Origin of the sequence: Nitrospirillum pindoramense (genome assembly GCF_007827955.1) — a bacterium.
In the GTDB taxonomy this organism is placed as follows: Bacteria; Pseudomonadota; Alphaproteobacteria; order Azospirillales; family Azospirillaceae; genus Nitrospirillum; species Nitrospirillum amazonense_B.
Window position 1 is genome coordinate 1 of the sequence record NZ_VITR01000003.1, and the last position, 228,460, is coordinate 228,460.

Annotated in this window: 204 protein-coding genes and 1 tRNA gene; 120 read left to right on the forward strand and 85 right to left on the reverse strand. The window is 67.2% G+C overall.

The window, feature by feature from the left end; genetic code table 11:
- The 31 genes from FBZ90_RS05010 to FBZ90_RS05160 form a co-directional block, all read left to right on the forward strand.
- The coding region (locus FBZ90_RS05010; RefSeq protein ID WP_000507943.1) for an EF-Tu C-terminal domain-related protein at positions 1–97 on the forward strand (97 nt) is incomplete at its 5' end.
- Between the two features lie 76 nt (positions 98–173).
- Complete coding sequence (gene rpsJ, locus FBZ90_RS05015) at positions 174–482, forward strand: 30S ribosomal protein S10 (RefSeq protein WP_040848411.1); 309 nt, start codon at positions 174–176, stop codon at positions 480–482.
- Positions 483–541: 59 nt separating this feature from the next.
- Positions 542–1,249 (forward strand): 50S ribosomal protein L3, encoded by a 708-nt coding sequence (gene rplC / locus FBZ90_RS05020; protein WP_145729958.1) that lies wholly within the window; start codon positions 542–544, stop codon positions 1,247–1,249.
- Positions 1,250–1,254: 5 nt separating this feature from the next.
- Positions 1,255–1,875 carry a 50S ribosomal protein L4 gene (gene rplD, locus FBZ90_RS05025; protein WP_145609111.1) on the forward strand — a complete coding sequence of 207 codons (621 nt, stop codon included), beginning with the start codon at positions 1,255–1,257 and terminating at the stop codon, positions 1,873–1,875.
- The gene (locus tag FBZ90_RS05030; RefSeq protein ID WP_044564206.1) at positions 1,872–2,189 is read left to right on the forward strand and encodes a 50S ribosomal protein L23; all 318 of its coding nucleotides are present in this window, start codon (positions 1,872–1,874) and stop codon (positions 2,187–2,189) included. Before rplD ends, FBZ90_RS05030 begins: the two co-directional genes overlap by 4 nt.
- Before the next feature lie 11 nt (positions 2,190–2,200).
- Positions 2,201–3,028, forward strand: a complete 828-nt coding sequence (rplB, locus tag FBZ90_RS05035) for a 50S ribosomal protein L2 (RefSeq protein ID WP_145729959.1) — start codon at positions 2,201–2,203, stop codon at positions 3,026–3,028.
- Between the two features lie 11 nt (positions 3,029–3,039).
- Positions 3,040–3,318, forward strand: a complete 279-nt coding sequence (gene rpsS / locus FBZ90_RS05040; protein ID WP_004273665.1) for a 30S ribosomal protein S19 — start codon at positions 3,040–3,042, stop codon at positions 3,316–3,318.
- 1 nt (position 3,319) lies between these two features.
- Complete coding sequence (rplV, locus tag FBZ90_RS05045) at positions 3,320–3,715, forward strand: 50S ribosomal protein L22 (RefSeq protein WP_004273664.1); 396 nt, start codon at positions 3,320–3,322, stop codon at positions 3,713–3,715.
- Between the two features lies 1 nt (position 3,716).
- Entirely contained in the window at positions 3,717–4,397 is a 681-nt protein-coding gene (gene rpsC, locus FBZ90_RS05050) for a 30S ribosomal protein S3 (protein ID WP_040848406.1), read from the forward strand.
- A gap of 29 nt (positions 4,398–4,426) precedes the next feature.
- Positions 4,427–4,852 (forward strand): 50S ribosomal protein L16, encoded by a 426-nt coding sequence (gene rplP / locus FBZ90_RS05055; protein ID WP_044564203.1) that lies wholly within the window; start codon positions 4,427–4,429, stop codon positions 4,850–4,852.
- Positions 4,849–5,055 carry a 50S ribosomal protein L29 gene (gene rpmC / locus FBZ90_RS05060; protein WP_145729960.1) on the forward strand — a complete coding sequence of 69 codons (207 nt, stop codon included), beginning with the start codon at positions 4,849–4,851 and terminating at the stop codon, positions 5,053–5,055. The genes rplP and rpmC overlap by 4 nt, the downstream gene beginning before the upstream one ends.
- A 14-nt stretch (positions 5,056–5,069) precedes the next feature.
- Positions 5,070–5,339, forward strand: a complete 270-nt coding sequence (rpsQ, locus tag FBZ90_RS05065) for a 30S ribosomal protein S17 (RefSeq protein ID WP_145729961.1) — start codon at positions 5,070–5,072, stop codon at positions 5,337–5,339.
- Between the two features lie 25 nt (positions 5,340–5,364).
- Entirely contained in the window at positions 5,365–5,733 is a 369-nt protein-coding gene (gene rplN, locus FBZ90_RS05070) for a 50S ribosomal protein L14 (protein WP_004273662.1), read from the forward strand.
- The gene (rplX, locus tag FBZ90_RS05075) at positions 5,734–6,048 is read left to right on the forward strand and encodes a 50S ribosomal protein L24 (RefSeq protein WP_145729962.1); all 315 of its coding nucleotides are present in this window, start codon (positions 5,734–5,736) and stop codon (positions 6,046–6,048) included. It begins immediately after the preceding gene.
- Positions 6,049–6,056: 8 nt separating this feature from the next.
- A complete protein-coding gene (gene rplE / locus FBZ90_RS05080; RefSeq protein WP_040848402.1) occupies positions 6,057–6,599 on the forward strand; it encodes a 50S ribosomal protein L5 in 543 nt (180 codons plus the stop codon).
- Positions 6,600–6,615: 16 nt separating this feature from the next.
- Positions 6,616–6,921, forward strand: a complete 306-nt coding sequence (gene rpsN / locus FBZ90_RS05085; RefSeq protein WP_004273661.1) for a 30S ribosomal protein S14 — start codon at positions 6,616–6,618, stop codon at positions 6,919–6,921.
- Positions 6,922–6,936: 15 nt separating this feature from the next.
- Positions 6,937–7,335 carry a 30S ribosomal protein S8 gene (rpsH, locus tag FBZ90_RS05090; RefSeq protein ID WP_004273660.1) on the forward strand — a complete coding sequence of 133 codons (399 nt, stop codon included), beginning with the start codon at positions 6,937–6,939 and terminating at the stop codon, positions 7,333–7,335.
- A 12-nt stretch (positions 7,336–7,347) separates the two neighbouring features.
- Positions 7,348–7,881, forward strand: coding sequence for a 50S ribosomal protein L6 (gene rplF, locus FBZ90_RS05095; RefSeq protein ID WP_004273659.1), 534 nt, complete (start codon positions 7,348–7,350; stop codon positions 7,879–7,881).
- Positions 7,882–7,892: 11 nt separating this feature from the next.
- Complete coding sequence (rplR, locus tag FBZ90_RS05100; protein ID WP_145729963.1) at positions 7,893–8,255, forward strand: 50S ribosomal protein L18; 363 nt, start codon at positions 7,893–7,895, stop codon at positions 8,253–8,255.
- Between the two features lie 12 nt (positions 8,256–8,267).
- Entirely contained in the window at positions 8,268–8,870 is a 603-nt protein-coding gene (gene rpsE, locus FBZ90_RS05105) for a 30S ribosomal protein S5 (protein WP_145729964.1), read from the forward strand.
- Positions 8,870–9,061, forward strand: a complete 192-nt coding sequence (gene rpmD, locus FBZ90_RS05110; RefSeq protein ID WP_040848399.1) for a 50S ribosomal protein L30 — start codon at positions 8,870–8,872, stop codon at positions 9,059–9,061. Before rpsE ends, rpmD begins: the two co-directional genes overlap by 1 nt.
- Positions 9,062–9,094: 33 nt before the next feature.
- Entirely contained in the window at positions 9,095–9,568 is a 474-nt protein-coding gene (gene rplO, locus FBZ90_RS05115; protein WP_145729965.1) for a 50S ribosomal protein L15, read from the forward strand.
- A 180-nt stretch (positions 9,569–9,748) separates the two neighbouring features.
- A complete protein-coding gene (gene secY, locus FBZ90_RS05120) occupies positions 9,749–11,083 on the forward strand; it encodes a preprotein translocase subunit SecY (RefSeq protein ID WP_145729966.1) in 1,335 nt (444 codons plus the stop codon).
- On the forward strand, positions 11,080–11,727 hold the full coding sequence (locus FBZ90_RS05125; protein WP_145729967.1) for an adenylate kinase: 648 nt from the start codon (positions 11,080–11,082) through the stop codon (positions 11,725–11,727). The genes secY and FBZ90_RS05125 overlap by 4 nt, the downstream gene beginning before the upstream one ends.
- A 413-nt stretch (positions 11,728–12,140) precedes the next feature.
- Positions 12,141–12,509: a 30S ribosomal protein S13 gene (gene rpsM, locus FBZ90_RS05130; RefSeq protein WP_004273657.1), complete on the forward strand. Its 369-nt coding sequence runs from the start codon at positions 12,141–12,143 to the stop codon at positions 12,507–12,509.
- 19 nt (positions 12,510–12,528) lie between these two features.
- On the forward strand, positions 12,529–12,927 hold the full coding sequence (gene rpsK, locus FBZ90_RS05135) for a 30S ribosomal protein S11 (RefSeq protein WP_004273656.1): 399 nt from the start codon (positions 12,529–12,531) through the stop codon (positions 12,925–12,927).
- A 231-nt stretch (positions 12,928–13,158) separates the two neighbouring features.
- A complete protein-coding gene (locus FBZ90_RS05140; protein WP_040848396.1) occupies positions 13,159–14,175 on the forward strand; it encodes a DNA-directed RNA polymerase subunit alpha in 1,017 nt (338 codons plus the stop codon).
- Between the two features lie 179 nt (positions 14,176–14,354).
- A complete protein-coding gene (rplQ, locus tag FBZ90_RS05145) occupies positions 14,355–14,777 on the forward strand; it encodes a 50S ribosomal protein L17 (RefSeq protein ID WP_040848395.1) in 423 nt (140 codons plus the stop codon).
- 153 nt (positions 14,778–14,930) lie between these two features.
- Positions 14,931–16,526 carry a hypothetical protein gene (locus FBZ90_RS05150; RefSeq protein ID WP_145729968.1) on the forward strand — a complete coding sequence of 532 codons (1,596 nt, stop codon included), beginning with the start codon at positions 14,931–14,933 and terminating at the stop codon, positions 16,524–16,526.
- A 136-nt stretch (positions 16,527–16,662) separates the two neighbouring features.
- The gene (locus FBZ90_RS05155) at positions 16,663–16,929 is read left to right on the forward strand and encodes a hypothetical protein (RefSeq protein WP_145729969.1); all 267 of its coding nucleotides are present in this window, start codon (positions 16,663–16,665) and stop codon (positions 16,927–16,929) included.
- Between the two features lie 55 nt (positions 16,930–16,984).
- Positions 16,985–18,424, forward strand: coding sequence for a DegQ family serine endoprotease (locus FBZ90_RS05160; protein WP_246130168.1), 1,440 nt, complete (start codon positions 16,985–16,987; stop codon positions 18,422–18,424).
- 33 nt (positions 18,425–18,457) lie between these two features.
- Here the strand turns inward: FBZ90_RS05160 and FBZ90_RS05165 are convergent, their stop codons facing one another.
- A complete protein-coding gene (locus FBZ90_RS05165) occupies positions 18,458–19,114 on the reverse strand; it encodes a TlpA family protein disulfide reductase (protein WP_145729970.1) in 657 nt (218 codons plus the stop codon).
- Positions 19,115–19,308: 194 nt separating this feature from the next.
- Between FBZ90_RS05165 and FBZ90_RS05170 the strand changes: the two genes are divergently transcribed.
- Both FBZ90_RS05170 and FBZ90_RS05175 read left to right on the forward strand, forming a co-directional pair.
- Complete coding sequence (locus FBZ90_RS05170) at positions 19,309–20,634, forward strand: replication-associated recombination protein A (RefSeq protein WP_145729971.1); 1,326 nt, start codon at positions 19,309–19,311, stop codon at positions 20,632–20,634.
- 105 nt (positions 20,635–20,739) lie between these two features.
- Positions 20,740–21,726 (forward strand): proline iminopeptidase-family hydrolase, encoded by a 987-nt coding sequence (locus FBZ90_RS05175; RefSeq protein ID WP_145729972.1) that lies wholly within the window; start codon positions 20,740–20,742, stop codon positions 21,724–21,726.
- 44 nt (positions 21,727–21,770) lie between these two features.
- Here the strand turns inward: FBZ90_RS05175 and FBZ90_RS05180 are convergent, their stop codons facing one another.
- The 3 genes from FBZ90_RS05180 to FBZ90_RS05190 all read right to left on the reverse strand — a co-directional run bounded on the left by FBZ90_RS05180 (position 21,771) and on the right by FBZ90_RS05190 (position 26,988).
- Positions 21,771–23,888 (reverse strand): FUSC family protein, encoded by a 2,118-nt coding sequence (locus FBZ90_RS05180; protein ID WP_145729973.1) that lies wholly within the window; start codon positions 23,886–23,888, stop codon positions 21,771–21,773.
- Between the two features lie 112 nt (positions 23,889–24,000).
- Positions 24,001–25,791, reverse strand: coding sequence for a tetratricopeptide repeat protein (locus FBZ90_RS05185; RefSeq protein WP_186455617.1), 1,791 nt, complete (start codon positions 25,789–25,791; stop codon positions 24,001–24,003).
- An 87-nt stretch (positions 25,792–25,878) separates the two neighbouring features.
- Positions 25,879–26,988 carry a hypothetical protein gene (locus tag FBZ90_RS05190; RefSeq protein ID WP_145729975.1) on the reverse strand — a complete coding sequence of 370 codons (1,110 nt, stop codon included), beginning with the start codon at positions 26,986–26,988 and terminating at the stop codon, positions 25,879–25,881.
- A 521-nt stretch (positions 26,989–27,509) separates the two neighbouring features.
- Between FBZ90_RS05190 and FBZ90_RS05195 the strand changes: the two genes are divergently transcribed.
- Both FBZ90_RS05195 and FBZ90_RS05200 read left to right on the forward strand, forming a co-directional pair.
- A complete protein-coding gene (locus FBZ90_RS05195) occupies positions 27,510–28,337 on the forward strand; it encodes an OmpA family protein (protein ID WP_186455618.1) in 828 nt (275 codons plus the stop codon).
- A gap of 79 nt (positions 28,338–28,416) precedes the next feature.
- Positions 28,417–28,908 (forward strand): heme-degrading domain-containing protein, encoded by a 492-nt coding sequence (locus FBZ90_RS05200; RefSeq protein ID WP_145729977.1) that lies wholly within the window; start codon positions 28,417–28,419, stop codon positions 28,906–28,908.
- Position 28,909: 1 nt separating this feature from the next.
- Here FBZ90_RS05200 and FBZ90_RS27765 read toward each other — a convergent pair whose 3' ends face one another.
- Positions 28,910–29,371, reverse strand: coding sequence for a hypothetical protein (locus tag FBZ90_RS27765; protein ID WP_186455619.1), 462 nt, complete (start codon positions 29,369–29,371; stop codon positions 28,910–28,912).
- 243 nt (positions 29,372–29,614) lie between these two features.
- Here FBZ90_RS27765 and FBZ90_RS05210 point away from each other — a divergent pair, with 243 nt between their 5' ends.
- The 6 genes from FBZ90_RS05210 to FBZ90_RS05235 all read left to right on the forward strand — a co-directional run bounded on the left by FBZ90_RS05210 (position 29,615) and on the right by FBZ90_RS05235 (position 33,862).
- Entirely contained in the window at positions 29,615–30,625 is a 1,011-nt protein-coding gene (locus tag FBZ90_RS05210) for a hypothetical protein (RefSeq protein ID WP_145729978.1), read from the forward strand.
- A complete protein-coding gene (crcB, locus tag FBZ90_RS05215; RefSeq protein ID WP_145729979.1) occupies positions 30,622–31,002 on the forward strand; it encodes a fluoride efflux transporter CrcB in 381 nt (126 codons plus the stop codon). Before FBZ90_RS05210 ends, crcB begins: the two co-directional genes overlap by 4 nt.
- A complete protein-coding gene (locus FBZ90_RS05220) occupies positions 30,999–32,012 on the forward strand; it encodes an RluA family pseudouridine synthase (protein WP_145729980.1) in 1,014 nt (337 codons plus the stop codon). Before crcB ends, FBZ90_RS05220 begins: the two co-directional genes overlap by 4 nt.
- 15 nt (positions 32,013–32,027) lie before the next feature.
- Positions 32,028–32,705, forward strand: a complete 678-nt coding sequence (locus FBZ90_RS05225; RefSeq protein WP_145729981.1) for an HAD-IA family hydrolase — start codon at positions 32,028–32,030, stop codon at positions 32,703–32,705.
- 50 nt (positions 32,706–32,755) lie between these two features.
- Positions 32,756–33,466, forward strand: coding sequence for an ATP12 family chaperone protein (locus tag FBZ90_RS05230; RefSeq protein WP_145729982.1), 711 nt, complete (start codon positions 32,756–32,758; stop codon positions 33,464–33,466).
- Positions 33,467–33,562: 96 nt separating this feature from the next.
- Positions 33,563–33,862, forward strand: a complete 300-nt coding sequence (locus FBZ90_RS05235; protein ID WP_145729983.1) for an SCP2 sterol-binding domain-containing protein — start codon at positions 33,563–33,565, stop codon at positions 33,860–33,862.
- A 62-nt stretch (positions 33,863–33,924) separates the two neighbouring features.
- Here the strand turns inward: FBZ90_RS05235 and FBZ90_RS05240 are convergent, their stop codons facing one another.
- Both FBZ90_RS05240 and FBZ90_RS05245 read right to left on the reverse strand, forming a co-directional pair.
- Positions 33,925–35,457, reverse strand: a complete 1,533-nt coding sequence (locus tag FBZ90_RS05240; RefSeq protein ID WP_145729984.1) for an FAD-binding oxidoreductase — start codon at positions 35,455–35,457, stop codon at positions 33,925–33,927.
- A gap of 99 nt (positions 35,458–35,556) precedes the next feature.
- Positions 35,557–36,255 carry an NUDIX hydrolase gene (locus FBZ90_RS05245; RefSeq protein ID WP_145729985.1) on the reverse strand — a complete coding sequence of 233 codons (699 nt, stop codon included), beginning with the start codon at positions 36,253–36,255 and terminating at the stop codon, positions 35,557–35,559.
- A 134-nt stretch (positions 36,256–36,389) separates the two neighbouring features.
- On the opposite strand from FBZ90_RS05245, the gene FBZ90_RS05250 reads away from it, so the two are divergent.
- Together FBZ90_RS05250 and FBZ90_RS05255 are read left to right on the forward strand one after the other, a co-directional pair.
- Positions 36,390–37,409: an SPFH domain-containing protein gene (locus tag FBZ90_RS05250; RefSeq protein ID WP_145729986.1), complete on the forward strand. Its 1,020-nt coding sequence runs from the start codon at positions 36,390–36,392 to the stop codon at positions 37,407–37,409.
- Between the two features lie 3 nt (positions 37,410–37,412).
- Positions 37,413–38,366, forward strand: coding sequence for a diacylglycerol kinase catalytic domain-containing protein (locus FBZ90_RS05255; RefSeq protein ID WP_211101916.1), 954 nt, complete (start codon positions 37,413–37,415; stop codon positions 38,364–38,366).
- Between the two features lie 10 nt (positions 38,367–38,376).
- Here FBZ90_RS05255 and FBZ90_RS05260 read toward each other — a convergent pair whose 3' ends face one another.
- Complete coding sequence (locus tag FBZ90_RS05260) at positions 38,377–39,753, reverse strand: protein arginine N-methyltransferase (protein ID WP_145729987.1); 1,377 nt, start codon at positions 39,751–39,753, stop codon at positions 38,377–38,379.
- 30 nt (positions 39,754–39,783) lie between these two features.
- Positions 39,784–40,539, reverse strand: coding sequence for a signal peptidase I (lepB, locus tag FBZ90_RS05265; protein ID WP_145729988.1), 756 nt, complete (start codon positions 40,537–40,539; stop codon positions 39,784–39,786).
- A gap of 164 nt (positions 40,540–40,703) precedes the next feature.
- Between lepB and FBZ90_RS05270 the strand changes: the two genes are divergently transcribed.
- The gene (locus tag FBZ90_RS05270) at positions 40,704–41,021 is read left to right on the forward strand and encodes an acylphosphatase (RefSeq protein WP_145729989.1); all 318 of its coding nucleotides are present in this window, start codon (positions 40,704–40,706) and stop codon (positions 41,019–41,021) included.
- A 71-nt stretch (positions 41,022–41,092) separates the two neighbouring features.
- Here FBZ90_RS05270 and ctrA read toward each other — a convergent pair whose 3' ends face one another.
- A complete protein-coding gene (gene ctrA, locus FBZ90_RS05275; RefSeq protein ID WP_145729990.1) occupies positions 41,093–41,797 on the reverse strand; it encodes a response regulator transcription factor CtrA in 705 nt (234 codons plus the stop codon).
- A 211-nt stretch (positions 41,798–42,008) separates the two neighbouring features.
- Here ctrA and fliI point away from each other — a divergent pair, with 211 nt between their 5' ends.
- From fliI to FBZ90_RS05290, 3 genes are read left to right on the forward strand one after another with little or no spacing between them, the layout of a single operon-like run.
- A complete protein-coding gene (fliI, locus tag FBZ90_RS05280; RefSeq protein WP_145729991.1) occupies positions 42,009–43,349 on the forward strand; it encodes a flagellar protein export ATPase FliI in 1,341 nt (446 codons plus the stop codon).
- A gap of 16 nt (positions 43,350–43,365) precedes the next feature.
- Positions 43,366–43,803, forward strand: a complete 438-nt coding sequence (locus FBZ90_RS05285) for a flagellar FliJ family protein (RefSeq protein ID WP_145729992.1) — start codon at positions 43,366–43,368, stop codon at positions 43,801–43,803.
- 8 nt (positions 43,804–43,811) lie between these two features.
- Positions 43,812–44,195 (forward strand): hypothetical protein, encoded by a 384-nt coding sequence (locus FBZ90_RS05290; protein WP_145729993.1) that lies wholly within the window; start codon positions 43,812–43,814, stop codon positions 44,193–44,195.
- Between the two features lie 14 nt (positions 44,196–44,209).
- On the opposite strand, the gene FBZ90_RS05295 is transcribed toward FBZ90_RS05290, so the two are convergent.
- The 10 genes from FBZ90_RS05295 to fliF form a co-directional block, all read right to left on the reverse strand.
- On the reverse strand, positions 44,210–45,037 hold the full coding sequence (locus FBZ90_RS05295; protein ID WP_145729994.1) for an aldo/keto reductase: 828 nt from the start codon (positions 45,035–45,037) through the stop codon (positions 44,210–44,212).
- Between the two features lie 105 nt (positions 45,038–45,142).
- Positions 45,143–47,968, reverse strand: coding sequence for a hypothetical protein (locus FBZ90_RS05300; protein ID WP_145729995.1), 2,826 nt, complete (start codon positions 47,966–47,968; stop codon positions 45,143–45,145).
- Between the two features lie 74 nt (positions 47,969–48,042).
- A complete protein-coding gene (locus FBZ90_RS05305) occupies positions 48,043–48,858 on the reverse strand; it encodes a MinD/ParA family protein (RefSeq protein WP_145729996.1) in 816 nt (271 codons plus the stop codon).
- A complete protein-coding gene (locus FBZ90_RS05310) occupies positions 48,855–49,847 on the reverse strand; it encodes a flagellar biosynthesis protein FlhF (RefSeq protein WP_145729997.1) in 993 nt (330 codons plus the stop codon). Before FBZ90_RS05310 ends, FBZ90_RS05305 begins: the two co-directional genes overlap by 4 nt.
- Positions 49,848–50,331: 484 nt before the next feature.
- Entirely contained in the window at positions 50,332–52,488 is a 2,157-nt protein-coding gene (flhA, locus tag FBZ90_RS05315; RefSeq protein WP_145729998.1) for a flagellar biosynthesis protein FlhA, read from the reverse strand.
- A gap of 38 nt (positions 52,489–52,526) precedes the next feature.
- Positions 52,527–53,951 carry a sigma-54-dependent transcriptional regulator FlbD gene (gene flbD / locus FBZ90_RS05320; RefSeq protein WP_145729999.1) on the reverse strand — a complete coding sequence of 475 codons (1,425 nt, stop codon included), beginning with the start codon at positions 53,949–53,951 and terminating at the stop codon, positions 52,527–52,529.
- Between the two features lie 58 nt (positions 53,952–54,009).
- Complete coding sequence (locus FBZ90_RS05325; protein WP_246130169.1) at positions 54,010–54,945, reverse strand: motility protein A; 936 nt, start codon at positions 54,943–54,945, stop codon at positions 54,010–54,012.
- A gap of 29 nt (positions 54,946–54,974) precedes the next feature.
- A complete protein-coding gene (fliN, locus tag FBZ90_RS05330; RefSeq protein ID WP_004273939.1) occupies positions 54,975–55,277 on the reverse strand; it encodes a flagellar motor switch protein FliN in 303 nt (100 codons plus the stop codon).
- A gap of 118 nt (positions 55,278–55,395) precedes the next feature.
- Positions 55,396–56,106, reverse strand: coding sequence for a FliH/SctL family protein (locus FBZ90_RS05335; RefSeq protein ID WP_186455620.1), 711 nt, complete (start codon positions 56,104–56,106; stop codon positions 55,396–55,398).
- Positions 56,107–56,122: 16 nt separating this feature from the next.
- Positions 56,123–57,784: a flagellar basal-body MS-ring/collar protein FliF gene (gene fliF / locus FBZ90_RS05345; RefSeq protein ID WP_145730001.1), complete on the reverse strand. Its 1,662-nt coding sequence runs from the start codon at positions 57,782–57,784 to the stop codon at positions 56,123–56,125.
- 288 nt (positions 57,785–58,072) lie between these two features.
- On the opposite strand from fliF, the gene FBZ90_RS05350 reads away from it, so the two are divergent.
- Positions 58,073–58,381, forward strand: coding sequence for an autorepressor SdpR family transcription factor (locus FBZ90_RS05350; protein WP_145730002.1), 309 nt, complete (start codon positions 58,073–58,075; stop codon positions 58,379–58,381).
- Between the two features lie 19 nt (positions 58,382–58,400).
- A complete protein-coding gene (locus FBZ90_RS05355) occupies positions 58,401–59,063 on the forward strand; it encodes an SdpI family protein (protein WP_145730003.1) in 663 nt (220 codons plus the stop codon).
- Positions 59,064–59,066: 3 nt separating this feature from the next.
- Here the strand turns inward: FBZ90_RS05355 and FBZ90_RS05360 are convergent, their stop codons facing one another.
- Positions 59,067–59,498, reverse strand: coding sequence for an MAPEG family protein (locus FBZ90_RS05360; RefSeq protein WP_145730004.1), 432 nt, complete (start codon positions 59,496–59,498; stop codon positions 59,067–59,069).
- A gap of 300 nt (positions 59,499–59,798) precedes the next feature.
- Here FBZ90_RS05360 and FBZ90_RS28790 point away from each other — a divergent pair, with 300 nt between their 5' ends.
- Entirely contained in the window at positions 59,799–60,101 is a 303-nt protein-coding gene (locus FBZ90_RS28790) for a hypothetical protein (RefSeq protein ID WP_420872586.1), read from the forward strand.
- A gap of 54 nt (positions 60,102–60,155) precedes the next feature.
- On the opposite strand, the gene FBZ90_RS05365 is transcribed toward FBZ90_RS28790, so the two are convergent.
- Entirely contained in the window at positions 60,156–62,435 is a 2,280-nt protein-coding gene (locus FBZ90_RS05365) for a TonB-dependent receptor (protein ID WP_145730005.1), read from the reverse strand.
- Positions 62,436–62,748: 313 nt separating this feature from the next.
- Here FBZ90_RS05365 and FBZ90_RS05370 point away from each other — a divergent pair, with 313 nt between their 5' ends.
- Positions 62,749–64,062: an efflux RND transporter periplasmic adaptor subunit gene (locus FBZ90_RS05370; protein WP_145730006.1), complete on the forward strand. Its 1,314-nt coding sequence runs from the start codon at positions 62,749–62,751 to the stop codon at positions 64,060–64,062.
- Complete coding sequence (locus FBZ90_RS05375) at positions 64,059–67,202, forward strand: efflux RND transporter permease subunit (RefSeq protein WP_145730007.1); 3,144 nt, start codon at positions 64,059–64,061, stop codon at positions 67,200–67,202. Before FBZ90_RS05370 ends, FBZ90_RS05375 begins: the two co-directional genes overlap by 4 nt.
- Positions 67,203–67,233: 31 nt before the next feature.
- Here the strand turns inward: FBZ90_RS05375 and FBZ90_RS05380 are convergent, their stop codons facing one another.
- Both FBZ90_RS05380 and FBZ90_RS05385 read right to left on the reverse strand, forming a co-directional pair.
- Positions 67,234–68,916 carry a methyl-accepting chemotaxis protein gene (locus FBZ90_RS05380; RefSeq protein WP_145730008.1) on the reverse strand — a complete coding sequence of 561 codons (1,683 nt, stop codon included), beginning with the start codon at positions 68,914–68,916 and terminating at the stop codon, positions 67,234–67,236.
- 137 nt (positions 68,917–69,053) lie between these two features.
- Positions 69,054–69,392, reverse strand: coding sequence for a DUF1491 family protein (locus tag FBZ90_RS05385; RefSeq protein WP_145730009.1), 339 nt, complete (start codon positions 69,390–69,392; stop codon positions 69,054–69,056).
- 140 nt (positions 69,393–69,532) lie between these two features.
- On the opposite strand from FBZ90_RS05385, the gene surE reads away from it, so the two are divergent.
- Together surE and FBZ90_RS05395 are read left to right on the forward strand one after the other, a co-directional pair.
- Complete coding sequence (gene surE, locus FBZ90_RS05390) at positions 69,533–70,300, forward strand: 5'/3'-nucleotidase SurE (protein ID WP_145730010.1); 768 nt, start codon at positions 69,533–69,535, stop codon at positions 70,298–70,300.
- Positions 70,301–70,423: 123 nt separating this feature from the next.
- Complete coding sequence (locus tag FBZ90_RS05395; RefSeq protein WP_145730011.1) at positions 70,424–70,618, forward strand: hypothetical protein; 195 nt, start codon at positions 70,424–70,426, stop codon at positions 70,616–70,618.
- A 29-nt stretch (positions 70,619–70,647) separates the two neighbouring features.
- Here the strand turns inward: FBZ90_RS05395 and FBZ90_RS05400 are convergent, their stop codons facing one another.
- Together FBZ90_RS05400 and FBZ90_RS05405 are read right to left on the reverse strand one after the other, a co-directional pair.
- Positions 70,648–72,282, reverse strand: coding sequence for a diguanylate cyclase (locus FBZ90_RS05400; protein ID WP_145730012.1), 1,635 nt, complete (start codon positions 72,280–72,282; stop codon positions 70,648–70,650).
- Positions 72,279–72,686: a response regulator gene (locus FBZ90_RS05405; RefSeq protein WP_145730013.1), complete on the reverse strand. Its 408-nt coding sequence runs from the start codon at positions 72,684–72,686 to the stop codon at positions 72,279–72,281. Before FBZ90_RS05405 ends, FBZ90_RS05400 begins: the two co-directional genes overlap by 4 nt.
- A 382-nt stretch (positions 72,687–73,068) precedes the next feature.
- On the opposite strand from FBZ90_RS05405, the gene fusA reads away from it, so the two are divergent.
- Positions 73,069–75,210: an elongation factor G gene (fusA, locus tag FBZ90_RS05410; protein ID WP_145730014.1), complete on the forward strand. Its 2,142-nt coding sequence runs from the start codon at positions 73,069–73,071 to the stop codon at positions 75,208–75,210.
- A gap of 193 nt (positions 75,211–75,403) precedes the next feature.
- Here the strand turns inward: fusA and FBZ90_RS05415 are convergent, their stop codons facing one another.
- Complete coding sequence (locus FBZ90_RS05415; protein ID WP_145730015.1) at positions 75,404–84,382, reverse strand: hypothetical protein; 8,979 nt, start codon at positions 84,380–84,382, stop codon at positions 75,404–75,406.
- A 566-nt stretch (positions 84,383–84,948) separates the two neighbouring features.
- On the opposite strand from FBZ90_RS05415, the gene FBZ90_RS05420 reads away from it, so the two are divergent.
- From FBZ90_RS05420 to FBZ90_RS05430, 3 genes are all read left to right on the forward strand, one after another.
- On the forward strand, positions 84,949–86,613 hold the full coding sequence (locus tag FBZ90_RS05420) for a methyl-accepting chemotaxis protein (protein WP_186455621.1): 1,665 nt from the start codon (positions 84,949–84,951) through the stop codon (positions 86,611–86,613).
- A gap of 179 nt (positions 86,614–86,792) precedes the next feature.
- Entirely contained in the window at positions 86,793–87,836 is a 1,044-nt protein-coding gene (argC, locus tag FBZ90_RS05425) for an N-acetyl-gamma-glutamyl-phosphate reductase (RefSeq protein WP_145730017.1), read from the forward strand.
- Positions 87,837–87,941: 105 nt separating this feature from the next.
- The gene (locus FBZ90_RS05430; RefSeq protein WP_145730018.1) at positions 87,942–88,505 is read left to right on the forward strand and encodes a gamma carbonic anhydrase family protein; all 564 of its coding nucleotides are present in this window, start codon (positions 87,942–87,944) and stop codon (positions 88,503–88,505) included.
- Positions 88,506–88,947: 442 nt separating this feature from the next.
- Here the strand turns inward: FBZ90_RS05430 and FBZ90_RS05435 are convergent, their stop codons facing one another.
- The 4 genes from FBZ90_RS05435 to FBZ90_RS05450 all read right to left on the reverse strand — a co-directional run bounded on the left by FBZ90_RS05435 (position 88,948) and on the right by FBZ90_RS05450 (position 93,497).
- Entirely contained in the window at positions 88,948–89,718 is a 771-nt protein-coding gene (locus FBZ90_RS05435; protein ID WP_145730019.1) for an Hpt domain-containing protein, read from the reverse strand.
- 143 nt (positions 89,719–89,861) lie between these two features.
- Positions 89,862–91,079 carry a 5-aminolevulinate synthase gene (gene hemA, locus FBZ90_RS05440; protein ID WP_145730020.1) on the reverse strand — a complete coding sequence of 406 codons (1,218 nt, stop codon included), beginning with the start codon at positions 91,077–91,079 and terminating at the stop codon, positions 89,862–89,864.
- A 383-nt stretch (positions 91,080–91,462) separates the two neighbouring features.
- Positions 91,463–92,986 (reverse strand): MocR-like pyridoxine biosynthesis transcription factor PdxR, encoded by a 1,524-nt coding sequence (gene pdxR / locus FBZ90_RS05445; RefSeq protein ID WP_145730021.1) that lies wholly within the window; start codon positions 92,984–92,986, stop codon positions 91,463–91,465.
- A gap of 244 nt (positions 92,987–93,230) precedes the next feature.
- Entirely contained in the window at positions 93,231–93,497 is a 267-nt protein-coding gene (locus tag FBZ90_RS05450; RefSeq protein ID WP_145730022.1) for a hypothetical protein, read from the reverse strand.
- Between the two features lie 331 nt (positions 93,498–93,828).
- On the opposite strand from FBZ90_RS05450, the gene FBZ90_RS05455 reads away from it, so the two are divergent.
- The 4 genes from FBZ90_RS05455 (at position 93,829) to FBZ90_RS05470 (ending at position 97,815) form a co-directional block, all read left to right on the forward strand.
- Positions 93,829–94,545, forward strand: a complete 717-nt coding sequence (locus tag FBZ90_RS05455; protein WP_145730023.1) for a response regulator — start codon at positions 93,829–93,831, stop codon at positions 94,543–94,545.
- Positions 94,542–95,861 carry an ATP-binding protein gene (locus FBZ90_RS05460; RefSeq protein WP_145730024.1) on the forward strand — a complete coding sequence of 440 codons (1,320 nt, stop codon included), beginning with the start codon at positions 94,542–94,544 and terminating at the stop codon, positions 95,859–95,861. The genes FBZ90_RS05455 and FBZ90_RS05460 overlap by 4 nt, the downstream gene beginning before the upstream one ends.
- Positions 95,862–96,034: 173 nt before the next feature.
- Positions 96,035–97,213: a M20 aminoacylase family protein gene (locus tag FBZ90_RS05465; RefSeq protein ID WP_145730025.1), complete on the forward strand. Its 1,179-nt coding sequence runs from the start codon at positions 96,035–96,037 to the stop codon at positions 97,211–97,213.
- Between the two features lie 134 nt (positions 97,214–97,347).
- Positions 97,348–97,815 carry a hypothetical protein gene (locus FBZ90_RS05470; RefSeq protein ID WP_145730026.1) on the forward strand — a complete coding sequence of 156 codons (468 nt, stop codon included), beginning with the start codon at positions 97,348–97,350 and terminating at the stop codon, positions 97,813–97,815.
- A 129-nt stretch (positions 97,816–97,944) separates the two neighbouring features.
- On the opposite strand, the gene FBZ90_RS05475 is transcribed toward FBZ90_RS05470, so the two are convergent.
- The gene (locus tag FBZ90_RS05475; protein WP_246130170.1) at positions 97,945–99,711 is read right to left on the reverse strand and encodes a polysaccharide biosynthesis protein; all 1,767 of its coding nucleotides are present in this window, start codon (positions 99,709–99,711) and stop codon (positions 97,945–97,947) included.
- Positions 99,712–100,297: 586 nt separating this feature from the next.
- The gene (locus FBZ90_RS05480) at positions 100,298–100,633 is read right to left on the reverse strand and encodes a hypothetical protein (RefSeq protein ID WP_145730028.1); all 336 of its coding nucleotides are present in this window, start codon (positions 100,631–100,633) and stop codon (positions 100,298–100,300) included.
- 345 nt (positions 100,634–100,978) lie between these two features.
- On the opposite strand from FBZ90_RS05480, the gene FBZ90_RS05485 reads away from it, so the two are divergent.
- Positions 100,979–101,782 carry a BglII/BstYI family type II restriction endonuclease gene (locus tag FBZ90_RS05485; protein ID WP_145730029.1) on the forward strand — a complete coding sequence of 268 codons (804 nt, stop codon included), beginning with the start codon at positions 100,979–100,981 and terminating at the stop codon, positions 101,780–101,782.
- A 40-nt stretch (positions 101,783–101,822) separates the two neighbouring features.
- Here FBZ90_RS05485 and FBZ90_RS05490 read toward each other — a convergent pair whose 3' ends face one another.
- On the reverse strand, positions 101,823–103,109 hold the full coding sequence (locus FBZ90_RS05490; protein WP_145730030.1) for an NAD(P)/FAD-dependent oxidoreductase: 1,287 nt from the start codon (positions 103,107–103,109) through the stop codon (positions 101,823–101,825).
- 1 nt (position 103,110) lies between these two features.
- On the reverse strand, positions 103,111–103,854 hold the full coding sequence (locus tag FBZ90_RS05495; protein WP_145730031.1) for a phosphatase PAP2 family protein: 744 nt from the start codon (positions 103,852–103,854) through the stop codon (positions 103,111–103,113).
- A gap of 240 nt (positions 103,855–104,094) precedes the next feature.
- Between FBZ90_RS05495 and FBZ90_RS05500 the strand changes: the two genes are divergently transcribed.
- Complete coding sequence (locus FBZ90_RS05500) at positions 104,095–105,435, forward strand: glutamine synthetase family protein (protein WP_145730424.1); 1,341 nt, start codon at positions 104,095–104,097, stop codon at positions 105,433–105,435.
- A gap of 175 nt (positions 105,436–105,610) precedes the next feature.
- Here the strand turns inward: FBZ90_RS05500 and FBZ90_RS05505 are convergent, their stop codons facing one another.
- Both FBZ90_RS05505 and FBZ90_RS27770 read right to left on the reverse strand, forming a co-directional pair.
- Positions 105,611–107,296 (reverse strand): methyl-accepting chemotaxis protein, encoded by a 1,686-nt coding sequence (locus tag FBZ90_RS05505; protein ID WP_145730032.1) that lies wholly within the window; start codon positions 107,294–107,296, stop codon positions 105,611–105,613.
- Between the two features lie 131 nt (positions 107,297–107,427).
- Complete coding sequence (locus FBZ90_RS27770) at positions 107,428–107,913, reverse strand: GNAT family N-acetyltransferase (RefSeq protein ID WP_186455622.1); 486 nt, start codon at positions 107,911–107,913, stop codon at positions 107,428–107,430.
- A gap of 298 nt (positions 107,914–108,211) precedes the next feature.
- Between FBZ90_RS27770 and FBZ90_RS05515 the strand changes: the two genes are divergently transcribed.
- The 8 genes from FBZ90_RS05515 to FBZ90_RS05550 all read left to right on the forward strand — a co-directional run bounded on the left by FBZ90_RS05515 (position 108,212) and on the right by FBZ90_RS05550 (position 117,431).
- Positions 108,212–108,499 carry a hypothetical protein gene (locus tag FBZ90_RS05515; RefSeq protein WP_145730034.1) on the forward strand — a complete coding sequence of 96 codons (288 nt, stop codon included), beginning with the start codon at positions 108,212–108,214 and terminating at the stop codon, positions 108,497–108,499.
- Between the two features lie 12 nt (positions 108,500–108,511).
- Positions 108,512–109,681 carry a glutathionylspermidine synthase family protein gene (locus tag FBZ90_RS05520; RefSeq protein WP_145730035.1) on the forward strand — a complete coding sequence of 390 codons (1,170 nt, stop codon included), beginning with the start codon at positions 108,512–108,514 and terminating at the stop codon, positions 109,679–109,681.
- A gap of 174 nt (positions 109,682–109,855) precedes the next feature.
- Complete coding sequence (locus tag FBZ90_RS05525; RefSeq protein WP_145730036.1) at positions 109,856–111,679, forward strand: monovalent cation:proton antiporter-2 (CPA2) family protein; 1,824 nt, start codon at positions 109,856–109,858, stop codon at positions 111,677–111,679.
- Between the two features lie 190 nt (positions 111,680–111,869).
- Positions 111,870–112,952, forward strand: coding sequence for a polyamine ABC transporter substrate-binding protein (locus tag FBZ90_RS05530; RefSeq protein ID WP_145730037.1), 1,083 nt, complete (start codon positions 111,870–111,872; stop codon positions 112,950–112,952).
- A 378-nt stretch (positions 112,953–113,330) separates the two neighbouring features.
- Positions 113,331–114,458: an ABC transporter ATP-binding protein gene (locus FBZ90_RS05535; protein WP_145730038.1), complete on the forward strand. Its 1,128-nt coding sequence runs from the start codon at positions 113,331–113,333 to the stop codon at positions 114,456–114,458.
- 82 nt (positions 114,459–114,540) lie between these two features.
- A complete protein-coding gene (locus FBZ90_RS05540; protein WP_420872587.1) occupies positions 114,541–115,476 on the forward strand; it encodes an ABC transporter permease subunit in 936 nt (311 codons plus the stop codon).
- Positions 115,476–116,306 (forward strand): ABC transporter permease subunit, encoded by an 831-nt coding sequence (locus tag FBZ90_RS05545; RefSeq protein ID WP_145730039.1) that lies wholly within the window; start codon positions 115,476–115,478, stop codon positions 116,304–116,306. The genes FBZ90_RS05540 and FBZ90_RS05545 overlap by 1 nt, the downstream gene beginning before the upstream one ends.
- Positions 116,307–116,402: 96 nt before the next feature.
- Positions 116,403–117,431 carry an agmatine deiminase family protein gene (locus FBZ90_RS05550; RefSeq protein WP_186455623.1) on the forward strand — a complete coding sequence of 343 codons (1,029 nt, stop codon included), beginning with the start codon at positions 116,403–116,405 and terminating at the stop codon, positions 117,429–117,431.
- Between the two features lie 40 nt (positions 117,432–117,471).
- Here FBZ90_RS05550 and FBZ90_RS05555 read toward each other — a convergent pair whose 3' ends face one another.
- Positions 117,472–117,804, reverse strand: coding sequence for a hypothetical protein (locus FBZ90_RS05555; protein WP_145730040.1), 333 nt, complete (start codon positions 117,802–117,804; stop codon positions 117,472–117,474).
- A 325-nt stretch (positions 117,805–118,129) separates the two neighbouring features.
- On the opposite strand from FBZ90_RS05555, the gene FBZ90_RS05560 reads away from it, so the two are divergent.
- Entirely contained in the window at positions 118,130–119,062 is a 933-nt protein-coding gene (locus FBZ90_RS05560) for a bestrophin family protein (protein WP_145730041.1), read from the forward strand.
- Positions 119,063–119,117: 55 nt separating this feature from the next.
- Here the strand turns inward: FBZ90_RS05560 and FBZ90_RS05565 are convergent, their stop codons facing one another.
- From FBZ90_RS05565 to FBZ90_RS05615, 11 genes are all read right to left on the reverse strand, one after another.
- Positions 119,118–119,477, reverse strand: a complete 360-nt coding sequence (locus FBZ90_RS05565; protein ID WP_145730042.1) for a hypothetical protein — start codon at positions 119,475–119,477, stop codon at positions 119,118–119,120.
- A 143-nt stretch (positions 119,478–119,620) separates the two neighbouring features.
- Positions 119,621–120,079, reverse strand: a complete 459-nt coding sequence (locus FBZ90_RS05570) for an SRPBCC family protein (RefSeq protein ID WP_145730043.1) — start codon at positions 120,077–120,079, stop codon at positions 119,621–119,623.
- A 72-nt stretch (positions 120,080–120,151) separates the two neighbouring features.
- Positions 120,152–120,964: an anti-sigma factor family protein gene (locus FBZ90_RS05575; RefSeq protein WP_145730044.1), complete on the reverse strand. Its 813-nt coding sequence runs from the start codon at positions 120,962–120,964 to the stop codon at positions 120,152–120,154.
- Entirely contained in the window at positions 120,961–121,533 is a 573-nt protein-coding gene (locus FBZ90_RS05580) for a sigma-70 family RNA polymerase sigma factor (RefSeq protein WP_338121705.1), read from the reverse strand. Before FBZ90_RS05580 ends, FBZ90_RS05575 begins: the two co-directional genes overlap by 4 nt.
- 24 nt (positions 121,534–121,557) lie before the next feature.
- On the reverse strand, positions 121,558–122,097 hold the full coding sequence (locus tag FBZ90_RS05585) for a cytochrome b (protein ID WP_145730045.1): 540 nt from the start codon (positions 122,095–122,097) through the stop codon (positions 121,558–121,560).
- A complete protein-coding gene (locus FBZ90_RS05590) occupies positions 122,094–123,224 on the reverse strand; it encodes a catalase family peroxidase (RefSeq protein WP_246130171.1) in 1,131 nt (376 codons plus the stop codon). Before FBZ90_RS05590 ends, FBZ90_RS05585 begins: the two co-directional genes overlap by 4 nt.
- A 120-nt stretch (positions 123,225–123,344) precedes the next feature.
- Positions 123,345–125,363: a methyl-accepting chemotaxis protein gene (locus tag FBZ90_RS05595; protein WP_186455624.1), complete on the reverse strand. Its 2,019-nt coding sequence runs from the start codon at positions 125,361–125,363 to the stop codon at positions 123,345–123,347.
- Between the two features lie 274 nt (positions 125,364–125,637).
- The gene (locus FBZ90_RS05600; protein WP_145730047.1) at positions 125,638–126,834 is read right to left on the reverse strand and encodes an MFS transporter; all 1,197 of its coding nucleotides are present in this window, start codon (positions 126,832–126,834) and stop codon (positions 125,638–125,640) included.
- Positions 126,835–127,043: 209 nt separating this feature from the next.
- On the reverse strand, positions 127,044–129,971 hold the full coding sequence (locus FBZ90_RS05605) for a TonB-dependent receptor (RefSeq protein ID WP_186455625.1): 2,928 nt from the start codon (positions 129,969–129,971) through the stop codon (positions 127,044–127,046).
- A 298-nt stretch (positions 129,972–130,269) separates the two neighbouring features.
- A complete protein-coding gene (locus tag FBZ90_RS05610; RefSeq protein WP_145730049.1) occupies positions 130,270–131,046 on the reverse strand; it encodes a hypothetical protein in 777 nt (258 codons plus the stop codon).
- A gap of 98 nt (positions 131,047–131,144) precedes the next feature.
- Positions 131,145–131,780, reverse strand: a complete 636-nt coding sequence (locus FBZ90_RS05615) for an ATP-dependent Clp protease proteolytic subunit (RefSeq protein WP_416211127.1) — start codon at positions 131,778–131,780, stop codon at positions 131,145–131,147.
- 255 nt (positions 131,781–132,035) lie between these two features.
- Between FBZ90_RS05615 and FBZ90_RS05620 the strand changes: the two genes are divergently transcribed.
- Both FBZ90_RS05620 and FBZ90_RS05625 read left to right on the forward strand, forming a co-directional pair.
- The gene (locus FBZ90_RS05620) at positions 132,036–132,842 is read left to right on the forward strand and encodes an ABC transporter ATP-binding protein (protein ID WP_145730050.1); all 807 of its coding nucleotides are present in this window, start codon (positions 132,036–132,038) and stop codon (positions 132,840–132,842) included.
- The gene (locus FBZ90_RS05625; RefSeq protein ID WP_145730051.1) at positions 132,839–133,618 is read left to right on the forward strand and encodes an ABC transporter permease; all 780 of its coding nucleotides are present in this window, start codon (positions 132,839–132,841) and stop codon (positions 133,616–133,618) included. The genes FBZ90_RS05620 and FBZ90_RS05625 overlap by 4 nt, the downstream gene beginning before the upstream one ends.
- A gap of 136 nt (positions 133,619–133,754) precedes the next feature.
- Here the strand turns inward: FBZ90_RS05625 and FBZ90_RS05630 are convergent, their stop codons facing one another.
- Positions 133,755–134,270 (reverse strand): adenine phosphoribosyltransferase, encoded by a 516-nt coding sequence (locus FBZ90_RS05630; protein ID WP_145730052.1) that lies wholly within the window; start codon positions 134,268–134,270, stop codon positions 133,755–133,757.
- A gap of 257 nt (positions 134,271–134,527) precedes the next feature.
- Between FBZ90_RS05630 and FBZ90_RS05635 the strand changes: the two genes are divergently transcribed.
- The 7 genes from FBZ90_RS05635 (at position 134,528) to bla (ending at position 141,321) form a co-directional block, all read left to right on the forward strand.
- On the forward strand, positions 134,528–135,667 hold the full coding sequence (locus FBZ90_RS05635; RefSeq protein WP_145730053.1) for an MlaE family lipid ABC transporter permease subunit: 1,140 nt from the start codon (positions 134,528–134,530) through the stop codon (positions 135,665–135,667).
- Positions 135,668–135,675: 8 nt separating this feature from the next.
- Positions 135,676–136,473, forward strand: coding sequence for an ABC transporter ATP-binding protein (locus tag FBZ90_RS05640; protein ID WP_145730054.1), 798 nt, complete (start codon positions 135,676–135,678; stop codon positions 136,471–136,473).
- Positions 136,474–136,493: 20 nt separating this feature from the next.
- Positions 136,494–137,462: an MlaD family protein gene (locus FBZ90_RS05645; RefSeq protein ID WP_145730055.1), complete on the forward strand. Its 969-nt coding sequence runs from the start codon at positions 136,494–136,496 to the stop codon at positions 137,460–137,462.
- Positions 137,463–137,503: 41 nt separating this feature from the next.
- On the forward strand, positions 137,504–138,142 hold the full coding sequence (locus FBZ90_RS05650) for an ABC-type transport auxiliary lipoprotein family protein (RefSeq protein ID WP_186455626.1): 639 nt from the start codon (positions 137,504–137,506) through the stop codon (positions 138,140–138,142).
- Positions 138,143–138,162: 20 nt separating this feature from the next.
- A complete protein-coding gene (locus FBZ90_RS05655; protein WP_145730057.1) occupies positions 138,163–138,942 on the forward strand; it encodes a DUF6969 family protein in 780 nt (259 codons plus the stop codon).
- 230 nt (positions 138,943–139,172) lie between these two features.
- Positions 139,173–140,279 (forward strand): SpbR family protein, encoded by a 1,107-nt coding sequence (gene spbR / locus FBZ90_RS05660; RefSeq protein WP_145730058.1) that lies wholly within the window; start codon positions 139,173–139,175, stop codon positions 140,277–140,279.
- Positions 140,280–140,283: 4 nt separating this feature from the next.
- Positions 140,284–141,321: a class A beta-lactamase gene (gene bla / locus FBZ90_RS05665; RefSeq protein WP_145730059.1), complete on the forward strand. Its 1,038-nt coding sequence runs from the start codon at positions 140,284–140,286 to the stop codon at positions 141,319–141,321.
- Between the two features lie 10 nt (positions 141,322–141,331).
- Here bla and FBZ90_RS05670 read toward each other — a convergent pair whose 3' ends face one another.
- Both FBZ90_RS05670 and FBZ90_RS05675 read right to left on the reverse strand, forming a co-directional pair.
- Positions 141,332–142,009 (reverse strand): response regulator transcription factor, encoded by a 678-nt coding sequence (locus tag FBZ90_RS05670; protein ID WP_145730060.1) that lies wholly within the window; start codon positions 142,007–142,009, stop codon positions 141,332–141,334.
- A complete protein-coding gene (locus FBZ90_RS05675) occupies positions 142,006–143,112 on the reverse strand; it encodes a sensor histidine kinase (protein ID WP_145730061.1) in 1,107 nt (368 codons plus the stop codon). The genes FBZ90_RS05670 and FBZ90_RS05675 overlap by 4 nt, the downstream gene beginning before the upstream one ends.
- A 517-nt stretch (positions 143,113–143,629) precedes the next feature.
- Between FBZ90_RS05675 and FBZ90_RS05680 the strand changes: the two genes are divergently transcribed.
- From FBZ90_RS05680 to FBZ90_RS05695, 4 genes are all read left to right on the forward strand, one after another.
- A complete protein-coding gene (locus FBZ90_RS05680) occupies positions 143,630–143,821 on the forward strand; it encodes a hypothetical protein (RefSeq protein ID WP_145730062.1) in 192 nt (63 codons plus the stop codon).
- Between the two features lie 229 nt (positions 143,822–144,050).
- Positions 144,051–144,449, forward strand: coding sequence for a phosphoribosyl-ATP diphosphatase (hisE, locus tag FBZ90_RS05685; protein WP_145730063.1), 399 nt, complete (start codon positions 144,051–144,053; stop codon positions 144,447–144,449).
- Between the two features lie 4 nt (positions 144,450–144,453).
- Positions 144,454–146,310, forward strand: a complete 1,857-nt coding sequence (locus FBZ90_RS05690; RefSeq protein WP_145730064.1) for an NRAMP family divalent metal transporter — start codon at positions 144,454–144,456, stop codon at positions 146,308–146,310.
- A 417-nt stretch (positions 146,311–146,727) separates the two neighbouring features.
- Entirely contained in the window at positions 146,728–149,058 is a 2,331-nt protein-coding gene (locus FBZ90_RS05695) for a TonB-dependent receptor (RefSeq protein WP_186455627.1), read from the forward strand.
- Positions 149,059–149,071: 13 nt separating this feature from the next.
- Here FBZ90_RS05695 and hrpB read toward each other — a convergent pair whose 3' ends face one another.
- Entirely contained in the window at positions 149,072–151,579 is a 2,508-nt protein-coding gene (gene hrpB, locus FBZ90_RS05700) for an ATP-dependent helicase HrpB (protein WP_145730066.1), read from the reverse strand.
- Between the two features lie 56 nt (positions 151,580–151,635).
- On the reverse strand, positions 151,636–152,058 hold the full coding sequence (locus FBZ90_RS05705) for a response regulator (protein ID WP_145730067.1): 423 nt from the start codon (positions 152,056–152,058) through the stop codon (positions 151,636–151,638).
- 333 nt (positions 152,059–152,391) lie between these two features.
- On the opposite strand from FBZ90_RS05705, the gene FBZ90_RS05710 reads away from it, so the two are divergent.
- On the forward strand, positions 152,392–153,084 hold the full coding sequence (locus tag FBZ90_RS05710) for a phosphatidylserine decarboxylase (RefSeq protein WP_145730068.1): 693 nt from the start codon (positions 152,392–152,394) through the stop codon (positions 153,082–153,084).
- Positions 153,084–153,962: a CDP-diacylglycerol--serine O-phosphatidyltransferase gene (gene pssA / locus FBZ90_RS05715; RefSeq protein ID WP_145730069.1), complete on the forward strand. Its 879-nt coding sequence runs from the start codon at positions 153,084–153,086 to the stop codon at positions 153,960–153,962. Before FBZ90_RS05710 ends, pssA begins: the two co-directional genes overlap by 1 nt.
- Here the strand turns inward: pssA and FBZ90_RS05720 are convergent, their stop codons facing one another.
- The 3 genes from FBZ90_RS05720 to FBZ90_RS05730 form a co-directional block, all read right to left on the reverse strand.
- Positions 153,963–154,697, reverse strand: a complete 735-nt coding sequence (locus tag FBZ90_RS05720; protein ID WP_145730070.1) for a class I SAM-dependent methyltransferase — start codon at positions 154,695–154,697, stop codon at positions 153,963–153,965.
- A 98-nt stretch (positions 154,698–154,795) separates the two neighbouring features.
- Entirely contained in the window at positions 154,796–155,113 is a 318-nt protein-coding gene (locus FBZ90_RS05725; protein WP_145730071.1) for a hypothetical protein, read from the reverse strand.
- 113 nt (positions 155,114–155,226) lie between these two features.
- Positions 155,227–155,565: a hypothetical protein gene (locus FBZ90_RS05730; RefSeq protein ID WP_145730072.1), complete on the reverse strand. Its 339-nt coding sequence runs from the start codon at positions 155,563–155,565 to the stop codon at positions 155,227–155,229.
- A 272-nt stretch (positions 155,566–155,837) separates the two neighbouring features.
- Between FBZ90_RS05730 and FBZ90_RS05735 the strand changes: the two genes are divergently transcribed.
- Both FBZ90_RS05735 and FBZ90_RS05740 read left to right on the forward strand, forming a co-directional pair.
- The gene (locus FBZ90_RS05735; protein ID WP_186455629.1) at positions 155,838–156,494 is read left to right on the forward strand and encodes a response regulator; all 657 of its coding nucleotides are present in this window, start codon (positions 155,838–155,840) and stop codon (positions 156,492–156,494) included.
- Between the two features lie 64 nt (positions 156,495–156,558).
- Positions 156,559–157,116, forward strand: coding sequence for a hypothetical protein (locus tag FBZ90_RS05740; RefSeq protein ID WP_145730074.1), 558 nt, complete (start codon positions 156,559–156,561; stop codon positions 157,114–157,116).
- 73 nt (positions 157,117–157,189) lie between these two features.
- Here the strand turns inward: FBZ90_RS05740 and FBZ90_RS05745 are convergent, their stop codons facing one another.
- Positions 157,190–159,637: a Tex family protein gene (locus FBZ90_RS05745; protein WP_145730075.1), complete on the reverse strand. Its 2,448-nt coding sequence runs from the start codon at positions 159,635–159,637 to the stop codon at positions 157,190–157,192.
- A gap of 532 nt (positions 159,638–160,169) precedes the next feature.
- On the opposite strand from FBZ90_RS05745, the gene FBZ90_RS05750 reads away from it, so the two are divergent.
- The 4 genes from FBZ90_RS05750 (at position 160,170) to FBZ90_RS05765 (ending at position 165,116) form a co-directional block, all read left to right on the forward strand.
- Positions 160,170–160,826, forward strand: coding sequence for a tetratricopeptide repeat protein (locus FBZ90_RS05750; protein WP_186455630.1), 657 nt, complete (start codon positions 160,170–160,172; stop codon positions 160,824–160,826).
- On the forward strand, positions 160,823–162,250 hold the full coding sequence (locus tag FBZ90_RS05755; protein WP_246130172.1) for an outer membrane protein assembly factor BamB family protein: 1,428 nt from the start codon (positions 160,823–160,825) through the stop codon (positions 162,248–162,250). The genes FBZ90_RS05750 and FBZ90_RS05755 overlap by 4 nt, the downstream gene beginning before the upstream one ends.
- Before the next feature lie 12 nt (positions 162,251–162,262).
- The gene (gene der / locus FBZ90_RS05760) at positions 162,263–163,651 is read left to right on the forward strand and encodes a ribosome biogenesis GTPase Der (protein WP_145730077.1); all 1,389 of its coding nucleotides are present in this window, start codon (positions 162,263–162,265) and stop codon (positions 163,649–163,651) included.
- Between the two features lie 256 nt (positions 163,652–163,907).
- Positions 163,908–165,116, forward strand: coding sequence for a hypothetical protein (locus FBZ90_RS05765; RefSeq protein WP_145730078.1), 1,209 nt, complete (start codon positions 163,908–163,910; stop codon positions 165,114–165,116).
- 8 nt (positions 165,117–165,124) lie between these two features.
- Here FBZ90_RS05765 and sciP read toward each other — a convergent pair whose 3' ends face one another.
- The 6 genes from sciP to FBZ90_RS05795 form a co-directional block, all read right to left on the reverse strand.
- Positions 165,125–165,463, reverse strand: a complete 339-nt coding sequence (gene sciP / locus FBZ90_RS05770) for a CtrA inhibitor SciP (RefSeq protein ID WP_145730079.1) — start codon at positions 165,461–165,463, stop codon at positions 165,125–165,127.
- A gap of 169 nt (positions 165,464–165,632) precedes the next feature.
- The gene (locus FBZ90_RS05775) at positions 165,633–166,346 is read right to left on the reverse strand and encodes a flagellar hook assembly protein FlgD (protein ID WP_145730080.1); all 714 of its coding nucleotides are present in this window, start codon (positions 166,344–166,346) and stop codon (positions 165,633–165,635) included.
- A gap of 25 nt (positions 166,347–166,371) precedes the next feature.
- A complete protein-coding gene (locus tag FBZ90_RS05780; protein WP_145730081.1) occupies positions 166,372–168,504 on the reverse strand; it encodes a flagellar hook-length control protein FliK in 2,133 nt (710 codons plus the stop codon).
- A 300-nt stretch (positions 168,505–168,804) separates the two neighbouring features.
- Positions 168,805–169,302 carry a flagellar protein FlgN gene (locus tag FBZ90_RS05785; protein ID WP_145730082.1) on the reverse strand — a complete coding sequence of 166 codons (498 nt, stop codon included), beginning with the start codon at positions 169,300–169,302 and terminating at the stop codon, positions 168,805–168,807.
- Positions 169,299–169,772, reverse strand: a complete 474-nt coding sequence (locus FBZ90_RS05790; protein WP_145730083.1) for a rod-binding protein — start codon at positions 169,770–169,772, stop codon at positions 169,299–169,301. The genes FBZ90_RS05785 and FBZ90_RS05790 overlap by 4 nt, the downstream gene beginning before the upstream one ends.
- On the reverse strand, positions 169,772–170,863 hold the full coding sequence (locus tag FBZ90_RS05795) for a flagellar basal body P-ring protein FlgI (RefSeq protein WP_145730438.1): 1,092 nt from the start codon (positions 170,861–170,863) through the stop codon (positions 169,772–169,774). The genes FBZ90_RS05790 and FBZ90_RS05795 overlap by 1 nt, the downstream gene beginning before the upstream one ends.
- A gap of 405 nt (positions 170,864–171,268) precedes the next feature.
- Here FBZ90_RS05795 and FBZ90_RS05800 point away from each other — a divergent pair, with 405 nt between their 5' ends.
- On the forward strand, positions 171,269–171,691 hold the full coding sequence (locus FBZ90_RS05800) for a flagellar assembly protein FliX (protein ID WP_145730084.1): 423 nt from the start codon (positions 171,269–171,271) through the stop codon (positions 171,689–171,691).
- A 266-nt stretch (positions 171,692–171,957) separates the two neighbouring features.
- Positions 171,958–172,377, forward strand: coding sequence for an RNA polymerase-binding protein DksA (gene dksA / locus FBZ90_RS05805; protein ID WP_145730085.1), 420 nt, complete (start codon positions 171,958–171,960; stop codon positions 172,375–172,377).
- Positions 172,378–172,414: 37 nt separating this feature from the next.
- On the opposite strand, the gene FBZ90_RS05810 is transcribed toward dksA, so the two are convergent.
- Positions 172,415–173,410: an AraC family transcriptional regulator gene (locus tag FBZ90_RS05810; RefSeq protein ID WP_145730086.1), complete on the reverse strand. Its 996-nt coding sequence runs from the start codon at positions 173,408–173,410 to the stop codon at positions 172,415–172,417.
- 415 nt (positions 173,411–173,825) lie between these two features.
- Here FBZ90_RS05810 and FBZ90_RS05815 point away from each other — a divergent pair, with 415 nt between their 5' ends.
- The gene (locus FBZ90_RS05815; protein ID WP_145730087.1) at positions 173,826–175,301 is read left to right on the forward strand and encodes a methyl-accepting chemotaxis protein; all 1,476 of its coding nucleotides are present in this window, start codon (positions 173,826–173,828) and stop codon (positions 175,299–175,301) included.
- Between the two features lie 232 nt (positions 175,302–175,533).
- On the opposite strand, the gene flgH is transcribed toward FBZ90_RS05815, so the two are convergent.
- From flgH to FBZ90_RS05840, 5 genes are all read right to left on the reverse strand, one after another.
- The gene (gene flgH / locus FBZ90_RS05820) at positions 175,534–176,289 is read right to left on the reverse strand and encodes a flagellar basal body L-ring protein FlgH (protein WP_145730088.1); all 756 of its coding nucleotides are present in this window, start codon (positions 176,287–176,289) and stop codon (positions 175,534–175,536) included.
- Positions 176,290–176,300: 11 nt separating this feature from the next.
- Positions 176,301–177,281: a flagellar basal body P-ring formation chaperone FlgA gene (gene flgA, locus FBZ90_RS05825; protein WP_145730089.1), complete on the reverse strand. Its 981-nt coding sequence runs from the start codon at positions 177,279–177,281 to the stop codon at positions 176,301–176,303.
- Between the two features lie 25 nt (positions 177,282–177,306).
- Positions 177,307–178,092, reverse strand: coding sequence for a flagellar basal-body rod protein FlgG (gene flgG / locus FBZ90_RS05830; protein WP_145730090.1), 786 nt, complete (start codon positions 178,090–178,092; stop codon positions 177,307–177,309).
- Between the two features lie 37 nt (positions 178,093–178,129).
- Positions 178,130–178,849 carry a flagellar basal-body rod protein FlgF gene (gene flgF / locus FBZ90_RS05835; protein ID WP_145730091.1) on the reverse strand — a complete coding sequence of 240 codons (720 nt, stop codon included), beginning with the start codon at positions 178,847–178,849 and terminating at the stop codon, positions 178,130–178,132.
- A gap of 297 nt (positions 178,850–179,146) precedes the next feature.
- Positions 179,147–179,623, reverse strand: a complete 477-nt coding sequence (locus FBZ90_RS05840; protein WP_145730092.1) for a peptidylprolyl isomerase — start codon at positions 179,621–179,623, stop codon at positions 179,147–179,149.
- Positions 179,624–179,978: 355 nt separating this feature from the next.
- On the opposite strand from FBZ90_RS05840, the gene FBZ90_RS05845 reads away from it, so the two are divergent.
- Positions 179,979–182,477: an intermembrane phospholipid transport protein YdbH family protein gene (locus FBZ90_RS05845; RefSeq protein WP_145730093.1), complete on the forward strand. Its 2,499-nt coding sequence runs from the start codon at positions 179,979–179,981 to the stop codon at positions 182,475–182,477.
- Between the two features lie 7 nt (positions 182,478–182,484).
- Here the strand turns inward: FBZ90_RS05845 and FBZ90_RS05850 are convergent, their stop codons facing one another.
- The 5 genes from FBZ90_RS05850 to FBZ90_RS05870 form a co-directional block, all read right to left on the reverse strand.
- On the reverse strand, positions 182,485–183,249 hold the full coding sequence (locus tag FBZ90_RS05850; protein WP_145730094.1) for a hypothetical protein: 765 nt from the start codon (positions 183,247–183,249) through the stop codon (positions 182,485–182,487).
- A gap of 140 nt (positions 183,250–183,389) precedes the next feature.
- A complete protein-coding gene (locus tag FBZ90_RS05855; RefSeq protein ID WP_145730095.1) occupies positions 183,390–184,007 on the reverse strand; it encodes a glutathione peroxidase in 618 nt (205 codons plus the stop codon).
- 94 nt (positions 184,008–184,101) lie between these two features.
- On the reverse strand, positions 184,102–186,435 hold the full coding sequence (locus FBZ90_RS05860; RefSeq protein ID WP_246130173.1) for an LPS-assembly protein LptD: 2,334 nt from the start codon (positions 186,433–186,435) through the stop codon (positions 184,102–184,104).
- Positions 186,436–186,662: 227 nt separating this feature from the next.
- The gene (locus tag FBZ90_RS05865) at positions 186,663–186,905 is read right to left on the reverse strand and encodes an Lrp/AsnC ligand binding domain-containing protein (protein ID WP_145730096.1); all 243 of its coding nucleotides are present in this window, start codon (positions 186,903–186,905) and stop codon (positions 186,663–186,665) included.
- A 32-nt stretch (positions 186,906–186,937) separates the two neighbouring features.
- A complete protein-coding gene (locus tag FBZ90_RS05870; RefSeq protein ID WP_145730097.1) occupies positions 186,938–188,524 on the reverse strand; it encodes a DEAD/DEAH box helicase in 1,587 nt (528 codons plus the stop codon).
- Between the two features lie 544 nt (positions 188,525–189,068).
- Here FBZ90_RS05870 and FBZ90_RS27775 point away from each other — a divergent pair.
- From FBZ90_RS27775 to FBZ90_RS05880, 3 genes are all read left to right on the forward strand, one after another.
- Entirely contained in the window at positions 189,069–189,218 is a 150-nt protein-coding gene (locus FBZ90_RS27775) for a hypothetical protein (RefSeq protein ID WP_186455631.1), read from the forward strand.
- Between the two features lie 470 nt (positions 189,219–189,688).
- Complete coding sequence (locus FBZ90_RS05875; RefSeq protein WP_186455632.1) at positions 189,689–189,991, forward strand: hypothetical protein; 303 nt, start codon at positions 189,689–189,691, stop codon at positions 189,989–189,991.
- Positions 189,992–190,267: 276 nt separating this feature from the next.
- Positions 190,268–193,831, forward strand: coding sequence for a beta strand repeat-containing protein (locus FBZ90_RS05880; protein ID WP_145730098.1), 3,564 nt, complete (start codon positions 190,268–190,270; stop codon positions 193,829–193,831).
- Positions 193,832–193,956: 125 nt separating this feature from the next.
- Here the strand turns inward: FBZ90_RS05880 and parE are convergent, their stop codons facing one another.
- Positions 193,957–195,945: a DNA topoisomerase IV subunit B gene (gene parE / locus FBZ90_RS05885; protein WP_145730099.1), complete on the reverse strand. Its 1,989-nt coding sequence runs from the start codon at positions 195,943–195,945 to the stop codon at positions 193,957–193,959.
- A gap of 146 nt (positions 195,946–196,091) precedes the next feature.
- Here parE and FBZ90_RS05890 point away from each other — a divergent pair, with 146 nt between their 5' ends.
- Positions 196,092–196,487 (forward strand): acyl-CoA thioesterase, encoded by a 396-nt coding sequence (locus FBZ90_RS05890; protein ID WP_145730100.1) that lies wholly within the window; start codon positions 196,092–196,094, stop codon positions 196,485–196,487.
- A gap of 327 nt (positions 196,488–196,814) precedes the next feature.
- Here FBZ90_RS05890 and FBZ90_RS05895 read toward each other — a convergent pair whose 3' ends face one another.
- From FBZ90_RS05895 to FBZ90_RS05905, 3 genes are all read right to left on the reverse strand, one after another.
- Positions 196,815–197,066 carry a hypothetical protein gene (locus FBZ90_RS05895; protein WP_145730101.1) on the reverse strand — a complete coding sequence of 84 codons (252 nt, stop codon included), beginning with the start codon at positions 197,064–197,066 and terminating at the stop codon, positions 196,815–196,817.
- 274 nt (positions 197,067–197,340) lie between these two features.
- On the reverse strand, positions 197,341–197,769 hold the full coding sequence (locus FBZ90_RS05900) for a response regulator (protein ID WP_145730102.1): 429 nt from the start codon (positions 197,767–197,769) through the stop codon (positions 197,341–197,343).
- A gap of 250 nt (positions 197,770–198,019) precedes the next feature.
- Positions 198,020–200,737 carry a M1 family metallopeptidase gene (locus tag FBZ90_RS05905; protein WP_145730103.1) on the reverse strand — a complete coding sequence of 906 codons (2,718 nt, stop codon included), beginning with the start codon at positions 200,735–200,737 and terminating at the stop codon, positions 198,020–198,022.
- A 247-nt stretch (positions 200,738–200,984) separates the two neighbouring features.
- Between FBZ90_RS05905 and FBZ90_RS05910 the strand changes: the two genes are divergently transcribed.
- The 4 genes from FBZ90_RS05910 to FBZ90_RS05925 all read left to right on the forward strand — a co-directional run bounded on the left by FBZ90_RS05910 (position 200,985) and on the right by FBZ90_RS05925 (position 205,593).
- On the forward strand, positions 200,985–202,202 hold the full coding sequence (locus FBZ90_RS05910) for a YdcF family protein (RefSeq protein WP_145730104.1): 1,218 nt from the start codon (positions 200,985–200,987) through the stop codon (positions 202,200–202,202).
- A gap of 116 nt (positions 202,203–202,318) precedes the next feature.
- Positions 202,319–202,711 (forward strand): RidA family protein, encoded by a 393-nt coding sequence (locus FBZ90_RS05915; RefSeq protein WP_145730105.1) that lies wholly within the window; start codon positions 202,319–202,321, stop codon positions 202,709–202,711.
- A 14-nt stretch (positions 202,712–202,725) separates the two neighbouring features.
- A complete protein-coding gene (locus FBZ90_RS05920; protein WP_211101917.1) occupies positions 202,726–203,259 on the forward strand; it encodes a GNAT family N-acetyltransferase in 534 nt (177 codons plus the stop codon).
- Positions 203,260–203,349: 90 nt separating this feature from the next.
- On the forward strand, positions 203,350–205,593 hold the full coding sequence (locus FBZ90_RS05925) for a molybdopterin-dependent oxidoreductase (RefSeq protein WP_211101918.1): 2,244 nt from the start codon (positions 203,350–203,352) through the stop codon (positions 205,591–205,593).
- Between the two features lie 62 nt (positions 205,594–205,655).
- Here FBZ90_RS05925 and FBZ90_RS05930 read toward each other — a convergent pair whose 3' ends face one another.
- Complete coding sequence (locus FBZ90_RS05930; protein ID WP_145730106.1) at positions 205,656–206,039, reverse strand: thiol-disulfide oxidoreductase DCC family protein; 384 nt, start codon at positions 206,037–206,039, stop codon at positions 205,656–205,658.
- Between the two features lie 132 nt (positions 206,040–206,171).
- Here FBZ90_RS05930 and FBZ90_RS05935 point away from each other — a divergent pair, with 132 nt between their 5' ends.
- From FBZ90_RS05935 to FBZ90_RS05950, 5 genes are all read left to right on the forward strand, one after another.
- Entirely contained in the window at positions 206,172–206,798 is a 627-nt protein-coding gene (locus tag FBZ90_RS05935; protein WP_145730107.1) for a LysE family translocator, read from the forward strand.
- 44 nt (positions 206,799–206,842) lie between these two features.
- Entirely contained in the window at positions 206,843–207,442 is a 600-nt protein-coding gene (locus FBZ90_RS27780; RefSeq protein WP_186455633.1) for a hypothetical protein, read from the forward strand.
- 190 nt (positions 207,443–207,632) lie between these two features.
- Entirely contained in the window at positions 207,633–209,774 is a 2,142-nt protein-coding gene (dcp, locus tag FBZ90_RS05940; RefSeq protein WP_246130174.1) for a peptidyl-dipeptidase Dcp, read from the forward strand.
- 156 nt (positions 209,775–209,930) lie between these two features.
- Entirely contained in the window at positions 209,931–210,278 is a 348-nt protein-coding gene (locus tag FBZ90_RS05945) for an ArsR/SmtB family transcription factor (protein ID WP_145730108.1), read from the forward strand.
- Positions 210,275–211,246, forward strand: a complete 972-nt coding sequence (locus tag FBZ90_RS05950) for an SRPBCC family protein (protein WP_145730109.1) — start codon at positions 210,275–210,277, stop codon at positions 211,244–211,246. Before FBZ90_RS05945 ends, FBZ90_RS05950 begins: the two co-directional genes overlap by 4 nt.
- Before the next feature lie 86 nt (positions 211,247–211,332).
- Here FBZ90_RS05950 and FBZ90_RS28615 read toward each other — a convergent pair whose 3' ends face one another.
- On the reverse strand, positions 211,333–213,063 hold the full coding sequence (locus FBZ90_RS28615; protein ID WP_145730110.1) for a J domain-containing protein: 1,731 nt from the start codon (positions 213,061–213,063) through the stop codon (positions 211,333–211,335).
- Positions 213,060–214,760: an Hsp70 family protein gene (locus FBZ90_RS05960; RefSeq protein ID WP_145730111.1), complete on the reverse strand. Its 1,701-nt coding sequence runs from the start codon at positions 214,758–214,760 to the stop codon at positions 213,060–213,062. The genes FBZ90_RS28615 and FBZ90_RS05960 overlap by 4 nt, the downstream gene beginning before the upstream one ends.
- Before the next feature lie 220 nt (positions 214,761–214,980).
- Between FBZ90_RS05960 and glsA the strand changes: the two genes are divergently transcribed.
- The 3 genes from glsA to FBZ90_RS05975 all read left to right on the forward strand — a co-directional run bounded on the left by glsA (position 214,981) and on the right by FBZ90_RS05975 (position 217,594).
- Positions 214,981–216,051: a glutaminase A gene (glsA, locus tag FBZ90_RS05965; protein WP_246130175.1), complete on the forward strand. Its 1,071-nt coding sequence runs from the start codon at positions 214,981–214,983 to the stop codon at positions 216,049–216,051.
- 113 nt (positions 216,052–216,164) lie between these two features.
- The gene (locus FBZ90_RS05970; protein WP_145730112.1) at positions 216,165–217,100 is read left to right on the forward strand and encodes a hypothetical protein; all 936 of its coding nucleotides are present in this window, start codon (positions 216,165–216,167) and stop codon (positions 217,098–217,100) included.
- The gene (locus tag FBZ90_RS05975) at positions 217,097–217,594 is read left to right on the forward strand and encodes a hypothetical protein (RefSeq protein WP_145730113.1); all 498 of its coding nucleotides are present in this window, start codon (positions 217,097–217,099) and stop codon (positions 217,592–217,594) included. The genes FBZ90_RS05970 and FBZ90_RS05975 overlap by 4 nt, the downstream gene beginning before the upstream one ends.
- Positions 217,595–217,676: 82 nt before the next feature.
- On the opposite strand, the gene FBZ90_RS05980 is transcribed toward FBZ90_RS05975, so the two are convergent.
- Complete coding sequence (locus tag FBZ90_RS05980) at positions 217,677–219,527, reverse strand: DUF885 domain-containing protein (protein WP_145730114.1); 1,851 nt, start codon at positions 219,525–219,527, stop codon at positions 217,677–217,679.
- Positions 219,528–219,823: 296 nt separating this feature from the next.
- On the opposite strand from FBZ90_RS05980, the gene FBZ90_RS05985 reads away from it, so the two are divergent.
- Positions 219,824–219,913, forward strand: a tRNA-Ser gene (locus FBZ90_RS05985).
- Positions 219,914–220,061: 148 nt separating this feature from the next.
- Entirely contained in the window at positions 220,062–221,675 is a 1,614-nt protein-coding gene (locus FBZ90_RS05990) for an ABC-F family ATP-binding cassette domain-containing protein (RefSeq protein ID WP_145730115.1), read from the forward strand.
- A 45-nt stretch (positions 221,676–221,720) separates the two neighbouring features.
- On the opposite strand, the gene FBZ90_RS05995 is transcribed toward FBZ90_RS05990, so the two are convergent.
- Positions 221,721–222,572, reverse strand: coding sequence for a helix-turn-helix transcriptional regulator (locus FBZ90_RS05995; protein WP_145730116.1), 852 nt, complete (start codon positions 222,570–222,572; stop codon positions 221,721–221,723).
- A 153-nt stretch (positions 222,573–222,725) separates the two neighbouring features.
- On the opposite strand from FBZ90_RS05995, the gene FBZ90_RS06000 reads away from it, so the two are divergent.
- Positions 222,726–223,622, forward strand: a complete 897-nt coding sequence (locus FBZ90_RS06000; protein ID WP_145730117.1) for an SDR family oxidoreductase — start codon at positions 222,726–222,728, stop codon at positions 223,620–223,622.
- A 258-nt stretch (positions 223,623–223,880) separates the two neighbouring features.
- Positions 223,881–225,191 carry a sensor histidine kinase gene (locus FBZ90_RS06005; RefSeq protein WP_186455634.1) on the forward strand — a complete coding sequence of 437 codons (1,311 nt, stop codon included), beginning with the start codon at positions 223,881–223,883 and terminating at the stop codon, positions 225,189–225,191.
- Positions 225,192–225,194: 3 nt separating this feature from the next.
- Here FBZ90_RS06005 and FBZ90_RS06010 read toward each other — a convergent pair whose 3' ends face one another.
- Entirely contained in the window at positions 225,195–225,824 is a 630-nt protein-coding gene (locus FBZ90_RS06010) for a hypothetical protein (protein WP_145730119.1), read from the reverse strand.
- 297 nt (positions 225,825–226,121) lie between these two features.
- On the opposite strand from FBZ90_RS06010, the gene rpsB reads away from it, so the two are divergent.
- Together rpsB and tsf are read left to right on the forward strand one after the other, a co-directional pair.
- Complete coding sequence (gene rpsB / locus FBZ90_RS06015) at positions 226,122–226,901, forward strand: 30S ribosomal protein S2 (protein ID WP_040843524.1); 780 nt, start codon at positions 226,122–226,124, stop codon at positions 226,899–226,901.
- 271 nt (positions 226,902–227,172) lie between these two features.
- Positions 227,173–228,090: a translation elongation factor Ts gene (gene tsf / locus FBZ90_RS06020; RefSeq protein ID WP_145730120.1), complete on the forward strand. Its 918-nt coding sequence runs from the start codon at positions 227,173–227,175 to the stop codon at positions 228,088–228,090.
- Positions 228,091–228,460 lie beyond the last annotated feature (370 nt).

Here is a 228,460-nt window from a genome sequence, read left to right on the forward strand (position 1 = left end):
GATCGCCCCGATCGCCATGGACGAAGGCCTGCGCTTCGCCATCCGTGAAGGCGGCCGCACCGTCGGCGCCGGCGTGGTCGCGAAGATCATCGCCTGATAGTACCCACTGATTTGATTGACCGGTGTGCGGTGCCGTTGCTATACGGCACCGCTTCCAACCAAGGTTTAGGACGATGGAAAGCCAGAATATCCGGATCCGCCTGAAGGCGTTCGATCATCGCGTGCTCGACCAGTCGACCAGCGAGATCGTGAATACGGCCAAGCGGACCGGTGCCCGGGTGCGCGGTCCGATCCCGCTTCCGACCCAGGTCGAGAAGTTCACGGTGAACCGCAGCCCGCACATCGACAAGAAGTCGCGTGAGCAGTTCGAGATCCGTACCCACAAGCGCCTGCTGGACATCGTCGATCCGACCCCGCAGACCGTGGACGCGCTGATGAAGCTCGACCTGGCCGCCGGCGTCGACGTCGAGATTAAGCTGTAAGTTTTGAGTGGTGGGACCTCTCCCCCTGAGGATGTCCCCTGTTAGGAGAAGAGACTAAAATGCGATCCGGTTTGATCGCGCAGAAGCTCGGCATGACCCGCATCTTCACGGATGAGGGTGAGCACGTGCCGGTGACTGTGCTGAAAGTCGACAATTGCCAGGTCGTCTCCCACAAGACCGAGGAACGGGACGGTTACACCGCCCTGGAGATCGGCGTGGGCAAGGCCAAGGTGAAGAACGTCACGAAGGCTGAGCGCGGCCACTTCGCTAAGGCGAAGGTGGAGCCGAAGAAGAAGACCGTGGAATTCCGGGTGACCCCGGATGCCCTGGTCGAGGTCGGCGCGGAGATCACCGTCGACCATTTCGTCGCTGGCCAGTTCGTGGACGTCACCGGGACGACCATCGGTAAGGGCTTCGCCGGTGGCATGAAGCGCTGGAACTTCGGCGGCCTTCGCGCCACGCACGGTGTGTCCGTGTCGCACCGTTCGCACGGTTCGACCGGTCAGCGTCAGGATCCGGGCCGCACCTTCAAGAACAAGAAGATGGCGGGTCACCTGGGCGTTGAGCAGGTCACCACCCAGAACCTGAAGGTCGTCTCGGTCGATGTCGAGCGCGGCCTGATCCTCGTCCGCGGCGCCGTCCCCGGCTCCGAAGGCGGTTACATCCTGGTCAAGGACGCCGTGAAGAAGAAGCTGCCGGAGGGTGTTCCCTTCCCGGCCGCCTTCCGTGCGCCGACGCAGGACGCTCCTGCCGCGCAGGAGGGCTGAGCATCATGAAGACGACCGTTAAGAACCTGAAGAACGAGCAAGTCGGCGAGATCGAGCTGGACGACGCCGTGTTCGGCCTGCCGGCCCGCGCCGATCTGCTGGCCCGCATGGTGAACTGGCAGCTGGCCAAGCGCCGTCAGGGCACGCACAAGACCAAGGGGATCTCCGAGATCTCCGGCACGACCAAGAAGCCGTGGAAGCAGAAGGGCACCGGCCGTGCCCGTCAGGGCTCCCTGCGCTCGCCGCAGTTCCGCGGCGGCGCGGTGATCTTCGGTCCGGTGGTGCGCAGCCATGAGCACGACCTGACGAAGAAGGTCCGCAAGCTGGCCCTGAAGACCGCCCTGTCGGTGAAGGCCGCCGAGGGCAAGCTGGTCATCCTCGACGATGCCCGCGCCGAGACGCACAAGACCAAGGCTCTGGTCGAGCAGTTCGGCGCGCTGGGCCTGAGCTCGGTGCTGATCATCGACGGCGCCAACCTGGATGAGAACTTCGTCCGGGCCGCTGGCAACATCCCGCACGTGGATGTGCTGCCGGAGCAGGGTGCCAACGTGTACGACATCCTGCGGCGCGACACCCTGGTGTTGACCCGCAACGCGGTCGAGCAGTTGGAGGCTCGCCTGAAATGAGCAAGAACGCGAAGCCGTTTGTGAGCGCCGAGCGCATGTACGATCTGATCGTCGCGCCCGTCATCACCGAAAAGTCCACCATGGGCTCCGAGCATAACCAGGTCACCTTCCGGGTGCCCCTGGATGCGACGAAGCCCGAGATCAAGCAGGCCGTCGAAGGCCTGTTCAAGGTCAAGGTGACGGCCGTGAACACCATCGTCTCGAAGGGCAAGACCAAGCGCTTCCGGGGCATCGTGGCTCGCCGGTCCGACTTCAAGAAGGCCATCGTGACCCTCGCCGAAGGGCACACGATCGACGTCACCACCGGCGTGTGAGGGCATTAACGATGGCACTTAAGACTTACCGTCCCATTACCCCGAGCCTGCGTCAGCTGGTGCTGGTCGACCGCTCGGAGCTGTACAAGGGCAAGCCGGTTAAGCGTCTGACGGAGGGCCTGAGCGGCACCGGCGGTCGTAACAACACCGGTCGCATCACCGCGCGTCGCATGGGCGGCGGCCACAAGCGCCGTTACCGTCTGGTCGACTTCAAGCGCAACAAGTTCGACGTCCCGGCGACGGTCGAGCGTCTGGAGTACGATCCGAACCGGACGGCCTTCATCGCTCTGATCCGCTACCAGGACGGCGACCTGGCCTATATCCTGGCTCCGCAGCGCCTGAAGGCCGGCGACGTCGTCGTCGCTGGTGAGAAGGTCGACGTGAAGCCCGGCAACGCCATGCCGCTGAAGAACATCCCGGTCGGCACCATCGTCCACAATGTGGAGCTGCGTGCGGGCAAGGGTGGGCAGATCGCCCGCTCCGCCGGTACGTTCCTGCAGCTGGTCGGCCGCGACCAGGGTTATGCCCAGCTGAAGCTGCCCTCGGGCGAGCTGCGCATGGTCCGGGGCGAGTGCCTGGCCACCATCGGCGCGGTGTCCAACCCCGACCAGTCCAACACCGTGATCGGCAAGGCCGGTCGCAACCGTTGGCTGGGCCGTCGTCCCGCCGTCCGTGGCGTCGCCATGAACCCGATCGACCACCCGCACGGTGGTGGTGAAGGCCGTACCTCCGGTGGCCGTCATCCGGTCACGCCGTGGGGCAAGCCGACCAAGGGCAAGAAGACGCGTAGCAACAAGAAGACGGACGGGCTGATTATCCGTCGTCGTCGCTCTAAGTAAGGAGTAGGACCGTGACCCGTTCCGTCTGGAAGGGGCCGTTCATTGACGGCTACCTTTTGAAGAAGGCAGAGAAGGCGCGCGCGTCCGGCCGCAACGAGATCATCAAGATCTGGTCGCGCCGTTCCACGATCCTGCCCCAGTTCGTCGGTCTGACCTTTGGCGTGTACAACGGCCATAAGTTCCTGCCGGTGCTCGTGACCGAGAACATGATCGGCCACAAGTTCGGTGAGTTCTCTCCGACGCGGACTTTCTACGGCCACGCGGCCGACAAGAAGGCGAAGAGGAAGTAACATGAGCAAGCCTCAATCTGAACGGCCTTTCGCCGACAACGAGGCTGCGGCGCACGGTCGGATGATCAAGTCCAGTGCCCGCAAGCTGAACCTCGTCGCCCAGATGATCCGCGGCAAGGAAGCCGGCACCGCCCTGGCCATGCTGACCTTCTCCAAGCGCCGCATCGCCGGCGAAGTGAAGAAGGTTCTGCAGTCGGCCATCGCCAACGCCGAGAACAACCACCAGCTGGACGTTGACCGTCTGGTGGTCGCTTACGCCACCGTGGGCCGCGCCCTGGTGATGAAGCGCTTCCATGCCCGGGCCCGCGGTCGCGGCGCCCGTGTCGAGAAGTCTTACAGCAACTTGACCGTGGTCGTGCGCGAGCGCGCCGAGGAAGCCACGGGGGAGACCGCGTAACATGGGTCAGAAAGTCAACCCCATCGGGCTCCGCGTCGGTATCAACCGGACCTGGGACAGCCGCTGGTTCGCCAGCCGCGATTACGCCACGCTGCTGCACCAGGACCTGCGCCTGCGTAAGCACCTGCAGGGCAAGCTGGCCGCGGCCGGCGCGTCGCGCATCATCATCGAACGTCCGGCCAAGAAGGCCCGCGTCACCATTCACACGGCCCGTCCGGGTGTGGTGATCGGCAAGAAGGGCGCGGACATCGAGAAGCTGCGCACTGATCTGGGCCGCATGACCGGTTCCGAGGTCAGCCTGAACATCGTCGAGATCCGCAAGCCGGAACTCGACGCCCGGCTGATCGCCGAGAACATCGCCAGCCAGCTGGAGCGTCGTGTCGCCTTCCGTCGCGCCATGAAGCGCGCCGTGCAGTCGGCCATGCGCCTCGGCGCCCAGGGCATCCGCATCAACTGCGGCGGCCGTCTGGGCGGCGCTGAGATCGCTCGTATGGAGTGGTACCGCGAAGGTCGCGTGCCGCTGCACACGCTGCGCGCCGAGATCGACTACGGCACGGCCACGGCGAAGACCACCTACGGCACCTGCGGTGTCAAGGTGTGGGTGTTTAAGGGCGAAATTCTGGCGCACGATCCGTTCGCCCAGGACAAGCGCGCCGATCAGCAGCCCGTCGCGGCGCGCTGAGGGTGAACGGATACTAGAGGGCAATTGCCATGCTGAGTCCGAAACGTACTAAGTACCGCAAGCAGCACAAGGGGCGCATCCACGGCGCCTCCAAGGGCGGCACCCAGCTGAACTTCGGCGCCTTTGGCCTGAAGGCGGTCGAGCCGGCGCGCATCACCGCGCGCCAGATCGAAGCGGCTCGCCGCGCGATCACCCGTCACATGAAGCGTCAGGGCCGGGTCTGGATCCGGATTTTCCCGGACGTGCCGGTGTCGAGCAAGCCCGCCGAAGTCCGCATGGGCTCCGGTAAGGGTTCGCCCGAGTTCTGGGCGGCCCGCGTGGCCCCCGGCCGCATCATGTTCGAGCTGGATGGTGTGCCGGCGGACCTCGCCAAGCGCGCCTTCGAGCTGGCGGCTGCCAAGCTGCCGATTAAGACCCGATTCATCACCCGCCTGGGTGAGGGAGCTGAGGCATGACCAAAGCCGTCGACCTGCGCACGAAAAGCGTGGATGAGTTGCAGGACCAGCTCTTGCAGCTGAAGAAAGAGCAGTTCAATTTGCGCTTCCAGCGCGCCTCCGGGCAGCTGGAGAACACCGCGCGTGTCGGCCAGGTTCGGCGCGACATCGCTCGGATCAAGACCATCCTGGGCCAGCGGGAAACCGCTGCGCCCGCGTCCTGACAGGGGGAAGCGTAATGCCCCGGCGTGTTTTGCAGGGCACGGTGGTGAGTGACAAGGGCGATAAGACCGTCATCGTACTGGTCGAGCGTCGCGTCATGCACCCCGTGTACAAGAAGTTTATTAAGCAGTCGAAGAAGTATGCTGCTCATGACGAGCAGAATGCTTATAAGGCTGGCGACACGGTCACCATCGAGGAATGCCGTCCGATTTCCAAGCGGAAGCGGTGGGCCGTCGTGATCGAAGGTGCCGTGGAGAGCGCCGCCCCGTCGGGCGCCGCCGTCTAACTGTTTTGCTTAAGGAAGCCAAACCATGATCCAGATGCAAACCAACCTGGAGGTCGCTGACAACAGCGGCGCGCGCCGGGTGCAGTGCATCAAGGTGCTGGGCGGCTCCATGCGGAAGGTCGCGGCCGTTGGCGACGTCATCGTCGTCTCGGTCAAGGAGGCCATTCCGCGGGGTCGCGTGAAGAAGGGTGACGTGCATCGCGCCGTCATCGTTCGCACCGCCAAGGAAATCCGTCGCACCGACGGTTCCGCCATCCGCTTCGACCGCAACGCGGCCGTGCTCATCAACAAGCAGGGTGAGCCGATCGGGACCCGTATCTTCGGGCCGGTCACGCGTGAGCTGCGCGCCAAGAAGTTCATGAAGATCATCTCCCTGGCGCCGGAGGTCCTGTAAATGTCGAAGATTAAGAAGGCCGACAAGGTCATCATCATCGCCGGCAAGGACAAGGGCAAGCAGGGCGAGGTGATCGCCGTTCTGCCGAAGGAGAACCGCGTCAAGGTGCGCGGCGTGAACCTGGTGAAGAAGCACCAGCGTCCGACTCCGACCCAGCAGGGCGGCATCGTTGAGCTCGAGGCGTTCATCGACGTCTCCAACGTCGCCCATGTCGACCCCAAGACCAACAAGCCGACCCGCGTCGGCTACCGGATCCTGGAAGACGGCCGCAAGGTCCGTTTCGCCAAGGTTTCCGGTGAAGTCATCGACCTGTGAGGCGCGTTATGGCTGCCAGGCTTAAAGAACATTACGATTCCGTCGTCCGCGCGTCGCTGAAGAGCGAATTCAACTACGCCAACGACCTGGAAGTGCCGCGGATCGAGAAGATCATCATTAACATGGGTGTTGGCGAAGCCACCTCCGATGGTAAGAAGATCAACGCCGCCGTCACCGACCTGACCGCTCTGTCCGGTCAGAAGCCGGTGGTGACCCGCGCCCGCAAGTCCATCGCCCAGTTCAAGCTGCGCGAGGGCATGGCCATTGGTTGCAAGGTGACCCTGCGCCGTGACCGCATGTACGAGTTCCTGGACCGTCTGATCACGATTGCCCTGCCGCGCGTCCGCGACTTCCGCGGCGTGTCGGGCACGAGCTTCGACGGCCGTGGCAACTACGCCATGGGTCTCAAGGAGCAGATCATTTTCCCGGAAATCGACTACGACCGCGTCGATGAAATCCGGGGGATGGACATCATCATCGTCACCACGGCGAAGACCGACAAGGAGGCCAAGGCCCTCCTGAAGGGCTTCCAGATGCCGTTCGCGAACTGAGCGGCAGGAGCTTCCCATGGCCAAGACCAGTTCTGTTCAGAAGAACAAGCGCCGTGAGCGCCTCGCCAAGCAGTACGCCGGCAAGCGTAATGCTCTGAAGGCCATCGCGTCCGATCGCACTCTTCCGCCCGAGGAGCGGTTCGCCGCTCGCCTCAAGCTCGCCGAGCTTCCGCGCAACTCCAGCCCGACCCGTATTCGGAATCGCTGCGAGCTGAGCGGTCGTCCGCGTGCTTTCTACCGCAAGTTTAAGCTGTCTCGTATTGCCCTGCGCGACCTGGCCTCGACCGGCCAGATCCCGGGCATGACGAAGTCCAGCTGGTAATCGGAGGTTCGGGAAATGGCGTTGAGCGATCCCTTGGGCGATATGCTGACCCGCATCCGTAATGGACAGCGGGCTCGCATGCAGTCTGTCACCAGCCCGGCCTCGAAGCTGCGCACCAACGTTCTGGAGGTGCTGAAGCGCGAGGGTTATATCCGTGGCTACTCCCTGGACACGGTTCGTCCGGGCGTCCATAGCGTGCGTATCGAGCTGAAGTATCACGAAGGCGAGCCTGTCATTAAGCAGGTGCAGCGCGTGTCGAAGCCCGGCCGCCGCATTTACTCCAAGATCGCCGATCTGCCGCGGGTCTTTAATGGCCTCGGCATCTCGATCCTGTCGACGCCCCGTGGCGTCATGTCGGACAGCGAGGCCCGTGCCGCCAATGTTGGCGGCGAGGTCCTCTGCAAAGTGTTCTAAGGAGCTGGCCACATGTCTCGTATCGGCAAGCATCCGGTGCCCGTTCCGGCTGGCGTGACCGTTCAGGTCACCGGCCAGGACGTCACCGTGAAAGGCAAGCTGGGCCAGCTCAGTCTGACCCTGGTTGACGACATCTCCGCCACGCTGGAAAACGGCGCTGTGGTGGTGAAGCCCGCGAACGACAGCCGCAAGGCTCGCGTGAACTGGGCCACCTCCCGCACGCTGCTGGCCAACATGGTCAAGGGTGTCGACACCGGCTTCACCAAAAACCTCGAGATCACCGGCGTGGGTTACAAGGCCGCCGTCCAGGGCCAGGAACTGCTCCTGAACCTAGGCTTCAGCCATGACGTGCGCTTTCCGATCCCGGCCGGCATTACGATGAAGTGCGATAAGCCCACTTCCATCTCGATCACCGGTTTCGATAAGCAGAAGATTGGCCAGGTTGCGGCTGAGATCCGCGCGTACCGTCCGCCCGAGCCCTACAAGGGCAAGGGCATCCGGTACGCGGATGAGGTGATCATCCGCAAAGAAGGCAAGAAGAAGTAAGGCGCACGATCATGAGCAATGCGAAAGTTCTGAGCGCGCGCCGCAAGCAGCGGGTGCGCACGCGGATCCGGAAGCTGGGGCAGGGGCGTCCGCGCCTGTCCATCTTCCGCTCCAGCCAGCATATCTACGCCCAGGTCATCGACGACGTGGCCGGCCAGACCAAGGCCGCTGCCTCGTCCATCGACAAGACCCTGCGCGAGCAGCTGAAGACCGGTGCCGACATCGAGGCGGCCAAGGCGGTTGGCAAGCTGATTGCCGAGCGGGCCAAGGAAGCCGGCATCACGGAAGTGGTGTTCGATCGCGGTTCGTACCTGTTCCATGGCCGGGTCAAGGCCCTGGCCGACGCCGCGCGCGAAGCCGGCCTGCAGTTCTAAGGGGTAGCGATTATGGCACGTAACGAAAGGGACGGCGGCAACAGCGGCGGTCGCGAGCGTGGCGGGGACCGGGATCGTACGCCCCGGGACCGTGAGGAAAGCGAGCTCGTCGAAAAGCTCGTTGGTATTAACCGCGTCGCCAAGGTGGTGAAGGGTGGCCGTCGCTTCGGCTTCGCCGCCCTGGTCGTGGTGGGTGACGCCAAGGGTCGCGTCGGCGTGGGTTCGGGCAAGGCCCGCGAAGTGCCGGAAGCCATCCGCAAGGCGACCGACCAGGCCAAGCGTTCCATGATCCGCGTGCCGCTCCGCGAGGGCCGGACGCTTCATCATGACGTCCACGGTCACTTCGGCGCCGGTCGGGTGGTGCTGCGCACTGCCGACGCCGGTACCGGCATCATCGCCGGTGGTCCGATGCGCGCGATCTTCGAGGCTCTCGGCGTCCAGGACGTCGTGACCAAGTCGGTCGGCACGTCGAACCCGCACAACATGATCAAGGCGACCTTCGACGCCCTGTCCCAGTGCGTCAGCCCCCGCGCCGTCGCCGCTCGCCGTGGCCGTCGCGTCAGCGACATCCTGGGCCGCCGTGAGGCCGGTGCCGAGGTGAAGGAGAGCGCGTGATGAGCGAGAAGAACACCGTCATCGTGACCCAGATCGGCAGCCCGATCGGCCGCCAGAAGGACCAGCGGGCGACGCTGGTGGGTCTTGGTCTCAACAAGCTGCACCGTACCAGCGAGCTGGAGGATACCCCTTCGGTCCGTGGTATGATCGCCAAGGTGCAGCACCTCGTGCGCGTCGAGAAGGCCTCCTGAGGCCTTCCCGATACGGCTTGAAGGGATAAAGTCATGAAGCTTACGGATATTCGCGACAACCCGGGCGCCCGCAAGGCGCCCACCCGGGTTGGTCGGGGCATCGGCTCCGGCAAGGGCAAGACCGGCGGCCGTGGCGTGAAGGGTCAGACCTCGCGTTCCGGCGTGTCGATCAACGGCTTCGAAGGCGGTCAGATGCCCCTGCATCGCCGCCTGCCGAAGCGCGGTTTCAACAACCTGTTCGGCACCGACTACTCGGTGGTGAACGTGGGCACGGTGCAGAAGGCCATCGATGAGGGCCGTCTGAACGCCGCCGACGTGATCACTGCCGACGTGCTGGTCGCCGCTGGCCTGGTGCGTCCGTCCCGCGACGGCGTGCGCCTGCTGGCCAAGGGCAGCATCACCGCGAAGGTGGCGTTCGACGTCGCCGGCGCTTCCGCTGCGGCCGTGGCCGCCGTGGAAGCGGCTGGTGGCTCGGTCAAGGTGCCCGCTGAAGCGGCTGCCGAGTAATTAAGGAAGTGCGGCCGGCGTTCGTGTTAAAAGCGAGCGCCGGCCGTCTTTCTTTCTGCCGCAGGTCTCCCCATCTGGGGTGGGACCCGTTAGGGGGACCGGCGACGGTCCCTTTTCTTTTGGCCTTTTGATACTGTCTGTGCCGCGCCGATAGAGGCGCCTCGATAGGATACGGATTCCATGGCTTCAGCCGCCGAGCAGCTCGCCGCCAATCTTAATTTCGGCTCCTTCGCCAAGGCCACGGAACTGAAGAAGCGGCTCTGGTTCACCCTGGGAGCGCTCATCGTTTTCCGCCTGGGCACCTACATTCCCCTGCCGGGTATTAACGTCCAGGCCTTCGCCGACGTTTTCAACCAGGCCAAGGGCGGCATCCTGGGCATGTTCAACATGTTCGCGGGTGGCGCCATTGAGCGCATGAGCATCTTCGCGCTCAACATCATGCCCTACATTTCCGCCAGCATCATCGTGCAGCTGCTGACGGCGGTGATCCCCAGCCTCGAGACCATGAAGAAGGAAGGCGAGGCGGGGCGCAAGAAGATCAACCAGTACACCCGCTACGGCACCGTCATCCTGGCCATCTTCCAGTCCTACGGCCTGGCCGTGGCGCTGCAGGGTGCCAAGGGCGGTACGGTGATCGACCCCGGCCCCTTCTTCATCATCAGCACGGTCGTCACCATGGTTGGCGGCACCATGTTCCTGATGTGGCTGGGTGAGCAGATTACGGCTCGCGGCGTCGGCAACGGCACCTCGCTCATCATCTTCACCGGCATCGTCGCGGCCTTGCCCAAGGCGCTGATGCAGCTGCTGGAACTGGGCCGCACCGGCGCCATCGGCGTCCCCCTGCTGCTGCTGCTGCTGATCATCGCGGTGGGCGTGATCTTCTTCATCGTCTTCATGGAGCGCGCGCAGCGCCGGCTGATCGTGCAGTATCCGAAGCGCCAGGTGGGCAACAAGGTCTATGGTGGCGAAGCCTCGCACCTGCCCTTGAAGCTGAACACCTCGGGCGTCATCCCGCCGATTTTCGCCAGCTCGCTGCTGTTGCTCCCCGCCACCGTCACCGGCTTCTCGGGCGGTACCGGACCCGAGCTGCTGCAGACCGTGGCCCGCTACATCACCCATGGCCAGCCGCTGTACATCGCCCTCTATATGGCGTTGATCGTCTTCTTCAGTTTCTTCTACACCGCGGTGGTGTTTAACCCGACCGAAACGGCGGAAAATCTGAAGAAGTATGGCGGTTTCATCCCTGGTATCCGTCCGGGTAAGAACACGGCCGACTATCTGGACTTCGTCCTGACCCGTTTGACGGTGTTGGGGGCGGGCTACCTGGTCATCGTTTGTCTATTGCCCGAACTGTTGATGGCCAAGAACGCTATTCCTTTTTATTTTGGCGGCACCAGCCTGCTAATTGTGGTAACGGTGACTATGGACACTGTCGCCCAGATCCATTCGCATCTGCTGGCGCATCAATATGAAGGCCTCATCAAGAAGGCAAAGCTGAGGGGGAGGCGTGGATGAACCTGATTCTTCTGGGGCCGCCGGGCGCCGGCAAGGGAACGCAGGCGCAGCGGCTTGAACGGAAGTTCGGGTTGGTGCAGTTGTCGACGGGCGACATGTTGCGGGCGCTGGTCGCTGGCGGCAGCCCGTTGGGGCAACAGGCCAAGGAGATCATGGGCGCCGGCAAGCTGATGCCGGACGCGCTCATGGTCGAAATGATCGCGGACCGCATCACCCAGCCCGATTGCGCCAAGGGTTTTATCCTGGACGGGTTCCCCCGCACGGTTCCCCAGGCGGAAGCGCTGGATCGGATGCTGGCGGAAAAGAACCTGAGGCTGGACCACATCATCGAGATGGTGGTGGACGATGCCGCCCTGGTGGAGCGCGTCACCGGCCGCTATACCTGCGCCAAGTGCGGCGCCGGGTATCATGACACCTTCCATCAGCCCAAGGTGGCTGGGGTGTGCGATATTTGCGGGTCGACCGAGTTCAAGCGCCGTGCCGACGATAACGCCGAGACCTTCACCAAGCGCCTGGCCGAATACCACGCCCTGACCGCGCCCATCCTGCCCTATTACCAGGGCAAGGGTGTGTTGAAGCAGGTGGATGGCATGGCGGAGATCGACGAGGTCACGCGCCAGCTTGAGGCCATCATCGGCGCCTGATCCCAGGGTTGGGCCCAAGGTTATGAAAGGCCGCAGTCCCGGTGGGATGCGGCCTTTCTCTTTTGTCTCTTCCAGGCATGCGCAAGGCGCGCAGGCCGGGGGAGGGCCGTTGCGCGGGCGTGGTTGACATCCAGGTGCGCCTGCGTATACTCCCCCATCCGATCCGTGCTGGGCTTTAGCCCATCCCGTATCCGGATGAAACCGTCTCTCAGTCCGCACCCCTTGGGTGGCGGGGTGGGGTTGGTTCGTATGTGCATTTGGAGATCCTGGGTTTTCCAGGTTTTCTTCGGATGAGATGCTCCGAAGGTCATTGGATGTCCCCGCCACGGGAGCCGGTGATCAGGCGGGGTGTGGACGAAGATCGCATCGCCCGGGCGTGTCGCCGGGGCGGGCATGAACGATGGAGAAAGCGCGTGGCGCGTATCGCTGGCGTTAATATTCCCACCGCGAAGCGGGTGGAAATCGCCCTTCAGTACATTCACGGCATCGGTCCCTTCATGGCGAAGGAGATCTGCGGCAAGGTCGGCATTCCGCTGGAGCGCCGCGTGCATCAGCTGACCGACGACGAAGTCCTGCGTATCCGCGAAGTCATCGACAGCGACTACTCGGTCGAAGGCGACCTGCGTCGCTCTGTCGCCATGAACATTAAGCGGCTCATGGACATGGCCTGCTACCGCGGCCTGCGTCATCGCAAGGGTCTGCCGGTCCGCGGTCAGCGCACGCACACCAATGCGCGCACCCGCAAGGGCCCGGCCAAGCCGATCGCCGGTAAGAAGAAGTAAGCTGAAGGACTGATAAGAAATGGCAAAGCCCAACGCTTCTGCCGCCCGGCTTCGTCGCCGCGAGCGCAAGAACATCACCTCGGGCGTGGCGCATGTGAACGCCTCGTTCAACAACACCATGATCACCATCACCGACGCCCAGGGCAACACCATTGCCTGGTCCTCGTCGGGCATGATGGGCTTCAAGGGTTCGCGTAAGTCCACCCCCTACGCCGCCCAGATGGCTGCCGAAGACGCGGGCCGCAAGGCCCAGGAACACGGCATGCGCACCCTGGAAGTGGAAGTGAAGGGTCCGGGTTCGGGCCGTGAGTCCGCCCTGCGCGCCCTGCAGTCGGTCGGCTTCCAGATCACGTCCATCCGCGACGTGACGCCGATCCCGCACAACGGCGTTCGCCCGCCGAAGAAGCGCCGCGTCTGATCGTTCTACCGATTACGGAGGTGGTCCTTGCGGCCGCCTCCGGTCCAAACGCTTCCGCGTTTCCCCGCCGCCCCGGGACCGGCGATCGCATGCCATCGCGATCGCCCATGCATGGGGGAGGTGGTCAGGTTCAGGACGGGGCGCCGGTCGCAAGGCCGGCGCCCTGATCCGCGCCCGACAGCGGTGAAACCGGGTGTCGTGTCCTCCTGATGGCATTAGAGGCAACTACCCGTGATTCAGAAGAACTGGCAGACCCTGGAAAAGCCCAGCAAGCTCGACGTGAACGTCGGTGCCGATCCGCGCCGTGAGGCCACGATCGTCGCCGGTCCGTTGGAGCGTGGCTTCGGCCTGACCCTGGGCAACGCCCTGCGCCGCGTCCTGCTGTCGTCCCTGCAGGGGGCGGCGGTCACCGCCATCCATATCGATGGCGTCCTGCACGAATTCTCCTCCATCCCCGGCGTCCGCGAGGACGTGACCGACATCGTTCTGAACATCAAGAACATGGGTCTGAAGATGGAGGGCGAGGGCCCGAAGCGGCTGCGCCTGCGCGCCGAAGGCCCCAAGGAAGTCACCGCCGGCATGATCGAGGTGACGGGCGACATCGAGGTGATGGATCCCGACCTGGTGATCTGCACCCTGGACGCCGGTGCCCGCCTGAACATGGAACTGACGGTCGAGAAGGGCAAGGGCTACGTCCCCGCCAGCCAGAACCGTCCGGAAGACGCCCCCATCGGCCTGATCCCGATCGACGCCCTGTACAGCCCCATCCGCAAGGTGGCGTACAAGGTGGAGAACACCCGCCTGGGTCAGCGCACCGACTATGACAAGCTGTCGCTGTCGATCGAGACCAACGGCGCCGTGACGCCCGAGGATGCCGTGGCCATCGCCGCCCGCATCCTGCAGGACCAGCTGCAGCTGTTCATCAATTTCGAGGAGCCGCAGGCCGTCACCGCGTCGGAGAAGTCCGATGAGGTGCCGTTCAACAAGAACCTGCTGCGCAAGGTGGACGAGCTGGAACTGTCGGTCCGTTCGGCCAACTGCCTGAAGAACGACAACATCGTCTACATCGGCGACCTGGTGCAGAAGACGGAGGCGGAAATGCTCCGCACCCCGAACTTCGGCCGCAAGTCGCTGAACGAGATCAAGGAAGTGCTGTCCCAGATGGGCCTGCACCTCGGCATGGAAATCCCGAACTGGCCGCCCGAGAACATCGAGGACCTGGCCAAGCGTCTGGAAGAGCCGTACTGAGCTTGATTTGAGGTTCTCCGCATCCGGTTTCGGCCGGGTGCGGAGCACAGGGCATAGGGCCCACCCCCGTCGTACCGGCCGGCGTCTCCAGGATGAAAGTCCAGGGGGGCAAAGGCGGGCGGTTCGGGGTTCGTCACAGGTGTCGGCATCCGACACCCGGACATGAAAGGAGAAGCACCATGCGTCACGGCGTTTCCGGGCGTAAGTTCAGCAAGACCTCTACCCACCGTCTGGCCATGTTCTCCAACATGGCCAATGCCCTGATTAAGCACGAGCAGATCAAGACGACCCTGCCGAAGGCCAAGGACCTGCGGCCGATCGTCGAGAAGCTGATCACGCTGGGCAAGAAGGGCGGCCTCGCCAACCGTCGCCTGGCGTTCGCGGAACTGCGCGACAACGCCATGGTCGACAAGCTGTTCACCACCATCGCCGAGCGTTACAAGGACCGTCAGGGTGGCTACACCCGCGTCCTGAAGGCCGGCTTCCGCTACGGTGACATGGCCGCCATGGCCGTCATCGAGCTGGTGGACCGCGACGTCTCCGCCAAGGGCCAGGACAGCGGTCCGGTCCAGGTGACGGAGACCGAGGAAGAGGCGGCCTGAGGTCAGGCTGGTCGACTTCCGGACAAGTAGGGAAAGGGCGGATCCGCGAGGGTCCGCCCTTTTTCCATGGGCGGCCACGATCCCGCTGGCGCATGCCTCACGCTTTTGCAACCATGCGGCGGCTTTTATCGGCTCAAGGGGACGAGGCTGTCGATGCGTATGGGGAAGGTTCTGGGTGCCGCCGCCGGTGTGGCGGTGCTGGCGGGGATCGGCTACTGGGGTGCCGGCTATTACATGGGGCAGAAGGTCATTCGGGAGCTGGATGCCGCCCTGGCCCAGGTTCCGGAAGGGGTGAAGGTCACCCGCGGATCCGCGAGCTTCTCGCTGGCCACCCAGACCTTGCACGTGGAAAATCTGGTCATCGCCGGTGCCAACCTGCGGGGTGAGGCGGCGGCCCTGGATATCCAGGGCCTGTCGATGCGGGCCCTGGCCTCGGGGCTGCGGGCCGATGACACGACCGCGACCGAGCAGGACGTGGTGCCCGTCGCCAGCCACATCACCCTTCGCGATATCAAGGTCAGCGGCGAGGGGGTGGAGGAAACCATCGCCCTGTCGGAGATGGACCAGATCGGTTTCCGCCCCTGGGCCTTGCATCAGCCGGGCACCCCGACCTTGGATCAGGTGAAGGCCGCCTTTGCCGCGGTGTCCGACCGTTTGGCGACGGCCCCCCAGGCGCCGTTGTTGCCGTCGGAGATGAGCGGCCCGTTTCAGATCCTGGCCCAAGCCATGGCGGTCGGCCTGCTGGTGGTCGATTATGGCGACATCACGCAGACCGGTATCAGCGCCCGGCTCAAGGTGCCCGTTGTCGGGCCGACCGGGGCGGGCGCGAGTCCGGGGCAGGTCGTGGCCGGCTATGACCGGGTGGTGTTGAAGGGCTTTCACGCCGGTGTGTACGGCCCCATGGAGATGACCGGCCTGACGGAAACCTTGCCGCAGGGTGTGGTCAAGGTGGCCCAGTCCACCTGGGCGGGCGGGGACCTGCGCGCGCCGGCCCACGCCCTGCTGCGCGGTGAACCGCTGAGCGAGGCGATGTTCAACGGCGTTTCCGTCGGCTCCTTCTCCATCAACGGCCTGTCGGGCCAGGGCCCCAACGGCCAGCCCCTCCAATTGGGCAGCATGACGCTGGACCCCATTGTGGTGGCGGACGGCCACATTCCCGCCGGTGGCTTGACCCTGCAGGGCCTGGTGATCGACACCGCCGGCCTGGGCGATCCGCAGACGGGCGCCCTGGCCAAGGCCATGGGCCTGACCAAACTGACCATGGGCATGGCGCTGCACTACAAATGGGACGTCAAGGGCAGCGCCGTGACCCTGGAGCGCACCAGCGTCAAGGTGGATGAGCTGGGGGAGCTGACCCTGGATGCCCACTTCCACGGAACGGCCAGCAACCAGGACCTCACCACCTTGCTGCAATCGGCCCAGCTGGACCAGGCGCGGCTGAGCTATGTCGACCATACGCTGGTCGACCGTCTGCTGCGGTTCAACGCCAGCCAGCAAGGCAAGACTGTCGATGCCGCGCGCGACCAAGTGGTGGCGACCTTGCAGGCCAATGGCCAGGTGCTGGCTGCGTCCCCGCGCGGGGAGGCCCTGTTGAAGGCGGTGGTCGCCCTGGTGCGTCAGCCCGGCACGCTGACCCTCGATGCCAAGCCGGCGGCGCCCGTGCCCCTGGTTCCGTTTTTCACCAGCGCGATGCCCGCGCCGGCCGTCGTTATCGACACGCTGGGCCTGGACGCGACCACGGCGCCCTGAGGTGCCCGTGTAAGGGGAGGAAAGCGCTGCGTCAGCGGCGCTTTTCCGCTCTCGACGGGCGGGGTCCAATCGCGCATCCTGCGGCCCGTCCGGACTCCGCGCGACGGCGCGCGGAGGCGTCGGACAGGAGGAGGACGTGGTGCGTACTTTCGGGATCAAGGCGGCGGTCAGGGTGGTGTCGGGCGGCCTGGTGCTGCTGGGGCTGGCGGGCTGCATGGCCCTGCCGTCGCAGCGTGAGGGCAAGCTGGACAGCCACGCGGCGTGCGTCGCCCGCTGCAACCGCGACAGCCAGGTGTGCGGCGACACCAAGGCCGGGCAGAGCGACCATACGCCCGAGCTGAACAACGGCATGTGCCAGCGCGATCTTAAATCGTGCCTGAACCGTTGCGGCGACCCAGGCTGAACCCTATTTCAGCGCAGAGCCACTTCGTTTCGACCAGACGTGAGAGTTTTTCCCCGTGACGCTTGAAACGCCGTTCCGCCGCGCCCTGTTTCGCCGGGCTCTATCCCGCTGCGCCCTGATCGCCATCGCCGCCGGCTTGGCCCTGACGCCGCCCGCCCTGGCCCAACAGGTGCCGCAAAGCCGGGAGCAGATCACGCTGAGTTACGCGCCGCTGGTGAAGCGGGCGGCCCCGGCGGTGGTCAACATCTACAGCCGCCGCGTCATCAAGCAGCGGGTCTCCCCCTTCATGGAAGACCCGTTCTTCCGCCAGTTCTTCGGCGACGCCTTCCGCGGCGTCCCGCGGGAGCGGGTGGAATCCTCCCTGGGGTCCGGCGTCATCATCCGGCCCGATGGGCTGATCGTCACCAACGACCACGTCATCAAGGATGCCGACCAGATCACCGTCGTGCTGGCCGACCGGCGGGAATTCCCCGCCAAGGTCATGAGCGCGGATGAGAAGGTCGACCTGGCGGTCCTGCGCATCGACACCAAGGGCGAGAAGCTGCCCACCCTGGAACTGGGCGACAGCGACAGCATCCAGGTGGGTGACCTGGTGCTGGCCATCGGCAACCCCTTCGGTGTCGGCCAGACGGTCACCAGCGGCATCGTCTCGGCCCTGGCCCGCACGGGCGTGGGCGTGTCGGACTTCAATTTCTTCATCCAGACCGATGCCGCCATCAACCCCGGCAACTCCGGCGGCGCGCTGATCACCATGGATGGCAAGCTGGCCGGCATCAATTCCGCCATCTATTCGCGCAGCGGCGGCTCCGTCGGCATCGGCTTCGCCATCCCGGCGGACATGGTGCGGTCCGTCGTCACGGCGGTGGAAAGCGGCGGCAAGCTGGTGCGGCCGTGGATGGGCGCCAGCGGCCAGCCGGTGACGCAGGAACTGGCCACCAACCTGGGCCTGCCCCGGCCCCAGGGCGTGCTGATCAACCAGCTGAACCCCAAGGGCCCGCTGGAGCAGGCAGGCGTGAAGGTGGGTGACGTGGTCACGGCGGTGAACGGTCATCTGGTCGACGATCCGGAAAGCCTGCGCTACCGCATCGCCCTGCTGCCCGTGGGCGGCAACGCCACCCTGACCATCATCCGCAAGGGCGCCGAAACCAAGCTGCCGGTCAGGCTGATCGGCCCGCCGGAGGACCCGCCCCGTGACGAGACGGCGCTGGACGGCCGCCAGCCCTTCGCCGGCACCACCGTCGCCAACATCAACCCGGCGCTCGCCGAGGAGGTCGGCTACGCCGGTAGCTCCGATGGCGTCATCGTCCTGAAGGTGCAGCCGGGCACCACCGCCCAGGCCCTGGGCTTCCAGCCGGGCGACGTGGTGGTGAAGGTGAACGGCCAGCCCATCACCCGGGTGGCCGACCTGAAGCGCCTGGTGAACCAGCCCCAGCGCCGCTGGGACCTGGCCGTGCGTCGTGGCGATCAGGTGCTGACGCTGAGCGTGGGAGGCTGAGGGCTGTGGCGGCTGACGCGGCTTCCCGCCGCGTCAGCTCCGGCCAGCCCATTGGGTCAGGGTTTTGACCAGTAAGTCCACGTCATGCTGGTTCTGCGGCTCACCCGCTTGGGTCACCGGAACAGGGTGCCGGTCGAAGCGCAAGCCCTGACCATCCTTCCCCAGGAAGGTGCTCATGGGGAAGGCGGTGCCGATGGCCGGTTGTTCCGGCGGATTCATCGAGACGTCGGCATACAGCTCCCGTGACGTGCCAGGGGGCAGGTCCAGCACCACCTGCCGCCAGGGCAAATCGTGCTCTTTCACATAGGCCTGGTCCTTTTCCCAGTCGCGCAGCCGGGAGACCAGGACGATTTCCAGCTTGTCCGCCCCCACCTGCTCCTGCACCTGGCGCATCACGCGGAACTCCGCGACGCAAGGGGCACACCAGTGGGCCCACTGGTTCACCCACACCACCTTGCCCTTCAGGCTGTCGAAGTGGAACGGCTGCCCGTCCGTGTCCTTGAAGGGGGCGGTGCGCAGGGCGGCGATATGGCGGGCCAGCTCCGCCGCATTGTCTGTACGCATGACCCGTTGAGCCGGCGGCGGTGTGGGGGCCGTGGGGGCGCCGTCGCTGGCCACGGCCGCCAAGGGTAGGCCGGGGACCAATGCCAAGGCCGTGCCCAGGATCAGCCGCGTCAGCGTGTGGCTCATCGATATGCCCCATGTCCATCGGGCCCGCCGGCAACTGGCTGCCCACTTTGGTTTATACGGGGAAAATTTATGCAACCCGGCGCGGGCGCGACGGAAGTCCCGCTATGAAATGGACGATGCCAAGCCGGGTCCCACTCTGGCATGGTGTTCCGGGGCACGGTGTTCCGGGTTTGTATCCTCATGGGTAAGGCGCGATGGTGAAGAGCGGATCAGGTTCCCTGTTCGAGGCGGAGGCGCCGCGCCCGCTGGCCGACCGGCTGCGGCCCACCGCGCTGGATCAGGTGGTGGGGCAGGAGCATCTGCTGGGGCCCAAGGGCCCCATCGGCCGCATGGTGGCGGCCCATCGCTTAAGCTCCATGGTGCTGTGGGGCCCACCGGGCTGCGGCAAGACCACCATCGCCCGCCTGCTGGCCCAGGCCACCACCCTGGCGTTCGAGCCCCTGTCCGCCGTCTTCTCCGGCGTGGCCGACCTGCGCAAGGTGTTCGAGGCGGCCAAGCAGCGCCGGCAGGCGGGCCAGGGCACCTTGCTGTTCATCGACGAAATCCATCGCTTCAACCGCTCGCAGCAGGACGGATTCCTGCTCTATGTCGAGGACGGCACCGTCACCCTGGTGGGCGCCACGACGGAGAACCCGTCGTTCGAGCTGAACGCCGCCTTGCTCTCCCGCGCTCAGGTCTTCGTCCTGAACCGGCTGGGGGAGGAGGCGCTGGAGAAGCTCATCGGCCGGGCGGAGGCGGAGGAGGGCCGCGCCCTGCCGCTGACCGAGGATGCGCGCGCCGCCCTGAAGGCCATGGCCGACGGTGACGGTCGCTATTTCCTGAACCTGGTGGAGGAAATCTACGCCGTGGTGCGGCCGGGCGAAGACCCGCTGGACACCAACGCCCTGACCGTGGCGGTGCAACGGCGCATGCCCCTCTATGACAAGGCGCAGGAGGGGCACTACAACCTCATCAGCGCCCTGCATAAGTCCTTGCGCGGCTCGGACACCGATGCCGCCCTCTACTGGTATTCCCGCATGCTGGCGGGGGGCGAGGATCCGCGCTACATCGCGCGCCGCCTGGTGCGCTTCGCCAGCGAGGATATCGGCATGGCCGACCCCCAGGCCCTGACCATCGCCCTGGCCGCCTGGGACGCGTATGAGCGCCTGGGCAGCCCGGAGGGGGAGTTGGCCGTCGCCCAATGCGTCATCTATTTGGGCACGGCGCCCAAATCCAATGCCGCCTACATGGCCATCAAGCAGGCGCAGCGGGCCGCCAAGGAGACGGGCAGCCTGATGCCGCCCATGCACATCCTGAACGCGCCCACCCGCCTGATGAAGGATTTGGGCTACGGCAAGGGCTACAACTACGACCACGACACCGCCGATGGCTTCTCCGGCCAAAACTATTTCCCCGAGGGCATGGCGCGGCGGGAGTTCTATCAGCCGGTGGAGCGGGGCTTTGAGCGCGAGATCAAGAAACGCCAGGACTACTGGGCCAAGCTGCGCCAGCGGGCCAGCGAGGGGGGCGGGGAAGGCTGAGCGTCCAGCGGCGCATTGCTCGGCATCGGCCTTTTCCATCCCGCAAACGCAAAGCGGCTTACGGTACCGTCCGGTCCACGTTTGACCCTATCGATGAGGATCTCCATGGATCGTCGGCAGTTTCTGTCCACCGCCGCCATTCTCGCCGCGACGCCCGCTTTGACGCCGGCCCCAGCCGCGGCCGCGCCGGCCGACCCCCTGAACCCGGCGGGCATCCGCGTGGCCGGCATCCGCATGATCCCGGTGGCGGGCGGCAAGTACAAGGTATGGACCAAGAAGATCGGCAGCGGCGCCGTAAAGGTGCTGCTGCTGCACGGCGGCCCCGGCTTTACCCATGAATACCTGGAGGCGATGGAGTCCTTCCTGCCCGAGGCCGGCATCGAAATGTATTATTATGACCAGCTGGGGTCGAACAATTCCGACCAGCCGGACGACACCAGCCTCTGGACCTTGCCGCGCTTCGTGGAAGAGGTGGAGGAGGTGCGCCGTGGACTGGGGCTGGACCAGTTCGTGCTCTACGGCCATTCCTGGGGCGGCATCCTGGCCATCGACTACGCGCTGAAATATCAGAAGCACCTGAAGGGCCTGGTCATCTCCAACATGGCGGCCGGCATCCAATCCTTCCTGAAGCGCGTCAACGCCCTGCGCGGCCTCATGAAGCCCGAATCCCAGAAGCTGATCCGCGAGCTGGAGGCGAGGCAGGCTTACGACGACCCCGCGTACGAGAAGATCATGATGGAGGAGCTGTATCCCCAGATGATCTGCCGCCTGGACCCCTGGCCAGAGCCTGTCACCCGCGCCTTCCGCCATGCCAATCTCACCATCTACAACCAGATGCAGGGCAAGAGTGAGCTGGAGGTGACGGGCAACCTGAAGGATTGGGAGCGCTGGGATGCGCTGCCCCAAATCAAGGTGAAGACCCTGACCATCGGCGCCACGCATGACGAGATGGATCCGGAGGACATGAAGCGCATGGCGACGCTGATGCCCAACGCCCGGTCTGTCATCTGCCCGACCGGCAGCCACCTGTGCATGTGGGACGACCAGGATTTCTATTTCAGGAACCTGATCCCCTTCCTCAAGAGCGTGTGACCGCTGCGGGCGGCTACCCTGCCCAGAAAAGGAGGGGAAGGGGCTCAGGCACGCGCCCTGGCGTCCGCCGCCATGGCGTGGGCGTAGGTCTTGGCCGCCTGCACCACATGCGTGACGGCGCGGGCGATGTCGTCCGGCGGCTCGCCCTCGCGGTCCAGGGCGCTGTCGTCCGTCGCCACGCCCCGCACCAGGGCGCCCAGGCGGGCCGTGGCCGCCTCGCAATAGCCGATGCGGCGGGCGTCGGGCGGGCCGGGGATGGTGCGTTCGTCCAGCCAGGCGACGGTGGCGGCCCCCGCCAAGCGGCGGAGCGTCTCCAGCAGCGCCGCCGCTTCGTCGAGATGCGCCTTGCGCCGGCGGCCTTCCAGCACCATGCGCTGGCGCGTCACCTCGGCGGCGGTGCTGGCCAGGCCGGCGGCCCGGCGGGCGGCGTCGATCTCGGCATAAGGCGTGTGGCCCGCCCGCACCACCAGGATGGCGTAGCGCATGTTGGCCTCCACCGCCGCCGCCAGCTTGTGCGGGAAGCCCTTGGGCTCCCGCTCCGGCCACAGGACCAAGCAGCCAGCCAGGCCGATAAGGCTACCCAGCGTGTTGTTGAAGGCGCGGGCCAGGGCGATGCCCTCGCCATGGGCGTTCAGGCCGGGATGCAGCAGGTCCGCCACCAGCACGAACAGTGGCGTCAGGAAGGTGACGAACAGGCTGTAGCTGACGGAGCGCAGGGCGATGGTCGCGGCGGCCAGGGGGAAGATGGCGGCCAGCAGCCACAGGGGCGTGGGCAGGGCCACGGCCAGGAAGGCCGCCGCCGCACCGCCGATGACGCTGCCCACCACCCGTTCCAGGGTACGCGGCCAGGTGGTAGCCGCCTGCGGCTGCATCACCACCACCGCCGCCATGGTGGCCCAATAGGCGTAGGCGACGTCCAGATAGGCTGTCACGGCGTAGGTGGCGGTCACCACCAGGGCCACGCGCAGGGCATGCCGCGCGATGGGGGAGGAAGGGGCCAGAGCCAGGCGCAGGGCGCGGGCCGGCGTCAGGCGGCGGCGCGGCGCCTCGTCATTTTCCGGCACGGTGGCCAGCGCGCCGTCATCCACCGGCGGCGCCCAGGCGCGGGTCAGGTCGGCCAGGGCCTGGGCGCAGACCTGGGCCACCCGGCCCACCAGGTCGTAGGCCGGTCGGGCGACGCGGTCCAGCACCTCCGCCTCATAGGCCACCAGCGTGCCGTCGGGCGCCGAGCGCAGGACTTGGCGGCCGGTACGGACCAGCGCGGCGCGCAGTTGGCGCAGGGGCAGGGTGTCGGCGTCGGTGGGCGTGCCGGCGGCGTGCGGCTCCAGGTCATAGCCCAGCGCGATCAGGCCGGCGAAGATGCGCTCCCCCGCTTCGATGGCGGCCAGCAGGGCCCGGCGGATGTCGCGCCCGGCCCCGCGTCCGGCGGAGAAACGGCCCACGGCGGCGCGCGCCCGCTCGATGGTGTCGCGCACCGCGCGGCGATGCTCGGCCGCATGCGCCTTCCAGCGGGCGTCCTGCGTGGCACCGCTGCTGTGCAGGGCCAGCAGCTCTGCCGTCATGTCGCCCAACTCGGTATAGATGGCGGCCACGGCGCGGCGGGCGGGGGCGTAAGGGTGGATGGGCCACAGCACCAGGCACAGGGCCACGGCCCAGCCGCTGCCCAGCAGGAACACGCCCGACAGGCGCAGGGCTTCCGCCGGCGGCATGGGATAGCCCACCGCCACCACGGCGACGCAGCAGGCCAGCACGCCCACCTGGGTGGCGGCCGGGCCATAGACGCGGCTGAGGCAGCAGATGGACAGGGCGGCGAACAGGGCGGCCGCCGCCCAGCCATGCCCCAAGGCCGCCACGGCGCTGATCGCCCCCGCCAACACCGTGCCGATCAGGGCGAAGCCGCCCATGGCCCGCAGCCGCACGCCGAAGGGCCCGCCGGGATCGGCCAGACAGGCCCAGAAGGCGGCGAAGGCGGCCCAGGACAGGATGGGCTGGTCCAGGTACAGCGCCAGCGTGACCATCAGCGCCACCGCCGTGGCGGCGCGCAGGCCCTCGGTGATGCCGATCTGCTCCGGCGTCAGCGCGAACGAGCGCGCCTGCAGCCAGCGTGCAAGCCGGCTCAGCGGGGAGGAGCGGTCGGTGGGCACCGTGTGGGCGTGGGACATGGAAGCTCAAATAGGCGAACGAGGGACCGGGACAACGGTAGCCAAAGTCGTTCGCAGATGCAGCATTGGTGTGTGCAATGCGGCATTGCCCAGCGCACTGGCAGAGGTCCCGTCAGGCTGCCGCCACCTGCTCCATCAACGCTGCCTTCACCGCCGCCACCGGTGCCGTCCAATCCCCCAGGCGGGTTTGCCGGAACAGGTGCAGGGACGGGTACCAGGGGCTGGTGTCGCCGGTGTCGTGCCAGCGCCAGTCGGTGGTGGGGGACAGCAGCAGGAAGGCCGGCACGTTGAGCGCGCCGGCCAGGTGGATGCAGGCGCTGTCGGAGCCGATGACCAGGTCCAGTCCGGCCACCAGGGCGGCGGTGTCGGCCCAGTCGCGGATGGAGGCGGCGGCGTCGCGGATGCGGCCGAGCGGTACGGCCGGGTTGGTCAGGGCGGCCCTGGCCGGGCCCATCTGCAGGCTGATGAACTCCACGTCCGGCACGTCCAGCAGGGGCAGCAGGGGGGTGAGGCCGGGGGAGCGCCAGCGGTCATCCGGAAACTCCGGATTGCCCTGCCAGAACAGGCCGACGCGCAGGCGGCCCCTTTTGGTGCCCAGCATTTGGGCCCAGCGCAGCTTCCGGCCAGGGTCGGCCTTGATATAGGGCCCTGACCAGGGCACGGCGGCCGGTTCGGGGCAGAAACGGCCCGGCAAATCCATCATGGGCACCTGCGCATCCCAGGGCGGCGGTGCCGGGGAGGCTGTGCCCGGTGCCGGCGTCTGCGCGTTGACCACCACGGCGCCATATCCCTGGGCGGCCACCAGCGGGGCCAGGCCGGCCGGCACCTCGATGGTCAGCCGGGCGCCGGCCGCGGCCAGCAGGGGCAGGAAGCGCAGGCACATCAACGTGTCGCCCACCCCCTGTTCATGCCACACCAGCAGGCGCAGCCCCGCCGGCGCTTCGCCGGTCCAGGCGGGCAGGTCCTGGTGCCGGGGCGGCTTGGCGGCCGAGGGCCAGCGCCAATGGTAGGCATCGAAGCCCTCCCGATACCGGCCCAGGCGCAACAGGCACAGGGCCGCGCCGAAATTGGCCACGGGGTCCGTGGGCGCCAGGCCCGCCGCCGAGTGGAAGGCGTCCAACGCCTCCTCCGTCCGGCCCAGCAGCCGCAGCAGCACGCCCAGGTCGCGATGCGGCAGCATGGCGTCCGGCCGCCGCCGCGCCGCTTCCGCCAACTGGGCCTCCGCCTCCTCGAAACGCGAAAGGCTGGTCAGGGTGTTGGCCAGGGCGCAGCGGGGCAGGGGCGCGTCCGGCGCCGCGCTGACGGCTCGGGTCAGCAGGCCGACCGCCTCCGCCGTGTCGCCGCCACGCCGCCGCAGATCCCCCAGGTTGTTCAGCGCCACGATGTCGAAGGGATCGCGCGCCAGGATGTGCCGGTACCAGGACTCCGCCTCTCCGACGCGGCCCAGCCGCTCGCACAGGCGGGCCAGCTCCGTCACCAGGGACAGGTCATCCGGCGTCCGTTCCACGCAGGCGCGCAGGGCGTCGGCGGCGGCCGACAGCCGTTCCAGCCGGGCCAGCAGGCGGGCCATGTTGCGCAACGCGTCGGGATGGTTGGGATTCAGGCGCAGGGCCTGGGTGTAGGCGGTCAGGGCCTCATCCGTGCGACCCAGCGTATCCAGCACCTGGGCGTGGTTGGCGTGGTAATCCGCCACGCCCGGCTGCCGCGCGATGGCCCGCGCGATCAGGGTTTCAGCCTCTGCCGGCCGTCCCGCCTGGGCCGTGGCAACCCCCAGCAGGTGCAGGGCGTCCGGCTGCTCCGGCTCCTGCACCAAGAGCGAGGCGTATAGGGCGCTGGCGTCCGCCAGGCGGCCCGCCCGGTGGTGATCCAGCGCCACCGTCAGGACCTCCCCGACGGTGCGCATGCCTTTGGTCCTGGGTGCCTCGGGTGCCATGCCGCAGTGATACCCCCAAGGAGGGAGTTAGGCTAGCGCGGGCCTTGGTCCCAAAGGTCACATCCTGATTGGGCCGTCTCCCAGCACCCCCTTGTCCGGCCCGCCATCGGCCCCGCCGCGGGTGAGGCGCAGCCAGCCCAGCATCCGCCCCCAGGGGCTGAGGCCGGACGACGGTGTTTCCGACTCCACCGCCGCCTCATCCTCCGCCGTGCCGTCCTCCGGTGTGCCGGCCGGGATCTCCGGCGTCGCGGTGGACGTCACTTGGGCCCGCATCTCCGCGAAGTCGGCGACAGCCTGCCCCTGCAGCATGCGCACGCCGGCGTCCAGCGCGCTGTGCACCACGGCCAGGCTGTCGCAATGGGTGAGGATGCAGCGCTCCGCCCCCAGCACGCGCAACGCATGGCGGAGGGCGGCCGCGGTGGGCACATCATGCGCGCGCAGCGGTGCTGCGGTGCCATCGGGACCATTGGGCAGCGACGGCATCAGGCGCAGCAGCACATCCTTGGGCAAGGACAACTCCGTCGCGCGGTCCAGGGGCACATGGTCCAGCACCATCAGGCACTGCCGCAGGCGGCCAATTCGCAGCGCTTCCCCCACCGCGTCCGGTGCCACCAACCACTCGGCGTAGGGCAGCTCGATGGCCAGGCGGGCATGCCAGTGGGCGGGCAACTCGTCCAGCAGCGCGGCGAAGGTTCCGTTGCGCACGGTGCCAGCGTGCAGCTTCACGGCGATGGGAAGGCGGGGGGATGCGCCCTCGTGCAACAGATGCCGCAACATCCGCTGGTCCAGCACCTCGGTCACGCGGGCCTGCATCCACGGCACCCCGACGATGGTGACCTGGAACAGCCGCTCCAGCGCCCCCAGGTCCACCGTCTGCTCCAGCATGACCGGTTCCAGCGAGGTGCCGTCATCCCTGACGCGGTAGATGGGATGGCGCCGCACCAGCGACGACAGATCCGCGCCATGCAATCCCCGTTCGATGCGCAACAGGGCCGCCACTTCATCGGTCGCGGGGGCGGGCGAAAGCAGCGACCCTTCCCCCGTCAGCGTGCGCAGGCAGGTGACCAAGGCCTTGGCCTCCCGGGGGAGATCGAACCAGTGCGCGTCCACCTTCCCCTGGTGCGCGTCGGCGAATACGGAGCGAACGCGGTCAACGGCGGCCAGCAAGGTTCCGGCGCTCCGTGTATCGCCGACAAGAAGCCAGCCGTAAGGGCCTATCCTATAAGTATTAATCCTAACGGTGTGTCCAGCTGGCGCTGTGACAGCCTTTAGTTCGCCGTCCATGATCCTGTGAATAACGGGCTCGCAGGCATCGGGGATGCCTGAAAGATCAAGCATGGCGGCCCGGCGTGGCGCACTATTCTGTGTGATACTGCCAATATCGTCCAATATATTTGCTATTTTTCTGGCCATGACGGGCCTTCCCCGCGACAGGTATGGTGTCTGTTTCTCATATTTGCTCTGGCGTTATTATATAACGCTTAAAATTCCCCTGGTTATGATTTGAATCAATCCAGTTTTTTGGATGATCATTAGGCTTGTGGAGCTAACCTCACCCTGACTGATCTTCCCGTCGGGATGTTGGGTCTTGTCCGGTGCCGGCTGATGCCCGCCTGGCAAGCACCTGAAAATCCCCAGGAAGCCCGGCCCCGCAGACAAGAATGACAGACTTTTGGCAGACCCAAGGGATGGCGGCTCCCAAGGCCGGCGCGGTATCGGCCAGTGCCCCCGCCAAACGCCCGGACCCGGCGAAGTTCACCACCCTGCCGCCCCCGGTCGAGGAGTCGGAGGAGTGGATCATCAGCTACATGGATATGGTGACCCTGCTGATGGTCGTGTTCCTGGGCATGGTGGCCATCTTGGGCGTCAAGAACCGGGCACCTGACGCCGCCGCCAAGAAGGCAGCCAGCGGGGCCCCCAACCGCGCCACCGGGGAGGGCGCCCTGGCGCAAGGCCCGTCGCTGGACGGGGGGCCCATCGCCGTCCTTCCCGCCATAGCGATCACCGGGCTGCCAGTACCCTCCGCGCCGCCGCCGTCCGCCGGTGGGGAGCCGCTGCCCGCCGGCGGGGAGGAGGGCGGCGGGGAGGCCTTGTCGCCGAACGCCCGGGACTTGCTGAATCAGTTGGAAGCCGCCGGCCGCCCTGCGGGCCTGGATGTCATCGTCTCGGATCGCAAGCTGACCATCGCCATCAAGGACCGTATCCTTTTCGCCTCCGGCAAGGCCGACTTGGCGGCGCCCGGCCGCCAATTGCTGCGGGCGGTCGCCCACAGCCTGCGGGCCCTGACCGGGGTGATCACGGTCGAGGGGCACACGGACGATGTGGCCATCGCCACGGCGCGTTTCCCCACGAATTGGGAACTGTCCTCCGCACGGGCCACCGCCGTGGTGCGGGAACTGATCGCCGATGGGGTCGAGCCTGGCCGGCTGCGCGCCGTGGGGTACGCGGACACCAAGCCGCTGGACCCGCACGACCGCGCCGCCAACCGCCGGGTCACCATCGTGGTGGAGCGCTAACGCGGTGCCGTGCTGGGCCTCTCAAACCAAAGGCGTTACCCTGCGCCCAGGCATCAACCGGACCGGAGAGCCCCGCCCCATGTCCCCCGACGACGATCTGCGCCGCATCGCCTTGCAGGAAGAGCGCCTGGTGTTCACCCAGTTTGGACAGGAAGAGGCGTGGGCCGTGGGTCTATGGCTGCGCCAGGCGGGGCTGGCGCGCGGCGGGGTCATGGTGGTGGATGTTTCGCTGCATCACCAGCAGATGCTGCGCCTCACGGTGGGACCGGCCACGCCGGATCACGATGATTGGGTCAGGCGCAAGCGCAACACCGCGCTGCACTTCGCCCGGAGTTCCTACGCCATCGGCCTGACCCTGGCGCAGCAGGGAACGACGCTGGAAGCTAAAAGTGGCTTGCCCCACCGGGATTACGCCACTCATGGCGGGGCGGTGCCCCTTGTGGTGACGGGGGCCGGCTGCATCGGTGCCCTGACCGTTTCGGGCTTGCCGCAGCGGGAGGACCACACCCTGGCAATGGCGGCCCTTGCCCATGTGCAGGCCCGCGATATCAGCGACATCACGCTGACGTGACTTAGCGATCCAGGGTGATCGGGCCGTCGCGGGTGGTTCCGGTATTGGTTTCCGGCGACTTGGTCAGGTTGTCGCCCCGGCTGCGCTTTTCCTCATGCTTGCCGTAGATTTTGTCCAGGCGTTCGAACTCCGCCTTGTGGAAGGCCTCGACCTCCTCACGGTTGCCGAACTGGGGTGCCGTGATGATGATGTCGTCGATGGGGCCCTCGGTGCGGGGCGGCTCCACCGCCTCCGGGTCCTTGGGCGGGGCCGCGACCTTGACCACCGAGGTCGGCAGGCCATTCTTGTCCAGGCCCGGCTTGGGGGCGTCCGGCTGCTGTGCGGCGGGCTGCCCCGCCGTGGCGGGTTGGGCGCTGGTCTGGGCCGAGACGGCGGGGGCGGCGAGAACCGTCAGCGCAAGGGCGGCCGGGCCGAAGACGGCATGCAGCGGGCGGATGGAGGAAGGCCAGGTACGGGCGAGCACGGGGATAACTCCGCAGCGACGGTCATATAGCTTACCACGTGGGACCGTCCTGCCAACTGTTGCCTGACCGCTTGCCGTGCGCGCATCCGTTGCAATCCGAACAGGGGTGCCAAATAGGGGTGCCAGGTGGGGGGCCGGCCGGGGGGCGTGCGGGGAGGGCTGGAAAGGCCGTGCGCAGCACGCGCGGCGTGCCGTCGCGGGTGTATCATGCCATTTCCGATCAAGGGATTGAGGGGGAAGACGGTGCCCGTCTTCGATGAATATATCGGTATCGATTGGACAGGGGCCTTACCCGCCCGGGGTATCGCCATCGCCTGGGTGCGCCCGGACTGCGGTGTCGTGAGCCTGGTTCCGCCGCCCGGTCGGCACTGGACCCGGCGGGCCGCCATGGACTGGGTCGCCGACCGGCTGCTGGGACATCGCCAGATGGGCACACGGGCCTTGGTGGGCATCGATTGCGGTTTCGCCCTGCCGTATGTCCCGGGTGCGGGCTACCTCGATGGTCGCGCCGCCGGCGTCGATGACCTGTTCGGCCTTTGGGAGCTGGTGGATGCGGCCGCTGGCACCGGTCCCGGCGCGGACGATTTCTGTGGCACCCCCGCGCTGGCCGATCCCCGCCTGGGGCCCAGCTTCTGGGTGGCGGGGCGCCGCCCGCCGCACTGGACCGACGCCGAGGGCGGCGGCAAGCGTCGACGGGTGGAGTTGGTGGCCGCGCGCACCGGGGTGGGCACGCCCGTCTCCGTCTTCAACCTGGCCTCCGCGTCCAAGCAGGTGGGCAAGGCCTCCCTGGCCGGTATGCGCTCCCTGCGCTACCTGAAGGGCCGGGTGGGAGAGGGGCTGGCGGTGTGGCCGGTGCAGGCGCCGCTGATCGCCGATGGCGGGGCGGCGTCGGTCGTGACGGAGATCTATCCCACCCTGTTCCGCCGCCGCGCCCATGGCCTGGCCAAGATTCGCGACTGGTCCGCCATGGCGGTGGCGCTGGCCCGGCTGGGGTGTGGCCTGGCGGGACGTGAAGCGGATGAGGGCAGCCATGCGGGGACGGTGGCGCCGCCAGCCTTTGACGACCACGCCGGCGATGCCATGATCGCCGCCGCCGGCATGATGCGTTGGGCGGTGCTGGACGATGTCTGGGCGCCCAGGGGGCTGGACACCGCGACGGCGCGGCGTGAAGGATGGATTTTTGGCGTCACCGGCGATATGTCCGGCGATGCCGAAGCCGTCTTGCGCGATGGTGCCGCCGGGGGTGGAACATGATCCAGGTTATGGCCGTCGCCTTGGGCGGTGCCTTGGGCTCCGTCCTGCGGTATCTGTCGCAGGTCTGGCTGGGGCGCCTGCTGGGGTTGGATTTCCCCTGGGGCACCCTGTTCGTGAATGTGGTGGGCTCGCTGATCATGGGCGTGCTGGCGGAGTTGGCGGCGCGGGTGTGGAGTCCGACGCCGGAACTGCGCGCCTTCCTGGTGGTCGGGGTGCTGGGTGGTTTCACCACCTTCTCGTCCTTCTCGCTGGACATCGGCATGCTGGTGTCGCGGGACGACTGGATGGTGGCGATGCTGTATTTTATGGCGACGCTGGTGGTCGGCGTCGGTGGTCTTTTCGTGGGCATGGCCCTGGTACGTGCGGTGGTGACATGAGTGAAGAGGGTGGCCGTAAGGTCGAGACGCGGACCGTGACCGCCGATGAGGCGGAGATGCGTCTGGATCGCTGGTTCAAGCGGCATTACCCGGCGCTGAGCCATATCCAGCTGGAAAAGCTGCTGCGTACCGGCCAGGTGCGGGTGGATGGCGGCCGCGTCAAGGGCGCCACGCGCCTGGAAGCTGGGCAGTCCGTGCGCATTCCCCCCATGCCCGACCTGGCGCCCCTGGCGCCGGGCGCCGTGACGCGCAAGGAGCGGCCGCTGCTGTCGGACAAGGAAGTGAAGGCCCTGCGCGACGCGGTGCTGTACCGCGACAGCGACGTCATCGTGCTGAACAAGCCCGCCGGCCTGGCGGTGCAGGGCGGCACCGGCCAGAACAAGCACCTGGACGCCATGCTGGACGTGCTGACCTTCGACGGGAAGGAGCGGCCCAAGCTGGTCCACCGCCTGGACAAGGACACCAGCGGCTGTCTGGTGCTGGCGCGCAGCAGCTTCGCCGCCACCCGGCTGGCCGGCTATTTCCGGGGCAAGGACGCGCGCAAGTATTACTGGGCCGTCACCGTGGGCGTGCCCAAGCAGTACCAGGGCAAGATCGACGCCGCCCTGGCCAAGGAAGCCGGCACGCGCGGCGAGCGCATGGCCGTGGACGAGGATGAGGGCGCCCGCGCCGTCACCCTGTACCAGGTGATCGAGAACGCGCACCGGCAGGCCGCCTTCGTCGCCCTGTGGCCGCTGACGGGCCGCACGCACCAGCTGCGCGCCCACATGGTGGCCATCGGCACACCCATCCTGGGCGATGGCAAGTACGCGGGGCAGGAGGCCTTCCTGCCCGGTGGAGCCGAGCTGCCGCGCCAGTTGCACCTGCACGCCCGCCGCATCGTCATCCCCAACCCACGGGGCGGCAAACCCATCGACGTATCGGCCCCCCTGCCGCCGCACATGGCGCAAACCTGGGACTATTTCGGCTTCGATATGAAAGACGGCGACCCGTTCGCCAGCTACGCGTGATTCCGGGACCACCCGATGACCGGTTTCAACCGCTTGGCCCTGTTCGATTGTGACGGCACGCTGGTGGACAGCCAGCATGCCATCATCGCCGCCATGGCTGCCGGGTTCGCCGCCCAGGGGCTGGCCCCGCCGCAGGATGAGGCGGTGCGCCGCCAAGTGGGCCTGTCGCTGGACGTGGCCATCCTGGGCCTGCTGCCCGAGGGGGTGGGGCCGGGCGCCGTGGCCGGCATCGCCACCGCCTACAAGGCCGCGTTCTTCGAGAACCGGGAGCGGGGCGGCGCGGTGGAACCGCTGTATCCCGGCCTGGTGGCGGCCTTGGACGCGCTGGAGGCGGCGGGCTTTCTGCTGGGCATCGCCACCGGGAAGTCCCACCGCGGCCTGGTGGCGACGCTGGAGCAACATGGGCTGACCGGGCGTTTCCTCACCTTGCAGACGGCGGACCGAGCGGCGGGCAAGCCGGCGCCGGACATGGCGTTGCGGGCCATGGCGGAGGTGGGCGCCGACCCCGCCACCACCGTGGTCATCGGCGACACCAGCTATGACATGATGATGGCGCGCGCCGCCGGTGCCGCCGCCCTGGGCGTGGCCTGGGGCTATCATGCTCCCGAAAATCTGCTGGCGGCCGGTGCCGCCCGCGTTTGCCATGACTATGCCGAGGTCCCGGCGGCGGTGGCCGCGCTGGTCGCGGTGTGAAGCCCCCGGACGTGGTGTGAAAGTCGCGGCGCGAAAATGGACCTGAACGAATGAAACGCATTTACAAGACGGTGGCCGTGGTTGCGGGGCCGGCGGCGAGTGGCAACGCCGGTTGGCAGGTGCGGCTGGACGCCCATCTCCTGAAGTCGCCGGCCAAGGCCGACCTGGTATTGCCGACGCAGGCTTTGGCGCAGGCGGTGGCCGCCGAATGGGATGCCCAGGGCGATACGGTGGTGCCGGCCAGCATGCCCATGATGCAGTTGGCGTCCACCTGCGTGGACCGGGTGGGACCGCAGCGCGCCACCATCCTGGACGGCGCCGCCGCCTATGGCGGCACGGACCTGCTGTGCTATCGCGCGGCGGAGCCGGCCAAGCTGGTGGAACGACAGGCCAAGGTCTGGCAGCCGCTGCTGGATTGGGCGGCGCTGCGCTATGACGCCCTGCTGCAGGTCACCACCGGCATCATGCACCGCGCCCAGGACCCGGTGGCCCTGAACGCGCTGAAGCGCGCGCTGGAGGATCTGGACGACTGGCAGTTGACCGGCGTGCAGAACGTCGTGGCGCTGACCGGGTCCCTGGTCCTGGGCCTGGCCCTGTTCGAGGGGCGCATTGACGCCGATCAGGCGTTCGACCTGGCGGAACTCGACGAGTCGTTCCAAATCGAGCTGTGGGGCGAGGACGATGAGGCCAAGGACCGTCGTCAGTCGTTGAAGGCCGACCTGGCTGCCAGTTTACGTTACCTGGACTTGCTGAAGGGCTGAGCGGTCCCGGTCGAAAAAAAGTGGAATTGGCCGTCCAACGGCCCCTTATATGCGGTGCAACAACCGTTCAGCACCGTATGCAAGGAACCTGTCCCCATGACCTTCGATCAGCTTGAAGCCAAGATGCGCGCCTCGCTTTCCCAGTTCACCGGACTGGGGGCCAAGGTGAAGTTCGACTTCGGCGCCGATGGGGCCCTGTTCCTGGACGCGACCAAGGTGCCCACCGTGTCGCGCGACCCGGTGGACGTGAACACCACGCTGAAGATCTCCCTGTCTGACTTCGTGAAGCTCAGCGAAGGCAAGCTGAGCCCCACCCTGGCCTTCACCTTTGGCAAGCTGAAGGTCCAGGGCGACATGGGTGTCGCCCTGAAGCTGGCCGGCATGCTGGACGACTGAGGGTCTGATTTCCGGCCGCCAGGGGGCTGGACATAGCTCCCTGGCGCCTCCGTTGCCCTTGGTCAAACCGGCTTGATGCCCTGGGCATAGCTGAACAGCGACTTCGGATCGACCTTGGTCTTGACCGCCCGAAGCTTGGCGTAGTTGTCGCCATAGTAATCCTGCTGCCAGTCCTTCAGCGACGGGTCGGGGAAATTCTGGTAGGCGCCCACGGCCTTGGTGCGTGCCAGCGCCAGCGCATAGAAGCTTTCCTGCCAGGCCAGCGCCTCGTTCACCAGGGAGTCGGGGTCCTTGGGGGCCCACCAGTTGACTTCGCTCGAGAACAGCCAGTCATAGCCGCGATGCACGAAGGCCGTCTGTCCGGGCTTCTTGTTGTTCACAGCGCCGCCGACCTGGAAGAACTTGAAGGCTGAGCCCATGCTGGTCCGGGGCATGCCCCGGGCGGAATCCATCAAGGCCGCCACGGTGTCCTTGGTCAGGGTGGAAGTGTTCATGAAGGTCGACTTTTCCCGGTAATAATAGGGGAAGGTTGCTTCCGACAGGACGTCTTGGGCCGACCAGTAAGCCATGTCGGCTTCGACCTTCTTTTTGTCCGCCGCCTGCCAGAGGTCCCCGAACAGCTTTTCCACCGCCGCCTGGCCGAAATGCGCCTGGCCCAGGACCGACACAGTCATGCCGGCGTTGGCGAAGCAGTTGGCGTCCCGGGCGGGAACGCTGACCGAGATCTTGCAGCCAAAGCCGTTGGGGGCCTCTTGCAAGCGGTGCAGCAGATTATACAGGACCGTGTCCAGGTCCTTGGACCAGCTCAACTCGAACACGGTGACTGTGGAGACCTTGAAGGTTTGCAGCGTGAAGCTGGTATTGATGCCGAAATTGCCGCCGCCGCCGCCTTGGCACGCCCACAGCAGGTCGTCACCGTCCGAGGCGGTGATCGTGTTCCCATCGGCCAGCACCAGATCCGTTTTGTGCAGCAGGTCAGAGCCGATGCCGTACAGGCGCATGTTGAAACCGATGCCGCCGCCCAGCAGGAAGCCGGCGGCGCCGACGCCATCGCACCGGCCATGGGTGATGGTACGGCCCAGCCGTTCCAGCGCCTTGTAGACCAGGCTGTTGATGGTGCCGCCGGCGATCTTGACCGTCCCGCTTTTCTCATCGACCTCCAGGATGCCCGCCATGGGCGACATGTCGATCAGCAGGCCCTCGGTATTGGAGTAGCCGGCGTAATTGTGGCCGCCGGAGCGTACGGCGAACGGCGTGTTGGTCGTCTTGGCCCAGTTCAGGCAGGCCGCGACGTCGTCGGCGGATGAGCAGCGGGCGATGCCGCCCGGCCTCTTGATGAAGCGCAGGTTGTTGGGGCGGTAATAGTCACCGAAGAACGGGTCATCGGGCATCACCAACGCGCCCTTGAGCGCCCGTGCCAGGTCGGACCAGGCGCTGGGCGGCGGACAATGCACCTGCGGATGCAGTTCCACGCCCGGGTTGGCCAGCAGCTTTTGCCCCCAGGCAGCCTTGGCGGGCAGGCCGGCGCCCACCGCCAATGCCCCGAACCCCTTCAGAATGGACCGCCGCGCCGTCGCCGTCTCGAATGCCCCCACCACGCATCTCCCTTTAGCCGAGTGTTGTATGCCAACTGACTCTACTAAATGGACGGGTGGTGCAAGAGGGAACTTCTACCACCTTATGCGTACGGCCCGTCACAAGACGCGATCGAAAAACGCGGTGGAGCGCGCTTCCTTCAACCGGTAAATCTGGGCCGGCCGGTTGCTGCCCCGGCGCATTTCGCCCGGCACCGGTTCCACGAAATCCACCTCCGCCATGCGCTTGCGGAAGGCGGACTTGTCCAGCCGCCGGCCCAGCACCCGTTCATACACCGATTGCAGCTCGCTCAGGGTGAAGCGCTCCGGCAGCAGGTGCACGGGCAGGGTGGAGTATTCCACCTTGCGGCGCACCCGCGCCAAGGCGAGGCCCAGCAAGTCGCCGTGATCGAAGGCCAAGTCCCCGGCCTCCGCCAACACTGTCTCCACCGGCCGCCATGCGGCGTCGGCGGCGTTGCCGCCCCGGACGGCGGGCGCCTGGCCGGGGCCGATGAGGGCGACATAGGCGACGCTGAGGCTCCAGCCCCGCGGGTCACGGGTGGCATTCCCCACCGTCTGCAACTGCTCGATATAGGGCGTCGCCACGCCGGTCTTCTCCCGCAGGATGCGGTGCGCCGCCGCGTCCAGATCGGCGTCCTCATCCGTGTGGATCCAGCCGCCGGGCAGGGCCCAGGCATCGAGGAAGGGGGCTGCCCCCCGGCGGATCAGCAACACCTCCAATCCCGCTTCGCCCAAGGCGAAGAGGATGAGGTCGACAGTGGCGATGGCGGGCGCGGCGGCGGTGTCCAGGGTCTTCATGCGGGGATATTACCCTTTCAGCCACTTAGTGTCGATCACCAACTAACTTAGTTGACAAACGCCACTAAGTGGCGCTTGCTATGGTCATCCGCGGCCGGCAGGGGCTGGCCGCATCGGCAGCAAGGACCGAGCCCATGTTTGGTTTCCGCTATATCAAGACCGAGCCCACCCAATACGTGATGCAGATGCGCGACGGTCGCGTGCGACGGGAGGGGGCGGGGCTAGCCTTCTGGTATTTCGCGCCATCCAGCTCGATCATGCTGGTGCCTACCGCCAGCGTGAACGAGCCCTTCATCTTCCCCGAGGTCACCGCCGACTTTCAGGAGGTGACGGTGCAGGGCCAGATCACCTACCGCGTGGCGGAGCCCAAGCGCACGGCCGCTCTGCTCAATTTCACCCTGAATCCGAAGGGTGTTTACGCCTCTGAGGATCCGCAGAAGCTTTCGCAGCGGCTGATTGACCAGGTGCAGGTGGCCATGCGCGCCGAGGTGCAGGCCCTGACCCTGACGGAGGTGTTGGCCGCCAGCGACGCGCTGGTTGGCCGCGTGGCCGCCCTGCTGCGCGCCAATGCCGCGTTGGAGGCCCTGGGCCTGGAAATCCTGGGCCTGTCACTGTTGGCTGTGCGGCCCAAGCCGGAAACAGCCAAGGCGTTGGAGGCGGAGGCGCGCGAGGCCCTGCTGCGCCGTGCGGACGAGGCGATCTACAGCCGTCGCAACGCTGCCGTGGAACAGGAGCGCCGCATCAAGGAAAACGAGCTGTCGACCGAGATCGCGGTGGAGAACAAGAAGCGCGAAGTGCGCGAGGCGGAGATGGAGGCGCAACGGGCCGTGCAGGAACGCCGTCTGCAAATCCAGCGGGAGGAGATGGCGGGCAAGATCGGCCTGGAACAGCAGAACCAGGATCTGGTGGCGCTGGCCACGGCCAATGCCAAGGCGGAGGCCGACGCGCGGGCCTACGGCCTGTCAGCCATGATGAACGCCTTCGGCGACGCCGATCCCAAGGTGCTGCAGGCGTTGGCCTCGGTCGGGATGAAGCCTGGCCAGCTGATGGCCCTGGCCTTCCGTGATCTGGCCGACAACGCCGCCAAGATCGGGCAGCTGAACGTCTCGCCCGACCTGCTGCGGGAAATGCTGCAGCCGGCGGCGCGGGGGTGAGCCATGGCCGCTTCGGAAAGCCGCATGGCGGAGGATCGCAAGATCATCCTGGTGGTGCGCGACACCCGGCTGGATGAATTGATCGCCCGCTTCAACACCCTGCAACAGGCGCAGTTCTATATTGAGCATTTGGGGGCCGATTTCGGCGACTACCTGGCGGAGCGGGAGCAATACCGCGCCGCCACGCGGCAGGTGGAAGAGGCGTTGCGCCGCTTCGGCCGGGTGCAGCGGCTGGATCGCCGCTATCTCAGTTCCTTCCTGTTCGGCGTGGACGATGTGGTGGTGGTGCTGGGCCAGGACGGACTGGTGGCCAATACGCTGAAATACCTGGATGGCCAGCGCGTCGTCGGCGTGAACCCGGATGCCCGGCGCTGGGACGGGGTGTTGCTGCCGTTCCAGCCCAACGATCTACCCCGCGTGATGGGCGAGGAGATGCGGGCCGGCCGGCCGGTGAAGCACGTCACCATGGCCAAGGCGCAGTTGAATACCGGTGCCGTCCTCTATGCCGTCAACGACTTGTTCATCGGTCCGCGCAGCCACGCGTCCGCCCGCTACACCCTGACGGTGGGGCAGGTGGCGGAGCGGCAGTCGTCCAGTGGCATCATCGTCTCCACCGGCATGGGGTCCACCGGTTGGCTGAAAAGCCTGTACGCCGGCTGGGCCGGGGCGGCGGCGGCCATGGGTGTGGCGCCGCCGGCGGGCACGCTCAATGCCGCCTTTCCCTGGGATGCCGAACGCCTGCACTACTTCGTGAGGGAGCCGTTTCCCAGCCGCACCACGGGCGCCAGCCTAGTGGCGGGCCCCGTGTCGGCGCAGGTGCCGCTGCAGGTGGTGTCGGAGATGGCCGACAACGGCGTCATCTTCAGCGACGGCATCGAGGCCGACTTCCTGGAATTCAACGCCGGCACCCATGCCACCATAGGCCTCGCCGAGCGGCGCGGACATCTGGTTGTTTAGGCTAGCCGATTCAGCGCTTCAGGCTGAGCCAGACGTTATGCCCGTCGTGGAAGACGTCAATGTCGACCGTTTCGCCGGCCATCAGGTCCACGGGCCGGCGGGGCAGGTAGAGGCCGGGTTGCCAGCCCGAGGACTCGGTGGGGGACAGCGGGCTGTTCTCGAACTCCACCCCGTCCCACAGCTTCAACCAGATCCATTGCAGCAGGCCGACGCAGCGGCCGTCCGCCGTCACCGGCAGCGACAGGCGCCCGCGCCAGCTCTGCCCCGGCTGCGGATCGGCCAGGTCCACGGTCAGCGCCTGGAAGGGGGCGGACAGTGCCTTGAACGGCACCACGCGTTCCAGCCGGACGGAGCGGGGCGCCAGGCGGTTGAAGGCGTCGAGGTCGAAGCCGCACGCCTCCTCCACGAAGAAGGTGCGTTCCATCACCCGGCTTTCCGCCAGCAGGGCGCGCACCCCGCCGGCCTGGGGGATGATGCGGGCGCCGGTGGCCAGCAGCCGGCCCTTGGCGTCGCGCACCGCCGGCAGCACGCGCTCCGACAGCAGGTCGCTGGACAGGATTTCCGACACCAGCAGGTCGGCCGGGCGCGGCAGGTCGGCGCCCAGCGTCACGGCGGTGGAAGGCTTGGCGATGACGGTGACGCGGTCGGCATAGCCATTGTTGGCGATGATGGTGCGCGCGGTCTCCGCGATCACCGGATCGGCCTCGCAGGTGTAGACATGGGCGGCGCCGGCGCGGGCGGCCATCATGGCCAGCAGGCCGGAGCCGGTGCCGATTTCCAGGACGATGTCGCCGGGGCGCACGGCGGCGGTGATGGCCGCCTCATAGGCCGCGTTGCGCTCGATATCGTTCATCATCGGCATATGCCACCGCGGCGTCAGGGCGGTGCGTAGCTTGTTCAGCTGCAATTCGGCCTCGATGAAATCCGGCTTCAGCTCCAGCGCCATCTCACTGTGCGTCACCGCTTCGGCGATACGGCCCAGGTCGCGCAGGGCCGCCGCCAGGTTGAAGCGGTTGATGGGGTCGTCCGGCTCCGCCGCCACGGCGCGGGCGAAACTCTCCGCCGCCTCGGTCGCGTGGCCCAGCTTCTGGTGGCACAGGCCGATGTTGAAGTCCCGGCCCCGCCAGGTGGGGTCCAGGCTGACGGCCTTGCGGAAGGACTCCAGCGCCTCTTTCCAGCGGCCCAAATGCTTGCGCACCGTGCCCAGGTTCCAGTGCACCGCCGACGCCCGCGGCAGCAGGCGCGCGACCTCGCGGTACGTGGCCTCCGCCTCCGCCCAGCGGCCCTGGTTCTGGTGTTCCACCCCCTGGGCGAACAGCTCTTCGGCGGGGCCAGTGGGGGTTTGGGCGGGGGCTTTGGGGGCGGACGGTTTGGGGGGCTTGGCCATGGGGCAGGCAGTTCTTTCAGGGGGACGGGATCAAGGTTTCAGGTTGCGGCCAAACCGGGTGGTCCAGTCGCCGCCGGGGCAGGTCAGGGCGCTCTCGGCTTTGCAGAAGCTGTTGGTGTAGGCGGTGAACTGGGCCCGGGCGATGACCCGGTCCAGCGGCACGAAACCCAGGTCGGGGTAGGGAAAGCGGCTGTCCTGGCTGTTGTCGCGGTTGTCGCCCATCAGGAAGACGCGATCGGCGGGCACGGTGTACACGCCGGTGTTGTCGGCGGGGCCATCGTCACCGCGCTGCAGGATGGCATGACGGGCGACACGCCCGTCCGTGGCCGGCAGATCCTCCACATACTCGGTCACATGGATGGTGCGTCCATGGTCGTCGCGATAGTCGTAGGCGCCGCTTTCATGGCGGTCGACCACCTGGCCGTTCAGCACCAGCCGGCCATGCACCAGCTGCACCGTGTCCCCCGGCAGGCCGATCACCCGCTTCACCAGGGCGTCCGGCGCGCCTTCCGGTTTCAGCACCACGATGTCGCCCCGCTGCGGCAACTGGCCCAGGACGCGGCCGTCGACGGTGGGGATGAAGCCCTCCGGCAGGGTGATGTCCGGCGAATGCCGGCTGTAGCCATAGGCGTACTTGGCGGCGACGAAGTGATCCCCCACGGCCAGCGTGGGCAGCATGCTTTCGGAGGGGACGTAATAGCTGCCGAAGGCGAACGCCCGGAAGGATAGAACGCAGACGGCCCAAATCAGGATGAATCGGCCCCAGTCCACTATCGCGCGTCGCATCGTTCCACTTCCTCCCGTCCTACATCATGGGGCCGGCCCCACCGGCTGCCGCCGGCGATGATGCCGAAGGGCGGCCGGCCTTGTCCATCGCGCCTTGGCCATTGGCAGGCGGCGGCGGTTCGCTCTATACCGCCGTCAGCGCGTTCCGTACCGATGGAAGCCCCATGCCCCCGTCCGCCATTCCGACCCTCGATCCGCCCGTCGATCGCGTCGCGACCCACGTCATTCTGCACGGCCGGGTGCAGGGGGTCTTCTACCGCAATTGGACGGTGGAGCAGGCGCTGGAACTGGGTCTGGATGGATGGGTTCGCAACCGGAACGATGGCACGGTGGAGGCGTTGTTCGCCGGACCGTCGACTGCTGTGGCGGAGATGGTGTCCCGATGCCACCAGGGCCCGCCCCATGCCGTGGTGACGGCCGTCGTGACCACCCCGGGCACCGATCCTGGCGCCACCGGCTTCCACAAGCTGCCGACGGTTTAGACTGGAAAAGAGAAAAGGCCGCGCGTCCTTCAGAACACGCGGCCTTACTGGTTCGGCGCCCTGACCACGGGTCAGCTGGCGGCCTGCTGCTGCCGTGCCTCGTTGGGATCACGCAGGACATAGCCGCGGCCCCACACGGTCTCGATGTAATTGCTGCCGTCCGTCGCCTGCGCCAGCTTCTTGCGCAGCTTGCAGACGAAGACGTCGATGATCTTCAGCTCCGGCTCATCCATGCCGCCGTAGAGATGGTTCAGGAACATCTCCTTGGTCAGGGTCGTGCCCTTGCGCAGGGACAACAGTTCCAGGATGCCGTATTCCTTGCCCGTCAGGTGCAGGGGCTGGCCCGCGACCTCCACCGAGCGGGTATCGAGGTTGACGGTCAGCGCGCCGGTGCGGATGACGCTTTCCGAGTGGCCCTTGCTGCGGCGGACGATGGCCTGCATGCGGGCCAGCAGTTCGCGCTTGTCGAAGGGCTTGGTCAGATAGTCATCGGCGCCGAAACCCAGGCCCTTCAGCTTGGCGTCCAGTTCCGTCAGGCCCGACAGGATCAGGATGGGCGTGGTGACGCGGGCCGAGCGGAGGCGGCGCAGCACCTCATACCCGTCGATGTCCGGCAGCATCAGATCCAGAATGATGATGTCGTAGTCATACAGCTTGCCGATCTCCAGGCCATCTTCGCCGAGATCGGTTATGTCGACGATGAAACCTTCGGATTTGAGCATCAATTGGATGCTCTTGGCCATCGACGGATCGTCTTCTACGACCAGCACTCTCATAGGCTTCTTCCTTGAAAGGGGTGTAGTCTCAAGGGAGCGGAAACATCCACTGCCGACTAGGTTAACAGATGCTGCGACATTATGCTACGCGAGTAAGGCTATCCTTTAGCTAACTCATCCGTTGTGGACGCAACCGGCGGGTGCATCCGGCCGCACAGCCGAAGCGCGCGGCTAAGATATTGTCTTTAAAGGGTTCAAGGGCTCGATGGCCATGATCTATGATCCCAGTGTCCTGATCCCGGAGATCGAGGCGCTGCCCCCGTTCAAGATTTTCGGGCGCGTCAGCTCGGTCCTGGGCATGCTGGTGGAGGTCGGCGGGGTCGAGCGCCGGCTGTCCATCGGCGGACGGTGCCGAGTCATCTCCCGCGGCGGCCGCCCGGTGCCCTGCGAGGTGGTGGGATTCCGCAATGGCAAGGCCCTGCTGCTGCCCTATGGCACGCTGGAGGATATCGGCCTGGGCTGCAGGGCTGAGGTGACGGAGGGCCAGCCCGAGATCCACCCCACCCCCGCCTGGCTGGGCCGGGTGATCAACGCCCTGGGCGAGCCGCTGGACGGCAAGGGCCCCTTGCCCATGGGGCCGGTGGGCAACCCCATCAAGGCGGCGCCCCCCCAGGCCAGCACGCGAAAGCGGGTGGGGGCGAAGATCGATTTGGGCGTGCGGTCCATCAACACCTTCCTGTCCTGCTGCCGGGGGCAGCGCATGGGCATCTTCGCCGGTTCCGGCGTGGGCAAGTCGGTGCTGATGTCCATGCTGGCGCGCTACACTGCCGCGTCCGTCACCGTCATCGGCCTGATCGGCGAGCGCGGCCGCGAGGTGCAGGAGTTCATCGAGGACGACCTGGGGGAGGAGGGCTTGGCCCGCAGCGTGGTGGTGGTGGCCACCAGCGACGAGCCGCCGCTGATGCGCCGCCAGGCGGCCTACATGACCTTCGCGGTGGCGGAGCATTTCCGCGACCAGGGCCAGGACGTGCTGTGCATGATGGACAGCGTCACCCGCTTCGCCATGGCCCAGCGCGAGATCGGCCTGTCCGCCGGTGAGCCGCCGACCACCAAGGGCTATCCCCCCACGGTGTTCGCCGAGCTGCCGCGCCTGCTGGAGCGGGCGGGCCCGGGGGCGGGCGATGGCACCATCACCGGCCTGTTCACCGTGCTGGTGGATGGCGACGACCATAACGAGCCCATCGCCGACGCCGTGCGCGGCATTCTGGACGGCCACATCGTCATGGAACGCCGCATCGGCGAGCGCGGGCGCTATCCCGCCATCAACATCCTGCGCAGCGTCTCGCGCACCATGCCCGACTGCAACACGGATGAGGAAAACGCGCTGGTCACCGCCGCGCGCCGCCTGATGTCGTCCTACAGCGACATGGAGGAGATGATCCGCCTGGGCGCCTATCGCCGGGGCAGCGACCCCCAGGTGGACCGCGCCATCGAGCTGAACCCCCATATCGAGGGCTTCCTGCGCCAGGGTCGGCATGAGCGCAGCGACCTCGCCACCGGCTACGCCCAGCTGCAGGCCATCCTCAACGGCGCCCCCTGGCCGGTGGGATAAGGCCTCCGGTTAAGCCATGAAAAGCCTGAAGACCCTGATCCGGCTGCACAAGAACGAGGTGGATGAGAAACGTCGCCACCTGACCCAGCTGCGCGAGCACGACGACCAACTGACCCTGCGCCGCCAGCAGTTCGAGGCGCAGGTGGAGATGGAGCGTCAGCTGTCCGGCACCTCCGTCGACATGGCGGTGGCCTTCGCCAACTTCCTTCCCCAGATCAAGCTGCAACGCAACGCCCTGGAACAGGCGCGCCAGCAATTGCTGATCGCCATCCACCGGGCGGAGGAGGATCTGGCCCAGGCCTTCCAGGAGCTGAAGCGCTTCGAGCTGGCGGAGGAGGAGCGCATCCGCAAGGAGAAGGCGGAACTGGCCCGCAAGGAGGCCATGATGCTGGACGAGATCGCCGCCCAACGCCACCTGCGCCAGCAGGAAGAGGGCGGGACGGGTGAGGAGTAGGGGACGGCATGCGTATTTTCCGCCCCCTCTTGCTTCTGCCGTTGGCGCTGGCGGCTCTCGCCCAGGCCAAGCCCACCTCCTTCGTCATCAAGAGCGTGCACGTCGACCAGGCCGGCATCTGGCGGGAAAAATCGGACGGCGGGGACAGCTGCGCCCGTTTCCACCTCAGCGACAAGGCGGCCACGCGCTGGTTCCATAAAGCCAAGGAAGTGACGGAGCGCGCCTGGCGGGAGGAACTGGACTGGACCCCCTGCTTTGCCACCGGCACGCTGACCACGTCGGACGGCAAGACTTACGCCTGGGACCTGGACCGCTCCGGCCGGGGCCAAGTCAAGATTTCCGACACCGTTTCGACGTTCCTGTCGGGGCCGGAGCTGCCCTTCGCCAAGTAGCCCTCAGATGGGCATCAGTTGAAATCGTCGGGATGGGGGCCCAGCCGGCCGCGTGGATCGTCCAGGCCGGCGATACGGGCCATGTCGGCCTCGTCCAGGCGGAAGTCGAACACGGCGATGTTCTCGCGGATGCGATGGGGGGTGGCCGATTTCGGAATGACCCCCAGCCCAAGGTCGAGATGCCAGCGAATGACGATCTGGGCCACCGTCCGGTCATGCTTGCGCGCGATCTCCGTCAGCACCGGATGGTCTAGCAGCGTGCCCTGGCCCAGGGGGCTCCAGGACTGGGTGATGATGCCGTGGGCCTCATGGAAGGCGCGCAGTTCGCGTTGCTGGAACCGGGGATGCAGTTCGATCTGGTTCACCGCCGGCACCACGCCCGTATCGTCGATCAGCCGGGCCAATTGCGGGGCGGTGAAATTCGACACGCCGATGGATCGGGCCTTGCCCGTCTCCCGCAGGGCGATCAGCGCCCGCCAGGTTTCGGCGTAGCGACCCCGCGCGGGTGTCGGCCAATGGATCAGGTAAAGGTCCACGGCCGGCAGGCCCAGCCGTCCCAGGCTGTGGTCCAACGACAGTGCCGGCGCCTCGCTGCCATGGCTGTCGTTCCACAGCTTGGTGGTGATGAAAATCCGGCTGGCGGGTATGCCGGTGCTGCGCACCCCCCGGCCCACGCCGCCCTCATTCCGGTAAATGGAGGCCGTATCCACCAAACGGTATCCCGCCTCCACCGCCGTCGCCACGACCGGGGCGGCTTGGCTGTCCATCGTTTGCCATACGCCCAGGCCCAGTTGGGGCATGACGCGGCCATCGTTCAGGGTAAGGGTGGGCTGCTCGGCCATGGCGGGTTCCGCTTGCTGCGCGCGCACGCTGATGCCAACCAAGATGGGACGCCGCGGGCCGCCGGCAAGGGTGCCAGATCCGTGCCGTGCCAGATCTGGGCCGTGTCAGATGCGGGTGACGGGTTTGGCGCCGCTGGCCGGTGCCGCTTGGTCGACCCAGCCGTGGGCGCCGGTCTGGAAGGCCAGCGCGCCGCTGTAGCCCACGGCCGCCAGGCTGTTGCTGTAGATGCCGTGCAGTTCCCGCGTCAGGCTGGTGGGCAGCAACTGGCGGGTGCGGATCACCAGATCGAAGCGGCCGGTCCAGATCAGGCCGTCCAACTGCATGGGGCCCAGGCGGGACAGGGTCAGATCGATCAGGAAGCGGCGCAGCGGCCGGTTGCGCTGGGCGCGGGCGGGGCCTTCCGCCTCCTCGCCCTCCTCCTCGTTGATGGCGCGGACATGGACTTGCAGGCGGCCGACCTCGTCGCCGAAGGGTACGGCATAGGTGCGCCAGCCATCCTTGTTCGGTTCCGCCGCCTGGTTTGCGATGGTGTTGAAATCGTCGGTGAGCCGGGCGGACAGGCGACCGCGTCCAGCCTTGCCCAGGGTCGAAAGGGCGTCGGCCCCCAGCCAGCCGCCGGCGTCGCCGCCGCGCAGGGCCGCCAGGAAGATCACCAGCGTCTTGGTGAGCTGCGGCGTGGGGCGGGGCAGCACGCTGTCGATGAGATGACGCGCCAGGGCCGGGTCGGTGGCGGCGATGACCGCCAGCGTCTCCCGCAGGGCCGGCCAGTCGCGGCCCCGCGCCGGGTCGATGGCGGGCGGCACGGGGTCCAGGTCCGGCGTGGGCAGGGCGGCGGGGGCCAGCCGTACCTTGGTGCCCACCGGCAGATCCGCCCGCGCCTGCAAAAGAAGGGTGCCGCGCGGCGTTTCCACCACCGGCTGGCCGGCGCGTGTCACCCCCACCACCGTCCCGGGAATGGCCGATCCGGGAGCAGTAGGGGCGACGCCAGGGCGGGCCAGGGCGGGATCAAGCGGCGCGTCGTCCATCGTGGGCGCCATGTCCCCCGGCGCGCCAGGCATCACCTCCACCGCCATGCCCGGCCGTTGAACGGAGAGCACAGTCAGGTTGATCGTCTGACCCGGATTGGGGGCGGTGGACACCTGCACGGGTGCCGTGTAGGCGCTGGCGCCCGGGGGTGTCGCCGCGGGCAGGGGGGGCGCTGTCGCTTCCTGTGGGGACAGGGCGCCCGGCGGCAGGGTCATGGCCGGCGTCATGCCGACGGGCCGTGCCGGCCCGGCCAACGGTGACGCGGTCTTGCCGTCCGCCGCCGGGGCGGGGGACGGCGTGAGCTGGCCGGTTAATCCGGCCAGGGGCCGCGCGCCAGGCGCTTGGGGGCTTGGGGCCGTCGCGCCTGTCCAATCCGGGACAGCCGGGCTGGCGGATGGGATTGCCGTCCCAGCCGCCACCGAGGGCGCCGGGGGGCCGGGGACGGATGACCCCTGTGCGATCGGGGGGCTGGCTGGGGTCGGGAGGCTGGCCGGAGAGGGGGGGAAGGGGGTGGTGGTGCCGGAGGGCAGGCCGGTGCGCACGAAGCTGGGACGGCCGCTCAGGAACACGCCACCACTGACGAACGGTGTCGCGCCGTCCGCTGACGGGGCCGGGCCGCTGGACGATGCCGGCTGTGGACTGGTGGGCAATGGACTGGCGACCTGTGGACTGGCGAACTCTGGACTGGCGCCCCGGGGAACGGCCGGTGCGGGAATGCTGAGTGGGGGACCAGAGGATTGCGCCGGGCCGGGTGCGCCAAGGTCGGGCAGGACGCCCGGGGTTGCCAATGCGGACGCCGGCGGGGAGGTGGGGCCGCCACGCGGCTGCCCCGGGCTGGGGGGCGCGTCGGGCGCTGTATTGAGCTGACCCTGGGGCCCTGGCCCGGCCGGCGCTGATGGCGTGCCGCTGGAGGGTGCCTCTGGGGCCGGCGACGTGCCCGTCGGCTGAGACGCCGCCGCCTGCGTCGACGCCGCGGCACTTACCCCCGGTGTTGGGACGGTGGGGGCGGACGGTGGCGCGATGTCGGGCAGCAGGTCGCCCAGCGACGGCGGATTGGCGGTTGCGGCCGGCGTGCCGCCGGTGGCCCGCGCGAACAGCAAATCCGCCAGGCTGCCCACCGTCCAGGGCGTGGGCAGAGGTCCGCTGGTGCTCGCCGGCGGGTTTTGGGGGCCGGGGTTGGGGGGGGCCTGGGGCGACGCACCCGGTGGGGCGGCCTGTCCCGCCGTGTCGCCGTCCGTCGTCGCCTGGCCGCCGGTTCCGGTCTGTGGCGCGGTGGGGCGGCCTTGGGAGGGGGGCGCGGCTGGGCTGGGCTGCTGCTGCTGCGACGGGGAGTCGTCGGTGAGATCGGGTTGGTCCCCCGTATCTCCCCGGGCGCCCACGATCAAGCCGAGCCCTAGCCCTTGGTTGATGTCGGAGGATGGCGCCGGAACGCTGGATGGGGCGGCGGTGCCGCCGCTGGCCGGTGCTGGACTGAGCAGGACGGCGGCCAAGGTGGCCCCCACCTGCAACGGGGGCAGGTTGGATGCCAACGGGGTTGGGGCCGCCTGCGGGGGCGCGCTTGCCTGGCTGGTGCCTTGAGCCGACTGGGCCGCCGATTGGGCCACAACCGTGGCGGTCGTGGCGGCACCGGCGGCTTGAGCCGGAATTTGCAGGGTGACGGGTCGGTCGGTCGGCAGCGGCGCCTCGGTGCGCACCTGGACGTCGCCGGCGGCGGTGCGGACCGTCGCCTGGTCGCCCTGCTGCTCCGTCACCATGCCGCTGACGGCCAGGGCCCGCGCGAGGCCCGTCAGCTTATCCGGCAACTGGGTGACCGTCACCTGGCCCAGCACCGTGGGCGCGGCCCCGCCGCCGGTTCCGGCGGCCAGCGTCTGGATGAGAACGGACGGGGTTTGGACGCCGCTCATGGCCAGAGCCTCCTCCGCCGCATAGGGCGTGTTCCCCGCCTGGACTGTCCCGTCCCGCCGCGGGCCACGCCGGGTCAGCCCCCCAGGTTCAGGCGGTTGGCCACCATCTCGATGTCATGGGCGGCATCGGAGGTGGGGAAGCGCATGAACAGGGGCGATTGGCTGCGGATGGCCTCGCGCACCTTGGCGTCGCGCCGGACGATGCCGCCCAGCTTGGGCGACATCTTCAGGTACCGCTGGCAGACGGTCAGCAGCTTTTCATACGTCCGCTCGCCCAGCGCTTTGCTGTCGGCCATGTTGATGACCACGCGCAGGTCGGCCATGGGGTTAGCCTGGTAGCTGAGCTTCAGGAAGGCGTAGGCGTCGGTGATGGAGGTGGGCTCGTCCGTCGTCACCACCAGGGTGGTGCCGGCGGGGCCGGAGAAGGTGCGGACCATGCGGTCGACGCCGGCGCCCAGGTCGATGACCACCCAGTCATAGTTTTTGGCCACGTCCGCCAACTCGGTGCGCAGCTGGGTCAGCCGCGCCGGCGGCAGGTTGGCCAAGCTGCCCGAGCCGGAACGGCCGGCGATGATGTCGAAGCCACCCTCGGGGAAGCGCTGGGCCGCCCCTTGCAGGGTCACCATGCCGTCAATCACCTGGCCCAGGTCGCGCTTGGGCATCAGGCCCAGCTGGATGTCCACGTTGGCCAAGCCCAAATCGCCGTCGAACAGCAGGGTGCGCTTGCCGCTGCGCGCCAGCGCATGGGCCAGGGTGACGGAGAAGAAGGTCTTGCCCACGCCGCCCTTGCCGCTGGCCACGGCCAGGATGTTCTGGCGCCGCAGGGGCATGACGTTGTCGGCGGTGGCAAAGCCGGCCGGTGCGCCGGTTGGGGAGAGAAGGTCGTTCATGCGTGGGTCCCCGTTTGCTTGGCGCGGCGTTCGCTGGTTTCAGAGCCGGGCATCATCAGGCGGGCGAGCGATGTGGGTGAAAGGGGGGTCAGGCCTTCGGCCGCGCGCGGGCTGGTGCTGGCGTCGCAGAGGGCAAGGCCGGCCTCATGCGCGGCGGTCAGCATGCTGCCCAGGCGGCGGGCCATGTCCAGGCGCGTGGTCAGCAGCCGGCGGGCGCCCAGGGCGCGGAAGGCACGGGCCATTTCCGCCGCCTCCACCGCGTCCATGCCGGCCGGCAGCACCAGCACGGGTTCGATGTCGGCGGCCACCAGGAAATCGCGCAGGTCGTTCAGGTCGGCCTGGTTGTAGGGGTTGCGGCCGGCGCTATCGACCAGAACCTGCTCGGCGCCCCGTTGCACATCCAGCGCGTCAGCCAGGGCCAGCGGGTCCTCCACCGTCATCAGGCGCAGTTTCAGCACGCGGGTGAAGGCCGCCAGCTGGTCGATGCCGCCGGCGCGCACCGTATCGGTGGAGATGACGCCCACCGGCCGGCCCTTCAGCGCCGCGCGGGCGCACAGCTTGGCGACCGTCAGCGTCTTGCCGGCGCCGGGCGGGCCCACCAGCATCAGGGGCCTGGGGAACCGGCCCTCGGGCAGGGGCTGGAAGGTGAACACGGACTCCAGCGCGGCGGCCAGCAGGGTCTGGGCGTCCTTGGCGTCGAAATCGGCGATGCTGTCCATCAGCCGCTGGTTCAGGTCGGCGGGTAGGCCGTGGCGGAACAGGATGTCCGTCACCTGGTCGGCGGGATCGGGCGCCAGCGGGTTGGGATAGCGGTCGTTGATGGCGGGCATGCCGGGGCCCGGGATGGATTCCTCCACCGCCGCCGTCACCCGGACGCCGACGCCTTCCTCCTCGCGCGTGGCGACGATGATGGCGTCGTCCCCCAGCACCTCCCGCACGAGGCGCATCGCCTCGCCCATGGTCGGGGCGTGAAAGGACTTCAGCCGCATGATTGTCCTGCCCTAGGGGCCATATCCACTCCACCTCCCCACAGGGGCCCACCCCCGCGGGACCCTGCCACCGGAACCGCCGCGGCTGCACCCGCCGCCCGCGGCAACTGAAACCCCACCCTATCCCCGCGCCGACGGGGGCGAACGCTTCCCGGCCGGCTATCCTGGCACGGCGCCCCATCATGGGCGCTGCGCCAGGTCATTTGCGCGCCAGGTCATTCGCGCGTATGCGGGCATTAACCCGGCTTGTCTGCCGTCAAAAGGACAAATACGTCAAGGACCCAAGGATGGCATTTTATTCGGACCGTTGCATCAGCGATAAGGGCGTGCGGGCGCAGCTTCCGGCCCGCCGTGTCATTTACACCGCGCTTGCTTAATTTTGCGTTAGCCATGTTCGGCGACGCCCCCGCATCATCCGGGCGGAAGGCCGCTTCATCCTGCGACCCACCCGCTATTTCTACACCCCCAGCCGCCGCGGCGGCTCTTACACTTGCCCCAAGGTCTTGATCTTGGCCTTGGGGTGGATTTCGTTCTGCGACATGACGGCGGTGGCCGGGCGGAAGCGTTCGATGATGGACCGCACGAAGGGCCGGATGCCCGGGCTGGTCAGCATCACCGGCGATTCCCCCATCATGGCGTGGCGGTCATAGGTCTGGCGCACGGCGGTGATGAACTGCTGCAGGCGCGACGGCGCCATGGCCAGGTTGCGCTCATCCCCCTCGCCGACGACGGATTCGGCGAAGGCCTGCTCCCACTCCGGGGACAGGGTGATGAGAGGGATGTAGCCCTGGTCGTTGGTATGGCTGTCGGAAATCTGGCGTGCCAGCCGGGCGCGCACATGCTCGGTGATCTGGGTGATGTTGCGGGTGTAGCCCGTCGCCTCGGAAACGCCTTCCAGGATGGCCGGCAGGTCGCGGATGGAGATGCGCTCGCCCAGCAGGTTCTGCAGCACCCGCTGCAACGCACCGATGCCGATCTGGCCGGGGATGACGTCGGCCACCAGCTTCTGCTGTTCCTTGTTCAACTCGTCCAGCAGCTTCTGGGTCTCGGCGTAGGACAGCAGGTCCGCCATGTTGTCGCGCACCACCTCCGTCAGGTGGGTGGTCAGCACCGTGGGCGGGTCCACCACGGTGAAGCCCTTGAACAGCGCTTCCTCGCGGTAGGCTGGCTCGATCCACATGGCGGGCAGGCCGAAGGTCGGCTCCGTCGTGACCTCGCCCGGCAGCTGGATGGGCTCGCCGCGCGGGTCCATGCACAGCAGCATGTTGGGGCGCACGTCGCCCCGGCCGGCCTCGATCTCCTTGATGCGGATGACGTAGCTGTTGGGCGGCAGCTGCAAATTGTCCTGGATGCGCACGGCCGGCATGATGATGCCGATCTCGCTGGCCAACTGGCGGCGCAGGCCCTTGATCTGGTCGGTCAGGCGGTGGCCGGCGTCGGTGTTGATCAGCGACAGCAGGCCGTAGCCCAGCTCCAGCCGGATGAGGTCGATGGCCAGCGCGGAGGAGATGGGCTCATCCGGCGCAGGGGCGGGCGGGCCGCCGGGGCCACCCGGGGCGCCAGGGGCGCCGCCGGCCATGGCTTCCCCGCCGCCCATCTGGTCGCCGCGCGCCTTGCGCAGCCGCGGCAGGTAGTAGGCGCCGGCGAACAGGGCGATGGCCAGCGAGATGAAGGGCAGGAAGGGCAGGCCCGGCAGCAGGGCCAGGGCGCACAGCAGGAAGGCGCTGAGCCCCATGGCCGAGGGATAGAAGCTCAGCTGCCCGAACAGCGCCTTGTCGGCGGAGCCCGACTGACCCGACTTCGACACCATGAGGCCGGCGGCCAGCGAGACGATCAGCGCTGGAATCTGGCTGACCAGGCCGTCGCCGATGGTCAGCTGGGTGTAGGTGGCACCGGCCTTCAGGAACGACATGTTCTTCTGGCCGACGCCGATGATCATGCCGACGACGACGTTGATGAAGGTGATGACCATGCCGGCCACGGCGTCGCCGCGCACGAACTTGGACGCGCCGTCCATGGCGCCGAAGAACTGGCTTTCCTCTTCCAGCTCGCGGCGGCGCTTCTTGGCCTCGTCCTCGTTGATCAGGCCGGCCGACAGGTCGGCGTCGATGGCCATCTGCTTGCCGGGCATGCCATCCAGGGTGAAGCGCGCCGCCACTTCGGCGATACGGCCGGAACCCTTGGTGATGACGGTGAAGTTCACCATCACCAGGATGGCGAACACCGTCACGCCGATGATGAAGTTGCCGCCCATGATAAAGCCGCCGAACGCCTGGATGACGTGGCCGGCGGCCTGGGTGCCCTCATGCCCATGGCCCAGGATCAGGCGGGTGGACGCCATGTTCAGCGCCAGGCGCAACATGGTGGACACCAGCAGGATGGTGGGGAAGGAGCTCATCTCCAGCGGCTTCTGGATGCTGAGCACCGTCATCAGGATCAGGACGGAGAAGGTGAAGGATACGGCGAGGCCGAAGTCCAGCAGGAAGGTCGGCAGAGGGATGACCAGCATGACCAGGATGGTCACGATGCCCAGCGCGAACAGAATCTCCGTCCGCTTCAGCAGGGCCGGCCCATTGTTCCGCAAGTTGCCGAACAAGTTGTTCAGCGGATTCCCGCCGGAGGCCGCGGTCTGGTCAGCCATGGTCTTTCTTTCCGGTGTCGGTCAGGTCCCCGATCCCCTTAAATCGCCGCCCGGTCCAGCTCACCACCCGCCGGCGGCGGCACCGCCACGCCCTCATCGCTGTATTGCTTCAGCTTGTTGCGCAGGGTGCGGATGGAAATGCCCAGGATGTTGGCGGCATGTGTGCGGTTGCCCAGGCAATGGCTGAGCGTGTCGATGATCAGGTCGCGCTCCACGTCCGCCACGCTGCGGCCCACCAGGCCGGCGGTGCCGGAGGCGCCGGGCTCACCGGTGGGGGCCGCGTAAGCGGGCGTTTGCGCCGCCGCCGTGGCACGGGCGGCCACCGGAGCCACCGCGCCATAGCCGGGGCTGGATGCCGCCGGTTCGGCGCCGGTCAGCAGGATGGCGTCGGGGCCGATCTCCGTCCCCCGCGACAGCAGCACGGCGCGGTGCATGGTGTTCTCCAGCTCACGCACGTTGCCGCGGAAGCGGTGGGCCTGCAGCATGGCCATGGCTTCCGGTCCCACGGTGCGTTCCGGCAGGCCGTTGGCCTCCGAATACTTCGTGGCGAAATGCTGCGACAGGATGGCGATGTCGGCCGGGCGTTCGCGCAAGGGGGGCAGGATCAGGTTCACCACGTTCAGGCGGAAGAACAAGTCCTCGCGGAAGCGGCCGGCCCGCACCTCTTCCTCCAGCAGGCGGTTGGAGGTCGCCAGCACGCGGATGTCCACCTTCACCGGCTGGGTCCCGCCCACCCGGTCGATCTCGCGCTCCTGGATGGCGCGCAGCAGCTTGGCCTGAAGCCGGATGTCCATTTCCGAGATTTCGTCCAGCAGCAGCGTGCCGCCGTTGGCCTCCTCGAACTTGCCGACGCGCCGGGCCACGGCGCCGGTGAAGGCGCCCTTCTCATGGCCGAACAGCTCGGATTCCAGCAGGTTCTCCGGGATGGCGGCGCAGTTGACCGAGACGAACACGGCGTTGGCCCGGCGGCTCTTGCGATGGATGTAGCGGGCCATCAGCTCCTTGCCGGTGCCGGACTCGCCGGTGATCAGGACGGAGGCGTCGCTGGGCGCGATCTGGTCGGCCAGGCGCAGCACGCTGCCCATGGACGGGTCGCGGCTGACGATGGCGTGGCTTTCTTCCGCCACCGCTTCCAGCACGGCGGCGATCAGCTGCGCGTCCGGGGGCAGGGGGATGTATTCCTTGGCGCCGGCGCGGATGGCCTTGACCGCGGCTTGCGCGTCGGTTGCCACGCCGCAGGCCACCACCGGCACGGTGATGCGCTCGGTCTTCAGCGCCTCGATCAGCATGCCGACGTCCAGCTTCACGTCGATCATCACCAGATCGGCGCCCTGGCCGCTGCGCAGGGCGGTGAGCGCGCCGCCTATGCTGTCTGTGTGGGCGACCTTCGCGCCCTTCTGGAGCGCGATCTTGCCCGCCGCCGTGATGTAGCCTTCCAGCGTTCCTACGATCAGCAACCGCATCGCTCAAAACCCTTTCAAACCGGGACGCCCCGTCACGGGCGCGTCCGTCGTCCAACCATCAGTCATAATGGCTCAGCCGCAGCTCGGGCGGCAGAACCGTGTTCATCATCATCTCCAGCCGGCGCGGGTTTTCCTGCCGCGCGATGGAGATGGCGCCCAGCATGAACAGCGTGTCCACGATGGTCTGGGCGTCGGTGTTCCGTTCCAGCTTTCCCGCCAGGGGCGCCAGGGCCATGTTGCCCACCAGCGCGCCGTAGAAGGTCGTCAGCAGGGATATCGCCATGGCCGGGCCGATGGCGGTGGGGTCCTGCAGATTGCCCAGCATCTGCACCAGGCCGACCAGGGTGCCGATCAGGCCCATGGCCGGCGCCACTTCCGAGGCGCGACGCAGCACGGCGGCACCGTGGCGAGACCGGGCCTGCTGCGCCTCGATCTCCGTGCGCAGGATGCGCTCCACATCTTCCGCCGCGACACCGTCCACCACCAGCTCGATGGCGCGGGCCTGCAACGGTTCCACGCCCTTGTCCTTCAGCAGCGGTTGCAGGGTCAGCGGGCCGTTGCGCCGCGCCGCCTCCGCCATCTGCAGCACATAGCCGGAAACGTCGGCGATGTCGGCAACGGGCCGCATCAGCGCCCGGCCCAGCTGGCGGCGGCAAGCCACCAGATCCTCGCGCGCGAAAGAGACGATGGTGACGGCGATGGTGCCGCCCACCACGATCATCAGCGACGGCACGTTGATGAAGGCGCGCGCGTGGCCGCCGAACGCCAGGGCCGAGAACACCAGGGCGAAGCCCGCCACCAACCCCAGGACTGTGGTCAGGTCCAGCCCATGGCGGACCCGCACCGGTTCCGGCAGGGGGGCCGCCGGCGCTTGGCCGCCGCTTCCCTTGGACGCCTCGTTCGCGGCCTCCGGCACGGGCGCGGCCGCGCGGGTGCCGGCTCCGGCGGTGGGGCCGGCGGCGCGCAGGGTCGGGGAGGGGGGGCGGGTGCTCAAGAGGGGCTCTCGCGTCTCGACTTGAATGATCAGGTGCGTTCGGACTTGATGATTTCCGTCATGGTCACGCCCAGGCGGTCTTCCACCACCACCACTTCGCCGCGCGCCACCAGACGGTTGTTGACATAGATGTCGATGGCCTCACCCACCTTGCGGTCCAGTTCCACCACGGCGCCGCGGCCCAGCTTCAACAGCTGGCTCACCTGCATGGTGCACTTCCCCAGCACGGCGGAAATCTGAACCGGGATGTCATAGACGGCCTCCAGGTCCTTCACGATCGGGGCGCCGTCGGCGTCCATACCCGCTTGGCCGTCGAAATCGTCCAGGCTCATCGCTTCCCTCGTCTCTCACCGCCGGGGCGGGCCCCGGTCACGTCGCATAACAATTGGCCACTTACATCGGCCACAGCAGCACTGGCCATAACATACTGGCCTATCAGGGCCTATACGCTCATTCGGCCGCGTTGCGGCCGTCCTCCAGCGGCCGGCCCAGATGGCCGGCGATGCGGTCGATCTCGGCCCACAGGGCGCTGACGTCGCGCTCGGCGCCGCCGTCCCCCCAGTCCGCCTTGCAGTCCAGTTCCCCGGCGCGGGGATCGGCCACCACGGCGACGGAGCCGGCGAAGCCCTGGCGCGCGGCCATGTCCTCGATCTTCTCCTTGATCGGGCCCAGCCAATTCTCATGCACCCGCACCAGCAGGCGCGGCTCGTCCGACAGCTCGGCCAGGAAGGCGCTCACCGTCGCCTCCACCTCCACCAGCCCCTGGCGCTTGACCATGGCGGGGAACAGCTTGCGCACGATGGCCAGCGCCATGCGCATGGCGTTCTGCGAGCGTAGGGCCCGCCCCGCCGTTTCCGCCTGGATCAGCTGGGCGACGTTGCCCTGCAACTGCGCCAGCACGTTGGCCAGGGCCAGGGCTGACTGGTCGGCGCCCGCCTGCATGCCCTCGGCATGGCCCTGGGCATAGGCCGCTTCACGTGCCATGCGTACCTGCTGCTGCAGGTCGGCCAGGCTGAAAGTCGGCTCCGGCGGCGGGGGCGGTGGTGGCGGGGGTTCGGGCGGCAGCGCCGGCTCAGGCGGCAGCTGTTCCTCCGGCACCTCGACACGGCGGCCCTCGGGATCGAAGGAGTTGTCGAACAGGAACCTGCGGATATTGGTCATAGGCTCACGTCCGCGCTCAATTTTCCTGGTACAGCCAGTTACGGATGATGGACACGGCCTCTTCCGGATGCTTCTCGACGATCTCGCCCACCTTGCGTAGCGAGGACGCGCGCACGCGGCCGTCGACGCGGTTGATGTCGATCATCTGTTCCAGTTCCTCGTTGGCTTGCGCCGCCTCCAGCGCCAGCTCGCGGGCCAGCGCGCCGCCGCCGGGGCCGGCCAGCTGCGGCACGCCACCGCTGTCGGACAGCAGGTCCGGCTCCTCATCCAGCTGCGGCGTGCGGTCCAGGGCGCGGGCCACCAGCGGCCGGATGACGAGCAAGATGACCAGGATGGCGACGATGGCCAGCACGATGGTTTCGGCGATGCGGAACACATCCTGCTTGGGCAGGCCGAACAGCGTTTCTTCCTTCGCGTCCAGCTCGCCCTCCGGCGTGGCGAACTTCATGCTGACCACGTCCACCGTGTCCCCGCGCGAGCCGTCATAGCCGATGGAGGAGCGCACCAGCGCCGCCAGCTTCTGCAATTCATCGTCCGAGCGCGGCTGGTACTGGGCGACGCCCTTGTCGTCCGGCACGTAATTGCCGTCGACCAGCACGGCGACCGACAAGCGGCGCACCTGGCCGGCCTCGCGCTCGTGGACCTTAACGGTCTTGCTGATCTCGTAATTGATGCGCTCGTTGGTTTTGGTGGACTTGGAGCTGGAGGCGCCGTTGCTGGCGTTCTCGGCGTTGGCGGACGGCAGGTTGTTGGCCACCGTGACCGGGTCCTGCCCCTCCTTGTTGATGTCTTCCGAGTTCTCGTTGTTGGTCTCGGTGGAGCGCACGACCTGGCTGTCGGGATCGAAGGTTTCGCTGTTGGTGGTGATGCGGTCGAAATCCATGTCGACCGTCACCTCCGCCCGCACCTTGCCCATGCCCACGGTGCGGCCCACGATCTCCTCGACCTTGTCGGTCAGGCGCTGCTGATAGGCGAGGCGCTTTTCCTCCGCCGTCGCCATCATGGCTTCCTTGCTGTCGGAGCCCATGCCCCGGGCCAGCAGGTTGCCCTTGTCGTCCACCACCGACACCATGTCGGGTTGCAGCCCCGGCACCGACGCGGCGATCAGGTGCTGGATGCTGGCAACCTGTTCCTTCTTCAACTGCTGGCCGGGGCGCAGGCGCAGCACGACGCTGGCCGTGGCCTTCTGCGTCTCGCGGCTGAACAGCTCCCGCTTGGGCAGCACCAGGTGGATGCGCGACTGCTGCACCGGGGCCAGGGTGTTCACCGTGCGCGACAGCTCCCCCTCCAGGGCGCGCAGCTGCTGCACCGACTGCATGAAGCTGGTGGTGCCCAGGCTTTCGGCCTGGTTGAAGATTTCATAGCCGACGTTGCCGCCGGTGGGCAGGCCCTGCTGCGCCATCAGCATGCGGATGCGGCCCACCTGGTCGGCCGGCACCTCGATGCGGGTGCTGTCGGGGCTGACCTGATAGGGCACCTTCGGCTGCATCTGGTCCAGCTGCTGCACGATGGCGCCGCCGTCGCTGGGCGACAGGTCGCTGTACAGCAGGGCCATGTTGGGCGACGAGCCATTGAACAGCAGGAAGCCGAACAGGGCGATGATCAGCAAGGCGACGCCACCAATGGCGCCCAGCCGTACCGGCCCCAGATTACGCAGGGTCTGCAACAGGTTTTCCAAGGTCCGCTCCCGGCCGGCGGTCACCGAAAAGTCACAGCGGAGTCTATAGCGTCGACTCCGCGTTTGCCAGGATTCTGGGAATGTTCAGGGGTTGAAATAGGGGGTGCCCGGCAAAAATTTCCTACACCCCGGAAAGTGTGTCATTTGCGTCACGCATTTTGCGATGAACCGGGGTGTTGCACTTAACAAGAGCTACCTCGTCTGCCGAATTTGCAAAAAGCAACGGCAACGAGGTGGGCGGCCATAAACCACTTGCGCCTATTTTGGTAATTCGCTAAATACCAATCCATGAATCGCGTCTTCAAAGCCCTTGCCGATCCCAGCCGCCGCCGCATCCTGCAGTTGCTGCGGGAGGGGCCGTTGTCGGCCGGTGACATCGCCCGGCATTTCGACCTGGCCAAGCCCACCCTGTCCGGCCATTTCGCCGTGTTGCGCGAGGCCGACCTGGTGGACCAGGAACGCCAGGGCACCACCATCTATTACCGCCTGAACCTGTCGGTGCTGGAAGAGGCGTTGTCGGGCCTCATGGACAGCCTGGGTATAGGGCTGGGGGACGGGGCGGCCCGCGATACCCATCTGGCCAAGCCGGGGAAATAGTCCCGGGAGGAGCAGCGTCATGTCCGCACGATTTTATTGGATGGCGACGGTTCAGATCCTGGTCGTCATGGCCCTGGCCAGCATCTACGCGCTGACCAGGGTCGGTCCGGACGCCCTTCTGCCGGTGCATTGGGGGGGAGACGGACAGGTCAACGGCTACCTCCGGTCGCCCGGGGCGCTGGCCTTGTCGCCGCTGCTGACCCTGGTCTTCGCGGTGGCGCTGCCGGCCTTGGCGCGCTTCACCCCACGGGCGGCGAACCTGGAACGCTCCGCCACCGCCTGGCGTACAGCGCGCCTGTCGCTGACCGGCATGCTGGCGCTGACTCATTTCGTCATGGTGGGCCGGGCTCTGGGCTATCCGGTGGATTTCACCCGGACCCAGCCGCTGATATTTGGCGTCTTCATGATCCTGATGGGCAATGTGCTGGGCAAGATCCGCCAGAACGATCTCCTCGGCATCCGCACGTGGTGGACGCGCGATGACGAATGGGTTTGGGACCAGACGCACCGCTTTGGCGGCCGGCTGTTCGTGGCGGGTGGTTTCCTGCTGCTGGCCCTGGCCTTGTGGCTGCCGCCCTTCCATATGCGGGGCCCGGGGCTGACCATGGCGGTGTTGCTGCCTGTGGCCTTGGCATCCGTCGTCCGGTCCTACCTCTACTGGCGCGTCCGGCCCAGCCGTTGAGCGTCAGCCCGGGAAAGCCAGCAGCGCCAACCCCAGCCGCACCCACAGGGCCGTCAGCACCGCCATGGAGGCCATGTAGACCGCCGCCCGGTGCAGGACGTTGTTGTAGGTCAGGTGGATCAGGCCCTGGACGACGCGCAGGACGACATAGGCCCAGGCCAGCGCCTCATACAGATGATCACCCTGGCGCAGCACCATCAACACCACGCAGATGACGTAGAACAACGCCGGCACCTCCAGCAGGTTGCCGTAGGCGCGCTGGGCCGTGGCGCACCCTTCCGTCTGCGTGCCGGCGGTGAAATTGCGGAAGTAGGACAGGCGGACATTGCCGCGCTTCACGGCCCGCACCCGCACGATGAACAGCCGCAGGCCCACCAGCACCGTGAACAGGAACAGGGTCAGCATGGGGAAGAACAGGGCGATGCTGCTTGTCATGGCAATCCGTCGTGTCAGTAAGCGTCATGAAACAACTTAAGATATTTTGCGGCGGGGAGAAGGGGCGCTGGGTGATGCCTGGATTTTCCCCCCTTGGGGGCTTATCCTTTCCCGTATGAATACCCCGCCCCGCCAGCACCCCGAAGAATGGGAACGCGACCTCGCCATTAGCGAGGAGGAGATCGCGCGCGGCGAAGGTGTGGCGCTTTCGGACGTCTTGCGGGATTTGCGCGAGAGTGCTGCCCGGACCCGCGCTAAGCAAGAACGCTCCAGTCATCGCCCGGTCGCGCGACGCTTGTAATCCGGTTATCGCCGCGCGCGGTGCGGCATATCACCAATCTTCGCGATCATTACGAGGCCTTGGGCCGTGATGCGGCCATTTTAAACTTGGCGAACGTATTGGAGGAAGCGGCCGCGCGCATCCAGGCGAAACCCGCCGATGGTTTGCCAGCTCCCCGACCATATCCGTTGCTGGCGAAGCACGGTCGATTGTGGCTCCGCGTTGAGGATTATTGGATCGTCTATACTACAGCCGCGCCTCGCTCCATCGTGGGTGTATTTTATGAGACGGCCAACATTCCTCGGCACCTCAGAGCGCCATAAAAAAGGGCCACCCGGTTTCCCGGATGGCCCCCTCAACGTGGTTTAGTACACGCTTTAGAACCGCACCTTGACCGTGCCCAGGATTTGGCGCGGCGGCTGGGGGAAGGCGCCCAGCGGGCCGTTGTCGTCGGCCTCGATCAGGTTCACCTTGCGGTCGAACAGGTTGCGCACCGTCAGGCCCAGATCCACCGTGTCCTGATGGGGCGGCGTCCAGGTCCAGGTGGTGTTCCACAGGGCATAGCCACCGCCGATGCGGCTGTTCTGGCTGTCATAGGCATAGTCGCCGAACATCTCCACCCACAGCTTGGCCGACAGCCCCCAGGCCGGGATGCCTTGGTTCAGGGCGATGCTGCCGGTGTGCCGGGGCATGCCCTGCACCCGCTTGCCGGTGAAGTCGCGCTGGATCAGGGTGTCGCTTTCCACGAAGCGGTCCTGCAGCCAATAGGACTCGGTATAGCCGTAGGTGACGTCGGCCGACAGGTGGGGCACCAGGGCGTCCAGCCGGGCGCTGCCCGCCAGTTCAACACCCTGGGACAGCTGTTCGCCGGTGTTGAAGGTCTGGGGCACGCCGTTGACCTCCACCACCTGCAGCAGGTCGTGGCGCTGCAGGCGATACACGGTGACGCTGCCCGACAGCAGGCCGCCGAAGGCGTCGCCCTTCACGCCGGCCTCCACATTGTCCGCCAGTTCCGGGTTCAGGCCGGTCTGGCGGGTGCGGAAGGACCACAGCGGCCCGAAGGCGGCGGAGAAGCCCTGACCATAGGCGACGTAGGCGCTGACCTGGGGCGTCACCTTCCAGGTCACCGACGCCTTGGGGCTGAAATGCGCGTTGTCGTCATAGGCGGTGCCGCCCGGCGTGATGCTGCCGTTGGGGCCGCCGCTGGTGGTGTCGCCGTAAACGACATGCCGCTCGAAATAATCGTAGCGCCCGCCGACGTCCAGGGTGACGGGCCCGAAGGTCCGGTCCACCTGAAGATAGGCGGCATAGGCGCGCTCGCGGCCATAGGCGTTCAGCTGGGTGTCCGTCACCCATTCATCGGTGTCGATGTTCTGGCCGGTCAGAATGCTGCGCTGTTCACCATAGTAATAGGTGTTGTCCAGCTGGCCGGTCCAATGCTCGGTATGGTGGGCGCGCACCTGTTCCGCGCTGACGCCGCCCAGCACCTGCCAGGGACCACGGGTCCAGGACAGTTGCTGCTCGCCGTATCCCGTGACCGTGTTGCCGTCGACGCGGAAGCCGGTGAAGGTGACCGAGCCGGCGGTGGGATCGTACTCGGTGGCGAAGCCTTGCAGGGCAGAGGTCAGGGCTTGGCGGATGTGCAGCTTGGTGGTCGCCACCAGGCCATCGGCCAGGTCCCGCTCATACGTCGCCGTGGCCGTGGCCATGCGCTTGTAGAAGCCGGCGTTATCCTCGTTCCAGTTGGCCTCGCGGCCGCCCGGCAGGTTGATCAGCTCACCCCGGCTGTCCACCGGCAGTTCGCCGGCCAGCTGCTGGCGGGTGTCCACCCAGGTGGCGGTGACGGTCAGCCGGCCGGCATCGCCCATGTCCAGCTGGTGCTTCAGGAACAGGTTGGTCTCGTTGCGGCCGGTGCGGTCGCGCCAGCCGTCGCCCCGCTCATGCCCGACGTCCAGCAGCAGGGCGCCGCCCTTCACGGTCGACGTCTGCAACAGGGCGTCGCCGTGCAGCCAGCCGTCGCTGCCGGCCTGCAGGGTGACCTCGCCCTTGGTCTCGTCGGTGACCTCGCGGGTCAGGTAGTTGATGGTGCCGCTGATAGCGCCCCGGCCGTACAGCGCCGACATGGGGCCGCGCACCACGTCCACCCGGCCCACCGCGCTGTAGGGCAGCTGTTCCAGGTCGACCTCGTCATCCCCGGTGACATAGGGGATGCCGTCCATCATCACGACCAGCGTGTCGTTGTGCACCTTGCTGGGCACGCCGCGCAGGGTGATCGAGGTGTAGGTGCCCATGTCGTTCTTGGACACCAGCACGCCCGGCAGGTCCGTCAACTCATCACCGATGAACAGCACGCCCTTCTGCTCGAAGTCTTCGCGCGACACGGTGGACACGCTGGCGGGCACGTCGCGCAGGGCCTCGGCCCGGCGGGTTGCGGTGATGATGATCTGGTCCAGCGGGGATTGCGCGTCGTCCGTCGTCTGGGCGGCAGCCTGCGGCGCGGCGGGGGTCTGCCCGCCGGTGGTATGTGGGTCGTCGGTATGTCGGCCGGTGGTATGGTCGGCGGTATAGGAGGACGAAACGTCTGCAGCCAGGGCGGCCGAAGCCGAGAGGACGGGCGAACCCGCCAGGATGGTGGACAGCAGCAACAGACGGCGCATCGTTTCAGAAGCCTCCTCAGGTCTTTGACAGTGGAAATGTTGGAAACGGCGCCGGTGTACCCTATTCGCCGCGGGCTGCGAAGGGACGAACGTGCGGCGGATGGAGATGGGCGGTATGCCGCGCCGGCGCCGGCCTTTGGGGCGGGGGGCGGTCAACCATTCGAATGAAATCCGGCCGCATCCCTCACTTTAAGGGTAGTGCCAGGACGGCGTGTATATCCTATAAGACTGCAAAATCGGTGATCTGCGGCATTATGCGCTCTTGGGGCCTCCATCCCATGATGCCGGGTCCCGTTTCCGGAGAGGTCCCCCCATGAATCGTCGCCTGGCGGCCGTCGCGCTTTCCGTGGTCCTGGTCGGTGCCTATGGCGGCTATCGCATGTGGACCAAGCCCGTGGATGGGCGCGCGGCGCCGGCCAAGGCGGCCGGCGCCAGGGGCGGTGACGCCCCGGTGCCGGTGGCGACGGCGCGGGTGGTGCGCGGCCCCATGCCGGTGGACGTACCGGCCGTGGGCACGGTGCAGCCCATCGCGACCGTCCAGGTGCGCGCCCGCATCGACAGCCAACTGATGGCCGCCAAGGTGGAGGAGGGGCAGGAGGTCAAGGCCGGCGACCTGTTGTTCCTGCTGGACCAGCGCCCGCCCAGGGCGGCCCTGATGCAGGCGGAGGCGAACCTGGCCCGCGACCAGGCCAACCTGGCCCAGGCGCGGTCGGATGCCAAGCGTACCGCCGGCCTGTTCGCGCGGGGTGCCGTCTCGCTGCAGCAGAACGAGCAGACCTTGGCCACGGCCAAGGCGATGGAGGCGACTGTGCTGGCCGATCAGGCGGCGGTCGACCAGGCACGCCTGATCCTGTCGTTCACCGAAATCCGCTCCCCCATTGACGGGGTGGTGGGTGCCATCCAGCTGCGCCCCGGCAACCTGGTGAAGGGCAGCGACAGCGGGTCCACCCTGACCACGCTGGTGCAGGTGGCGCCCATCAACGTCACCTTCACCGTGCCGGAACGGCATGTCACGGCGGTGCGCCAAGCCCTGCGTGGCAACCGCACCGTTTCGGCCCCCCAGGTGTCGGCTCCCTTGGTGTCCGCCCGAACCACCGATGGTCTGGTCAACGCCACGGGCCGGCTGGTCTTCGTCGACAACAGCGTGGACGCGCAGTCCGGCACCATCCAGCTGAAAGCCCTGTACGACAACCAGGACCGCGCCCTGTGGCCGGGCCAGTTCGTGGACGTGACCCTGCACCTGGGCATAGAGGCCGACGTGCTGTCCGTGCCGGCGGTGGCGGTTCAGCGCGGCCAGGCAGGCCCCTATGTCTTCGTCGTCAAGCCCGACGACACGGTGGAGATGCGCGCGGTGACCGTGGCCCGCTTCGCCCAGCAGGGGGCCGAGCAGGGGGCCGTGATCGCATCCGGCGTCGACGCGGGTGAGCGGGTGGTGACCGAAGGGCAGCTGCGCCTGGTTCCCGGCGCCAAGGTCACGGAGCGTCCCCCAGTGCAAGGGGCCCCACTGCACGGAGGTGGCGCCGAAGGTGGCGGGGTGGAGGCGGACGGCGCCAAGTCCAGCGCCGCCAGCCCCAGCGCCACCATCGGCGCCGGTGCCGCGCAAGTCAGCGGAAAGGCCCGGACGTGACCCTCTCCGAGCTATGCATCCGCCGGCCGGTGATGACCGTCCTGCTGACGGCGGCCCTGATCTTCGGCGGCATCTTGGCGTATCGCTATCTGCCGGTGGCGGCGTTGCCGCGCGTGGACTTCCCCGTCATCAGCGTGTCGGCCAGCCTGCCGGGGGCCAGCCCGGACACCATGGCCTCGTCGGTCGCCATCCAGTTGGAGCGTGAGTTCTCCACCATCGCCGGCATCGACAGCATCACCTCGACCAGCGTGCAGGGCAGCACCACGGTCACAATCCAGTTCGCGCTGGACCGCGACATCGACAGCGCCGCGCTGGATGTGCAGGCCGCCCTGTCGCGGGTGCAGCGCCGGCTGCCCATCGAGATGACCACCCCGCCCAGCTACCGCAAGGTGAATCCGGCCGACCAGCCGGTGCTCCTGCTGGCCTTGAGCAGTTCGACCCTGCCCTTGAGCCGGGTGGACGAATACGCCGAAACCCTGCTGAGCCCGGCCCTGTCGACATTGAGCGGCGTGGCGCAGGTGCAGGTCTGGGGGGCGCAGAAATTCGCGGTGCGCATCCGCCTAAGCCCGGAGGCCCTGGCCGCCCGGGGCATCGGCGTGGATGAGGTGCAGAACGCCATCGCCGCCGCCAACTCCAGCTCGCCCGTGGGCGTGGTCGCCGGGGCCGCCCAGCAACTGATCCTGGAAACCAACACCCAGCTGTTCGACGCGCAAGGCTTTTCCCAACTGGTCATCGCCACCCGCAACGGCGCGCCGGTGCGCCTGGGGGAGGTGGCCAGCGTCATCGACGGGGTGGAGAACGACAGGACCGCCAGCTGGTTCAACGGCACCCGCACCATCGTCCTGGCCATCCAGCGCCAGCCCGATGCCAACACGGTGGAGGTGGTGGACGCGGTGAAGCGGGTCATCCCCACCTTCAAGGCCAGCCTGCCGCCCTCCATCGCCATCAACGTGCTGATCGACCGCTCGCTGTCCATCCGGGCGGCGGTGGAGGATGTGCAGTTCACGCTGTTCCTGACCATCGGCCTGGTGGTCATGGTCATCTTCCTGTTCCTGCGCAAGGTCAGCGCCACGCTGATCCCCGGCATCGCCGTGCCCATCTCCCTCATCGGCGCCGCCGGCGCCATGAAGGCCTTCGGCTTTTCCATCGACAACATCTCACTATTGGCGCTGACCCTGTCGGTGGGCCTGGTGGTGGATGACGCCATCGTCATGTTGGAGAATATCGTCCGTTACATCGAGCAGGGGATGACCCCGTTCGAGGCGGCGTTGAAGGGCAGCCGGGAGATCGGCTTCACCATCGTCTCCATAACCCTGTCCCTGGTGGCGGTGTTCATCCCCATCTTCATGATGGGCGGCGTGGTCGGCCGGTTGTTCCATGAGTTCGCGGTGACGGTGACCCTGGCCATCGCGGCCTCGGCCATCACGTCGCTGACGCTGACACCCATGCTGTGCAGCCGCTTCATCAACCATGACCACCACGCCCCGCCCAGCCGGTTCGAGCGGGTGACCGAGGCGGGGTTCCAGGCCTGGCTGCGGGGGTATGACCGCACCCTGACCTGGTGCCTGGCCCATCGCCGCGTGGTGGTGGCGGTGTTCTTCGCCACCCTGGTGGGCACCGTCGTGCTGTTCCAGCAGGTGCAGAAGGGCTTTTTCCCCGTCGAGGACAACGGCCAGATTTTCGCCCAGACGGAGGGGCGTCAGGACATTTCCTTCGACGCCATGATCGCCTTGCAACAGCAGGCGGCGGCCGCGGTGGCCAAAAACCCTTATGTCGAGACCTTCATTTCCTCGGTCGGCGGCGGGGGCGGGGGCAACGCCACCAACACCGGCCGCATCTTCATGTCGCTGAAGGACCGCGCCCACCGCCCCGATATGGAAACGGTGATCCAGAGCCTGCGCCGCGACGTGGCCGGCATCGCCGGCATCAACGTCTTCTTCCAGCCGGTGCAGAACCTGAACGTCTCGGGCCGCCAGTCCAAGAGCCAGTACCAGTACACGCTGCAGGGCCTGGACCAGCCGCAGCTTTATCTGTGGTCGGACCGGCTGCTGCGCCGGATGGCGCAGATGCCCCAGTTGCAGGACGTGACCAGCGATTTGCAGCTGTCCGGCCAGAACGCCTCCATCCATGTGGACCTGGACAAGGCCTATATGCTGGGCTTGACGGCTGAAAACCTGCGCTCCAGCCTCTACAGCGCCTTCGGCACGCGGCAGATCTCCACCATCTACACGCCGACCAACGATTATGAGGTGATCCTGGAGCTGTCGCCGGAGGCGCAGAAGTCAGCCGACGTGCTGAACCGCGTCTATATCCGTTCCGACAGCGGCAAGCTGATCCCCTTGGGCGCCGTCGCCCGCATCGACCGCACCTCCGGCCCCATCAGCGTGAACCACCAGGGCCAGTTGCCCGCCGTCACCCTGTCCTTCAACCTGGCGCCGGGCATCTCGCTGGGCGCCGCCGTGACGGCCATCGAGGGCGTGCAGCGCGACATCGGCATGCCGGACAGCATCACCGGCAGCTTCCAGGGCACGGCGCAGGTGTTCCAGCAGGCGCTGGCCAACCAGGGCCTGCTGCTGCTGGCGGCGGTGGCGGTGATCTACATCGTGCTGGGTGTGCTGTATGAAAGCTTCATCCACCCGCTGACCATCCTGTCCGGCCTGCCCTCGGCGGCGGTGGGGGCGGTGGGCTCGCTCATGCTGTTCGGCTTCGACCTCAGCGTCATCGCCATCATCGGCGTGCTGATGCTGATCGGCATCGTCAAGAAGAACGCCATCATGATGATCGACTTCGCGCTGGAGGCCCGGCGCGAGGGGACGGCGCCGCGGGACGCCATCTATCGCGCCTGCCTGTTGCGCTTCCGCCCCATCATGATGACCACCATGGCGGCCCTCATGGGCACGCTGCCCATAGCGCTCGCCTCCGGCGCCAGCGCCGAGCTGCGACAGCCCCTGGGCGTGGCTGTGGTGGGCGGCCTGGTGGTGTCACAGCTGCTGACGCTCTACATCACCCCGGTGCTGTACCTCTACATGGAGGATTTCAGCCGCTGGATCGACCGCCAGCTGCACCGCGGCAAGACCCGCCGTGCCGCCCGCCGGCTGGTCCCGGCCAACACCGACGGACAGGCCAGCGCGGCGGAGTAGGCGGACCCACCGCGCTGGTTCCCACGGCGGATCACGCGGCGCGTATGCCGCGCAGGAAATTGTCCACGTCGCCGCGCATGCGCTCGGCATTGCGGGCCAGGTCGCTGGAGGCGGAGAGCAGTTTCTGCGCCACCGACCCCGTGGTCGCCGCCGCCTCGGTCAGGCCGCCGATGTTGGTGCTCATTTCCTGGGTCTCGCTGGCCGCCTCGGTGACGTTGCGGGCGATTTCGCGGGTGGCTGCGCCCTGTTCCTCGACCGCCGCCGCGATGCCGGATGAAATGGTCCGGATCTGGTCGATGACGCCGCTGACGGTGCGGATGGCGGCGACGGCCTGCGCCGTTTCCTGTTGGACGTCGGCGACCTGGGACGTGATCTCCTCCGTTGCCTTGGCCGTCTGGGTGGCCAGGGTCTTCACCTCGCTGGCGACCACGGCAAAGCCCTTGCCCGCCTCGCCGGCGCGCGCCGCCTCGATGGTGGCGTTCAGCGCCAGCAGGTTGGTCTGGCTGGCGATCCCGGCCACCAGCTGAACCACCTCGCCAATGCGGCCCGCCGATTGCGACAGGCTGAGCATCATGGTGTTGATCTTGCCCGTCTGGTCCGCCGCCTCGACCGCGATGCGGGCCGCGTCCGCCACCTGGCGGCTGATCTCGCTGATGGACGCGTACAGCTCCTCCGACGCGGCTGCCACCGTCTGCACGTTGGTGCTGGCCTGGCCGGCGGCGGTGCCGGCGTCGCGGGCCTGGATGCTGGCCCGGTCGGCCACGTCGCTCATCGTCTCCGTGGTGTGGTGGATTTCGTTGGCCGCCTCCGCGCTGCGCTGGATCAGGCCCATCACGCTCTGCTGGAAGGTGTTGGCGATGGCTTCGCGCTCCGACTTCAGCGCCTCGGCGGCGCGGCCGGCCGCCTCCCGCCGCTCCTGCTCCTTGCGGTCCAGCTCCAACAGGCTGTCGCGGAACACGGCCAGGGCCCGCGCCAGTTTGCCGATCTCATCCCCTCGCGCGGCATGGGTGATGGTGATGTTCCGGTCGCCGTCGGTCAGGCGCACCATGGCATCGGTGATCGCCTCCAGCGGGTGCGTGATGGTGCGCACCAGGTAGAGCGACAGTCCCAGGATGGCCAGGCTCACCACCGCCAGGGCGATGCCGTAGGTCATCAGGCGGTGATGGAACACCGTGTCGATGTCATCGATGTAGACCCCGGCGCCCACCAGCAGCTTCCACGGGGCGAAGGGGCGGATGGAGGCCAGCTTGGCCACGGGCGGATCGCCCTGCTTGCGGGGAAAGGCGTAGGCCACGTCCCCGCCGCCGGCCCGGGCGGCCTCGGTGAACAACCGGATGAACGGCACGCCATTCGGATCCTTGAGGTCGATCAGGTCCTTGCCTTCCATCTGCGGCTGGGGGCCGACCACCTGGGCGACGCCGGCATCGGTGTAGACGAAGATGTAATTGCCGTTGGCGAAACGGATGGCGCGGATGTCGGTCTTGGCGCGCTCCAACGCCTCCGCCTCGCTCAGTTTCCCGCTGGTCGACTGGTCGTGATAATAGGCCAGGAGGCTGGTCGCCGACTCGACCTGCCGCAGCATCTGCTCCTTGCGGCCTTCCAGCATCAGGGTGCGCTCATGGAAGGTGCTCAGGATGGCGATGATGATCATCGCGGCGACCGGCAATAGGACGGCTGCCAGGATTTTAACCCTGACGCTCACGGACCTCGGCATACCCCTCTCCCTTATGGATTGTTTTATAAGGGAGGTTAGGGCGGGTTCGAGATCGTGTTCAAGGTTGGTGGGTCAACTTATACTTAAGAACGTAAGTATATTTTTCGGGAAGCCTGACCCCGGGGACGCCCGGTAATTCAGATCACCTTGCCCTCGAACGGATGCGACCCGTCGCGGCTCTCCACCTCGATCACCCACAGGTCGGGGTCGCGGCGGGTGGCGCGCTCAATGAAGGCGTCGGCCTCCGATTCCGGCACCTGGGCGCCGTTCAGCCCGGGGAACCAGCCCAGCTTGCCGGCCATGTCGCGGCTTTGGGTGTAGACTTTCGCGCCCTGGAAGGGGATGACCACCTTCAGCAGGATCAGGCCGCTCTCCGCCTCGCCCTTGCGCAGGACATAGACGGGGATGCTGTCGGCGGCGCAGCGGCGCAGGTGCAGTTGGACCCAGAGGGAGGTGGACAGCCGGTCTTCGGGCATGGCCTTCAAGCTCCTGAAAAATCGAACGGAAAAAGCGTTCAAGCGGGCGGTGCGAACGACATTGCGGCTTGCCATCCACGGCCCGGCCCCGGAAGCTGCGCCGGTATCTATAGGGTTCCACCGTCCTTGAGGCCAGTCCCATGCCGCTTTCCTCCGCTTCGCCCCGCCGCCTGGGCCGCGTCCTGCTGACCAACGATGACGGCATCAACGCCCCGGGCCTGGCCCTGCTGGCCGAACGGGTGGCCGAGGTGGCGGACGAGGTCTGGGTGGTGGCGCCGGAAAAGGACCAGAGCGGCATGTCCCGCGCCGTCACCCTGACCGCCCCCTTGCGGGTGGAGGAGCGGGGCGCGCGCCGCTACGCCCTGACGGGTACGCCCAGCGACTGTGCCATTTTCGGCCTGCGCCACCTGTTGAAGGACGCCCCGCCGGACATCGTACTGTCCGGCATAAATCGGGGCGCCAACGTGGGGGATGAGGTGCCGTATTCCGGCACCGTGGCCGCCGCGCTGACCGCGCGCCTGTTGGGCGTGCCGGCCATGGCCTTCAGCCTGGCCCTGACCGACAGGGCGCATGTGCGCTGGGACACGGCACGAGCCCTGCTGCCCCGGGTGCTGGACCATGCGCTGGGCTTGCGCGTGGCCGCCAATGCCGTGCTGAACATCAATTTCCCCGACCTGGACCCGTCCGACGTCGGCGACATCGTGGTGACGCGGCAGAGCCGGGGCACGCTGGACCGCATTGATGTCGAAGCCCGCACCGACATGCGCGGCGGCACCTATCACTGGATGGCCTTCCGTCGGCATATGCCCATCTTGGGGCCGGACACCGATGCCGGGGCCCTGAAGCATGGCCTGGTGTCCATCACGCCCATCGGCTTCGACATGACCGCCCCTGACGGCATAGCCTGATTGATACCGACCTGGCCCGGCCCTTGCTTGCGTATAAGGCGAGGGGGGCCGGCGGCCGGCCCCCAGGTTTCCCACCCGCCGTCGCGGAGGGCCGGGAAGCCAAGGCAACTAAGGGGGTTCGCCATGTCGGGCATGTCGCCGCTTCAGGGTAAGATTTGCCGGGTAGGCAGCCGCGTGCTGCTGCTGGGTCTGGCGCTGGGTGGGTTGGGTGGTTGCGTGGTGGTGGACGCCGCCGGCACCGCCGTGGGCACGGCGGCCGACGTGGCCGGCACCGCGGTCAGCACCACGGCCAAGGTGGTGACGGCGCCGGTGCGGTAAGTATCCGCCCGAACGCCGCGCCGGGCGCCCTATCCCAACTCGATACGGTTCCGGCCGGCGTTCTTCGCCCGATACAGGGCGGCGTCGGCCATCTGGTTCAGCGCCTTGGCGTCCCGCCCGTCCTGGAATCCGGCCACACCGCCCGAGAACGTCACCTGGAACGGCGTGTCCCCATGGACATAGGGGATGTCGCTGAATTGCTGGCGCAAGAGGTTCAGGCGGTCCACCGCGTCCTGCGGGGCGGTGTGGGGCATGATGATGGCGAACTCCTCGCCACCATAGCGGCCGATCATGTCGGTGCGACGCAGCCGCTGGTGCAGCAGCCGTGACAATCCCTTGATGACGCGGTCTCCGGCGCCGTGGCCGTATCGGTCGTTCACCTTCTTGAAATGGTCTATGTCCAGCATCGCGAAGGCCAGCGCCGTTCCCTCGCGCCGGGCGCGCGCCACCTCCGACGCCAGCAGATCCTGGATCATCAGGTGGTTGTACGCGCCGGTCAGGCCGTCGCGCACCATCAATGCCTTGAGCTGCCGGGCCCGTCGCGCGCGGGCCCGCACGGTTTCCGCCAAGTCGCCCAGATCCACGGGCTTGGTCATATAGGCGTCGATGCCGGTGCGGACGGCGGAACGATAGGTCTCCGCGTCCAAATCCGCCGTCAGGAAAACGATGGGCAGGGCCAGCAGCCCGTCATATTGCCGCAAGACCGCCGCCAGCTCGAAGCCGGTGCACTGCGGCATGATCAGGTCGGTGACCACCAGGTCGGCGTTGTGGTCGTAGATCGCCTCCATCGCCTGCATCGGGTTCGTCACCAGACGGGTCCGCATGCCGGCCGACTGCAGGGCCATTTCGTAATAGGCGCCCAAGGTGGCGTCATCGTCCACGATCACGATGCGCAGGGGCTGGTCCGGATCGCGCTCCGTCAGGCGGTCCAGATGGTCCACCAGCACGTTGACGTCGGGCGGCTTCACCACATAGGCGTCGCAGCCGGCGCGCGCCGCCGCCAAGCGGGCGGCGAAGCCGGTGGAGGACGACAGCGCCACCGCCGGGATCTTGCGCCCTTTGGTGTCCGCCATGTGGGCGCCGCCGGGGGCCAGGTCATAGGGGTTCAGGTCCAGAATCACCGCCTCCGGCTCTTCTGCGGCGGCGGCAAGGGCCTGGGCATCCGGGAAGACGGTCAAGGCATAGCCGTAGGCGGCCAAGACATCGGCGAGGTCATCCGCGGCCGCGCTCTCCGGCCGGACCATATGGACGGGACGCAGGGGGCCTTGGGGGGAAAGATCCGGTGCCGACGGCAGGGGCGTGGTGGGGGCGGCCGGTGCCGCGACCGTGGCCGCGTCCTGCAACCCCTGCAAGGCGTCCCGCAGGGCGTCGGGGGCCACCGGCCCCGGCTGGTTCAGCAACCGCTCCAGCGCGCGGGCCGCCCCGCTCAGGTCCGGCAGGCCGAAGGTGGCGCCCGACCCCGCCAGGGAATGGCTGTGGCGCGCCAGATCCGCGTAGGCGTCGGCGTCACCCGTTTCAATCAAGGTTCGCGCCGCCTGGTGAATCAGCGCCAGGCGGCCCGGCAGGCCGGTCATGAAGTCCTGCCGGATTTTCTCCATCCGGGCCAGCAAGTCCTCGGGCAGGGCAGGGTGGGGTGAGGCGTCGGGGCGGCTGTCCAGGGTCATGGGCGGATCGTGGCGCCCCAAACATCACGGACGTTGCCAGGCAGGCCCAGGGGATCGAAGGGCTTGGCGATGACCCCCACGGCACCCAACGCCTTGAGCGCCGCCACCTCGGAATCTTGCGTCATGGCGGTGACGAAGGCGACCGGTATCCCGTCGAGGGAGGGGTGGTGCCGGATGGCGGCCAGCGTGGCCGGCCCGTCCATGCCCGGCATTACCGCATCCAACAGGATCAGTTGCGGCACCCAGCCCTCCAGGATGGCCCTCTCCAGCAGTGCCAGGGCTTGGCCGCCGGACTCGGCCAACCGCACATCGAGGCCGCCGACATGGCGCAAACTGAGTTCCACGATCGCCTGGATATCGGGCTCATCATCGACATAAAGGACGCGGTTCAGTGTCTCGGCCATGACGGAGTCCAAAGCATCGGCTGGAGAAAGTTTTCCCACTGCACTAACGTGTTCACACCGTACCCGCGTGAACCAATGCGTGCAAATGGAGTTCCGGGCCACTGGTGGGCGGACCACTGAGCCGTGTCAGCCATCATTGCGCGGCTGTGTGCCGGGGCCATGCGCCTGAATCTCCCCTGCTCACGGGTGACATGCCGCATGAGCCCTTGGAAAAGGTGGCGGAACGCGCTAGATATCCGCCCGCCCGGGAGGTAATGCGGCGTGCCGTCGGACCCCCCGGCTTTTTTCATGCGGGTCCTTGTCAGGGCCCGCGCTCGTTTTTGAACTTCCCCCGCGCCGGCTTCATTCTTTTGCACCGGACGTTGGACGACGGAGCCCTCTAATGCCCCGCAGCACACCGCTGGACGACATTCGCAACATCGGCATCATCGCCCACGTCGATGCCGGCAAGACGACGACCACTGAGCGCATCCTGTACTACACGGGTCGCAAGCACACGATCGTCGACATTCATGACACCAAGGACCTGAAGTCGTCGACCACGACCGACTATCTGGAACAGGAACAGAAGCGCGGCATCACCATTCAGTCCGCTGCCGTGTCCTGCTTCTGGAAGGACAAGAAGATCAACCTGATCGACACCCCAGGCCACGTGGACTTCACCATTGAGGTGAACCGCTCCCTGCGCGTGCTCGACGGTGCCGTGGTGGTGTTCGACGGCGTGGCCGGTGTGGAGCCCCAGACCGAGACCAACTGGCGCCTGGCGGATAACTACAACGTTCCGCGTATGTGCTACGTCAACAAGATGGACCGTTCGGGCGCCAGCTTCACCCGCTGCGTGGACATGATCCGCAAGCGCCTGGGCGCCACCCCGGCCGTCATCCAGCTGCCGCTGGGCTCGGAAGACAACTTCCAGGGCATGATCGACCTCGTCGAGATGAAGGCTTATGTCTGGTTCTCCGAGGAAAAGGACAGCCAGTGGGAAATCTGGGACGTCACCGACGACCTGGCCGACAAGCTGAAGATCACCAACGCCTATGACCGTGAGCTGCTGAGCAAGGTCGCCGAGTACCGCGCCGAGCTGATCGACACCTGCCTGATGCAGGATGACGCGGCCATGGAGCAGTACCTGGAGTCCGGTGAAGAGCCGGCCCCCTCCGTGCTGAAGGAATGCCTGCGTCTCGGTACCCTGAAGGGCGACTTCACCCCGGTTCTGTGCGGTTCCTCGTACAAGAACAAGGGCGTGCAGCAGCTGCTGGACGCGGTCGTCGCCTTCCTGCCGTCGCCGACGGACGTCGAGGCCATCAAGACCGTGGATCCGGACGGCAACCCGAACGGCGAGCGCAAGTCGTCGGACGATGAGCCCTTCTCCGGCCTGGCTTTCAAGGTCATCAACGACAAGTACGGTTCGCTGACCTTCGTGCGCGTCTACTCGGGCGTCGTCGCCAAGGGCACCTCCCTGCTGAACACCACCCGCGGCAAGCGTGAGCGCATCGGCCGTATCGTGGAAATGTTCGCCAAGGAAGCGAACGACCTGGAAGAAGCCCGCGCGGGCGACATCGTGGCCTTCGTCTCGCTGGCCGAGACGGATACCGGTGACACCCTGTGCGACGCCACCGCCCCGGTGGTGCTGGAGCGCATGCGCTTCCCCGACCCCGTGATCAGCGTGTCGGTGGAGCCGAAGAACCGGGCCGACCAGGACAAGTTCGGCGCCGCCATCGGCAAGATGGTCCGCGCGGACCCGTCGCTGCGTCTGGAAACCGATCGCGACACCGGCCAGACCCTGCTGCGCGGCATGGGCGAGCTGCACCTGGAAGTGACGCTCGACCGTATGCGCACCGAGTTCGGCGTGGAAGGCGTAATGGGCCGTCCGCAGGTGGCCTATCGTGAGACGATCACCAAGACCATCGAGTACACCTACACCCACAAGAAGCAGACTGGTGGTTCGGGCCAGTTCGCCGAAGTGAAGATCCGCTTCGAGCCGAAGGAACGCGGCGCCGGCTTCGCTTTCGTCGACAAGGTCGTCGGCGGCACCGTGCCGCGCGAATACATCCCGTCGGTGGGCAAGGGCCTGGAAGTCCAGAAGGAAGACGGCGTCCTGGCCGGCTACCCGACCGTGGACTTCGAAGCCACCCTGATCGACGGTAAGTACCACGAAGTCGACTCGAACGCCCTGACGTTCGAAATCGCCGCCAAGGCTTGCTTCCGCGAAGGCATCCGGACCGCCGGTCCGATCCTGCTGGAGCCGGTGATGAAGGTCGAAGTGGTGGTTCCCGATGACTACCTCGGTGACGTGATCGGCGACATCAACCGTCGTCGTGGCACGGTGCTGGGCCAGCTGGAGCGTGGCCACAACATCGCCGTCGAATCCCACGTGCCGCTGTCCGAAATGTTCGGTTACATCGGTCAGCTGCGTGGCATGACCTCGGGTCGTGGCTCCTACACCATGGAGTTCTCGCACTACGACCCGGTGCCGAAGAACGTGGCCGACGAAATCATCGCGAAGAGCGGCAAGGCCGCCTGAGCCTGATTTCCAAGGCGCTGTAGTACAAGAGCGGCCGCCCCTCGGGGCGGCCGTTTCTTTTTTGGGATGGGTGTGATGCCAGGGCCCAGCCCTAACCGCCTGTTTGGCAAAGCCTGATTCATATCAGAATCGAAACAATGCCCACTGGGTCTGGGCGGGAAGCCAAGGCCCGACCTCAGCCCTTGACGACGCCTTAACTGGAGGCGTTCAGGAAGCTCGCCAGCCAGGCGTTCATCTGGTCGGTGGTGAAGGCCGTGGCCTGGGCGCTGGTGACGGCCTGGGCCAGGGTACGGCCCATGCTGGATAGCTGATCGGTGGTCAGGGCCTGGGCTTGGGCGGTGGTCAGCGCCGCCACTTGCGTGGTGGTGAATTCCCGAATGTCGTCGGTGGTCAGGGCGCTTAGCTGGCTGGTGGTCAGGGCCTGCACCTGGCTGGACGACAGGCGCGCCACCTGGGCGCTGGTCAGGGCCGACAGGTTGTCGGTGGTCAGGCCCGCCAGCTGGCCGGTGCTGAGCGCCGCCACCTGGTTGGTGCCCAGCCGCTGGACCGTATCGGTCGACAGGCCGTCCAACTGAGCCGTGCCCAGCGCCTGCACCTGCGCCGTGGTCAGGGCGCGAACGTCCAGGGCGGGCAGGGCGTTCAACTGGTCTGACGTGAGCGCCTGCACCTGGTCAGTGGTCAGCCTGGACACCTGGGCGCTGCTCAAGGCAGCCACGCTGTCGCTGTTCAAGGCCGACAGTTGCGCGGTGGTCAGCGCCGTCACCTGGGCGCTGTTCAGGATGCGCAGGTCGGCGGTGGACAGGGCGTTCAGTTGGGCCGTTGTCAGGCTCTGGATCTGGGTGGTGCTGAGGCCCGTGACCTGCACCGTGGTCAAAGCCCCCAACTGATCGGTGGTCAGCGCGTTCAACTGGTCGCTGGTCAACCCCACCAGTTGGCCGGTGGTGAAGGCCGCCAGGTTGGCCGTTCCCAGGTTCGCCAGCTGATCGGTGCCCAGGGCCCCGATTTGCGCCGAGGTCAGGCTGCGGATATCGGCTGTCGGCAGCGCCACCAACTGATCGCTGGTCAGGGCCTGGATCTGGTCCGTGCTCAGCCTGGACACCTGCGCGCTGGTCAACCCCGCCACATGGGCCGTGTCGAGTGCTGCCACCTGGGCGGTGGACAGGCTGGACAGCTGTGACGTCGACAGGGCGCGGACGGCGGCCGTGGTCAGGGCGTTCAACTGATCGCTGCCCAGGGCCCCCACCTGATCGGTGGTCAGGCGCGCCACCTGGACGGTGCTCAGGGCCCCCAGGGCGTCACTGCCCAGCCCGGCCAGCTGGGCGCTGCGGAGCGCCGTGACCTGGTCGGTGGCCAGGGCGCGGATATCCACCGTGCTGAGGGCGTTCAACTGGTCGGTGGTCAGCGCCTGGACCTGGCTGGTGGACAGGCGGATGACCTGGGTGCTGCTCAGGGCGGCTATGTTGGCGGTGCCGACGCTTGCCACCTGGTCCGTGGAAAGTGCCCTCACCTGGGCGCTGGTCAAGGCCCGCACCGCCGCCGTCGTCAGCGCGTTCAGCTGGTCGCTGACCAGCGCCCGCACCTGCGCGGTGCTGAGTCCGGCCACCTGGCTCGTGGCCAGGGCGCTCACGGCGTCGGTGTTGAGGGTGGCCACCTCATCGGTGCTGAACGTCGCCAACTGGGCGGTGGACAGGGCGCGGATGTCGGCCGTCGAGAGCGCGTTCAGCTGATCGCTGGTCAGCGCCCGTACCTGGGCGGTGCCCAGCTTCGACACCTGCAGCGTGCTGAGGCCCGGGATCTGATCGGTGGTCAGCGCCGCCGCCTGGTCCGTCGTCAGGCCGGCCAGTTGCGTGGTGGTCAGGGCGGCCAAATTACCGGTGACCAGGGCGGCCACCTGGGCCGTGCTCAGCGCCCCCAACTGGGCTGAGGTGAATTCCCGGATGTCGGCGGTGGACAGGCTGTTCAACTGGTCGGTGGTCAGCGCCCGCAACTGGTCGCTGGACAGCTTCGAGACCTGAATGGCGTTCAGGGCCGATAGATTATCCGATCCCAGCGTGGACAGTTGCGCTGTGGTCAGCGCCGCCACCTGCGCTGTGGTCAGCGCCCGTACGTCGATGGTCGACAGGGCGTTCAGCTGGTCGCTGGCCAGCGCCTGGATTTGGTCGGTGCCCAGGCGGGCCACCTGGGCGCTGCTGAGCGCCGCGACGCTGTCACTGCCCAGGGTGGACAGTTGATCGGTGCTGAGCGCCTGGAGCTGAGTGCTGGTCAGCGCCCGGATGTCCTGCGTGGTCAGGGCGTTCAACTGGTCGCTGTTCAGAACGCGGACTTGATCGGTCGATAGTTTGGCGACCTGGCCGCTGCTGAAAGCCGCCACCGTATCCGTGCCCAGGCTGGCGATCTGGCTGGTGCCGAGCGCCAGCAGTTGCGCCGTCGTCAGGGCGCGGACATCCGCGCTGTTGAGCGTGTTCAACTGGTCCGTGGTCAGCGCCCGGGCCTGGTCGGTGCTGAGCTTGGACACTTGCAGGGTGCTGAGGGCGGACGTCTGGCCGGTGGTCAGCGTCGAAATCTGCGCCGTTGTCAGGCCCGCGATCTGCACGCTGGTGAGGGCCGCGACATTGTCGGTGCTGAGGGCGGACAGCCGGTCGGTGCCGAGCGCCGACAGCTGGGCGGAGGTGAACTCCCGCATGTCCGCCGTCGTCAGACCGTTCAGCTGGTCACTGGTCAGCGACACCACCTGGTTGGTGGACAGCTTGTTGATCTGGGCGCTGGTCAGGGCGGACAGGGTGGCGGCCGTCAGCGTCGACAACTGGTCGGTGGTCAGCGTCGCCACCTGGGCGGAGGTCAGGGCCCGCACGTCGACCGAGCCCAGCGCGTTCAACTGGTCGCTGCCCAGCGCCGCCACTTGCGCGGTGGTGAGCTTGGCGATCTGGACGCTGGACAGGGCGGCGACGTTGTCGCTGCTGAGGGTGGCCACCTGGGCGGTGGTCAGCGCCGCCAGCTGGGTGCTGGCCAGGGCGCGGATGTCGGTGGTGGACAGCGCGCCCAGCTGGTCGCTGTTCAGCGCCTGGATCTGGGCGGTGGACAGCTTGGACACCTGCAGGGTGCTCAACACCGCCACCTGATCGGTGGTCAGGGCGGCCGCCTGGCCCGTGGTCAAGCCGGCCAGCTGCGCGGTCGACAGGGCGGCGACGTTGGCCGTGCTCAAGCCCGACAGCTGGTCGGTGGTCAGCGCCGACAGCTGTGTCGAGGTGAATTCCCGGATGTCGGCGGTGGTCAGCGCGTTCAGTTGGTCGCTGCCGATTGACTGAATTTGGCCGCTGGTCAGGCCGGCGACCTGGCCGCTGGTGAACGCCGACAGATTGTCGGAGGTGAGGTTGGCCAGCTGGTCGGTGGTCAGCGCCGACAGCTGGGCGGAGGTGAACTCCCGCATGTCCGCCGTCGTCAGACCGTTCAGCTGGTCACTGGTCAGCGACACCACCTGGTTGGTGGACAGCTTGTTGATCTGGGCGCTGGTCAGGGCGGACAGGGTGGCGGCCGTCAGTGTCGACAACTGGTCGGTGGTCAGCGTCGCCACCTGGGCGGAGGTCAGGGCCCGCACGTCAACCGAGCCCAGCGCGTTCAACTGGTCGCTGCCCAGCGCCGCCACTTGCGCGGTGGTGAGCTTGGCGATCTGGACGCTGGACAGGGCGGCGACGTTGTCGCTGCTGAGGGTGGCCACCTGGGCCGTGGTCAGCGCCGCCAGCTGGGTGCTGGCCAGGGCGCGGATGTCGGCGGTGGACAGCGCGCCCAGCTGGTCGCTGTTCAGCGCCTGGATCTGGGCGGTGGACAGCTTGGACACCTGCAGGGTGCTCAACACCGCCACCTGATCGGTGGTCAGGGCGGCCGCCTGGTCCGTGGTCAAGCCGGCCAGCTGCACGGTCGACAGGGCGGCGACGTTGGCCGTGGTCAAGCCCGACAGCTGGTCGGTGGTCAGCGCCGACAGCTGTGTCGAGGTGAATTCCCGGATGTCGGCGGTGGTCAGCGCGTTCAACTGGTCGCTGCCGATCCCCTGTATCTGGGCGCTGGTCAGGCCGGCGACCTGGCCGCTGGTGAACGCCGACAGATTGTCGGAGGTCAGGTTGGCCAGCTGGTCGGTGGTCAGCGCCGACAGCTGGGCGGAGGTGAATTCCCGCATGTCGGCGGTGGTCAGGGTATCCAGCTGGTCGCTGGTCAGGGCCTGGACCTGGCCGCTCGACAGCTTGGATACCTGGCCGCTGCTGAGGGCCGACAGGTTGGTCGATCCCAATGTCGACACCTGTCCGGTGGTCAGTGCCGCGACCTGCGCGGTGGTCAGGGCGCGGATATCGGCTGTGCTGAGTGCGTTCAACTGGTCGCTGCTGAGCGCCCGCACCTGATCGGTGGACAGGCGGCCCACTTGGGCGGTGCTCAGCGCCGCCACGGTGTCGCTGCCCAGCGCGGCGACCTGGTCCGTGCTGAGCGCCGCCACCTGGGCGCTGGTGAGTGCGCGGATGTCGGTGCTGGTCAACGCGTTCAGCTGGTCGCTGCCCAGGGCCCGGATCTGATCGGTGGACAGCTTCGACACCTGCAGCGTGGTCAGGCTGGCCACCTGGTCGCTGGTCAGGGCCGTCAGTTGCGCCGAGGTCAGGCCGGCCAGCTCCGTCGTTGTCAGCGCGGAAACCGCCGCCGTGCTCAGGCCCGCGATCTGGTCGCTGGTCAGGGCCTGCACCTGGGTGGAGGTGAACTCCCGCATGTCGGCGGAGGTCAGCGCCCCCAACTGGTCCGTGGTCAGCACCCGCATCTGGGAGCTGGTCAGGCCGGCGATCTGGCCGCTGGTCAGCGCCGACAGGTTGTCGGACCCCAGGTTGGTCAACTGGTCGGTGGTCAGTGCTGACAGCTGGGCGGAGGTGAACTCCCGCATGTCGGCGGTGGTCAGGGTGTTCAGCTGGTCCGACGTCAGGGACTGGAGCTGGCTGCTGGACAGCTTGCCGACCTGGGCGCTGGTCAGCGCCGACAGGGCGTTCGACGCCAGGGCCGACAGCTGATCCGTCGTCAGCGCCACGACTTGGGCGGTGGTCAGGGCGCGGATATCGGCGCTGCCCACAGCGTTCAGCTGGTCGCTGGTCAGGGCCCGCACTTGGCTGGTCGACAGGCGCGACACCTGCGCCGTGGTCAGGGCCGCGGTGTTGTCCGTGCTGAGCGTGGACAGTTGGTCCGTGGTCAGGGCCGCCACCTGGGCACTGGTCAGGGCGCGGATATCAGCGGTGTTCAAGGCGTTCAGCTGGTCGCTGGTCAGCGCGGTCAGCATGCCCGCCGACAGGCTGGCCACCTGGGCGGTGCTGAACGCCGCGATGGTGTCGCTGCTGAAGGAGGACAGTTGGCTGCTGGTCAGGACGGCCATCTGCGCCGTGGTCAGCACCCGGATGTCGGCGCTGGTGAGGGCGTTCAGCTGATCGCTGTTCAGCGCCCGGAATTGGGCGGTGGACAGCCTGGTCACCTGCAAGGTGTTGAGCGCCCCCACCTGGTCGGTGGTCAGCGCCGCCACCTGCGCGGTGCCCAGGCCCGCCACCTGCGCGGTGGTCAGGGCGGCGACGGCCTGGGTGCCCAGGCTGGAAACCTGGTCGGTGGTCAGCGCGGCCAGCTGGGAGGAACTGAACTCGCGGATGTCGGCGCTGCCCAGCGCGTTCAACTGGTCGCTGGTCAAGGATCGCAGTTGGGCGCTGCCCAGCCCACCCACCTGGGCGCTGCTGAGTGCCGATAGATTGTCCGACCCCAGGGCCGACAGCTGGTCCGTGGTCAGCAGCGCGATCTGGGCCGAGGAGAATTCCCGCATGTCGGCCGTGGATAGGGCGTTCAACTGGTCCGTGGTCAGGGAGCGCAATTGCCCGCTGGACAGGGCCAGGATCTGCGTGCTGCCCAGGGCCGACAGGTTGTCGCTGCTTAGGGTGGACAGCTGGTCGGTGGTCAGGGCCGCGATCTGTGCGGTGCCGAGCGCGCGCACGTCGGCGGTGGACAGGGCGCCCAGCTGGTCGCTGTTCAGGGCGCGTAATTGGGCGCTGGTTAGGCGGGCCACTTGCGCCGTGGACAGGGCGCCCAGGGCGTCGGTGCCCAGGGTGGACACCTGCGCGGAGCCCAAGGCCGCGATCTGCGCGGTGGTCAGCGCGCGGATATCGGCGGTCGTCAGCGCGTTCAACTGATCGCTGTTCAGGGCCCGCACCTGGGCGGTGGTCAGGGCCGCCACCTGGCTGGTGGCCAGACCAGCCACCTGGTCGCTGGTGAGGGAGGTCACCTGGGCGGTGGACAGCCCCGACAACTGCGAGGTCGCCAGCGCGGACAGGCTGGCGGTGGTCAGGCCGGACAGTTGGTCGGTGGTCAGCTGGGCGATCTGGGCGGAGGTGAATTCGCGCAGGTCCGCGCTGCCCAACGCGTTCAGCTGATCGGTGGTCAGGGATTGCAACTGACTGGCCGACAGACGATTCACCTGGGTACTGCTGAGGGCCGATAGGGCGCCGCTGGCCAGGGTCGACACCTGGTCGGTGGTCAGGACCGCCACCTGCGCGGTGGTCAGCGCCCGGATATCGGTGGTGGACAGGGCGTTCAGCTGGTCGCTGGACAGGGCGCGCACCTGCGCGCTGGTCAGGGCTGCCACCTGGGCGGTGCTGAATGCCGCCAGGCTGTCGGAATCCAGCGCTGCCACCTGCGTGGTGGACAGGGCGGCGGTCAGCGCGGTCGCCAGCACCCGGACATCGGCGGTGTTGAAGGCGTTGATCTGGTCGCTGTTCAGGGCGCGCAGTTGGCCGCTGGACAGGCCCAGCACTTGGCTCGTGGCCAGGGCGGCGACCTGGTCCGTGCTGAGCGCGCCCAGCTGGTCCGCCGTCAGGCTGGCGATCTGGGCCGATGTCAGCGCCGCCAGGTTGGCGCTGCTGAGGCCCGTGACCTGGTCGGTCGTCAGCACCTTCACCTGGGCGGTCGTCAGGGCCCGGGCATCCGCCGTGTCGAAGGCGTTGATCTGATCGCTGGTAAGCGCCTTCAGCTGGCTGCTGGTCAGGCGCGAAACCTGGCTGCTGGTCAGGGCCGCCACGTTCGTGGTGGTCAGGCTGGACAGCTGATCCGTGCTCAATGCCGCCAGTTGCGTGGTGGTCAGCGCCGCCATGTCGGCGGTGGTGAAGGCGTTCAGCTGGTCGCTGGTCAGGCCGCGGACCTGGGACGAGGCGAAGCCCGCCACCTGCTGGGTCGTCAGGCCGGCCATCTGGTCGGTGGTCAGCGCCGCCAGCTGGGTCGAGGTGAAGCCGTTCAGCTGCGTGGTGGTGAAGCCGGCGATGGCGCTGCCGCTCAGCGCCGACAGCTGGTCCGTGGTCAGCGCCCGCAACTGGGCGGAGGTGAGGACGCGCACATCGGCGGAGGGCAGGGCGCCCAACTGGTCGGTGGTCAGGACCTTGATCTGTGCCGTCGTCAACTGCGCCACCTGGGCCGAGGACAGGGCCGCGACGCTGGCCGTGGCCAGGTTGCCCACCTGGTCGGTGGTGAGGCCGGCGACCTGGGCGGTGGTCAGCGCGCGAATGTCGGCGGTGGCCAGGGCGTTCAACTGGTCGGTGGTCAGGCCCCGGATCTGGGGCACCGCCAATTGCGCCACCTGGCTGGTGGTCAGCGCCGCCAGGCTGGTCGTCGCCAGGTTGCCCAGCTGCGCGGTGGTCAGGACCTGCAGCTGGGCGGACGTCAGGGCTTGGATGTCCGCCGTGGTCAGCGCGTTGACCTGATCGGTGCTGAGCGCCCGGACCTGGGCGGAGGTGAGGCGCGTCACCTGGGCCGTGGTCAGGGCGGCCAGCGCGTCGGTGTCCAGCGCCCGGATCTGCCCGGTTCCCAGGGACGTCAGCTGGGCGGTGGACAAGGATTGGACCTGGCCCGCGCCCAGGGCGCCAACCTGCGCCGTGGTCAGCAGCGCAACCTGGTTGACGCTGAGTGCCGCCAAGCTGGCGGTGGCCAGACCGGCCACCTGGTCGGTGGTCAGTGCGCCCAGCTGCGTTCCGGTCAGCATGCGCAGGTCGGCCGTGGACAGCGCGTTCACCTGGTCCGTGCCCAGTGCGCGAATCTGGGCCGCGGTCAGCAGCAGGGTCTGACTGGTGGTCATCGCCGACACGCCGGCGGTGCTGAACCCGCTGATCTGGTCGGTGGTCAGCTGCTGGATCTGGGTCGGGGCCAGTTCCTGCACGTCGGCGCTGGTCAGGCCGTTCAGCTGGGCCGTGGTCAGGGCGCGGATCTGGCCGCTGGTCAGCCGCGTCACCTGGGCGCTGGTCAAGGCCGACAGGTTGGCGATGCTCAGGCTGGCCACCTGATCCGTCGTCAGGCCCGCGATCTGTCCCGTGCCCAGCGCCCGGATGTCGCTGGTGCCCAGCGCGTTCAGCTGCGCGCTGTCCAGCGCCCGCAGCTGCGCGGCGGTCAGCGCGCCGGCCTGGGCCGAGGTCAGGCCGGCGACTTGGCCGGTGCTCAAGGCGGCGACCTGGGCCGAGGTCAGGCCGGTGACCTGTGAGGGCAACAGCGACGACAGGTTGCGGGTGCTCAGTCCCGCCACCTGGACGGAGGTGAGAGCGCCCAGTTGCGCCGTGGAGAATTCGCGCATGTCGGCGGTGGACAGCGCGTTCAGCTGATCGGTGGTCAACGCCCGGACCTGGGCCGTGGTCAACTGCGCCACCTGGCTGCCGCTCAGCGCCGAGAGGCTGGCGGTATTGAGGGTCGACAGTTGGTCGGAGGTTAGCCCCCCCACCTGGGCGGTGCTCACCGCTTGAATCTGGGTGGTGGACAGGGCGTTCAACTGCGCCGTGGTGAGATAGCCCACCTGGGCGCGGCTGAATTCGCGGATGGCGGCGGTGGACAGGCCGGCCAATTGTCCGGTGGTGATGGCTTCCACCTGGCTGGAGGTCAGGCCCTGGACCTGGTTGACTTTCAGCGCCTCGATATCCGCCGGGCTGAAGGCCGCGATGTCGTCATCGCTGAAGGCCTGCAGCTGCTGGGCGCTGAACACCATCTGGCTGACGGTGAAGGCCGCCACCTGGGTGGTGGAAAGGATGGCGATCTGGGCGGTGGTGAGAGCCGCGACGTCCTGGGTGGTCAGCGCTTGAATATTCGCTGTCGTATAGGTCGCGATTTGCGACGGTGGGACAGAACCAATGGACGAAGCCATCACCTTCTCCGATCACATCTCTTTGAGATGTTTCATACTCGGCACCGCGACGCCTCTTTTAGGCGTGCCCGCAGCCACGCGGGCCGTTGATCCCCCGGCATGGCCCTTATGGCGATGGCAGGGGTACCTGAAGCGGGGCGGGGCCGCCCTCTTCTAAGGCGGCGGGAACCCCAGGGGTGTGCCAGTATTGGTCTGAAGCCGACTTACCCTATGTGCATACACCAGGCCACTTTAATTTGGATAAAAGCCAACCTCAAGGATCGTCTCGCAGACTTGCCTCAAGAACAGCGCTTTTGGTGATTTGGCTGTCCTCATGACCATCGGTGCCTGGGTGGAATTCAAAGCTGGTTAATGTTGCGGGGCATTGCGCAGGGGGCATTCGGTGGCCGGTGACAATTTCTTGGCAGAGGGGTGGTAGCATAAACTTAAGCGTGGCGGCTGGCGGTTGAAGAAGGCGAGGCGTCGCGTATATAGCTGGCGTTCTATTACATATGGGTAATTCAAGATGGGGCGCAGCGATGGCTTGGTTTGGTGACAGAACAATTAACCAACGGCTTGGTGTTCTTGTGGCGGTCGCCATCCTGGCGGCCTTGAGCTTCATCATTATTGGCGCGGCGCAACAGCGGGCCCATCTATTTGAGGGTCGCCGCGACATGGTGCGGCATGCGGTCGGCGCGGTCCAAACCATCGTCGACGCCTATATCCAGCAGGAAAAGCAGGGCACCCTGTCCCGGGCGGATGCCCAGGCCGCCGCGCTGGTGGCGCTGAAGGCCGCCCGGTTCGCCGGAGAGTATGTGTTCGTCACCGACACCAAGGGCGTCATGATCATGCATCCGACCCAGCCGTCCCTGGACGGCAAGGACATGATCGATTTCAAGGATCCCGGCGGGACCTATCTTTTCCGGGACTTCGTCGCCATGGCCAACGGGCCGCAGGGGCGCGGCTTCGTCCCCTACAAATGGCCCCGTCCCGGCCAGACGGAGCCGGTGGACAAGCTGTCGTATGTCAGCCTGGTGCCCGCCTGGGGCTGGGTCGTCGGCTCGGGCGTCTATCTCGACGATGTCCAGGCGCAGGGGCGCGCCCTGGTTCTGCAAGGGGGCATCGAGGGCGGCGCGGCCCTGCTGGTCGTTGGGGCGCTGTCCTTGTTCATCGCCCGGGGGCTGTCGCGGGGGCTGGGTGATATGACGCGGACGATGCGCCAGCTGGCCGAGGGGGACTTGACGGTCAGCGTCACCGGCGCCGAGGCGCCCAACGAGCTGGGGGAGATGGCGCGGGCGCTGCGGGTGTTCCGTGACAACGCCCAGGCCAACCGCCGGATGGAGGAAGAGCGCGCCGCGGCACAGGAGGCCCGGCAACGCCGGCATGACGCGCTGGAGGTCCTGGTCCGCGACTTCAAAGCCATGGTGTCCGGCAAGCTGCGCTCCGTCGCGGCCGCCGCGACGGAGTTGGAGGCGACCTCCGGCGGCCTGCGCCAGCAGGCGGAAACCACCAGCGGCTTGGCGGTGACGGTGGCCAGCGGGGCCACCGCCGCCAACCAGAACGCCCAAACCGTGGCCGCCGCGACGGAGGAGCTGACGGTTTCCAGCGCGGAGATTGGCCGCCAGGTTGAACTCACGGCGTCCACCACCGCGCGGGCCGTGACGGAGGCGCGCAAGGCCGGCACCGTCATGGCGGAACTGTCGGAGGTCGCGGCGGGCGTGCAAACGGTGGTTCAGCTCATCAACGACATCGCCGGCCAGACCAATCTGCTGGCGCTGAACGCCACCATCGAGGCCGCCCGCGCGGGCGAGGCGGGCAAGGGCTTCGCCGTGGTGGCGCATGAGGTGAAGTCGCTGGCTGGCCAGACGGCCAAGGCGACGGAGGACATAGCCAGCCGGGCCAGCGCGGTGCAGGCCGCCGCCGCCGATGCCGTTTCCATCATCACCTACATCACCGATGTCATCGAGCAGATGGGCGGCAACGCCGCCACCATCGCGTCGGCCGTGACGCAGCAGGGAGCGGCCACCACCGAAATCAGCCGTAACGTGCAGGAGGCGGCGGCGCGCACGGCCGAGGTGGCCGCCAACATGGACACGGTGGGGGAAAGCGCCGATTTCACGCTCAGCGCCTCCAGCCAGTTGCTGGCCGCGGCGGGGGAATTGTCCGTCCAGGCGGAGCAGCTGCAGACCGAGGTGGAGGAGTTCCTGACCGCGATGGAACATGCGGGGGAGAAGACCGCGCGCTCGGCATGAAGCGACAGTCCGATGCCGTGGCGCGCCGGGCGTGACGCTTTGACGTCAGACGGGCGGACAATAACGCATGGCTGAGGGGACGAGGTGTCCTTGGCCATGCGTATCCCTTGGTTGCAGTATCGGCGGCGATTGATTATCTGGCCCTTACCAACCCTTCCGCCTTCAGGAGAACGCATCCCATGTCCACCGCCCTGCGCGTCGCCATCCTCGGTGCATCCGGCTATACCGGCGCCGAACTGGTCCGCCTGCTGGTCCGTCACCCCGACGTCCGCCTGGTGGCCCTGACGGCGGAGCGACAGGCCGGCAAGCCCTTGGCCGAGGTCTTCCCCCACCTGGGGGGGTATGATCTGCCCGATCTGGTGAAGATCGACCAGGTGGATTGGGATGGGGTGGATTTCGTCTTCTGCGCCCTGCCGCATGGCACCACGCAGGAGGTTATCGCCAGCCTGCCGGCGCGGCTGAAGGTCGTGGATCTGTCCGCCGACTTCCGCCTGCACGATGTCGAGACCTACGCCACCTGGTATGGCCACGCCCACAAGGCGCCGGACCTGCAGACGGAGGCCGTCTACGGCCTGGTGGAGGCCAACCGCGATGCCGTGAAGGGTGCCCGCCTGGTGGCCAACCCCGGCTGCTACCCCACCGCCTCGCAGCTGCCCCTGCTGCCCCTGCTGCGCCAGGGCCTGATCCTGGCGGAGGACATCATCATCGACGCCAAGTCGGGCGTGTCCGGCGCAGGCCGTGACGCCAAGCAGGCCAATTTGTATGGCGAGGTGGCGGAGGGTGTGCATGCCTATGGCGTCGGCAGCCATCGCCACGCGCCGGAGATCGAACAGGGCGTTAGCGAGGCCGCCGGCAAGCCGGTGGTGCTGAACTTCACCCCCCATCTCATGCCCATGAGCCGCGGCATCCACTCCAGCATTTATGTGAAGTTGGCGTCGGGCAAGACGGCGGACGACCTGCGCGCCGCCCTGGTGGATGCCTACAAGGGCGAGACCTTCGTGCGCGTGCTGCCCGCCGGCGTGGCGCCGCAGACCCGCCATGTGAAGGGCAGCAACCATTGCCTGATCGGCGTCTTCCCGGACCGCGTGCCCGGCCGCGCCATCCTGCTGTCGGTGATCGACAACCTGGTGAAGGGCGCCTCTGGCCAGGCCATCCAGAACATGAACCTAATGATGGGCTATCCCGAGGATCGCGGCCTGGAACAGGCGCCGCTGTTCCCTTGATTTGGGCCCCGTGATCGGGTTTCCGTAAGCGGGAAACAGCCTTATGTATGACGGGCCCGGGTGTTAAGCGCCCGGGCCCTTTTCATTCTGCGCGTGGAGACAACCATGACCAATGTCAGTGAGGCCCTGACGACCGTGCGGCCCACGGTGCTGCCCTACAAGGGCGTGCTGCCCCGCATCCACGCCAGCGCCTTCCTGGCCAACGCCGTCGTCATCGGCGACGTGGAGATCGGGGAGGAGGCCAGCCTCTGGTACAATGTCGTCGTGCGCGGCGACGTGAACCAAATCCGCATCGGCAAGCGCACCAACATCCAGGACGGCACCACCGTCCACTGCACCCATCAGCGCTTCGCCACCGTGATCGGCGACGATGTGACGGTGGGCCACATGGCCCTGCTGCACGGCTGCGTCATCGAGGACGGCGCCTTCATCGGCATGAAGGCCTGCGTCATGGACGGCGCCGTGGTGGAAAGCGGCGCCATGGTGGCGGCCGGCGCACTGGTTACGCCGGGCAAGCGGGTCAAGGCCGGCGAACTCTGGGGCGGCAGCCCGGCGCGACTGCTGCGCCCCCTGACCGACCAGGACAAGGCGACGCTGCCCCTGACCGTCCCGCATTACGTCCGCCTCTCCCGGCAATACCTTGAGGAGATCGGGGAGGAGATCGGCTGAGTCGCGGCGGGTTGCCGGAGCGGCTGATTTGAGTCATGGTCAAGGTGGTCGCGCGCGACATAATGGGAGGTGCGTGGGCCATTCCACGTCGCGGGGCGCCTGTATCAAGGCCGAAACGACCCCGCAAGCGTGTCCCTGTGACCTGGTGGAGGACACTCCATGACCAAGCCGTCACTTCGAACCATGCGTCGTTATCGCCTTGCCGCCGCCCGGCGGGCATCTGGTCTTTTGTCCAGGCTGCGCCGCTTGTCCCCGATGGAGGCCAGCGAACAGATCTTCCGTGCCGCCAGCGCCCTGGCTTTGGCGGAAGCAGTCTTCGGGGACCGGAGCAGGGCCCTGGCATGGCTGCGCCACACGGGTTACGCCTTGCGGGGCGTCCCTGAACGCCAGACGAGGCTGTAAGCCTCAATGCTCGGCGGTCGCCGGGTCACGTACCCAGCGATCAACCCAGGTTGAAGCGGGTGATGGCGGAGGCGATGTCGTCGCCGAAGCCGGGGCCCAGGCGCACCATGGCCACGTCATCGGGCACGCCCTTCAGGCTGGTGGCGTCCAGGCTGGTCAGCAGGGCCATGGGCACCGTCTCGGTCAGCGAGATGGCCTTCAGCGCGCGGATCAGATCGACACCGCCCAGCCCGTCCATGACGGCGGAGGCGATGATCATGTCCGGGGGCACACGCACAGCCACGGACAGCGCCTCGATGGGGTCGACCAAGGTATTGACCTTGAAGCCGCAGGCGGCCAGTTCCGCCGCCACCCGGCGAGCGACAATCTTGTTGGGGCTGACCAGCATGATGTCGACGTCGTGGATTTCCACGTCGGCGATGTCGAACTCATAGCGCGAGGGCAGGGCGCGGATGACGGCGTTGGTGGCCGCCAGGTCGGGCGTGTCGTCGCGGTCGGCCGCCTCGGCGATACGGTCGGCGAAGGTGTGAAGGTCGACGATCTGGCTTTCCGTCAAATCCTTCAGGTTGGTCAGGTAGGCTTCCAGACGCTGGGCGATCAGGCTGACCAGCGGGAATCCGAAAGAGCTGCCCGCGCCGCGCAGGCTATGGGAGTCGCGGCGGATGGCCAGCAGCCCGTCGGTGGAGGACATGCGGCCGAGCGAGACGGCCTTCAGCGTTTCGTACAGGGCCCCCAGGCGGTCGTGGACATCGTCCCTGAACTCGACCTTGAGCTGTTCCACAAGATCATCGAAATCAGTCTGCTCAACCATGGTGCCCCTCGAACCCGACCCCAAGATCTAGCCTGGGGCCGCGCCGAAGCGCAAGACGCGTCCCGTCGCGGCGCTTCGGTGCATTGGTATCGGTTGAATGAAAAAGGCCGCCCAGGTGGGCGGCCTTTGAACAGTAGGCGGCGTCACGCCGCTTTGCGCAGTTCCAGTCGGCTCCACACATCCAGCAATGCGTCCACCAGACGGGCCATGTGGTGGTCGTCATGGAAGGGCGTGGGCGTGATGCGCAACCGCTCCGTCCCGCGGGGAACGGTGGGGTAGTTGATGGGCTGGACGTAGATGTCGTGCTTGGTCAGCAGGTCGTCGCTGGCCTGCTTGCACAGGCGCGGGTCACCCACCAGCACCGGGACGATGTGGCTGACCGACGGCATGACCGGCAGCCCGGCCTCGCGCAGCAGGCGCTTCAGGGTGGCGGCCCGCTCCTGATGCAGCGCGCGCAGCTCGTCATGCTCCTTCAGGTAGCGGACGGAGGCGGCGGCGCCGGCGGCGATGACCGGGGCGATGGAGGTGGTGAAGATGAAGCTGGAGGCGAAGCTGCGCACGCAGTCGACCAGGGCGGCCGAACCGGTGATGTAGCCGCCCATAAGGCCGAAGGCCTTGCCCAGCGTGCCCTCGATGACCGTCAGCCGGTCCAGCACGCCATCACGCTCCGCCACGCCGGCGCCGCGACGACCGTACATGCCCACGGCATGGACTTCATCCAGGTAGGTCATGGCGCCGTGCTTGTCGGCCACGTCGCAGATTTCCGCGATGGGGGCGATGTCGCCGTCCATGGAATAGACGCTCTCGAACGCCACCAGCTTGGGCCGGTCGGCCGGATAGCGGCTCAGCATCTGGTCCAGATGCTCCGGGTCGTTGTGCCGGAAGATGTGCTTCTCAGCACCACTGTGCCGGATGCCTTCGATCATGGAGGCGTGGTTCAGCGCGTCGGAGAAGACGACGCAGTTCGGCAGCAGCTTGGGCAGCGTCGACAGCGACGCTTCGTTGGAGATGTAGCCCGAGGTGAACAGCAGTGCCGCCTCTTTGCGGTGCAGGTCCGCCAGCTCCCGCTCCAGCAGCACGTGGTAGTGGTTCGTGCCGGAGATGTTGCGCGTACCGCCGGCGCCGGCGCCGGACTTGGCCAGCGCCTCGCGCATGGCCGCCAGCACCACCGGGTTCTGGCCCTGGCCCAGATAGTCGTTGCTGCACCACACGGTCACGTCGCGCGGCGGCTCATCCGGGGAAGGGTAGTAGGAGGCGGTCGGGAACTCACCCACGCGGCGTTCCAGATCGGCGAAGACGCGGTAACGGCCCTCACGGCGAAGGCCATCGATCTGGGAGCGGAAAAAGGCTTCGTAATCCATCTGTCCGATGGCTCCTTCGTGGAGCGGTCCTCTAATCCTAGAAGACCAGCGGCAAGCTACCGGTCGACACACAACCACCACCGACCGAGGGCATGACTGCCATAGTGGGCAGTAAAACCACCGCTGGCAAGTGCCGGCAGGCCGCGACCGAGCAGATGTACCATGCCAGTGGACCGAGGCCATCAGCTTTGATGTTGATCAATTCGGCGGGCAAATGGACCTTAACCCCGAACCCCTGGGGCTGAAAAGCCCGCATGCGCTGGACAAATTGCCCAAGCCATCCGTCTTTGGTGCAATGGCGGTGGGCTTGGGCTGCTCGGCGCGCACGCCCGGATGCGCAACGATATTTCCCTCGCGGGGCGACGCCGCGCAACCAGCGGATGTCAATAGGCGCAGGCGGCGCCCGCATGCGCGTCCAATGTCTCCGCCAGACGTTGCGCCGCTTTCAAGATCAGCGGGGGTGAAAAGGCGGCATAGCCCAGCACTAAACCCTGGGGACAGTCGCGGCCGGCGTGGAAGCCGCTGAGCGGCGTCACGTCGATGGACCGGGCACGGGCGGCGTCGCGCAGGGCCATGTCGGGCGCCAGCAGCGGTGGGACCGAGAGGCGGGCGGTGCCTGGCACTCCCTTCAACGCCAGGCCGTCCGCCAGGCGGGCCGCCATTTGCAACCCGGCCGCCGCCGGCGTCAGGGTCAAGGCGCCGGCCCACAGGCGGCGGGCGGCGTCGATCAGCGTCTCCCGCCGTTCCTGGTAGGTCAGGCGCGCCCGGCGCAGGTGGGAGGCCAGGTGTCCCTCATCGATGAATTCCGCCAGCGCGCTCTGCTCCACCACGGGGGCGTGCAGCTCGAACAGCGCGCGCATTTCCAGCGCCCGGTCCAGCAGGTCCTCCGGCACCACCAGGTAGGCGATGCGCAGGCCGGGATAGAGGATGCGCTCGAACCCACCGACATGCAGGACCCGGCCGCCCCGACCGGGGGCGCGGTCCAGGCTCATCAATGTCGCGGGCGGGCGGGTGTCGAAGGTGAAACCGCCGTCGCCGTCATCCTCGATGATGCGCCCGTCCACCCGGGCGGCCCAGTCCAGCAGCGCATGGCGGCGGTCCAGGCTCATCACCGTGCCCAGGGGCATCTGGCAATTGGCGGTGACCACGGCCAGCCGGGCGTCCGGCGCCAGGGCCGCGCCCTTGGCCGGATCCAGCCCGTCGGCGTCGGCGGGCACGGGCACGGGCGTCATTCCCAGGCGCCGCACCAGCGCCCGCGTCAGCGGGCATCCCGGGTCCTCTGTCCATACCCGGTCGCCCGGCGTGGCGGCCAGGCCGACGGCCAGGTCCAGGGCGGCGGCACGGCCGGGAAGGATCAGAATCTGATCGGGATGGCAGCGCAGGCCGCGGCTGGCCTCCAGGAAGCCGGCCAGGGCCACGCGCAAGGGGCGCCAGCCCGGGGCGCTGTCACGCTCCAGGGCGCGGGCGGACAGGCTGCGCCAGGACCGGCCCAGCACCCGGCGCCAGGCCTCGATGTCCAATTGATCGCCGGCGGCGATGCCGGGGCGGAAGGGCAGGGTCGGCGAGGGCAGCGCCGCCTCCGTCGCCGTCGGCCCTTGGGGGCGCGGCGCCGGGGCGCGGCTCTCGGCCGGGGCGTAATCGGGCGGCAGGTTTTCCACGACAAAGGTGCCGGAGCCGACACGGGATTCCAGGTAACCTTCAGCCGTCAGGCGCTCAATGGCGGCGACGGCAGTGTTGCGCGACAGGCCCATGTCCCGCGCCAGGGTGCGGGTGGAGGGCAGGCGCTCGCCGGGGGCGACGATGCCGGTGGCGATGGCGTGGCGCAGGCGTTCGAACAGGCGCTGCTGCAGGGAGCCGCCTTCACCGCCATCCGTCAGCGTGAGCAGGGGCCCGCGTCGGCTTTTCATGATGAGGCGTCTCCGAAGGTGGGGAGGCTGGGAAAGTGGGCGGTTGGGAAGGCCGGGGAGAAGGGTGAAACCGGCGGACGGTGCTTTACGGGTCACCGTCCGCCGGGTGCGATCAGGGATGGCCACACGACCATCTGGCCATCCCGTTTCGAACCGGCATTGGGGAAGGGGCGCCACCGCCGCCGGTCTCGCATCGATGCGGATTGCGCCAGGCGGCGTATCCGCGAACGCTGTTCATTTGGGCTTAGCGATCCATGACCTTGCCGCTGGCGGCGTCGACGCGGAACGAGGTCACGGGGATGCCTTCGGCGGTGGCGACGGGGACGGTGTAGTAGCTGTCCTTGCGGGTGGCGTTGCCGACCCGCAGGTTGCCCTTGTCGTGGGACTGCAGGTAGGTCTGGACGGCCTTGCGGGCGTCGGAGCTGCTGACGGTGGCGTCGTCGGCGAAGGCCGGGGCGGCGGCTCCCGCCATCAGGGCGGTAGCGGTCAGGAAGGCGGCGAAGCGGTTCATGGTGGTTCTCCTCAAGGATGGTTCGGCATGGGGGACCGGGGTTGTGCGTCGGGTGAAGATCAGCCCGCGCTTGGGCTCCCCAGCCCCAGGCTTCCTGTTGTTCGTTGACGGTCCCATCCCACCATGTGCCTGTTTCGCCGTGATTTCCGGCGGTGCCGCCGAATGAAACAGTGCGTAACCGCCCTTGCGGGCATTTACAGTGTCGTTACAACATCACCATCGGACGCGACGGGGATTGCCGGTACAGTTGGCCATGCTTGGACAAGCCCCCGGCGCCGCCGCCATTGCCATCGCCGGGGGGCGGGTTCAGGGCCCGCATATGGGACGAGAGATGTCTGAGAACATTCATTTGCTGGTGGTCGACGACGACCGGGAAATCCGCGACCTGCTGACCCGCTACCTGACCCGCCACGGCTATCGCGTCACCGCCGCCCGTGACGGGCAGGAGATGCGCAAGTTCCTGGCCGACCGGAACATCGACCTGATCGTCCTGGACCTGATGTTGCCGGGCGAGGATGGCCTGGCCCTGTGCCGCGCCATCCGCGCCGAATCCGGCCCGCCGGTGGTCATGCTGTCCGCGATGGGGGAGGATGCCGACCGGATCCTGGGCCTTGAGATCGGGGCCGACGATTACCTGCCCAAGCCGTTCAATCCCCGCGAGCTGGTGGCGCGCATCAAGGCCGTGCTGCGCCGGTCCCAGTCGGCGGCGCCCGGCGGCGGTCCGGCGGCGGGGGCGTTCAGCTTCGCCGGCTACATGCTGGACCCGGCCCAGCGGCGCCTCAGCGCCGCCTCGGGCGAGGAAATCGCGCTGACCGCCGGCGAATATGAACTGCTGCTGGCCCTGGTGCAGCGGCCGCGCCGGGTGCTGTCGCGCGACGATCTGCTGGAAATCACGCGGGGCCGGGCCGCCGGTCCCTTTGATCGGTCCATCGACGTGCAGATCAGCCGCCTGCGCCGCAAGATCGAAACCGATCCGGCCGATCCCGCCATCATCAAGACGGTGCGATCCGGCGGCTATATCTTCTCCGCCGAGGTGGGCACGCCATGAGGGCCCTGACCGACCGCATGTCGTATTCCATCTTCGCCGTGCTGGTCGGCGGCATTCTGCTGAGCCAGGCTATCGCCCTGGGCCTGTACCGGACGGACCGGGCGGAGGCGGTGGCCGCGGCCCAGAGCGGGCAGCTGGCGGGCTGCCTGGCCAGCATCGCCGGCGTGGTGGACCACCAGCCGGCGGACATCCGCGACAAGATGCTGGCCGGCCTGCGCGACGGCAATTTCAAGGTCAACGTCGGCGGCACCACGCAGGAAGTGTCGCTGGATGTGTTTGAAAAGCCCAACGTCAGCGCGCCGGGCCCCCATCATACCGACATGATCGCCCTGCCGCCCTTCGGCACCATCACCACCCCCCCGCCGGAGCCGAAGTATGTCATGGCCAGCCACCAGCTGGCCGACGGCAGCTGGCTGAACGTTCACATTCCGATGGCGGGGGCCGACGCCCTGTCGGAACCGGGTTTCCTGGCCTCCCTGGCCGGCAGCGCCGCCGTGGCCATCCTGCTGTCCGCCTGGGTGCTGGGCTTCACCACGCGACCGCTTCGCCGCTTCGCCGCCGCGGCCGACCGGCTGGGCGTGGACATGAACGCCCCGTCCCTGGACGAAACCGGCCCGCGCGAGGTGCGGCTGGCCGCCGCGGCCTTCAACAAGATGCAGCGCCGCCTGCGCGCCTTCGTGGAGGATCGCACGCGCATGCTGGCCGCCGTGTCGCATGACCTGCGCACGCCGCTGACACGGATGCGCCTGCGGGCCGAGTTCGTGGACGATGACGGCGTGCGGGAGAAGATGCTGGAGGATCTGGGGGAGATGGAGTCGATGATCGGCGCCACGCTGGCCTTCGCCCGCGACGAAGCGGCGCAGGAGACGCTGGAGCCCCTGGATCTCAACCTGCTGCTGGCCCGCGCGGCGGAGGATTACCGTGACGCGGGCAAGCCCGTCGGCTTCAGCCCCGCGCCCGGGCCGGTGCGGGTGGTGGGGCGCCGTACCGCCCTGAAGCGCGCCTTCACCAACGTGGTCGAGAACGCCCTGAAATATGGCGTCAGCGCCGATGTGGCCGTGGCCGTGCAGGGGGAGACGGTGGCGGTTTCCGTCACGGATGAGGGACCGGGAATTCCAGAGGCGGAATGGGATAACGTTTTCCGCCCCTTCTACCGGCTGGAGGCGTCGCGATCCCGCGACACCGGGGGCACCGGCCTGGGCCTGTCCGTCGCCAATGACGTGGTTCGGGCCCATGGCGGCGAAATCCGGCTGGAGAACAGGGAGGAAGGCGGACTTCGGGTGATCCTTCACCTGCCGCTGGAGACGGCGTCGTAAGGTTTCGCCCTAGCCTTGGAACCCGCTAGTCGGGGAACCCCCTGGCGGGGACACCCTTGCCGTGGCTATGATACGTTAATCAAGTTCGCGCGATCGAAACCGCCCCCATGAGGGGGGACTTCGGCGCGTTGTCGTCCTTCGTTTCGCCTCGCGTGCGTCCCGAGAACCCGGTCATGGCCATTCAAAACCGCATCGCCGACTTCCATGCCGATATGACGGCCTGGCGGCATCACATCCACGAACATCCCGAAGTCGCGTTCGAGGAGACGCGGACCGCCGCTTTCGTGGCGGAGAAACTGACCGGCTTCGGCATCGAGGTTCACCAGGGCCTCGCCGGCACCGGTGTGGTGGGCGTGCTGAAGGGGGAGGGGCGCGACACCGGCAAGACCATCGGCCTGCGCGCCGACATGGACGCCCTGCCCATGCAGGAGGAGAACACCTTCGCCCACGCCTCCAAGGTCGCGGGCAAGATGCATGCCTGCGGCCATGACGGGCACACCACCATGCTGCTGGGGGCCGCGCGCTACCTGGCGGAGACCCGCAACTTCTCCGGCACCGTGAACTTCATCTTCCAGCCGGCGGAGGAGGGGGCCGGCGGCGGCAAGCGCATGGTGGACGAGGGGCTGTTCGACCGCTTCCCCTGCGACATGGTCTTCGGCATGCACAATTGGCCGGAACTGCCGCCGGGCAAGATGGGTGTGCGCCAGGGCCCGGTCATGGCCGGTGCCGACCGCTTCGAGATCACCATCCAGGGGCGCGGCGGCCATGCCGCCCAGCCGCACCTGGGTGTGGACCCCGTGGTGGTGGCGGCCCAGCTGGTGGTGGCGGCGCAGACCCTGGTCAGCCGCACCCTCTCCCCCGTGGAGTGCGGCGTGGTCAGCATCACCCGCATCCATGCCGGCACCGCCTACAACATCATTCCCAACGAGGTGAAGCTGGCCGGCACCGTGCGCGCCCTGACGCCCGAGATACGGCAGCAGTTGGAGGACGGCTTGCGCAACCTGGTGACCACCCTGCCGCCCGTGTTCGGCGCCACGGGTGAGCTGGTCTATCACCCGGGGTATCCACCCACGATCAACCATGCCGAACCCTCGGCCATCGCGGCGGCCGTGGCGGCCAAGGTGGCAGGGCCGGGGAATGTGTTGGGCGACATGGGGCCCAGCATGGGGGCGGAGGACTTCGCCTATATGCTGAATGCCCGTCCCGGTTCCTATGTCTGGCTGGGCCAGGGCGGCAGTGCGCTGGGGTGCGCCCTGCATAACCCACGCTATGACTTCAACGACGATGTTCTGCCGATGGGCGCCAGCTACTGGGCGACCTTGGTGGAAACCGTCCTGCCCCGCGCGGCATGATCCGCCCCCGGGCCATCCGCCGGGAGGGTTCCCGGAGCCAAACCTTCGCCCGATGCGACAGCCGGGCGGGGGGCGCGCATCGTCATCGACGGACGTCCTTGCGCCGCCTTGCGGCCTTGGGGGTCGCCATCGGAATGGGAATGGCCCTGAGCGGCTGCTCCAGCAGCATGGCCTGGTTGGGGGGGGAGCCGCCGCCTGATGACAACGCCCTGCCGCCAGCCGTCTCCCCCAGCCTTGTTGGCCGGGGGGAGTGGCATGGCACCCTCAGCCGGGCGCAGAGCACGACCTATCTGGTGGCCCGCAACGCGGCCGAATGGCAATCGCTGTGGGATCTGGTGGGGACGCGCGCGCCCGGTACCCTTCCGGACCGGCTGATGGCCCTGGGGGTGTTCCTGGGGTCCCGCAACTCTTCGGGGGCTGGCGTCGAGGTGGTCAACACCCGGGTGGAACATCGCGACGGCATGCGCGACCGGCTGGTGGTGGAGTACCACGAGTTCGACCAATCCTCCCGCAACAGCGCCACCGGCAGCCTGACCAGCCCCTATGCCATCGTCCTGGTGGATTGGTCCGACGCGCCCGTGCGCTTCGCCCGCGTGCCATAAGCAAGACGCGTTTGCTCGGCACGCCCGCTCCATCGGACGCAGGCCCCCCAAAAAGGCGAAGGCCCGGAACACCAAGTTCCGGGCCTTCGTTTTTGCCTTCGCTCTTGGGCGCGCATTACGCCCTGTTCATTACGCCTGGTTCGGCAGCACGGTTTCCGAGGGAAGGGGAACCGGGTCCAACTGGCTGTAGTCCGGGACGATGTGGTGCAGCAGGGCCTGCAGGCGGACGGCGTCGGCAGTGGCGCAGGCGGCATCCAGCTCATCCAGCGAGCGGCGCAGGATGGCCAGGTCGACCGCGCGGGGAGAGGCCACCAGCACACCCTCGGCGGAGGTCTGCTCCGGCGGCTCGGCGGCGGCGAACATTTCCTCGTACAGCTTTTCGCCAGGACGCAGGCCGGTGAAGGTGATCTTGATGTCCTTGTCCGGACGCAGGCCGGCCAAGCGGATCATCTGGCGCGCCAGGTCCACGATCTTCACCGGCTGGCCCATGTCCAGCACGAAGATGCGGCCACGGTCATCCCGGCCGGCATTCATGCCGTAAGCGGATGCCTGCAACACCAGTTCCACCGCCTCGCGCACCGTCATGAAGTAACGGCACACTTCCGGATGCGTCACGGTCAGAGGCCCGCCGGCGCGCAGCTGGCGGCTGAACAATGGAACCACCGACCCGGTGGAGCCCAGCACATTGCCGAAGCGCACGGTCATGAACCGGGTTTGCCAGCCCTTGCCGGCCCCGCTTGAGGCGACAATGTCCAGGGCTTGGCAGTAGCATTCGGCGATACGCTTGGTGGCGCCCATCACGTTGGTGGACCGCACGGCCTTGTCGGTGGAGATCAGCACCATGGCGGCGGCGCCCGCGGCGATGGCCGCGTCGGCCACGTTGCGGGTGCCCATGACGTTGGTCAGCACGCCTTCCACCGGGTTCAGTTCCACCATCGGCACATGCTTCAGGGCGGCGGCGTGGAACACCAGTTCCGGCTTCTCCTCGTGGAACACCTCAAGGATACGGCTGCGGTCGCGCACGTTGCCCAGCACGGCGCGGCAATCCAGCTCCGGGCAATTCTCCCGCATCTCCATCTCAATGGAGTAGAGGTTGAACTCGCTGTGATCCAGCAGGATCAGCCGGCGGGGCTTCAATTGGGCGATCTGACGCGTCAGTTCCGAGCCGATGGTGCCGCCGGCGCCCGTGACCAGCACCGTCCGGCCGGCCACCAGGCCATCGATGGCGCCCTTGTCCAGCGCCACCTGCGGGCGACCCAGCAGATCCTCGATGACGATGGGGCGCACGGTCATGGGCCCATCGTTCACGGCATCGCGAAAATCGGTCAGGTCGGGCAGGCGGGCCAAGACCAGATTGAGCGCCTCGCACTTTTCCACCAGCGCGCCCAGGCGGGTACCCGACAGGCGGGCGCGGGGACGGGTCAGGATCAGGCGGCGCGGGCACTGACCACCGGCGGCGAGATCGCCTACGACGGATGACAGCTCGGCCAAGCGGCCCAGCACCTTCACGCCATGGATTTCACGGCCGATGCGCCCGCCCTTGTCATCCAGGATGCCGACCACGCGATAGGCCGCGTCCCGGTCGGTGGCCATGGCGCGGATGAAAATCTCCGCCTCGTCACCGGCGCCGACCAGCAGCACCGGGATGCGGTCGCGGGCATTGCTCTCAAGGATGCCTGCCAGACGACGGTCCTTGGCCAAGCGGTAGAGCAGGCGCGGGCCGCCCAGCAGGACGACCAGCACGAACCAATTGATGAGCGGGACGGAGCGCGGAAGGTCATCCAGACGCGTCACCAGGAACATCAGCAACAGGAACACGAGGATGCTGGTGGTGACGGCCCGGGCAATGGCCATCAGGTCGCGCAACGAAGCGTAGCGCCAGACACCGGAGTTCATGCCAAACAGTCGATAGGCCGCCGCCGCAATCACGGTGAACAGAATGACGCCCGGAACCAGTGCTTGGGTATAATGGACGATGCCATCCCCAACCCGCAGGTACAGCGAAACAATAAACGAAACCCCGGCAACCAAAATGTCATGAAAGTATGCAAGGAAGCGCCGGTCCAAAATGAGCGGCAGTCCGAGGGTTTCTTTTAATTTGCGCATGGCTCCAGCCTGCGGTTGATTGTTTATGGGCGATTAACAGTAAGGGGCGGCGCCCCTAAAATCGCTAACCATGGAGTATATTTCTAAACGTCTGATGCGATCCTGACATCATCCGATATTCTGCTGCAAGTGCGAAAAAGGATTGGCCGGGCATAGGCCTACTCCATTAGGCAGCCAATTCTTCACTGCGCGGGCCGGGCGGAAGGACAGCTGTATGGGCCCGGCACCCCCCTTTTGCCGACGGGAGGTGCGAGAACTTAGGCGGCAAACGTGGCAAAGTTATGAATTCCATTAGGAATCTAAAGTGACCGGGGGCGGGGAAAATAGGTCTTTCCGTTTAGAAGGGAAGCGATAATCACAGGAGGCAGCTGCGCCATCATGACCGTAGCCACGCAAAAAGCCCCTTGCTCCTCGGCTTTGCCGGCAGGGCTCCCTTTCCGCCAAGGTGCCGGGCGCCCGCCGCGGCCGTGGCGGTCTTGATGCCGGCATAGTCGCGCTTGAACCGCTCCAGATCTTCCCGCAGGCCGAAACGAAAGGAGACATGCAAGACTTGGGATCGGCGGTTCAGGCCAGGGTCCAGTTTTTCTTCCATGCCCAGGAACTCCACGGCCCAGCGCCCGCGAATATTGGCACGGATCCAATCCTCGGCCTTGTCCATGTCCCCGGCGGACTTCAATTGCAGTGTTGTCGTGAAATCCTGCTGTCCGGTCACGGTCGCCTCTTAGATCATTTCCGGCCGAACGGATCGGCGCGATCACATTCGGGTATTTTCAGCCGAATTCTGCCGCGCACCCCGCGGCCGCCGAGTCGGCGGCGAACGGCCTTCACGGCCCGGACCTTAGTCGACCAGCCGGCCGGTCGACTACGCATCTCCCGGACAGCCGGCCGCCCAAAGCGGTATGGTCAAAGGTGATAAATGCCTACGGGAGTACCCGCCGCCCCGATCGGCAGCGGCCTTTGGGCGCGGCGTCGCCACGGGTGTTCGATCCGGTATCGACAGGGGCCCGGGATCGGGTAGGGTCGCGCCCTCGATATCGCCAGCGGACGTTTTTTCCACATGTTTCCGACCTTGCTAGAGCGCGGCTTCCAGGTGGAGTTCCTTTCCCACGCGCGGGCCATCCTGGGTGTCGACTTCCCCGGCGCCATGGCCGAACTGGATGCCGTCATCGGCGCGCTGTCCATTCCCATCACCGAAATCGTGGGCTCCGGCGGCGGTGAAGCCAAGATCACCCAGCGCCTGCGGCGCTCCTTGGCGGAGCATGGCTGGGAAAAGGCGCATTTCACCATCGAGAAGCGGGTGAACGGCAAGCGCCGTGAATCCATCAGCCATGAGGTTGACCATGTACGGGACATTCCCGGCGTGGGCGTGATCGCGCTGGAGATCGAGTGGAACAATAAGGACCCGTTCTTCGACCGCGACCTGGAGAACTTCAAGCGCCTGCATGCGGAGGGTGTCATTTCCGTCGGTATCATCGTCACGCGCGGGCGCAGCCTGCAGGATGAGATGGTGCCCATGGTGCGCCGCTTCGCCCAAAGCCGCAGCCTGACCTGCGACGGGGACGTGCTGGCCCTGGGCCTGCGGCCCACCACCCGCCAGCAGGACGACGTGGCCCGCCGCATGGCCGGCGGTGCGCCGTCCTTCGCCGAGGCCTGGGCCGCCTCCTTCTGTCAGGACAAGTACGGTGCCGCCACCACCCATTGGCGCAAGTTGGAGGACCGGGTGCATCGGGGCGTGGGCAACCCGTGCCCCCTGCTGTTGATCGGCATTCCGGCCAGTGTCGTCACCTTCGATGTGCCGCTGTCGGAAATGCCCAAGGCCCCGGTGCAGGAGCCGGTCGAGGCGGAACTGCCTTTCTTCTAGGTCGCGGCGCCCCGGTTTCCCTGCGCTTGGCGCGGGATGCTCAGAGCACGTCGCGCAGGCGGTACCACAGGCTGGCCAGGCGCAGCAGGGGCACGCGCCAGGGCGGTCCCACGAAGGTCCGCTGCGGCAGGCGGGCGAAGACGTCGTAACGCTCGGCCTGGCCCATGATGGCCTCCGCCAGCAAGTGGCCGCAGATGCCGGTCAGCGCCACGCCATGGCCGCTGTAGCCATGGGCGAAATAGGTGGTGGGTGACAGGCGGCCCAACTGGGGCAGGCGGCTGACCGTCATGCCGACGCTGCCGTGCCAGAAATGGTCGATGCCCACTCCGGCCAATTGGGGGAAGCAGTGGCGCAGGGCCCGCGCGAGCGTGGGTTGGGCGTCAGCCGTGGCCCGGTTGGCGAAGTTGACGCCACCGCCGAACAACAGGCGGTGGTCGGCGCTGCGGCGGAAATAGTGCAATCCGACATGGGTGTCCGACACGGCGTGGTCGCCGGGCAGCAGGGCGGCCGTCCGCTCGGCCCCGAGGGGTTCCGTCGCCAGCATGTAGGTGACGATGGGCACCAGCGTGCGCGTCAAGGCGGGCGCCAGGCCGCCTAGATAGGCGTTGCCGGCCAGCACCAGGAAGCGCGCCCGTACCCGGCCGCGCGGAGTGGTCACCACAGGGGCGGCATCGGTGCTGGTCGCCAGGGCGGGCGTGTTCTCATAAAGCCGCGCGCCGGCCGCGCGCGCGGCGCGGGCCAGTCCCTGGGCGTAGGCCAAGGGGTGGAGGTGGCCGCTGCCGCTGTCCTCAAGCCCGCTGTCATAGCGTGGGCTGGCCACCAGGGCGCGCAGGTCGTCGCCCTCCACCAGGCGCAGGCGGTCATAGCCCACGCCCTGGGCGTCGCGCAGTTGCTTCAGCAATCCGGCGCGGTGGCGGGGGCGGGCGGCGGCGTTGATGTAGCCCCAGCGCAGGTCGCAGGCGATGGCGTGGCGCTCCACCCGCTGGACCAGCAGGGCCTTGGCCTCTTCCGCCAGCGCCCATAGACGGCGCGCGTCTTCGGGGCCGCTGAGGCGGGCCACGGCGCCGACGGATTTGTTGTAGCCGCTGATGAGCTGCCCGCCGTTGCGGCCCGATGCGCCCCAGCCCACCCGTTCCGCCTCGACCACCGCCACGTCATAGCCGCGCTCCGCCAGGGTCAGCGCGGCGGATAGGCCGGTGTAGCCAGCCCCGACGACACAGACGTCGCAGGTGGTGTCGCTGTCCAGCGCCGGCGCGGCGGGCCCGGGCGGGGAGGAAGAGTGGTACCAGCTGTCGGGCCAGCTATCGGCGGCGGGGGAAGGCGTCATGTCAGCCGGGCAGCCAGCGGCACCACAGCCCCAGGGTGGCCCGGCGTCCATAGAAGGCGGCGTGCAGCAGCGCGCTGGTCAGCACCGCCAGCAGGCCGGCATACAGCACGTCGCTGAAGAAATGGCCGCCCATGCCGATGCGCAGCAGGCCGACGCCGGCCCCAACGCCCAAGCCGCCATAGAGCCAGAGCCGCTGCCGCCGCCGGGCGGTGTAGGCGAAACTGTGCAGGAAGAAGGCCAGCACCGCGTCCCCCGACACGAAGGAGCAGTTGCGCCCGCAATTGGCCTTGGGCGCCGGCAGTACCGGCGGGGTATAGGGGGCCGCCCCGCCGAACTCCACCACCTGGACGGGACGGGCGCGGTGCCAGTGATCCTTCAGCACCGCGTTGCCGATGAGCCCCGGCCCGATGGCCAGCGACAGCAGCAGGAAGCCCCAGGCGCGCACGTCGGCACCCAAAAGCGTGGCGCGCTGGGGGGATCGGCGGTGCCAGGCCGTCCAGGCCGTGCCCAGCACCAGGACGCCGGCCAGGACGCGGGCGCCAACCTGCACCGCCTCATGCAATACGTTGGCGACCGGGCCCGTCCGCCAGGCGAAGCCGCCATCCGGCGTCCAGAACCAGCCGGCGATGGTCAGGTCCGCCAGGGGTGAGACGGTCGCGTACGCCATGAGCCCGGCCAGCACGGCAAGCGCCAGGAAGCTCAGCGCCCGGAGGCCAGAAAAACGCGGGCCGGAAAAACGGATCATGGCGACGGGAGGTCCGGTCGGTTGAGGGGACGTTGCCCTTCGCACATATCACCGGGGCGGGGCCAATGTCACCCCGGCATAGGCCGCAAGCGCTAGGGTGCCGGCCCGCTTTGGCCGCTGCCGCGCCGCATTCCCGCCCCGATATCATGGGATCGTCCCCGCCGATTCCGTCCGGCCCGGGCCCGGTCCATCCGCGTGATCGCCTCCCTGGCCGGCCCCATCACCGAGGTGCACGACCCCATGTCCGTCTTGGAAGAATTCATCCGCGGCAATCGCATCACCGAAGTCGAATGCCTGGTCCCCGACCTGTCCGGCATCGCCCGGGGCAAGATCGTCCCGGCGGAGAAATTCCTGCGCATCCTGCGCGACCGGGGCCTGCGCCTGCCCGAAAGCGTGTTCATCCAGACCGTGACGGGCGACACCCCGCCCAACAGCGTCACCAACCCGGAAAACTCCGACGTCTACATGCTGCCCGATCCCGGCAGCGTGCGTCTCGTCCCCTGGTACGACGCGCCTACCGCCGCCGTCATCTGCGACTGCGTCTACGCCGATGGCGGCAGCGTCGACATCAGCCCGCGCTGGGTGCTGAAGCGGGTGCTGGAGCTTTATGCCCAGCGTGGCTGGAAGCCCTTGGTGGCGCCGGAGCTGGAGTTCTTCCTGGTGGCGGTCAACAAGGACCCCGACTATCCCCTGATCCCGCCCGTCGGCCGCTCGGGTCGGCAGGAAAGCGGGCGCCAGGCCTTCGGCATCGACGCGGTCAACGAGTTCGACCCCATCTTCGAGGCGGTCTACGACTACTGCGAGAAGCAGGACATTGACGTCGACACCATGAGCCATGAGGCCGGTGCCGCCCAGATCGAGATCAACTTCAACCATGGCGACGCGCTGAGCCTGGCCGACCAGGTTTTCCTGTTCAAGCGCACGGTGCGGGAGGCGGCCATCCGCCACGGCATCTATGCCACCTTCATGGCCAAGCCCATGCAGAACGAACCGGGCAGCGCCATGCATATCCACCAGTCGCTGGTCGACGCCGAAACCGGGCGCAACCTGTTCGGCCGGCCGGATGGCGGCGACACCCCCCTGTTCATGAGCCACATCGCCGGCCTGCAGAAGTACCTGCCCAGCGCGATGCCTCTGCTGGCGCCCAATGTGAACAGCTATCGCCGCCTGGTGCAGGGGTCGGATGCGCCCATCAACGTGCATTGGGGGCGGGACAACCGCACCACCGGCTTTCGCGTCCCCCTGAGCCCGCCGGAGGCGCGGCGGGTGGAGAACCGCGTGGCCGGCGCCGACGCCAACCCCTATCTGGCCATTGCCGCCAGCCTGGCCTGCGGCTACCTGGGCATGGTGCAGGAACTGGAACCGACGGAGCCGGTGAAGGGCACGGCCCATCGCCTGGCCTTCACCTTGCCCCGCCACCAGGGCGACGCCCTGGCCAAGCTGAACGCCAGCCGCCCCTTGCGTGAGCTGTTCGGCGAACGCTTCGTCGCTTGCGTCACCGCCGTGAAGCAGGCGGAGGATGCCGCCTACCAGCAGGTGATCTCCAGCTGGGAGCGGGAGAACCTGCTGCTGAACGTGTGACGGCTTTGTTGGAGGGGCTTATACCAAGGAGCGATGATTTCCATTCATCGCTCCTTGGTATCGGCGGCGACTGCCGCCGCGCGCCGTAAGGCGCGGAAGCCAAGCCGCCGGATGGCGGTGCCGGCGACTGAGGGCGATGAGCCTGGCCATAGGTCAGGATCATCGCTACTTGGTATTAGCGTATGTTGGCCAGGAAGGCGTGCACCTGGCCGCGCAGCCGCTCCGCCTCCGTCGACAGCTCGCCGGCGGCGTGGCGCACGGTGTGCGCGACCTCGCCGGTTTCGCTGACCGCCCGGCGAGCGGCGGCGACGTTGCCGGAAACCTGCTGTGTGCCGGTCGCGGCCTGCTGGACGTTGCCGGCGATTTCCGCCGTGGCCGCCCCTTGCTCCTCCACCGCCGCCGCGACGGCGGACGTGATCTCGTTCATGCGGTTCACGGTCTGGCCGATGCCGGCGATGGCGTCCACCGCCGTGTCGGTCATGCCCTGGATTTCGGCGACCTTGGCCTGAATTTCCTCCGTCGCCTTGGCGGTCTGGGTCGCCAGGTTCTTCACCTCGCTGGCGACGACGGCGAAGCCCTTGCCGGCCTCGCCCGCCCGGGCCGCCTCGATGGTGGCGTTCAGGGCCAGCAGGTTGGTCTGGCCCGCGATGCCGGTGATCAGCGCCACGATGTCGCCCACCCGCGCGGCGGAGGCCGCCAGCTCGCCCATGGCGGTGCTGGTGCGGCCCACTTCCTCCACGGCGTCGGCGGCGATGGCCGACGACTGGCTGATCTGGCGCGCGATCTCGGTGATGGAGGCGCTAAGCTGATCCGTGGCGGCCGCCACCGTGGCAACGTTGGCGCTGGTCTGCTCCGCGGCGGCGGCGGCCGACGTCGTCTGGTTTTCGGCCTGGGCGGCGGCTGTGGCCGCGGCATTGGCGCCGGTGGCCATCTCCGTCGTGGCGGTGGCGATGCCGTCGACCACCTGCATGACGCTGCCCTCGAAGTCCTGGGCCAGGCGGGACAGTGCCGCCTTGCGCTCCCGCTCCGCCTCTTCCTTCATGCCTTCCTGTCGCTGGCGCAGGTGCACGGCGTCGGCGGAACGGTCGCGCAGCACCAGGATGGCCTGGGCCAGCGTCCCGATCTCATCCTTCAGGTCCACGGCCGGGACGGGAGTCGCCAGGTCGCCGTCGGCCATTCGGTTGGTGGCGTTGGCCAGACGGAACAATGGCCCGGTGATGCTGCGGCTCAGCCATAGCGCCAGGCCCAGGGTCAGCAGCGCCAGTGTCGCCACCAAGCCCGCCGTGCGCTCCGTGCTGCTCCGGGCCGCTGCCTCCACATCGTCCAGATAGATGCCCGACGACACCACCCACTGCCAGCGGGCCGTGCCCTTGGAATAGGTCACCTTGCGGGCCGGCGGCGCGCCGACCTTGGGGGGCCAGACGTAATAGTTGAAGCCGCCGCCGTCCTTGGCGCGATCCAGCATTTCCTGGGCGTAATGGACGCCATTGGCGTCGGTGGCGTCCAGGTTGCGCTTGCCCTCGGTCGCGGGGCCCTGGCCGTTCGCCAGGGTCATGCCGGTCAGGTCATGGATGATCGCGTAGTGGTTGCCGTCATAGCGGAAGCCCCGTACCACGTCGATGGCCAGGGCCTTGGCCTTGTCCTCGGGGATTTCACCCGCCTGCGCCTTCTTCTCCAGCACCTCGATCATGCTCACCACCCCCTCGGTGGCGATGCGCGCGCGGGCCTGGCGCTCCTCCAGGATGGTGCGATTGGAATTGATCACCATGTACGCGCCCAGCGCCGCCAGCGTGAAAAAGGCCAGGGCGGGGACGACCAGGATGCGGCCGCTGATGCCGCGCAGCGATTTCAGGAAAGGCATGAGGCAAACCACCAGCCGGTAAGGGGTGCGGCACGATGCCGCGCCATTCTCGCGGGCAGGCTATACCCTGACTTTCGGCTGGGCGTGATCTGCTATATCGGCATCGCCGTTATTACTTAAGATGGAACAATTTAAAGTAATTTGCCCATATAGACGGCATCCTCGCCATAACTGGACACGTCAACGGACGTTTCTTGTATGGCCGCAAAACCTTTCCGCGACCAGAACGCCGTGGAATTGTTGACCGACAGTAGCCGCATTTCGGTGAAACCGGCGCTGCGGGCGTGCTCGGTCAGTATCTCCACGGCTGCATCCGCATGTCCTTGGCCGCGGGCGGCGGCGTCGATGGCGACGTCGTGGATGTAATAGATGTCGGCCTCCGCTGGCAGCCCGCCCAGCATCTGGTTCAGTTTTGGCACGCGGTCCCGGGCATAGGGGTGGCTGAGCACATAGCCGCCGATGCCGCCTTCGGAGCGCGCCAGGGTCAGGCCTCCGGCGGGATAGGCCGCAAGCTTGTCGGCCATGACCTCGAACGCCTCGAAGAAGTCGACATGGATGGCGCAGGCCAGGGTGAAGACGGACGGCAGGTCGGCCACCGCCATGGGACGCCAGAACATGGGGAAGGGCACCATGGGAAGACAGCGATGGGCCGGATGTGCCGCCACCGGGGCCGGGCCGTCAAGGGCGCAGCGATCCTTCCCGGGTCGCGGGCATAACCCGTGTCTCGCACAATTATGCGTGGACAGACATGTTATGGCGCCATTGGTGCAAAGATGCGGGCCGGAGCACCCTTCATCGCGCGGGGTTGCCCCGACGGACGGGGTTTCGAACGAACTTGCTTTCGAACGAACTAGGCTTTCGACGTGAGCCGGCTGATGGGGGCACCCCGGTGCCAACCCTTTGGGAACCAAATCCATGAAACGCAGTCACCACATCACGTTGGCGGCCCTGGCCGCCGCGACGACGTTGTCGCTGGGCGGGTGTGATTCAAAGCATGATCAGGATTGCAAGGCCAACCAGAACCAACAGCAGGCCGACTGCCGCTCTGGCGGCACGGGCGGTGGCCATGGCGGGGGTGGGGGCTCCATCTCCAGTTCCAAGTCCGGCGGCGTCGAAACCGGTGGCTTCGGTGAAAGCGCCGCGGCCCATGGCGGTGGCGGCGAGGGTGGGGGCGGACACGGTGGCGGCGGGGGTGGCGAGTAGGGGAGCCCCATCATGGACCGTGTTTCCTGCACGCCCCGCCCCGATTGGACCCGGCGCATCGAAGCCCAGGGCCTGACCTACCATTCGCTGGGCTTGCCGCCCGGCGGGGAGGACGGTCTGTGGTGGGACGAGAGCGCCGCCTATGCCTTCACCGCGGCGGAGATCGACCATCTGGAGGCCGCCGCCAACACACTGCACCAGCTGTGTCTTGAGGCGGTGGCGGCCATCGTTGCGACGCCGGCCCTGATGGACCGCTTCGGCCTCAGCCTGGCCTACCGCGCCTATGTCATCGAGAGTTGGCGGCGGGGCGATCCCGCCCTCTATGGCCGCTTCGACCTGGCCTTCAACCCGGACCGGGAGGATGTGGCCGAGCCCAAGATGCTGGAATACAACGCCGACACGCCCACCACCCTCATCGAATCGGCGGTGGTGCAGTGGTTCTGGCTGCGTGACGTGCTGCCCGACGCCGACCAGTTCAACTCCATCCATGAGCGGCTGATCGCGCGCTGGCGGGAAATCGGCCGGCGCCAGCCGCCCGGCGCCCTGGTCCACCTGTCGTCCTACGCCGACTATGAGGAGGAGTTGCGGACGGTGGAGTATCTGGTGGATACGGCGCGCCAGGCCGGCCTGAACGCCACCCATCTGCCCATCACCCAGGTGGGCTGGGACAAGGGCAAGAAGCGCTTCGTCGATGAGCAGCGCCGGCCGCTGGGCCTGTGGTTCAAGCTCTATCCCTGGGAATGGCTGGCGGCCGAGCGCTTCGGCGCCCACCTCCCGACTGCCGACATGACGGTGGTGGAGCCGCCATGGAAGATGCTGCTGTCGCACAAGGCCATCCTGACCGTGCTGTGGGACCTGTTCCCGGGCCATCCCAACCTGCTGCCCGCCGGCTTCTCCGCCGCGGCCGTGGGGCCGGACTGGATCGCCAAGCCCATGCAGGCGCGCGAAGGCGCCAACATTCGGCTGATCCGCGACGGGCAGGAGGTGGCGCGCACCGCTGGCGGCTACGGGCAGGGGCCGGTGGTCTATCAGCGCGCCGTGGACTTGGCGCGGTCGGACGGGCGGCATGTGGTGCTGGGCGCCTGGATAGTGGGGGATGAGGCCGCCGGCCTGTGCGTCCGCGAGGATGTGGGCCCCATCATCACCGGCGCCTCCCGCTTTCTGCCGCATTACTTCCGCTGACTGGGTTTCCGCTAACGGGATTTCCGCTGAGCCCGTGTTACTGGTCAGCCGCGGGTGGGGCAACGGTGCCCGCCTTGCCCCGCCCGCGGCATCCTTGTTAGGGTCCGCCCTGGTGTGGGGGAATGCCAGCCGTTCGGGTGGCATCCCCTCAGGTGATATTTGGGGGGAACCCGCGTGACCGACACGTCGTCCGGCGTCGACCTGGTGCAGATCGTGGCGGTGCTGGGCGCCGGCGTGGTGGCGGCGCCGTTGTTCAAGCGGCTGGGCTTTGGCTCCATCCTGGGCTATCTGGCGGCGGGCCTCGCCATAGGTCCCTTCGGCTTCGGCGTGCTGGCCGACCCGGCCGCGGTGCTGCACTTCGCCGAACTGGGCGTCGTCATGTTCCTGTTCCTGATTGGGCTGGAGATGCGGCCGGCCAAGTTGTGGACCCTGCGGCGCCAGATCTTCGGCCTCGGCGTGGCGCAAGCGGCCGTCTGCGGCGCGCTGATGACCGTCGCCGGCGTGGTCGCCGGTTTCCCGCCCGCGGTGGCCTTCGTCGCCGCCATGGGTTTTGCCCAATCCTCCACCGCCGCCATCATCCAGACGCTGGAGGAGAAAGGGGAGATGTCGACCCCCTTCGGCCAGCGCGCCATGTCCATCCTGCTGCTGGAGGATTTGTCGGTGGTGCCCCTGCTGGCCGTCGTGGCGCTGTTGGCGCCGGAGGCCAGCCACGATTTGCGCGGCAGCTGGGTGGGCGTGGCGGCGGCCGCCGCCGCCCTGGCCGTGGTCGTGGTGGCCGGGCGCTGGGTGCTGAACCCGCTGTTCGGCCTGCTGGCCGGGTCGAGGGTGCGGGAGGCGATGACGGCGGCGGCGCTGGCCGTGGTGCTGGGCACGGCGCTGCTCATGGAAAGCTCGGGCCTGTCCATGGCCATGGGCGCCTTCCTGGCGGGCGTGCTGCTGTCCGGGTCCGGTTTCCGCCATCAGCTGGAGGCGGATATCGAACCCTTCCGTGGCCTGCTGCTGGGCCTTTTCTTCATGGCCGTGGGCATGTCGCTGGACCTGGCGGTGGTCGTGGCGGAATGGCGCCTGCTGCTGCTGGTGCTGGCCGGATGCGTTATCACCAAGGCGGCGGGCATCTATGCCGTGGCCCGGGTTTCCGGCGCCGATGGCCGCGAATCCTTGCAGCGCACTACCCTGTTCGCGCAAGGGGGTGAGTTCGCCTTCGTGCTGTACGGCGCGGGTGCCGCCGTGGGCGTGCTGGACGGGCAGGTCAACGCCGTCATGACCGCCACCGTCATCCTGTCCATGGTGCTGACGCCCATGACCGTGCGCCTGGTGTGGAGCCTGCTGCCTGAACCGGCGCCGGATACGGAGGGGCTGGCGCGCCCCGACGGCCTGAACGGCACCGTGCTGATCATCGGCTTCGGCCGTTTCGGCCAGGTGGTCAGCCAGACGCTGCTGGCGCGCGGGCTGGACGTCACCATCATCGACACGGATGTGGAGATGATCCAGGCGGCCGCCGGTTTCGGCTTCCAGATCTATTACGGCGACGGCACCAACCTGGACGTGCTGCACGCCTCGGGCGCCGGCCGGGCGCGGGCGGTGGCGGTGTGCGTGGACAACAAGGACGCCGCCAACAAGATCGTGGATCTGGTGAAGGCCAGCTTCCCCCACGCCGGCCTGCTGGTGCGCGCCTACGACCGCCGGCACACCCTGCACCTGATCGCGGCCGGGGTGGACCTGCAGGTGCGCGAGACCCTGGAATCGGCGCTGGCTTTCGGCCAGGGCGCGCTGGAGTTCCTGGGCCTGTCGGAGGAGGAGGCGCGCGAGACGGCGGAGGAGGTGCGTCGGCGCGACCAGGAGCGTGTGGCCCTGGAACAGGCCAGCGGCAAGCTGACCGGCTTCAACCAGTTCCGTCCCAAGGAGCCCAAGCCCATACCCCTGTTCCAGGCCGGCAAGGAGGCACGTCCGCTCACGCCTGAAACGCGTGAGATCGCGGCGCGCGGCACGCCTAGCTGATCCTGATACAAGGGCGAAGGCGCTTGGTTTTCCGGGGCTTGCCGCGAATGGCATAGGCTGCCGGCATCCGCCGTCTCCAAAAAGGCGCGTGCCTTTGCCCGTGGCTTGACAGGGCCGGCGGCATGGGGTGCAAATGCCCCCCGACCCAGGGCCTTATGGCCCGGCCGATGTTCCAAGAACGGGGAAGTGGATGAAAAAGAAGCTGGTGCCGCTGTTGGCGGGATTGGTGGCGGTGGTCGCGGGCGCCGCCTGGGCGCAGAGCAGGACGGTCCACGTCTATAACTGGACCGACTATATCGGCGAGACCACGCTGGCCGACTTCACCAAGGCGACCGGCATCCAGACCAAGTATGACGTCTACACCGACCTGGAAACCCTGGAAGCCAAGCTGCTGACGGGCAATTCCGGGTACGACGTCATCGTCCCCACGGCCCAGCCCACCCTGCGCAAGTTCATCCAGGCGCAGGCGGTGCAGAAGCTGGACAAGTCCAAGATTCCCAACCTGAAGAACCTGGACCCCGTGCTGATGTCGCGCCTGGCGGAGGTGGACCCGGGCAACGAGTACGCCGCCATCTACCAGTGGGGCACCGTCGGCATCGGCTATAACCCGGACAAGGTGAAGGCTGCGCTCGGCACCGCCACCATCGACAGCTGGAAGCAGGTGTTCGATCCGGAGAACGCCAAGAAGCTGGCCAGCTGCGGCATCGTCGTGCTGGACAGCCCGGCCGACATCCTGCCCTCCGTCCTGAACTATCTGGGCCTGCCGCCCAGCAGCGAGAAGTCGGACGACGTCAAGAAGGCCGGGGAGCTGATGTCCAGCATCCGCCCCTACATCAAGACCTTCGTCCCCTCCGTCATCGATCCGCTGGCCAGCGGCGACGCCTGTGTAGCCATCGGCTATTCCGGCGATGTGCTGCAGGCGCAGGCCCGCTCCGGCGGCAAGGTCAAGATCGACTACGCCATCCCGAAGGAAGGCGCCCAGCTGTGGTTCGACACCCTGGCCATCCCGGCGGGGGCGCCGAACGTGGCCGAGGCCTACGCCTACATCAACTACATGCTGGACCCCAAGGTGATGGCCGGCATCAGCAACGCCGTCTCCTACGCCAACGCCGTGCCGGCCTCGCTGCCCCTGCTGAAGCCGGAGATCAAGGACAACCCGCGCATCTATCCGCCCAAGGAAGTGATGGACAAGCTGTTCACCATCAAGCAGTTGGCGCAGCGCGCGGAGCAGGAGCGCAACCGCACCTGGACCCGCATCAAGACCGGCCGCTGAGCGGATTTCCCCCCTTAAGGGGAAGGGGGCGTCGCCTTTGGGCTGGCGCCCCTTTTTTATACCGGCGCCCTGGCCGGCGGCCCCATCATTTAGGGGCAAATTTGCAGTTGCGAAAAAACGCGCGGCCCCGGGTCGCGGACCCCATAGTTCCAGTGGACAGCGGGGACGCACCCTGGCATTCAGCAAGTTCGGAACGCTTTTCCGGGCAAGCGGTTCCCAACCAGGAAGCGCCCATCGGACGTCCGCATCCGGCCCACTTCCAGCCTTGTGATCCGCCGCCTCATGTCCGACGCCCCCGACCCACGTTCCCGGCCGGCCGCTTCCGGTCCCGCCGCTTCTGGTCCCGTTGGCAAGCCCCCGGCCGCCAAAGGCCCCGCCATGAAGTTCGAGCCCTGGCACGATCCGGCGGCCAAGCCCTATGTCCAGATCGAGAAGGTGACGAAGCGCTTCGGCGATTTCACCGCCGTGGACAATGTCAGCCTGTCGATCTACCGGGGGGAGTTCTTTTCGCTGCTGGGCGGTTCGGGCTCCGGCAAGACGACGCTGCTGCGCATGCTGGCCGGGTTCGAGCAGCCGACCGAGGGCCGCATCTTCATCGACGGCGTCGACATGGCGGGCATCCCGCCCTATGACCGCCCGGTCAACATGATGTTCCAGTCCTACGCCCTGTTCCCCCACATGACGGTGGAGAACAACGTGGCCTTTGGCCTGCGCCAGGACGGCGTGCCCAAGGACGAGATCCGCACCCGCGTGGCGGAGATGCTGGAGCTGGTGAAGCTGACCCCCTTCGCCAAGCGCAAGCCGCACCAGTTGTCCGGCGGCCAGCGGCAGCGCGTGGCGCTCGCGCGCTCCCTGGTCAAGAAGCCCAAGCTGCTGCTGCTGGACGAACCGCTGGGTGCGTTGGACAAGCGCCTGCGCGAACAGACGCAGTTCGAGCTGGTGAACATCCAGGAAAAGCTGGGCGTCACCTTCGTGGTCGTGACCCATGACCAGGAGGAGGCCATGACCATGTCCTCGCGCATCGCGGTCATGGACCATGGCCATATCGCCCAGGTCGGCACGCCCACCGAGATCTACGAATACCCCAACAGCCGCTTCACGGCGGAGTTCATCGGATCGGTGAACGTGTTCGAGGGCAACATCGTGGAGTCGGAGCCCGACCACTCCCTCATCCGCTCGGCGGAGGCCGGCTGCGACCTGTACGTCACCCACGCCGCCCACCTGGCGGCGGGCAGCCATTGCTGGGTCGCCATCCGGCCGGAGAAGGTCAGCATCACCAAGGAAAGGCCGGCGGACGCCGACACGGGGCGCAATGTCACCCGGGGCGTGGTGCGCGAGATCGCCTATCTGGGCGACATCTCCATCTATCAGATCGACCTTCCGTCCGGGAAGCGCGTGCGGGCGACGGCGCCCAACGTCACCCGGCGGACCGAGCTGCCCATCACCTGGGATGACGAGGTCTGGTTGTGCTGGCGCCCGTTCGCCGGCGTCGTCCTGACAGACTGAGGGGAGGGGAGCCGCCGTGCCCGCGCAAGACCCATCCCAGTCGTCCCCGGTTCCGGCCGGTGCTGCCGCCGGCCTGCCCCCGGTGGCGCCGCGCACCCTCAAGGACCGCGTCCTGGGCGTCACCCGCCGCCTGGGCCTCACGGGCCGGGGTGGCGTCATCCTCGGCCCTTACGCCTGGCTGGTGCTGTTCTTCTTCATCCCCTTCCTGATCGTGCTCAAGATCAGCGTGGCGGAGCCGGCGGTGGGCATCCCGCCCTTCACCAAGCTGGTCGAATGGGTGGACGGTGGGCTGGACCTGCATATCCGCTTCAGCGGCTTCCAGGCGCTGTTCGATGACGACCTCTACCTGCTGGCCTACCTGAACTCGCTGAAGATCGCCTTCGTCTCCACGCTGTGCTGCCTGGTCATCGGCTATCCCATGGCCTACGCCATCGCCACCGCGCCGGAGAAGCGGCGCGGGCCGCTGCTCATGTTGATCATTCTGCCGTTCTGGACCAGCTTCCTCATCCGCGTGTACGCCTGGATGAGCATCCTCAAGGACGAGGGGCTGCTGAACAACCTGCTGATGGGCCTGGGCCTCATCCACGAACCGCTGAAGATCCTGTACAGCGACCTCGCGGTCTACATCGGCATCACCTATTCCTACCTGCCCTTCATGATCCTGCCGCTGTACGCGACGCTGGAGAAGATGGACCACACGCTGTTGGAGGCGGCGGCCGACCTGGGCGCCCGGCCGTGGAAGTCGTTCCTGACCATCACCCTGCCGCTGTCGCTGCCGGGCATCGTCGCCGGCTCGCTTCTGGTGTTCATTCCGGCGGTGGGTGAGTTCGTCATCCCCTCGCTGCTGGGCGGGTCCGACACGCTGATGATCGGGCGGGAGCTGTGGAACCTGTTCTTCAACAGCCGTGACTGGCCGTCCGCCTCGGCGGTGGCCATCGCCCTGCTGGCCTTCCTGGTGGGCCCCATCATGATCTTCCAGCACTTCCAGGGCCGGGACCAGGACAAGGGGGCCGCGTGATGAGAAAGTCCCGTTTGCCGATGGTCCTGCTGGGCGTGGGGCTGGCCTTCCTGTACCTGCCCATCGTCCTGCTGGTGGTCTATTCCTTCAACGACAATCGCTCACTCACCGTTTGGACAGGCTTTTCCCTGCGCTGGTATCATGAGCTGTTGGCCGATAGCCAGATGCTGGAGGCGGCGTGGCTGTCCCTGCGCATCGCCTTCGCCACCGCCTGCGGCGCCGTGGTGCTGGGCACGCTGGCGGGGCTGATGCTGGCCCGGTTCGGCGCGTTCCGCGGCCGGGCGCTGTTCGCCGGCATGATCTCCGCCCCCCTGGTGATGCCTGAGGTGATCATGGGCCTGGCCCTGCTGCTGCTGTTCGTCAGCGCCGAACAGTTGGTTGGCTGGCCGGCGGGGCGCGGGGTGCTGACCATCATCCTGGCCCACATCACCTTCACCATGTCCTTCGTGGCCGTGGTCATCCAGTCGCGCCTGGTCAGCATGGACGTGTCGCTGGAGGAGGCCGCGATGGATCTCGGCGCCCGCCCGGCCAAGGTGTTCTTCGTCATCACCCTGCCCATCATCGCGCCCGCCATCGTCTCCGGTTGGCTGCTGGCCTTCACCCTGTCGCTGGACGACCTGGTCATCACCAGCTTCGTCTCCGGCCCCGGTTCCACCACCTTGCCGATGATCGTGTTCTCGTCCATCCGCCTGGGGCTTAAGCCGGAAATCAACGCGCTGGCCACCATCGTGGTGGCGGTGGTGGCCACCGGCATCGCCCTGGCCGGCTTCCTGGAAGCCCGCCGCGCCCGCATCCGAGAGCGTGAGGAAAGCCAGGCGGGGCGGGTCTAGCCCTCTCATCCAAAGCGCTGATTGCCAGCCTGTAGCACAGGCGGAATACTATTCTTTGCAACCGCCCCGATCCGGGGCGGTGGAGGATCGGACGCCATGACCTACACCCCCGGTTCCCCCGCTGCGGCGGGCTTTGTCATGCCCGCTGAGTGGCACCCGCACGACCGCTGCTGGATGGCTTGGCCCAACCGGGCGGAGACCTTCCCCAACGGGCTGGACGCCGCGCGCCAGGCCTACGCCGCCGTGGCCAAGGCCATCGCGCAGTTCGAGCCGGTGACCATGGTGGTCCCGCCGGGGGAGGTGGCCGACGCCTCCATCCTGTGTTCGGGCGCGCCGGTCAGCGCCATTCCGGTGCCCCTGTCGGACAGCTGGCTGCGCGACAACGGCCCCAGCTTCGTCATTGACGGCAAGGGCGGCATCGGCGGCGTGGACTGGGACTTCAACGCCTGGGGCCGCAACTATGAGGATTTCCAGGCCGACACCCAGGTGGCGGCGGAAATCCTGAAGGGCCTGGGACTTCCCCGCTTCAAGGCGCCGCTGATCATGGAGGGCGGCTCCTTCCATGTGGATGGTGAGGGCACCCTGATCACCACCGAGGAATGCCTGCTGAACCCCAACCGCAATCCCGGCCTAACCCGGGGCGAGATCGAGGGGCATCTGCGCGACTTCCTGGGTGTGCGCCAGATCATCTGGCTGGGCCGGGGGTATGAGCAGGATGAGACCGACGGCCACATAGACGAGATCGCCTGCTTCATCCGGCCCGGCCTGGTGCTGGCCATGACCACGGACGATCCGGACGATCCCAACTTCGACACCTTCCAGGACAATATCGAGCGGCTGTCCATGGCGACGGATGCGCAGGGCAGGGAATTGGACATCGTCACCCTGCGCACGCCGGCGCGCCAGGAACAGGATGGCGTGCGCCTGACCCTGTCCTACACCAATTTCTACCTGGCCAACGGCGGCGTGGTCCTGCCCGCCTTCGAGGACCCCATGGACGCGGAGGCCGCCAAGCTGTTCAGCCGCCTCTACCCCGACCGCCAGATCGTCCAGGTCCCGGCACTGGACATCGTGCGCGGCGGCGGCGGCATCCACTGCATCACCCAGCAGCAGCCGCGTCCTTGATGATTGGGCGTGCCACCCCCGGTCAGCTCGGCGCCACGGCTCAGTTGCCGCTGAGCTGAGCCTGGGCCAAGGCGCCGTTGAGGTTGGCGACGCAGCGGTCGAAGGCGGGGGAGCCTTCGGTCAGGCCGGCCTCGCTGCAGGCGGTCTGGCAGCGCTCCGCATGCATCTTCTTGGTGGCGCTCAGGGTGTCCTTCAAGCTGGCGACGCAGGCGGCGTAGAGGCTGTCGTTGGGGCCGACGTGCAGGGCGTCCTGGCAGGCACGATCGATGGACGGATGGATCGTGATGGTCGGCATGGTGTCGGCGGCCAGGGCCGGCTGCATGCCCAGGGTCAGCAGGCCCAGGGTGAGCAGGGCGGCGGAAGACTTCAACATATCATGATCTCCTTGACGGTCCGGTGAAGGGCCCCGCGCGGTGTCCACCGCACAAGCCCGTGCGTCCGTTGTATAGGCAGCGATCGCGGCGGGATTGGACAGTCCTGCTGTTTCTGGAAAATTCACTGATGTTATTTCTGTGAGTATTTGAACGGCCTTGCGGTCTTTTGATGTTTTTGTTGCCGCTGGGCCAGGCGGCCGCCTGGCGGATGCCAGCCGCCTGATTTTGCGTTTGGATTTGGCGGTGCCGCGGGCGCATGGTCCACAACGCCGCCAGCCCCTTCAACCCACAAGGCCGGTGGCCCTTGTTGAGGGAAGTGGCGCCATGATCGTCCGGGACCGGCCCGGCCTGCTGCGGCTGTTCTTCATCCTGCGCGGCTCCATCATCTTGCGTATCCTGCCGCAGGTGCTGGTGATCCTCGCGCTGTCTATCCTGGTGGTCTGGGTGCGGGGCAGCCATCCCGGCTGGGCGCCCGCCTTCAACGGCGCGCCCTTCGCCCTGCTGGGCATCGCGCTGTCGGTCTTCCTCGGCTTCCGCAACAACGCCTGCTATGACCGCTGGTGGGAGGCGCGCAAGGATTGGGGGCAACTGCTCACCACCGTGCGCGACTTGGGCCGGCAGACCCTGATCCTGGAGAGGGATGGCCATGAGGAGAGGGAGCCCAGGGCCGCGCGGCGTCAACTGTTGCGCCTGGCCATGGCCTTCGGCCACGCTTGCGTCTGCCATCTGCGGCCGGGCGGCGACATGACCAAGCCCCGCCGCTTCCTGTCGGCGAGCCAGTTGGCGGGGTTTGAGGCATCCCGCAACCGGCCGGACTATCTGCTGCGTCAGATGGGCCAGGTGCTGGCGGACCTGCTGGCGGATGGTCACCTCAGCGATATCCAGTACGGCGTCCTGGACGGGACGCTGGGCCGCATGTCGGCCGTCCTGGCGGCCTGTGAGCGTATCCGCAACACGCCGGTGCCCTTCGCCTACACCCTGCTGCTGCACCGCACCGCCTATCTGTTCTGTTTCCTGCTGCCCTTCGGTTTCGCGGACGTGTTGCACTGGGGCACGCCGGTCATCACCGCCCTGGTGGCCTACACCTTCTTCGGTCTCGATGCCCTGGGGGATGAGTTGGAGGACCCGTTCGGGACCCAGGCCAACGCCCTGCCCATCGAGGCGCTGGCCGACACCATGGAGATCAACCTGCGCGAGGCGCTGGGGGAAACCGATCTGCCGCCCCTGCCGCAACCCAAGGCGCATGTGCTGATGTGAGCATCGGCCCGCACCCTTCTTGGTGCGGGCCGATGGGGTCTTGGGCTTACCACCGTCAGTTCGGGGCCAGCCGGGCTTGGTCCAGGGCGCCGTCCAGGTTGGCGACGCACCGCGCGAAATCGGCGCTGCCCGGTGCCGTGCCGACTTCGGCGCAGGCCCGGCTGTCTGGCATCGGGGACGGGTCGTGGATCTGAGCGTTGGTCGCCGCCTGGGTCAGGGTGGTGATGCAGGCGGCGTAATCGGTGTCATTGACCGTCAGGCCCAGCGTCTGCTGGCAGGCGTGCCGCACGGCATTGGCGACCACGCTGACCGTCACGGCCGGCGGCGCGGCGAAGGCCGACGGGGCTAGGGAAAGAGTGCCCACCACGAGGGCGGCGGCGACTTTGCTCATCAGGGACGGATTCCGGGCGATCATGGCCTGAGCTCCTTTATTTCGGCATTGGGGGGAATAATGGGTCATTCCCGATTGGGGATGCCGATAAGACGCCAGCCAACGGGATTTATTCCCGGCGCCTGATCTTTTTTTTGGTGGCTTCGTGATATTTCCGGGAAGCCGGGTCAGTCCTGCACGGGACCGTCGACATGGGCGCGAATATTATGGGCCTGCACCGTCCACCCGCCCTCATTCATGCGCAGCGCCTCGACGCGCCGGTTGTCGGGCAGGGTGTCGAAGCCGCTTTCCGTGATGGTCAGCAGGGTACCGCCGTTACGCTCCTCCAGCGTGAATTCCACCAGGGTGGGGGTTTCGGTGGAATAGTCCTTTTCCGGATCCACGGCGTAGGGATGCCAGGTGAAGGAGAACAGGCGCGGTTCTTCCATTCGAACGACGGTGGCTTGCCACCGTACATGCTCATAGCCTGGGTGGGTGATGCGGCCCGTGGCCTCCCGGCCAGGCACAAAGGGGGCGTCCAGCTTCACCCGGAACCAGGCGCCGAATTCCTCAGGATCGGTCAGCGCCCGCCAGACCCGGTCCACCGGCGCCTTCAGTTCGATGTGTTTGCGGATGTGATCGGTCATCGGGGCGACCTCCTGGCCCACCCCCTATAAGACTTGAGGCGGCGTTTGGTTCGCCGCCCTGGCCGCGGAATCTCAAATCTTGGCGCGCAACTGCCGTCGGGCTTCGTCCGCCAGGGGGTGCAGCGCTTGTGGCGGGGCGTCGGCCACCAGGCTGTAGCCCAGTCCGCTGTTGGCCCAGGTCACGCCGCCCACGGCGTCCTTCCGGTGCTCGGTCATGGGGGCGTCGCCGTCCAGTTTCATGGGACGGACCAGCATGGCGATGCGGTTGCCGGCGCTGTCGTCATAAAAGAACATGGCGCCAGGCCCATGTGGTGTGGCGACCAGACGCCCGCCCATGAAGCGATAGCCGGCGGCCGACAGGTCGGGCACGGCCACCTTGCGGTCCAGGCGCTGCGACACCCATTGCAGCAACTGCTCCTGGTCGCTGGCGGACATCTCCACCGGCCGCGTCCTGTCGGCGGCATAAACGCGATAATTGTCCATCGCCTCTTGCGTCAGCATGGCCACCGGGGTCATGGGCGCCCTGCCGGCGGTCATCCCATGCATGGACCAGCCACCCACCCCGCCGACCAGCACCAGGGCGACGGCGGCGGCCATGCTGCGCCAGGGCCCGGCGCCGGCGGGGGAAAGCCAGGACCGCGCCCGCTCATGCCGCCGCGCCTCGATCAGGTGGGCGAGGTTCAGCCGGTCCGGCACCGGTTCCTCCGCGATGGGGGCCAGGGCGGCGCGCAGGGTGGCGCGCTGGCCAGCGTACGCGGCCACCCGGTGGGCGGCGTCGGCGTGGGTGGACAGGTACGCCTCCACCTCCGCCAGCCGCCGGGCGTCCAGGGCGCCATCGACATAGGCGTGCAGATCTTCCTCGGTGATGGGGCGGCCGGCGGTCATTTCACTCTCCTGAAGATTCCCGCGCCGAAAGCGGGGCGATGAATGGTGGCGCCGCTTTTGGTCGTTTCATAGGGCGGCGTCCCCTCCATCTTCTGCGACAGTTTCTCCCGTGCGCGGGCCAGGCGGGACATGACGGTGCCGATGGGAATGTCCAGCACCCGTGCCGCCTCGGCATAGGTCAGGTCCTCGACCGACACCAGCAGCAGCACGCTGCGCTGCTCCTCCGGCAGGGTGTGCAGCGCCCGCATCACGTCGGCGTGGTGCAGGGCGTCTTCCTGCGTCGCGGGGCGGGCGATCATGGCCTCGTCGATCCCGGCGTCCAGCGCGACATGGCCGCCGCGCCGGCGGTTCTGGCGGATATGGCTGACGGCCAGGTTGTGCAGGATGGTGAACAGCCAGGTGCGGGCGTCACCATCCGCCCGCCGCTGGTGCCAGCGGCTCACGGCGCGTTCCAGGCAGTCCTGCACCAGGTCGTCCGCCGTGGCGTGGTTCTTCACCAGCGCCCGCGCATACCGCCGCAACGCCGGTATCAGCGGCTCGACCAGCAGCATCATATCCTTCATGGCCATGCCCCTGGGTCCAGGTTTCCGCGGTCAGCGCCGGGTGCGCCAGGCCGCCATGCTCTGGAACACGCCATCCTTGAACAGCAGGCCATGCATCAAGGCAGCGGACAAGTGGGCGATCACCGTAAGGAACAAAGTGTACGCCAGATAGGTGTGCAGGTGGCGCAAGGTGGCGTACAGCGCCCGGTCCGGCGACAGCAGCGGCGGCAGGTGCAGCGCCCCAAAGACGGTGATGGGATAGCCACCGGCCGACAGCATGGACCAGCCCACCAGCGGTAGGGCGATCATCAGGGCGTACAGCACCAGGTGCGACAGATGGGCGATGGCCTTTTGCGGGCCGGGCATCTCCGCCGGCAGCGGCGGGGGCCGGTGGATGGCGCGCACAGCCAGACGGGCCAGCACCAGCACCAGCAGCGTGGCGCCCACGGACTTGTGCAACGGCACCAGCCAGTTGTGGCTGGTGCCCACGGTGGCGACCATGGCCACGCCGATGAACAGCATGGCGATGATCAGGACGGCCATGATCCAGTGCAGCAGGCGAGCGGGGCCGCTGAAGGTGGTCGAGGTCATTGCGCGGGCTCCTTGGCGGCGGACTGGCCGGAAACGGGGGCGGGGAAGGCCTTGTCGTTGGCCAGGGCGCTGGGGGCCGCCGGCTCACCTGTGCGTCGGGTGTAGCCCACGGCGTAGACGGAAGACCGCGCGGCCAGCAGCGGATCGTCGGAGGGTGCCACCCCCGCCGGCAGGATGGTGGGATCGAAGTTCACATCGCGGCAGGGGCCCTCATCCTCGGTCACCGCGCGGTCGATGGTCAGGGTGCCGACCTCCACCCGCTGGCGATCGTCCGGCCAGGCCTTGGTGGCGTCATCGGTGGGGTCGCCCGCGTTGGGCAGGATGATGGACAGGTGCCAGACCAGGGGCCCTTGCGCCAACCGCCCCGCCACCTCATCGAACAGGAAGTCGCGCGGCAGGCTGGCCAGCGTCGTCTTGTCCAGCTCCCCAAAGGGCGCCTCGGGCGTGAAAATCCAGCGCACCAGCCGGCTTTGGCCCTGGTCATTGGTGAAGCGGAAGGCGTTGACGCTGTTGTAGCTGGCGTTGGCGAAGCTGTCGGGCAGGGGGGCTTTGGCCATGTAGTCGACGAAGGCCTTGGTTTCCGGATGCCGGGCCATATAGGCCTGCACCTTGGCGGGGGCGGGTTTGCCGGTGGCGGGGTCGGGCGTGGTCGCCAGCTGGAAATCCAGGAAGGCCTGCGGGGTGGCCACAGGGAAGACCGGCACGTGGTTCAGCGCCATCCGCCATTGCTCCCCGCCCGGCAGGTCGAACTTCAGCGCCAGGCTGTGGAAGGTGACACGGCCGTCACCCGCGTTGGGCACGCCGCCCGCCAGGGAGAAGCGGCCGATGACCGGCGTGGTGGCGTGCCGGAACAGGCTGGCCTTGCTCAGGGCCAAGCCTTGGCCGTTGCCGTCGAAATGGCCCACCACGCACAGGCCCTTGGCATGGGCGCGGCGAAATCCTTCATGCCGGCCGTCATGCCCCTCCAGGGCATTGACGATTTGTGCCGGGTGCAGGTGGCCTGGCGTCAGCCAGCCGCCGGCGAAGGCGAAGGCGGCGGTGGCGCCGCCGGCCACGGCGCCGATGGCCAGCAGCGGCAGCAGACCGCCGCGGCGAAGGATGTCCTTGATCGTGTATGAGGCTGGCATGGGCCGGCGTCCCTCTGATCCATGGGGGATGGATGGGCCCGGTGGTGGGCCCTTACCGAGGTGGACGCCGGCGCCGCCGAATTATTCCGGCGGCGCTAAATTTTTTTTGGGAGAGTAGTTTCAGGCCGCTTTGACCGCGTCCAGGAAGCGGCTGACCACGGCGCGCAGGGTATCGGCCTCCTTACCCAGCAGGTCGGAGGAGGCGATGACGCTGCCGGTCGCGGCCCCCGTGCCATCCGCCGCCTCGCGCACGCCCACGATGTTGGCGGAAACGGCACGGGTGCCGATGGACGCCTCCTGCACGTTACGGGCGATTTCCCGTGTCGCCGCCCCTTGTTCCTCCACCGCCGAGGCCACGCCGGTGGTGATCTCGTTCATGTGGGCGATGGTGGCGGCGATGCCGTCGATGGCGGCCACGGCCAGGGCGGTTTCCCCCCGGATCGCGTCCACCTGCGACTGGATCTCCTCCGTGGCTTTGCCCGTCTGCCCGGCCAGGGCCTTGACCTCGCTGGCCACCACCGTGAAGCCCTTGCCCGCATCACCGGCGCGGGCGGCTTCGATGGTAGCGTTCAGAGCCAGCAGGTTGGTCTGGCTGGCGATGGCCTGGATCAGGTCCAGCACCTGCCCGATGCGCTGGGCGGCGGCGGCCAATCCGTCGATGGACCGCTTGGTGACCGAGGCTTCCTCAACCGCCTTGTTGGCGGTGCTGGCGGCATCGCTCATTTGCCGGGAGATCTCGGTGATGGACTGGCTCAACTGCTCGGCCGCCGCCGCCACCGTCTGCACGTTGGCGGAGGTCTCCTCGGCGGCACCGGCCACATTGTTGGACAGGGCCATGGTGTCGTCGGCGGAGACGGTGAGGCTGCCGGCGGCGTCGCGCAGGGATTGTTCGGCGCCGGAGAAGCCCCGCACCACCTTGTCGATGGAGGCCGCGAACTCCCGCGTGGCCGCTTCCAGGCGCTGGCGCCGGGCTTCCTTGGCCCGTTCCTCGGCCAGTTGCTGGGCGGCCAGCGTGTCGGCCGCCATGGCGTTGGTGCGTAGGATGGCGACGGCCCCCGCGATCTCGCCCACCTCATCGGCGCGGTCGCAGAATGGAACCTCCACGGCATAATCCTTGGTGGCCAGCCGGGCGATGACCTGGCGCAGGGTGTCCAGGGGGCGCAGCAACTGTCGCGCCACCACCCACAAGGTGACCAGCACGACCAGGACGCACCCGCCGGCCAGGCCCAGGCTGAACATCAGGTTCAGCCAAGCAGTCCGCCCGAAGGCCCGGATGTGATCCCGTACCAGCTCCTCGACCGCGTGCCGGGCCGCGACGGCCTTGCCGATGGCCTCCGTCGCCGATGCGAACCAGCTTTTGCCGTCAGTGGGATAGGCTGTCCCTTGGTTGGATGCCGCGACGATGCTGCTGATCGTGTCGTTGATGCCCTTGAGCGCGTCTTCGGTGGCGGCGGTCGCCGCGACGAAGTCCGCGCCATGCCGTGCCGCCCTCGCGCCGACGGAGGCCGCGCTTTGTGCGGCGGCGCCTTCCGCGCGGCCCAGGCTTTCCATCTGGGCGGGCGACAAGGGCTTGCCGGCCGCCAGCACGCCCGCCAGCAGGCCGCGTTCGCGCCCAATCTGCTCGCTGAGCTGCGCCAGATCGGCCGCCAGGGCCAAGGTGTCGACCAGGCGGGTGTCGGCCGAGGCGGGCAGGGCGTCGCCGATGCGGTCCTTGAACGCCAGCATGGCATCGATGGCTCGGGTGGCCGGTCCGAACCAGGCGGCCGCGTCCCGGGGACCCGCTTGGTCCACCGCTTGCCAAGCCGCCTGACGCGCCGTGTCCAGCGCCTGCCAGGCGGTGCGGGCGACCTTCGCGTCCAGTCCCGCGGCCTCTGCCTGGGCCAGGGCGGACTGCCCCTCCCGCACGGCGGCGTCGCGGGCGTCGGCGGCCGCCTTGCGTGCGGCCGGGTCCACTGTGGCCGACGACAGCAGGACGTTGGTCAGCCCGCGCTCCACCGCCATCCGCGTGGCCGCTTCCAGCACCGCCGATGCCGCCCCTTCGGCCACCGAAACACGACGGGCCGCCGCCAGGTTGTCAATCGCCTGAACGGCGCGCTGAATGGCAAGTAAACATGTTAACAATGCCAGTAAACCAACCATGCCAAGCAATTTCTGACGAATGGTCATTCCCAAGTCTCGCTTCCTGAAAGGGGGTTTACTGGATTGATGCGTTTCCTATGAATGTATAATGAAGGGGCTGAAACGGGTAAAAGAAGAGTTAACGCTTTCGGCGGTTTGCCGATCAGGGCAGGGCGCCGCGCCAAGTTTGATCTGGCGCAAGTGTGGGCAGCGGAATTTGGTTAAAGGGGCCCGTCGGCGTAAACGGCCCGCAATCAAAGGATGTGCGCGGTAGGGTGTAAGGGCGCGCCACGTGTCAATGGGCGTAGCCGGCGCACGCTTGCTCCCCCTCTTCACCAGACTGGGGCTGGCCCCGGTCGGTCGCGGCGGCGATGGCGGTCAGCGTCAGCGCGCAGATGGCCAGGCCGGCACCCAGCCAGGGCAGGTGGACGTAGCTCACGCCATGGTCGATGGCGATGCCGCCGAACCAGGCGCCCAGGGCATTGCCCATGTTGAACGCCCCCTGGTTCAGGGTGGAGGCTAGGTTGGGCGCTCCGCGCGCCTGGTCCACCACCCGCATCTGCAGCGGCGAGCCGACGCAGAAGGCGGCGATGCCCCACAGTACCAGGGTCGGAACCGCGCCCATCGGCGTGGCGCTGGTCCACACCAAGGCCACCTGGATCAGGGCGATGAGGCCGAAGGTGGTCATCACCACGGGCATCATCTTCCAATCCGCCAGGCGCCCCCCCAGAAGGTTGCCCACCGTCAGCCCCACGCCGAACAGCAACAGGACATAGGTCACCTGATCGGGCGTGAAGCCCGTGACATGCTCCAGCAGCGGGGTGATGTAGGTCAGCACGCTGAACAGGCTGGCGGAGGAGATGACGCTGATCATCATGGCCATGGCCACCTGGGGGCGGCCCAGCACGCGGAATTCGCCCAGCAGGCTGCCGCCGCTGCTGCCAGGCAGGCCGCGGGGCAGCCACAGGGCCAGCGCCGAGGCGGCGACGATACCGATAGCGACCACCGCCCAGAAGGTGGCGCGCCAGCCCAACTCATGCCCCAGGGCCGTGCCCAGCGGCACGCCCAGCACGTTGGCCAGCGTCAGGCCGGAAAACATCAACGAGATGGCTTGGCCGCGCTTGTGCCGCGGCACCAGACCGGCGGCCACCACGGCACCCACGCCGAAGAAGGTGCCGTGCGACAGGGCGGTGACGATGCGGGCCGCCATCAGCAGGCCATAGCTGGGGGCCAGCGCACAGAACAGATTGCCGAGAATGAAAATGCCCATGAGGCCGATCAGCGCGCTCTTGCGCGGCAGGCGGGCCGTGGCGACCGCCAGCACGGGCGCGCCCACCACCACGCTCAAGGCATAGGCGGTGACCAGCATGCCGGCCTGGGGGATGCTGACGCCCAAATCCTGGGCCAGGTCCGGCAACATGCCCATGATCACGAACTCGGTCGTGCCGATGCCAAAGGAGGCGATGGCGAGGGCGAGCAGGGGCAAGGGCACGGGAGGGCACTCCGGAGGAAACAACAGCGGCTGAACGATGTGCCCCTAGCATCGCCGAAAATGGGTAAGCGTTGTCATGCTGCATTGCAGCGTGAGCCATGCGGCCAGTGACGCCTCCACAATGACGGCCCCGAAATGGCAGGAAGGCGCACAGGCCCTCGGGCCCGCGCGCCTTCCATCAGCCAAGGTTGGATCAGGCCAAGGTGGGATCAGTAGGTGTAGGTCGCGTTGAACATATAGCTGCGGCCGGGCTCCACGATTTCCGGGATGGCGTTCGCCGTGCGGCCGATGGTGCGGTAGTAGCTGTAGTCGTCCAGCAGGTTCTGCACGGCGAAGCCCACCTGCAGGCCCGTGGCGAAGGTGTAGCCGGCCGACAGGTCCAGCCGCTGCGTGGCGCGCAGCCATTCATTCAAGGCGTTGCCGCCGAAGGTGCCGAAGCGATAGCGGACCAGGCTGTCGCCGCTGTAGCGGTAGGACAGGGTGGTGTCGAAGCCCCCCCTGTCATAGGACAGCGAGGCGTTGAACAGCACGTGGGGCGTGCCCTGCATGGGGGACGTGTCCTCGATGCCGCTGCTGTTCAGGTGAACGGCCGCCTGCTGAAGCGTCAGGTTGCCCCCCAGGCTGAAGCCGTCCAGGGCGCCGGGCGCCAGTGTGCGCAGTTCCTGGTTCGCCGTCAGCTCGATGCCATAGACATGGCCGCTGCCGCCGTTCACCGGCTGGGAGATGCTGGACACCCCCGTCTGCGCCACGGCCGACGCGTGATAGTCGGTGCCGCGGTCATAGAGGTAATGCGACAGCGCCTTGTAGAAGGCGCCGGCCATCAGGTGGGTGCCGGTATCCAGGACCCATTCGCCCGACAGGTCGTAATTGACCGATTCCGTCGGCTTCAGGTTGGGGTTGCCCTGGGTGATGCTGATGGTGCCGTCGGAATTGAGCGAGGTCTGGGACCCGCCGCCCAGCTGGTAGAGGGCCGGCCGCATGTAGCTGGTCCAGATGGCGGCGCGATAGACGCCGCCGTCGTCCGGGCGGTAGTTCACATGCAGGCTGGGCAGCGCCTCGTTGTACACGGTGCTGTTGGACTGCCACGACGACACCTGGCCATCGCCCGATGCCGTGTTCCAATAGGTGTTGGCGATGCGCGTGTGCTCGAACCGCAAGCCGGGGATGACCTCCCACCCGTCGCGCTTGATGCCGGCCATGATGTAGGCGGCGTAGACCGCCTCGCCCCCCCGCAGGGTGTTGCCGTTGTAGTCATCGGCCGACAGCGTCCGCTGATAGGCCAGCTTCTTCAGCGCGGCGGACAGCCCGTCGCCATCGCCCAGGGGCACGGTGTAATCGTAGACGCCGGGGATGATGGCGGAGAGCTGGCCGTCCTGGATATAGGGGTTGCTGGCCAGGCTGGAGCCCGCCGGGTAGGGCTGCAGGTCGCTGTAATCGCGGGAATAGGCGAAGCGGTGGCTGTCCACCATCTTGGCGCCGGCCTTGATGTAGTCCAGCAGCCCATCGCCCATCTGGTAGGTGGCGTCCAGGTGGGCGCCCAGCTTGCGCTGTTCGCTATAGGATTCGGTGAACTCGCCGCTGCCGTCGATGGCCGTGTAATTGGCGGTGTTGTTGAAGTAGGCCCGCTGGGCGGCCGTCAGCACGGGGATGGGGTATCCCGCGCTGTTGTAGGTCAGCAGGAAGGGGCTGCCCAGGCCGCCCGTCTGATAGGCGAATTCGGCGTGGTCGGGCGCGGAATTCTGCCCCCAGCTGTAGAACACGTCATAGTCCAGGGTCAGCCGGTCCAGGTGGGTCGTGCCGCCCAGTTGGCTGGTCATCAGTTCCGAGACTTCCGGCGCCGTTTCGAACCAGTAATGTTCGTCGGCGTCGCTTTCCGCGTTCAGGTACAGCCCGTTGGACAGCTGGGTGGCTGCCGAGTAGCCGTCGGCCTGCAGGCCCTTCTGATAGACCTCCTGGCGGATGTCGGATTTGGCGTAGGTGGTGCGCAGGTGCAGGCTGGTGGCGTCGCCCTGCCAATCCAGCGAGAGGTTGCCGCCATAGCGTTCCTGGGTGCCCCGCGTGAACTGGGCGTTCAGGCTGGTCAGCAGCAGGTTGCTGGCCTTGTCCACGCCGGGGGCGCTGGCGCCCTGTTCCGAGGTCGTCTGCAGGAATTCCCACTGACCGACCTGGTAATCCTGCATGCTGCTGACGAAGTTGCGCTTGCCGTAGTAGGCGGTGACATAGGCGCCGAACCGCTTGTCGGGACCGAAGCGGTCCGCCACCTCCACCTGGCCGATGCCGCCGCCGGCGTCCAGGCCGTAGTCCAGCGCCCGGCCGCTCAAGGTGCCCTGGGCATAGACCCGCAGCAGCGGCGCGTCGAAATCGAAGGCGGAGTGGGTGCGGAAGTCGAAGGTGCCGCCCACCGCGTCACCGTCCATATCGGGGGTGGAGGTCTTGGACACCACCACCTTGTCCATGCCGAAGGGCGGCAGCAGGCTCAGTTCCACCTGCCGGCCATAGGGCATGCCCTCGGCCACGTTGGCGCCGTTGATCAGGTTGACGTTGTATTCCGGGTCCATGCCCCGCAAGGACACGAACTCACCCTGGCCGCGACCGGCCGCATCCACGCCATTGTGGTTGCCCTGGCTGGGGGAGCCGGAGGTGGCGTTGGTGGCGACCGCGACACCGGGCAGGCGGGCCAGCGCCTCGGCGACGTTGGTGTCGGGGTTGCGCTTCATGGCCTCGGCGGTCAGGACGCTGACAGTGCCGGGGGCGGCCATCTGGTCGACGATGGAGCGGTCACGCTCTTTCTGGCCGGTGACGACCACTTCGCCGACACCGCTCGCCGCCACGCCAGCCAGCACGACGTCGCTGCGCGCATCCCCCTGGGCTGGGATTTCGACCGGCTGGCGCACCGGCGCGCCGTCACCCACCCGAACCGACAGATCGTACTTGCCGGCGGGCAGGTCGGGAAAGGCGTAGCGCCCGTCCCGGCCACTGACCACGGTGCGGCCGCCCAGGGACAGGACCGCGCCACCGATGGCCGCGCCACTGGCCCGGTCAGTGACCTGACCGGACACCACACCCGCCTGCGCCTGGTTCTGGGCGGACAACGCCGCCAGCATCAGGACGGGCAACAAAACGGCGTTTCCGCTCAAGGCAGAGCACGCCAGCAAAAGGCTCTTAGCCTTCTTGTGCATCGCGAGGATCCCAATTGCCATGATTTGTGTCGCGCCGACCGTTCCGGTGGGCACGGGTGGCCTCTATCGGGCCGAATATTAATGAAAATTAAATTATCTTATGTGAATGACGGGCCGATGACGGTGCCGTGAAGGAATGGCAACACGGTTAAGTCATTGCATTATTGTGCATATTTTGGTCGGCACTGTGGGACCTCAGCACCCTTCTGGGGCCAAGGGGGACGACTGGCAGGCGAGGGGGCGCCGGGACGGGGCGTCAAACTGCTGGCGGTGTCCCGTCGCTGTAGGCTGTTTTCAAGGGGGATTGCAGGCGTCGTTGCGCGGCGCGCGCCATCTTGTCGGCGTAGTCCGGCTGGCCCGGGCCCAGCAGGGGCAGGTTCCATTCGGCCATCACATGGGCGATGCCCGCGTCGTCCAGCGGCAGCCCCAACTCCTTCAGGCGCCAGGCGATGTTCATTTCCTGGCCCCAGAAATAGACGCCCTTGGCGCCGGTGTTGGCGGCCATGGCCTTCACCTCTTTCTCGCGCCCGGCGCCGTGCAGGCCCAGCCAGATGTCGGCCATCAGCGTGTCGCAGGCGACGCTGTCCTCCGGCTGCCAGCGATGGGCATCCCCTTGGCGGATGCTGATCTTGGCGGCCGCCTCCGGCGGCAATTGCCGGAAGATGCCGCTCTGCTCCACCGCCGCCAGCACCTCGGCATCGTATTCCACCACCATGACCTCAGTGACGGCGGGGTTGATCGCGGCGTTGCAGGCGGCCCAGCCCATGCCCATGCCCATGACCACCGTGCGGCCCCAGGCCAGGCGGCAGCCGATTTCCTGGCTTTCGATCTCGAACGGGGTCATGGACATCCAGACGTGGGTCGGCTGGCCTGGGCGGCGGCGCACCAGGGTGGCCATGTCCCGCACCATCGTGGCGTCCGACCAGTAGCCGGGGCACAGGATCAGCGGCACCACGTCCATGTCCCACCGCTCCCCCTTGAAGGGCTGGTAGGTGGGGATGAACAGGGGGCCGTCATAGCGGGGCGCGGTCATGGGCTGGCTTCCAGTAAGGGGCGAACGGCCAAGAAAAAAGCCGCCGACGCCGGTGAGGGCGAGGGCGGCTTCGATCGTCGTCTCAAGGCATGGCGATCTTACTTCAGATCGTCGGCCTTGCTGATGATGTGGGTGACGATGCCATAGTCCTTGGCCTCTTCCGCCGACATCCAGAAATTGCGGTCGGTGTCCTGCTCGATCTTTTCCAGCGGCTGACCGGTTTCGCGGGCGATGATGGTGTTCAGACGCTTGCGCATCTTCACGATCTCACGCGCCTCGATGGCGATGTCGGTGGCCTGGCCGCCGGTCCCGCCCATCGGCTGATGGATCAGGAAACGGGTGTTGGGCAGGCAGTAGCGGTTTTCCTTGGCCGCACCCAGGAAGATGTGCGCGCCGGCGCTGGCCACCCAGCCGGTGCCCAGGACCAGGACGCGCGGGCGGATGAACTGCAGCACGTCGTGGATGCTGTCGCCGCTTTCGACATGGCCGCCCTGGGAGTTGATCACCAGGCGGATGGGGTCGTCGCTCTCGGCCGCCATGGCGAACAGCTGGGCGACGGTGCTTTCCGCGATCTTCTGGTTGATCTCACCGAAAAGCAGGATGGTGCGGCTCTTGAAAAGGCTCTGCGCCACGGGTGAGAAGGGCGCGCCCTTGCCCTTTTCCTCCTTGCCGCCTTCCGGCGCGGTCTCGGGGCTATCGGGTTCTTCGTCGTCGAAGCGGATCGGCAGGGTCACCAGGATCTCCTTGGGAACGAACAAGACGGGGGCCAAACCGGCGGCCCAACCGCACACCCTTATCAGGTAGCGGGATTCGGCGCCCCGTTCAACCCGTGCGTCGCACGGGAAACCCCGCCATGATCGGTTACCCCGCCCGGTCTAGCAAGTCTGGTGTGGCAAAGGGGGGCGTCCACCACTGGCGCCCGGGCCCGTCCCTCGGGTAAAGGTTAAGGCCGGTATCCTTCCGGTATTTCACTGACGCGAGGTCGCGCGATGGGGCAGGGCCCGGCACCCTCTCTGGAACCGCCATTCCTGGAATTGCGGGGTGTCAGCAAGCGCTACCCCAACGGGACGGTGGCGCTCAGCGACATCTCGATGGCGGTGGGCGAGGGGGAGTTTCTGGCCATTGTCGGCGCCAGCGGCTGCGGCAAGAGCACCATCCTGCGCCATGTCGCCGGCCTGGTGGCCCCCTCGGCCGGTGACATCCGCTGGTCCCGGCCGCCGGCCGCCGGCGGGATCGGCATGGTGTTCCAGGAGCCTACGCTGATGCCCTGGGCCCGCATCCAGGACAATGTCCGCCTGCCGCTGGACCTGGCCAAGGTGCCGCGTGTTGAGGCCGACGCCCGCGTCGCGGCCTTGTTGGCCCAGGTGGGGCTGGCCGATTTCGCCCAGGCCTATCCGCGTGAGCTGTCGGGCGGCATGAAGATGCGCGCCTCCATCGCCCGCGCCCTGGTGACTCGTCCGCGTCTGCTGCTGATGGATGAGCCGTTCGCCGCCCTGGATGAGATCACACGCCAGAAGCTGAACGATGACCTGCTGGCCCTGTGGGGGGAGCAGTGCTTCACCGTGCTGTTCGTGACCCACAGCGTCTATGAGGGCGTGTACCTGGCCAACCGCGCCATCGTCATGGCCCCGCGGCCGGGCCGCATCCATGCGGATATCCCGCTGGACCTGCCCTATCCCCGGGACGAGGCCTTGCGCACCGACGCCCGCTACGCCGCCGCCTGCCGCCAGGTTTCCCTGGCCTTGGCCGATGCCATGCGTTCGCCGGGCCATTCATCGGGGGAGACCGCGGCATGAGCGCGCTGCGCCGCTTGGCCCCCATGATTTTGGGCGTCATCGTCCTGGCCGCGTGGGAGGGGGGCGTGCGCCTGCTGGCCATTCCCGCCTTCGTCCTGCCGCCGCCCAGCGCCGTGATGGCGGCCTTGCTGGCCGACCCGGACACGCTGGGCCTGTCGCTGTGGTTCACCCTCGCCGTGACCCTACAGGCCTTCGCGCTGGCGGTGGCGGGCGGGGTGGCGCTGGCCATCCTGTTCACCCGCTCGCCCCTGCTGGCGTCCGCCCTCTATCCGTATGCCGTCATCCTGCAGGTGACGCCGGTGATGGCCATAGCACCCCTGCTGCTGGTCTGGGTGGGGTACGAGCGGGTGGATCTGGCGCAACTGATCCTGGCCTGGATCGTCGCCTTCTTCCCCATCCTGGGCAACACCACCTTGGGCCTGCGCTCCGCCGACGCCGGCCTGCGCGACCTGTTCCGCCTCTATGGCGCCAGCAAGTGGCAGGTGCTGTGGCGGCTGGAGCTGCCGTCGGCCTTGCCCTACCTGTTGGCGGGCATGAAGATTTCCGGCGGCCTGGCGCTCATCGGCGCGGTGGTGGCGGAGTTCGTGGCCGGGTCGGGAACGGGCAGCGGCCTCGCCTGGCGCATCGTGGACGCCAGCAACCGCCTGAACACCCCGCGCATGTTCGCGGCCCTGGCGCTGCTGTCCCTGCTGGGCATCGCCATTTTCGCCGTGCTGTCGCTGGTGCAGCGCCTGGCGCTCCGGCGCTGGCACGACAGCGAGGCCGCAAACCGTTAAGTCCAGCCAACGGCATGAGCTTTAACTCATGCCGTTGTAGGACGCGCGACTGCGTCCGCCGGAGCGAGCACCGCAGGGCGGAGCGAGGAAGCCAAGCGGCCGGATGGCCGCGCCCGGCGAGGGCGAACTAAACCAATTACTTGTCGTAGTTCAGCAGCGACAGCACCGGCACATCCAGCTTCTTGCGGCCTTCCAGGAAGTCCAACTCGATCAGGAAGGCGGCGGCGCGCACGTCGGCGCCGACGTCGCGCAGCAGTTTGATGGCGGCGGTCATGGTGCCGCCGGTGGCCAGCAGGTCGTCCACCACCACCACGCGCTGGCCGGGCTTCACCAGGTCGGCCTGGATTTCCACCGTGTCGCTGCCGTATTCCAGGTCATAGGAATGGCGCACCACGTCGCCCGGCAGCTTGCCCTTCTTGCGTACCATGGCGAAGCCCAGGCCCAGCTTCAGCGCCAGGGGGGCGGCCATCAGGAAGCCGCGGGATTCGATGCCGACGATGAAATCGACGCCCGTTTCCTGGATCAGGCGGGCCATGCGGCCCATGGCGACGGCCCAGGCGTCGGCGTGCGCCAGCAGCGGCGAGATGTCGTAGAACAGGATGCCGGGCTTGGGATAGTCCGGGACGCCGCGGATGTGGCTCTTGAGATCCATGGGGAAAGGCCTCGGGGGGAAACGGAAACGCCCCGGTCCCGGGGCGCGAAATCATAGGGGAGGCTGGTCTGGCATGCCAGCGCCAAGCCGTGCCGCGCTCGTCCGGATGATCCCGGATGGGCGCCTCGCGGCCGCTGCTGTTGACCCGCGACGGGCCTTTCTGTCAAGTGAAGGACGAGCAAGGCCGCCCGGCGCCCCCGACAGGATGGGGGCGGGGGCCGCCGGAGAGCCGCGCCCTGGGGGCGGCAAGGGGTAAGATGGCGGCGGCAGGCATCGGCGTGATCAGGACGGCATGGGACGGCGACCACTGGCTGCTCGCGGCCCAGGGCCGCTGGGACCTGGCGGCGGCGGAACAGCTGGATACGGCGCTGACCCGCCTGAAGCCGGAACGCAAGCCGGACCAAGTGCTGCTGGACCTGTCCGGCCTGTCGGGCATGGACACCGCCGGCGCCCTGGTGCTGGACCGCCTGATCGAGCGCCTGCGGGCGGAGGGGGAGACGGTGGCCGTGGTGGGCGCCACGCCCGCGCAATGCACCCTGCTGCGCGACGTGCGCCGCGCCGTGGTGCGCCACCCCGACGTCAGCACGCCCTTCCATCCCTTCCATGATTTGCTGGAGCGGGTGGGCAAGGGCGCGTTCAGCCTGGCGCAGGATGCCTATCAGCTGCTGAGCTTCTTCGGGCTGGTGTTCCTCACCATCGCCCGGGTGGCGCGCCATCCGCGCCGCTTCCGCTGGACGGCTTTCTTCTTCCATCTGGAACAGGTGGGCCTGAACGCCCTGCCCATCATCGGCCTGCTGACCTTCCTGATCGGCGTGGTGCTGGCTTACCAAAGCGCTGATCAGCTGCGGCGATTCGGCGCGGAGATCTTCGTCGTCAACCTGTTGGGCATCGGTATCCTGCGCGAGCTGGGGGTGCTGATCACCTCCATCATCGTGGCCGGCCGCTCCGGCTCCGCCTTCACGGCGCAGATCGGCACCATGAAGGTGAACCAGGAGGTGGACGCCATGCAGGTGCTGGGGCTGGACCCCATCGAGATGCTGGTCCTGCCCCGGCTGGCGGCCCTGTTCGTGGCCCTGCCGCTGGTCAGCTTCTACGCCGACGTGGTGGGCCTGTTTGGTGGTGCCGTCATGTCCTATGCCACGCTGGACATCACGCTGGGCCAGTTCCTGCGGCAATTGCAGGTGGCCGTCAGCCCGACCACCATGCTGGTGGGCCTGATCAAGGCGCCGGTCTTCGCCATGGTCATCTCGCTGGTCGGCTGTTTCGAGGGCCTGAACGTGACCGGCAGCGCCGAAAGCGTGGGCAAGCTGACCACCCGCTCGGTGGTCGAGTCCATCTTCCTGGTGATCGTGCTCGACGCGCTGTTCTCCATCCTCTTTTCCTACCTCAAGATATGAGGGCGGCGATGATCCAGGACGGCCCGAAGGACATGGCGGTGGGGAATAATGCCGAGCCTGTCATCCAGGTGCATGGCCTGGTCACGCGCTTCGGCCGCCAGACGGTGCATGAGGGCGTGGACCTGGAGGTGCGGCGGGGCGAGGTCATGGGCGTCGTCGGCGGCTCCGGCACCGGCAAGTCGGTGCTGCTGAAGGAGATCATCGGCCTGCTGCGCCCCACCGCCGGCCGGGTGGAGGTGCTGGGCACCAATATGTGGACGGCCGACAGCGCGGCCCGCCGCCGCATCCAGAGTCGCTGGGGCGTCCTGTTCCAGGATGGCGCGCTGTTCAGCTCCATGACCGTGGCGGAAAACGTCATGGTGGCGCTGAAGGAGCATACGCACCTGGACGCCTGCCTGATCCAGGAACTGGCCCGCATCAAGATTTCCATGGTCGGCCTGCCGCCGGACAGCTGCTCCAAATACCCGTCCCAGCTGTCGGGGGGCATGCGCAAGCGCGCCGGCCTGGCCCGCGCCCTGGCGCTGGACCCGGAAATCCTGTTCCTGGATGAGCCGACGGCGGGACTGGACCCCATCGGCGCCGCCGCCTTCGATGAGCTGATCGGCACCCTGCAACGCAGCCTGGGGCTGACCGTCGTCATGGTGACCCACGATCTGGACAGCCTTTATGCCATTTGTGATCGCATTGCGGTGCTGGTCGACCGTAAGATCACCGTGGGAACCATTGACATGTTGCTGGCCGACACGCATCCCTGGATCCATGACTACTTCCATGGCCCACGCGGACGCGCGGCCGTGAAACGCTGAGCAGTTGGGGACTGAAACTCATGGAAACGCGCGCCAGCTACGCGCTCGTCGGCGGCTTCATCCTGGCACTGACGGCGGCCCTGTTCATCGCCATCGTCTGGCTGGCGAAAGTCCAGTTCGACAAGGCGTCGACACCGTATCGCATCTATTTCTCCGGCTCGGTCACCGGGCTGGTGGCGGGCAGCCCCGTGCGCTATCGCGGCGTGGCGGTGGGCCGCGTCACCGACATCCGCATCGACCCCGGCAATGTGGAACGCATCGAGGTGAAGGTGGAGGTGCCGAAGGACACCCCCATCAAGTCCGACGCCGTGGCCTCGCTGGAACCGGTGGGCGTCACTGGCGGCGTCTATGTCGAGATCGCCGGTGGCAGCCAGGAGGCGCCGCTGCTGCGCGAGACGCAGAACAACGTGGATGTCCCCGTCATCCCCTCGCGTCCCAGCAACATCGCCTCCCTGTTGCAGGAGGCGCCGCACCTGCTGGAAAACCTGATCAAGCTGTCGGACAGCCTGGCGGGCTTCATGACACCCGACAACCAGAAGGCCTTCGCCTCCATGCTGGCCAACCTGGCCTCCACCGCCGGTGCCGCCAACGGCACGGTGCAGGACGCCGGCCACCTGGTGAATGAGCTGCGGGGCAGCGTGCGCCAGATCAGCCAGCAGACCGAGGCGCTGCTGGTCGACACCCGCGCCACGGTGAACACGGTGGGCAGCGACGCCAAGCGCATCAGCGGCAACCTGAACCAGTCGGCGGAGGATGTTAAGGTTCTGACCCGCAACCTGAACCAGACGGTGGAACAGCTCCGCGGCATGGTGGAGGAGAATCGCGGTCCCATCCGCGACTTCACCTCCAGCGGTCTTTACGACTTGACCCAGCTCATCGGCGACCTGCGTACGCTCAGCAATAATCTGTCGCGGGTGACCAACCGCATTGAGAACGATCCGTCCGGCTTCCTCTTCGGTGGCCGGCAGCGTGGCGTGGAGGTGAAATGAGGGGGGCCGGAAAGGGAGCGTTGACGGGGAGGCGGGGGGCATTGACGCGCCGACGCCTGCTGTCGCGCGGCATGGGCCTGGTGGGCGGCGGTCTGGCGCTGGGGGCGCTGCCGGCCTGCTCCATCTTCGAAAGCCCGCCGCACGTGGTGCGCCTGACGGCGGCGCGAGAGTTCTCACCCGCCCCGCCGGTGGGCTGGCAGTTGCTGGTGGGCGTGCCGGTCACCACCTCCGTCCTCAACACCAGCCGGGTTCCGCTGCGGCAGATGGAGGCCGGCTTCGGCTATTTCGACGCCGAATGGCAGGACCCGCTGCCGGAAATGCTGCAGGGGCTGCTGATCGAGTCCTTCGAGTATTCCGGCCGTATCACGGGCGTCGCGCGCGAGGGATCGGGCCTGCGCGCCGATTATGTGCTGCTGACCGACATCCGTGACTTCCAGGCCGAATATCCCCACGCGACCGTGGAGGATGTGCCGACCGTTCATGTCCGGGTCGAGTGCAAGATGGTGACCTTGCCCCGGCGCACCATCCAGGAAAGCCAAGGCTTTGAGATCAGGGTGCCGGCCAAGGGCACTGGCTTCACCGCCGTGCTGGCCGCGTATGACGAGGCCTTCCACCTGCTGGCCCGCCAGGTGGCCGAATGGGCCTTGCAGCCCGGACGGCGCGCCGGCGGCGGCGTCTGACGCGGGAAGGAACCAGCCCCATGCCCTTCCTCCGTGGGGCCGACAGCGACGCTTCCGCCATCGACGGAATGCCGCCCGAAACCTTGACCCGGCTGGTCGAAGCGGCGCGGGAGGTGACGCTGTGCGCGCGGGTGCTGGCGAAGACCGGCGATACCGTGCTGAGCGAGGCGATGCAGGACGCCGTGCCGCCGTTCGTTCCGTGGCAGCACCATCCGCCCGGCGACGTTTACGACAGCGAATACCACGCCCAATTCTACTTCCACGCCCATCCGGAGTCGGAACTGGTTGGGGAGGAGGTGGGGCACTTTCACACCTTTATGCGGCCGTTGGGCATGCCCGACGGGGTGACGCCCGCGCCCCTGCCGGATCTTCAGCCCGATGCTGACGGCAACGGCGCCCTCAGTCACCTGGTGGGTATTTCCGTCGATGGCATGGGCCGGGTGACGCGGCTGTTCACCACCAACCGGTGGGTGACGGGAGAAACCTGGTACGCCGCCGAGGATGTCGTGCGCATGCTGGAGGGGTTCCAGATCGACCATGCGCGGCCGTCCTGGCCGCTCAACCGCTGGATCACAGCGATGGTCAGCCTCTACCGCGATGAAATCGCTGACCTTTTGCGGGAACGGGACGCGACGGTCGCGTGCTGGCAGGCGGATCACCCGGGCAGTTACGTCTATGACGACCGCGCCTTGGAAGTGACCTCCGAACGCTCGGTGGATGTCGAGGGACGCGTCCAGGAACTGGAGCGCGCGCTGCGCCGCCGCAATCGGCGGCGGTCCGCCGCCGCCGACCCGGCCTAGCGCCCCCCCGGGGGCGGCACCCTGGGACAAGGCGCGGAATATCACCCAAATGGCGTTGGCCAAGATGGGGAAGGCTGTATTATTAATGACAGTGGTGACCCGATACCCATCGGGACACCTAATTGTGGCGAAACCTGGCGCCGTCCATTCCTGCCGCGCGATATCGAGGTGGGGTATCGACGACAAGCCAGGTGGCCGGCCGGTAGCGAAGGGAGCGGGTTGCCCTGCCAATGTCCGAGACCTTGACGCATCAGGATGTGCAACGGCTTTTGGCCGATCCATCCGCCACGACACGGGCCGAGATGGCCACCAAGGTCGCCGCCCAGTTCGGCGCCGACCAGCTTTCGCCGTCCGAACGGGCCCTGGCCGAAGACATCGTCCGCCTGATGGCCCGCGACGCCGCCGTGCGCGTCCGGTCCGCGCTGTCGGAAAGCCTGAAGACCTATCCCGCGATTCCCCGTGACGTGGCGCTGCAGTTGGCGCGCGACGTGGAAGAGGTGTCGCTGCCCTTCATCGAGGTCTCATCGGTCCTGACCGATGCCGACCTGATCGAGCTGATCAAGACCGGATCGGACGCGAAACAATCGGCGGTGGCCAAGCGGCCCGAGGTGTCCGAGGGCGTGGCCGATGTGCTGGTGGAGACAGGGGGCGAAACCGCCGTCGCCACCCTGATGGGCAATGAGGCCGCCCGGGTGACGGAGGCCGCGCTGACCCGCGTGCTGAACCGTTTTCCCAAGAGCGACGCCGTCCATGCCCCCCTGATCGAGCGGGGCAGCTTGCCGGTCACCATCGCCGAGCGACTGGTGACCATGGTGTCGGAACAGCTGCGCGAACGACTGGTGGAACGGCACGAACTGCCGGCCGATGTGGCGAGCGACATCGTCCTGCAGGGCCGGGAAAAGGCGACCTACGGGCTGGTGGGCGTCGCCACCGACGCCCAGCTGGAAACGCTGGTGGAGCAGTTGTATCGCAACGGCCGCCTGTCGCCGTCGCTGCTGCTGCGGTCGCTGTGCATGGGCGACGTCGCCTTCTTCGAGGTGGCGCTGGCCCAGTTGGCCCGCATCCCCGCACCCAACGCCCGCATGCTGATCCATGACGCCGGCAAGCTGGGCATGAAGGCGCTGTTCGACCGCACCGGCATGCCGCAGTCCATCTATCCGGCCATCAAGGTGGCGCTGGACGTCGCCAGCGAGACGGAGTTCGATGGTGGGGAGCACGATCTGGAACGCCATCGCCGCAAGATGCTGGAACGAATCCTCACCCAGTTCGAGGAAATGGCCAGCGACGACCTGGACTATCTGCTGAGCAAGCTGACAGACCTGACCACCAAGGTCTGAAGCGATGCGGATGCCGTTCCTGGGTACGGCCTGTGCTGCCGTCCTCGCCCTTGCCTTGGCCATGTCCACGGCCGCCGCCGGAACGCTGGACATGCGCGGCCTTCAGGCCCGCCTCGACCGGCTGGCCCACGATTTCCCGGGCCACGCCGGCATCGCGGTGCGCGATCCGGCGACGGGCGCCGTGGCGGGAGTGAGGGCGGATCAGCGCTTTCCCGAGCAAAGCGTGTTCAAGCTGACCGTCGCTATCGCCCTCTTGGACTTGGTGGACAAGGGGGCAACCGACCTCGACCACAAGGTCACGCTCTACCCCGAGGACCGGTCCGTCTATTGGCAGCCCCTGGCCAAGAACATTACGCCCGGCGGCTGGACCACAACCTTGGGCGACCTCATGGTCCGCATGGTGGCGGACAGTGACAACATCGCCGCCGACACCGTGCTACGCCTGATCGGTGGACCGGCGACGGTGCAGGCCGCGCTGAACGCCCGGGGGCTGGAAGGCATCCGTGTGGACCGGGATGAGCGTCACCTGCAAAGCGATATCCTGGGCCTGACCTGGACGGACGCCTATCGGGAGCCGGCGGCGTTCCAGGCCGCCGCCGACGCGGTGCCCACGGCCACCCGCATCGCCAAACGCGACGCGTACCTGAGCGATCCGCGCGACACCGCCACGCCCGCGGGCATGGCCCTGCTGCTGGAACGGCTGAACAAGGGCGACCTCCTGAGCCCCGCCAGCACCCGCCGCCTGCTGGACATCCTGGACCATACGACGACCCAGCCCCATCGCCTGAAGGCCGGCCTGGGTGCCGGCTGGGCGGTGGCGCACAAGCCGGGTGCCGGCCCCTCGGTTGAGGGCGTGACGCTGGCCAACAACGATGTGGGCCTGATGACCGCGCCCGATGGCGGCCGGTATGCCGTAGCGGTCTATGTCGCCAGCGTCCACGGCCCACGGGAGGGAGCGGACGCCTTCATCGCGGCCGTGGCCCGCGCCGTGGTCGAGTCTTGGCAGGCCAAAGGGGGGCGTGCCAAAGAGGGGCGCACCTAAGGGCCGGACGTCACGCGCCGGGCCCCTCGCCAGGCCCGTCCTGGGGTGCCGACTTGGCCACCCCCTGAATCTTCTCCGCCATGCGGCCGAGTTCCAGAAGGGATGTCGCCTCCATCTTGCGCATGAGTTGCGCGCGGCAGATTTTCACGGTGATCTCACTCAGCTTCAGCGTGGCCGCGATCTGCTTGGACAATTGTCCGTTCAGGATCATGTCCATGACCTGGCGCTGACGCGGCGACAGGCTTTGATAGCGGCCGTACACGTCCGAAACCTTGGCCTTTTCCGCGCGGCGGGCCGCGCTTTTCGCCAAGCCCGCATAAATCGCGTCCAGCAAGTCCTGCTCCTTGAACGGCTTGGTCAGGAACTCGATCGCGCCGGCCTTCATGGCGCGGACGGACATGGGGATGTCGCCATGGCCGGTGATGAACACCACCGGGATTTCTTCATGCGATGGCGCGAACTCCTCCTGGAAGTCCAGGCCGTTCTGGCCGGGCATCCGGATGTCCAGCACCAGGCACAGGGGCGTATCGGGCAGGGGCCAATCCAGGAACTCGCGCGTCGAGGCGAACGCGTGGACCGTCAGGTCGAGGGAGTTGAAAAGGTTGGTCAGAGCCTTGCGCATCGAGGGATCGTCATCGACGACGATGATGGCGCCTTTGGCCTCGGGGGACGGTTGATTGGCAGTCATGGTGTCTTCTTCCTCTCGCCGGGCACGGTGAAATGGAAGGTCGCGCCGGCTGTCTTGTTGGGCGTCGCCCAAATGGCGCCGCCGTGGCTTTCAATGATGGAGCGGCATATGGAAAGCCCTATTCCCATGCCGCCCTGCTTGGTTGACTTGAAGGCGTCGAACAGCGTGCTCATGACGCCTGGGGCAATGCCGACGCCGCCGTCCTCGACCCTGACCATGACGTCGTTCTTGTCGCGTTCGGAGGAGTCGATCCTGATTTCGCGCTTGGCTCCGGGGGCGGCGTTGATCGCGTCCACGGCGTTCGTCAGCAGATTGAGCACGACCTGCTGCAATTGGACGTGATCGCCGAAGACCATGGGCAGGTCTTCGGCCAGATGGGTGCGCACGGTCACCTGGTCCTCGCGCAGGCGGGACTGCATCAGGGCGACCACGTCCCGAATCACGTCGTTGATCCCCACCGGGGCCTTCTTCAACTCCCCGCGGGTGGCCAGGGCGCGGACGCGCCGGATGATGTCGCTGGCCCGTTCCGCGTCGTCGACCATGCTTGCGATGGACTCGCCGATCTTCTCCAGATTGGGGGGCGTGGCGCGCAGCCAGCGCGTGCAGGCGTTGGCGTTGGTAATGATGGCCGCCAGGGGCTGGTTGACCTCGTGCGCGATGGACGCGGCCATTTCACCCAGGGTGGTGACACGGGCGACATGGGCGAGATCGGCTTGCGCCCTCTCGGTCAACAGACGCGCCGTCTCGATCCGGATCGCCAGATAGGTCGTGGCACCGATCGCCAGCAGGCTGATTGAGGTGTTGGCGATACCGCTCCTGTAATTGCCGTCAGGTGTCAAAATGAAACTGACCACCGTCAGTGTGGAGCAGACCGCCGATACCGACAATACACCCGTCGTTCGGCAGAATATCGACGATAGCAGGACAACAACCACGTAGAACGTGGCTGCGGAAATTTCATAAGGGGTAATGGTGTCTATTATAAAGACGGCGGCTGTTATGATCACAGCGATGGTGGGGATGATGGCCGATCCCAGGCTCTTTTTCTTCTTGGTGTTCCAGAAGACGCCCGATGAATGACGCTGTTCGGTGGGGATGGTCATTTGGGCCCGCATACGCTCATCGACGATAGTTCCAATGATACTGCAGGTGACGCCGAGGGTGGCGCGATTAGACGCATGAGGTAAAGGCATTCCTCGCCCGCGACCGGCACGCTGAGGGACGCGTGCCAGGACTCTGGACGCTAACCCCTTTAAAAGGCGCAGCTTTTTCTAGTGGATGCGGGCGAACCCATGGGGGCGACATACCCGCGTATACTTGTAATATACGCGATGAATTAATTAAGACTTGGGGGCGCCGCGATGGTCATAGGGCCGACGCCGCGTGTTCCAGCCTCTCCGGGCTGGGGCTGTCCTGCACCGTAAGGGATCACATGAACCCGCGATCTAGCACCGACCCCCTGGAGGGCGATAGTAGGCGCACGCCTGCCGTCGGCACTTCGCAGGGGTGGATCGTCCCGGGGATCGTCCTGTCACCGTAGCAGCGCCAGCGCCTCGTCGCTGACCGTGTTGCGCCAGGCCGCCCGGGTTCGAGCAACCGCTTGACCTCATGGAGGTGGCCATGGCCGCTTTTCTCGACTTCGACGCCCGCCGGGCGTCCATCGCATCCGCCCGCCCGTTTGCCCCGCTGGCGCTGGCGCATTCCCTGGCGCCGACTGGCTTTCAGTGCCAGCGGCCGAAACTCTGCCTGCGTTGGAAAATGGGCCCGAACGGCCGGCCCGTCTCCGACTGGGAGCCCCAGACGCAGGGCTGAGACATCCCCGCGCGGCGCCCCACCGCGTGGTTGATGGCCGGGGCGGGGCCGCCGTCGAGTGGCCCCACCTCCGCGCTTCCATATCCGAAATCCGCCTGATCAGAGGCCATCGCGACAGGGCCCGCCGTCGGTTGCCCACTCAAGGGGGACATGCCCCTTGAGGCGCGTGGCCGTGTGCGCGGCTGGCCGCGTTCAGCCCCCCGCCGGGGGCGGTCCCAGGAATGAAATCATGAACTCCTCGGTAGTATTATTGTCGGTCCGCGCCGAAAGCGTCGCCTTGCCCTGTTCCGCGCCTGCCGTGGCCGATGAAGTGGCGCGGCTGTATGGCGCCCTGGACCATGTGTCGCCCGCGAAAAATCCCCGTACGGCCCAGCTCTTGCGGGCCGGTTTGCGCAAGATCTCGCAGAAGGTCGTGGAGGAGACCGCGGAAGTGGCCCTGGAGGGGGTGCGCAAGCGTCCCGATGCGGCGGTCCGTGAAAGCGCCGACCTTCTCTATAATCTCGTGGTCCTGTGGCATGCCCTGGACATTCGGCCGGATGATGTCTGGGCTGAAATGCGCCGACGCGCGGATGCCTTCGGCTTGGCCGAAAAGCTGCCCAAGCAGCCGTGTGTCGTTGGGGAGGTCTGACAGCATGGACCATCTCGTTCCCCGCCGCGATTCCAGCCTAGGGGACTCCCCCACCGCGCTGGAGCAGATCGAGTTGGCGTCGAGCGCGCCGGCGGTGCTGGACGCCGCCCATGTCGGCGACATCCAGGGCGCGTTCGGCACGATCCGGCGCGGCGACACCGCCGTCCGCAAGACCTGGCGGGCCCGTCTGCTCACCCTGTTGACCATCATCGGTCCTGGGCTGATCGTCATGGTCGGTGACAACGATGCCGGCGCCTTCGGCACCTATACCCAGGCCGGGCAGAACTATGGCCTCACCCTGCTGTGGACGCTGATCCTGCTGATCCCCGTGCTGTACGTGAACCAGGAGATGGTGGCACGGCTGGGGGCGGTGACGGGCGTCGGCCATGCCCGCCTGATCTTCGACCGTTTCGGCAAATTCTGGGGGGCGTTCAGCATCATCGATCTGGTGCTATTGAATGCGCTGACCATCGTCACCGAATTCATCGGCATCACCTTCGTGCTGCGCTATTTCGGCCTGCCGAAAATTCCCGGCCTCATCGCCGCGTCCGTGCTCATCATCGGTGCCGTCAGCACGGGCAGCTTCAAGCGGTTCGAGCGCTTCGCCCTGTGCCTGGTGGCCGGTAGCCTTCTCCTGCTGCCCGTGCTTTTCGCCGTGCATCCCCCCATCGGGGACATCGCCCGAGGTCTGTTCGTGCCGCAATGGCCGGCCCATTCGGACATGGCGACGGTCATGCTGCTGATCATCGCCATCGTCGGCACGACCATCGCGCCCTGGCAGCTGTTCTTCCAGCAAAGCTACATCATCGACAAGCGCATCACGCCCGCGTTCAACACCTATGCCAAGGTTGACCTCTGGATCGGGATCGGGCTGGTCATTATTGGCGCCGTCGCCATGATGGCGTTTTGCGCGGCATTGTTCGCCGCCAAGCCCGAGTTCGGGCATTTCTCGGACACGGGCGGCATCATCGCCGCGTTGCACGACTATGTCGGGCCCGTTCCGGCGGCCTTCTTCGCCATCGCGCTGCTGGATGCCTGCCTCATTGGCGCCGCCGCGGTTTCCCTGGCGTCATCCTACGCCATCGCCGATGTCCTCCGGGTTCGCCATTCCCTGCATCGCAAGATCACCGACGCCACGGGGTTCTACATGGCCTATGGCGCGCTCATCGCCGTCGCGGCCGTGCTGGTGGCGTTTTCCAGTGATGCCTTCCTGGGCTTCCTGACCAACGCCGTGCAGGCCCTGGCGGGCGTGCTTCTTCCCAGTGCGACGGTGTTCCTGCTGTTGCTGTGCAACGACAGGGCGGTGCTGGGCCCGTGGTGCAACGGGACCCGGCGCAACCTGTTCACGGGCCTGGTGATCTGGGTCTTGGTGTTGCTGTCCATCATCCTGACGGTGGCGACGATCTTCCCGGACATCGGCGCCGCCGTCATCCTGAAAATCCTCATCGGAGGCATCATGCTGGGGCTGGTGGGCCTGGTCGCGCTGGCGCCCCATGTGCGACGCCATGTCGGGCGGAACGGTTCGGTGGGGCCTCATATCGACCGCCGTTTCCAGGCGATGGCACCGGCCCAGCGCCGGACGTGGCGGATGCCGCCGCTGGACCAGCTGCCACCGCCCAAGATGACGGGCATGACCCGGCTGTGGATGGGGGTGTTGCGCGGCTACCTTTTCATCGCCGTCGCCCTGATCCTCCTGAAAATCCTGGAGGCGGCCATCGGGCTGGACGCGCCCATCCCACAAATCGGGGCCCTGCGGCCTCCGGCGGGGACGACGACCGTTGTTGCATCGCACGGGCTGTCCGTTTCCCCTGCGCCCGGCGGGCGTGAGGCCCGCGAGGGCGAGGGAAGGGTACTCAAATGACCTGTCCCCACCCCCACCATGCCCTGCCACTGCGGCTCCGCCTTCAACTCTGGGCGCTCTGGCAGGTTGAAACCTTCCTCCTTTCCGTCCTTCCGAAAGGGCGCCTCAAGCGGCTTGGCCTGGACTGGGTCGACCGCCGCTACCAGGCGATCCACGCATGGGTCGAGCGGCAGGGAGCCAGCAGGCGTTCGCGATAGGCAATACTGAGGATTTCTCAGTATTCAGCTGAAATTTTCAAAATAAACAAAATAGACGGAGCGCCCTTCGAATATTGGGGGAGGGCGTCTTTCCGCATGGCCGGAATGGAACATCATGACCCTCTGTGAACTTTTTCACCACCCCCGCGTGTCGCCACCGGGGACGTCGCCCGCCCGGGACGGGCTTGCCCACATTCCGGGTATGGCGGGCAGCCTTCGGGTGTCCGCGCTTGCCCTTATTCTTGGCGCCTTTTTTTCGCCGGCCCTGGCCCAGGGACCGACCACCGCTTCCCGGGGTGATGGCGCCTCGGCGGAGGCTGCGTCCGGGGATGCGCCGGTCGAGGAGATGGAGATCGTCATCGTCGGCCGGCGCGGAAGCGTCACCGATGGCACAGCCGTGCCGGTGGCCCCCAACCAGTTCGTGCTGAACAGCAACGACTGGGCCGACGCCATGGCCGGCACCAGCGCCCTGGCCCTGGTGAAGAACCTGCCCGGGGTGACCTTCACATCGACCGACGCCTATGGCCTGGACCTCTCGGACGGCTTCCTGTTGGTCCGGGGGGTCCGCCAGAACGAGCTGGCGATCACCTTCGAGGGCATTCCGCTCAATGACGGCAGCTATGGCAGCGTCACCGGGACGGCACCGCTGAACATCGGCGTGACGGATGATATCGGCAGCATCAAGGTCGCCCCCGGGGCCGCCGGCGTGGACACGTTCTCGAACTCGGTAAATGGCGGTGAAATGCGCTACGCGCTGATCGACCCCGATACCAAGCCGTCGCTGAGCGTGACCCAGGGCTATGGCAGCAATGACACCCTGGTCACCAGCGTCACCGGGCAGACCGGGCGGATCGGGGACAACGGCCCCCGCGTCCTGCTGGGCGTCGAGCGGATTTCCAAGGACAAATACACGGATGCGGGCACGCAATACATGCTGCACGCCAATGCCAAGGTGGTTCAGGACGTGCCATGGGGCGATTTTACCGCGTTCTTCTCCTACTCCCGCGCGGAGATCTGGGGATACAACAATACGTCGTTCGATATGTTGTCCAAGCTTGGCTGGAACGGAACCGATATCCTCTATCCCAGCTACGCACGGGCGGTCTATGTGGCGTCCCCCCAGAATGCCAACGCATCATGCGGGGCCTACACCTGCGGTGAACTGGCATCCCTCGTCCCCTATGACACCGGGCAGGCCACGGACGATTTCGTCGGTAACCTGACGCACGATTTCCGCCTGTCCGACGCGCTGTCAGGCAGCGTCATGGCCTATGGCGCCGTCAGCGACTCCAATATCGAAATCTCCGACGTCACCACCCCGTCGCAGACCGGCGCCCCGTTCTCTTCGCAGGTCTGGCGGACCCGCCCCCAGCGTTTCGGAGGCACCGCCAACCTGTCCTATGACTGGGGCGCGCACACCCTTTCCACCGGCCTGTGGATCGAGCGCGCGACGTCCACCTCCCTATTCGCCTGGTATAATCAGCCCCTGCCGGGGCAGGGCGCCCCGCTGAAGGCCATCGGGCCTTATGACACCTACGGCCCCGCCTTCCAGACCGCGAACGACTCCCGCTGGAGCACCGATTCCCGTCAGATCTATGTGCAGGACGTGTACAAGCCGACGGAGACGCTGACGATCAAGGGTGGCGTCAAGGCCGTGGATTTCACGACCAGCGGTGGCGGCATCGGCCCCGACCGGGCGCCGAACGGTACGCTGAGCGCGCGTGACTCCTTCCTGCCGCACCTGTCGGTCGATTGGCGCCCAGACCCCGACACCTCGATCTACGCCGATATGGGGGAAAGCATGATCGGCTACCGCGTGTCGTCGCGCGGCAACATCGGCCCCGTCTCCTCCGCCTGGGCGGCGGACAGCCAGGACATCTTCGACGCCGCGCGCGCCTTGCTGAAGCCGGAGCGGGACTGGAACTTCACCGTCGGCGCCTATCATGACTTCGGCGATATCAGCCTGACCGTCGACGCCTATTACGGCATCGTCCTCGACCGTCTGCTGAACGGTACCAGCGGGCCGCAGTTCAATCCCGTGCGCACCGTCGGCATCGTGTCCCGGTCCAGCCTGGTGGGCGGGGACGCGACTGTCAGTGCCAAACCGGCGTCATGGCTGACGGTGTCCCAGTCGGTGTCGGTCAGCAAGTTGCGCTATGAGTCCGACCTGAGGACGCCGGACGGCACCAGTCCGCTCAAGGGTCATTATCAACCGGGCTATCCCGGCGTGTCCCTCATCACCCAGGTCACGGCGCGGTACGACGGGTTTGAAACCGGCGTCACCAGCACCGTCTATCTGGACAATCCGTTCACCTACACCAACGACATCTATGTCCCGGATTATTGGGAGATGAACGCCTACGTGGCCTATCACATCCCTCAGGGGAACACCCTGCCGGACCTGACTTTCCGTCTCAGCGTCAACAACCTGACGGACCGGCACAACATCGGGTCCGTGGGCATTGGCGGTTACTCCGTGTCCGGCGATTACCAGACGTTCATGCGGTCGGCCCCGCGGCAGTACCTGTTCACCGTCACGACGAAATACTGACCCGTGTGCCCCGTCACGTCCCGCGCCGCTTGGCCCGGGCCGTCGGTTCCGCCTCCAGCGGGTTGTCGGGCCAGTAATGGCGGGGGTAGCGCCCCCCCAGATCCTTCTTCACGTCCCGATAGGTGTTGGCCCAGAACGACGCCAGGTCGCGGGTGACCTGGATGGGCCGGTGGGCGGGGGACAAGAGGTGCAGCAGCACGGGGACGCCCGCGACTGTCGGCGTCTGGGCCAGGCCGAACAGCTCTTGCAGGCGCACCGCCAGGGTGGGGATTTCGCCGGAATAGTCGATGGGCAGGCGCGACCCGCTGGGCACGTCGATATGGGTGGGCGCCTGGCGCTCCAGTTCCTGGCCCTGCGGCCAGTCCAGCATGCCGGTCAGCGCGCTGTGCAGGTCCAGGCGCGGCAGATGGCCGGCGCGGCTGATGCCCGCCAGATAAGGGGCCAGCCAAGTCTCCAGAGTGGCCAGCAACGCCTCGTCCGACAGGTCGGGCCAGACATCCTGGCCGCCGGAACGGTGCAGGAAGCGCACCCGTTCCCGCCAGGCCTCCAGCGCCTTGGTCCAAGGCAGGGCCGCCAGGCCCATGGCGCGGATGCCGGCCATCATGGCGGCGGCCACGGCCTCGGCCGAGGGCTGGCTCAGCGCCTCGTCCTTCAGCACCAGGCCGAACAGCCGGCGGCGGCGGCGGGCCAGCACGGCCTGCTCCCGCCCGTCCCAGCTCACCAGTTCTTCCGTCACGATGCGATCGGCGTAGACCTCCTCGATCTCCTCCCGGGTGATGGGGGCCGCCAGGTAGATGCGGGCTTCGCGCGTGTCGCCGTCCAGGTCGCCGACAGCCAGCCAGTCCTGGCGCGACAGGGCGTCGGCGGTATCCAGCACCGCGCCCTTGCCGTTGGCCAGGCGGTATTGCCCTTGGCTGCCGGGACGCTTCTGCGCCAGCCGGTCGGGATAGGCCAGCGCCAGAAGACGGCCGGCATCCTCGCCGGTGAAGGTGCGGTCGGTGATGCGCAGCTGGCGCATGGTCTGGCGGGCGCTTTCCCGGATCTGGCGCAGGGCGTTGCGGTCGGCCAGGCCGCTGTCCTGGCCGGACAGCAGGTCCAGCCGGCGGCGCAGGTCGGCGTCGCGGGAAATGCCGCGCAGGGGGTCGCGCTCCTCCAGCAGGGCCGCCAGATGGGCGGCGGCGGCCCCCATTCCCAAATCCATGCCCACCAGCACCATGTGGGCCAGGCGCGGATGCATGCCCAGTGCCGCCATGCGACGGCCGTGGGGGGTGATCTTGCCGTCGGCGCCGAGGGCACCCAGTTGGCCCAGCAAGGTGCGGGCCTGGGCCAGGGGCGCCGCCGGCGGCAGGTCCAGCCAGGGCAGGGCGGTCACGTCATCGACACCCCAGGCCGCCAGCTCCAGCGCCAGGGGCGCCAGATCGGCGCGCAGGATTTCCGGCGGGGCGTAGGGGACCAGCGCGCGGTCCGCCTGCTCGCTCCACAGGCGATAGCAGACGCCCGGTTCCAGACGGCCGGCACGGCCCCGGCGCTGGTCGGCCGACGCGCGGGAGACGCGGGCGGTTTCCAGCCTGTTCATACCGCTGCCGGGGTCGAAGCGGCCCAGGCGGGCCTGGCCGGCGTCGACCACGATGCGGATGCCGTCGATGGTCAGGCTGGTTTCGGCGATGGCCGTGGCCAGCACCACCTTGCGGTGGCCCGCCGGCGCCGGACGGATGGCGGCCTCCTGCTGGTCCAGCGCCAGGTCGCCATACAGGGGCGCCACCACGGCATCGCGGGGCAGGCCGAGGTCGGCCAGGGCCTTTTCCGTGCGTCGGATTTCCCCGGTCCCGGGCAGGAAGACCAGGGCGCTGCCCGGCTCGTCGCCCAGCGCCCGCTTGACCACCCGCGCCACCGCCGTTTCCAGCCGGTCGGTGGGCGCCGGTTCCACCCAGCGCGTTTCGACCGGATAGGCGCGGCCCTCGCTGGTCACCATGGGAGCCGCGCCCTGTCCCCCGTTGGCCAGGAGCGTGGCCACGGCGGCGCCGTCCAGGGTGGCGGACATGACCAGCAGGCGCAGATCCTCGCGCAGCAGGCCCTGGGCTTGCAGGCAGAAGGCCAGCGCCAGGTCGGCGTCCAGGCTGCGTTCGTGGAATTCGTCGAACAGCACCGCGCCAATGCCGTCCAGCGACGGATCGCCCTGCAACTGGCGCAGGAACAGGCCTTCGGTCACCACCTCGATGCGGGTGCGGGGACCCACGCGGGTGTCCAGGCGGACCCGGTAGCCCACCGTCTCGCCCACGGCCTCGCCCAGGGTGTCGGCCATGCGCTTGGCGGCGGCGCGGGCGGCCAGGCGCCGGGGTTCCAGCATGATGATCTTCCGGCCGGCCAGCCAAGGCTGGTCCAGCAAGGCCAGGGGAACGCGCGTGGTCTTGCCGGCGCCGGGGGCGGCCTGCAGCACGGCGTTGGGCGTGTCGGCCAGCACCCGCAACAGGTCCGGCAGCACGGCGTCGATGGGAAGGGCGGTTTGGGGCAGGGGCGGCATGGCGCCGTCATACCGCGCGACCGCGGGCTCTGCCAGTCCTACGGTCGGTCAGGCCGTCAGGCGAGGCTCAGGGCTGACAGGCTGCGCTGGAAATCTTCCGGACGATAGGGCTTGGTGATGAAGCCCAGGGAAACGGAGGCGGCGCGGCTGCGCAGGATATTGGCGTCCACCGCGCTGGTGAACAGGCTGCGGATGCCGAAGCGCTTCCAGATGCGATCCGCCGCCTCCACGCCATCGCCGCCACCGCGCAACATCACGTCCATCAGCACCAGATCGGGGCGGTGGCGGTCCACGGCCTCGACCGCCTCATCCACCGACGCCGCCACGGCGCAGACCTCGTGTCCCTGGTGCAGAAGGATTTGCTCAAGGCCGAGGGCGATGAGCGCCTCATCCTCCACCACCACGATGCGGTACCGGGGGCGACGGGCCGTGGAGGACCGCTGCGTCAGTTCCCGATCGATTGTCTGTTCGGCACGCACGGCTTCAACCTGTCAACGTCGCGAGATACCAGGGCGCGCCGTTGCCAAAGGCCGACCCACAGTGACTACATTTTTCCTCAAAACAAAACGAAAGGGTATCCGCCCTTGCGGAAGAGCCTGGTAGGCAACCCGTTATAGTTCACTGGGTGGGTCATGGGGCCACTTACCCTAACAAGGGGTAGGGCGAAAAACGGCCTTGAACAGGGCCGGTGCGTGGCAGTGGACCCGAACGATATGGAATGGCACTTAAAATCCGGGGCGGGGGTGTCTACACTAAGGCATCGACCGTCCTCCTTGGGCCCTCCCGCGTGGGCCCGTCTTCGGAAAGTGCAAATGTCCGCTCTCAGCACCGTCATCGTGCCGATCAACCGCGCCGGCTGGCCGTTCATCCTGGCCTTCGCCGTGGCGACCCTCATCCTGTTCTGGCTGTCCACCTTCCTGGGCTGGATCGGGGTGATCCTGACGGCATGGTGCGCCTACTTCTTCCGCGACCCCGACCGCGTGGTGCCCACCCGCCCCGGCCTGATGGTCAGCCCGGCCGACGGCGTGGTGCAGATGATCACCCAGGCCGTGCCGCCGCCCGAACTGGGCATGGGCCCGGCGCCGATGACCCGCATCAGCATTTTCCTGAACGTGTTCAACGTGCACATCAACCGCACCCCGATCGAGGGCACGGTGACGCGGGCCGAATACCACCCGGGCAAGTTCCTGAACGCCGCCCTGGACAAGGCCAGCGACCTGAACGAGCGCATGAGCATCCGCCTGGCCATGCCCGATGGCCGTGAGATCGCCTTCGTCCAGATCGCCGGTCTGGTGGCCCGCCGCATCATCTCCACCTTGAAGCCGGGGCAGGTGGTGTCGACCGGGGAGCGCTATGGCCTCATCCGCTTCGGCAGCCGCACCGACATCTACCTGCCGGACGGGGTGCAGCCCTTGGTGGTCGTCGGGCAGAAGGCGCTGGGCGGCGAAACCATCCTGGCCGACCTGACCAGCGTCGAGCCGCAGCGCCAGGGCGTGGTGCGCTGATGGTGCAGCGTCCCCCGGCCCTGGGCGGGGGCACGCTGGGGCGGCGGCGCCGGGCCATCCGGCCGCCCCGCCTGGGCGGCCTCACCATCAACAAGCTTCTGCCCAACATGCTGACCGTGCTGGCGCTGTCGGCCGGCATGACGGGCATCCGCTTCGCCACGGACCAGCGCTGGGAACATGCGGTCGTCGCCATCGTGGTGGCCGCCGTCCTGGACGCGCTGGACGGCCGAATCGCCCGTTTGCTGAACGCCCAGAGCAAGTTCGGCGCGGAACTGGACAGCCTGTCCGACGTGGTCAGCTTCGGCGTGGCGCCCGCCATGATTCTGTACATGTGGGGGCTGAACGAAGCGCGCAGCTTCGGCTGGATCGCCTGTCTGCTGTTCGGCGCCTGTGCCGCCCTGCGCTTGGCGCGGTTCAACACCGCCCTGGGCTCCGCCGCGCAAAAGCCGGTCTGGGCCTATAATTACTTCACCGGCGTGCCGGCCCCGGCCGGCGCCGGTTTGGCCCTGTTGCCCATCGTCGCCAGTTTCGAACTGGGACGCACGGTGGTGGGCCATCCGGTCTTCGTCGTGATCTGGACCGTGGGCATGGCGGCGCTGATGATCAGCGCCATCCCGACCTTTTCGCTCAAGGGCCTGCGCATCCACCCGCGCTATGTCGTCTTCGTCTTCCTAGGCTTGGTTCTGCTGGCGGCGGGTGTGGTCAGCGCCCCCTGGACCACCCTGCTGATCCTGGGTCTCGGGTATCTCGTCACCCTGCCGTTCAGCGTGCGCCAGTATCGGCGCCTGATGGATCAGGCCGAGTCCCTGGTTGGCGGGGAGGACGTACCCGTGGCTGAAGCGGCGGCGGATGAGGCGGCGGAACAGCCGCCCGTCTGATCAGGTCTTCCGGGCCACCACCAGCCGGGCATGGAGATGGACGGGCACCCGCCCGTCCTGATCCGCCTGCGCCCGCACGCTGGCGGCGATGCGACCCTCCAGCGCCGCGCGATCTTCCCGGGCCAGTCGGGCCAGGGCGGGGGTGAAGGCCATGTCCAGGGTGGGGCGCCAGAACGGCTTGGCGGCATCGGCCAACGCCGTCTGGCGCACGGGTGATTCCGCCACAGTGTTGAAGCCGGCGCCCTGGAACAGGCTGGCCAGGCTCCCGTCCTCCGCGAAGCGGAACAGCACCGCCAGCTCCGGCATCCCCCCCAGTGCGTCATCGACTAGCCGGAACAGGGTGTTGTCCGCCTGCGGGCCCCAGCACAACGCCGCCGCGACGCCGCCGGGCCGCAAGGTCCGGTGCATCTCCGCCACGGCGCGCGCGGCGTCCGGCACGAACATCAGGCCAAAGCGGCAACTGACGCGGTCCACGCTGGCGCTGCCCAGGGGCAGGGCCGTCATGTCGGCTGTCATGAACGACAAGGCGTCGACGCTGACGCCGCGCCGGCGGGCGCCGGCCAGCATGGCGGGCACCAGGTCGCTGGCCAGCACGCGGCCGGTGGGGCCCATGCCCTTGGCGGCGGTGATCGCCGGCTCACCGGCGCCGCTGGCAAGGTCCAGCAGGATGTGATGGGGGCGGAGGTCCAGGGCCGCGAGCAGAGGTCCGTTCAGCCGGGCGGCGGGGTCGGCCATGGCATCGGCCCAGCGGTCCCAGGCCTGGCCACTTTCATGCCAGCGGCGTATCTCGTGTTCACGGACGGGGGGGACGCCGGCGGTCCTGCCGCCGCCGCTCAATGCAGGACCCGGGGGTGGTGGTCCTGGGGCTCATACCCGCCATCGGCCAGGCGATGGCGCAGCATGTCCACCTCTTCGGCCAGTCGCTGATTGAACTCACCCAACCGCTGCACTTGGCCCGCCAAATCGGTCAGGTCGCCTTGCAGGCGGGTCAGGTGGTCGGACGCGGTGCGCGCTAGGTTGGATTGGCGCACGGCCAGGCGTCCCAGGCGCCGCCAGACATAGCCGACGCTGAGGCCGGCGGCGGCCAGCACGGCGACGCAGGCGAAGACCAGGAACAGGGCGGGGTGGGCGTTGTCCAACTGCGACAGCATGTGCGTTCAACCATGGCAGCCGCGGATGGGATGGCGGCGGTTGACGGGGGCGGTGACCCTTTACAGATAAGCCTGGCACCGTCCGGTGAAAAGGCCGCGATTGCGGCCGCGGGTCACGACAGGCTGGTTGTGGCCTCGGCGAAGTGGTCGGGCGTCAGCGCGGCCAGCTTGTCGCCGAAGGCGCGCAGGACCGGCAGGAAACGGTCGATCTGCTCCCGCGTCACATGGGCGTCGGTGCGCAGGATGATGTCGGGGGCGGCTTGCAGCAGCTGTGTCATGCGGAAAGGGCCGATCTGATCATCCAGGAACATGGACAGCCCCATCAGCATGCCCAGCGTCACGTCGTCGGGCGCGCTGGGCGTGTTCAGCACATCGTGCAACTGCTCCATCAGCGTGTAGGTCAGGACCGACGTGCGTTCGATGAGATTGTTATGGGGGATAGGCCGGGACATGGGACTGGCGCTCCTTTCAACACCTCCCCTGGGGAATGGTTCGCCGCAGGGGCGCTCCGTCCGGGGATGGGGAACCTTAAGGCGGCGCTTGTCACCAAACCGTTAACTGCGTGCGAACCCCCGGCGGCAATACGGCGGGGCGGGTGCGCAACGGGATAGGGTGACGGTTGTCGCCGGGGGCGATGCGCGGTTTCGCCGCTTTAATTCGCGCGTCCCAGCACGGAAGGGGCTACACTGCCCTGTATCGAGGGGGCCGGCTGGCATCAGGCGTTATGGCATCAGCAAAGTCCGGAAAATACTACCGCTTGGACGGGTTGAGCGTTCTGGTGGCCGATGACAACCGCTTCGTGCGCACCATCCTGGTCGGGGTGCTGCGAGGCTTGGGGATAGGCCGCGTGCTGCAAGCCGAAAGCGGGGAGGAGGCGACCGCCATCCTGGATGTGTCGACCCAGATGCAGGGCGCCAGCGATATCGACATCGTCTTCGCCGACCACCTTATGTCGCCGGTCGATGGCTTGGAATTGCTGCGGTGGGTGCGCGCCCATGAGCATGAGAAGCTGAAGTTCATCCCTTTTGTCATGATGAGCGGCGAGGCTGATGACAAGGCCGTGTTCCTGGCGCGCGACAGCGGGGTGACCGAATACCTGGCCAAACCCATGTCGGTGGCCAATGTCGCGTCACGGCTGCTGGCCATCGTCGACAAGCCCAGGCCTTTCATTCGCGCGCCCGGTTACATGGGCCCGGACCGCCGGCGCCAAACCTTGCCCTATAACGGCGAAGACCGCCGCGTTATGGCCGGGCAACGCGTGACCCTGGAAGAATCGCGGGAGGAGGCGTTGCCGCCCGTGGGCCAGGCCGTTCCGGAAGTCGCGGCCGGGGAGGTCTCCGCCGATGGCACGGCGGAAGGCCTGACGGAAACAGTGGATTAAGACCAATGATGAAGCCGGCGGACCATGTGCTGGACAGTTGTGATCCCTTAGAGGAGGGACGGGTATGACGGACAAGTCCGACAAGGAAGCGCCTGGAAAGCCGCTGCCGGGTCCACTGCCGGGCAAAGGAACCCGGGTGGTGGAGATCATCGAGTTGCCGAACAAGCTGCGTGCCAAGGTGGGCGGGACGGACGGCAAGCCCGGGCAGATCGACCCCGCGGCCATCGAGCGGGCCAACAACCATGTGGCCCGCATGGCGAAGGCGCACCAAGCCCAGACCCGCATCGACCTGACCAGCCTGCAGGCCGCGTTTGAACAGGCGAAGCGCGACCCGGAAAATCGCGCCCGGCACCTGCGCAAGGTCTACAAGATTTCCGACGGCATCATGACCCTGGGCCGCACCTTCGGTTATAATCTGCTGTCGGACTTCGCCAATTCCATGAACCAGTTCCTGGTCGACCTGGAAAGCCCCACCGATGCCTTGCTGACAGTGGTGGGCCTGCATATCGATGCCATGCACGTCGTGGTGCGGGACGATATCAAGGGGGATGGCGGGGAACTGGGACAGGCCTTGACCAAGTCCCTGGCACTGGCCCGCGCCAAGATGATTCACAAGCGTTAAGGCCCCCTTGGGCGCCAGCACCCGACAGCGGCATGAGCGTCGGGCTCATGCCGCTGGACGTGCTGTTTCCGGCTTACTTGTCTTTCCGTGCGCGGGCGAAGGCGTCGGCCAGGGCGCCGCCGAAGGCGTTGCCGAAGCTGCCGCCGCGCGACTCCTGGGGCTTGCCGCCGCCCGGCTTACGATCACCGGCCTTGTGACCATCCTGGGGGCGGTCGCCGGCGGGACGGTTGCCATGGGGGCGGTTACCCTGGGGACGGTTGCCGCCGGGGCCGCGGCTGTCGCCACGGTTGCCAGGGCGGGCGTCGTCCTGGCGGGGGCCGTTGCCGGCCGGACGCGCCGCCTGCTCCTCCAGCCGCATGGTCAGGGCGACGCGGCGGCGCTTCAGGTCCACCTCCAGTACCTTGACCTTGACGATGTCGCCGGCGGTGACGACGGCGTGTGGGTCCTTCACGAACTTGCCGGCCAGCTGGCTGATGTGGACCAGGCCATCCTGGTGCACGCCCACGTCGACGAAGGCGCCAAAGGCGGTGACGTTGGTGACCACGCCTTCCAGCACCATGCCGGGCTGCAGGTCCTTCAGTTCCTCCACGCCCTCCTTGAAGGCGGCGGTCTTGAATTCGGGACGGGGGTCGCGGCCGGGCTTTTCCAGCTCCTTAAGGATATCCTCGACCGTTGGGACGCCGAAACGATCATCGGCATAGTCCGCCGGGTCCAGCGACCGCAGGAAGGGCACGTCACCGATCAATGCCGACAGGGTGCGCCCCGTCTTGGCCATGATGCGTTCCACCACGGTGTAGGACTCCGGGTGCACGGCCGAACCGTCCAGCGCGTTGTCCCCGTCGCGGATACGCAGGAAGCCCGCCGCCTGTTCGAAGGCCTTGGGGCCCAGGCGCGACACGTCCAGCAGCTGGCGACGGTTGCGGAAGGCGCCGTGGGTGTCGCGGTGCTCCACGATGTTGCGGGCGATGCTGTCGCTCAGGCCCGACACACGCGCCAGCAGGGGCACCGACGCGGTGTTGAGGTCCACGCCCACGCCGTTCACGCAATCCTCGACCACGGCGTCCAGGGTGCGGGCCAGCTTGGTCGGGCTGACATCATGCTGGTACTGCCCGACGCCGATGGACTTGGGGTCGATCTTCACCAGTTCGGCCAACGGGTCCTGCAGGCGGCGGGCGATGGACACGGCGCCGCGCAGGCTGACGTCCAGGTTGGGGAACTCCTTGGCCGCCACCTCGGATGCCGAATAGACCGAGGCGCCGGCCTCCGACACCATGATCTTGGTCAGCTTCAACTGCGGGAACTGGGCCATCATGTCGGCCGCCAGCTTGTCCGTCTCGCGCGAGGCGGTGCCGTTGCCGATGGCGATCAGGCCGACGTCATGGCGGCCGGCCAGGGCCGCCAGCGTGGCGATGGACCCGACCCAGTCGCGGCGTGGCTCATGCGGGTAGATGGTGGTGGTTTCCAGCAGCTTGCCGGTGGCGTCCACCACCGCCACCTTCACGCCGGTGCGGATGCCGGGATCCAGGCCCAGCGTGGCGCGCTGGCCGGCGGGCGGGGCCAGCAACAGGCCCTTCAGGTTGCGGCCGAAGACGGCGATGGCCTCATCCTCCGCCCGGTCGCGCACCGTGCCCATCAGATCCAGTTCCAGGTGCAGGGCGATCTTGGTGCGCCAGGCCCAGCGGCAGGTGTCCAGCAGCCAGCGGTCGGCCGGGCGGCCCTGGTCCTGGATGCCGAATCGGTTGGCGATGGCGACTTCACACGGGTGCTGTTGGCCGGGGGCCGGGTCCTCCCCCACCTTCATGGCCAGGTCCAGGATGCCGCCGGCGCGGCCGCGGAACAGGGCCAGGGCGCGGTGCGAGGGCAGGTTGGCCAGGGGCTCGGCCTTGTCGAAATAGTCGGAGAACTTGGCGCCCTCCTCGGCCTTGCCCTCGACGACGGTGGAGACGAGGCGGCCGTGTTCCTGGCAATAGCCGCGCAGGAAGCCCAGCAGCTCCGCGTTTTCACCCATGCGTTCGACCAGGATGGCGCGGGCGCCGTCCAGAGCGGCCTTGGTGTCGGCCACGCCCTTCTCGGCGTCGATATAGGTCTGGGCGGCGGCCTCCGGCTCCTGCGACGGGTCCGTCAGCAGCAGGTCGGCCAAGGGCTCCAGGCCCGCCTCCCGGGCGATCATCGCCTTGGTGCGGCGCTTGGGCTTGTAGGGCAGGTACAGGTCTTCCAGCCGCGTCTTGGTGTCGGCGGTGGCGATCTGGGTCTGCAACTCGGGCGTCAGCTTGCCCTGTTCCTCGATGGACTTGAGGATGGTGGCCCGCCGTTCCTCCATTTCGCGCAGATAGCGCAAGCGCTCGTCCAGGGTGCGCAGCTGAGTGTCGTCCAGGCCGCCCGTCGCTTCCTTGCGGTAGCGGGCGATGAAGGGCACGGTCGAGCCTTCGTCCAGCAGTGCGACCGCCGCCGCCACCTGTTCGGGGCGGGCGGAAAGTTCGGTGGCGATGAGGCCGACGATGCGGCGCGCGGTGTCAGTCATGGCGGCTATGGATCACGCGTGGTGGCAAGGCAATGGCCCGGGATGGGGCCCAGGCTCATTACCGCGACGCGGCGGGGACCGCCAGTCTTTGCTTCGTCTATTCCCTTGGGGTGGGATTATCCACCTTTCGGGCAGGGGAATCGGGACAGGGGCGGTGGCACCATTCCTGGCGTTTCACGGGCGGGTGGCTCTATAGCTGGGGTGCGGGTGGGCGCCGGCTCTGTCTTTTGGACAGGGATGCAATGGTTTTCCCTACCGCGCTCCACAGACTTATCCACAGCAGCGGTTTATTTTGCGCGGCAAAAGCAACCGACCGATAGGAAATGGCCTCTCCGCCCGTGCCAAGGTCGGCTGATTTAATCTATGCTGCCCGCCCGGCCATGATTGGCGGGGCGATGTCGCCGTTTTCGGGGACGGCGGGCAGGGGGATTGGGGGACAATCGATCCGGACTTTCCTTGACCGTCACGCGCCCCTCTGGTATCGGCGCGGATTGCTGTTATGGTGCCGGCCTCGGTGTCGAAGAGTGAGCTGATGAGCGATATTTTCCGCGAGGTCGATGACGACCTTCGCCGCGAACGACTGGAAAAACTGTGGCGCCAGGTCGGGCCTTACCTGCTGGTGGGGGCTGTTGCCATCCTGGCCGGCACGGCCGGCTACGTGGCCTGGAACCAGCACCGCACCCAGCAGGCGATCGAGCGCACCAGCGCCCTGATCTCCGCGACGGAGAAGGTGGCCCCCGCCCTTGATGGCGGCAACGTCAAGGATGCGCTGGCCGCGCTGGCGGCCGTGACGCCCCAGTTGGGCGGCGCGCCGGCCACGCTGGCCCGCCTGCAAGAGGCGGGGCTGAAGGCCGCCAGCGGCGACGCCGCCGGCGCCATCGCCATTTATGACCAGATCGCCGGCAGTGCCGACAATGATCCCCTGTTCCGCGACCTGGCCCAGATCCTGGCCGTGATGCAGCAGGTGGACACCGGCAACCCGGCGCAGCTGCAGTCGCGCATCTCGGGCCTGACCAAGGGCCCCTGGCGTTACACCGCGCAGGAACTGTCCGGTTTGCTGTACCTGCGTGCCAACGACCTGGCCAAGGCCAGGGAGATTTTCCAGTCCCTGTCCGCCGACCCGGCCGCACCCCAGGGTGTCCGCGCCCGCGCCGCCGATCTCGCCGCCCTCTACGCCGAGCAGAAATGACCGACAAGAACGCCGTCACCGGCCTGATCTCCACCGTGGCCTCCGCCTTCGCCGCCGGGGGCCCCTCGGCGGCCCGGCCCATGCGCGTCCGCCGCGCCATCGGTCTCAGCAGCGCGCTGGTGGCCTGCACGCTGCTGACCGGCTGCGGCATGTTCGATTGGCTGGGCTTCGGCGATGACAGCAAGCCCAAGGAAAAGCTGGCCGGCAACCGCATCTCGGTGCTGCAGCTGGACCAGCAGATCGAGCCGGACAGCCAGGCCCAGTCCAAGCAGGTCACGCTGCCCGACGCCGTGACCAACACCGACTGGACCCAGCCCGGTGGCAACGCCGCCCATAACCCCGGCCACGTCAGCCTGCCCAAGACCTTGAAGGAGGTTTGGAAGGCCAGTGTCGAGGGGTCGTCCAGCGACAACCGTCTGCTGGATGGTCCGGTGGTTTCGGACGGCAAGGTCTATCTGCTGGACACCGACTTCGTGCTGCATGCCTTCGATGAGGCCACCGGCAAGAAGATTTGGGACAGTGAGATGAAGCGGCCGGACCAGGAAGGTTCAGCCATGGGCGGCGGCGTCGCTGTGGGCGACGGCGCGGTGTTCGTCACCACCGGCTATGGTGAGGCCATCAAGGTCGACCCGAAGGACGGCAAGGTCGCCTGGCGGCAGCGTATCGCCGCGCCCATCCGTTCCGGCCCCACGGTCGCGGGCGGCCGCGTGTTCGTCGTGACCATCGACAACCAGTGCATCGTCCTGGCGTCCAACAACCGCGTGCTGCAATGGACGCATGCCGGTTTCCCGGAGCCGGCGGCCCTGCTGGGCGGCGCCAGCGCCGCGGTCGAGAACGACATCACCATCATCCCCTATTCCTCGGGTGAACTGTACGCCCTGCGCGTGGACAACGGCCATCCGGCGTGGAGCGACAACCTCGCGTCCTCGCGCCGGGGCGCCAACCTGGCCAATCTGGCGGACATCAAGGGCCTGCCCGTGGTGGATCGCGGCCAGGTCTACGCCATCAGCTATTCCGGCCGCATGGTCGCCATCGACCAGCGCACCGGCCAGCACGTCTGGGAACAGGACGTGGGCGGCCAGAATCAGCCGGCCGTGGTCGGCGACTGGGTTTTCGTCGTGAACAACGAGGCCCAGCTGGTGGCGCTGACGCGTGACACCGGCCGTGTCCGCTGGATCAAGCAGTTGGAACGCTGGGAGAATCCGGAGAAGCGCAAGGATCCGATTAACTGGGTTGGTCCTATTGCAGCCGGTGGACGCTTGATTATGGCCAACAGCCTGGGGCAGGTTGTGGAAGCGTCGCCCGCCAACGGCGACATCCTCAACAAGATTGAGTTCGACGACCCGATCAGCGTTGCCCCTATTGCGGTCAACAACACCCTGTTTGTGCTGACGGACGCCGGCGACCTCTTCGCGTATCGATAAGGCGTTTTAGTTATGGCGAGTCCCCGCCGCTTGACGGTCGCGATCATCGGCCGGCCCAATGTCGGCAAGTCGACTCTGTTCAATCGACTTGCCGGTAAGAAGCTGGCCATTGTCGACGATACCCCCGGGGTCACCCGGGATTGGCGTTCCGCTGACGGCCATCTGGCCGGCATCGAGCTGACGGTGGTGGACACCGCCGGCTTGGAAGAAGCGTTCGACGACAGTCTGGAGGCGCGCATGCGCCGCCAGACGGAGCGCGCCATCGAACGGGCCGACGTCGGCCTGTTCATCGTGGACGCGCGGGCCGGCATCACCCCCCTGGACCGCCACTTTGCCGCCTGGCTGCGCAAGGGCAAGACCCCCATCATCCTGGTGGCCAACAAGTGCGAGGGCAACGCCGGCAAGCCGGGGCTCATGGAATGCTATGAGCTGGGTCTGGGCGATCCCGTCCCGCTGTCCGCCGAGCATGGCGAAGGCATGGCCGACCTGGTGGAGGCCCTGACCCCCTATCTGCCCCCGGACGAGCCGGAGGACGAGGAGGCGGAGGCCGAGGAGCCGCTGGACGACGAGGCGGCCGAGGCCCGGGACAACGCCAAGCCCCTGCAGTTGGCCATCGTCGGCCGCCCCAACGTGGGCAAGTCCACCCTGCTGAACAGCCTGTTGGGCGAGGAGCGGGTACTGACCGGCCCCGAGGCCGGCATGACCCGCGACGCCATCGCGGCGGAGTGGAGCTGGCGTGACCGGCCGGTGAAGCTGGTCGACACCGCCGGCCTGCGTCGCCGCGCCCGCGTGGAAGACAAGCTGGAGAAGCTGGCGGTCGCCGACACCCTGCGTGTCGTGCGCATGGCGCATGTGGTGGTGCTGGTGCTGGACGCCGACGCCATCCTGGACAAGCAGGACCTGACCATCGCCCGCCAGGTGATCGAGGAAGGCCGCGGCCTGGTCATCGCCGTCAACAAGTGGGATGCCGTGGCTAACCGCGCCGAGGCCCTGCAGCAGTTGAGCGATCGGCTGGAAACCTCGCTGCCGCAGGCGCGGGGCATCCCCACCATCACCATCTCGGCCCTGAAGCAGCAGAAGCTGGACGTCCTGCTGGACGCGGCGTTCGAGGTCTACCGGCTGTGGAACCGCCGCATCCCAACCGCCCAGCTGAACCGCTGGCTGCAAGGCATGCTGGAATCGCACCCGCCGCCCCTGGTGGACGGTCGCCGCCTGAAAATCCGCTACATGACCCAGGTGAAGGCCCGCCCGCCGACCTTCGCCCTGTTCAGCAGCCGTCCTGTCGAAATCCCGGAACACTACACCCGGTATCTGATCAACGGCCTGCGCGAAACGTTCAAGCTGCCGGCCGTGCCGCTGCGCTTCCTGTTGCGCAAGGGCAGCGACAATCCGTTTGATTGATTGAAGCCAAGGCTGGTTCCGGGGGAACCAGTTCTTGGAATGACTGTCCGGGAAAAGGGAAGTGGTCCGCCGCTTCCCTTTTTTGCTGCCGGCCAAGGGGTTCCCTATTTTCTTCTGAGGGCGGGCCCAATCGCCTATAGTGTGGTTAGGGATCGATTCCGGGGGCGCCGGGTCGTGGCCTGGGGCTGGGGCGCAAGCCCAGGGCGTGAGCAAGCTCAGGAGATGGGCGCGCTCAGGACAGGGGCAAGGTCGGGACATGGCTTTGAAATTCCGCAGCTGTAAGTTTGAGCTGCTGGGCCTGGAAGAGGGCCGCTGGACCATCCTTTTCATCGGGGACACCGAAGAAATCGCGGTGACCGAGGCCAATCGCCGCCTGGCCCAGGGGAAGCTGAAGGCCGTTCGGGTGATGGCCGTACGCACGGTCCTGAACGCCTTTCCCAGCGGCACCCTGATATTCGAGAAGACCGCGCCGGAAGTGGTCAAGCCCTCCATCCTGCGGGAGGCGCCGGACGGCACGCCGCTCTGTTCCGCGCCCGAAGACTTGTATGGCCCGCAGTCCCGCCGCGCCATCGGTCTGATTTTGCGGGATTACCTGACACGCCAGCAGATCAGCCCGACGGAATTGCTGCACGGCGCCACCCACCTGCGCCGCTTGCAGGATACCGGCGCCATGTTGCAGGCGGCCCTGCACAAGGCGGCGACGCTCCAGTCCAAGATCACCGGCCAGAATACCCGCGCCCGCATCGCGGACCTGGATCGCTATGTCGACGTGGTGGCCCAGAAGGCGCGCGATTTCCAGGCGGCCAGCCGTAAATGGTCGGTTCCCCTGAACGGCGACGCCGCCGGGCTGAGCGCGGCGGTGGAGCGGTTGGTGGGCCCCGAGGGGCATGACCACGCCTTCCACAGCCTCATGACCGTGCGGTTGGCCGGTATCCGCACCCTGGGCGGCAAGCTGGAAGAGGTGATGCGCCTGGCCACGCCGGACACGCCGTGGCGGTTGCAGGAGATGCTGGGCGGCATCGCCGCCGACCTGCTGCGCTTCCCCGATGTCATCCAGGATCTGTTCGGCAACCAGCGCTCCCTTTCGGACTTCCTGGTCGCGCTGATCGACCTTTTGCGCGATCCGGCGGCCGTCGCCGCGCGCATCGAGGCGGAAACCAAGGTGCCGACATCCATGGGCCTGCTGGCCCGCCTGCTGGCCGATGAGCGCCTGCCGGAGGGGCGCGAGGTGCTGGTGGAGTGGCTGACCACCGAACTGGCTAGCGAACATCCCCTGAATCGCCACGACCCCAAGGGGGAGGCACAGGAACTGGCCCGTGTGGCCGGGGCGCTGAACGCGGGTGGCGCGATGGTGGGGGGGGAGGCGGTCGAACAGGCCCTGGCTACCCGCCGGTTGATCCAACGCCAGCAGACCCTGCGTGGACAGGGCCTGCATATGATCGCCGACAGCCTGAAGAAGGACTGACGCCGGCCTTATCCCGGCGTCCCTGGGGCTGGACTCAATCCATGCCGCGCTTTGGCATCCGCCTCGTCCGGACGATGGTCGGTGCGACGGTAGTCCTGCAAGCGGGTGGTGCGCAGGGCGCGGGGGCCGTGGGCTTCGATCAGCCGCTGCCAGGACAGGAATTCCTCCTCCGACAGCGTGTAGCGCGCGCAAGCTTCATCGATGGTCAGCAGGCCGCTGCGCACCCCTTCCACCACCTGTGCCTTGCGGCGCATGACCCAGCGCTGGGTGTCCGGCGGCGGAAGGTCATCCAGCGTCAAAGCCTTGGAGCCGCCGTCTCCGGCGGTCCCGGCCGTACCGTGGGCCATCGCCCCGTTCCGCGGCGTGCGGGGGCCGCGCCCGGCTTCGTCTGCCGACATGCCTTACCTCATACAGTGCGTACCGACCCCGGGTTTGACCAGGGACCGCATCACCATACGGGCGGGGGCGTTAATAAGACCTGAACGCCCCTATCACTTTCGGGCAGGTTCGGTCGGCTTAGGACGCCGACAGCACGGTTGTGACGTCGCTCATGTTCACGGTCATGTCGCCCATCTGCAGGGTGGGTGTGTCGCCGGACATGTCGACGCCGGTGACCTTGCCCGCCACCTTCACCGTCGTGGCCACGGCCTTACCGCTGCTGTCCGTGGCACTCACCTTCACGCTGTAGGTGCCGTCGGGCAATGTGTTGCCGGAGCTGTCCTTGCCGTTCCAGGAAAAGTTGTGGGTGCCGGCGGCACCGGAAACGTCGGTGGTGCTGACCAGCTTTCCGCTGCTGTCATAGACGTTCATGGTGGCGCTGGCCGCCGCGCTGGCATAGGTGACGGAGACGTTCGCCGTGCTGTTCTGCAGCGGGAACTTGTCGCCCTCCATCTCCACATACTTGCCCAGATAGTTCAGTACCTGGCTGCTCTGGCCGGAGGCCAGGGTGGACTGGATGGCCTTCAGCTGATTGTTGGCCTCGATCTGCTGTTCGACCGAGCTCATCTGCACCAGCTGCTGGGTCATCTGGTTGGTGTCCATGGGCGACGTCGGGTCCTGGTTCTTCAGCTGTGTGGTCAGCAGTGTCAGGAAGGTCGTGTAATTGTTCGTCAGGTCGCTCAGCGGATTGCTGCCCGTGGGGCTGCCGCTGGACGAGCCGGTGCCCGACGTGTTGCTGGTCGTGTTGTTCGTGGTGGTGTTATTGCTGGTGCCGCTGACGCCGCTGGTCATGATCCTACTCCCTGAAGCCTATTCCTCAGATCCGCACGTCGACGCGGCCGAGCGAGGGGATGATGATGTTTTCGGACGCGGCATCCTCGGTGGTGGCCGTGTCGTCCATGGAGAATTGCTGGCCGCGTGATCCGCTGCGGCGTTCCTGCTGCTGCTGGGCCTCGCTATCGTCCTTCAGGTTGAAGGACAGGCTGTCGCTGTCGGTCTGCAGGCCGGCGTCCTGAAGGGCGTTCTTCAGGTCGTCGGAATTGCGCTGCAGCAGGTCCAGCGTCTTGGCGTTGTCCGCCGTCACGCTGGCGTGAACCTTGCCGTCCTTGTGGAAGTCCAGCTTCACATCGATGCTGCCCATGTCGTCCGGGGACAGCTGGATGGTGACGCTGTCCATGCCGTTGCTGGCGGCCTTCTGGAAGCCCATGGTCACCTGCTGCAATACCGGCGGGTATTGCGGCGGGCGCGCCGCCTGGCTGGTGCCCGCCATTTGCGCGGCGAAGCCGGTGGCGAAGGTGTGCTGGCCGTCGACCAGACCCATGAAGCCGCTGGCGTTCAGGGCCGCGTCGCTGGCCGAGGTGGATGTGCCGGTCGTTTCCGCGGCGGCGGGCAGCAGACCGTTCTCGGTCGTCACCAGCAGGCCATTGCTGGCCGTGTTGGTGCGGCCCGCCTGCTGCTGTTGCAGCAGCGTCTGCAGGGTGGCCTGGGCCGTCGCTGTGGCCGTTTGGGTGGCGGTGGCGGCGGTGCCGCCGCCGGCCACGGTGGCCAGGGCCGCCATGGGGGCCGCCGCCGGTGTCGCGGCATCGCCCATCTTGGTCAGGGGGGCCGCCGCGTGGGTATCGGCGTAGATCATGCCCTCACCGGAGGTGTTGGCCAGCAGGCCATTGCTGCCGTTGCCATCGGTGGCGCTGTCGGCCGTCTGCTGGCGGGTCTGGTCCGCCGTATCGGCCGCGCCGGCCTTCTGGTCGGTCGCGGTGGCGCTGACGCTGACACCCGGCAGCTTGACCGTATCGCCCTTGGCGTTGGCCTTGTTGGGCGTGCCGCCCTTCAGGCCCGAGCCAGAGACACCATCGGCCTTGCCCATCTTGGCGTCCACCGTGCCGGCGGCGACTGCGGCAGTCGTGGCGGCCAGCGCCGCGGCGTCGGTCTGGGCTTTCTGGGCCTGCGCCGTGGCGGCTGTCGGGGCCGGTGAGGTGGGGGCCGACGGGGTAGGGGCTGGCGTGGCGCCTGCGGTGGCGGCGCGGGCGCTGGCCACCGGGGTGCCTGCCGCCAACGCGGCGGCCTTCTGGTCAGCCACGGCGAGGGAGGTCGCGGCGCTGGCGGCCGCACTGCCCTTGGTGGGCGTGGTCGTCGCCTGGCCGGCCGACAGGGCCGCGGCGGCCTGGGCGGCCAGCGTGGCGTCGGCGGCCGTGGGCTGCCCCACTGGCGTCATGCCGGCCAGGGCAGCGGTCCCAGCGCCTTCAGCCTGCGCCTGGGTGCCGGACAGGGCTTCGGTGGTGCCGCCTTGGGGTAGGGGCGTCTGGCCTGCGGCCGTCTGGGCCAGCGCGGCATCGGCGCCTTTGGCGGCGGTGAGGTCCGCGATCTTGGTGGCATCCTGCGCCGCTTGGCCGGTCGCCGAAGGGGTGGGCGCCGCAGGGGTGGGCGCCGGTGTCGGCAGAGGCTGTTGTTGCGCGCCCGCGGCCAAGGCGGCCAGCGTGGCATCGGTGGTCGTGCCGTCCGGGCTGGTGGCGGCGTCCTTGCCGTCCTCGGTCGTGACCGCGTCCGTCGTGGCGGTCGCTGCCGACCAGTGGGTTTGTGTCCAACCGGTGCCCGCCTGCAAGGCGGAGGGGCTATTGGCGGTGATACCCGTCATAAGCGCCGTCACGGCCGTCCCCGTCGTGGTTCCCGCCGGGGCGATGCCGTTCTTGCCGGTCGCGCCCGCCTTGCCGGTGGCGAAGGGCACGGTGGAGGGCGTGAAGGGCGAGGTCGCGCCCTGGCTCGTCCCCAGGAACGCGGTTCCCTGGCCGGCGGACTGGCTGCCGACATTGTCGGCTTCGACCATGCCGCTCAGCAATTGCGTGAACAAATCCGTGGCGCCGTCACCGCCCGCCGCCGTTCCGCCGCCCAGGATGCCGGCCGCGGATGTCCCCTGGGTGGGGAACAGGCTCTGAACGGGCTGGAAACCGGTCATGTGTCGCTTCCTTGGGCCTAGGCAGGTCCCCACCGGGGTGGGAGGGGACGGTGGCGGGCAAAAGTGCCCATCGCCCGAGGAAAGCAATCGACGTGCCAGGATCACGTGCCGGCAAAACCAAGGTTTCCGGCGGATGTTGGTCGAAGCGGCATGCGGTGCCGCGTGTCGGCCGGCGGTAGGGGAGGGAGCTTATTGCCGCAGGGGGCAGATTCTGCCGCCCCATCAGGCGGCTCAGGCGCCAAAGCCCGCCACCGGCTCACGGCCGGGGCGGGGGATGGGCTCAGCGGCGCGAGCGCGCGCTCACAGGCACTGGTTCACGGCAAGGGGCGGAATGCCGGCGCGGCGATAGCCCGCCGGCCGGGCGGCGCCATGCCTGGCGACGTAGCCCTGTTCCTGGTTGCGCTGCTTGTTGATGGTGTTGACCATGATGTTGACCACCGACTGCGCCACGGCGGCGGCGGCCCGCAATGCGGTGGCGTTTTCCATGGACTCGCGGTGGAACACCTCGGCCAGGTCTTTCATCCGCGCCTTCAGTTCCGGATCCAAGGTGCGCAGTCCCGCCATATCCAGGCTCATGATGCGCACCGCGTCCTCATAGCCCTTGGTCAGCAGGTGCTTGCGTTCCACCAGGGCCAACATGGCCTTGATGTCGCGCTTCTTCAGCAGCGCCGTTTCTTCCTGGTAGAGGGCCATCAGCCGTTCCATGGCGGAGATCAGCGACTGGGCGCGCGCCTCCGCCGCGCCGGGGCTGGCCGGGGACGGGTTCAGGGGTGGGAAGACGATGTCGGTGGGGGTCATGGCGTGTCATCCGATGCGGTGCCGGTGGCGGCCGGGGCGTCCGTCGCGGTGTCCAGCGGCATATGCTGGGCCAGGCTCGCCTGCGCCTGGGCGTAGGCGTTGCGCGGCCGGCGCAACGGGTCGGTGGCGCCTGCCTTTTCCTGCATCCGCACCATCTCCTTCTTGATCTCGTCGGCGATGCCAAGGCCACCCCCCTTGGTGATGGCCTTGGCCTGTTCCTCGATCATCATGCCGCGGAACATTTCCTCGGCGTGGCCGCCGCCGAAATTGGGATCGACCTCCACGCCTTCCCACATGTGCTGCAACATCTGGCTGATGAAGACGGATTCGAATTCCTTGGCCGCCTTCTCGACGGCCGCGTCGTCCTTGGTTCCATCGCCGGGGCCGCCTTGTGGCCTGGGCGTGCCCTTCGCGTCCATCAGGGCCTTGGCGTCGTAGCCGGGCGGCGACAGCCTCATCTCGTCGCTCATCACATCACCTTCAGTTCGGCCTGCAGGGCGCCGGCGGCCTTGATCGATTGCAGGATGGAGATCATGTCGCGGGGGCTCACACCCAGGGCGTTCAGGCTTTGCACCAGGTCCTGCAGGGACACGCCTGAGGGCAGGATGGCCAGCTTCTTGCCCTGTCCGTCGTCCACCTGGATGTTGGTGCGGGGAACGGTGGCGGTGGTGCCGTTGCTCAAGGGGCCGGGCTGGGAAACCTGCGGGGTCTCGGTGATCTTGATGGTCAGGTTGCCCTGGGCGATGGCGACCGTGTTGATGCGCACGTTCTCACCCATCACGATCACGCCCGACGCCTCGTCGATGACCACGGTGGCCGGGTTGTCGGGGGCGACCCGCAACTGCTCGATATCGCGCATGAAGCCGACCAGGTCGGCCTTGCGGCCAGCCGGCACGTTGACCGTCACGTTGGACGGGTCCATGGCCAGGGCGGTGCCGGTGCCGATGGCGGCGTTGATGGCGTCGGCGACGCGCTTGGCCGTGGTGAAATCGGGGTTGTGCAGGGCCAGGTGCAGGGCCTGCATGTCGGACATCCGGAAGTCGACTGTGCGTTCCACCAGCGCGCCGGCTGCGATACGGCCGGCGGTGGGGACGCCGCGCGTGACGCTGGCGGCCGCCCCCTGGGCCGTAAAGCCGGAAATGGCCACAGGGCCCTGGGCCACGGCGTAGACGTCGCCGTCAGGCGCCAGCAGGGGCGTGCCCACCAGGATGCCGCCTTGCAGGCTCTTGGCGTCGCCCAGCGTGCCCACCTGCACATCGATGCGGGTACCCTGCGCCGCGAAGGGGGGCAGGGTGGCGGTCACCATCACCGCCGCCACGTTCTTGGTGGTCAGCGTCGTACCGCGGATGTTGACGCCCAGGCGCTCCAGCATGCCGTACAGGCTCTGCTGCGTGAAGGGCGCGTTGTTGATGGTGTCGCCCGTGCCGTTCAGGCCGACGACCAAGCCATACCCCACCAACACGTTGTCGCGCACGCCCTCCACATCCACGATGTCCTTCAGGCGCGACTGCGCCTGGGCGGGCTGGGCGGCGCCCAGGGCCAGAAGCAGGACGGCGGCCATCGCGGCGGCGGCGCGCTTGAGGCCAAGGCCCCAGGCGGTGGCGGCGGGACGGGTGGGGGCGGTGGTGGACACGGGCGGGATACTCCCTGAAACAGATGCCAATCCCTTAAGCGAACTTCATGCCAACTTCAGCATGCGCCCAAATCCGGCGGATTCCCAGGCGCGGCGCGGGGAATGCGGCGCGGTTGCGGGGGGCGATGGCGTGGGGGGCGGCCGCAGGCGGCGGTTTATCCCCGGCAAAATTTGCCCTATGCGGCTCTTCCCCACGGGTGGTAACAATAAGACAGGCCGCAGGCCCGCCAAACCGGCGGAATTGCCCCTTTTCCCGGTCCTTAAACCTGGGCTGGCGGGGGCATCGGTCCGGATGCGCCGGGCGGCCGGCCCTGATTGCGGTGGCGGCACGACATGAAGATCGAAGGTCCTGGTTCCTCCCTCCCCACCAGCCAGACGCGCAAAACGCAACGGGCTGGCGGCGACAGCTTCCGCACCCATGTATCGGAAAGCGATGGTGATGAGGGCGCCAAGTCGGTGACCGGCGCCCAGACCGCCATGGCCATCACCCCCCTGCTGGCCTTGCAGGAGGTGGACGACGCCCTGAACGCCAAGCGCAAGGCGCGCCAGCGGGCGGAGACGCTGTTGGACAAGCTGGAGGAACTGCGCCTGGGCCTGCTGGCGGGTACCTTCCCGCGTGAACGGCTGCAGGAGCTGGTGCGCATGGTGCAGAGCCGGCGCGACACCGTTTCCGACCCGCGCCTGCAAGAGGTGCTGGACGAGATCGACCTGCGGGCCCAGGTGGAACTGGCCAAGTTCGAATCGGCGCAACGCTGAGGGCCGTTGTGCCGCTTCGCCGGGGCGCCGGCCGGCCGGCGCATCCCCCGGGGCCCGGCCTTGGGCCAACAGCCCTATTCTTATATGCTTAATACCGGTAATCCAAATGGCTGGCCGCGCTCCCGCTTTGGGGGGCGCGGTGACAATCGTCATTGCTATCAATAGCTTAAACCTGGCCTTGTGAGGCTGCGGTCAGTATTGCGGGTTGCGTGCGCTCTCCCTATACTCCGCGCCGTCTCGATCACACTGGATTCGGACCAAAACATATGTCGTCTCCGATACTTCCCCCGGATTACCACCCGTCCGAGGATGAGCCGTACATGAGCCCCGTGATGACGGAGTATTTCCGTCAGAAGCTGCTGCAATGGCGCGCGGAGCTTTTGAAAGAGTCCACTGAAACCCTGGTCAGCTTGCAGGATGGCGGGATCCAGGAACCGGATATCGCCGACCGCGCCTCCGCCGAGACCGACCGCTCGCTGGAACTGCGCACCCGTGACCGGGAGCGCAAGCTGATCAGCAAGATCGACGAGGCCATCGAGCGAATCGAACTGGGCGAGTACGGTTATTGCGAGGAGACGGGGGAGCCCATCGGCGTCCGCCGGCTGGAGGCCCGCCCCATCGCCACCCTGTCGGTGGAAGCGCAGGAACGGCACGAGCGGATGGAGCGCACGCAGCGCGACGACTGAGGTGCTTGGCGGCGGTCTTCGAACCGCCGCCCCAGCTTTAGGCACGATGCCTGCGCAGAACAGCCGACGGGGACTCGCCGAAAGCGGCCAGGAAGTCCTTGCTGAAATGGCTTAAGTCGGCGTAGCCGCAGGACAGCGCGATCTCGGTCACGGTAAGGGCGGCGGTGCCGCTTTCAGCCAGGCGCCGCGCCCGTTGCAGCCGTATCCGCTTCAGAAACTCCATGGGCGAATAGCCGCGGTGTTGGGCGAAGGCCCGGAAGACGCTGCGCGCGCTGGCCCCTGTCGCCGCGACGATGTCCTCTATCGTCAGCGGTTCCTCGGCGTGGGCCGCGATGAACTCCTCGGCACGGCGGACCTGCCAAGGGGCGATGCCCTGGGCGGGACCTTCGAGACGGTGACGGTGGTTGTGCCGCCCCGTGACCAGCAGGGCTGTCACCAGCGCCTGTTCCAACTCTTTCAGAACCAGTTGGCCGGCTGGCCCTGACAGGTGGTCGGCCGCATTGGCCAGGGTGACCAGGATCCCTTTCAGCGTCTGCCCCTCGGGGGATTGGAGATCCAGGGGGGCGTCGAACCGCAGCGGCCCGGTGATCGCTTCACCGGCCAGCGAGGCAAGTTTGCGCGTCAAGGTGACGACGGGCACCCGCCAGGCGAATTGCTGGAAGTCCTGGTGGAAGTCAATCGTCGCATCGGCGGAGGAGATGCACGCCATGGCCGGGGCCAAGGCGACGTCCGCGTTGGCCGTCCTCGTCACGCCATTTCCCGCCCACGGTACTTGTAGGCGCAGGTAGGCCCCCTCGGAAAAACGCAGGGTGACGGGAAAATCATAAGCGCAGAACCAAAGGTCACTTTCGGCTAGAGGGCAGTGGTTTGCCCGCATGTCGCAGGCCGGTGCGCCGATGGGTGCCCTCAAGGCGGTCGCTGCCAAGCGCCCTTCGGCGAAAGCGATGGCTTCGTCCACCGTCGAGGTCTTGAACGAGAGATGATGGGCCAGCGGCAGGCTTGCGCCGCCTTTGCTTATCCGTTCTGTGATCAAGGGCGTGGCATCCTCGTGTTCGGTTAACCAACCCGCACACAATCCACGTAACGCTTATCACGCCCAAGTCGCTGTGACCACAGCGCGGGAAAAACCTAGCCGATTGAACTGCCTATTTGGCATTTTTTGCCAAGACCTGGCGCTGCTGGCCAAGAGAGTGGCTTGTTAATTGTTTTATAATGAAGGTTTATAATTTTTAATATAGATCCTCTATTAATAATATTTTATCAATAACGTAAAAGCCTATTCTTTTGATTACATACTTAATTATAGTGATCCATCTTTATCTTTAAACATGGCATTAACCCCTCTATGAGAGGGTCATCTGGCGCGACCAATCGCCATTGGAATTTGTCAATGCGACATAATGGCCCAGAAGAGATTGGTCACAAAACAATTCCTAGGAGGCTTCCTCATGTTTGGAACGCGTCGCAATCTTGAACTGGCGGGCAAACTCGCCGCTTTGGACAAGTCCCAGGCCATTATCGAATTCGCCCTCGACGGCACCATCCTGGCGGCGAACGCCAACTTCCTGAAGGCCATGGGCTATACATGGGGGGAGATCCAGGGCCGCCATCACAGCATGTTCGTCGAGCCGCAGGTCAAGGAGAGCGCCGACTACGCCCGCTTCTGGGAAGCGTTGCGGCGGGGTGAATTCCAGGCGGCACAGTTCAAGCGGATCGGTAAGGGTGGGAAGGAGGTCTGGATCGAGGCCTCTTACAACCCGATCTGCGACCCGAGTGGCCGTCCGTTCAAGGTGGTCAAATTCGCCACGGACGTGACCGCGCAGAAGATGGAATACGTCGACATGCGGGGCCAGGTGGAGGCGATCAACAGGGCGCAGGCCGTTATCGAGTTCTCGATGGACGGCACCATCCTGACGGCCAACAGCAACTTCCTGGGTGCGGTTGGCTACACCTTGGACGAGATCAAGGGCCGCCATCACAGCATGTTCGTGGAGCCCGCGATGCGGGAGAGCGCCGAGTATCAGGCGTTCTGGCGGGGCCTGCGGCGCGGGGAATATTGTGCGGCGCAGTTCAAGCGCATCGGCAAAGGGGGCAAGGAAATCTGGATCGAGGCGTCCTACAACCCGATTTTCGACCTGAACGGCACGGCGTTCAAGGTGGTGAAGTACGCCACGGACATCACGGCCCAGGTCCAGATGATGGTCGACCTCAAGGTGTTGATCGATCGGAACTTCGGTGAAATCGATCAAGCCGTGGCGCAATCCAGCCGCCAATCCGAGGATGCCGCCCACGCCGCCGGCGAAACATCGGGCGCTGTCCAGATGATGGCGTCCAGTGCCGAGGAGTTGGCCGCATCCATTCGTGAGATCGCGCAGAGCATGGCCCAGTCCCGGTCGGCGACGGACAGCACGGCCGAACTGGCCCAGCGCGCGGACGCCGCCACCCAGCGCCTGGCCGAGGTGGCCAAGTCCATGGAGGGGGTCGTCGACGTGATCCGGTCCATCGCGGGGCAGATCAATCTGTTGGCCCTGAACGCCACCATCGAGGCCGCGCGTGCCGGTGATGCGGGCAGGGGCTTCGCCGTGGTCGCCACGGAGGTGAAGAATTTGGCCAACCAATCGGCCAGCGCCACCCAGAAAATCTCGGACGAGATCGGGGGTATGCAGGCAGTCTCCGACGATGTGGTCACCTCGTTGGAAGCCATCCGGCAGTCCATCAGCGCGGTTCGCGAATTCGTGGCCTCAACCGCCAGCGCGGTGGAGGAGCAGAGCGCGGTGACCCGGGACATGTCGTCGAATATGCAGAAGACCGCCGGTGCCGTTGAAACAGTGACTCGCAGCCTTTCCAGTATATCGGCCGCCAACCAGCAGGTGGGCCAGGCGGTGTCCCGGACGAAGGAGGCCGCCAGGATTTTGGCCCGCTGAGCCCAACCTTTATCCTACCCTCATAAAAGAAGGGCCGGTGCATGCGACACCGGCCCTTTTTAGTTTGTTCGAGGTCAACAAAGCTCCACAGAGGCCCCGTGGACAGGGGGACTAACAGGCGAAAATGGAAACGGGACCGGCATCGCCGGCAGAGGGACATGATCTGGTGTGACGGGGAAACCCGGCGGCGGGGGCACCGCCGGATCGCTGGATATCGAAGGGCGTTGCTGGATCAGAAGGGCAGCAGCACGTCCAGCAACTGCTGGCCATAGCGTTCCTGCTGAACGTCGGTGATCTGGCCGCGGCCGCCGTAGGAGATGCGGGCTTCAGCGATCTTCTCGTAGGAAATAGCGTTGGTGTTGTCGATGTCCTCGGGCCGGATGATGCCCTGGATGGTCAATTCGCGCAGTTCGTAGTTCACGCGCACTTCCTGCTTGCCCTGGATGACCAGGTTGCCGTTGGGCAGGACCTGGGTAATCAGGGCGGCGATCTTCAGGTCGATCTGTTCGGAACGGGCGACGGTGCCCTTGCCGTCCGACGCCTTGGCGCTGGTGGTCGACACCAGGCTGGAGGCGGAGGTGGCGGAGTTCAGAACCTTGGGAATCTGGGCTTCCAGGCCGAAGAAGTTCGGCATGCCCATGCTGTCGGAATTGGCGCGCGACCGCTTGGTCTCATCCGACACGTTGGCGCTGTCGTTGATGGAGATCGAGATGGTTAGGATGTCGCCGGTCTGGCTGGCGCGCTGGTCCTTGAAGAAGGCGCGGGCGCCCGGACGCCACAGCGAGTTGGCCTGACGCTCCAGCACCGGCGGGGTCGGCATGGGCATGCGCACCGGCTGATAGCCCTTCTGCGTTGTCGGGTCGGACAGGTTGCTCATGTCCGGCGCCTTGCCGATGTTGTTGATGCGGTCGACGGCGCCGCAGCCGCTCAAGGCCACGGTGGCGACGGTGGCGATGAGGAGAGCGCGGATGGTGGAAGGCACAGGCATGATGTCTCTCCTCAATTCAGGGCGGTACGGGTGGTGCGGGCGGTAGCGACCGGGACGGGGGCTTGGGCCGCCGGCTGCACCATGACCAGGTTGGGGCCGGCGACGCGGGCATCGATGGTCCGGTTGCTGGCGGTGTTGGTGACGCGGATGATCTCGTTGATGCCGCCTTCGGTCTGGGCGCGGCCCTGGACCGTCAGGATCATGTTGCCCGACTGCAGCATCATGGTGACCACGGCGCCGCGGGTGACCACCACCGGCGCCCGCACCTCATCGGTGCGCACCGGCTGGTAGGGGCTGGCGCCGTGGCGCACGGTCAGGCCGATCAGGTCGCGCGCCTCGGTGACCACGTCGCCGCTGATGCGGGTGCGCGGCACCTTGGTCCATTCCACATCGCTGGCGGCGATGGTTTCACCCGGGGCGACGCGGCGGTTCAGCACCGGCAGGGTGACCATGACGGCCACGCGGGCGCCGAAGCTCTGGCGGATGACGGGCTCGCCCTTGGCGGGGATGACCAGGTCGCCGGTGGCGCGGCCGCGGGCGGCGTCATAGTTCACGTTGGTGAAGCCGATGCTGCTGTCGCTGTTGGCCGGCAGGCGCAGGACGGTGCCGGGATTGTCCAGCTGCACCTCCATGCCGGCCGGCGCGCCGGCGTCAGCCAGGGCCTTGGTGAAGGCCGCCTGGATCTGGTCGGCGGTCACGTCCACCGACGGGCGGCTGACGATCACGCGCTCATTGCCGGCGGGCTTCCAATCGACGCCGTTGGCGGCGGCGATGCGTTCCAGCACGGAGGCGTCGTAGGTGATGCGGTGGCCGGGGGCGGGGGCTTGGCCGATGACGATGGCGGCCTGGTTGGGGCCCAGCGCGTCGAACAGGTCGCCCAGGTGGATGGTGTCGGCGTTGACATCCACGTCGCCATGCAGGTCGGCGGCCGTGGCGGCGCCGGCGCTGAAGAGGATGCTGGTGCCCAGCAGAATGGTGGCCAAGGCTTTCATGACTGTTCTCCGCTATCCGCCGTCATCACTTCATGTTGGTGATGGACTGCAGCATCTGGTCCGTCGTGGTGACGACGCGCGAGTTCATCTCGTAGGCGCGCTGGGCCTGGATCAGGTTGGTGATCTCGGTCACGACGTTGACGTTCGAGGTTTCCAGCGCGTTCTGGGTGATGCGGCCGAAGCCGGTGGAGCCGGGGACGGCGGTGGCGGGCTGGCCCGAGGCCGGGGTTTCCAGCAGCAGGTTGTCGCCGATGGCCTCCAGGCCCGCCGCGTTGGGGAAGTTGGCCAGGGTCAGCTGGCCGACGATGGCCGGGTTCACCTGGCCGTCGATCTTGGCCTGCACCTGGCCCGAGGCGTCGACCGAGATATCCACCGCGTTCTGCGGGATGGTCAGGCCGGGGTTCAGCAGATAGCCGTCGGAGGTGACGACCTGGCTGTTGGCGTTCAGCTGGAAGGAACCGGCGCGGGTGTAGGCGATTTGGCCGTTGGGCAGCGTCACCTGGAAGAAGCCGTTGCCGTTGATGGCCAGGTCCAGGCTGTTGCCCGTGGTGTTGATGTTGCCCTGTTCGTTGATGCGGTAGACGGCGGCCGTCTTCACGCCGGCGCCGATCTGGATGCCGGTGGGGACGATGGTGCCGGCGTCGGACGAGTTGGAGCCGACGCGGCGCATGTTCTGATAGAGCAGATCCTGGAACTCGGCGCGCTGACGCTTGAAGCCCGTCGTCGTCATGTTCGCGATGTTGTTCGAGATGACTTCGACGTTGGTCTGCTGGGCCTGCATGCCCGTGGCGGCGATGGAGAGGCTGCGCATGATCTGTGTCTCCTAATTCTTCGGCGTCACGGGTGCGTTATTGGGCTTTGGCGAGGTGGGTGATCGCGTTGCGGATGCGATCATGTTCCTCTTCCACCAGCTTCTGGGCGATCTGGTACTGGCGCAGCACGTCGATCATCATCGTGGACTCGACGATGGGCTGGACGTTGGAGGCCTCGATGGCGCCCTGCGTCACCTGCGGGTTGGCCGAGGGGCGCGGCGTCTGGGTGGTGGTCATCAGGCCGCCGCCCAGGGTCTGCATCTGCTGCTGGTCGTCGAAGCTGACGATCTTCAGCTTGGCCAGCTGGGCGCGGTCGGCCATGACGGTGCCGTCGCCCTGGATTTTGATGTCGGTGGCGCCATCGGGGATGGTGATGCGGTTGTCGTTGGTGTCCAGCACGGGAAGCCCGTTCTGGTCCACCAGTTCGCGGCGGTCGTTCAGCTGGAAATTGCCGGCGCGGGTGTAGCGGGGGCCGGACAGGGTCTCCAGCGTGAAGTAGCCGTCGCCCTTCAGCGCCAGGTCCAGGGTGTTGTTGGTCACCTGCAGCGCGCCGGCGCGGGTGTCGCGCATCAGGCCGTAATCCTGGACGAAAGAAACCCGTTCGCCGCGGGCCGGCTTTTCCAGGTATTCCTGGAACAGCATGCGCTGCTGCTTGTAGCCCGTCGTGTTCATGTTGGCGATGTTGTTCGCCACCACATCCAGTTGCCGGGACAGCGCTTCCTGACGGGACAGCGCCACGTAAATCGGGTTTTCCATTTTCGCCTCGAACGCTGCTTCCGGTCGATGCCGGCCGCTTGTTAGTCGCCTCCCTATATGCAGGGGGCATGCCAACATTCGAGATGTAGGAAAATCAATAACTTGGCTGGGTGATGGGTTGGCAGGACCGGCAGGGAAGGGCCGTTGCGGCAGTTTCTGCCGAACCTTGCCTGCCCCAGCCGCCCCGGGCGGCTGTTTTTACCCCATCCCCAAAACGCGGACCGCCCGCCCCCTTAGGGGGGCGGGCGGTCGAACCTTTGAACCCGGGCCTTGAACCCGGGATACGGAGCGTTGGGGTCAGGCGGCGTCGGCCGCGACCTGCATCTTCACGATCCGGTCGGGGTCGGTGACGCTGCCGTTGTTACCGCGGCTGCCCTTCTTCAGGGCGTCGACGAATTCCATGCCCTCGGTGACCTTGCCCCAGACGGTGTACTGGCGGTCCAGGAAGGTGGCGTCGTCGAAGCAGATGAAGAACTGGCTGTCGGCGCTGTCCGGGTTCATGGCGCGGGCCATGGAGCAGACGCCGCGAACGTGCGGCTCGGCCGAGAATTCCGCCTTCAGCTTCTTGCCGGAACCGCCGGTGCCGTCACCGGTGGGGCAGCCGCCCTGGGCCATGAAGCCCTCGATGACGCGATGGAAGCTCAGGCCGTCGTAAAAGCCGTCGCGGGCCAGTTCCTTGATGCGGGCGACGTGGTTGGGGGCCAGGTCGGGGCGGAGCGCGATGACGACGCGGCCGGCCGGCAGGTCGAGATACAGGGTGTTCTCAAGATCCATTTTGGGAAGCTCGTTTTTGTGGTGGGCGCGTCCGTATCCGGCTTTGCCGGTCGTCGGACCATAGCGCCCCCGCCCGCCGATTTGAACCGCCCTTGTGGCGGAGCCGCCCCCTGCCTGCGGCAAGGTTGCCGGAGGGGGCGCCGAAATGGCCAGGGGTCTGAAACGGCAAGGACCTTGCATGGGAGGTCGATCGGGACCGCGCGATGGAGGTTCATGCCGGGCGCAGGGGGCTGCGTCCTGGCTTGTCGGCCATCGCCTGTCTTGTCACTCTCCACCACGGTTCCGGGTACCACCGGGGCCGGGAAGGGATCGGTACGCCCTCATGTCCATGCCCCCTTTACGGCCGCCGCCCGGGATGCGGCCGCCTGACGTCCGGGCCGCCAAGCCCCGGCGGCACCTGCCGCCTTGGGGCAAGCGGTGGCTTTGGGCGCTGCCGCCGGCTGGCCTCGCCATCGCCGGGGCCATTCTGGCCGGTCGGCTGTTTTTGCCGGCAACGGCTGAGCCGCGGCTGGCGGCGGCCCTGGTCGAGGCCGGTTTTCCCCAGGCACAGGTCACGGTGCGGCATGCCGGCTGGGGCTGGCTGGAGGCGGGCGTGCGCCTGCAGCCCGGGCTGGAGGCGGACACGGCGCTGGTGACCTTCACCGGCCTGGTCCCGTGGGGCACGCCCGCGCGCCTGGCCCTGACGGGCGTCAGCGTGGATGCCGGGCTTGTCGACGGCCAGGCCCTGGCCCGGCTGATGGACATGCCCATCGACCATGTCGAAATCGGCGCGGCGCAGGTGATTCACGGTGACTGGTCCGTGCCGCTGGTGGTGAACGCCACCCTGGACCGGCAGGGACGGGGGGGAGCGGCGACCGGCTGGCAGGGCCAGGCGGTACTGGAACCGGGGGAAGGCTGGCCGGCATGCGCCCTGACCCTGCACCTGTCCAAGACGCAGGATGGGCCCAAACTGACGGTGGAACCAGCGCCGGGCGACGGACCGCGGGTATCCGGCACCGTGGCCGCCGGTGGCGACAACACGACCAAGGCCGACCTGACGGTGACGGGCTTGCGGGTCCGCGATTGGCCAGGCCCTGTGGCCGGGCATCTGACCGGCCAACTGGTGGGGCGGGGCGACACCGCCCGCTGGACGATCAGCGCCACCGTCGACACGCCCGACGCCCACCTGACGCTGGAGGGCGCCCGGCCGTGGGCGGGGGATCAGCATCCGGCGGGGGCGGCAGCGGCCCCGTGGGGCGTGGTGGTCAAGGCCCGGGGGGCCGGCGCCCCGGCGGCCGCAGGTTGGAGCGGTTCCGGCCAACTGACGCTGACCGGAACCGCTGATGGGCGCGCGCTGGCCCTCGCCTTGTCGGCAGAGGGGGTGACGGCGCCGGAATTGCCCCTGATGGCATCCTTCCTGGGCCTCACCGCGACCGCGACGCCGCAGGGCGACGGAGCCTGGGCGTTGGCCCTGGTCGGTCCGGCGCAGGCCGGGGGGCGCTTGCGGGACGGACAGGGTACGCCCGTCAGCCTGGGCTGGGACCCTGGCGCGGATGGCCATCTGGCGGTGACTTGGCAGGGTGGGCTGGGCAAGGAGCGGCGCGGCCATGTGGATGTGCAGGGTGCGGTGGTGGGGCGGCTGGGGCCGGCCAGCGCGCCCCTGGTCGCCGGTGGCACCACCGACCTGCGCGCCGCCGCCGACTGGGACGCCGGCGGATTGAGCACCCTGGAGGCCACGGCCGTCTCGCTGGCGGCCCCCGTGTTGCTCAACGCCCGCCTGGAAGGCGCACACCTATCCGCCGGCTTTGATCGCACCCATCGGGGCAGTCCCTGGCAGGTCACCCTGGATGGGGGCCGCGTGCAGGGGACCGTGCTGCCGCCCCTGGCGCTGGCGGTCACCCTGTCGGGCGATCCCGCCGGCGCGCTGACGCTGGCCGGCCAGGCCCGGGGGCTGGGTACGCCGCTGGTCCTGGGGGTGAGTGGGCATTGGACGGCGGCGGATCAGCGGGGGGAGGCGGCGGCGGTGCTGGAGCCGCTGACCCTGTCGGCTGTGCCGGACCTGACCCAGTTGCTGCCGGGTGCCGGCTTGGCGGCACCGATGAGCGGGTTGGGCACCATTGCCGGTGGCGCCCGGCTGTCCTGGGACCAGGGGCGTTTGGCGGGCTCCGGCGATCTGCGGGCCGAGGGGGTCAGCTTGTTTGGGCCGCGTCTGTCCATCGACGGCCTGGACGGCCAGGTGACGCTGGACGGGCTCTTCCCGCTGCACAGCCCACCGGCGCAGCATCTCAAGGCCAAGGCGGTTGGCGCCGCGCTGGCGTTGGGTGACCTCGGGTTGGAGTTTCAGTTGGTCGATGGCCGGGTATTGCTTCAGGGGGGGGATCTGAGCTGGGCCGGTGGTCATGTCCACCTGGCCCCCGACGAGGACGGGGGATTCAGCGCCACCGTCAGCGGGGTGGACCTTGCCCGGGCGCTGCCAGGCTGGTCGGCGGCGGGCTACACCCTCCAGGGCACGCTGGGCGGCCGCCTGCTGGGACGCTTCGACGGGCTGACGCCGGTGCTGACCTATGGCGGGCTGGAAGCGGAAGGGCCGGGCCACATCGGTTACAGCGACAGGTCTGGGGGGGAGGCCGGGATCCCCGTGGTCCTGAACCCGGACCACAACGGCAAGGTCGCCCTGGTCACCCGGGCGCTGGCCGACTACGACTACCAGGCCCTGACAGTGCAGCCGACGGGACCCATCCTGACCGACCCGCGTGCGCGTCTGCTGCTCCGCGGCGTGAACCCGGAGTTCTACGGCGGCTATCCGGTTGATCTCGATCTGGACCTGGATGCCGGCGACCTGTCCGCCGGCGGCACGCAGGATCGGAGACGGTAAGGGCCTATCAGGGGAAGGGGCAGTGATCGCCGACGACGTCGACGAAGGAGCGTGAGCCGGGGCTGATCTTGAAGCGGTATTCGGTGTCATCGATGATCACCGAATGCTGCAGCGGCAGCATACCTGTCGTCTGGGTTTCCTTGCCGTTCTTGTCCGTGAACTTCAGGGTCACGGGCTTGGCCGGATCGAACCAGGATTGCGGCGCCCCGTCGGGGCTGCGCGAGGTGGCGCCTTCGCCCGAGACGGTGATGGCGCCATCGGCGAAGCCGGCCGAGGTGTTGGGGCCCTTGTACAAGGAGGTCGACAGCACAAAGCGCTTGGTCTCCGCCTTGCCGCAGGAACGCGGGGTGCCCGTCTGCTCGATGATCAGGGCCAGGCGGCCGGCGTCCACGCCCTCCACCATCTTCTTGGCCAGCAGGTCCTTCAGCCGGCCCAGGTCACCGGTCGGCACGTCGCGGTCATAGCGCACCTGCAGCTCGCTCACCCGCACTTCCGCTGTCTGCAGGGCGGCCTGCAGTTGGGCGACCTTGCGCTCGGTCTCCTCCTTGGAGGCCTGGGCCTGGTTCAGCTGGGTTTGAAGGTTCTGCTCCCGCCGGATCAGCTGTTCCTGTCCCACCTCGTAACTGAAGGCGCAGGCCACGCCGACAACGCCGGCCAGCAGCAGGAACTTGCCCAGACGCCCCCAGAAACGGCGGCGGGCCCGGCGGCTGTAATCATAGAGGCCATAACTCATGGTGGCGCCAACACCCAGCAGATAGGTCAGGGAGAACAAGGAATTAGTAAGCCCGGGAAACGATGTCTCCCGGGCCTGACCCTAGCGGGGCCGCCCCGCAAACTCAAGCGGCTGTCGGCCTTATACCGTCGGCGGCGGCGGTCGCCATCGACACCAACCATGACGAAACGGATTGGGTCTCAGCTGTTATGGGGCAGCGCCGCATTGATGGCGGCCTTCAATTCCGGCGATTCCGGCTCCACCCGGCTGGGGAAGGCGGCGATCAGGGCGCCCTCGGGGCTGATCAGGTACTTGTGGAAGTTCCACTTCGGCGCCCCCTTGGCGGCGCTGGCCCATTTGTAGAAGGGGTGGGCCTTGTCGCCCGTCACCACTTCCTTTTCCGTCATGGGGAAGTCGATGGCGAAGGTGGATTCGCAGAAGTGCTTGATTTCCTTGTTGCTGCCCGGCTCCTGGTCCAGGAAGTCGTTGGCCGGCACACCCAGCACCACCAGGCCCTTGTCCTTGTAGGCGGTGTAGAGCGCCTCCAGCCCCTTGTACTGGGGGGTGAAGCCGCAGAGCGAGGCCGTGTTCACCACCAGGATGGCCTTGCCCTTGAACTGGCTGAGCGGCAGCGGGTCGCCATCGATGGAAGTGAATTTGTAATCGTAGGCGGAGCCGGCGGCGGAACTGGGCAGGGCCGCGGCGGCATCGCCCCGTTGGGCGGTGACCAGGCCGGTGGCGGTGATGCCGGTGACGGCCAGGGCGGCGAGGGCCAGGCCCCGGAACAGGGAACGGCGGTTGGGTGGGGAAGCGGGCATCGGTTCTCTCCCTCGGGGTGGGCGGGCCCCTGCCGGGGGACCCGCCGGATCGCGATACGGAACTATGGGCCCGATGCCCGCCGACGCCGATGCGTCAGTGTGCGGTGCCGGTGAAGGCCGGGCTGACGAACATGCCGAGCTTGTTGAAGATCATGCGGAAGTAGATGCGGTTACCCGACGCGATGCCGATGCGCTGGGAATAGTCGCGCTCCATGATCAGCGAGAAGGTGTAGCAGTCGTCCTGATAGGTTGTGGTCAGGCTGGTGGACACGGGCCCGCCGCCCTCGGCCAGGTTGTACCGGGTGGACAGTGCCACCGTGTAGTATTTCAGGAAGGACGAGCTGACGCCGCCGCTGACTTCCTGAAGGTTGGTGGTGGTGTCGGCGACCGTGCCGTTCTGCAGTTCCAGCTTGTTGATGTAGAGATAGCTGCCGGAGACGCGGAAGATGGACGGGCCGAACGACCCGGTGAAGTCGTGCATGCGCTGGGCGCCGGTGGTCGGATCCAGACGGAAGCCATAGCTCACGTCCATCCAGGGGCTGGGGGTCAGCTCCAGGCGACCGACATAGTCCGACTGACGGCTGTACAGGCCGGAATTGACCGCGAAATCGGTGTTGTGCTGCAGACGGTAACTCTGGCCGAAGAACAGGGTGCTGCTGCCGCCGCCATTGCCGTACACGCCGGCCCGGATGCCGTAGGTGACGCGCTGGCCGCCATCCAGGAGGTCGACGCCGGGGTAGCGGCTGAGGCGGAACAGGTTGGTGGAATCGAACTCGATATCCTCGCTGTCCTCGTTCGGCAGGTCGCGGCTGTTGTGATAGTTGGGCGCGGCGGTGAAGGCCACGATGGGCTCGATCATTTCCGACACCGTGCCATCATCGCGCACGAAGGGCAGGCGGGTCATGATCTGGCCCTGGGGGAAGATGCGGAAGCGGTTGAAGCTTTCGCGGTCCCCGGTGACGCTGTTCTCCTGGTTGGCGATGGAATAGCCGTCGGTACGCACCAGGGCGTTCACCGTCGTCACCATGCCCAGGCTGTTGGTGTAGTCGCCCTGCCAGCCGGCCACCTGCGAGGCCCGGCGGGACCGGGTGCCCTGCTCCCGCCACAGGTCCAGGATCTGGGCGTCATAGGACCAGCGGCCGCCCAGCGTCTCACCCGGCTCGCCCATGGCGCTGTAGGTGATCAGCGGCAGGGCCACCGGCTCTTCCAGCGTGTTGGCCGGGCGCAGGTCCTGGAAGCCGTAAATGCCGGCGTTGAAATAGTCGCGACCGGCGAAGCGCTCGGTGTACAGGCGGCTGGTCAGCAGCTGTTCGGAACTGTAGCTGTAGCGCAGCAGGAAGTTGTCATCCGTGACGCGGTTGAGGTCGAAGCCCCAACGCCAGGCGTCATCGATGTCAAAGCGCCCGATGCCCTGAACCCAACCGCGCAGCTCCTTGGGGCTGATGGTGCCGGTGCTCGAGCTTTGGGTGTTTTCGGCGTAGGTCGCGGCGCCCTGCACCTCGAAATAGCCGTTGGTGAAGCGTTCCCGGTACTTGCCGCCGATCAGCAGGCCGTCATTGGCGCTGGGCGTCAGGTCGAACAGCAGGTCCTTGTCCGGCGAGATGTCGTAATAATACTTAACCCGCGCGAACATGCCCAGGTTGCTGCTGTAGCCGATGGTGGGCGTCAGGAAGCCGCTGCGCCGGTCCACCGAGGGATCGGGCATGGAGAAGGCGGGCAGGTAGGTGATGGGAACGCCCGCCACCTCGATGGTGGCGTCGCGGAAGTAGATGTCGTGCGACGTGCTGTCGTGCGTCACCTGCTTGGCCCGGATCTGCCACGTGGGTGGCTGCGTCGGATCGTCCTCGCACAGCTTGCACGGGCTGTAGGTGCCGCGGGTGACGCGGGTGTAGCGGCCGTCGATGCGCTCCGCCTGATATCCGGCCAGGCGGCTGTTGTCCTGCAGCAGCATGCGGGACTGGTCGACGAAAGCCTGTTTCTGGTCCTCCGTCAGCTCCGCGTAATCACCGAACATGACCTCGCCGTCCGGCTGGATCATGACCACGTGGCCGCTGGCGGTGATGACGTTCGTCCGCTCGCTGTAGCTGATGGTGTCGGCCAGGACGACGTGGCCGCCCTGCGACAGCTGGACGTTGCCGGTGGCCGTGGTGATGCCCAGCTCGTTGTCGGTGTCGACCTGGTCAGCCTCCAGCAGGACGGGGGGCTGGTCCTTCTTGGGGGGCTGTGTGGCCGCCTGTGCCCCAGGGGGCGTGGTGGCAGAGGGCGTGGTGCCAGAGGGCGTGGTGGCTGGGGGCGTGGTCGCTGCCGGCTGTTGTTGCGCCAGCGCCGTGGTCGACATCAGGCCGACCATCAGGGCGCCCATCACGGCGGCGCGCTTGCCTTGGGGCCGGGTGGTCAGCGGGGAGGCGATCAGGGGGCATGCGTTCAACGGGACACACTCCTCAACGGGTCGCCCAGGGTTTCGTCCAGGGGCCCGCCGATGGGGCTGCCGCCGTTCCAGGCCATTTGGCCGATGTCCTTGCTCCGCTTCATGGATCACCTTCTTGCCCATGCCGTGGGCCAAGTCAACACGGCTGGCCCGTTCCACGGGCGCATCTTCCGATATCGTCGGCGTCGGCCGCACGATCCCGGTCCGCCAGCGAGCCGGCGGAAGTCTTAGGTGAAGGCCTTGAAGGTGATGATGGTGAAGGTGTCCTTGACGCCTGGCAGGGTTTGCAGGCGCTGGGTGACGAAATGGCCGATGTCGGCCCCATCCGCCAGATAGCACTTCATCATCAGGTCATATTGACCGGATATGGAGTACACCTCGGACACCTCTTCCAGGCACTCCACCGCCGAATCGGCCACGTCATAGGCCTTGCCCAGCTCGCACTTGATCTGCACGAAGATGGTCTGCATGGGATGCTTTCAAGCCTCCGGCGTTTCGGCCGTCACGCCTCGGGCGTGTCGGCGTCCTCGAAAGTTTCCGGCGTGGCGGCGCGGGGCGCAGGGCGGGCGACGCGCAGCATGAAGGCTGGCACGTCGTCGCCGAACCCGACCACGCTCGGACCGTCATCCTCGTCACGCCAGCGGCGGCGCGGCTCACCCCGATCATCCTGGCGGGGCGGGCGGGTCTCAGCCCGCGCGACGTCCCGTGGGGCATCGGCGCGGCTGTCCCGGTTCCGGCCGCGGTCGCGGTCACGGCCGCTCCGCTCGGGACGCTCCGCGCGCTCGGGGCGGCGGGCTTCCGCCACTTCCTCGACCTGCGGGGCCGCTTCGACGGCGGCCTGACTCTCGCGCGGGGCGTCCGAACCGCCACGGCGGCGGGGGCCCTTGGCGTCGCCGCGCGGGCTGGCGCCTCGCGCGGGACGGCGGCGACGGCCGCCCTCGCTCTCACCTTCCGACATGTCCGGGGTTTCCAGGCCGTCGATCATGATGCGCGGGATTTCCCGGCCGATCAGCTTCTCGATGGCGTCCAGGGTGCGGCCGTCGTCCGGCGTGGCCAGCATGAAGGCGCGGCCGGTTTTGCCGGCGCGGCCGGTGCGGCCGATGCGGTGGACATAGTCGTCGGCGTGGTGGGGCACGTCGAAATTGAACACGTGGCTGACGCCGGCGATGTCGATGCCGCGGGCGGCCACGTCGCTGCAGCACAGCAGGGCGATCTCACCCTGGCGGAACTGCTCCAGCGTCTCGGTGCGCTTGGATTGCACCATGTCGCCGTGCAGCGCGCCGGCGTTGAAGCCGTGCTTGGTCAGCGACTGGTGCAGGATGGCGACATCACGCTTGCGGTTGCAGAAGATGAAGGCGTTCTTCACGTCCTCCGTCCGCAGCAGGTGGCGCAGGGCCTCGCGCTTGTCCTCGCCCCGCACCATGGCCACCGCCTGGGTGACGGTGGCGGCGGGGGAGGCCGGCGGGGCCACCGTGATCTCACGCGGGTTCATCAGGAAGGCGTCGGCCAGGCGGCGGATCTCCGGCGGCATGGTGGCCGAGAAGAACAGCGTCTGGCGCATCTTGGGCAGCAGGCCCACGATCCGCTCGATATCCGGGATGAAGCCCATGTCCAGCATGCGGTCGGCTTCGTCGATCACCAGGATCTTGATGTCCGACAGCAGGATGTTGCCGCGATCGAACAGGTCCATCATGCGGCCGGGGGTGGCGATCAGGACGTCGACGCCGCGCTCCAGCTTCTTGATCTGGTCGCCGAAGGACTCGCCACCGATCAGCAGCGCCATGTTCAGCTTGTGGTACTTGCCGTAGACTTCGAAGTTCTCGGCCACCTGCGCCGCCAGCTCGCGCGTCGGCTCCAGGATCAGCGAGCGGGGCATGCGGGCGCGGGCGCGGCCGGACGCCAGGATGTCGATCATCGGCAGGGTGAACGACGCCGTCTTGCCGGTGCCGGTCTGGGCGCAGCCCAGCACGTCGCGGCCCTGCAGCACCCAGGGGATCGCCTTTTCCTGAATCGGGGTCGGCTGGCTATAGCCCGCGTCTTCAACCGCGCGAAGGACTTCCGGGCCTAGCCCAATTTCCGAGAAAAGCATGCGACCTTATATCTGTATGGTGTGCGTCATTTAGGGGATGGGTTTGGCAGGATTGCCAACCCTCCTAAGGACAAAGCGCCAGGTTGACGGGGCCGCCATTCCCACGCCCAAACCCGTCTCAACGTAACTGGAGGCGGCCTCCAAGACCAGTAAAGACGGCCCGGCGCTGCCCACACTGGAGCCATGCGCGACTTGGCGGAAGGTCACGACATGGTCAAGGGTCGCGCGTTCGATATCAATTTCAGCCCGCAAGGGCAAGGATTTCCTTTGAAGTCAACTGCCGCGTCTCCTTCTTCCCTAGTGCCTGGGGTGTGGCACCCCGAGTCGTCGGCGCATCCCTCCGCCTCATGCGGAGGGCGCGGCATCACGGTGCGGGTCTGGAAAGGGGCGCGATTGTCCCGCCGGGCCTTGTTTTCGCCGTCCACACCCCCATCATCTGGATAGATGACACGACATTGTCACCTGGCCGGTTGCATAACGCGCGAAAACTGGTCTAGGCTTCCCTTGTTGGCTCAACCGCCTTTCGCATTGAAGGATGACACCCATGGTCACCATCGGCATCGCTGCTTTCCTCGGCCTCAGCCTGCTCGCCGCGCTGTCCATCGCCGCCGTGAAGCCGGCCGAAGCCAGCAGCCATCACGGCCACGGCGGCCATGGCCATGACGACCACGGCCACGGCGGTCACGGCCACTGAGCCGTCCATCCGGTGATTTTCTGAGTTAGGGGCGACGCTGGGCCAGAACTCTGGTCGTGTTCAGGTTGCTCATTCGAAAAAGGCCGCGGCGACGCGGCCTTTTTTATTGCCATCACCGCCAGCAACAGCGCCGAAACCATCAATGCCACCGGGGACGTGATCCAGGTGCATGGCAGGGGCGACACCGTGACCTTGAGCGGAACGGGGAACCAGGGCCAAGACAGGGAATACCCGAGGTGTCGCTAAGCCGGCTGCCTGCAAGCGATAAGTTACAAATCCGCCGAAAAATACTCGCAAAAATCATTTGCCGTACTGCGATATTCCTATTTAGATGGCCTCCGCCGTTGGGGGTAATCATAACCTTTGCTGCCAGCGTCGCTTGGGCGTGAGCCGCTGGCGGTGGTGTGCAAGTGACGACGTCTCCAGCGATGAACTGACGCCTGGTTCATGGAGCAGGAGCACAGTCGCCCATGTCTGCAGCCGGTGCCCTCACCCTTCCCCTGTCCAGTGTGGAGGTCATGCGCCGGGTCGCGGCGTTGCATGACCAAGGCGAATACGCTAAGGCGGAGGTGTTGATCAGCGGCGCCCTGGGTAAGGAGGTATGGGTGCTGCTGGGCGATGTCGCCCATTGGCTGTGGCTGCTCGATCGCACCGACTGCCCCTGGTACCCGACCATGCGCCTGTTCCGTCCCCGCGCCGAAGGCGACTGGGACCACGTTTTCGACCGCGCCTCGAATGATCTGACGCTCAGGACGCGGATTTTGGAGCTATGAACGATGGGTTCAGTAGCTCTCAGTATAACAATGTGGTGGGAAATGACAACAATATCCGCGAATGGGGCCACGACATCTATTAGTTCTGATCCAAATATAATTGTTACCGGTCAATCGGATACTATAAATGGAGATGGTAATGCAATTACATTTAATAATTCATCTTCCGCAGCGTTGTTAACGGTAAATGGGAATAGTAATAATATTTATTTGACAAAGCCGAGTGCAACATCAAGCCAAACACTGCATGTCGGCGGTATTCACAATACAGTTCAGATGAACACGACCTTGGTAGCGTCGATATACGTCGATGGTTTGGCGTCGGACGTTTCGTTTGCCGGAACAAATATTTCTGGTGCTCACATATATGCAAATAATGGCGGATCCACTCTATATTTGAATAATCCAAATTTAATTGTGGCCGCCACGTCGGATACCATATTTGCCTATGGAGCTAGCGAGACCATTAGCGGGACTGGAAATTCTATCGCAATTTCCAGCAATGCTGCTGTTACTTTAACGAGCGGTTCCAACAATACACTTACGGCCTCTGGTAGTCAGGGAACACTGATCGCGGCCGCTGGCACCGCCGTACTCGTTGGCAATGGACTAGGCAACAAACTTACGGATCAGGGCTCACACGGCACAGCCCGCTATTTCGCAGATAACATGTCCATCTCCTTGGGCGCTACCAGCAGCGCAAAAGCACTGGGGGCAACGGGTGCCGATTCACTAGTTGGGATCACCACGCTGCAGGTATGGGGGAGCAACGACACAGTAAGTATAAGTGGAAGCGGCTATTCGGTTTCAATGGCAAACGGTGCTCAACATGCTAACATCTCCATAAACACAAATGCCATCAACAATGCCGTTGAGACGTTAACAACAACCAATAGCACCATATCCCTTACCGGAACCGGTACGGGGCAAACGCTTTTTCTCAGTGGTACAGGCAGTACGCTGACCAGCAGTAAATCCATAGCCGTCACCATTGGTGATAACTACGTAAGTCAAACTCTCAACATAGATAACAGCACCATCCGGACAACTGGAACTGGTGACAGCGTCGTCGTTGGTGGCAAGAATGATATTGCCATTTCGTCGGGTAACAATAACACCCTGATCGCAACGGAAGGTACAGCCACTCTCAGAAGCGCGGGCGGCAGCACTACGATGGTGGGGACCGGCGCGGGCAGTACGCTCGCGGTAACGGGTGGAGTCGGTATTGCCAAGTATGACGCCGGCAGCATTGTCATTGATCTTTCAAGAGGCACGGCGAAGCTCGCGGGCAGTGGTGTGTCCGATACCCTTATTGGCATTCATTCTCTGATTACTTCGGGCAGCAACGACGTCGTTACGATTACTGCCGGCGATGCCGCGACAGTGATGGGTGACTACGCTGTCGCGACGGCGCTGGGCGCTGCGACGCTGGTGTCGACCGGCGGCGGTGACACCTTGATCGCTGGCAGTGGTGCGTCGACGTTGAAAGCCACAGGGGGGACGGCGACGCTGATCGGCAACGGTGGGGGCAGCACTCTACAGGCCGCGGGCGGAATGGCTTCGGCCTCCTACGCCTCGGGCAACATGGTCATTACGCTTGGGGGGGGCACTGGCACTGCCAAGGTTCAGGGCTCTTCCATTGGCGATACGCTGACGGGCATCAGTTCCTTGCTGATCAGTGGTGGGGATGACCTTCTATCGCTGACTGGCGTGAATCTGACTATCGCAGGGACGACAACGGGCCTGACGGAAGGGATAAGTGGCAGCGGCGACGTAATCAATGTCACACCTACGGGCGCCATGCTGAATATCTCCGGCACGGGTCACCGCGTCACGCAGAGTGGCGGCACGCTGGCCCTGGCGAACAGCGCTAGCGTCAGCCTGAGCGGTTCAGGAGAGACCATCACCGGTGGTACGGGCAACACACTGAACATTGGCGGTAACGGTCTCTACGGAGCGGTGAACAATGTCCACCTCTCTGGCGCCACGGTGGTTGAGGCGGACAATTCCCGCGCCGACATCTACGGCGATGGCAATCAGGTGACGGCCGGCAGCAACGTCAACACTGCCCTCAACGGCAATGATGACGTTCTAACGGTGACGGGCAGCGGCGGCGGTGTCTGGATAACCGGAACGGGCAGCAGCGCGACCGTCAGTGGAGAGACGGTTACCGTAACGACCGGCAGCAGCGCCACCATCTCCGGCACTGGCGACAACGTGACCGTCGTTGGCAGCGGCACGTCGTCCCTGATCATCGGCGGCACGGGTCACAGCATCACGCAGAGTGGCGGCACGCTGGCCCTGGCGAACAGCGCTAGCGTCAGCCTGAGCGGTTCAGGAGAGACCATCATCGGTGGTACGGGCAACACACTGAACATTGGCGGCAACGGTCTCTACGGAGCGGTGAACAATGTCCACCTCTCCGGCGCCACGGTGGTTGAGGCGGACAATTCTCGCGCCGACATCTATGGCGATGGCAATCAGGTGACGGCCGGCAGCAACGTCAACACCGCCCTCAACGGCAATGGTAACGTTCTAACGGTGACGGGCAGCGGTGGCGGTGTCTGGATAACCGGGACGGGCAGCAGTGCGACCGTCAGCGGGGAGACGGTTACCGTAACGACCGGCAGCAGCGCCACCATCACCGGCACTGGTGACAACGTGATCGTCGTCGGCAGTGGCACGTCGTCCCTGATCATCGGCGGCACGGGTCACAGCATCACGCAGAGTGGCGGCACGCTGGCCTTGGCCAACAGCGCCAGCGTCAGCCTGAGCGGTTCAGGAGAGACCATCACCGGTGGTACGGGCAACACACTGAACATTGGCGGCAACGGTCTCTACGGAGCGGTGAACAATGTCCACCTCTCCGGCGCCACGGTGGTTGAGGCGGACAATTCTCGCGCTGACATCTATGGCGATGGCAATCAGGTGACGGCCGGCAGCAACGTCAACACCGCCCTCAACGGCAATGGTAACGTTCTAACGGTGACGGGCAGCGGTGGCGGTGTCTGGATAACCGGGACGGGCAGCAGTGCGACCGTCAGCGGGGAGACGGTTACCGTAACGACCGGCAGCAGTGCCTTCGTCAACGGCAGCGGCAATAGCATCAATGTGCAGTCTGGTGGCACGCTGACGATCACCGGCGGGGGAAATTATAATACTGCAAACGCCGTCAGCCTTTCGAATGGCACACTGGGACTGACCCAAAACGCGAGAGCTGATCTGACGGGGTCCAACAATCAGGTGACGGTGGACAGCAACGACAACGTTGGCATATGGGGCGACAACAACGTTTTAACTGCCACTGGTTCGGGGGATGGATTCTGGATCGTTGGGACGAACAACACGGCCAACATCAGTAATGGGTCGGTTGTCACCAGCGATGCCCAGACCGTGATTAACGGGAATAATAACGCAGTCACGCTCTACTCTGGTGCTGGTGCCACAATCCATGGCACTAGCCAGCAGGTCGCTGCCAGAGGAAATGGCATCACACTCTCTATATCCACCAACGGCGTTGGCCCCAGCGGTGAGTTGGATTTGTTCGTCACTCACGACCAAGTCTGGCTACAGCAGTCGGGCAACGACCTGATTATTGATCAACTTGGCGTTGTCCAGGACGTCACGCTGAAGAATTGGTTCGCCAGCTCCAGCAACGAGGTCGCCACCATCAAGGCCAGCGACGGCTACATCCTGTCGCCGACCGACGTCACCAATCTGCTGGGCGCGATGACCACCTTCCAATCGTCGCACTCCGGCTACAACCCGCTGACGACGACGGCGACGAGCACTGGCAACAGCTACTACAGCGGCGCCGTGAGTGGTTCCTGGCACACTTGAGTGAGCCGTGGCGGCTTTCGGGGCCTGACTTGAAAGCCGCCGCGGTTTATCCTGCCGTGAAACGCGAAACGCCTGAACAGGTCCCCCCGTTCAGGCGTTTTCGTTTTCCGGTGCGGTGGGGCTGGTCACACGTCCAAATCCTGCGCGAACTTGGCGTTTTCCTGGATGAACTTGAAGCGCAGCTCCGGCTTGCGGCCCATCAGGCTTTCCACCAGGCTGGCGGTGCTTTCCGCGTCGTCCTTCTGATCGGGATCGCGGATGTCCGGCACCGTCACGCGCAGCAGGGTGCGGCGGGCCGGGTCCATGGTGGTTTCCTTCAACTGGCTGGGCTGCATCTCGCCCAGGCCCTTGAAGCGGCTGATCTCCACCTTCTGGTTGGCCTTGAACACGGTGGCCAGCAGCTCGTCCTTGTGGGCGTCGTCGCGGGCGTAGCGGACGTTGCTGCCCTGGGACAGGCGATACAGCGGGGGCAGGGCCAGGTAGAGGTTGCCGTTCTGGATCAGCGCCGGCATCTCGCGATAGAAGAAGGTCATCAGCAGCGAGGCGATGTGCGCGCCGTCGACGTCGGCGTCCGTCATGATGACGATGCGCTCATAGCGCAGCCGGTCGGGGGAGAAGTCCTTGCCGGCACCGCAGCCCAGGGCCTGCACCAGGTCGCTCAGTTCCTGGTTGCCCCGCAGCTTGTCCGTGCTGGCCGAGGCCACGTTCAGGATCTTGCCGCGCAGGGGCAGGATGGCCTGGGTTTCGCGGTTGCGCGCCTGCTTGGCGCTGCCGCCGGCGCTGTCGCCCTCGACGATGAAGATCTCGGTGCCTTCGGAGCTTTGGCGTGAGCAGTCGGCCAGCTTGCCCGGCAGGCGCAGGCGCCGGGTGGGCGTCTTGCGCGCCATATCCTTGGCGGCGCGGCGCCGCGCCCGCTCCTCCGCCTTTTCCACCAGGCGGTCCAACAGCACCTTGGCGGCGTCGGGGGCGGCCGACAGCCAATGGTCGAAATGGTCCTTGATGGCCGCCTCGGTCAGGCGGACAGCCTCCGCGCTCACCAGCTTTTCCTTGGTCTGGCCTTGGAACTGCGGGTCGCGGATGAAGACGGAGAGCAGGATGGTGGCGCCGTCCACCACGTCCTCGGCCGTCAGGGACGGGCCCTTGCGGTTGCCCACCAGCTCGCCATAGCCCTTCAGGCCGCGCGTCAACGCCTGGCGCAGGCCCTGCTCATGCGTGCCGCCCTGGGGGGTGGGGATGGTGTTGCAGTAGGTGTGGCTGAAGCCCTCGTCATCCTCGGGCCAGGCCACCGCCCATTCCACGCGGCCGGCCTGGTTGGGGAAGTCGGCTTGGCCGGCGAAGGCGGTGGGGGTGACGGTGCGCCGGTCCTTCAGGGCCGACATCAGATAGTCCAGCAGCCCGTTGGGGAAGTGCAGGGTTTCCGATGCCGGTACCGCGCTGTCGTCGCTCAGCAGTGACGGATCGCAGCTCCAGCGGATTTCCACGCCCCGGAACAGATAGGCCTTGGACCGCGCCATGCGGTACAGCCGTTCCGCCTTGAAGTGCGCGCCCTCGCCGAAGATCTGGGCGTCGGGATGGAAGCGCACCAGGGTGCCGCGCCGGTTGTTCACCGGGCCGGCGTTCACCAGCGGCGTCAGGGGCACGCCCCGGCTGTAGCTTTGGGTGTAGAGCGTGCGGTCGCGCGCGACCTCCACCGTCAGTTGGTCGGTCAGGGCCGTGACGACGGACAGGCCCACGCCGTGCAGGCCGCCCGAGGTGGCGTAGACCTTGCCGCTGAACTTGCCGCCGGAATGCAGGGTGGTGAGGATCACCTCCAGCGCCGACTTGCCGGGGTATTTCGGGTGATCGTCCACGGGGATGCCGCGGCCGTTGTCCCGGATGGAGACGGTGCCGTCGGCGGCCAATTCCAGGTCGATGCGGTTGGCGTGGCCGGCCACCGCTTCATCCATGGCATTGTCCAGCACCTCGGCCACCAGATGGTGGAGGGCGCGTTCGTCCGTGCCGCCGATGTACATGCCGGGACGGCGGCGGACAGGCTCCAGCCCCTCCAGGACCTCGATGTCCTGGGCGGAATAGCTGTCTTGCTTGCGGGCGGTGTTCTGGAAAAGGTCGCTCATACCCCATTATAGGAGTGGGCGTCGCCGCAGTTCAAGGACTGGGGCGGCGGGGCATCCCCGCCAACCACCACATTTTGTAAGAACGGACCCGCCAGCCTCCCACATCGGGGGTGGGCGGCCTGTATCGCTTTCAGGAGTACGGATCGATGAACGACCAGCCGCCCACCCCCGACTTTTCCACCGCGCCGGCGCTGCGCACGTTCGCCATGCCGGCGGACACCAACGCCAACGGCGACATCTTCGGCGGCTGGGTGCTGTCCCAAATGGACCTGGCGGGTGCCGCCAAGGCCATACGCCGGGCCCGGGGCCGGGTGGCGACGGTGGGCATCGAGGCCATGAAGTTCTATCGCCCGGTGGCGGTGGGCGACGAATTGAATTGCTATACCGAGATCCTGGCCGTGGGCCGCACCTCCATCCGTGTCCGCATCGACACCTGGGTGCGCCGCGGCGCCACCGGCGAGGCCGTCCAGGTGACCGAGGGCGTCTTCACCTATGTCGCGATCGGCGAAGACGGCCGCCCCCGCCCTGTCGAGGTGGAGTGAGCAGTGCCTTCGCCCGGCGTTTGAGGGCCCCCGAAACATAGGACGCGACGGCGTCCGCCGGAGATTTCCGGGTAGCGTGAGCGGACTGGAAATCGAGGATGAGCCAAGGCGGCGGATGCCTTCGCCCGGCGTTTGAGGGAACCCGAAGCGTAGGACGCGACGGCGTCCGCCGGAGATTTCCGGGTAGCGTGAGCGGACTGGAAATCGAGGATGAGCCAAGGCGGCGGATGCCGCCGCCCGGCGTTTGAGGGAACCTGAAACGAAAACGGGCCCGTTCCGGTGAGGAACGGGCCCGTAAACGTTAGGCCAAAGCCCCGACGAACTGGCTTAGTTGCCCTTCGGGGGTTCGGTCGTGGAGGGCTCCGGCGTGGCCGGGGCCGGGGTGGCGTCGGACGGGGCCGGCGCCGGGGTGGCGGAGCTGTCAGCCGGGGCGGCCGGGGTGGCCGGCGTTTCAGCCGCAGGGGCCGCCGGGGCGGCGGCGGGGGCTTCGGTCTTCGCCGGGGCCGGGGCGTCGTGCTTGTCGCAAGCAGCCAGACCGACCAACAGAACCGGGGCGAGCATCAGGGCTTTAAAGCGCATATTCCTCTCCTTCTATGCGTCTTTACGCGCGGATTGGTTCCGCACGTCTTGACGTCGTGGCCCGAGGCTCACGGACCACGACAATGATTTTGCAACACCTTCCGGCGGAAATAAGGCAAAGCCGCCGAACGATGTGTGAAACTTTGACAGCGCATTAACCAGGAAGGCGGCGCTATCGTCCTGATAACACGACAGATGGGCCGCCATTCCAAGAAAGAATTCGTCCTAAGCCTTTTTGAGCCCTGGGGGGCCGGCGCTCAACGGCGATTTCGCCCTAGTCCTTGGGTGCGGCAAGCCGCCGCAACGCCAAATCCAGGGCGGATTTCAACTGTCCGGCGGAATAGGGCTTCTGCACGAAGCCCAAGGGATAGGTCTGGCTGGCCCGGGCCATCGTCTGCTCATCCGTATAGGCCGATAGGAAGACCGAGCGCAGACTGAATTCATTCCGCAGCCGCCGGGCCGTGTCGATTCCGTCGACCGTGCCTTTCAGGCGGATGTCCATGAGCGCCAGGTGGGGGTGGCTACTGGCGGCCAGGGCGATGGCCTCCGGCTCCGACGCGGCGATGCCGCAGACCTCATACCCCAAATCCTCCACCGTCAGGCGGATGCCCAAGGCCACCAACGCATCGTCCTCGACGATCATCAGGCGTATCGCCGCATGGTCAATCGGTCCGGCGTCCTCGTTGATTGCTACCTGACTCATGCGTCCCCTGAACCTGGTCATCCCACCGCGATGCCTATGACGCTGCGGGCGGTGGCCGCCACCAGGGCGCCTGCCCACGCATATCCCTGCGCACCGACCCAGCGCACACCACTGCGGTGCGTGTTGGACCCGCATGCCCCGGCGTCGCCGCCCCCCCACGGGGACACTGTCCATTCAGTTGGTACAGTAAGCCATTGGCTTAAACAATTCAGCCAGATGACCGAAACTTTCGGGAGGTAAGCTTGAGGGGTTATGGCCTTTGCCCCGGCGGCGGCGCGGGGGCGGGGGGCGTTTGGGACAGGGTGCTGGCGCGTTGCGCCGCGCAGAGGCGGATGCGTTCCACCGCCTGGTCGACGGTGCGCCCGCCCCCTTCCAGCTCCCCGGCCAGGGGCCGGAAAAAGGCTTCGACCTGATCCGCCGCCGGTGCGCTGCACAGACCCTCCAGCGGCAGGGGCAGCGCCCCCATGGTGGTGGTGGACCCGCGCGCGCGGATGTGGGCGATGTTGGCCTGCACCCAGGCCCAGTAGGCTGGCAGGTGGCTGGATTCGCGTCCCTGGCCGCGAATCAGCATGTTGACCTCGTTCAGTTTCAGCCAGGGGGCGAAGACCAGGTCGCGTATCTGGGCCGCCAGGACGGGGTCGGTCACGCGGTTGAGGGCGTCCAGCGCCATCTCCCGGTGCTCCGCGTCGGTGGACGTCTTCACCTGGTCGATCAGGCCGTCGACGTAGGGGCGCCCCAATTCCTGCGCCAGGACCGCCATGCCGGTCGCCTGTACCTCCGCCGGGGGCGGGGCGCTGGGGTCGCGCATCAGGGCCATCAGTTGGGCCCGCACGGTTTCGTCCCGCAGTTCCAGGGCAAGGAAGGCCACCAGTCGGTCCCGCAACAGGGCCGTGTTTTCCGGTGCCACCCGGTCCAGCTTGCCCGGCGTCAGGCCTACCCGGGCCATGACAGGGCGCCATGCCTGCAGCAGGAACAGGCGCAACGCCGCCCGGTCCCCTTCCGTGGGGGCCAGGTCCAGCAACTGCTTCAGCCGGGGGAAGGAGGCTGAGGCGACGTCCCAGGCGGGCACCCCGGCCAGGCTGACGGCGGCGGTCAGGTACAGCGACGGGGGCTGGTGGCCGGCCACCACCTCTCCCCACAGGCTTTCCAGCAGCGCCATCTGCTCCGCCGCAGGCAGGCGCGGCAGTACGGTGAGGAGCCGGCGCCAATGCTCGGTCGTCAGCGACAGGCGGAAATAGCCCGTGCCCGTGGCGTTGGGCACCAGCACGGCCGGGCAGGCGTACTGGCCCAGCGGAAAGGTCTGGCGCGCCGCCGTCACCATCATGCAGGCCGGCGCGCTGGCGGCGTTGGGCTGGACGCACAGCGGCAGGGTCCAGTGCGCCGCCGTGCTGGCCTCGGAGCCCAAAGGGCGGTAGCGGCGCTGGGCTGTCAGGACTTGCAGCCCCGTGCGGGGGCAGGTCCACCCCAGGGACAGGCGGGGCACGCCCGGAAGATTGATGTAGGAACGCAGCGACTCCACCAGCACCGGGTCGTGCATGGTGTCGGCCAGCGCACCGAAGAAGTCCTGGGCGGTGGCGACGCCGTCGATATGGCGCCGCAGATGTGTGGTCACCGCCTTGCGGAAGGCGGCGGGGCCGACATAGGACTCCATCATCGCCAGCACGCCCGCACCCTTGCGATAGGTGATGTTGTCGAAGGCGGTTTCGATGTCGCTGGTGGTGGTGATGGGCTGGCGGATGGCGCGGGTGGAGGCCAGGGAATCCAGATCCATGGCCTCCAGCGCCTCTTGCTCCACCATCCGGGCGGTCAGCATGCGCGGTTGCCAGGAATCCACCGCCTTGGGCGCCAGCCAGCTGGCGAACGCCTCGTTCAACCAGATGTCATCCCACCCCGCCGGGGTCACCAGATCGCCGAACCATTGATGGGCGATCTCATGGGCATGCAGCACCAGGAAGCGCCGGCGGGCGTCCACCGTGTCGTCGGCCGCCACCAGCAGCCGCTGCTCGCTGTAGAGGATGGTGCCCGCGTTTTCCATGCCCACGGCGTCGAAGTCGGGGGCGGCGATCAGGTCCAGCTTGCCGTAGGCGTAGGGGATGCCGAAGTAGCGTTCCAGTGTCAGGAACAGGCCGGGCGTGACCGACAGGGCATAGGCCAGGCGGGGCCCCTTCCCGTGCAGGGCCACGCCGCGCACAGGGATGGGTTTGCGCCGGGCGCCGTTGGGCGGAATGGTCGGGCCCTTCACGATGTCCAGCGGGCCCACGGCGAACGCCAGCAGATAGGTGGGCAGCGGCCGGGTGGTGCCGAAGGTCAGGCGTCGGCCGCCGCCGGGCAGCGTCTCCTGCCGGACCGGCAGGGTGTTGGTCACCGCCTCGTCCCCCGCCTTCACCGTCAGGGTGATGTCGTAGGGCGTCTTGAAGCGCGGCTCGTCAAAGCAGGGCCAGGCCTGGCGGGCGCTGATGGCCTCGAACTGGCTGAAGGCGTAGTTCAGGCCCTTCTCGCTGACCCGGTAGAGGCCATCCAGCGAGGGGTCGAATGGGGCGCTGTAGGTGAAGCGTAGGGTCAGGGTCTGCGGCTGCAGCGGCTGGGCGAAGTCCACCCGCGCCACGCCATCCGGCGTCACCTGCTCCCAGGTGGCGGGCAGATGCTCCCCCGCAGCGGTCACCACCTCCACCGCCGCCATCTCCAGGTCGCGGCCATTCAGCCAGACATGGTCCGACGTCTTGGTCAGCGCGATCTTGATGTCCACCTGCCCGGAATACTCGCTCTGGTCCGGGTCGATGGTCAGGTTCAGGCGATAGCGCAAGGGGCGCGCGGTGTCGGGCAAGCGCACCGTGGGCACCATTTCGGCGCCGTCGTCCACCTGCACCTTGGCCGTCTTGGGGCGGGCGGCGCCCCAGGCCGCTGTCCCGGGAACGAGCAGGGGGACCAGGATCAGCACCAGGAGCGAGAGGCGGGACAGGGCGGGCAAGGTGGTCGATGGTCCTGGCTGGGCGATAGTGAAGCGCCGCGCACTATGACTGCGGGTTTCCACTGTGCGCAATGTTCCGATGGGGCGGGGACCTTCGGATGCGGAGCGGCGCGCATGGTCATGCAAGCGACGCCGTTCCCGTGTAGGGTCCCTCCTTTAACGGGGCCATTCTTTAACGGACTGGGGGGCGTGGAATATGCGGTGCTGGGCGCGGGTGGTAGTGATTGCGGCAGTGGCCGGGATGGCGATGGCGGGACCGGCGCTGCCCGCCGAACCCCCGGTACCCGCATCCAAGCCCCTGGTCTATAAGCAGCCGCTGCGTGACAAGCTGTTCTACGGCCTCAGCCTGCTGGCCCGCGACCCGCAGGCGCTGGCCGCCGTGGCGACCTCGCCGGACCTGAGCCGCCTGGCGGCGGAGCGCCGCGCCCGGGCGCGCGGGGCGGTGGAGGCTTGCGGCGGCGACACTGGCTGTTACGTGCGCGGCTTCGATTGGTCGGAGGCCGAGGTCGGCGCGGTAAGCCAGGCCTTGGCCGCCGCGCTGAAGGCCCATCCCGAGGCCGCCCGGCGCCTGGTGGCGGCGCTGGACGCCAGCGGCCTTTACCCGGCGGCGCCGGGCCAGGATGCCGACGTGGTCGTCCGCGCCTGGGCCCAGGCCGCCGCCGCCGCCCACCACATCCTGGCGGTCTACGGCGGCGGGGAAAAGCCGCGCGGCCCCGCCATTGATGGCCCCGCCTATGACGTGGCCACGCCCGCCTATGGTACGCTGGTGAAGAGTGCGGCCTCCGTCCTGGCGGATGGTCTGGCCGATGACAGCCTGTTTTTCGAGCCGACCGAGGCCTTCGCCCTGCTGCTGCTGGAAATCAACCGCCGGGACGAGGCCGGGCGCCTGGAACCCCTGGAGGCGGGGGAGAACAAGGCGGCGCTGGCCCGCCTGAAGACTGTCAAATGGGCCAACTATCCCTACACGGCTCTGGTGGTGCCGGGCTACGGGCCGGAAACGGCGGGCGTGGCCCTGTCGGCCCCCAGCCTGTTGCGGGTGAAGCTGGCCGCCAAGCGCTTCCACGATGGCAAGGCGCCGGTCATCATCGTCAGCGGCGGCTACGTCCACCCTAACCAGACGCCCTATAACGAGGCGCTGGAGATGAAAAAGACCCTGGTCCAGGACTATGGCGTGCCCGCCGACGCCATCCTGGTGGAACCGCACGCCCGCCACACCACCACCAATCTGCGCAATGCTGACCGCCTGATCTATCGCTATGGCATGCCCATGGATCGCAAGGCCCTGGTGGTCACCGACCTGGGGCAAAGCGGCTATATCACCGAGGATCGCTTCGCCACCCGCAACCAGGAGGATCTGGGCTATGTCCCCTTCACCGGGCTGGAGCGGGTGTCGCCCTTCGACGTGGCCTATCTGCCCACCGTGTCGGCGTTGACGCTGGACGCCGGCGACCCACTGGACCCCTAAGCCCGCGTGGCAGCCTTGCTTGGGTGTCGCTGGATAACAAACCGACGTTTGTTATGGTGCGAACGCAACTAAGATGCGCCGGGCCGGGGGTTCGGTGTTGGAAAGGGACTCAAAGCATGGGTAGGCAAAAGGTTGAAGTGGCGTCCGCTTGGGGGGAGGCCATCGGCTATTCGCGAGCGGTCAAGGCCGGCGACCTGATTTTCGTGTCCGGCACCACCGCCAGTGGCGGCCCGGACGGCAAGGCCTTCCACCCCGGCGATGCCGGCGGCCAGGCCAAGGTGATCCTGGAGCGCATCGTGGCCGCCCTGGCTGAGCTGGGCGCCGGGCCCGAGCATGTGGTGGAAACCCGCATCTACCTGACCGACATGACCACATGGCAGGATGTGGGCCGTGCCCATGGCGCCGTCTTCGGCGGGGCTAAGCCCGCCACCACCATCGTGCAGGTGGGCCCCCTGATCTCCCCCGACCTGCTGGTGGAGATCAGCGCCACGGCGTCGCTGGCGCCGTAAGGCTGGCGCGGGGCATGGTGCTGACCGTCAGGCAGGAGGGCCCGGATGATGCCGCCGCCATCGCGGCGGCGGTGAGGCGGGCCTACGCCGACGTGCCCTACAGCGATCATCGTGAGCATTTGATGATCGCCCGCCTGCGCGACAGCGCCGCCTGGATACCGGCGCTGTCGTTGCTGGCGGAGGAGGACGGACGGGTGGTGGGGCACATCTTGCTGACCCGAGCCGCCATTCGCGGGGCCCGAGGTTCCGCCCCGACCTTGGCCCTGGCGCCCCTGTCCGTGGTGCCGGAACGGCAGGGGCGGGGCGTGGGCGGCCGGCTGGTCAGGGCGGCGCACCGGCGGGCGCGGGATTTGGGCTATGGCTCCGTCGTCCTGGTCGGCATCCTGGACTATTATCGGCGCTTCGGCTACCGGCCCATGGCGGACCATGCCATCGTCGTGCCCTTCACGGTGCCGGCGCGGAACTGCATGGTTCTGGCGCTGACGCCCGATGGTCTGAGCGGGGTGGAGGGCATGGTGCAGTATGCGCCGGAATGGATGGACGGCTGAGAGACGGGCTAGCGACCGCTAGCGTCCATACTGGACAGCGACACCGTCACCACCGATAGTTGGGCCACAATAAACCTGGGAGGCCCGGCCGTGACCGGTATCGAAACCATCGCCCACCGCATTTGCCCGCTATGCGAAGCCTGCTGCGGGCTGGAGGTCACGCTGGTGGACGGCGCCGTCACCCGCATCCGGGGGCATGACGCCGATGTGTTCAGCCACGGCTTTATCTGCCCCAAGGGGGTGGCGCTCAAGGATCTGCACGAGGACCCCGACAGGCTGCGCACGCCGCTGATCAAGCGCGACGGCCGCTTCGTCGAGGCGACCTATGAGGAGGCGTTCGCAGAGATCGAGCGGCGGCTGACACCCCTGCTGGAAACCCACGGCCGCGACGCGGCGGCCACCTATATCGGCAACCCCGCCGCCCACAAGATGGGCCTGCTGCTGTACACGCCGGTGCTGGCGCGGGCGCTGGGCACGCGTAACATCTATTCCGCCTCCACCCTGGACCAGATGCCCAAGCAGTTGTCCAGCGGCCTGATGTTCGGCCATTGGCTGAGCATCCCCGTGCCGGACATTGAACGCACCCGGCTCATGGTCATCCTGGGCGGCAACCCCATGGCCTCCAACGGCAGCCTGTGGACGGTGCCGGACTTCCGCGGCAAGGCGCTGGATCTCAAGGCGCGCGGCGGCCGGCTGGTGGTGATCGACCCACGGCGGACGGAGACGGCGGCCCTGGCCGATGAGCATCACTTCATCCGCCCGGGCAGCGATGTCTTCCTGCTGGCGGCCCTGGTCCACACCCTGTTTGAGGAGGGGTTGGTGCGCCTGGGCCGGCTGGCGGACCATGTGACGGGCGTGGAGGAGTTGCGTGCCGCCATCGCCCCGTTCACCCCGGAACGGGTCGCCGCCCATACGGCCATCCCGGCCGACACCATCCGGACCCTGGCGCGGGACCTGGCGGGGCCGGCGCCCGCGGTGCTTTATGGCCGCATCGGCACCTGCACCCAGGAATACGGTACCCTGGCCAGCTGGCTGGTGGACGTCGTCAATGTCCTGTCCGGTAATCTGGACGCGCCCGGTGGGGCGATGTTTCCCAAGGCCGCCGCCTTCGCCGCCAACACGGTGGGCGCCGGCGGCAAGGGACGCGGCGTGCCGGTGGGCCGCCGACGCTCCCGCGTGTCCAACGCGCCGGAGGTGTTCGGCGAGCTGCCCGTGGGCTGCCTGGCGGAGGAGATCGAGACGACGGGCGAGGGCCAGGTGCGCGCCCTGTTCACCGTGGCCGGCAATCCCGTGCTGTCCTCCCCCAACGGCGACCGTCTGGCGCGCGCCCTGGACCAGCTGGATCTGATGGTCAGCGTCGACATCTACCTGAATGAGACGACGCGCCACGCCGATGTCATTATGCCTGGTGTCTCACCCTTCCAGGACAGCCACTACGACGTCGCCTTCCCGCAACTGTCCTATCGCAACCACGCCCGCTACAGCCCGGCACTGCTGCCGCGACCGGAGGGCGCCCTGGCGGAATGGCAGGTGCTGCTGAAACTGGCGGCCATCGCGGAAGGCAAGGGGGCGGCCGCTGACCCCGTCGCCTTGGACGACGCCATGGCGACGGCCGAGGTGAGCCGTTGGGCCGGCGAACACACGGGTGCCGTCCTGGCCGCCGTCTCCCGCTGGACGGGGCCGGAGCGCCTGTTGGACCTGGCGTTGCGCGCTGGCCCCTATGGCGACGGCTTCGGCCGCAAGCCGGACGGCCTGACCCTGGCCAAGGTGCAGGACAGTGTTGGCGGCATCGACCTGGGCGCGTTGCAGCCCCGTATCCCCGAGGTGTTGCGCACCCCCAGCGGCCGCATCGAGCTGGCGCCCGAGCTGCTGGTGGCGGACCTGGCCCGCGCCGTGGCGGCGCTGGACCAGCCGGCGCCAGACTTGGTCATCATCGGCCGGCGCGACCTGCGCTCCAACAACAGTTGGATGCACAACCTGCCCATCCTGGCCAAGGGCCCGTTCCGTTGCACCGTGCTGGTGCATCCCGACGATGCCCGCCGCCACGGTGTCGTCCATGGCGGTCAAGCCCGACTGTCCCGTGCCGGCCGTGCTATCGAGGCTCAGGTAGCCGTCAGCGCCGACATGATGCCCGGCGTCATCAGCCTGCCCCACGGCTGGGGCCATGACGCGGACGGTGCCCGTCTGGGCCTGGCCAGCCAGCGCCCGGGCGCCAACCTGAACGCCCTGCTGGACGAGACCCTGCGCGATCCCTTATCCGGCAACGCCGTGCTGAGCGGCGTGGCGGTGACATTGGAACCCGTCCCGCTGCCGGCGGTGCAGGCGGCGGAGTAGGGGCTAGCGGTTTTGGGAACCGTGGGCCCCCATGTGGACAGCTCCCTTACCAAGGGAGTGCCCTACCAATGCTTCTTCCACCGGTTCCAGGCGTACAGGACGTCGGCGAAGCGGTCATAGGCGAGGCGGGTGAGGGGGCGGATCACGCGGTTGCCCAGCAGAGCGGCCGGCCAGGCGTCGCCGGGGGTATGGCGCCAGATGGCGATGGCGCAATCGGCGCCCACCAGCAGCCGGCCTTCGGCATCCATTCCATGCAGGCGGCGGCGCACGGCCTCCACATCCGCGCCGAAGGGGGCCAGCGCCTCGGGTTCCAGATTGATGTCGCGGAAGGCGATGATACCGGCGCGGGCCGCCTGCACCAGGCGGTTGGTCTGCCAGTCGATGCCCGCGTTACAGACGGGGCATTTGGTGTTGTACCAGACCGTCAGGTGGGGAGGGGCGGGCAAGGCGGCTCTCGATGCGGATAAGGTCCGGGCAGTATAGCGGCCGGACGCGATAAGGACAGTGGTGGGAAGGAGCAAAGTCTGGAAGGATCGGTGGTTGAATAACCGCCGCGCAGAACCCTGAGACCCGCACCCATGATTCCTGTCGAGACCTTGTTGGCCTTCCTCACCGCCGCCGTGGTGCTGGCCTTCGCGCCGGGGCCGGACAATCTGTTCGTGCTTACCCTGTCGGCGGCGCGGGGATGGCGTGCCGGGGTGGCGGTGACCCTGGGCCTGTGCACCGGCCTGGTGGTGCACACCACGGCGGTGGCGCTGGGTGTGGCCGTGATTTTCCAGCAATCGCAGCTGGCCTTCACCCTGCTGAAGGCCGCCGGTGCCGCCTACCTGCTGTACCTGGCCTACAAGGCCTTCCGCGCGCCGGTGGAGGCGCTGGGCGGGGCCAAGGCGGCGGCGGACGGCTACCCTGTCCTGTACCGCCGGGGCATCGTCATGAACGTGACCAATCCCAAGGTGGCCGTCTTCTTCCTGGCCTTCCTGCCGCAGTTCGCCGCACCGGAGCGGGGCAGCGTCACGGTGCAGATCTTCCTGCTGGGGGCGGTGTTCGCCGCCGTGGCGCTGGCCTGCTTTTCCACGATCGCCGTCCTGGCCGGCGGATTGAACCGCTGGCTGGCCCGGTCCGCCCACGCGCAAACCATCCTGAACCGCATCGCCGGCGTGGTGTTCGTCGGCCTGGCCATCAAATTGGCGACCGCCCAACGCTGAGGGCGCCGCCCTCGTAACGGGGAATGTCGAACGGGGGCAATGTCATGGGACTGGAGGCACTCTGTCATGCCATCTGGGCCGGCGGCGCTGGTGAGGTCAAGGCGCTGCTGGAAAGCCGGGAGCTGATTCTGCGGGGTGACCTGCGGCGCACCATCCCGGTCGCTGCCGTGGACGCCGTGGCGGTCGAGGGCGATGCCCTGGTCATGGCCACGCCGGACGGGCCGCTGACCTTGGCGCTGGGGGCCGATGCCGCCGCCCGCTGGGCCAGGAAGCTGACCACCCCGCCGCCCAGCCTGGCGCGCAAGCTGGGCGTGGGCCCCGGCACGCCGGCCCTGGTCATCGGTACGGCGGATGATCCCGCCCTGGTGGAGGCGCTGGCGGAGGCCGTGGCCGCAACCCCGGCGGACGCCCGCCTGGCGCTGGCCGTGGCGCGGGACGCGGCCGACCTGGAGCGGGCGGTCGCCGCCCACGCCGCCTTGCCCGCCGGGACCGCCCTCTGGATCATTCACGGCAAGGGCCCCAAGGCAACGTTCGGCGAGGCGCCGGTGCGCGCCTGGATGCGCGCCGCCGGGTTCAAGGACACCAAGATCAGCGCCGTGTCGGAGACGCTGTCGGCCACCCGCTACAACGCCGCTTCCCGCTAGGAAAGCGGCTTCGCTGAAATGCCGCACGTCTTGCCCCCGCCTCGGCGCGGAAGGGGCAACGATTCCCCGCCAGACGTGGTACAACCACCCGCCTTGGCGGGACCCTGCGGGGGGGACACCGCCGGATGCCCCGTCCATCGCCATGGGTGATGGGCGGGGGGATGAAACAAGAGACTGTCAGGGGATCCCGATGACACGTACCGTTCTGCTTGGAACCGTGGGCGCGCTGGCGCTCGCGACGCTCGCCGCCACCCCGGCGCTGGCGGCGAAGCCCGCCGCGGCTGGCGCCAATCCCTTCGCCGCCGCCAGCACCCTGCCGTTCGAGGCGCCCCGCTTCGACATCATCAAGGACACCGACTACCTGCCCGCCTTCAAGGAGGGCATGAAGATCCAGCTGGCCGAGATCAAGAAAATCGCCGACAACCCGGCGGCCCCCACCTTCGACAACACCCTGGTGGCCATGGAGAAGTCCGGCCGCATGCTGGACCGGGTCGGCCAAACCTTCTCCGGCGTGGTGCAGGCCAACACCAACGACGCGCTGGATGAGGTGCAGACCACGGTGTCGCCCCTGCTGGCCCAGCACAATGATGCCATCTATCTGAACGACAAGCTGTTTCAGCGGGTCAAGGCGCTGTACGACAAGCGCGACGGCCTGAAGCTGAACCCGGAGCAGGCCCAGCTGCTGAAGGTCTATTACCAGCAGTTCATCCATGCCGGCGCCATGCTGAACGACGCCGACAAGGCCACGCTGCGCGATCTCAACACCAAGCTGTCGTCGCTGGAGACCGCCTTCCAGCAGAAGCTGGTGGCGGCGGCCAAGGAAGGCGGCCTGGTGGTGGATGACAAGGCCAAGCTGGCCGGCATGGGCGATGGCGCCATCGCAGCCGCCGCCGAGGCCGCCAAGGGCCGCAAGCTGGAGGGCAAGTACCTGGTGCCGCTGCAGAACACCACGCAGCAGCCGGCCCTGTCCTCCCTGGACGACCGGGCCACGCGCCAGGCCCTGTTCGAGCGTAGCTGGACCCGCGCCGAGAAGGGCGACGCCAACGACACCCGCGCCACCATCTCCGACATCGCCCACCTGCGGGCGCAGAAGGCCAAGCTGCTGGGCTTCCCCAACTACGCGGCCTATGTCCTGGCCGACCAGATGGCGGTGACGCCGGAGGCGGCGGAGGGCTTCATGAAGCGCATGGTCCCCGCCCTGGCGGCGGAGCAGAAGCGCGAGGCGGCGGAGATCCAAGCGCAGATCAAGAAGGACGGCCAGGATTTCGCCCTGAAGCCCTGGGATTGGGACAAGTATGCCGAGCAGGTGCGCAAGGCCAAGTACGATCTGGATGAGGGCGCGCTGAAGCCCTATTTCGAGCTGCACACCGTGCTGGAGGAGGGCGTGTTCTACGCCGCCAACCAGCTGTATGGCCTGACCTTCAAGCGCCGCACCGACATCCCGGTCTACCAGCCCGACGTGCTGGTCTATGAGGTGATCGACAAGGACGGCTCCAGCCTGGGGCTGATGTACTTCGACTACTTCAAGCGCGACAACAAGTCGGGCGGGGCCTGGATGTCCAACTTCGTCCAGCAGTCCAAGCTGCTGGGCACCAAGCCCGTGGTCTACAACGTCTGCAATTTCACCAAGCCCGCCCCGGGCCAGCCGGCGCTGATCAGCTTCAGCGACGTCACCACCATGTTCCACGAATTCGGCCATGCCCTGCACGGCCTGTTCGCCAACCAGACCTATGAGACGCTGTCGGGCACCAACGTGGCGCGCGACTTCGTCGAGTTCCCGTCGCAGTTCAACGAGCATTGGGCCCTGGACCCCAAGGTCCTGGCCCACTATGCCAAGAACTACCAGACGGGCCAGGCCATGCCGGCCGACCTGGTGGAGAAGATCAAGAAGGCCGCCACCTTCAACCAGGGCTATGCCTTGGGTGAGGTCGTCGCGGCCGCCATGCTGGACCTGGAATGGCACAGCCTGCCGGCCGACGCGCCCAAGCAGGACGTGGACACCTTCGAGAAGGAAGCCCTGGCCAAGACCGGCCTGGACGTGGACGACGTGCCGCCGCGCTACCGCTCCAGCTACTTCCTGCACATCTGGGGCAACGGCTACGCCGCCGGCTACTACGCCTATCTGTGGACGGAGATGCTGGACGACGACAGCTACGCCTGGTTCAAAGAGCATGGCGGCCTGACGCGGGAGAACGGTGAGCGCTTCCGCCAGATGATCCTGTCCAAGGGCCATACCGAGGACTACGGCCCCATGTTCCGCGCCTTCTACGGCAAGGACCCGGACATCGCACCCATGCTGCAGAACCGCGGCCTGGCGCCGGAAGGCAAGTAAGCTCGCCCTCTCGGGTTGGCTGGATACGAGAGGGGCCGGTGGCACATGCCGCCGGCCCTTTTTGCATTTCCGGCCTGGCACCGCTGACCCAACTCCAATCTGGCGCCCCAACACTAAACGCCTTGCTTTAGTATTCGCGCTGAGATACTAAAGCATATGCTTAACCAATCATCCCCCCTCGACCTCACCTTCCAGGCGCTCGCCGACCCGACCCGCCGCGCCTTGGTGGAGCGGTTGGTGCGCGGGCCGGCGTCGGTCAGTGAGCTGGCGCGGCCGCTGGACATGTCCCTGCCGGCGGTGATGCAGCATTTGGCTGTGTTGGAGAGTTCCGGCCTGGTGCGGTCGGAGAAGGTGGGGCGGGTGCGGACCTGCCGCATCGACGCCGCGCAGTTGAGCCTGGCGGAGCAATGGATCAACCAGCGCCGCCTGGAATGGGCCAGCTGCCTGGATCGGCTGGGCGACTATCTCGAAACACTGAAAAACAACGACGGAGAGGAATCATGACCCAGGGTGGACCGGCCGGGGCCTTGCGCCCCGACCCCGTACGCATTTCCCGCACCATCCCGGCCCTGCGCGAGACGGTGTTCAGGGCGTGGAGCACGGCGGAGCATGTGCGCCACTGGTTCGCGCCGGAGCATTTCACCGTGCCCGAGGCAACCGTGGACATGCGCGTGGGTGGCGCTTTCGAGGTGTGCATGCAGGCGCCGGACGGCACGCGGCATTGGACGCGCGGCAGCTTCGCCGAGGTCACTCCCGTGGACCGCCTGGTGCTGGACCTGCGCGTGGACGGCGGCGACGGCACGGTGCTGTTCACCGCCTGGACGGAAGTGACCTTCGCCGACGCCGTGGGCGGCACCCGGCTGGACATCGTGCAGACCTATACCGTCTATGACCCCGCCATGCTGGCGGCCATCGGCGGCGCGCCGGAGGGCTGGTCGCAGACGCTGGACAAGCTGGGGGCCGAGGTGGCGCGCATGGAGCCCGGTGCCGTGCAGGCGCCGGCGGCGCGGTCCGTCGTCCACGCCATTTTCAGCCTGGAGCGGACCTATGACGCTCCGGCGGCCCGGGTCTGGAACGCCCTGTCGGACCTGGAGGCCAAGTCCAAATGGTTCGCCGGCGGTGGCGATTGGGTGCCGCTGGAACGCAGCCTGGATTTCCGCGTGGGCGGCAGGGAACGGGCGCGCGGGCGCTGGCAGGGCGGCTCCCACGGCAACACCACCACCACCTTCGATGCCCACTACCTGGACATCGTGCCCAACGAGCGCATCGTCTACAGCTATGAGATGCACATCGATGGACGCAAGATCTCCATCTCCCTGGCGACCATGGAACTGAAGCCGGCGGGGGGTGGCCGCACCACGCTGAAGGTGACCGAGCAGGGGGCCTTCCTCGATGGCTATGAGGACAACGGGTCGCGCGAGCACGGCACCGGCTTCCTGCTGGACCGCCTGGGCGCGTCGTTGGCGGAGTGATGCCGGCGATTCCATCGTCGCCCGTCGCCACGGAAATTCATAAGACAAGCGGTCACGTTCCAAGGCCGCGCGTATAAAGGGCCGGATCAGGCGGTCCTGGTCTGCCTCAGTTGATGAATGGTCATCGTCAGCACGCTGGCCAGCAGCATCAGGCCGCCGATCTGCAGCACATCGCGTGTGTCCACCGTCATGGTTCCGGTATGGGCGACGCGCAGTACCACGCCCAGCCCCCAGAGGACGTAATAGCGCATCTTGGCCAACTTTGCCGGTAGGGCGAGCGAGGGTACGCGTTCAAGGATCTGCACCAGGGTGACCGCCGCCACGGCCCAGGGCAGAAGCTCGGCCGCGCTGTCCGCGATGGACAAGAGGCCGAGGGCCGCGAACGCTGCCACCTGCAAGCCCCTCAGCGCCCGGCGGCGGTGCGCCGGGCCGATCTCGGCATACCACCAGCGGCTCAACAGGCCGCCACCGATGCTGGTGGCCAGCAGGGCCCCCGTCACGGCCACGGTAAAGGCCGGCATGGGGGCCGGTGGCAGCAGCGGGCCGATCCAGAACAGCCAGAACACCAGCGGAATGCTGTTGGCCAGCAGGATGCGCACCGCCTGGCTGTTGGTGTCGTTGGCATAGGTCCTCTGGAACAGTCCCGCCCACCATAGGGCCAGCGTGGCCGCCGCCGCCGTCGCCGGGATACCGATGGATGGCGGCAGCGCCAGTGACAGGGGGATCAGCGCCATACTGAACGGCGCCCATCCCAGCCGCGCGGCCAGCCCGGCATCGCGGGCCCAGCGCTGTCGCAGCCAGCGTGCCGGCATCTGCACGCCCAGCCGGTAGGCGAGGCCGGCGGCGGCCAGCAGAGGGCCGACCAGCAGGAAGCCCGTGGGCCACTCCGCCAAGGTCGCGGTTGGCAGGCCGACTTGCAGGCCGGCATAAACCAGCAGGAACAACGGCGCGGTCACCAGCAGCCAAGCCAGGGGGGCGCCCACCGGCTCCTCCGCCAGGTACCGATCCCACGCCGTCAGCACGTCCGCGTCGAAGTTGGCTTGCAGGCTGGGATAGTCATGGCGGATCAGGGTGATCAGGCCGCGCACGTCCTTCGTCAGGTCTGGCACCGTCAGGCGCAGCCGTGGGCTGAACCGCGCCGGGGGCGCCTGCAGCAGACGATAGGCTGTGGCGTAGGCGTGGGTCCGGTCTCGCAGCTTGTCCAGGAACGCCAGGTCGCGGCCGCGCTTCCGGACGGCGGCCATCAGGGGCGTCTGCAGCCCGGCCTTGGCCTCGTCCCAGCGGAAATGGGTGATGGCCGGGCTGACCAGCGCATCCGACCGGGGGGCGGTGGACAGCAGCAGGCGGGCCAGCCAATCCTCCGTCCGGTTCTGCACGTCGATATGGGCCAACGCGGGGGAGGCCAGCACCGCCGCCAGGGCGTCCTTCAGGGCGGCGGGGTCCGCCGGCGCCGGGGCGGACAGCAGGCCGCCGAGGTGATTGCACAGGGCGACATGGCGGGCGATGGCCGCGTCCAGGTCCGTTTGCGGGGGCGGTTCGGCCGGTGGTTCCGGCTCCGGCTCGGCGGCCTTTTCCGCCACCTCCGGCTCGGTGTTATTTCCCACCGCTTCCGGCTCGGCCGCCTTCTCCGCCGTCACCTCGCTGTCGGGCCCTTGCCGGCGGGCGTGCAGCAGGGCTTCCTCATAGGCTTGGCGTAAGGCCTGGAAGCCGTCCGGGTCGTCCTCCGGGTTGGTGACCTTCAGGCGTCGGGCATAGGCGCGGCGGATGGCCAGTTGGTCGCCGGTGGGCTCCAGCGCCAGGATGTCCCAGGGGCTCACAGGAACGTCTCGCCTTCCAACTGGTCCAGCGCCTCGCTCAGGGCCAGGCGGGCGGTGTCGATGGCGCGGGGCTCCTGCCGTTCCAGGATGCTTTCGAACTGCGCCATGAGGTGGGCGACATAGGCGCGCTTGTCGCCCAGGAAGTCTTCATAGCAGCGGGCGGCGCGGGCCAGCACGGCGCGGTTGGCCTCGGTGTCGCGCGGGTGGACCTTCAGCGCGGCCAGCGCCTCGCGCCGGGCGTCCAGGTCATCCGGCTCGGCCTCCCCGTCGGTGATGACCAGGGTGCGCTGCTCCCCGGTTTCCGGAACATGGACGTCCACTTCCAGCAGGCCGTTGATGTCATAGGTGAAGCGGCAGTCGACGGTGACACCGCCGGCCGGCCGGGGCGGGACGGGGATGCTGACCTCGCCTAAGGCGACATTGTCCTGAACGTCGCGCGACTCCCCCTGGTAGATGGTGAAGGTCACCGCCTTCTGGTTGGCCTGCAGGGTATGGAAGCTGCTCACCCGGCTGGCGGGGATGACGGTGTTGCGCTCCAGGATAGGGGAGAAGATGCCGGTGCGCAGGCTGCCGTCGGGGTTGCGCTCCGCCACGTCCACGCCCAGGGAATAGGGGCAGACATCGGTGATGACCACCTCGTTCAGGGCGGCGTCACGGCTTTTCAGTCCTGCCTGGACGGCGGCACCCAGGGCCACGGCCTCATCCGGATGGACGGAATGGGCGGGAAAACGGCCGAACATGCGGGTGACGGCGCGGCGCACCGCCGGCATGCGCGTGGCCCCGCCCACCAGCACGATCTCACGCAGCGACCGCGCCTCCAGCTGGCCGTCGCGCAGCGCGCGCAGCACTGGCTCGCGCAGGCGGTTCAGCAGGCCCTCGGCCCGGGCCTCGAACGCCTCCGCCGTCAGCTCGTACTCGTAGGTTTTGTCTTTCCAGACGGCGCGCACCGGGGCGGCCGACTGCTCGCTCAAGGCGCGTCGGGCCCGCTCGGCGGCGGCGCGCAGGCGCTGGTACAGGGCGTCGCTCTCGCGCGCGTCGCGGCCCCAGTCGGCGGCGAAGCGCTGGCGCAGATCGTCCACGATCAACTCGTTGAAGTCCTCGCCGCCCAGCCGGTTGTCGCCGGCGGTGGCGCGCACCTCGATCACGCCCTCGAAGATTTCCAGGATGGAGACGTCGAAGGTGCCGCCGCCCAGGTCGAACACCAGGAAGCGCGTCTCCGCCTCCAGCTGGTGGATGCCGTAGGCCAGGGCCGCCGCCGTGGGTTCATTCAACAGCCGCTCCACCTTCAGGCCCGCCAGCTCGCCCGCACGGCGGGTGGCCTTGCGCTGCTTGTCGTTGAAATAGGCGGGCACGGTGATGACGGCCTCGGTCACCGGCTCGCCCAGATAGGCCTCCGCGTCGGCCTTCAGGGACTTCAGCACCAGGGCCGACAGCTCCTCCGGCAGGAAATCGCGTTTTCCTAAGCGGGTGACGCGCTGCGACCCCATCAGGCGCTTGAAGGCGGTGGCGGTCAGGGTGGGGTGGGTGGCCTGGCGTTCGCGCGCCGGCAGGCCCACCAGCACCGTGCCCTGCTCATCCAGGCTGACGGCGGATGGGGTCAGCCGGTGGCCCAGGCTGTTGGGGATCAGGTCCGCCTTGCCATCCCGAAAGACGGCCACCGCGGAATTGGTGGTGCCCAAATCGATACCGACGATCAACCCAACACTCCTCCCGAAACACCAGGCGCCCGCAACATCGACGTCAAGCCCGCATGATGCCATTCCCGTTCTATCTCCCGGCGCGGCGCGGGGAAAGGGGCGGATGGTCACTGCAGGCAAGAGATAGGGCGTATGACCGCGCCGCCCACGTCGCTACAGTGATGGTAAATGCTGGCGCCGAGATGCCGGCTGGTTTGAACGCAAGGGGGATCATACGTCGATGACATCCGGTTTGACCCGGCGGGCGCGCGCCTGGGGTGCCGCCGCCATACTGTCGCTGGTCCTACAGGGGGCGGCCCTGATGGGGTCAGGGGCCGCCGCCGCGCGCGAGGTCTTGCCGCCCGACGCCGCCATCCAGCAGGCGGTGGACCAGGCCTATGCCAAGTTCAAGGGCGTCATGGATGGGGAGAACGCCAGCTACATCCCCTACCTCGCCAAGGCCGACCCCAAGCTCTACGGCATCGCCGTGGTGACGGCGGACGGCCGGGTGTTCAAGGCCGGCGACGCGGGACAGGAATTCCCGGTCGAGTCGATCGCCAAGGTCTTCACCCTGGCCTGCGTGCTGAAGGACCAGGGGCCGGAGGCGGTGATGGCCAAGATCGGCGTGAACGCCACGGGCCAGCCCTTCAACTCCGTCCTCGCCGTCGAACTGAACAACGACAAGCTGACGGGCAGCCCGCCGGCCGGCAACCCGCTGGTCAACGCCGGCGCCATCGCCGCCGCCAGCCTGGTGCCCGGTGCCGACCTGGCCGCGCGCTGGAAGACGGTGTTGGACACCGCCTCCAGCTTCGCCGGCCGGACGCTGGCCCTGAACCAGGACGTCTATCAGTCGGAAATGGCCAGCAACCAGCACAACCAGGCCATCGCCCTGCTGCTGCAAAGCTATGACCATCTCTACGCCGACCCGGCGATGACGGTGGACCTCTACACCCGCGAATGCTCCTACAACGTCAGCGCCGAGGACCTGGCCACCATGGGGGCGACGCTGGCCAACGGCGGCACCAACCCGGTGAGCCACAAGGCGGTGGTTGATCCCGCCACCAGCGCCCGTGTGCTGGCCGTCATGGCCACCGCCGGCCTGTACAACACCACCGGCGAATGGCTGTTCAAGGTGGGCCTGCCGGGCAAGAGCGGCGTGGGGGGCGGCATCCTGGCGGTGGCGCCGGGCAAGTTGGCCATCGGCGTCTACTCCTCTCGCCTGGACGCCGCCGGCAACAGCGTGCGCGGCCAGTTGGCGGTGCAGTTTATCGCTGAGACGCTGGGCCTGAACCTGTTCGCGGCGGGGAAGTGATGGATACGGGAGGGGGCCGGCCAACCAATAGCGCGGCCGGTTCTTTCCCGTTATGGTTGACGGGAACGAAATAAGAACATACGATGCTCTTCCAGCAACAGGGAGCGTCGGACATGGATGGTTGGCAACGTCGATATCGTTTGAGCAACGGGCCGGGTGGCCTGGGTGTAAGCTGTACGGGCGAGGGGCTGGCCCTGGCCGGCGTGCCCCTGCTGGCCAAGGGCGCCGGTGGTTTCCGCGCCCGGCCGGCGGCGGAGGTGGCGGTGCTGCTAGGGCGTGCCTATGCGGGGGCTGAACCGGGTGCCGCCGTGTTGCCCGGCCTCGCCAAGATCGCCGACGCCCTGAACCGGGGCGACCTGGCCCAGGCCATGATCCGCGCCGTCCACCTGCGTCTGCCGGAATTGGATTGGGACGCCGCCGTCCGCCTGACGCGGGCCAATGACAACCTTGCGAAATACAGCCCCGACCAGCTGCGCGATGATCATGGTCGGTGGACGACTGAGGGCGGCGGGGCTGAAGACGCAGCGAAACCTCAAGCAGGTTTGGCGTTGCGGACCAACGCCCAAGCACAAGGGGCGCCCCATGCCTGCGGTGTTTTGCGTGTTGAAGAGAAAGATATTCTCCCACCAGCTAAAGCGAAGGAACTGTTCAATAGTGAGTATAAGAAATTACAGGACGAAGGGCTTTTGTCGACGCAGGGATTCATAGAAGGCAAAATACTTCCCAATTTTGAATTCGTTCCACAATTTGGCTCTCTCCGGCCAGGGGATCGTGCCTTACCATTTTCCACCCTGAAGGCAGCGAAAAAAGACGCGGATAAATATAATGGAAAAATTGTCGGCGGATACACGGAGGGAAACTACAGCCAAATTTTTCTAACGGCCGCCGCGCCCACTTACATCCCTGGACTTGGATACACCACGCCCCAACAGACGATGCGCTTCGCCATCTTGCATGAATGGGGGCATCAGCAGCAGGGTGGGCAATGCAGGGATAGTGAGTGTTGTGCGGACAGCTACGCCCTCGAACATATGGGGGGTAAAAAATGAGAATAATAGAGATAATAAGATTCATACCATTTTGTAAGATTATATCATTCCTATCTTGCTCAGCACTTCTTTGTTTGTATCTGATGTGGAAATTTCCGCCGGTAACCGCTGAAATCGGTGATTGGGAGCAGATCACGCTTAATACATTCTATGACTACATGGATCATGGCCCTCCTAGTGGCAGTGAATTTTATCTTTCGTTCGATGGCAGAGATCCTGAAAATGATGTTCTTGACGAAATAAGGAAAAGATACCCAGATATTGTATTTCATCCAAATAGTGAAAATACGAAATATGGGGAATGTAGTACTGGAATTGTTGGTGATACATACAGGTGCAAATTGGGTGCGGTTGTTCATGCTGAGTCATTGAGTATATTGATGCGCTGGGTTGCCCTGGCTCACGCGGGCTCTTGGAATTGCGGTGGCGACCACTGGCTCTTTAAGGCTTTTGGTCGGTGGATTGTGTTTTCCAGGCGCGTTGGCTGCGCGTGACCACGGCGGTGGTGTGCAAAAAGGGGGCGTGACCTGGATTGATACGGCGGCCGGAAAAGGTTCCGGCCGCCGCCCGTCAGCCTTACCCCTTCATCGCCGCGATGTGCTGGTCGATGATCCGTTCCAGCAGGGTCAGGGGCACGTTGCCCGACAGCACCAGGGCGTCGTCGAAACGTTTCAGGTCGAAGCGGGCGCCCAGGGCGGCCTCGGCCTTCCGGCGCAGCATGTTGATCTGGTTGTGTCCCATCTTGTAGCCGCAGGCCTGGGCCGGCATGGCGCAATAGCGGTTCAGCTCGCTACGCAACTGGGCCACCGGCATGCCGGTGTTGGCATGGAACCAGTCCAGCGCCTGTTGGAAGCTCCAGCGCTTGGCGTGGATGCCGGTGTCCACCACCAGGCGGCAGGCGCGGAAGCCGATGGATTGCAGGTATCCCAGCCTGCCCAGGGGGTCGTCGTCATAGGCGCCCAACTCGTTGCCCAGCTGCTCGGAATACAGCGCCCAGCCCTCGGAATAGGCGTTGAAGGCCAGGTGGGTGCGGATCAGCGGCAGCTTGTTGGCGTACTCGCCCTGCCAGATGTGGCCGGGGATGCCCTCATGATAGCACAGCGTGGGCAGCGAATAGCGCGGCCAGATGCTCGTGTCCTTAAGGTTGATGTAGTAATAGCCGGGCACGCTGCCGTCGATGCTGCCGGCCGAGGCATAGCCGTTGGGGGCGCCGTCCTGGATGGCCGGCGGCACGCGGCGGATGACGAGGTTGCCCTTCACCAGGGTGGCGAAGGCGCGGGGCAGGCGGGTGCGGATGTCGGCGATGCGGCCGTTCAGGTATTCCAGCAGCTTGGCGCGGCCGGCATCGTCGTTGGCGAACAGCAGGTCTGGCCGCTTGCTCAGCGCCGTCATGCGCTCGCCCACCGTGCCCTGGGTCAGGCCCTGGGCCTTCAGCAGGGTGTCCATCTCCGCCTGGATCTGGGCGATCTGCTCCCGCCCCTGGGCGTGCATCTCCTCCGCCGTGCGGGTGGTGGTGGTGCCGGCCTTCAGCGCCCAGGTGTAGAAGTCCTCGCCCTGCGGCCGTTTCCAGATGCCGGGCTCCGCCACCGCCACGGCGCGCTGGGCTTTCAGCGCCGCGATCTGCCGGTCCAGCGCCGGCGCCACCTTGGCGGTGCACAGCGCCTCCACCTCCTGGGCGTAGCGGGCCGGCAGCTTGGCCTTGGCGGCGCGCTGGCGCAGGGACTCGACCAGGCCCCATTGGGCGATGGGCTCGGCGCGGGCGGGCACCATCTGGCCCAGCATGATGTCCAGCACGAAGTCGGGCGCCACCATGCCCAGGCCGCGCTCGTGGTCCAGGCGCTCCGCCTCCGCCGTCAACTGGCCAGCGTAGGCCTCCACCCGCGCCAGATAGGCGTCGGCATCGGCCGCGGTCTCCACCGTGTGCTGGGTGTCCAGGAAGGTGGGCTCGTCGACATAGGCGCCGCCCAGCTGCGTCACGGAATAGGGCATGTTGCGGAAGCTGTTTTGCCCGGACAGCGTGCCCACGTCGCCGAAGGGGAAGCGCCAGCCCTCCACCGCCGTGCGGAACGATTCTTCAGTCACGTCCACGTTCAGGGCCTGGGCGGGCGACAGCCGGGTGCGATCCACCGCCTGCAAGGTCTTCAACGTTTCCGCCGCCCAGGCGGCGCGCGCCCGGTCGGCGGCGGCGGAGCGGTCGGTGAGGCGGCCGTGCAGGGCGGCGCGGGCGTCCTTGTCGATGCCCAGGGCCGTGGCGTTTTCCGGATATTCCACCAACAGCCGCTCGGCGATACCGGCCAGCAGCGTTTCCGTGGCCGCGTCGCCCGGCGCGGCGGCGCTCTCGGCGGCCCGCACGGTCAAGGGCAGGGCCAGGCTGGTGGCCACGGCCGAGGCACCCGCCAATAAGGCGCGGCGGCTGATATCCGACATGTCTTGCTCCCTGTTGCACCACGAGGTCATGGCAACTGCCTGGCATCGCTTGTACCGGCCTTGGGCAAGGGGCGCGAGGGGGATTTGCCGGGATGAATACCCCCCGCTTCCATTCGTCCCGACCCTCGCGCCGGAATCGTGGCCGGCGTCCGCGCAACCGTATGGACGCGGGCGGGGCGGGAGTGCTAGACGATGGAACCGCCCGGCCCCGAAGTGCCGGGACGTCGGTGGAAATCGGGTGGCCAAGCCTCTTGCCTTGGTTGAGGGATATCCGGTAAACCCCTGACGTATAAGACGGATGGGTGGCCGAGTGGTTTAAGGCTCTAGTCTTGAAAACTAGCGGACTCGCAAGGGTCCCGTGGGTTCGAATCCCACCCCATCCGCCACCGACCCTAATACGTATTGGAAATGGCGCGTCTTGAAATGGCGTGCCACCGCCCCTAGTTCCGGGGCGGCGTATGCCAACCAAAAGGTGCCCCATGGATTTCCCCCCGGACACGACGAGCCTTCGTTTCGTTTTCGGGGACATCCATCATGGCCGCCGCCATCACGCTTACCGATATCAGCTGGGTCACGCCTGACGGGCGCCCACTTTTTTCCCACCTTTCCCTCAGTTTCGGACCGCACCGCACCGGCTTGATCGGGCGCAATGGTGTGGGCAAGTCCACGCTGCTGGCGCTGATCGCGGGGACCCTGCCGCCGCAGGCCGGTGCGGTGACGGTGCCGGGCACGCTGGGCGTGCTGCACCAAGGCGCGCGGCCGCATGCCGATGAGATAGTGGCCGATTTGTTCGGCGTCCGCGGCGGCCTGGCGGTGCTGCGCCGTGCGGAGCGGGGACTCGCCACCATGGATGAATTGGCCGAGGCGGACTGGACCTTGCCGGCACGCCTGGAGGCCGCGTTGGCCCGCCTGGATTTGGCGGTGACACCTCAGACGGCCCTTGCGGCGCTGTCGGGCGGCCAGCGCACGCGGGTGGCCCTGGCCGCCCTGACTTTCGCCGAGCCGGACTTCCTTTTGCTGGATGAGCCCACCAACAACCTGGATGCCGATGGCCGCGCCGCCGTGGCAACGGCGCTTGCCGATTGGAAGGCGGGGGCCATCATCGTCAGCCACGATCGCGCCTTGCTGGAAGGCATGGACGCCCTTGTGGAACTGACCACGCATGGCGCCGCCAGCTACGGCGGCGGTTGGAGCGCTTATCGCGCGCTCAAGGACCGGGAACTCGCTGCGGTCCGTCACGATCTGGAGGAGGCGGAAAAGCAGGTGGCGGAGGTCGCCCGCCGGGCGCAAGAGGCGGTGGAGCGTCAGGCCCGGCGTGACGGAGCCGGCCGACGCAAGGCAGCCAAGGGGGACATGCCCCGTGTGCTATTGGGGCGCCGCCGGGACGGCGCTGAGCAGAGTGCCGGCACGGGCGCGCGGTTGGCGGGCGTCCGTGCCGATCAGGCTGGTGAACGCCTGGTGGCGGCCCGCGCCCAGGTGGAGGTGCTGCAGCCATTGTCCGTCACGCTGGCTTCCACCCACCTGCCGGCCCAAAAGGTCGTTCTGGCGGCGGAGGCGGTTTCCGCCGGCTATCAGTCCGGCCGCCCAATTCTGAAAGACCTGTCCTTTTCCATGGTGGGACCGGAACGGGTGGGGGTCAGCGGCCCCAACGGGGCGGGTAAGAGCACACTGCTGGCGTTGGCGTCCGGTCAACTGATGCCCTGGTCCGGCGCCTTGCGGGTCTTCACCCCCTTCGCGCTCCTGGACCAGCGGCTGACGCTGCTGGACCCTGGTGTCTCCATCCTGGAGAACTTTCGCCGGCATAATCCCGGCGCGACTGAGACCACCTGTCGCGCGGCCTTGGCCCGTTTCCGATTCAGGACCGATGCCGCCTTGCAGGGGGTGGCCGGCCTCAGCGGTGGTGAACTGATGCGGGCCGGCTTGGCGTGCGTGCTGGGCGGGGAGACGCCACCCCCCTTGTTGATGCTGGATGAGCCCACCAACCATTTGGATGTCGCGTCCATCGATGTGGTGGAACGTGGCTTGCGAGCTTATGACGGGGCGCTGCTGGTTGTCAGCCACGACCTGCCCTTCCTTGAGGCCATTGGGATCACCCGCCACCTGACATTGGAACCTGAGAATTTGGATGAGCTTCCGAGAATCCAATAATTTATAATGTGTTATCGTACGACTCTCATATAACGCATGAGCCGGTTAGGGCCCTTTCAGTGTGTCCTTTCCCGGTATCAGCGATTGAATCCGCCGGGCGTCCTCCTCCGTCGCCGGATTGTAGACCACCATGCTCAGGTCGGTCCGGCCGTCCACGGCGAACGTTGAGAACTCGAAGGCCAGCGGGCCCAGGGTGGGGTGACGGATCTGTTTCACGCCTTCGTGCGGGGAACTCACCACATCGTTGTCACGCCACATCGCGGCGAAGTCGGGGCTGAGCCGGCTCAGTTCCTCCACCAGCGGTTCCACCGCCGCCATGGCGCCCGCGCGGGCCGCGTCGATGCGGAAGGCGCCCAGGACGAACCGGGCCACGCTTTTCCAATCGTATTGCAGGGTGCGGGCGCTGGGATCGAGGAACAGGGTGCGCAGGATGTTGCGCTGCTCCGGCGGCAGCGCGCCGTAGTCGGTCAGCATCACGGTCGCTGCCCGGTTCCAGGCCAGCACATCCCAGGTCGCCGTCCGGATGATGGCGGGGCAGGGGTTCAGCGCGTCCAGCACGCGCTGCAGCCGGGGGGTGATGCTGTCGTTCCGTCGATAGCGCGCCTCGGGCTGGCGGCCCAGGCCCAGCAGGAACAGATGCTCGCGCTCCGCCTCCGTGAGCATCAGGGCGCGGGCGATGCGGTCCAGCACATCGGCCGAGGGCGCACCACCCCGGCCCTGTTCCAGCCAAGTGTACCAGGTGGGGCTGATGTTGGCCCGCTGCGCCACTTCCTCCCGCCGCAGGCCCGGCGTGCGGCGGCGGCCTGCGGGGAAGCCCAGGGCCGCGGGGTCCAGTTTCAGGCGCCGGTCGCGCAGGTAGGTGCCCAGGCCGGTGCTGGCGGTTGCGGCATCGCTCATCCGGGTATCCATTTTAATAGGATAATATCACTACTTTACCAGCATAACGCCACCGCCAAGACTTGTCGCTATGAAGCCGGGTGCTGGGCACTGACCTCCGTCGTTCGGCTTCTTTCAGCGAAAACACTGACATCTGGATAAGGGATTCGGATCATGCGCGTGTTCGTCACTGGCGCCACCGGCAACATCGGCTCGGCCGTGGTCAGGGAATTGATCGCGGCCGGGCATCAGGTGCTGGGCCTATGCCGCTCCCAGGACAAGGCGGCCGCGTTGGCGGCGGCCGGGGCGGAGGTGCATCACGGCACCCTGGAGGATGAGGAAAGCCTTCGCAGCGGGGCCGCCCGCTGCGACGGTGTCATCCACTTGGCGTTCAACCACGATTTCTCACGCTTTGTGGCCAATTGCGAGGATGATCGCCGGGTGATCCGGGTGCTCGGCTCGGCGCTGGCCGGCTCCAGCCGCCCCCTGGTCATCACCTCCGGCACCCCCGTCGCCAACACCGTCCCTGGTGAGCCCGCGAAGGAGGGTAACCCCATCTTCGGCTCGACCGTCCATCCCCGCGCCGCGTCGGAGGAGGCTGGTGCCGCCCAGGCGGCCGAAGGGCGCAACGTGTCCGTGGTGCGGCTGCCCCAGGTGCATGACCCGGTGACCCAGGGGCTCATCACCCCGACCATCGCCCTATACCGCGACAAGGGGGAGTGCGTGTACCTGGATGAGGGGCGCAACCGCTGGCCCGCCGCTCATCTCGATGACGTGGCCCGCCTGTACCGCCTGGTGCTGGAGCGGGCGGAGCCGAATGCGCAATACCATGCCGTCGCTGAAGAGGGCGTGCCGATGCGTGCCGTCGCGGAAGCCATCGGCCGGCGGCTGGGCTTGCCTGTGCGGTCCGTTCCGGCGGCGGAGGCTGCGGACCATTTCGGCTGGATGGCGCGCTTCGCCGGGTTGGACATGCCGGCGTCCAGCGAGCAGACCCGGCGGGTGCTGGGGTGGGAACCGGTCGGGCCGGGCCTCATCACCGATCTGGAGCGGCTGCAGGTTCCAGGACGCTAAGGCCAAGGGACAGTAAAGGGGGGAAGCGGCGCGCAACCCTGGCCATGGCGCGCCGCTTCCCATGACGGGGTAAGGACAGACTGGGCTTCCCCTTCGTATCGCCGGTTGTCCGATATATGCTGGCGGCCTCTTCGGCTGCGCAGCGTCCATTTGCCGTCCATGCCCACCGTATTGATCGTCTTCTTCATTATGAAGATCCTGAACGCCGGAATTTCGGCGCTGATCTGGAATGCCTATCGGCATTTGAGCGGCGTCCGAATGATCGCGACGGGGTTCATTATCGGTGCCGGCGCCTCGATCACCGGCCTGCTTTATAAGCCGGGCGCCGATTTCCTGACCGGCATGACCGGCTTCACCACGGCGGTGCTGATCAATGCCGCGCAATCCACCTGCATAAACGGGGCGATCATTTTTCTGGGCCAGCCGTCCCGCAAATGGCTGGTGCCGTTCTGTATCATCGCCACGGCTATTTACTGGCCGCTTCTCCTGTATATCAACCCGACGGACGGCGCTTTGCGCGCCGTCGCGGGCGCCATCATCACCACCATCGCCCATGGCGCGGCCGTTCCCGTGCTGTGGCGTCAGAAGGGGCATTGGTCCTGGCTGCGCCTGACCCTGCTGCCGTACATCTTCCTTCATCTGTCCATTCAGGATGGTTGGGCGCTTTACCGGATCGGGCGGAGTTTGGCGGGGATGCCTGATCCGACGATGTTCTATCCTTGGATGGTCATCGAGGCCGGCTTGGCCCACCATCTTTGGTTCGCCTGCTTTCTCGCCATGCTGGGGTCGCGCCTGCGGGTCGATGTCCTGCAGCGCAACCAGGAACTGGCGCTTGAAATCGACCGGCGGCGTCACCTGGAACAGCAACTGGCCGCGACCTTGGCCACGGAACGCGAAATCAATGCCGAGCATCAGCAGCTGCTGGACGTCCTGGTTCATGAAATCCGCACGCCCTTGACCGGCATCGACCGGGCCACGGAAATGCTGGAAATCACCTTATCCCCCTTGCCGGAGGCCGGCGAGAAGAGGTTGGCCAGCGTTCGTGACGGCGTGCGCCGCGTCGCGGCCCTGGTCGATCGGATCGTGACCGACAAGCGGGAGCCACGCTCGGCGCCGGTGGTGCAGGATCTGGAATGGACGGAGGTGCTGCGGACCGTGCTCGGGGGGCTGTCGCACATGGATGCGGAAAACCGTGTCCGTGCGTTGGTTTCCCAACCGCCCCTGGTCTTCAGGGCGGACCGTGACATGATCGTCGCCGTCCTGCGCAACCTGGTGGAAAACGCCCTGAAGTATTCCCCCGCCACCGAGGGCGTGACCATCACCGCGGCCGGGGGCGCCGATGAGGTGCGCTTCCAGGTCATCGACCGGGGCATCGGGATTCCGGAAATGGAACGGGAATCGGTGGGCCGGCGCTTCTACCGCGCGTCGAATGCCCAGGGGCGGCCGGGGATCGGGTTGGGGCTGTTCATCGTTCGCCGCATGCTGTCCCAGGCGGGGGGCACGCTGCGCCACGGTCCCGGCCCCGCCAACATCGGCACGACAGCCACCGTGACGCTGCCGCAGCAGTAGGCCTCACATGGCCCGCAGAATCTCCACCACCCGGGCCACGGGGTGCTCGGCGCCGGGGGCGGTCAGGGCCAGATGGGCCAGGCGACCGTAGAGCGTCTCTCCCTCATGGCCGCCCAGCAGGCGGGCCAGCGGCGCATCCGCCACCAGACGGAAGAACAGCCGCGGCCGGCTGAGGAAGGGCAGGCCGGCATTGGCCAGCAGGGTGCCGAAGGGCGTCCGTTCCGCCAGCGCCTCCGCCGCCACGGCCGGGGGCAGGGCCAGCAGGTCCACGGCCAGCAGCCCCAAGGCCAGGGGGCTTCCATCCGTCTGCTTGGCAAGGATGACCCGGCGGCGCAGGCGATCCAGGCCGGGGCCCTGGTCCCTGACACGCGCCTGGACGTTGACGCTGACCGGGCACCCGGCATGCCGGGCCAGGGCGGCGGTCATGCCGTCGATATGGTCCAGGCGCGGCCGCACCGCGTTCGGCAAGGCGTCGGCCGCGATGGGGGTGAGGGCCGGCGGCGCCCGGCCCAAGTCGGCATGGCCCACGTCTGCATGGCCCAAGTCCATATGACTGAGCGCCAGGGCGGCGCGCGCCTCGGCAACCGCGGCGGCCTCATCGGGGTGGGAGGGCGTTTCCAGGGGGGCGAACATGCCGGCACCATAGGCGCGTGCCCCCGGTGCCGCAACACAGGTGCCGCACCATCCGGCGTGGGGGCCTCAAGGCGGCACGCGTGGGGCGCGGGGGCCCCCTTTCGTTCACGCAAGGCCGGGGCTGTGCTTCGGGGTTGAAATCGCCGGGGCGGCGGAGTATCACACCGGCCATCGTCAATCCCACACGTGGGCTTGCGGGGCGTCCTTATTATCTGGGCGGTCCGCTTCCGGTGTCTCGAGGCCAGGTGGCCGAGAGGCATTGCCCACGGAGGCCAAACCGGAGAAAGGTTCCGTTTCATGGCTATGCCTACCTTTACCATGCGCCAGCTGCTGGAAGCCGGCGTTCATTTCGGTCACCACACCCGTCGCTGGAACCCGAAGATGGCCCCGTACATCTTCGGTGTGCGCAACGGCGTGCACATCATCGACCTGGAGCAGTCGGTGCCCATGCTGCACCGCGCCATGCAGGCCGTGCGTGACGTGGTCGCCGGCGGTGGCCGCGTCCTGTTCGTCGGCACCAAGCGCCAGGCCCAGGAGAAGGTGGCCGAGGCCGCTGGTCGTTGCGGCCAGTACTACGTCAACCACCGTTGGCTCGGCGGCATGCTGACCAACTGGAAGACCATCTCCCAGTCCATTAAGCGCCTGCGCGAGATGGATGAGCTGCTGGGCGGCCAGATCGCCGGCCTGACCAAGAAGGAACTGCTGAACCGCACCCGTGACCGCGACAAGCTGGAGCGGGCGCTGGGCGGCATCAAGGAGATGGGCGGCCTGCCGGACATCCTGGTCATCATCGACACCAACAAGGAGTCGCTGGCCGTTCAGGAAGCCAACAAGCTGGGCATCCCCGTGGTGGCCGTGCTGGACAGCAACAGCAACCCCGACGGCGTGACCTTCCCCATCCCCGGCAACGACGACGCCCTGCGCGCCATCGAGCTGTACTGCGAGCTGATCTCCGGCGCCGTGCTGGATGGTCTGCACGCTGAGATGGCCGCCTCGGGCATCGACGTCGGCGCTTCGGAAGAGGCCCCGGTGGAAGAGATCCCGGCCGAGGAAGCCGAAGTCGCGGCCGAGGCTTGAGTTTAAGCGAAACGGCCGGGCCGGGGCTTCCGTGATGGAGGTGCCGGTCCGGCCGCGTTGCTGTCCGGGGGCAGGGTGCCCCTGGGATGTCCGGAGGCGGTCCCTTCTCCGGCCGACCACCGCCCCACTTCGGGGCGGCTGTCATATGGGTGCTGCCCCAGAGGGGTGGCGACCCAGCGAAATTTCCGGATGAGGACGGCGACGTCCCTCCGACCCCTGATCAAAATCCCTGCGGACGCCCGTCCGCCCTGACGCGATGAGAGAGGCGAAGATGGCTGAGATTACGGCTGCGCTCGTTAAGGAGCTGCGCGAGAAGACCGGCGCCGGCATGATGGACTGCAAGAAGGCCCTGAACGAGGTCGCCGGCGACATCGAGGGCGCCATCGACTGGCTGCGCAAGAAGGGCCTGGCCGCCGCCGCCAAGAAGGCCGGCCGCGTCGCCGCCGAGGGCCTGGTTGGTGTCGCCTCTCAGGGCACCGTCGGCGCCGCCGTCGAGATCAATGCCGAGACCGACTTCGTCGCCCGCAACGACCTGTTCCAGGCCCTGGTGTCCGGCGTGACCAAGCTGGCCCTGGCCGATGCCGACGTCGAGTCCCTGAAGGGCCAGGCTTTCGGCAACGGCCGCACCGTCGCTGAAGAGCTGACCCACCTGGTCGCCACCATCGGCGAGAACATGAACCTGCGCCGCGCCGCCCGCCTGTCGGTCACCGATGGCGTGGTCGCCACCTATGTCCACAACGCCCTGACCGGCGGCCTGGGCAAGATCGGCGTGCTGGTCGCCCTGGAGTCGACCGGCGACAAGGCCAAGCTGCAGGAGCTGGGCCGCCAGATCGCCATGCACATCGCCGCTGCCCGTCCGGAAGCCCTGGACATCGCCGACGTCGACACCGCCGCCCTGGATCGTGAGCGCAACGTGCTGGCCGACCAGGCCCGCGCCTCCGGCAAGGCCGAAGAGATCATCGCCAAGATGGTCGAAGGCCGCCTGCGCAAGTACTACGAGGAAGTGGTGCTGCTGGAGCAGGTCTACGTGATCGACCAGGAGACCAAGATCCGCAAGGTCGTCGAGAACGCCGCCAAGGACGTGGGCGCCCCCGTGAAGCTGACCGGTTTCGTGCGCTTCGTGCTGGGCGACGGCATCGAGAAGGAAGAGAGCGACTTCGCGGCCGAAGTGGCCTCGATGGCGCGCTGATCCGTCAGCCTTCCGAGCGTTGAGTAAAACCGGCGCGTCCAGCGATGGACGCGCCGGTTTCTTGGGTGCCTTGTCCCGGAGCGGGGGTGCCCGCCCATGCCGGCGGCACCTTTTCTGTGTCAGCGCGGGATGGCGATTTCATCGACATTTCCCTGTAGGTAGAGTGGCCGCCGGTGCCATTGCCGGCGCCGCTCTCTTCGTGCGCCTCGATTTCGGCTCAATTCGGGGCTCCATTGCATGAGCCCCCTGCAACGCCAGGCTTGGCGGCGGGGGCCGGTTTGCAGTAGAGCTAAGCCGGATCTGACCCCGGACACTCGTGGCTTCCCAACCCGGCTTGTCGCCGGGCCCACCCATTGGCGAGAGGACCTGA

Excerpts from the sequence above, each read along its gene's own strand:
- rpsJ (WP_040848411.1), top strand. The coding sequence starts at position 174 with ATGGAAAGCCAGAATATCCGGATCCGCCTGAAGGCGTTCGATCATCGC.
- rplC (WP_145729958.1), top strand. The coding sequence starts at position 542 with ATGCGATCCGGTTTGATCGCGCAGAAGCTCGGCATGACCCGCATCTTC.
- rplD (WP_145609111.1), top strand. The coding sequence starts at position 1,255 with ATGAAGACGACCGTTAAGAACCTGAAGAACGAGCAAGTCGGCGAGATC.
- FBZ90_RS05030 (WP_044564206.1), top strand. The coding sequence starts at position 1,872 with ATGAGCAAGAACGCGAAGCCGTTTGTGAGCGCCGAGCGCATGTACGAT.
- rplB (WP_145729959.1), top strand. The coding sequence starts at position 2,201 with ATGGCACTTAAGACTTACCGTCCCATTACCCCGAGCCTGCGTCAGCTG.
- rplV (WP_004273664.1), top strand. The coding sequence starts at position 3,320 with ATGAGCAAGCCTCAATCTGAACGGCCTTTCGCCGACAACGAGGCTGCG.
- rpsC (WP_040848406.1), top strand. The coding sequence starts at position 3,717 with ATGGGTCAGAAAGTCAACCCCATCGGGCTCCGCGTCGGTATCAACCGG.
- rplP (WP_044564203.1), top strand. The coding sequence starts at position 4,427 with ATGCTGAGTCCGAAACGTACTAAGTACCGCAAGCAGCACAAGGGGCGC.
- rpmC (WP_145729960.1), top strand. The coding sequence starts at position 4,849 with ATGACCAAAGCCGTCGACCTGCGCACGAAAAGCGTGGATGAGTTGCAG.
- rpsQ (WP_145729961.1), top strand. The coding sequence starts at position 5,070 with ATGCCCCGGCGTGTTTTGCAGGGCACGGTGGTGAGTGACAAGGGCGAT.
- rplN (WP_004273662.1), top strand. The coding sequence starts at position 5,365 with ATGATCCAGATGCAAACCAACCTGGAGGTCGCTGACAACAGCGGCGCG.
- rplX (WP_145729962.1), top strand. The coding sequence starts at position 5,734 with ATGTCGAAGATTAAGAAGGCCGACAAGGTCATCATCATCGCCGGCAAG.
- rplE (WP_040848402.1), top strand. The coding sequence starts at position 6,057 with ATGGCTGCCAGGCTTAAAGAACATTACGATTCCGTCGTCCGCGCGTCG.
- rpsN (WP_004273661.1), top strand. The coding sequence starts at position 6,616 with ATGGCCAAGACCAGTTCTGTTCAGAAGAACAAGCGCCGTGAGCGCCTC.
- rpsH (WP_004273660.1), top strand. The coding sequence starts at position 6,937 with ATGGCGTTGAGCGATCCCTTGGGCGATATGCTGACCCGCATCCGTAAT.
- rplF (WP_004273659.1), top strand. The coding sequence starts at position 7,348 with ATGTCTCGTATCGGCAAGCATCCGGTGCCCGTTCCGGCTGGCGTGACC.
- rplR (WP_145729963.1), top strand. The coding sequence starts at position 7,893 with ATGAGCAATGCGAAAGTTCTGAGCGCGCGCCGCAAGCAGCGGGTGCGC.
- rpsE (WP_145729964.1), top strand. The coding sequence starts at position 8,268 with ATGGCACGTAACGAAAGGGACGGCGGCAACAGCGGCGGTCGCGAGCGT.
- rpmD (WP_040848399.1), top strand. The coding sequence starts at position 8,870 with ATGAGCGAGAAGAACACCGTCATCGTGACCCAGATCGGCAGCCCGATC.
- rplO (WP_145729965.1), top strand. The coding sequence starts at position 9,095 with ATGAAGCTTACGGATATTCGCGACAACCCGGGCGCCCGCAAGGCGCCC.
- secY (WP_145729966.1), top strand. The coding sequence starts at position 9,749 with ATGGCTTCAGCCGCCGAGCAGCTCGCCGCCAATCTTAATTTCGGCTCC.
- FBZ90_RS05125 (WP_145729967.1), top strand. The coding sequence starts at position 11,080 with ATGAACCTGATTCTTCTGGGGCCGCCGGGCGCCGGCAAGGGAACGCAG.
- rpsK (WP_004273656.1), top strand. The coding sequence starts at position 12,529 with ATGGCAAAGCCCAACGCTTCTGCCGCCCGGCTTCGTCGCCGCGAGCGC.
- rplQ (WP_040848395.1), top strand. The coding sequence starts at position 14,355 with ATGCGTCACGGCGTTTCCGGGCGTAAGTTCAGCAAGACCTCTACCCAC.
- FBZ90_RS05150 (WP_145729968.1), top strand. The coding sequence starts at position 14,931 with ATGCGTATGGGGAAGGTTCTGGGTGCCGCCGCCGGTGTGGCGGTGCTG.
- FBZ90_RS05165 (WP_145729970.1), bottom strand. The coding sequence starts at position 19,114 with ATGAGCCACACGCTGACGCGGCTGATCCTGGGCACGGCCTTGGCATTG.
- FBZ90_RS05170 (WP_145729971.1), top strand. The coding sequence starts at position 19,309 with ATGGTGAAGAGCGGATCAGGTTCCCTGTTCGAGGCGGAGGCGCCGCGC.
- FBZ90_RS05175 (WP_145729972.1), top strand. The coding sequence starts at position 20,740 with ATGGATCGTCGGCAGTTTCTGTCCACCGCCGCCATTCTCGCCGCGACG.
- FBZ90_RS05180 (WP_145729973.1), bottom strand. The coding sequence starts at position 23,888 with ATGTCCCACGCCCACACGGTGCCCACCGACCGCTCCTCCCCGCTGAGC.
- FBZ90_RS05185 (WP_186455617.1), bottom strand. The coding sequence starts at position 25,791 with ATGCGCACCGTCGGGGAGGTCCTGACGGTGGCGCTGGATCACCACCGG.
- FBZ90_RS05195 (WP_186455618.1), top strand. The coding sequence starts at position 27,510 with ATGGCGGCTCCCAAGGCCGGCGCGGTATCGGCCAGTGCCCCCGCCAAA.
- FBZ90_RS05200 (WP_145729977.1), top strand. The coding sequence starts at position 28,417 with ATGTCCCCCGACGACGATCTGCGCCGCATCGCCTTGCAGGAAGAGCGC.
- crcB (WP_145729979.1), top strand. The coding sequence starts at position 30,622 with ATGATCCAGGTTATGGCCGTCGCCTTGGGCGGTGCCTTGGGCTCCGTC.
- FBZ90_RS05220 (WP_145729980.1), top strand. The coding sequence starts at position 30,999 with ATGAGTGAAGAGGGTGGCCGTAAGGTCGAGACGCGGACCGTGACCGCC.
- FBZ90_RS05225 (WP_145729981.1), top strand. The coding sequence starts at position 32,028 with ATGACCGGTTTCAACCGCTTGGCCCTGTTCGATTGTGACGGCACGCTG.
- FBZ90_RS05230 (WP_145729982.1), top strand. The coding sequence starts at position 32,756 with ATGAAACGCATTTACAAGACGGTGGCCGTGGTTGCGGGGCCGGCGGCG.
- FBZ90_RS05235 (WP_145729983.1), top strand. The coding sequence starts at position 33,563 with ATGACCTTCGATCAGCTTGAAGCCAAGATGCGCGCCTCGCTTTCCCAG.
- FBZ90_RS05245 (WP_145729985.1), bottom strand. The coding sequence starts at position 36,255 with ATGAAGACCCTGGACACCGCCGCCGCGCCCGCCATCGCCACTGTCGAC.
- FBZ90_RS05250 (WP_145729986.1), top strand. The coding sequence starts at position 36,390 with ATGTTTGGTTTCCGCTATATCAAGACCGAGCCCACCCAATACGTGATG.
- FBZ90_RS05255 (WP_211101916.1), top strand. The coding sequence starts at position 37,413 with ATGGCCGCTTCGGAAAGCCGCATGGCGGAGGATCGCAAGATCATCCTG.
- FBZ90_RS05260 (WP_145729987.1), bottom strand. The coding sequence starts at position 39,753 with ATGGCCAAGCCCCCCAAACCGTCCGCCCCCAAAGCCCCCGCCCAAACC.
- lepB (WP_145729988.1), bottom strand. The coding sequence starts at position 40,539 with ATGCGACGCGCGATAGTGGACTGGGGCCGATTCATCCTGATTTGGGCC.
- FBZ90_RS05270 (WP_145729989.1), top strand. The coding sequence starts at position 40,704 with ATGCCCCCGTCCGCCATTCCGACCCTCGATCCGCCCGTCGATCGCGTC.
- ctrA (WP_145729990.1), bottom strand. The coding sequence starts at position 41,797 with ATGAGAGTGCTGGTCGTAGAAGACGATCCGTCGATGGCCAAGAGCATC.
- fliI (WP_145729991.1), top strand. The coding sequence starts at position 42,009 with ATGATCTATGATCCCAGTGTCCTGATCCCGGAGATCGAGGCGCTGCCC.
- FBZ90_RS05285 (WP_145729992.1), top strand. The coding sequence starts at position 43,366 with ATGAAAAGCCTGAAGACCCTGATCCGGCTGCACAAGAACGAGGTGGAT.
- FBZ90_RS05290 (WP_145729993.1), top strand. The coding sequence starts at position 43,812 with ATGCGTATTTTCCGCCCCCTCTTGCTTCTGCCGTTGGCGCTGGCGGCT.
- FBZ90_RS05295 (WP_145729994.1), bottom strand. The coding sequence starts at position 45,037 with ATGGCCGAGCAGCCCACCCTTACCCTGAACGATGGCCGCGTCATGCCC.
- FBZ90_RS05300 (WP_145729995.1), bottom strand. The coding sequence starts at position 47,968 with ATGAGCGGCGTCCAAACCCCGTCCGTTCTCATCCAGACGCTGGCCGCC.
- FBZ90_RS05305 (WP_145729996.1), bottom strand. The coding sequence starts at position 48,858 with ATGAACGACCTTCTCTCCCCAACCGGCGCACCGGCCGGCTTTGCCACC.
- FBZ90_RS05310 (WP_145729997.1), bottom strand. The coding sequence starts at position 49,847 with ATGCGGCTGAAGTCCTTTCACGCCCCGACCATGGGCGAGGCGATGCGC.
- flhA (WP_145729998.1), bottom strand. The coding sequence starts at position 52,488 with ATGGCTGACCAGACCGCGGCCTCCGGCGGGAATCCGCTGAACAACTTG.
- flbD (WP_145729999.1), bottom strand. The coding sequence starts at position 53,951 with ATGCGGTTGCTGATCGTAGGAACGCTGGAAGGCTACATCACGGCGGCG.
- fliN (WP_004273939.1), bottom strand. The coding sequence starts at position 55,277 with ATGAGCCTGGACGATTTCGACGGCCAAGCGGGTATGGACGCCGACGGC.
- FBZ90_RS05335 (WP_186455620.1), bottom strand. The coding sequence starts at position 56,106 with ATGACCAATATCCGCAGGTTCCTGTTCGACAACTCCTTCGATCCCGAG.
- FBZ90_RS05350 (WP_145730002.1), top strand. The coding sequence starts at position 58,073 with ATGAATCGCGTCTTCAAAGCCCTTGCCGATCCCAGCCGCCGCCGCATC.
- FBZ90_RS05355 (WP_145730003.1), top strand. The coding sequence starts at position 58,401 with ATGTCCGCACGATTTTATTGGATGGCGACGGTTCAGATCCTGGTCGTC.
- FBZ90_RS05360 (WP_145730004.1), bottom strand. The coding sequence starts at position 59,498 with ATGACAAGCAGCATCGCCCTGTTCTTCCCCATGCTGACCCTGTTCCTG.
- FBZ90_RS05365 (WP_145730005.1), bottom strand. The coding sequence starts at position 62,435 with ATGCGCCGTCTGTTGCTGCTGTCCACCATCCTGGCGGGTTCGCCCGTC.
- FBZ90_RS05370 (WP_145730006.1), top strand. The coding sequence starts at position 62,749 with ATGAATCGTCGCCTGGCGGCCGTCGCGCTTTCCGTGGTCCTGGTCGGT.
- FBZ90_RS05380 (WP_145730008.1), bottom strand. The coding sequence starts at position 68,916 with ATGCCGAGGTCCGTGAGCGTCAGGGTTAAAATCCTGGCAGCCGTCCTA.
- FBZ90_RS05385 (WP_145730009.1), bottom strand. The coding sequence starts at position 69,392 with ATGCCCGAAGACCGGCTGTCCACCTCCCTCTGGGTCCAACTGCACCTG.
- surE (WP_145730010.1), top strand. The coding sequence starts at position 69,533 with ATGCCGCTTTCCTCCGCTTCGCCCCGCCGCCTGGGCCGCGTCCTGCTG.
- FBZ90_RS05395 (WP_145730011.1), top strand. The coding sequence starts at position 70,424 with ATGTCGGGCATGTCGCCGCTTCAGGGTAAGATTTGCCGGGTAGGCAGC.
- FBZ90_RS05400 (WP_145730012.1), bottom strand. The coding sequence starts at position 72,282 with ATGACCCTGGACAGCCGCCCCGACGCCTCACCCCACCCTGCCCTGCCC.
- FBZ90_RS05405 (WP_145730013.1), bottom strand. The coding sequence starts at position 72,686 with ATGGCCGAGACACTGAACCGCGTCCTTTATGTCGATGATGAGCCCGAT.
- fusA (WP_145730014.1), top strand. The coding sequence starts at position 73,069 with ATGCCCCGCAGCACACCGCTGGACGACATTCGCAACATCGGCATCATC.
- FBZ90_RS05415 (WP_145730015.1), bottom strand. The coding sequence starts at position 84,382 with ATGGCTTCGTCCATTGGTTCTGTCCCACCGTCGCAAATCGCGACCTAT.
- argC (WP_145730017.1), top strand. The coding sequence starts at position 86,793 with ATGTCCACCGCCCTGCGCGTCGCCATCCTCGGTGCATCCGGCTATACC.
- FBZ90_RS05430 (WP_145730018.1), top strand. The coding sequence starts at position 87,942 with ATGACCAATGTCAGTGAGGCCCTGACGACCGTGCGGCCCACGGTGCTG.
- FBZ90_RS05435 (WP_145730019.1), bottom strand. The coding sequence starts at position 89,718 with ATGGTTGAGCAGACTGATTTCGATGATCTTGTGGAACAGCTCAAGGTC.
- hemA (WP_145730020.1), bottom strand. The coding sequence starts at position 91,079 with ATGGATTACGAAGCCTTTTTCCGCTCCCAGATCGATGGCCTTCGCCGT.
- pdxR (WP_145730021.1), bottom strand. The coding sequence starts at position 92,986 with ATGAAAAGCCGACGCGGGCCCCTGCTCACGCTGACGGATGGCGGTGAA.
- FBZ90_RS05450 (WP_145730022.1), bottom strand. The coding sequence starts at position 93,497 with ATGAACCGCTTCGCCGCCTTCCTGACCGCTACCGCCCTGATGGCGGGA.
- FBZ90_RS05455 (WP_145730023.1), top strand. The coding sequence starts at position 93,829 with ATGTCTGAGAACATTCATTTGCTGGTGGTCGACGACGACCGGGAAATC.
- FBZ90_RS05460 (WP_145730024.1), top strand. The coding sequence starts at position 94,542 with ATGAGGGCCCTGACCGACCGCATGTCGTATTCCATCTTCGCCGTGCTG.
- FBZ90_RS05465 (WP_145730025.1), top strand. The coding sequence starts at position 96,035 with ATGGCCATTCAAAACCGCATCGCCGACTTCCATGCCGATATGACGGCC.
- FBZ90_RS05470 (WP_145730026.1), top strand. The coding sequence starts at position 97,348 with ATGGGAATGGCCCTGAGCGGCTGCTCCAGCAGCATGGCCTGGTTGGGG.
- FBZ90_RS05475 (WP_246130170.1), bottom strand. The coding sequence starts at position 99,711 with ATGAACTCCGGTGTCTGGCGCTACGCTTCGTTGCGCGACCTGATGGCC.
- FBZ90_RS05485 (WP_145730029.1), top strand. The coding sequence starts at position 100,979 with ATGTTTCCGACCTTGCTAGAGCGCGGCTTCCAGGTGGAGTTCCTTTCC.
- FBZ90_RS05490 (WP_145730030.1), bottom strand. The coding sequence starts at position 103,109 with ATGACGCCTTCCCCCGCCGCCGATAGCTGGCCCGACAGCTGGTACCAC.
- FBZ90_RS05495 (WP_145730031.1), bottom strand. The coding sequence starts at position 103,854 with ATGATCCGTTTTTCCGGCCCGCGTTTTTCTGGCCTCCGGGCGCTGAGC.
- FBZ90_RS05500 (WP_145730424.1), top strand. The coding sequence starts at position 104,095 with ATGTCCGTCTTGGAAGAATTCATCCGCGGCAATCGCATCACCGAAGTC.
- FBZ90_RS05505 (WP_145730032.1), bottom strand. The coding sequence starts at position 107,296 with ATGCCTTTCCTGAAATCGCTGCGCGGCATCAGCGGCCGCATCCTGGTC.
- FBZ90_RS27770 (WP_186455622.1), bottom strand. The coding sequence starts at position 107,913 with ATGTTCTGGCGTCCCATGGCGGTGGCCGACCTGCCGTCCGTCTTCACC.
- FBZ90_RS05515 (WP_145730034.1), top strand. The coding sequence starts at position 108,212 with ATGAAACGCAGTCACCACATCACGTTGGCGGCCCTGGCCGCCGCGACG.
- FBZ90_RS05520 (WP_145730035.1), top strand. The coding sequence starts at position 108,512 with ATGGACCGTGTTTCCTGCACGCCCCGCCCCGATTGGACCCGGCGCATC.
- FBZ90_RS05530 (WP_145730037.1), top strand. The coding sequence starts at position 111,870 with ATGAAAAAGAAGCTGGTGCCGCTGTTGGCGGGATTGGTGGCGGTGGTC.
- FBZ90_RS05535 (WP_145730038.1), top strand. The coding sequence starts at position 113,331 with ATGAAGTTCGAGCCCTGGCACGATCCGGCGGCCAAGCCCTATGTCCAG.
- FBZ90_RS05545 (WP_145730039.1), top strand. The coding sequence starts at position 115,476 with ATGAGAAAGTCCCGTTTGCCGATGGTCCTGCTGGGCGTGGGGCTGGCC.
- FBZ90_RS05550 (WP_186455623.1), top strand. The coding sequence starts at position 116,403 with ATGACCTACACCCCCGGTTCCCCCGCTGCGGCGGGCTTTGTCATGCCC.
- FBZ90_RS05555 (WP_145730040.1), bottom strand. The coding sequence starts at position 117,804 with ATGTTGAAGTCTTCCGCCGCCCTGCTCACCCTGGGCCTGCTGACCCTG.
- FBZ90_RS05560 (WP_145730041.1), top strand. The coding sequence starts at position 118,130 with ATGATCGTCCGGGACCGGCCCGGCCTGCTGCGGCTGTTCTTCATCCTG.
- FBZ90_RS05565 (WP_145730042.1), bottom strand. The coding sequence starts at position 119,477 with ATGATCGCCCGGAATCCGTCCCTGATGAGCAAAGTCGCCGCCGCCCTC.
- FBZ90_RS05570 (WP_145730043.1), bottom strand. The coding sequence starts at position 120,079 with ATGACCGATCACATCCGCAAACACATCGAACTGAAGGCGCCGGTGGAC.
- FBZ90_RS05575 (WP_145730044.1), bottom strand. The coding sequence starts at position 120,964 with ATGACCGCCGGCCGCCCCATCACCGAGGAAGATCTGCACGCCTATGTC.
- FBZ90_RS05580 (WP_338121705.1), bottom strand. The coding sequence starts at position 121,533 with ATGGCCATGAAGGATATGATGCTGCTGGTCGAGCCGCTGATACCGGCG.
- FBZ90_RS05585 (WP_145730045.1), bottom strand. The coding sequence starts at position 122,097 with ATGACCTCGACCACCTTCAGCGGCCCCGCTCGCCTGCTGCACTGGATC.
- FBZ90_RS05590 (WP_246130171.1), bottom strand. The coding sequence starts at position 123,224 with ATGCCAGCCTCATACACGATCAAGGACATCCTTCGCCGCGGCGGTCTG.
- FBZ90_RS05595 (WP_186455624.1), bottom strand. The coding sequence starts at position 125,363 with ATGGTTGGTTTACTGGCATTGTTAACATGTTTACTTGCCATTCAGCGC.
- FBZ90_RS05610 (WP_145730049.1), bottom strand. The coding sequence starts at position 131,046 with ATGACCGCGCCCCGCTATGACGGCCCCCTGTTCATCCCCACCTACCAG.
- FBZ90_RS05620 (WP_145730050.1), top strand. The coding sequence starts at position 132,036 with ATGGGGCAGGGCCCGGCACCCTCTCTGGAACCGCCATTCCTGGAATTG.
- FBZ90_RS05625 (WP_145730051.1), top strand. The coding sequence starts at position 132,839 with ATGAGCGCGCTGCGCCGCTTGGCCCCCATGATTTTGGGCGTCATCGTC.
- FBZ90_RS05630 (WP_145730052.1), bottom strand. The coding sequence starts at position 134,270 with ATGGATCTCAAGAGCCACATCCGCGGCGTCCCGGACTATCCCAAGCCC.
- FBZ90_RS05635 (WP_145730053.1), top strand. The coding sequence starts at position 134,528 with ATGGCGGCGGCAGGCATCGGCGTGATCAGGACGGCATGGGACGGCGAC.
- FBZ90_RS05640 (WP_145730054.1), top strand. The coding sequence starts at position 135,676 with ATGATCCAGGACGGCCCGAAGGACATGGCGGTGGGGAATAATGCCGAG.
- FBZ90_RS05645 (WP_145730055.1), top strand. The coding sequence starts at position 136,494 with ATGGAAACGCGCGCCAGCTACGCGCTCGTCGGCGGCTTCATCCTGGCA.
- FBZ90_RS05655 (WP_145730057.1), top strand. The coding sequence starts at position 138,163 with ATGCCCTTCCTCCGTGGGGCCGACAGCGACGCTTCCGCCATCGACGGA.
- spbR (WP_145730058.1), top strand. The coding sequence starts at position 139,173 with ATGTCCGAGACCTTGACGCATCAGGATGTGCAACGGCTTTTGGCCGAT.
- bla (WP_145730059.1), top strand. The coding sequence starts at position 140,284 with ATGCGGATGCCGTTCCTGGGTACGGCCTGTGCTGCCGTCCTCGCCCTT.
- FBZ90_RS05670 (WP_145730060.1), bottom strand. The coding sequence starts at position 142,009 with ATGACTGCCAATCAACCGTCCCCCGAGGCCAAAGGCGCCATCATCGTC.
- FBZ90_RS05675 (WP_145730061.1), bottom strand. The coding sequence starts at position 143,112 with ATGACCATCCCCACCGAACAGCGTCATTCATCGGGCGTCTTCTGGAAC.
- FBZ90_RS05680 (WP_145730062.1), top strand. The coding sequence starts at position 143,630 with ATGGCCGCTTTTCTCGACTTCGACGCCCGCCGGGCGTCCATCGCATCC.
- hisE (WP_145730063.1), top strand. The coding sequence starts at position 144,051 with ATGAACTCCTCGGTAGTATTATTGTCGGTCCGCGCCGAAAGCGTCGCC.
- FBZ90_RS05690 (WP_145730064.1), top strand. The coding sequence starts at position 144,454 with ATGGACCATCTCGTTCCCCGCCGCGATTCCAGCCTAGGGGACTCCCCC.
- hrpB (WP_145730066.1), bottom strand. The coding sequence starts at position 151,579 with ATGCCGCCCCTGCCCCAAACCGCCCTTCCCATCGACGCCGTGCTGCCG.
- FBZ90_RS05710 (WP_145730068.1), top strand. The coding sequence starts at position 152,392 with ATGTCCGCTCTCAGCACCGTCATCGTGCCGATCAACCGCGCCGGCTGG.
- pssA (WP_145730069.1), top strand. The coding sequence starts at position 153,084 with ATGGTGCAGCGTCCCCCGGCCCTGGGCGGGGGCACGCTGGGGCGGCGG.
- FBZ90_RS05720 (WP_145730070.1), bottom strand. The coding sequence starts at position 154,697 with ATGGCCGACCCCGCCGCCCGGCTGAACGGACCTCTGCTCGCGGCCCTG.
- FBZ90_RS05725 (WP_145730071.1), bottom strand. The coding sequence starts at position 155,113 with ATGCTGTCGCAGTTGGACAACGCCCACCCCGCCCTGTTCCTGGTCTTC.
- FBZ90_RS05730 (WP_145730072.1), bottom strand. The coding sequence starts at position 155,565 with ATGTCCCGGCCTATCCCCCATAACAATCTCATCGAACGCACGTCGGTC.
- FBZ90_RS05735 (WP_186455629.1), top strand. The coding sequence starts at position 155,838 with ATGGCATCAGCAAAGTCCGGAAAATACTACCGCTTGGACGGGTTGAGC.
- FBZ90_RS05740 (WP_145730074.1), top strand. The coding sequence starts at position 156,559 with ATGACGGACAAGTCCGACAAGGAAGCGCCTGGAAAGCCGCTGCCGGGT.
- FBZ90_RS05745 (WP_145730075.1), bottom strand. The coding sequence starts at position 159,637 with ATGACTGACACCGCGCGCCGCATCGTCGGCCTCATCGCCACCGAACTT.
- FBZ90_RS05750 (WP_186455630.1), top strand. The coding sequence starts at position 160,170 with ATGAGCGATATTTTCCGCGAGGTCGATGACGACCTTCGCCGCGAACGA.
- FBZ90_RS05755 (WP_246130172.1), top strand. The coding sequence starts at position 160,823 with ATGACCGACAAGAACGCCGTCACCGGCCTGATCTCCACCGTGGCCTCC.
- der (WP_145730077.1), top strand. The coding sequence starts at position 162,263 with ATGGCGAGTCCCCGCCGCTTGACGGTCGCGATCATCGGCCGGCCCAAT.
- FBZ90_RS05765 (WP_145730078.1), top strand. The coding sequence starts at position 163,908 with ATGGCTTTGAAATTCCGCAGCTGTAAGTTTGAGCTGCTGGGCCTGGAA.
- sciP (WP_145730079.1), bottom strand. The coding sequence starts at position 165,463 with ATGGCCCACGGTACGGCCGGGACCGCCGGAGACGGCGGCTCCAAGGCT.
- FBZ90_RS05775 (WP_145730080.1), bottom strand. The coding sequence starts at position 166,346 with ATGACCAGCGGCGTCAGCGGCACCAGCAATAACACCACCACGAACAAC.
- FBZ90_RS05780 (WP_145730081.1), bottom strand. The coding sequence starts at position 168,504 with ATGACCGGTTTCCAGCCCGTTCAGAGCCTGTTCCCCACCCAGGGGACA.
- FBZ90_RS05785 (WP_145730082.1), bottom strand. The coding sequence starts at position 169,302 with ATGACCCCCACCGACATCGTCTTCCCACCCCTGAACCCGTCCCCGGCC.
- FBZ90_RS05790 (WP_145730083.1), bottom strand. The coding sequence starts at position 169,772 with ATGAGCGACGAGATGAGGCTGTCGCCGCCCGGCTACGACGCCAAGGCC.
- FBZ90_RS05795 (WP_145730438.1), bottom strand. The coding sequence starts at position 170,863 with ATGGCCGCCGTCCTGCTTCTGGCCCTGGGCGCCGCCCAGCCCGCCCAG.
- FBZ90_RS05800 (WP_145730084.1), top strand. The coding sequence starts at position 171,269 with ATGAAGATCGAAGGTCCTGGTTCCTCCCTCCCCACCAGCCAGACGCGC.
- dksA (WP_145730085.1), top strand. The coding sequence starts at position 171,958 with ATGTCGTCTCCGATACTTCCCCCGGATTACCACCCGTCCGAGGATGAG.
- FBZ90_RS05815 (WP_145730087.1), top strand. The coding sequence starts at position 173,826 with ATGTTTGGAACGCGTCGCAATCTTGAACTGGCGGGCAAACTCGCCGCT.
- flgH (WP_145730088.1), bottom strand. The coding sequence starts at position 176,289 with ATGCCTGTGCCTTCCACCATCCGCGCTCTCCTCATCGCCACCGTCGCC.
- flgA (WP_145730089.1), bottom strand. The coding sequence starts at position 177,281 with ATGAAAGCCTTGGCCACCATTCTGCTGGGCACCAGCATCCTCTTCAGC.
- flgG (WP_145730090.1), bottom strand. The coding sequence starts at position 178,092 with ATGCGCAGCCTCTCCATCGCCGCCACGGGCATGCAGGCCCAGCAGACC.
- flgF (WP_145730091.1), bottom strand. The coding sequence starts at position 178,849 with ATGGAAAACCCGATTTACGTGGCGCTGTCCCGTCAGGAAGCGCTGTCC.
- FBZ90_RS05840 (WP_145730092.1), bottom strand. The coding sequence starts at position 179,623 with ATGGATCTTGAGAACACCCTGTATCTCGACCTGCCGGCCGGCCGCGTC.
- FBZ90_RS05845 (WP_145730093.1), top strand. The coding sequence starts at position 179,979 with ATGCGGCCGCCTGACGTCCGGGCCGCCAAGCCCCGGCGGCACCTGCCG.
- FBZ90_RS05855 (WP_145730095.1), bottom strand. The coding sequence starts at position 184,007 with ATGCCCGCTTCCCCACCCAACCGCCGTTCCCTGTTCCGGGGCCTGGCC.
- FBZ90_RS05865 (WP_145730096.1), bottom strand. The coding sequence starts at position 186,905 with ATGCAGACCATCTTCGTGCAGATCAAGTGCGAGCTGGGCAAGGCCTAT.
- FBZ90_RS05870 (WP_145730097.1), bottom strand. The coding sequence starts at position 188,524 with ATGCTTTTCTCGGAAATTGGGCTAGGCCCGGAAGTCCTTCGCGCGGTT.
- FBZ90_RS27775 (WP_186455631.1), top strand. The coding sequence starts at position 189,069 with ATGGTCACCATCGGCATCGCTGCTTTCCTCGGCCTCAGCCTGCTCGCC.
- FBZ90_RS05875 (WP_186455632.1), top strand. The coding sequence starts at position 189,689 with ATGTCTGCAGCCGGTGCCCTCACCCTTCCCCTGTCCAGTGTGGAGGTC.
- FBZ90_RS05880 (WP_145730098.1), top strand. The coding sequence starts at position 190,268 with ATGAACACGACCTTGGTAGCGTCGATATACGTCGATGGTTTGGCGTCG.
- parE (WP_145730099.1), bottom strand. The coding sequence starts at position 195,945 with ATGAGCGACCTTTTCCAGAACACCGCCCGCAAGCAAGACAGCTATTCC.
- FBZ90_RS05890 (WP_145730100.1), top strand. The coding sequence starts at position 196,092 with ATGAACGACCAGCCGCCCACCCCCGACTTTTCCACCGCGCCGGCGCTG.
- FBZ90_RS05895 (WP_145730101.1), bottom strand. The coding sequence starts at position 197,066 with ATGCGCTTTAAAGCCCTGATGCTCGCCCCGGTTCTGTTGGTCGGTCTG.
- FBZ90_RS05900 (WP_145730102.1), bottom strand. The coding sequence starts at position 197,769 with ATGAGTCAGGTAGCAATCAACGAGGACGCCGGACCGATTGACCATGCG.
- FBZ90_RS05910 (WP_145730104.1), top strand. The coding sequence starts at position 200,985 with ATGGCGGGACCGGCGCTGCCCGCCGAACCCCCGGTACCCGCATCCAAG.
- FBZ90_RS05915 (WP_145730105.1), top strand. The coding sequence starts at position 202,319 with ATGGGTAGGCAAAAGGTTGAAGTGGCGTCCGCTTGGGGGGAGGCCATC.
- FBZ90_RS05920 (WP_211101917.1), top strand. The coding sequence starts at position 202,726 with ATGGTGCTGACCGTCAGGCAGGAGGGCCCGGATGATGCCGCCGCCATC.
- FBZ90_RS05935 (WP_145730107.1), top strand. The coding sequence starts at position 206,172 with ATGATTCCTGTCGAGACCTTGTTGGCCTTCCTCACCGCCGCCGTGGTG.
- FBZ90_RS27780 (WP_186455633.1), top strand. The coding sequence starts at position 206,843 with ATGGGACTGGAGGCACTCTGTCATGCCATCTGGGCCGGCGGCGCTGGT.
- dcp (WP_246130174.1), top strand. The coding sequence starts at position 207,633 with ATGACACGTACCGTTCTGCTTGGAACCGTGGGCGCGCTGGCGCTCGCG.
- FBZ90_RS05945 (WP_145730108.1), top strand. The coding sequence starts at position 209,931 with ATGCTTAACCAATCATCCCCCCTCGACCTCACCTTCCAGGCGCTCGCC.
- FBZ90_RS05950 (WP_145730109.1), top strand. The coding sequence starts at position 210,275 with ATGACCCAGGGTGGACCGGCCGGGGCCTTGCGCCCCGACCCCGTACGC.
- glsA (WP_246130175.1), top strand. The coding sequence starts at position 214,981 with ATGACATCCGGTTTGACCCGGCGGGCGCGCGCCTGGGGTGCCGCCGCC.
- FBZ90_RS05970 (WP_145730112.1), top strand. The coding sequence starts at position 216,165 with ATGGATGGTTGGCAACGTCGATATCGTTTGAGCAACGGGCCGGGTGGC.
- FBZ90_RS05975 (WP_145730113.1), top strand. The coding sequence starts at position 217,097 with ATGAGAATAATAGAGATAATAAGATTCATACCATTTTGTAAGATTATA.
- FBZ90_RS05980 (WP_145730114.1), bottom strand. The coding sequence starts at position 219,527 with ATGTCGGATATCAGCCGCCGCGCCTTATTGGCGGGTGCCTCGGCCGTG.
- FBZ90_RS05990 (WP_145730115.1), top strand. The coding sequence starts at position 220,062 with ATGGCCGCCGCCATCACGCTTACCGATATCAGCTGGGTCACGCCTGAC.
- FBZ90_RS05995 (WP_145730116.1), bottom strand. The coding sequence starts at position 222,572 with ATGAGCGATGCCGCAACCGCCAGCACCGGCCTGGGCACCTACCTGCGC.
- FBZ90_RS06000 (WP_145730117.1), top strand. The coding sequence starts at position 222,726 with ATGCGCGTGTTCGTCACTGGCGCCACCGGCAACATCGGCTCGGCCGTG.
- FBZ90_RS06005 (WP_186455634.1), top strand. The coding sequence starts at position 223,881 with ATGATCGCGACGGGGTTCATTATCGGTGCCGGCGCCTCGATCACCGGC.
- FBZ90_RS06010 (WP_145730119.1), bottom strand. The coding sequence starts at position 225,824 with ATGTTCGCCCCCCTGGAAACGCCCTCCCACCCCGATGAGGCCGCCGCG.
- rpsB (WP_040843524.1), top strand. The coding sequence starts at position 226,122 with ATGGCTATGCCTACCTTTACCATGCGCCAGCTGCTGGAAGCCGGCGTT.
- tsf (WP_145730120.1), top strand. The coding sequence starts at position 227,173 with ATGGCTGAGATTACGGCTGCGCTCGTTAAGGAGCTGCGCGAGAAGACC.